The 230,686-nt window shown below is 58.7% G+C and carries 161 protein-coding genes and 51 pseudogenes (2 of these 212 only partly in view); 87 read left to right on the top strand and 125 right to left on the bottom strand.

Going from position 1 to position 230,686, the window contains the following annotated elements; genetic code table 11:
* The 6 genes from EJ066_RS13465 to EJ066_RS13440 form a co-directional block, all read right to left on the bottom strand.
* Positions 1-902: the 5' portion of a sulfatase-like hydrolase/transferase gene (locus EJ066_RS13465; protein WP_245455204.1), read on the bottom strand. 523 nt of this gene lie to the left of the window's left edge; 902 of the gene's 1,425 nt are visible here — the first part of the coding sequence; it begins with the start codon at positions 900-902; the stop codon falls past the left edge of the window.
* A 133-nt stretch (positions 903-1,035) separates the two neighbouring features.
* On the bottom strand, positions 1,036-2,337 hold the full coding sequence (locus tag EJ066_RS13460; RefSeq protein ID WP_126038493.1) for a sugar ABC transporter substrate-binding protein: 1,302 nt from the start codon (positions 2,335-2,337) through the stop codon (positions 1,036-1,038).
* Between the two features lie 24 nt (positions 2,338-2,361).
* Positions 2,362-3,186, bottom strand: a complete 825-nt coding sequence (locus tag EJ066_RS13455; RefSeq protein ID WP_189644480.1) for a carbohydrate ABC transporter permease — start codon at positions 3,184-3,186, stop codon at positions 2,362-2,364.
* A gap of 85 nt (positions 3,187-3,271) precedes the next feature.
* Positions 3,272-4,150 (bottom strand): sugar ABC transporter permease, encoded by an 879-nt coding sequence (locus tag EJ066_RS13450; RefSeq protein WP_126038487.1) that lies wholly within the window; start codon positions 4,148-4,150, stop codon positions 3,272-3,274.
* A 400-nt stretch (positions 4,151-4,550) separates the two neighbouring features.
* On the bottom strand, positions 4,551-5,540 hold the full coding sequence (locus tag EJ066_RS13445) for a glucosamine--fructose-6-phosphate aminotransferase (RefSeq protein ID WP_126038484.1): 990 nt from the start codon (positions 5,538-5,540) through the stop codon (positions 4,551-4,553).
* Positions 5,537-6,481: a BadF/BadG/BcrA/BcrD ATPase family protein gene (locus EJ066_RS13440; protein WP_126038480.1), complete on the bottom strand. Its 945-nt coding sequence runs from the start codon at positions 6,479-6,481 to the stop codon at positions 5,537-5,539. Before EJ066_RS13440 ends, EJ066_RS13445 begins: the two co-directional genes overlap by 4 nt.
* Positions 6,482-6,771: 290 nt before the next feature.
* Between EJ066_RS13440 and EJ066_RS13435 the strand changes: the two genes are divergently transcribed.
* On the top strand, positions 6,772-7,599 hold the full coding sequence (locus EJ066_RS13435) for a MurR/RpiR family transcriptional regulator (protein ID WP_029354755.1): 828 nt from the start codon (positions 6,772-6,774) through the stop codon (positions 7,597-7,599).
* On the opposite strand, the gene EJ066_RS13430 is transcribed toward EJ066_RS13435, so the two are convergent.
* The 6 genes and pseudogenes from EJ066_RS13430 to EJ066_RS31630 all read right to left on the bottom strand — a co-directional run bounded on the left by EJ066_RS13430 (position 7,596) and on the right by EJ066_RS31630 (position 11,261).
* Positions 7,596-8,813, bottom strand: a complete 1,218-nt coding sequence (locus EJ066_RS13430; protein ID WP_189350285.1) for a D-arabinono-1,4-lactone oxidase — start codon at positions 8,811-8,813, stop codon at positions 7,596-7,598. The two genes, EJ066_RS13435 and EJ066_RS13430, sit on opposite strands and share 4 nt — an antisense overlap.
* 486 nt (positions 8,814-9,299) lie before the next feature.
* A pseudogene (locus EJ066_RS13425) lies at positions 9,300-9,570 on the bottom strand (IS110 family transposase); the annotation flags it as partial.
* A 224-nt stretch (positions 9,571-9,794) separates the two neighbouring features.
* Positions 9,795-10,525: pseudogene (locus tag EJ066_RS31645) on the bottom strand (IS110 family transposase); the annotation flags it as partial.
* A gap of 94 nt (positions 10,526-10,619) precedes the next feature.
* A pseudogene (locus EJ066_RS31950) lies at positions 10,620-10,772 on the bottom strand (restriction endonuclease); the annotation flags it as partial.
* A gap of 29 nt (positions 10,773-10,801) precedes the next feature.
* Entirely contained in the window at positions 10,802-11,137 is a 336-nt protein-coding gene (locus EJ066_RS31635) for a hypothetical protein (RefSeq protein WP_210211059.1), read from the bottom strand.
* Positions 11,118-11,261, bottom strand: a complete 144-nt coding sequence (locus tag EJ066_RS31630) for a winged helix-turn-helix domain-containing protein (protein WP_245455145.1) — start codon at positions 11,259-11,261, stop codon at positions 11,118-11,120. The genes EJ066_RS31635 and EJ066_RS31630 overlap by 20 nt, the downstream gene beginning before the upstream one ends.
* A gap of 768 nt (positions 11,262-12,029) precedes the next feature.
* Here EJ066_RS31630 and EJ066_RS13410 point away from each other — a divergent pair.
* The 3 genes and pseudogenes from EJ066_RS13410 to EJ066_RS13400 all read left to right on the top strand — a co-directional run.
* Positions 12,030-12,410 carry a transposase gene (locus tag EJ066_RS13410; RefSeq protein WP_189350287.1) on the top strand — a complete coding sequence of 127 codons (381 nt, stop codon included), beginning with the start codon at positions 12,030-12,032 and terminating at the stop codon, positions 12,408-12,410.
* Positions 12,407-12,763, top strand: a complete 357-nt coding sequence (tnpB, locus tag EJ066_RS13405; RefSeq protein ID WP_027154943.1) for an IS66 family insertion sequence element accessory protein TnpB — start codon at positions 12,407-12,409, stop codon at positions 12,761-12,763. Before EJ066_RS13410 ends, tnpB (EJ066_RS13405) begins: the two co-directional genes overlap by 4 nt.
* A 69-nt stretch (positions 12,764-12,832) precedes the next feature.
* Positions 12,833-14,203, top strand: a pseudogene (locus EJ066_RS13400) (IS66 family transposase); the annotation flags it as partial.
* Here the strand turns inward: EJ066_RS13400 and EJ066_RS13395 are convergent.
* Positions 14,171-16,240 carry a recombinase family protein gene (locus EJ066_RS13395; protein ID WP_126038092.1) on the bottom strand — a complete coding sequence of 690 codons (2,070 nt, stop codon included), beginning with the start codon at positions 16,238-16,240 and terminating at the stop codon, positions 14,171-14,173. The pseudogene EJ066_RS13400 and the gene EJ066_RS13395 overlap by 33 nt on opposite strands.
* Positions 16,241-16,724: 484 nt before the next feature.
* Between EJ066_RS13395 and EJ066_RS13385 the strand changes: the two are divergent.
* From EJ066_RS13385 to EJ066_RS13375, 3 genes and pseudogenes are all read left to right on the top strand, one after another.
* Positions 16,725-16,952, top strand: a pseudogene (locus EJ066_RS13385) (transposase domain-containing protein); the annotation flags it as partial.
* Positions 16,953-17,045: 93 nt separating this feature from the next.
* The gene (locus EJ066_RS13380) at positions 17,046-18,176 is read left to right on the top strand and encodes an ImmA/IrrE family metallo-endopeptidase (RefSeq protein WP_189350289.1); all 1,131 of its coding nucleotides are present in this window, start codon (positions 17,046-17,048) and stop codon (positions 18,174-18,176) included.
* A 4-nt stretch (positions 18,177-18,180) separates the two neighbouring features.
* Positions 18,181-18,624, top strand: coding sequence for a hypothetical protein (locus EJ066_RS13375; protein WP_126038466.1), 444 nt, complete (start codon positions 18,181-18,183; stop codon positions 18,622-18,624).
* Between the two features lie 319 nt (positions 18,625-18,943).
* Here the strand turns inward: EJ066_RS13375 and EJ066_RS31945 are convergent, their stop codons facing one another.
* Both EJ066_RS31945 and EJ066_RS13365 read right to left on the bottom strand, forming a co-directional pair.
* Positions 18,944-19,147, bottom strand: a complete 204-nt coding sequence (locus EJ066_RS31945; protein WP_245455144.1) for a hypothetical protein — start codon at positions 19,145-19,147, stop codon at positions 18,944-18,946.
* A 413-nt stretch (positions 19,148-19,560) separates the two neighbouring features.
* Positions 19,561-20,484: a DMT family transporter gene (locus tag EJ066_RS13365; RefSeq protein WP_126038463.1), complete on the bottom strand. Its 924-nt coding sequence runs from the start codon at positions 20,482-20,484 to the stop codon at positions 19,561-19,563.
* Here EJ066_RS13365 and EJ066_RS31940 point away from each other — a divergent pair.
* Positions 20,463-20,780: a hypothetical protein gene (locus EJ066_RS31940; RefSeq protein WP_245455143.1), complete on the top strand. Its 318-nt coding sequence runs from the start codon at positions 20,463-20,465 to the stop codon at positions 20,778-20,780. The genes EJ066_RS13365 and EJ066_RS31940 overlap by 22 nt on opposite strands.
* A 481-nt stretch (positions 20,781-21,261) precedes the next feature.
* Here the strand turns inward: EJ066_RS31940 and EJ066_RS13345 are convergent, their stop codons facing one another.
* The 4 genes from EJ066_RS13345 to EJ066_RS32410 form a co-directional block, all read right to left on the bottom strand.
* Positions 21,262-22,215, bottom strand: coding sequence for a PLP-dependent transferase (locus tag EJ066_RS13345; RefSeq protein WP_348629319.1), 954 nt, complete (start codon positions 22,213-22,215; stop codon positions 21,262-21,264).
* Positions 22,181-22,534, bottom strand: coding sequence for a PLP-dependent transferase (locus EJ066_RS32570; protein ID WP_348629318.1), 354 nt, complete (start codon positions 22,532-22,534; stop codon positions 22,181-22,183). The genes EJ066_RS13345 and EJ066_RS32570 overlap by 35 nt, the downstream gene beginning before the upstream one ends.
* 67 nt (positions 22,535-22,601) lie before the next feature.
* Positions 22,602-23,051 carry a fatty acid desaturase gene (locus EJ066_RS32415; protein WP_189350294.1) on the bottom strand — a complete coding sequence of 150 codons (450 nt, stop codon included), beginning with the start codon at positions 23,049-23,051 and terminating at the stop codon, positions 22,602-22,604.
* Positions 23,039-23,716, bottom strand: coding sequence for a fatty acid desaturase (locus EJ066_RS32410; protein ID WP_126038453.1), 678 nt, complete (start codon positions 23,714-23,716; stop codon positions 23,039-23,041). Before EJ066_RS32410 ends, EJ066_RS32415 begins: the two co-directional genes overlap by 13 nt.
* 75 nt (positions 23,717-23,791) lie before the next feature.
* On the opposite strand from EJ066_RS32410, the gene EJ066_RS13330 reads away from it, so the two are divergent.
* Entirely contained in the window at positions 23,792-24,094 is a 303-nt protein-coding gene (locus tag EJ066_RS13330) for a hypothetical protein (RefSeq protein ID WP_126038450.1), read from the top strand.
* Positions 24,095-24,119: 25 nt separating this feature from the next.
* Here the strand turns inward: EJ066_RS13330 and EJ066_RS13325 are convergent, their stop codons facing one another.
* Positions 24,120-25,271 carry a DUF418 domain-containing protein gene (locus tag EJ066_RS13325; RefSeq protein WP_126043860.1) on the bottom strand — a complete coding sequence of 384 codons (1,152 nt, stop codon included), beginning with the start codon at positions 25,269-25,271 and terminating at the stop codon, positions 24,120-24,122.
* 1,202 nt (positions 25,272-26,473) lie between these two features.
* Here EJ066_RS13325 and EJ066_RS31925 point away from each other — a divergent pair.
* Both EJ066_RS31925 and EJ066_RS32405 read left to right on the top strand, forming a co-directional pair.
* Positions 26,474-26,634 (top strand): annotated as a pseudogene (locus EJ066_RS31925) (ISNCY family transposase); the annotation flags it as partial.
* Positions 26,635-26,966: 332 nt separating this feature from the next.
* Positions 26,967-27,167 (top strand): ATP-binding protein, encoded by a 201-nt coding sequence (locus EJ066_RS32405; RefSeq protein WP_281015622.1) that lies wholly within the window; start codon positions 26,967-26,969, stop codon positions 27,165-27,167.
* A 286-nt stretch (positions 27,168-27,453) separates the two neighbouring features.
* Here the strand turns inward: EJ066_RS32405 and EJ066_RS31920 are convergent.
* From EJ066_RS31920 to EJ066_RS13280, 4 genes and pseudogenes are all read right to left on the bottom strand, one after another.
* Positions 27,454-27,950: pseudogene (locus EJ066_RS31920) on the bottom strand (IS110 family transposase); the annotation flags it as partial.
* Between the two features lie 140 nt (positions 27,951-28,090).
* A pseudogene (locus EJ066_RS31915) lies at positions 28,091-28,264 on the bottom strand (IS110 family transposase); the annotation flags it as partial.
* A 542-nt stretch (positions 28,265-28,806) separates the two neighbouring features.
* Entirely contained in the window at positions 28,807-30,087 is a 1,281-nt protein-coding gene (gene repA / locus EJ066_RS13285; protein ID WP_126043858.1) for a plasmid partitioning protein RepA, read from the bottom strand.
* A gap of 245 nt (positions 30,088-30,332) precedes the next feature.
* Positions 30,333-30,863 carry a DUF1612 domain-containing protein gene (locus EJ066_RS13280; RefSeq protein ID WP_126038438.1) on the bottom strand — a complete coding sequence of 177 codons (531 nt, stop codon included), beginning with the start codon at positions 30,861-30,863 and terminating at the stop codon, positions 30,333-30,335.
* On the opposite strand from EJ066_RS13280, the gene EJ066_RS31355 reads away from it, so the two are divergent.
* Positions 30,862-31,332 carry a hypothetical protein gene (locus tag EJ066_RS31355; RefSeq protein ID WP_189350296.1) on the top strand — a complete coding sequence of 157 codons (471 nt, stop codon included), beginning with the start codon at positions 30,862-30,864 and terminating at the stop codon, positions 31,330-31,332. The genes EJ066_RS13280 and EJ066_RS31355 overlap by 2 nt on opposite strands.
* Positions 31,333-31,620: 288 nt before the next feature.
* Positions 31,621-32,440, top strand: a pseudogene (locus EJ066_RS31910) (transposase); the annotation flags it as partial.
* Here the strand turns inward: EJ066_RS31910 and EJ066_RS13265 are convergent.
* Positions 32,412-33,505 (bottom strand): annotated as a pseudogene (locus EJ066_RS13265) (HPP family protein). The pseudogenes EJ066_RS31910 and EJ066_RS13265 sit on opposite strands and share 29 nt — an antisense overlap.
* Positions 33,506-35,141: 1,636 nt before the next feature.
* Positions 35,142-35,736: pseudogene (gene pmtA, locus EJ066_RS13250) on the bottom strand (phospholipid N-methyltransferase PmtA).
* Positions 35,737-36,268: 532 nt separating this feature from the next.
* Between pmtA and EJ066_RS13245 the strand changes: the two are divergent.
* A pseudogene (locus tag EJ066_RS13245) lies at positions 36,269-36,901 on the top strand (TCP-1/cpn60 chaperonin family protein); the annotation flags it as partial.
* Between the two features lie 74 nt (positions 36,902-36,975).
* On the opposite strand, the gene EJ066_RS13240 reads toward EJ066_RS13245, so the two are convergent.
* From EJ066_RS13240 to EJ066_RS13220, 5 genes and pseudogenes are all read right to left on the bottom strand, one after another.
* Positions 36,976-37,389 (bottom strand): CDP-alcohol phosphatidyltransferase family protein, encoded by a 414-nt coding sequence (locus EJ066_RS13240; RefSeq protein WP_126038430.1) that lies wholly within the window; start codon positions 37,387-37,389, stop codon positions 36,976-36,978.
* A 25-nt stretch (positions 37,390-37,414) separates the two neighbouring features.
* Positions 37,415-38,140 (bottom strand): annotated as a pseudogene (locus tag EJ066_RS32400) (phosphocholine cytidylyltransferase family protein).
* Positions 38,141-38,154: 14 nt separating this feature from the next.
* Positions 38,155-38,652 (bottom strand): ProQ/FinO family protein, encoded by a 498-nt coding sequence (locus tag EJ066_RS13230; protein WP_126043856.1) that lies wholly within the window; start codon positions 38,650-38,652, stop codon positions 38,155-38,157.
* Positions 38,653-39,335: 683 nt separating this feature from the next.
* The gene (locus EJ066_RS13225; RefSeq protein WP_126038427.1) at positions 39,336-39,527 is read right to left on the bottom strand and encodes a hypothetical protein; all 192 of its coding nucleotides are present in this window, start codon (positions 39,525-39,527) and stop codon (positions 39,336-39,338) included.
* A gap of 1,773 nt (positions 39,528-41,300) precedes the next feature.
* A pseudogene (locus EJ066_RS13220) lies at positions 41,301-41,471 on the bottom strand (Tn3 family transposase); the annotation flags it as partial.
* A 134-nt stretch (positions 41,472-41,605) separates the two neighbouring features.
* On the opposite strand from EJ066_RS13220, the pseudogene EJ066_RS32565 reads away from it, so the two are divergent.
* From EJ066_RS32565 to EJ066_RS13190, 7 genes and pseudogenes are all read left to right on the top strand, one after another.
* Positions 41,606-41,741: pseudogene (locus EJ066_RS32565) on the top strand (LLM class flavin-dependent oxidoreductase); the annotation flags it as partial.
* Between the two features lie 224 nt (positions 41,742-41,965).
* A complete protein-coding gene (locus tag EJ066_RS13215; protein WP_245455141.1) occupies positions 41,966-43,390 on the top strand; it encodes a trehalose-6-phosphate synthase in 1,425 nt (474 codons plus the stop codon).
* 486 nt (positions 43,391-43,876) lie between these two features.
* Positions 43,877-44,830: a LysR family transcriptional regulator gene (locus EJ066_RS13210; protein WP_245455203.1), complete on the top strand. Its 954-nt coding sequence runs from the start codon at positions 43,877-43,879 to the stop codon at positions 44,828-44,830.
* 246 nt (positions 44,831-45,076) lie between these two features.
* Positions 45,077-45,811 carry an AraC family transcriptional regulator gene (locus EJ066_RS13205; RefSeq protein WP_126038421.1) on the top strand — a complete coding sequence of 245 codons (735 nt, stop codon included), beginning with the start codon at positions 45,077-45,079 and terminating at the stop codon, positions 45,809-45,811.
* Positions 45,812-45,818: 7 nt separating this feature from the next.
* A complete protein-coding gene (locus EJ066_RS13200) occupies positions 45,819-46,061 on the top strand; it encodes a hypothetical protein (RefSeq protein WP_126038418.1) in 243 nt (80 codons plus the stop codon).
* A gap of 137 nt (positions 46,062-46,198) precedes the next feature.
* Complete coding sequence (locus EJ066_RS13195) at positions 46,199-46,771, top strand: glutamate acetyltransferase (protein ID WP_126038415.1); 573 nt, start codon at positions 46,199-46,201, stop codon at positions 46,769-46,771.
* A gap of 111 nt (positions 46,772-46,882) precedes the next feature.
* Complete coding sequence (locus EJ066_RS13190) at positions 46,883-47,581, top strand: glycoside hydrolase domain-containing protein (RefSeq protein ID WP_126038412.1); 699 nt, start codon at positions 46,883-46,885, stop codon at positions 47,579-47,581.
* Between the two features lie 274 nt (positions 47,582-47,855).
* Here the strand turns inward: EJ066_RS13190 and EJ066_RS13185 are convergent, their stop codons facing one another.
* Positions 47,856-49,046 (bottom strand): aminotransferase class III-fold pyridoxal phosphate-dependent enzyme, encoded by a 1,191-nt coding sequence (locus EJ066_RS13185; protein WP_245455202.1) that lies wholly within the window; start codon positions 49,044-49,046, stop codon positions 47,856-47,858.
* Positions 49,047-49,673: 627 nt separating this feature from the next.
* On the bottom strand, positions 49,674-49,946 hold the full coding sequence (locus tag EJ066_RS31350; RefSeq protein ID WP_189350299.1) for a hypothetical protein: 273 nt from the start codon (positions 49,944-49,946) through the stop codon (positions 49,674-49,676).
* Between the two features lie 643 nt (positions 49,947-50,589).
* Here EJ066_RS31350 and EJ066_RS31625 point away from each other — a divergent pair.
* Positions 50,590-51,327, top strand: a pseudogene (locus EJ066_RS31625) (zinc-binding dehydrogenase); the annotation flags it as partial.
* Positions 51,328-51,380: 53 nt separating this feature from the next.
* Here the strand turns inward: EJ066_RS31625 and EJ066_RS13165 are convergent.
* From EJ066_RS13165 to EJ066_RS13130, 8 genes and pseudogenes are all read right to left on the bottom strand, one after another.
* Positions 51,381-51,889 (bottom strand): annotated as a pseudogene (locus EJ066_RS13165) (methionine ABC transporter permease); the annotation flags it as partial.
* 371 nt (positions 51,890-52,260) lie between these two features.
* Positions 52,261-53,615 (bottom strand): annotated as a pseudogene (locus EJ066_RS13160) (Glu/Leu/Phe/Val dehydrogenase).
* Between the two features lie 75 nt (positions 53,616-53,690).
* On the bottom strand, positions 53,691-54,575 hold the full coding sequence (purU, locus tag EJ066_RS13155; RefSeq protein ID WP_126038403.1) for a formyltetrahydrofolate deformylase: 885 nt from the start codon (positions 54,573-54,575) through the stop codon (positions 53,691-53,693).
* A 71-nt stretch (positions 54,576-54,646) separates the two neighbouring features.
* Positions 54,647-55,429, bottom strand: a pseudogene (gene folD, locus EJ066_RS13150) (bifunctional methylenetetrahydrofolate dehydrogenase/methenyltetrahydrofolate cyclohydrolase FolD); the annotation flags it as partial.
* 71 nt (positions 55,430-55,500) lie between these two features.
* Complete coding sequence (locus EJ066_RS13145) at positions 55,501-56,064, bottom strand: sarcosine oxidase subunit gamma (RefSeq protein WP_126038400.1); 564 nt, start codon at positions 56,062-56,064, stop codon at positions 55,501-55,503.
* A complete protein-coding gene (locus EJ066_RS13140) occupies positions 56,057-58,990 on the bottom strand; it encodes a sarcosine oxidase subunit alpha family protein (protein ID WP_126038397.1) in 2,934 nt (977 codons plus the stop codon). The genes EJ066_RS13145 and EJ066_RS13140 overlap by 8 nt, the downstream gene beginning before the upstream one ends.
* Positions 58,987-59,277: a sarcosine oxidase subunit delta gene (locus EJ066_RS13135; RefSeq protein ID WP_126038394.1), complete on the bottom strand. Its 291-nt coding sequence runs from the start codon at positions 59,275-59,277 to the stop codon at positions 58,987-58,989. Before EJ066_RS13135 ends, EJ066_RS13140 begins: the two co-directional genes overlap by 4 nt.
* A gap of 9 nt (positions 59,278-59,286) precedes the next feature.
* Complete coding sequence (locus EJ066_RS13130) at positions 59,287-60,537, bottom strand: sarcosine oxidase subunit beta family protein (RefSeq protein ID WP_126038391.1); 1,251 nt, start codon at positions 60,535-60,537, stop codon at positions 59,287-59,289.
* A gap of 126 nt (positions 60,538-60,663) precedes the next feature.
* Between EJ066_RS13130 and EJ066_RS13125 the strand changes: the two genes are divergently transcribed.
* Positions 60,664-61,665 carry a GlxA family transcriptional regulator gene (locus EJ066_RS13125; RefSeq protein WP_126038388.1) on the top strand — a complete coding sequence of 334 codons (1,002 nt, stop codon included), beginning with the start codon at positions 60,664-60,666 and terminating at the stop codon, positions 61,663-61,665.
* 45 nt (positions 61,666-61,710) lie between these two features.
* Here the strand turns inward: EJ066_RS13125 and EJ066_RS13120 are convergent, their stop codons facing one another.
* Both EJ066_RS13120 and EJ066_RS13115 read right to left on the bottom strand, forming a co-directional pair.
* A complete protein-coding gene (locus EJ066_RS13120) occupies positions 61,711-62,124 on the bottom strand; it encodes a hypothetical protein (protein ID WP_126038385.1) in 414 nt (137 codons plus the stop codon).
* A gap of 13 nt (positions 62,125-62,137) precedes the next feature.
* Positions 62,138-62,401: pseudogene (locus EJ066_RS13115) on the bottom strand (nitrilase-related carbon-nitrogen hydrolase); the annotation flags it as partial.
* A gap of 142 nt (positions 62,402-62,543) precedes the next feature.
* Between EJ066_RS13115 and EJ066_RS13110 the strand changes: the two are divergent.
* The 4 genes and pseudogenes from EJ066_RS13110 to EJ066_RS13090 all read left to right on the top strand — a co-directional run.
* Positions 62,544-62,817, top strand: a pseudogene (locus EJ066_RS13110) (site-specific integrase); the annotation flags it as partial.
* Between the two features lie 543 nt (positions 62,818-63,360).
* A complete protein-coding gene (locus EJ066_RS13100; RefSeq protein WP_126038379.1) occupies positions 63,361-64,995 on the top strand; it encodes a HAMP domain-containing sensor histidine kinase in 1,635 nt (544 codons plus the stop codon).
* Positions 64,996-65,062: 67 nt separating this feature from the next.
* Positions 65,063-65,437, top strand: a complete 375-nt coding sequence (locus EJ066_RS13095) for a hypothetical protein (protein ID WP_126038376.1) — start codon at positions 65,063-65,065, stop codon at positions 65,435-65,437.
* A gap of 371 nt (positions 65,438-65,808) precedes the next feature.
* Entirely contained in the window at positions 65,809-66,264 is a 456-nt protein-coding gene (locus tag EJ066_RS13090) for a hypothetical protein (RefSeq protein WP_126038373.1), read from the top strand.
* Between the two features lie 124 nt (positions 66,265-66,388).
* On the opposite strand, the gene EJ066_RS31895 is transcribed toward EJ066_RS13090, so the two are convergent.
* The 3 genes and pseudogenes from EJ066_RS31895 to EJ066_RS13075 all read right to left on the bottom strand — a co-directional run.
* A complete protein-coding gene (locus tag EJ066_RS31895) occupies positions 66,389-66,553 on the bottom strand; it encodes a hypothetical protein (protein WP_245455140.1) in 165 nt (54 codons plus the stop codon).
* A 63-nt stretch (positions 66,554-66,616) separates the two neighbouring features.
* On the bottom strand, positions 66,617-66,826 hold the full coding sequence (locus EJ066_RS13080) for a hypothetical protein (RefSeq protein WP_245455139.1): 210 nt from the start codon (positions 66,824-66,826) through the stop codon (positions 66,617-66,619).
* Positions 66,799-67,035: pseudogene (locus tag EJ066_RS13075) on the bottom strand (transposase domain-containing protein); the annotation flags it as partial. The pseudogene EJ066_RS13075 and the gene EJ066_RS13080, both read right to left, overlap by 28 nt.
* 463 nt (positions 67,036-67,498) lie before the next feature.
* Here EJ066_RS13075 and EJ066_RS13070 point away from each other — a divergent pair.
* The 3 genes from EJ066_RS13070 to EJ066_RS13060 all read left to right on the top strand — a co-directional run bounded on the left by EJ066_RS13070 (position 67,499) and on the right by EJ066_RS13060 (position 71,844).
* On the top strand, positions 67,499-68,497 hold the full coding sequence (locus EJ066_RS13070) for an L-histidine N(alpha)-methyltransferase (RefSeq protein ID WP_189350303.1): 999 nt from the start codon (positions 67,499-67,501) through the stop codon (positions 68,495-68,497).
* A gap of 20 nt (positions 68,498-68,517) precedes the next feature.
* Positions 68,518-69,885, top strand: coding sequence for a diaminobutyrate--2-oxoglutarate transaminase (ectB, locus tag EJ066_RS13065; RefSeq protein ID WP_126038367.1), 1,368 nt, complete (start codon positions 68,518-68,520; stop codon positions 69,883-69,885).
* 600 nt (positions 69,886-70,485) lie between these two features.
* The gene (locus EJ066_RS13060) at positions 70,486-71,844 is read left to right on the top strand and encodes an MmgE/PrpD family protein (protein WP_126038364.1); all 1,359 of its coding nucleotides are present in this window, start codon (positions 70,486-70,488) and stop codon (positions 71,842-71,844) included.
* Positions 71,845-72,214: 370 nt separating this feature from the next.
* Here the strand turns inward: EJ066_RS13060 and EJ066_RS13055 are convergent.
* Together EJ066_RS13055 and EJ066_RS13050 are read right to left on the bottom strand one after the other, a co-directional pair.
* Positions 72,215-72,600, bottom strand: a pseudogene (locus EJ066_RS13055) (IS21 family transposase); the annotation flags it as partial.
* Positions 72,601-73,131: 531 nt separating this feature from the next.
* Positions 73,132-74,349, bottom strand: coding sequence for an acetyl-CoA carboxylase biotin carboxylase subunit family protein (locus EJ066_RS13050; RefSeq protein ID WP_126038361.1), 1,218 nt, complete (start codon positions 74,347-74,349; stop codon positions 73,132-73,134).
* A gap of 607 nt (positions 74,350-74,956) precedes the next feature.
* Between EJ066_RS13050 and EJ066_RS13045 the strand changes: the two genes are divergently transcribed.
* Positions 74,957-75,349 (top strand): hypothetical protein, encoded by a 393-nt coding sequence (locus tag EJ066_RS13045; protein WP_126038358.1) that lies wholly within the window; start codon positions 74,957-74,959, stop codon positions 75,347-75,349.
* Here the strand turns inward: EJ066_RS13045 and EJ066_RS31620 are convergent.
* Positions 75,319-75,411, bottom strand: a pseudogene (locus tag EJ066_RS31620) (AAA family ATPase); the annotation flags it as partial. The gene EJ066_RS13045 and the pseudogene EJ066_RS31620 sit on opposite strands and share 31 nt — an antisense overlap.
* Between EJ066_RS31620 and EJ066_RS13035 the strand changes: the two are divergent.
* Positions 75,374-76,171: a hypothetical protein gene (locus tag EJ066_RS13035; protein WP_189350306.1), complete on the top strand. Its 798-nt coding sequence runs from the start codon at positions 75,374-75,376 to the stop codon at positions 76,169-76,171. The pseudogene EJ066_RS31620 and the gene EJ066_RS13035 sit on opposite strands and share 38 nt — an antisense overlap.
* Here the strand turns inward: EJ066_RS13035 and EJ066_RS13030 are convergent.
* Both EJ066_RS13030 and EJ066_RS13025 read right to left on the bottom strand, forming a co-directional pair.
* Positions 76,168-77,358 (bottom strand): Xaa-Pro peptidase family protein, encoded by a 1,191-nt coding sequence (locus EJ066_RS13030; RefSeq protein WP_126038352.1) that lies wholly within the window; start codon positions 77,356-77,358, stop codon positions 76,168-76,170. The two genes, EJ066_RS13035 and EJ066_RS13030, sit on opposite strands and share 4 nt — an antisense overlap.
* A 53-nt stretch (positions 77,359-77,411) precedes the next feature.
* Positions 77,412-78,710: a serine hydrolase gene (locus tag EJ066_RS13025; protein ID WP_126038349.1), complete on the bottom strand. Its 1,299-nt coding sequence runs from the start codon at positions 78,708-78,710 to the stop codon at positions 77,412-77,414.
* 930 nt (positions 78,711-79,640) lie between these two features.
* On the opposite strand from EJ066_RS13025, the gene EJ066_RS13020 reads away from it, so the two are divergent.
* Positions 79,641-80,402 carry a class I SAM-dependent methyltransferase gene (locus EJ066_RS13020; protein WP_126038346.1) on the top strand — a complete coding sequence of 254 codons (762 nt, stop codon included), beginning with the start codon at positions 79,641-79,643 and terminating at the stop codon, positions 80,400-80,402.
* Positions 80,403-80,785: 383 nt separating this feature from the next.
* Here the strand turns inward: EJ066_RS13020 and EJ066_RS13015 are convergent.
* Positions 80,786-80,993: pseudogene (locus tag EJ066_RS13015) on the bottom strand (IS66 family transposase zinc-finger binding domain-containing protein); the annotation flags it as partial.
* 150 nt (positions 80,994-81,143) lie between these two features.
* Between EJ066_RS13015 and EJ066_RS13010 the strand changes: the two are divergent.
* Positions 81,144-81,548 (top strand): annotated as a pseudogene (locus EJ066_RS13010) (transposase); the annotation flags it as partial.
* A gap of 11 nt (positions 81,549-81,559) precedes the next feature.
* Here EJ066_RS13010 and EJ066_RS31890 read toward each other — a convergent pair.
* From EJ066_RS31890 to EJ066_RS31885, 3 genes and pseudogenes are all read right to left on the bottom strand, one after another.
* Positions 81,560-81,697, bottom strand: a pseudogene (locus EJ066_RS31890) (IS110 family transposase); the annotation flags it as partial.
* 162 nt (positions 81,698-81,859) lie between these two features.
* Positions 81,860-83,203, bottom strand: coding sequence for an MATE family efflux transporter (locus EJ066_RS13000; protein ID WP_245455138.1), 1,344 nt, complete (start codon positions 83,201-83,203; stop codon positions 81,860-81,862).
* A 405-nt stretch (positions 83,204-83,608) separates the two neighbouring features.
* Positions 83,609-83,805: pseudogene (locus EJ066_RS31885) on the bottom strand (hypothetical protein); the annotation flags it as partial.
* 559 nt (positions 83,806-84,364) lie between these two features.
* Here EJ066_RS31885 and EJ066_RS31335 point away from each other — a divergent pair.
* Positions 84,365-85,080, top strand: a pseudogene (locus tag EJ066_RS31335) (helix-turn-helix domain-containing protein); the annotation flags it as partial.
* 15 nt (positions 85,081-85,095) lie between these two features.
* Here EJ066_RS31335 and EJ066_RS31330 read toward each other — a convergent pair.
* Positions 85,096-85,239 (bottom strand): annotated as a pseudogene (locus tag EJ066_RS31330) (ISAs1 family transposase); the annotation flags it as partial.
* A 151-nt stretch (positions 85,240-85,390) separates the two neighbouring features.
* Positions 85,391-85,606, bottom strand: a complete 216-nt coding sequence (locus tag EJ066_RS31880) for a hypothetical protein (RefSeq protein ID WP_245455137.1) — start codon at positions 85,604-85,606, stop codon at positions 85,391-85,393.
* Between the two features lie 149 nt (positions 85,607-85,755).
* Here EJ066_RS31880 and EJ066_RS31875 point away from each other — a divergent pair, with 149 nt between their 5' ends.
* Complete coding sequence (locus tag EJ066_RS31875; protein WP_245455136.1) at positions 85,756-86,034, top strand: hypothetical protein; 279 nt, start codon at positions 85,756-85,758, stop codon at positions 86,032-86,034.
* On the opposite strand, the pseudogene EJ066_RS12975 reads toward EJ066_RS31875, so the two are convergent.
* Positions 86,000-87,102: pseudogene (locus EJ066_RS12975) on the bottom strand (acyl-CoA dehydrogenase family protein); the annotation flags it as partial. The gene EJ066_RS31875 and the pseudogene EJ066_RS12975 sit on opposite strands and share 35 nt — an antisense overlap.
* A gap of 19 nt (positions 87,103-87,121) precedes the next feature.
* Between EJ066_RS12975 and EJ066_RS12970 the strand changes: the two are divergent.
* From EJ066_RS12970 to EJ066_RS12925, 9 genes and pseudogenes are all read left to right on the top strand, one after another.
* Positions 87,122-87,343, top strand: coding sequence for an aminotransferase class I/II-fold pyridoxal phosphate-dependent enzyme (locus EJ066_RS12970; RefSeq protein ID WP_126038330.1), 222 nt, complete (start codon positions 87,122-87,124; stop codon positions 87,341-87,343).
* Positions 87,344-87,496: 153 nt separating this feature from the next.
* Positions 87,497-88,216: a hypothetical protein gene (locus EJ066_RS12965; protein WP_126038326.1), complete on the top strand. Its 720-nt coding sequence runs from the start codon at positions 87,497-87,499 to the stop codon at positions 88,214-88,216.
* A gap of 366 nt (positions 88,217-88,582) precedes the next feature.
* The gene (locus tag EJ066_RS12960) at positions 88,583-89,245 is read left to right on the top strand and encodes a hypothetical protein (RefSeq protein ID WP_210211057.1); all 663 of its coding nucleotides are present in this window, start codon (positions 88,583-88,585) and stop codon (positions 89,243-89,245) included.
* A 110-nt stretch (positions 89,246-89,355) separates the two neighbouring features.
* A pseudogene (gene nadA, locus EJ066_RS12955) lies at positions 89,356-89,773 on the top strand (quinolinate synthase NadA); the annotation flags it as partial.
* 372 nt (positions 89,774-90,145) lie between these two features.
* Positions 90,146-90,619: an Lrp/AsnC family transcriptional regulator gene (locus tag EJ066_RS12945; protein ID WP_126038317.1), complete on the top strand. Its 474-nt coding sequence runs from the start codon at positions 90,146-90,148 to the stop codon at positions 90,617-90,619.
* Between the two features lie 670 nt (positions 90,620-91,289).
* On the top strand, positions 91,290-92,954 hold the full coding sequence (locus tag EJ066_RS12940) for an ABC transporter substrate-binding protein (protein WP_126038314.1): 1,665 nt from the start codon (positions 91,290-91,292) through the stop codon (positions 92,952-92,954).
* A 131-nt stretch (positions 92,955-93,085) separates the two neighbouring features.
* Positions 93,086-93,976 (top strand): ABC transporter permease, encoded by an 891-nt coding sequence (locus EJ066_RS12935; RefSeq protein WP_245455135.1) that lies wholly within the window; start codon positions 93,086-93,088, stop codon positions 93,974-93,976.
* The gene (locus EJ066_RS12930; protein WP_126038308.1) at positions 93,973-94,851 is read left to right on the top strand and encodes an ABC transporter permease; all 879 of its coding nucleotides are present in this window, start codon (positions 93,973-93,975) and stop codon (positions 94,849-94,851) included. The genes EJ066_RS12935 and EJ066_RS12930 overlap by 4 nt, the downstream gene beginning before the upstream one ends.
* On the top strand, positions 94,844-96,901 hold the full coding sequence (locus EJ066_RS12925; RefSeq protein WP_126038305.1) for an ABC transporter ATP-binding protein: 2,058 nt from the start codon (positions 94,844-94,846) through the stop codon (positions 96,899-96,901). The genes EJ066_RS12930 and EJ066_RS12925 overlap by 8 nt, the downstream gene beginning before the upstream one ends.
* Before the next feature lie 130 nt (positions 96,902-97,031).
* Here EJ066_RS12925 and EJ066_RS12920 read toward each other — a convergent pair whose 3' ends face one another.
* The 5 genes and pseudogenes from EJ066_RS12920 to EJ066_RS31870 all read right to left on the bottom strand — a co-directional run.
* Positions 97,032-97,241 (bottom strand): hypothetical protein, encoded by a 210-nt coding sequence (locus EJ066_RS12920; RefSeq protein ID WP_126038302.1) that lies wholly within the window; start codon positions 97,239-97,241, stop codon positions 97,032-97,034.
* An 88-nt stretch (positions 97,242-97,329) separates the two neighbouring features.
* Positions 97,330-98,730 (bottom strand): annotated as a pseudogene (locus tag EJ066_RS12915) (aspartate aminotransferase family protein).
* A gap of 261 nt (positions 98,731-98,991) precedes the next feature.
* Positions 98,992-100,470, bottom strand: a complete 1,479-nt coding sequence (locus tag EJ066_RS12910) for an NAD-dependent succinate-semialdehyde dehydrogenase (RefSeq protein ID WP_126038299.1) — start codon at positions 100,468-100,470, stop codon at positions 98,992-98,994.
* 272 nt (positions 100,471-100,742) lie between these two features.
* Positions 100,743-101,975, bottom strand: coding sequence for an aminotransferase class V-fold PLP-dependent enzyme (locus EJ066_RS12905; protein WP_189350308.1), 1,233 nt, complete (start codon positions 101,973-101,975; stop codon positions 100,743-100,745).
* A 231-nt stretch (positions 101,976-102,206) separates the two neighbouring features.
* Positions 102,207-102,364, bottom strand: a pseudogene (locus EJ066_RS31870) (transposase); the annotation flags it as partial.
* Between the two features lie 491 nt (positions 102,365-102,855).
* On the opposite strand from EJ066_RS31870, the pseudogene EJ066_RS12895 reads away from it, so the two are divergent.
* The 11 genes and pseudogenes from EJ066_RS12895 to EJ066_RS31605 all read left to right on the top strand — a co-directional run.
* Positions 102,856-103,140, top strand: a pseudogene (locus EJ066_RS12895) (transposase family protein); the annotation flags it as partial.
* A gap of 1,303 nt (positions 103,141-104,443) precedes the next feature.
* A pseudogene (locus EJ066_RS12885) lies at positions 104,444-105,492 on the top strand (ABC transporter substrate-binding protein).
* Between the two features lie 31 nt (positions 105,493-105,523).
* Positions 105,524-106,402 (top strand): ABC transporter permease, encoded by an 879-nt coding sequence (locus EJ066_RS12880; RefSeq protein ID WP_126038292.1) that lies wholly within the window; start codon positions 105,524-105,526, stop codon positions 106,400-106,402.
* Positions 106,378-107,124 carry an ABC transporter ATP-binding protein gene (locus EJ066_RS12875; protein ID WP_126038288.1) on the top strand — a complete coding sequence of 249 codons (747 nt, stop codon included), beginning with the start codon at positions 106,378-106,380 and terminating at the stop codon, positions 107,122-107,124. Before EJ066_RS12880 ends, EJ066_RS12875 begins: the two co-directional genes overlap by 25 nt.
* A 50-nt stretch (positions 107,125-107,174) precedes the next feature.
* Positions 107,175-108,521, top strand: coding sequence for an LLM class flavin-dependent oxidoreductase (locus EJ066_RS12870; protein WP_126038285.1), 1,347 nt, complete (start codon positions 107,175-107,177; stop codon positions 108,519-108,521).
* 146 nt (positions 108,522-108,667) lie between these two features.
* A complete protein-coding gene (locus EJ066_RS12865) occupies positions 108,668-108,862 on the top strand; it encodes a hypothetical protein (protein ID WP_126038282.1) in 195 nt (64 codons plus the stop codon).
* Positions 108,863-109,197: 335 nt separating this feature from the next.
* On the top strand, positions 109,198-109,713 hold the full coding sequence (locus tag EJ066_RS31615) for a hypothetical protein (RefSeq protein ID WP_210211056.1): 516 nt from the start codon (positions 109,198-109,200) through the stop codon (positions 109,711-109,713).
* 22 nt (positions 109,714-109,735) lie between these two features.
* Positions 109,736-110,194 (top strand): ABC-three component system protein, encoded by a 459-nt coding sequence (locus EJ066_RS31610; RefSeq protein ID WP_210211055.1) that lies wholly within the window; start codon positions 109,736-109,738, stop codon positions 110,192-110,194.
* Positions 110,185-110,700 carry an ABC-three component system middle component 2 gene (locus EJ066_RS12855; protein ID WP_245455134.1) on the top strand — a complete coding sequence of 172 codons (516 nt, stop codon included), beginning with the start codon at positions 110,185-110,187 and terminating at the stop codon, positions 110,698-110,700. The genes EJ066_RS31610 and EJ066_RS12855 overlap by 10 nt, the downstream gene beginning before the upstream one ends.
* Entirely contained in the window at positions 110,700-112,043 is a 1,344-nt protein-coding gene (locus EJ066_RS12850; protein WP_210211054.1) for a hypothetical protein, read from the top strand. Before EJ066_RS12855 ends, EJ066_RS12850 begins: the two co-directional genes overlap by 1 nt.
* Positions 111,967-112,566: a hypothetical protein gene (locus EJ066_RS31605; RefSeq protein WP_210211053.1), complete on the top strand. Its 600-nt coding sequence runs from the start codon at positions 111,967-111,969 to the stop codon at positions 112,564-112,566. Before EJ066_RS12850 ends, EJ066_RS31605 begins: the two co-directional genes overlap by 77 nt.
* Before the next feature lie 143 nt (positions 112,567-112,709).
* Here EJ066_RS31605 and EJ066_RS31600 read toward each other — a convergent pair.
* The 3 genes and pseudogenes from EJ066_RS31600 to EJ066_RS12835 all read right to left on the bottom strand — a co-directional run.
* Positions 112,710-113,176 (bottom strand): annotated as a pseudogene (locus EJ066_RS31600) (transposase); the annotation flags it as partial.
* Positions 113,177-113,639: 463 nt separating this feature from the next.
* Positions 113,640-114,419 (bottom strand): GIY-YIG nuclease family protein, encoded by a 780-nt coding sequence (locus EJ066_RS12840; RefSeq protein WP_095482962.1) that lies wholly within the window; start codon positions 114,417-114,419, stop codon positions 113,640-113,642.
* A complete protein-coding gene (locus tag EJ066_RS12835) occupies positions 114,349-115,551 on the bottom strand; it encodes a DNA cytosine methyltransferase (RefSeq protein ID WP_126038276.1) in 1,203 nt (400 codons plus the stop codon). The genes EJ066_RS12840 and EJ066_RS12835 overlap by 71 nt, the downstream gene beginning before the upstream one ends.
* Before the next feature lie 168 nt (positions 115,552-115,719).
* On the opposite strand from EJ066_RS12835, the gene EJ066_RS12830 reads away from it, so the two are divergent.
* Entirely contained in the window at positions 115,720-116,064 is a 345-nt protein-coding gene (locus EJ066_RS12830) for a very short patch repair endonuclease (RefSeq protein WP_348629317.1), read from the top strand.
* Between the two features lie 395 nt (positions 116,065-116,459).
* Here EJ066_RS12830 and EJ066_RS12825 read toward each other — a convergent pair whose 3' ends face one another.
* From EJ066_RS12825 to EJ066_RS12805, 5 genes are all read right to left on the bottom strand, one after another.
* Positions 116,460-116,714 (bottom strand): helix-turn-helix domain-containing protein, encoded by a 255-nt coding sequence (locus EJ066_RS12825; protein ID WP_126038270.1) that lies wholly within the window; start codon positions 116,712-116,714, stop codon positions 116,460-116,462.
* 116 nt (positions 116,715-116,830) lie between these two features.
* Complete coding sequence (locus EJ066_RS12820) at positions 116,831-117,739, bottom strand: DUF3883 domain-containing protein (RefSeq protein ID WP_126038267.1); 909 nt, start codon at positions 117,737-117,739, stop codon at positions 116,831-116,833.
* Entirely contained in the window at positions 117,732-119,624 is a 1,893-nt protein-coding gene (locus EJ066_RS12815; RefSeq protein WP_126038264.1) for a DEAD/DEAH box helicase, read from the bottom strand. The genes EJ066_RS12820 and EJ066_RS12815 overlap by 8 nt, the downstream gene beginning before the upstream one ends.
* Positions 119,621-120,940: a ParB/RepB/Spo0J family partition protein gene (locus EJ066_RS12810; protein WP_126038261.1), complete on the bottom strand. Its 1,320-nt coding sequence runs from the start codon at positions 120,938-120,940 to the stop codon at positions 119,621-119,623. The genes EJ066_RS12815 and EJ066_RS12810 overlap by 4 nt, the downstream gene beginning before the upstream one ends.
* A gap of 2 nt (positions 120,941-120,942) precedes the next feature.
* Complete coding sequence (locus EJ066_RS12805; protein WP_126038259.1) at positions 120,943-121,782, bottom strand: hypothetical protein; 840 nt, start codon at positions 121,780-121,782, stop codon at positions 120,943-120,945.
* An 876-nt stretch (positions 121,783-122,658) separates the two neighbouring features.
* Here EJ066_RS12805 and EJ066_RS31320 point away from each other — a divergent pair.
* The 3 genes and pseudogenes from EJ066_RS31320 to EJ066_RS12790 all read left to right on the top strand — a co-directional run bounded on the left by EJ066_RS31320 (position 122,659) and on the right by EJ066_RS12790 (position 129,722).
* The gene (locus tag EJ066_RS31320; RefSeq protein WP_127855960.1) at positions 122,659-123,183 is read left to right on the top strand and encodes a hypothetical protein; all 525 of its coding nucleotides are present in this window, start codon (positions 122,659-122,661) and stop codon (positions 123,181-123,183) included.
* 2,233 nt (positions 123,184-125,416) lie between these two features.
* The gene (locus EJ066_RS12795) at positions 125,417-128,116 is read left to right on the top strand and encodes an ATP-binding domain-containing protein (RefSeq protein ID WP_210211052.1); all 2,700 of its coding nucleotides are present in this window, start codon (positions 125,417-125,419) and stop codon (positions 128,114-128,116) included.
* Between the two features lie 260 nt (positions 128,117-128,376).
* Positions 128,377-129,722 (top strand): annotated as a pseudogene (locus tag EJ066_RS12790) (IS5 family transposase).
* Between the two features lie 212 nt (positions 129,723-129,934).
* Here the strand turns inward: EJ066_RS12790 and EJ066_RS12785 are convergent.
* From EJ066_RS12785 to EJ066_RS12775, 3 genes are all read right to left on the bottom strand, one after another.
* Positions 129,935-131,137: a hypothetical protein gene (locus EJ066_RS12785; RefSeq protein ID WP_126038253.1), complete on the bottom strand. Its 1,203-nt coding sequence runs from the start codon at positions 131,135-131,137 to the stop codon at positions 129,935-129,937.
* Complete coding sequence (locus EJ066_RS12780) at positions 131,134-132,405, bottom strand: hypothetical protein (RefSeq protein WP_245455133.1); 1,272 nt, start codon at positions 132,403-132,405, stop codon at positions 131,134-131,136. Before EJ066_RS12780 ends, EJ066_RS12785 begins: the two co-directional genes overlap by 4 nt.
* 432 nt (positions 132,406-132,837) lie before the next feature.
* Positions 132,838-133,707 (bottom strand): RHE_PE00001 family protein, encoded by an 870-nt coding sequence (locus tag EJ066_RS12775; RefSeq protein WP_245455132.1) that lies wholly within the window; start codon positions 133,705-133,707, stop codon positions 132,838-132,840.
* A 731-nt stretch (positions 133,708-134,438) separates the two neighbouring features.
* Here EJ066_RS12775 and EJ066_RS12770 point away from each other — a divergent pair.
* Together EJ066_RS12770 and EJ066_RS12765 are read left to right on the top strand one after the other, a co-directional pair.
* Positions 134,439-136,601, top strand: a complete 2,163-nt coding sequence (locus EJ066_RS12770) for a prolyl oligopeptidase family serine peptidase (RefSeq protein ID WP_126038249.1) — start codon at positions 134,439-134,441, stop codon at positions 136,599-136,601.
* A 38-nt stretch (positions 136,602-136,639) separates the two neighbouring features.
* On the top strand, positions 136,640-137,338 hold the full coding sequence (locus EJ066_RS12765) for an OmpW family protein (RefSeq protein ID WP_126038246.1): 699 nt from the start codon (positions 136,640-136,642) through the stop codon (positions 137,336-137,338).
* Positions 137,339-138,075: 737 nt separating this feature from the next.
* On the opposite strand, the gene EJ066_RS12760 is transcribed toward EJ066_RS12765, so the two are convergent.
* A complete protein-coding gene (locus EJ066_RS12760; protein ID WP_029354714.1) occupies positions 138,076-138,294 on the bottom strand; it encodes a helix-turn-helix transcriptional regulator in 219 nt (72 codons plus the stop codon).
* Positions 138,295-138,403: 109 nt separating this feature from the next.
* Between EJ066_RS12760 and EJ066_RS12755 the strand changes: the two genes are divergently transcribed.
* Positions 138,404-138,670, top strand: a complete 267-nt coding sequence (locus tag EJ066_RS12755; protein WP_126038242.1) for a DUF2285 domain-containing protein — start codon at positions 138,404-138,406, stop codon at positions 138,668-138,670.
* A gap of 478 nt (positions 138,671-139,148) precedes the next feature.
* Here the strand turns inward: EJ066_RS12755 and EJ066_RS12750 are convergent, their stop codons facing one another.
* Complete coding sequence (locus EJ066_RS12750) at positions 139,149-139,382, bottom strand: helix-turn-helix transcriptional regulator (RefSeq protein WP_126038239.1); 234 nt, start codon at positions 139,380-139,382, stop codon at positions 139,149-139,151.
* Between the two features lie 116 nt (positions 139,383-139,498).
* On the opposite strand from EJ066_RS12750, the gene EJ066_RS12745 reads away from it, so the two are divergent.
* Complete coding sequence (locus EJ066_RS12745) at positions 139,499-139,780, top strand: DUF2285 domain-containing protein (protein ID WP_126038236.1); 282 nt, start codon at positions 139,499-139,501, stop codon at positions 139,778-139,780.
* Between the two features lie 433 nt (positions 139,781-140,213).
* On the opposite strand, the pseudogene EJ066_RS12740 reads toward EJ066_RS12745, so the two are convergent.
* The 32 genes and pseudogenes from EJ066_RS12740 to EJ066_RS12585 all read right to left on the bottom strand — a co-directional run bounded on the left by EJ066_RS12740 (position 140,214) and on the right by EJ066_RS12585 (position 181,776).
* Positions 140,214-141,560, bottom strand: a pseudogene (locus EJ066_RS12740) (IS5 family transposase).
* A gap of 320 nt (positions 141,561-141,880) precedes the next feature.
* Positions 141,881-142,618, bottom strand: coding sequence for a LuxR family transcriptional regulator (locus EJ066_RS12735; RefSeq protein ID WP_126043841.1), 738 nt, complete (start codon positions 142,616-142,618; stop codon positions 141,881-141,883).
* A gap of 929 nt (positions 142,619-143,547) precedes the next feature.
* Positions 143,548-144,952 (bottom strand): annotated as a pseudogene (locus EJ066_RS12730) (aminotransferase).
* A 492-nt stretch (positions 144,953-145,444) separates the two neighbouring features.
* The gene (locus tag EJ066_RS12725) at positions 145,445-145,867 is read right to left on the bottom strand and encodes a hypothetical protein (RefSeq protein ID WP_127856670.1); all 423 of its coding nucleotides are present in this window, start codon (positions 145,865-145,867) and stop codon (positions 145,445-145,447) included.
* A 350-nt stretch (positions 145,868-146,217) separates the two neighbouring features.
* Positions 146,218-146,640 (bottom strand): TIR domain-containing protein, encoded by a 423-nt coding sequence (locus EJ066_RS12720; RefSeq protein ID WP_245455131.1) that lies wholly within the window; start codon positions 146,638-146,640, stop codon positions 146,218-146,220.
* Positions 146,641-146,855: 215 nt separating this feature from the next.
* Positions 146,856-147,353, bottom strand: coding sequence for a DUF4231 domain-containing protein (locus EJ066_RS12715; protein ID WP_126038231.1), 498 nt, complete (start codon positions 147,351-147,353; stop codon positions 146,856-146,858).
* A 1,408-nt stretch (positions 147,354-148,761) separates the two neighbouring features.
* Positions 148,762-149,259 (bottom strand): Lrp/AsnC family transcriptional regulator, encoded by a 498-nt coding sequence (locus EJ066_RS12710; protein WP_126038228.1) that lies wholly within the window; start codon positions 149,257-149,259, stop codon positions 148,762-148,764.
* A gap of 501 nt (positions 149,260-149,760) precedes the next feature.
* Positions 149,761-151,305, bottom strand: a complete 1,545-nt coding sequence (locus EJ066_RS12705; protein ID WP_126038225.1) for a fumarate hydratase — start codon at positions 151,303-151,305, stop codon at positions 149,761-149,763.
* A gap of 6 nt (positions 151,306-151,311) precedes the next feature.
* Positions 151,312-152,745 (bottom strand): NAD-dependent succinate-semialdehyde dehydrogenase, encoded by a 1,434-nt coding sequence (locus EJ066_RS12700; RefSeq protein ID WP_126043839.1) that lies wholly within the window; start codon positions 152,743-152,745, stop codon positions 151,312-151,314.
* 867 nt (positions 152,746-153,612) lie between these two features.
* A complete protein-coding gene (locus EJ066_RS12695) occupies positions 153,613-154,572 on the bottom strand; it encodes an aminotransferase class IV (protein ID WP_126038190.1) in 960 nt (319 codons plus the stop codon).
* Positions 154,573-154,771: 199 nt separating this feature from the next.
* Positions 154,772-155,224: an Lrp/AsnC family transcriptional regulator gene (locus EJ066_RS12690; RefSeq protein ID WP_126038223.1), complete on the bottom strand. Its 453-nt coding sequence runs from the start codon at positions 155,222-155,224 to the stop codon at positions 154,772-154,774.
* Between the two features lie 514 nt (positions 155,225-155,738).
* A complete protein-coding gene (locus EJ066_RS12685) occupies positions 155,739-156,908 on the bottom strand; it encodes a M20 aminoacylase family protein (RefSeq protein WP_126038220.1) in 1,170 nt (389 codons plus the stop codon).
* 644 nt (positions 156,909-157,552) lie between these two features.
* Positions 157,553-159,109, bottom strand: coding sequence for a serine hydrolase domain-containing protein (locus tag EJ066_RS12680; protein WP_189350312.1), 1,557 nt, complete (start codon positions 159,107-159,109; stop codon positions 157,553-157,555).
* Positions 159,110-159,310: 201 nt separating this feature from the next.
* Positions 159,311-159,583, bottom strand: coding sequence for a hypothetical protein (locus EJ066_RS12675; protein WP_126038215.1), 273 nt, complete (start codon positions 159,581-159,583; stop codon positions 159,311-159,313).
* A 6-nt stretch (positions 159,584-159,589) separates the two neighbouring features.
* Positions 159,590-161,179, bottom strand: coding sequence for an ABC transporter substrate-binding protein (locus tag EJ066_RS12670; protein ID WP_126038213.1), 1,590 nt, complete (start codon positions 161,177-161,179; stop codon positions 159,590-159,592).
* 1,214 nt (positions 161,180-162,393) lie between these two features.
* Positions 162,394-163,638: a serine hydrolase gene (locus EJ066_RS12660; protein ID WP_126038210.1), complete on the bottom strand. Its 1,245-nt coding sequence runs from the start codon at positions 163,636-163,638 to the stop codon at positions 162,394-162,396.
* A 214-nt stretch (positions 163,639-163,852) separates the two neighbouring features.
* Complete coding sequence (locus EJ066_RS12655; RefSeq protein WP_126038207.1) at positions 163,853-165,247, bottom strand: CapA family protein; 1,395 nt, start codon at positions 165,245-165,247, stop codon at positions 163,853-163,855.
* A gap of 77 nt (positions 165,248-165,324) precedes the next feature.
* Positions 165,325-166,359, bottom strand: coding sequence for a dipeptide ABC transporter ATP-binding protein (locus EJ066_RS12650; protein WP_126038205.1), 1,035 nt, complete (start codon positions 166,357-166,359; stop codon positions 165,325-165,327).
* Positions 166,356-167,362, bottom strand: a pseudogene (locus EJ066_RS12645) (ABC transporter ATP-binding protein). The gene EJ066_RS12650 and the pseudogene EJ066_RS12645 overlap by 4 nt, the downstream one beginning before the upstream one ends.
* Before the next feature lies 1 nt (position 167,363).
* On the bottom strand, positions 167,364-168,245 hold the full coding sequence (locus EJ066_RS12640) for an ABC transporter permease (RefSeq protein ID WP_126038202.1): 882 nt from the start codon (positions 168,243-168,245) through the stop codon (positions 167,364-167,366).
* A 2-nt stretch (positions 168,246-168,247) separates the two neighbouring features.
* On the bottom strand, positions 168,248-169,189 hold the full coding sequence (locus EJ066_RS12635; protein ID WP_126038199.1) for an ABC transporter permease: 942 nt from the start codon (positions 169,187-169,189) through the stop codon (positions 168,248-168,250).
* Positions 169,189-170,790 (bottom strand): ABC transporter substrate-binding protein, encoded by a 1,602-nt coding sequence (locus EJ066_RS12630; protein ID WP_126038196.1) that lies wholly within the window; start codon positions 170,788-170,790, stop codon positions 169,189-169,191. The genes EJ066_RS12635 and EJ066_RS12630 overlap by 1 nt, the downstream gene beginning before the upstream one ends.
* 886 nt (positions 170,791-171,676) lie before the next feature.
* The gene (locus EJ066_RS12625) at positions 171,677-172,876 is read right to left on the bottom strand and encodes a glycine C-acetyltransferase (protein ID WP_126038193.1); all 1,200 of its coding nucleotides are present in this window, start codon (positions 172,874-172,876) and stop codon (positions 171,677-171,679) included.
* A 52-nt stretch (positions 172,877-172,928) separates the two neighbouring features.
* Positions 172,929-173,069 carry a hypothetical protein gene (locus EJ066_RS31315; protein WP_189350314.1) on the bottom strand — a complete coding sequence of 47 codons (141 nt, stop codon included), beginning with the start codon at positions 173,067-173,069 and terminating at the stop codon, positions 172,929-172,931.
* Between the two features lie 185 nt (positions 173,070-173,254).
* On the bottom strand, positions 173,255-174,214 hold the full coding sequence (locus EJ066_RS12620; RefSeq protein WP_126038190.1) for an aminotransferase class IV: 960 nt from the start codon (positions 174,212-174,214) through the stop codon (positions 173,255-173,257).
* A gap of 199 nt (positions 174,215-174,413) precedes the next feature.
* Positions 174,414-174,578, bottom strand: coding sequence for an Lrp/AsnC ligand binding domain-containing protein (locus EJ066_RS12615; protein ID WP_245455200.1), 165 nt, complete (start codon positions 174,576-174,578; stop codon positions 174,414-174,416).
* 276 nt (positions 174,579-174,854) lie between these two features.
* Complete coding sequence (locus tag EJ066_RS12610; RefSeq protein ID WP_126038187.1) at positions 174,855-175,892, bottom strand: ABC transporter ATP-binding protein; 1,038 nt, start codon at positions 175,890-175,892, stop codon at positions 174,855-174,857.
* Between the two features lie 54 nt (positions 175,893-175,946).
* The gene (locus EJ066_RS12605) at positions 175,947-176,747 is read right to left on the bottom strand and encodes an ABC transporter permease (protein ID WP_126038185.1); all 801 of its coding nucleotides are present in this window, start codon (positions 176,745-176,747) and stop codon (positions 175,947-175,949) included.
* Complete coding sequence (locus EJ066_RS12600) at positions 176,744-177,589, bottom strand: ABC transporter permease (RefSeq protein WP_126038183.1); 846 nt, start codon at positions 177,587-177,589, stop codon at positions 176,744-176,746. The genes EJ066_RS12605 and EJ066_RS12600 overlap by 4 nt, the downstream gene beginning before the upstream one ends.
* A gap of 117 nt (positions 177,590-177,706) precedes the next feature.
* Complete coding sequence (locus tag EJ066_RS12595) at positions 177,707-178,753, bottom strand: extracellular solute-binding protein (RefSeq protein ID WP_126038180.1); 1,047 nt, start codon at positions 178,751-178,753, stop codon at positions 177,707-177,709.
* A 558-nt stretch (positions 178,754-179,311) separates the two neighbouring features.
* A complete protein-coding gene (locus EJ066_RS12590) occupies positions 179,312-180,496 on the bottom strand; it encodes a CaiB/BaiF CoA-transferase family protein (RefSeq protein WP_126038177.1) in 1,185 nt (394 codons plus the stop codon).
* On the bottom strand, positions 180,493-181,776 hold the full coding sequence (locus tag EJ066_RS12585) for a methylaspartate ammonia-lyase (RefSeq protein ID WP_126038175.1): 1,284 nt from the start codon (positions 181,774-181,776) through the stop codon (positions 180,493-180,495). Before EJ066_RS12585 ends, EJ066_RS12590 begins: the two co-directional genes overlap by 4 nt.
* A 234-nt stretch (positions 181,777-182,010) precedes the next feature.
* On the opposite strand from EJ066_RS12585, the gene EJ066_RS12580 reads away from it, so the two are divergent.
* A complete protein-coding gene (locus tag EJ066_RS12580) occupies positions 182,011-182,952 on the top strand; it encodes a LysR family transcriptional regulator (RefSeq protein ID WP_126038172.1) in 942 nt (313 codons plus the stop codon).
* Between the two features lie 32 nt (positions 182,953-182,984).
* On the opposite strand, the pseudogene EJ066_RS12575 reads toward EJ066_RS12580, so the two are convergent.
* The 12 genes and pseudogenes from EJ066_RS12575 to EJ066_RS12520 form a co-directional block, all read right to left on the bottom strand.
* Positions 182,985-183,851, bottom strand: a pseudogene (locus tag EJ066_RS12575) (IS3 family transposase); the annotation flags it as partial.
* Between the two features lie 513 nt (positions 183,852-184,364).
* Positions 184,365-185,423, bottom strand: coding sequence for an amidase family protein (locus tag EJ066_RS12570; protein WP_245455130.1), 1,059 nt, complete (start codon positions 185,421-185,423; stop codon positions 184,365-184,367).
* A gap of 379 nt (positions 185,424-185,802) precedes the next feature.
* Complete coding sequence (locus EJ066_RS12565; RefSeq protein WP_126038166.1) at positions 185,803-187,866, bottom strand: ABC transporter ATP-binding protein; 2,064 nt, start codon at positions 187,864-187,866, stop codon at positions 185,803-185,805.
* Positions 187,859-188,716 (bottom strand): ABC transporter permease, encoded by an 858-nt coding sequence (locus EJ066_RS12560; protein WP_126038163.1) that lies wholly within the window; start codon positions 188,714-188,716, stop codon positions 187,859-187,861. Before EJ066_RS12560 ends, EJ066_RS12565 begins: the two co-directional genes overlap by 8 nt.
* Positions 188,709-189,665: an ABC transporter permease gene (locus EJ066_RS12555; RefSeq protein WP_126038160.1), complete on the bottom strand. Its 957-nt coding sequence runs from the start codon at positions 189,663-189,665 to the stop codon at positions 188,709-188,711. The genes EJ066_RS12560 and EJ066_RS12555 overlap by 8 nt, the downstream gene beginning before the upstream one ends.
* Positions 189,666-189,756: 91 nt before the next feature.
* A complete protein-coding gene (locus EJ066_RS12550) occupies positions 189,757-191,421 on the bottom strand; it encodes an ABC transporter substrate-binding protein (protein ID WP_126038157.1) in 1,665 nt (554 codons plus the stop codon).
* Between the two features lie 782 nt (positions 191,422-192,203).
* Positions 192,204-193,454 (bottom strand): serine hydrolase, encoded by a 1,251-nt coding sequence (locus EJ066_RS12545; RefSeq protein WP_126038154.1) that lies wholly within the window; start codon positions 193,452-193,454, stop codon positions 192,204-192,206.
* Between the two features lie 47 nt (positions 193,455-193,501).
* Entirely contained in the window at positions 193,502-195,100 is a 1,599-nt protein-coding gene (locus EJ066_RS12540; RefSeq protein ID WP_126038151.1) for an ABC transporter substrate-binding protein, read from the bottom strand.
* A gap of 992 nt (positions 195,101-196,092) precedes the next feature.
* Complete coding sequence (locus EJ066_RS12535) at positions 196,093-196,776, bottom strand: hypothetical protein (protein WP_210211051.1); 684 nt, start codon at positions 196,774-196,776, stop codon at positions 196,093-196,095.
* Between the two features lie 197 nt (positions 196,777-196,973).
* The gene (locus tag EJ066_RS12530; protein ID WP_189350315.1) at positions 196,974-198,077 is read right to left on the bottom strand and encodes a M14 family metallopeptidase; all 1,104 of its coding nucleotides are present in this window, start codon (positions 198,075-198,077) and stop codon (positions 196,974-196,976) included.
* Positions 198,078-199,193: a Xaa-Pro peptidase family protein gene (locus EJ066_RS12525; protein WP_245455199.1), complete on the bottom strand. Its 1,116-nt coding sequence runs from the start codon at positions 199,191-199,193 to the stop codon at positions 198,078-198,080. It abuts the gene before it with no gap.
* A gap of 533 nt (positions 199,194-199,726) precedes the next feature.
* On the bottom strand, positions 199,727-201,151 hold the full coding sequence (locus tag EJ066_RS12520; protein ID WP_126038142.1) for an amidase: 1,425 nt from the start codon (positions 201,149-201,151) through the stop codon (positions 199,727-199,729).
* A gap of 118 nt (positions 201,152-201,269) precedes the next feature.
* On the opposite strand from EJ066_RS12520, the gene EJ066_RS12515 reads away from it, so the two are divergent.
* The 10 genes and pseudogenes from EJ066_RS12515 to EJ066_RS12480 all read left to right on the top strand — a co-directional run bounded on the left by EJ066_RS12515 (position 201,270) and on the right by EJ066_RS12480 (position 209,824).
* A complete protein-coding gene (locus EJ066_RS12515) occupies positions 201,270-201,449 on the top strand; it encodes a hypothetical protein (RefSeq protein WP_126038139.1) in 180 nt (59 codons plus the stop codon).
* Positions 201,450-201,962: 513 nt separating this feature from the next.
* Positions 201,963-202,832 (top strand): CoA ester lyase, encoded by an 870-nt coding sequence (locus tag EJ066_RS12510; RefSeq protein ID WP_126038137.1) that lies wholly within the window; start codon positions 201,963-201,965, stop codon positions 202,830-202,832.
* Positions 202,833-203,666: 834 nt separating this feature from the next.
* On the top strand, positions 203,667-204,920 hold the full coding sequence (locus tag EJ066_RS12505; protein ID WP_126038134.1) for an acetyl-CoA carboxylase biotin carboxylase subunit family protein: 1,254 nt from the start codon (positions 203,667-203,669) through the stop codon (positions 204,918-204,920).
* 362 nt (positions 204,921-205,282) lie between these two features.
* The gene (locus EJ066_RS31310; protein ID WP_189350317.1) at positions 205,283-205,990 is read left to right on the top strand and encodes a hypothetical protein; all 708 of its coding nucleotides are present in this window, start codon (positions 205,283-205,285) and stop codon (positions 205,988-205,990) included.
* A 207-nt stretch (positions 205,991-206,197) separates the two neighbouring features.
* Positions 206,198-206,389, top strand: a complete 192-nt coding sequence (locus EJ066_RS32560; RefSeq protein ID WP_126038132.1) for a transposase — start codon at positions 206,198-206,200, stop codon at positions 206,387-206,389.
* A gap of 416 nt (positions 206,390-206,805) precedes the next feature.
* Positions 206,806-207,144 (top strand): annotated as a pseudogene (locus tag EJ066_RS32395) (transposase); the annotation flags it as partial.
* Positions 207,145-207,166: 22 nt separating this feature from the next.
* Complete coding sequence (locus tag EJ066_RS32390) at positions 207,167-207,448, top strand: transposase (RefSeq protein WP_281015655.1); 282 nt, start codon at positions 207,167-207,169, stop codon at positions 207,446-207,448.
* Positions 207,372-207,878, top strand: coding sequence for a hypothetical protein (locus EJ066_RS12490; protein ID WP_245455129.1), 507 nt, complete (start codon positions 207,372-207,374; stop codon positions 207,876-207,878). Before EJ066_RS32390 ends, EJ066_RS12490 begins: the two co-directional genes overlap by 77 nt.
* Positions 207,833-208,268 (top strand): annotated as a pseudogene (locus EJ066_RS12485) (transposase); the annotation flags it as partial. The gene EJ066_RS12490 and the pseudogene EJ066_RS12485, both read left to right, overlap by 46 nt.
* A 338-nt stretch (positions 208,269-208,606) precedes the next feature.
* Positions 208,607-209,824, top strand: a complete 1,218-nt coding sequence (locus EJ066_RS12480) for an acetyl-CoA carboxylase biotin carboxylase subunit family protein (protein WP_126038125.1) — start codon at positions 208,607-208,609, stop codon at positions 209,822-209,824.
* A 594-nt stretch (positions 209,825-210,418) separates the two neighbouring features.
* On the opposite strand, the gene EJ066_RS12475 is transcribed toward EJ066_RS12480, so the two are convergent.
* Positions 210,419-211,219 (bottom strand): transposase, encoded by an 801-nt coding sequence (locus EJ066_RS12475; protein ID WP_126038122.1) that lies wholly within the window; start codon positions 211,217-211,219, stop codon positions 210,419-210,421.
* A 738-nt stretch (positions 211,220-211,957) separates the two neighbouring features.
* Here EJ066_RS12475 and EJ066_RS12470 point away from each other — a divergent pair.
* Positions 211,958-212,317 carry a transposase gene (locus EJ066_RS12470; protein ID WP_126038119.1) on the top strand — a complete coding sequence of 120 codons (360 nt, stop codon included), beginning with the start codon at positions 211,958-211,960 and terminating at the stop codon, positions 212,315-212,317.
* A 73-nt stretch (positions 212,318-212,390) separates the two neighbouring features.
* Here the strand turns inward: EJ066_RS12470 and EJ066_RS12465 are convergent, their stop codons facing one another.
* Complete coding sequence (locus EJ066_RS12465; RefSeq protein ID WP_126038116.1) at positions 212,391-212,717, bottom strand: hypothetical protein; 327 nt, start codon at positions 212,715-212,717, stop codon at positions 212,391-212,393.
* Between the two features lie 176 nt (positions 212,718-212,893).
* Here EJ066_RS12465 and EJ066_RS31860 point away from each other — a divergent pair.
* The 3 genes and pseudogenes from EJ066_RS31860 to EJ066_RS12455 all read left to right on the top strand — a co-directional run.
* A pseudogene (locus tag EJ066_RS31860) lies at positions 212,894-213,689 on the top strand (IS110 family transposase); the annotation flags it as partial.
* A gap of 1,899 nt (positions 213,690-215,588) precedes the next feature.
* Positions 215,589-216,077: a GNAT family N-acetyltransferase gene (locus tag EJ066_RS12460; protein ID WP_245455128.1), complete on the top strand. Its 489-nt coding sequence runs from the start codon at positions 215,589-215,591 to the stop codon at positions 216,075-216,077.
* Positions 216,078-216,289: 212 nt separating this feature from the next.
* Complete coding sequence (locus tag EJ066_RS12455) at positions 216,290-218,671, top strand: penicillin acylase family protein (RefSeq protein WP_126038109.1); 2,382 nt, start codon at positions 216,290-216,292, stop codon at positions 218,669-218,671.
* A 536-nt stretch (positions 218,672-219,207) separates the two neighbouring features.
* Here EJ066_RS12455 and EJ066_RS12450 read toward each other — a convergent pair.
* Positions 219,208-220,109 (bottom strand): annotated as a pseudogene (locus tag EJ066_RS12450) (IS110 family transposase); the annotation flags it as partial.
* Between the two features lie 715 nt (positions 220,110-220,824).
* Here EJ066_RS12450 and EJ066_RS12435 point away from each other — a divergent pair.
* Entirely contained in the window at positions 220,825-221,982 is a 1,158-nt protein-coding gene (locus EJ066_RS12435) for a hypothetical protein (RefSeq protein WP_189350321.1), read from the top strand.
* A 309-nt stretch (positions 221,983-222,291) separates the two neighbouring features.
* On the opposite strand, the gene EJ066_RS12425 is transcribed toward EJ066_RS12435, so the two are convergent.
* Both EJ066_RS12425 and EJ066_RS12420 read right to left on the bottom strand, forming a co-directional pair.
* Positions 222,292-223,527: an acetyl-CoA carboxylase biotin carboxylase subunit family protein gene (locus tag EJ066_RS12425; RefSeq protein WP_126038100.1), complete on the bottom strand. Its 1,236-nt coding sequence runs from the start codon at positions 223,525-223,527 to the stop codon at positions 222,292-222,294.
* Positions 223,528-223,849: 322 nt separating this feature from the next.
* A pseudogene (locus EJ066_RS12420) lies at positions 223,850-225,040 on the bottom strand (IS3 family transposase).
* A 249-nt stretch (positions 225,041-225,289) separates the two neighbouring features.
* Between EJ066_RS12420 and EJ066_RS12415 the strand changes: the two are divergent.
* The 7 genes and pseudogenes from EJ066_RS12415 to EJ066_RS12395 form a co-directional block, all read left to right on the top strand.
* Entirely contained in the window at positions 225,290-226,003 is a 714-nt protein-coding gene (locus EJ066_RS12415) for a hypothetical protein (protein WP_126038098.1), read from the top strand.
* Positions 225,952-226,956 (top strand): annotated as a pseudogene (locus EJ066_RS12410) (IS21 family transposase); the annotation flags it as partial. The gene EJ066_RS12415 and the pseudogene EJ066_RS12410, both read left to right, overlap by 52 nt.
* Positions 226,957-227,037: 81 nt before the next feature.
* Positions 227,038-227,637: pseudogene (locus EJ066_RS12405) on the top strand (ATP-binding protein); the annotation flags it as partial.
* A 647-nt stretch (positions 227,638-228,284) separates the two neighbouring features.
* Positions 228,285-228,587, top strand: a pseudogene (locus EJ066_RS31855) (recombinase family protein); the annotation flags it as partial.
* A gap of 239 nt (positions 228,588-228,826) precedes the next feature.
* Positions 228,827-228,898 (top strand): annotated as a pseudogene (locus tag EJ066_RS31850) (hypothetical protein); the annotation flags it as partial.
* A gap of 106 nt (positions 228,899-229,004) precedes the next feature.
* Positions 229,005-229,163: an IS66 family insertion sequence element accessory protein TnpB gene (gene tnpB, locus EJ066_RS31300; protein WP_210211049.1), complete on the top strand. Its 159-nt coding sequence runs from the start codon at positions 229,005-229,007 to the stop codon at positions 229,161-229,163.
* Between the two features lie 65 nt (positions 229,164-229,228).
* Positions 229,229-230,686, top strand: partial view of an IS66 family transposase gene (locus tag EJ066_RS12395; RefSeq protein WP_245455127.1) — the 5' portion only. Its footprint extends 228 nt past the window's final position; the window shows 1,458 of its 1,686 coding nt (coding positions 1-1,458); it begins with the start codon at positions 229,229-229,231; its stop codon lies beyond the right edge, outside the window.

Genomic DNA, 230,686 nt, shown 5'->3' with positions numbered 1-230,686 from the left:
TGATCGCTCATGAAGACGATGATCGTGCGATCCAGCTGGCCGGTTTCCGTCAAAGTGTCTAGTATCCGGCCGACCAGATCGTCCACCTGTGCCACCTCGGCGTGATAGGCCGCTCTCATCTCCCAAATATTGAACTTCGTTGGTGGCGCTTCATGCGTAGGTCCTGCCAATTCGTCGTTGTGCGCCTCACCCGCGTCTGTTGCTGCGTGCCAAGGATCCACCGCGAATTTCGCTTGCTGATCGACTCGTTCAAATTTCTTCTGGTGCTCGAGATCAATCGGCTTGAACGCAGGATCAGGCATATCATTTGGATTGAACCGCCTGAGGTAGTCTGGCGGGGGATTGAGGGGCGGATGAGGCGCGTCGATGTTAACGCCTAAATACCAACTACGATCAGAATGCATCTTGATGAAGCGCTCAGCCCGATCGCCTGCCCAACGCGCCTGCCGATATTCTGCGGCTGGTCCCGGACCATAGTGTTGGTCAAGATAGGGTTTGAAGTAGGCTTCGGGATTGATCCCTTTTGACCACATCCACGCATGATAGTCGTGGTTGCCTGACCACTCCGGAAATGGCTCAGGGCTCCAGTAGAACTCGGCAAATCCATCATCGGGGCGCTTTTCTATCATGCCACGTGTGGCAGACAGGTGCAGCTTTCCTATGTGCCCTGTATAGTATCCGGCGTTCGCCATCAGTTTTGGGAGCAAAACGAGATGCGAAGGAAATGTGCCGGCGCCGTTCTGATGCACTTGGTGTGCGATCGGATACAAGCCTGTCAGAAAGCTCGTTCGGCTCGGCGTGCAGATAGGGCTCTGACAATACGCACGGGCGAATGCCGTGCCCCTCGCCGCCAGGCGGTCAATATTGGGAGTCTGCGTGCCTTTGAACCCTAGGCACTGCAAGGTGTCCCAACGCTGCTGATCGCTGCAAATCCAGACTATACTAAAGTTCCTCAACTCTCATCCCACGCGCTATGAAGGTTCAGTTCGCGCGCGCACCGGCGCGCAAAACCGCGCCGGTGGCGACGTGTAACGGCTATTTCAGGTATCCAGCGCGCTTCACGATTTCGACCGCATCACCTTGAGCATCGTCCAAGGCAGCCTCTGGGCTCTTGCTCCTGACAACCGCTTCTTGCAGGGCACGGCCAAGGCGATCGCCGATCTCCTTGAATTCTGGAATGCGAGGATAATACCACTCGGGCGCCCCGCGAAGCGTTTCTGCATACGTTGCCGCAAACGATCCATGGCCATAATCATAATCATGTTTCGCACGGATTTCCGGATCGTCCCACAGCGATGTCCTGGTGATGGCGACAAAGGTGCTGTCGAGCGAAATCCGCTTCATGAGATCTTTACTCGTCGCCCATTGAAGGAAGGCCGCTGCAGCTGCCTTGTTTTCTGATGCAGCTGGAATGACATACGCCTGTCCCGCAAAGGGCGGGAACCTCCCACTTACGCCGCCAGGGGGCAAAGCAAACCCAAGCTTGCCGACGACCTTCGACAGCTTGGGATCGAGAATGCGACCTGCGGTGGGAGCGCCTTCGACAGTCATAGCAATGCGGCCCTGCTGCATCGCGATGACAACATCATCGAAGGTTGCTGAGATGCTCCCAGGCACAGTGAAATTGGTCATCACATCCGTGTACCATTTCAGCGCCTCCACCGCAGCGGGCGAATTTACCGTGGGCGTCAGATCCGCTGGTTCGTCCGCAAAATATTTACCGCCAAAACCATAAAGAACCTGGCCCCAAAACCATATATTCTCGCCAGTATCCGGTTGACCCCGTAGCGCCGTGCACTGAATGTCTGCCTTTCTCAGCAGATCACAATCATTACGGAACTCTTCCCACGTTTGCGGTGGCTGTTTGATTCCGGCTTTCTCGAACAAGTCGGCACGATAATACAGGAGCTGTGTCGCCGCGAAATGCGGAAATGCCAGCTGTTTGCCGTCCTTATTGTAGAGGCGCAGCACGGGATCGATGAAATCCTGTACGTCCGCACTCTTCATGTCTATGTAATTATCGAGCGGCTCCAGGATATCGCCAGATGCGTATCGCCCGAACTCCTCGCTCCCTAAGTATACCACGTCGTAACTATCTGAACGCGTTAGGAGCTCGACCGACACTTTTTGAACGGTCGGCGCATAACCGAAGAGATCAAACTGCACTTCAGCGCCAGTCTTCTCTGTGAATTCGTGCGCGAATTTTTTGAGCTCCAAATCGTATGCCGAGTTTGTCGATAGGATCTTTATTTTCGCGCCGTCATAGCGCTGTTGAGCCGTCGCTCCCCCGCCGACGGCAACACCGAACGCAACGGCAAGAATTCCAAGATACCTCATTGATTTTCTCCTTGAGCTAGTGTTTTACCCTTTCACGGAACCGGTCGTTGTTGGGCCGGCGACGTATTTCTTTACGAACGGCACGAAAACCACGATCGGGACCAGCATAAGCACGCATGCGGCTGCCGCCTTGCCCCAATCGGTCCCCTCAAATGGCATGAAATTCAGTATTGCGACGGCTGCGGTTTTTGCGTCATCGCGTGTCAATGTCAGCGCGAAAAGAAACTCATTCCACGAACCAATAAATATCAGTATTGCTGTTGCCATGATACCAGATTTGGCGATGGGTATCGAGATGAGCGTCATCGTCTGCAGCGTTGACGCGCCGTCTATCATCGCGGCTTCTTCAATTTCACGCGGCACTTGGTCAAAAAACGCCGACAAATACCATATCGCAAGCGGAACCGCGAACATTGTGTTGACGATGATCAGCGCAATCTTCGTGTCGACGAGGTGTACTTGGCGAAAAAAGAGAAAGTAGGGGATGATGTAGATCATCGCTGGCGCCGCCCGGAGTGCCAACACCAGCGTCAATAGCCTTCGCATCGCAGTTTTCTGCAAATGAGAGATGCCAAAGGCTGCCGGGATCGAAAGCGCCATGGTCAATATGATGGTGCTGCATGAGACCACAATTGAATTGATGAGCGCGGAAGAGAAGTCCTTGTCAGCGATTATCGCGGTATAGTGCTGAGCGGATGGCTCCCCCACGATCACGGGCGGCCATTGAAACATCTCGGTCGGCTGCTTGAGAGATGTCGATAGGGTCCACAATATCGGCGAGAACAGGAATAGCGCAAAGGCAGCGGAGACAAGGTATCCGTAGATGCGACGTCCGAGGTCCCGACGCATGGGCTCACCTCCCAACGCGAGGGGCCGAGATTTGGCGAGTGGATGATATTCGGAGATGTGACGTCCAAAGTATCGATGCATGGGTTTACCTCCCAACGCGAGTGGCCGAGATTTGGCGAATAGACCAAAAACACACGCCGACGATCGTTGTTGTGAATGCCACGAGAATTGCGGCGGAATAATCTAGATCGAGATATGTAAATGCGGTCAGAAAAGCGTAGAAGTTTAGGGGTTCAGTCGCCCCAGCCGGCCCGCCACCTGTCAACACGAAGATCACGGGGAAAATCCCAAGGACCTCTAAAGCTTGAAACACGGCGACGGCTCCCATCGCAGGTAAGACAAGCGGTATGGAAATATGCCATTGCGCCTGGGCCCAACTTGCTCCGTCGAGGTTTGCCGCCTCATAAATCTCGTCTGGGATCGAGTCCAAAGACGAGAGAAGCAGCAAAGCAACGATGGGAACGCCAAACCAAATCGATACGATGATCACCGAGATCAGCGCTGACGTTTTGCTTCCAAGTAAGTCAGCTTCGAAATTGTGACCGAACAAGCTTGCGAGATAAGACAAGCCGCCGACACCAGGAATGAGGAACAGCTTCCACACAATTCCGCCTACCGCTGGCGGAACTACGGACGGAAGCAGGAAAGCTGCTCGCATCCACCGTGTGCCAACGAGCTTTTCCTTAAGCGCTATTGCCAACGCTAATCCACACAGTAATTGGAGGACGACGGGGACGACGACCAAAATGAACGTAACCAGCGCGGCGTTGATAAACCGACCGTCGGACAAGAACCGCGCGTAATTGTAAAGCCCGATAAAGCGCGTCTTTTCCGGGAAGGCTATGTTGAAGTCCCCGAACGAGAGGGCAACGACAGCTGCAATCGGGACGAGCGTCGCGAGACATAGGAACCCGATCGCGGGTGTAATGAGCGCCGAAGACACTTTAGGCCGGGAAGATGCCATCGTCCGTTAGTCCTGGAGTTATTTATTCTCGCCCTGAATGGGTCCCCAAGCTGCTGTCAGCAATGCTAAAGCGAGCTTCAGTAAGCAGAGGGCGTCACGATGCAGTGTTCCCCGTGGTGAGCTATTCGCGGCCGTCGACGTGATGAAGTGCCGAGACAATTCCGAGGTGTATAGTTTTATTGTAGGGTTACCTTTCCAAGTTTCATACTCCTTTGGAAACAGAATGCTGCGTAGCATTCAATCGGCAGGCGAAGCACGACGCATTCTTGCCCGTCAACGGCCTCGAGACAGCGGGATCACTGCCACTGGCTCGCCATTGCTGTCTTGATCAGGGCCAAGAAGGATGCCCGGAACGTGTCATCTCGTGACGCGCGTGCTCAGACCCGAGGCTCCGATTCATTCACGTCACCTTTGTGTCATTTTGGCTATAACGAAACTGGGCATCAGTAAGTCCGGCCGCGTCGGACAGTTCTGCGGCTAGCAGCTGAGCGGGCAGGATGTCCACGATTGATCGTCCCACACGGTTCTGCAAAGATGGCACCTTCACAACTGCTAGGTTTTTGGCGTCCTGAGGCGACTCGCTTGCGGTTACCAGAAGAACTGCACAGCCGATTTCAGCCAATTCCTGCGCCAATCGCACTTCGCGGCCGTCACCAAATATCAAAATCCCGGTTGCCTGATCCATCGATTCCATCGGGCCGTGCAAGTAGTGCAGCGTGTCTGCGACGCCGGTGGGCACCCTCGCAGCCTCGCGAATGAGCAAACAAGCCTCGCCCGCCGTACCCAAAGCCGATATCGCGCCAACGCAATCGATCGCCCGCTGGTCATGAAACATTTCTCCAATGCGTGCCATCTTTTTCGCAGAGGTTTCCAAGACCTCGCTTGCTATCAGAGGAATGTCGTTCCAATTGAAGCTGTCTTCACCGCAGAGCGCATCTATCAGCAGCCCGCCTGCCAGCAGCGAGCCTGTGTAGCCGGTGCTCGACGGCAGTGAATCCGGACCGGACTCGAAGCGAAGTGCTGCCGAAGCGGTGCGTGACAGCGGGTCGTTGCCTCCGCTTGTAATCGCGAGGGATGGTAACGTGCTGTGGATGGTGAGTGCAGCGATTGGCTCGATGCTTCTTCCTCCGACAGAAAAGACTATGATCGCGTCGCCAGGGTCCCCCGGCTCCATGAGATCGACTGCGCGCCAAGTATTTGCTCGTCTGCCGCGGCGTTGCAGCTCACCGGCCACTACCCCCGCTGCCTCGTAACTCGCGCCTATTCCTGTAACGACGACAGTCCCCTTTTCAAATGGCGCGAGATCAAGGTCGCGAAGCTGCGTTCCGACCACTTCCAAGGTATGGCGAAACTGATTGGGTTGACGGGCGATCGTTGACCTGTAAATCATTGGATATCTATATGTTGAGAGACAATTGAGGTCTCTGGGCCATCCCCGGCACTGCAAAGTTGCCGCGCCAAGACGCAGGCGCCTAAGACCGGCGGCTTGTCGAGGAAGGTGACCGCCACTGTCGCCCCGAAACGATCGGAAATTTGATGGGAGAACGCATTGGCCAAAAGTGGCTGGGCGAGGATGACCCCTCCGCCTGCCACCACGTCTTTGTCGGACACGCCCGCCAACTTCAGGTGGTGAACTAATTGGGTCAGGGCCGCTGCGCCCTCGTCAATAACGCGCTTAGCCAACGACGAGCCTTCATTGGCTGCGTAGAAGATAACGGGTGCGTGTCGCCCCAGAGCCGAGGCACCGCCTTCCTTCGCGATAGCGGTGCCGATGTTCGTGGGGCTATTCAGTCCAAATGCCTCACAAAGCGCTTCGACAAGCGGCTCTGACCTTGCCCCTCCGAGGTCAATGTGCCGTCGCACTGCTCGACCAGCCTCACGTACTAAACCGGGAGCGCTCCCTTCGTCTCCGATTGCCCAGCCCCAACCGCCTGCGACATGCATCCTGCCTTTCTGGTCCCGAGCAACGGCGATTGAGCCAGTTCCCGCGACGACACCAATTCCGCTGGAAAGCCCCATGGCTAGGGGAAATAGCTCTGCATCGTTGACGACCCTCAACGGGCAGGCAAAATGATTGGAAAGTGGTTTTTGCACGATGGCACACTCGGCCTCATCATCACATCCATGAGAGCCAATCGCGATGCCGTTGGGAGCGGCGCCATCCGCAAATCCGCTGATTAGCGCGATTAGTCCAGGAATATCGTGGTGATAGGCTCCACAACGCCATTCACTGGTCCTCACCACCAAGTCGCGGCCCATGCCCTGTTCCAGGCAGCTTCTCAAATGCGTTTTGGTGCCTCCGATGTCGACACCAATCGATATAGAACCCATCTCGTCATCTCTGTTCGCATTCGCGCCCAGCGGCCGCGGTTCCAGTCTCTTGCTGAAGGAATATCACTTTCTTTTCGTCTGCGGAAGATGGTTTTTTTCATCATGCGCGACTCTCTCCCCGCGCGGCGATGATGGTCAAATGCCGTGCAAAAAGGCTGGCAGGCGGCTGGGGGCTCTAACGAAAACAGTGTTCACGGCTTGGCAATCTGCTGAAAAATTCCTATTGCTTTCACTGCCCGTGTCAATCAAGCCTAGGGAGCTGGAGCTCGGCGACATCAAGGGAATCGTAAATGCAGGAAAAGATCTTGGCGCGCTTGCGTTCGTCTCAGCCCAGCCTCAGTCCGGCGCTCCTTCGCATCAGTGAGTACGTCCTTAACGATCCCGCGAAGGTCGTGAACCAAACTATCACGGAGGTTGCTGACGGATCCGGATCGAGCGAAGCGAGCGTCTTGAGGTTCTGTAGAGACATCAAATTTTCGAGCTTCCAGCGTTTCAAACTGGCATTGGGGATCGAACTCTCCACTCACCAGACAATCAGACACGCCAGCCCGTCTGGTGACGTCATCGACGACACGCTGTCGACGGCCATCACCGCGCTCAAGCAGACAAAGGACCTGTTGAACCACGCCGCTCTCGAATTGGCGGCAAAACAGATCATACGAGCAAAAAGCATAGATCTGTACGGGTTCGGCGGCTCTGCGAATGTGGCCCGATACGCGCATTACTTGTTTGTTCGATTCGGACTGGTGTCGCGCGTGCTGGACGACCCACATCTCGCCGTCATGAGTGCAGTGAATCTCGGGCCGAAGCAAGTCGCACTGGCAATTTCGGAATCTGGCTCGAGCAAGGATACAATCAACTCACTTATGGCGGCCAAGGCGGCTGGCGCATTTACCATCGCAATCACCTGTCATATACGCAGTCCGATCGCTGCCAACGCGGACGCTGTACTGGGAGCATCCTCAACAGACACGCCCATCACGCGAGGAGCATTCTCCAGGGTCGCTGGACAATATTTGATCATCGACATCCTCGCCAACATGATCGCTAAAGATGGCAGCAAGTTCCAGGCGGCTATGCAGCGAACCGCAGAAGCCACCATAGATAAAAGCTTTTAGCTGAAACGTTCGCGCAGGTAGTCGTTCAGGAAGCGACCGTCCGGGTCGAAGCGAGCCCTTTGAGAAATAAAATCCCCGTATCTTGGGTACAAGCCTTCGATCTCGGACCGGCCCAGGCTGTGAAGTTTGCCCCAGTGCGGACGACCTTTTACCCAGGAAAAGATTGTCTCGCAATCGCGGATGAAATCCCAGTAGTCCTCTCCTGCTGCGCCGGACACCGATATCATTGCGGTCTTCCGCTCAAAGTATGGACTCAACCAAATATCGTCAGCCGCCACGGTTCTATACTCAACCGGGAATATCTGCGACGGATGCTTCGTCTGGATCAGCTTGCGTATTTCACGCAATACCGCCGGACCGTCCTCGTAGGGCACCGAGTATTCGCATTCGTTATGGTTCGGCATCGGAATTGAACCCGGAAATATCCGATAGCTGGGCCCTATTCTCTCGCCGGCCTGTGCTTCGACAGCTGCTGACGGCTGAGTTGTGACGTTCAGCGTTCTGATTTCGCAGACATCAGCTTTACTGCGCGTACGACCAATGCCAGACGTGTCGGGCAGGCTGTATAACGATGCCGAGTGTTCGGTCGGGCACCAGAACACGCGGAGGCTCCGGTTTTCCTGACATAGCTGATCCAAATGATCCATGCATTCTTCAAAATCCTCACGCCATATTTTGTCATGAAGATCAAAAGCAGGAACAAGCTTCATCGTGACGGAAAGCACCACGCCAAGCATTCCGAGACAAACTTTCGCAGCGTTGAGGACATCGATGTCTTGCGAAGCATCGAAATTGGCGATGGATCCATCGCCCATCGCTATCCGCATTCCAATTATCGGGCCCGCTAAGCATTGCAAACTATCGCCGCTGCCATGCGTACCCGTCGATACGGCCCCGCTCATCGTCTGCAGATCGATATCGCCCTGGTTGGGCAATGCCCAACCAGCAGAACGCAGTTCAAGGCCAACGTCACAAATCCGCGTTCCGCCGCGGAGGGTTACGCTGCCGTTGGTTGGGTCGATATTTTCGATCCCTGTTAGACGCTCCGCGGAGATTAGAACTCCGTCCGTGGGGACAATCGGCGTATAAGAGTGCCCCGTACCCACTACGCGGACGCGCAGATTGGTTGAAGCTGCTGTCTTGATCGTTCTGCAGACGTCATCGTCCGAACTTGGCATTTCAAAATGCTTCACCCGACAAACCTGATTGCTCACCCAGTTCCGCCAAATCATGCTAGGGCCGAGTGTCTGCGCTCTGGTCTCTGAAGAAGGCAATGGAGTTCTCCTTGCGTGTGTTTTCTCGCTGCTAGGTGCTAGGGCAGCCGCCTCGGCCCGCCAGAATAGGGTCGTCACGCTGTGCCCAGCGCCGACTCATTTTGGGCAGGCATGACGGATATCATCATCGACATAGATACAAAAGAAGATTATCTCCATTATAACTCGGTGCCCCGGCAAACCGACCATTGGCGCGGGGCAGCGGTGACCGCTGGTGGTCCACACTTGCTTCTCCCGTCGATGCGAACGGAAAATTATCGTTTCAGAGCCTTCACCCCACAAGAGCCGACGACTGGCACCGGCCGGTTGCGTCGGGCCTCACCACGTATTTCGTGCGAGGCTTTCGCCGAAGGACGCGTATGCTGTCTTGTGCACGTCAATCAGCCTGTTGGACAGTTCTGGCTCTTGGCCCGGCGGCCTTGCAGTGCAGGAGCGTTTGGCGAGTCCTGGCCCCAGCTCTTGACCTTGTCCTTGCCCTTGAAGCGCATCATCAGACGCCGCCTCATAGAGCGCGCGCCGCACGTCGACGTCGCCTGCCTTCGAGATGCGGCCCTGAACGTCGATCGAGGTGCCCGACTGCCGGCGTCGCGACCTCAGCCCGAAGTAGGCCGCGACGTCGCGCGAGCGGCGGAACCGCGTGGGATCGTCCATCGCCGTTCATGAACGAAAGCGCCGTCACCGGACCGACGCCGGGGATGAACGCAGCGCTCGAACCGTCGTGACGCACTCTTCCATCGGACGGACGGAGCATCGAAATCGAGCGCGGTCCGGCTGTCTCATTGTCGGCGCGGCGGCAGGCAGGATAACGTGGTTCAGTTGTTTCTGGTTTGCATCGGTGCTCATCCGCCGGAGCGGATCTCCTTGCTCAGATGGGGTCCGTCAGCGCGCCGGCGCCATGCGTTTTATCTGCCGCCGCACCGCTCATCGATGCGCTCCCAGCAGCTTGCGGTCCTTGACATGGGCGCGCCGCGTGGCATCGGCCTCGCTCGCGGCCGCATCGCCGACGTAAACGTCCATCGCTCCACATGGCGTGTATGATCACCGCCAGCTTGCGCGCCACCGCGACGCAGGCCTTGCGGTGGCAGGAGCGTTTGGCGATGTCCCGGCCCCAGCTCTTGACCTTGTCCCTGCCCTTGAAGCGCGTCATCAGTCCTGACGCCGCCTCGTAGAGCGCGCGCCGCACGTCCGCGTCGCCGGCCTTGGAGATCCGTCCCTGAATGTCGATCGTTGAACCGGACTGCCAGCGCCGCGACGTCAGCCCGAAGTAAGCGGCGACGTCGCGCGAGCGGCGAAAGCGCGTGGGATCGTCGATCGCCGTCATGAAGGAGAGCGCCGTCACCCGACCACGTCGGGAATAGCCATGAAGCGCCGGCACGGCTCGCTGTGCGCGACGATCCTCACGACGAGATCATGCAGCCGGCAGTACTGTCGCCACAGCGCCGCGCGCGCCGTCAGCATGGCGTCCATCAGCTCGGCCGACAACGGATTGTCCGCCACCGCCTGGCGTACCGCGCGTTCGAAGGCGCCACGTCCGACCTTGCCTAAGGCAGATGCCGAACGACTTCAGCGAGTGGCGGATGGCGTTCTCCAGGTCGAGGAACTTCGGCCTTCAGTTTGCGCCGGTGCGTCAGCAAAAGGCGCGTCCGGTAGCTCAATGGCTCGACGGACACGAACTCCGACGCCATGCTCGAACATCAAGTCGGCAAGTTGGCGCCCATCGAGCAGAATGACGCGTTGAGACAGGTGCTTCACGAATTCGTGGGCATGTGGGCTGAATGTCGAGGTGGTCACGAAAACACCCTTCGTCGCTCCTAGCCCTACCAGACTGCCGACGAATCCTTGAACATCAGGTCGCCCAATAGCGTTTGCGACAGCATAACGCTTCGCTTGAACATACACCCGATCGAGACCGAGCCGATCCTCGTTGATTACGCCATCAACCCCGCCGTCGCCCGAGCGCCAAGCTGGGCGGCTGCGTTCTTATGCGATCCGCCATAACCCATGGCGACAAGTAGATCGACAATGAGCCGCTCAAAGAAGGCCGGGCTGTTTTGGCCTATCCTGTCCAAAATGTCTGCCCGCAAAGCGGTTAGTACCGCCTGATAGGCACTTTCGATCTGCTCTTCCGGCGTCGCCTCCGTCGCGACGTCGGATGGCGTCTCCCCTGCACTATCATCGGACCCGTTGCCCTTGTAAAACTTCCTAAACTCTGGGTGTTTCAATAGCAGCTTCACGTCGATGCGGTCAGGGTCGCTGGTGAGCAATGACCGACCTGCTTCGGTGGCAACGAACCGCCCTCGTGCGGGAGGCGAGCAGTCCCGCTTTGCTCATGTAGAATTTCGCCCAGTGGATACGGTTGTGTAGCACGTGCTGCTTGCCGCTCGGCAACAGCTGCTCACGCTCTTCAGCGGTGAGACCAAACCGTGCAGCAATCTCGGCCTCGGCTAGTGGGCGGAGGTTTCGTCCTTCGAAGCGACCTCAAGAACCGGGAGCATGAGCGATTGGTAGCCAGGGATCGGCATCGTGCTTTCAGCCCTCGAATACACGGAATGCAGTTGAGGCGGCGAGCGCTGACACGTGGGAATATCCCCGACTGTCGGGGGCATTGCTTAAGCAAATTGATCTTTTGCCAAACGTCTTTATAGACAAAATGGGCTCTGGCGTAGAGGATTAGAATAGCCAATGGGAGGGGAACGAAATGCACAATGGTCGTAAAGAGAGCGAGCGGCTCGCCCATGCAAGACTGGTCCACCGCAGCGTAGAACGACCAATACAGGGCCGCTAGCCTGAACAAGGATGTGACGGCCGCGCAGCATGTTACCCAAGTGGCCAAACTATCGTCATTGATGACGATCTCTCGCTTTGCCGATTCCAAACGTGCCCGAAGGCTGCCGGCTGATGAGGGGTTTCTCACCTTTCTTGATCCGATTAGCGTTTCGATTGCCGCGATCTGGCGTGCAAGCGGTCCTCGAGGAACGATTGCCAGCTCTCTAAAAATCGACAGCGCCAAATTCAATAGTAAGCGGTGTTTCCGGACCACCTTTCGGGAGTGGTCGCGATCTGTGAGGTTGCCGATCCTGTATTGGGATCGGAGATCGGCTTGTGTCTGGACTTGACCTTACGCTTGACCCGGAGCGGCAGCTTCGGCGTTTCGAGGTGATCAACGGTGCCGGCGGTCGGCGTCACTGGTCGGTGGATGACAAGGCGCGGATCATCGCGGAGACGCTGGAGCCGAACGCAGTCATTTCCGAGGTAGCCCGTCGGTATGGCCTTAGGCCGCAGCAGGTCTTCGCCTGGCGCCGCGAAGCGTGCAAACCGGCCACTTCGGTGCAGCAAGATTCTCCTGCCTTTGTGCCGGCGGTTTTGGCGGCGGCGGAACCTGTAGCCAGCCGTTCACCGAAGCAGCGGAAACGGCAAGCCACCCGAGGTGCCGGCATGATCGAGCTTGAGATCGACGGCATCTCGATGCGCGTTGGCCGGGGCGCCGATACCAAGACGGTGGCGGCAGTGATCCGCGCGCTGAAGGCGACGTCGTGATCGGGCCGACGGGTGCGGTCAAGGTCATGGTGGCGACGAAGCCGGTGGACTTCCGCAAGGGTGCGGAGGGATTGGCCGCACTTGTGCGCGAGACCATGGGCGCTGACCCGTTCAATGGGGCGGTCTATGTCTTTCGGGCCAAGCGGACTGACCGGATCAAGCTGATCTTCTGGGATGGCACCGGGGTTTGCCTCTATGCCAAGCGTTTGGAGGATGGGGAGTTCCGCTGGCCGAAAGTGCATGACGGCATGATGCGGCTGACGGCCGCGCAACTGTCGGCGCTGCTCGAAGGTCTCGACTGGCGGCGTGTCCACGAGGCGCGCCGGACTCGCGTTCCAGCCCAGGCGGGCTGACCCGCGACGAAGTGAATCAGCCTGGATTCCGCTGTCGCGGACTGTCGGCGAATATGGTCTGATCCGCTCATGGCGATGACGGCTGACCAGCTTCCCGACGATCCGGATGCGCTGAAGGCGATGGTCCTGGCGCGCGACGTCGAGAATGCCCGTCTGATTCAGATCATCAAGGAATTGCAGCGTCATCGCTTCGGCCGGCGTGCCGAGACGCTCCCCGAGGATCAATTGCTGCTGGGGCTCGAAGAGGCCGAACAGATCGAGGCCGCCGGTGACGAAGAGCAGGCACAGACCGCTCTTGGCGAACGTCAGGCGCCTGTCGCCAAGCGCAGGGCGAACCGCGGCGGGCTGCCACCCCATCTGCCGCGCGTGGAGATGGTCGTCGACATCGAGGATCATGCCTGCCCGTGCTGCCGCAATGGCTTGCATCGGATCGGCGAGGACATGAGCGAGCGGCTCGACATCGTTCCGGCGCAGCTGCGCGTGATCGTCGTGCGCCGGCCCAAATATGCCTGCCGCGCCTGTGAGGATGTAGTGGTTCAGGCTCCGGCGCCCGCCCGGCTGATCGAGGGCGGCCTGCCGACCGAGGCGACGGTCGCCCAGGTGCTGGTCTCAAAATATGCTGACCACCTGCCGCTCTATCGTCAGGCGCAGATCTATGCCCGGCAGGGCATCAATCTCGACCGGTCCACGCTCGCCGACTGGGTCGGCCGCGCCGCCTGGCATCTGCGTCCGGTGCATGAGCGGCTGCTTGGCAAGCTGAAGTCCTCGCCAAAACTCTTCGCCGACGAGACGACCGCGCCAGTGCTCGATCCCGGCCGCGGCAAGACCAAGACAGGTCAACTCTGGGCCTATGCCCGCGATGACCGACCTTGGGAGGGGAGCGACCCGCCGGGCGTCGCCTATGTCTATGCGCCGGATCGGAAGGCCGAGCGTCCGATCGCTCATCTGGTGGGCTTTACCGGAATCCTGCAGGTCGACGGCTATGGCGGCTATCGCGTGCTCGCCGACAAGAGCGGCGTGACGCTCGCCTTCTGCTGGGCACATGTGCGCCGGCGCTTCTACGAGCTCGCCGCGGCCGGTCCCGCGCCAATCGCCAGCGAGGCGCTGAGACGGATCGCGGAACTCTATCGCGTCGAAGACGACGTCCGTCGACGATCGGCCGAGCAGCGCCGTGTCGTGCGCCAGGACAGGAGCCGCCCGATCGTCGTCGAACTCGAACCATGGCTTCGCGAAAAGCTCGGGCTGATCAGCCAGAAGACAAAGCTCGCCGAGGCGATCCGCTACACGCTCTCGCGCTGGGAAGGCCTCTCGCGCTTCCTTGACGACGGCCGCATCGAGATCGACAGCAACACCGTCGAACGCTCGATCCGTCCGATCGCGAAGACTGATTCATTATGCACCTCATCTTCAAATGGCGGAAAACAGCGATTCCTGGTTGTCGTCGTGGATGCGACGCGGAGTATTGCGCGCCAAATCGGCCTTGATCCGTTCGTCTTCGAGGTCGCTGGCGCGGATCTGGTAGGGCGCGCCGCGCATGACTTGCTCGGCCGGCAAGAGGCCATCCCTGATGAACCGGCGGATTTTGACGTGCGACACGCCGAGCTTCGCGGCCGCATCCGACATGGTGAGCCACTCGCCATTCTTGTCGGAAGAGCGATAGCCGCTGATCTTGTGCACCGTGCGCAGCGATTGGACGCGACGCGCGGTCCAGGTCTTTCCCTGACCGGTCTGCATGCCCATGCGGTTGAGTGTGGCAGCGATTTCGGCATCCGACCACCGGGTTGCCATGGATCGCATGATCGCCAGAGCCTCCTCAGGCGTACGCTGGCCATGCTCTCCGGATTTGGGCTTGCGAACCCGTACCTGCGAGTGCTGGCCTCCGTGCCAGTGGATGGTCAAGATCACGTCGCGCGCATCGTCATCGACATCCGCCACGATATCCTTGATGAGCGCGCGCAGCAGTTGCTGACGACAGCGCATGTCGACACCCGGCGCATTCCAGGAGGCCTCGAGATCCTGGGCGAGGCCCGTGAAGTCCGGAACCGCGTCGACAGGCTCCACACGCTGGACTTCGCTCAGCTGGGCCTCGCAGGTCTCCACGCGCCTGAGTGTGGCTTCCCAACTCCTCTCGAGCTGGGCCGCAATAAGCCGGTTCTCCGGGTCGCAAGCGGCATAGCGGCGCTCGGCGAGCGATGCCTCATAGCGCGCCTGCTGCAGGTCCATCTCGATCATCTGCCGCCGCTTGGCTTCGCTCTCCAGCTGCATCCGTTCAGCCTCCAACGCCGCTTCGATCGCCATCGGCGCAACCGCCTCCAGCGCTTCGCGGGTCACCGCCGCGTCGGTGCGAAAGCCGTTGAACGACATGCATCGCGCCTGTGCCATCATGAGGTTGCCGCGCTCGCAGCGATATACCGGATAACCTTGGCCGCGTCCGGCATACATGACAACCAGTCTTCGCCCGCATCGACCACAGGAGATAAGACCCGGGAGCAGCGCGCGACCGCCGCGGCCCGACTTGACGCCGCCGGCTTTGCCGTAAGCGTTGGCTGCGAGCAGTTCCTGGTTCCGTTCGTACTCGCTCCATCCGATGTAGCCTTCGTGATGGTCCTTGAGCACCACCGCCCACTCGCTAGCCGGCTTGTAATGGCCATAGCTCTTGCGAACGCGGCCATCGACGATCTCAGTGCGCTTCTCGCTTTTACCATAGACATAGGCGCCGGCGTAGAATGGGTTCTTCAGGATCGAGATCACGTTGCGGTAACGGATCGGAACCCAGTCGAAGGACACCATCTTCTTGCCGTCGGAGGGTCTGGGGAAATGCACGCCATCGTCGATCATCGAGATCAGGACCTGGCGCGCGCTGCCGAGTTCGCGGAAGCGCGCGAATATCAGGTGAATGGTCTCCTGCAGGCGCATGTCGGGATCGAACCCGAGACCGTAATCGCGGTGCCAGACATAGCCGAAGGGCACGGAGATGCGCAGTTCTCCGCGCTGTGCCTTGGCGCGGGCGGCCTCGTACATGCGGGCACGCAGCACGCCGAGCTCGAATTCGCTGATGCTGCCCTTCATACCCAGCAGCAGGCGGTCGTTCGGCAATCCCGGATCGTAGACTCCGTCCAGATCGATCACGCGTGCATCGACTTCGCCGCACAACTCGAGCAGCCGATGCCAGTCCGGCCCGTTGCGCGACAGGCGGGACGCCTCCAGGCAAAGCACGGCGCCCACATGGCCGGTGCACAGATCGTCGACCAGGCGCTCGAAACCGGGACGCTCCACAGCCCCGCTTGCGGTTCGTCCCAGATCCTCGTCGATCACCTCTACTTTGCGGAATCCCCAACGCCGCGCGACGTCGACAAGCTCATACTGCCGACGCTGGCTCTCAAGGTTGAGCTGGACCTGCGCCTGAGTGGATTGACGCACATAGACGACGGCCTTGCGCTTGAGGACGGCAGTCGGAATCAGATTACCGCTCGTCATCGCAGCTCTCCTCCTCCGTTGCCACGCCGGCGGCGGCCCTCAGTACGTTGGCGAGCCGGGCGATCACTATGGTCCGTTGCGTTGAACTCAGCCCGTTCAGCTTCTGCGAGTCGAGCGGCAAGCTGAGTTGGCGAACGACCTCGAGAGATCGTGTCGGGGGTGGCAGGGTTCTCATGTTGCGACTCCGCGATGGTGAAACCATCCGGAGAGCCTCGCCGGAAACGGCGTTCGATCAAGAGCTTGTTAAGCTCAAGCAGCGCGGCAAGCGATACGCGCGGGGGGCCCAGGTCCATCGCCGCGCAAGCCACGGGATCGATCATCCAGGCCGGAGCGGTAATGACATGACCGGGCGCGACGACGAGGTGAATGATCCGGCCGTCGGCGCGCTCTTCGCTGTTCTCGCAGCGAAGCCGACGTCCGAAATACGGGTGCCAACGGTAATGGACCTCGACCTCCTGCCCAACATGGGCAGAATGACCCCGAGATGGCGCTCAACCGCAAGAACGCGCTCTTCGCAGGCTCTGACGGCGGCGCCGAACACTGGGCAGTCATCGCCTCGCTGATCGAAACCTGCAAGCTCAATGGTGTCGAACCGCTCGGCTATCTCGCCGATGTCCTCACCAGGATCGTCAACGGCCACCCCAACAGCCAGATCGACGATCTCCTGCCTTGGGTCTACATCAACAAGCTCCAGCTCAAGGCTGTGGCCTAAGAACACCGCTTACATTCAATCCGAACGCTAGTTGAAGCAGTCCGGAAAACTCATTCAGACGAAAACACTCTGTTGCGAGCGACTGAGATGCCATTGAAACTTACCCCCCGACCTTCGGCAGTGGAAAGCATCCGCCGCGCGCGACGATTGTCAATTGAAGCGGTCGCGATTGAGGCGAATATCCGACCAGATTTCTTGACTGAAATGGAAACAACCCCAACCGACGTCAGCAAGCGAGTGGCGTTTTCACTTGCCTCCGCTCTGGCTGTACCGGTCCAGTTCCTGTTCGCCAAAGACGTAGAAATCGACGCCAATATGCCTGATTTTCGCGCCGCCAATAATAGGCCAGCGGTTCTTACATCGGCAGGACTAACGCGAATCGCGCGTGCTCGTTCTATCGCCGCCTACTTGGCGGACCGAGCGTTCGAAGACTGCACCAGGTTCGCCAATACAAATAGCGTGACCATCCATCAGCAGTCGACCGCGCGAAAGCTATTGAAATCGCTCTATGTCCGCGTCCAGCGCGTCGATGGATCGGTGGATCCTACCCTAACGTTCAGGGAGACGCGTGTATCGCTAGAGCGGAAAGGCATCATCGTGCTCTGCGATAGGGTAGCGGACCCGTTCCGTGGGTTTTGTTACTCTCCTACCGGTGACTTTCCCATCATCTTCGTGAATACAACCGGGCAGCGGCCCGCTACCAAGCTGTTCACACTGATGCATGAAGTGGTGCATGTGCTCCTTGGCAAAACGGGAGTTTCAGACCCCGCCATTCTCAACAACCAGGTTGAAAGATTCTGCAACTCGGTGACTGCCTCGGTCATGATGCCTGCGGAGGAATTTTCCCAAGCCTATAAAAGCGTCGCGGGAAGGGGTGCCAGGGCCGTCGTTGATCTCCTTTCCAGACGATTTGGCGCCAGTAAGCAGGCGAGCGCCTTACGCGTCTCTGATTTGGGCTTGAGCAAAGGCTTTTACGCTGCGTGGTCTGCGACCCTGCCGTCTGAAGTCCCCATGATCGAAGAAGAAGACGAAGGTGAGGAAAACAGCGGGGGCGGTGGAATTAGCTCGCAGATTGCCAGGTTCGGATATCTTCTGCCTAACATGCTCACCGCCGCCGTCGACAGGAAGGCAATCTCTCAGTTCGATGCGTACCGGCTCACCAATCTGAAGCCAAGTACGATAAAGCAGATCGCCGCCATCGGTGTTAACCGGCTGGGGCCATAACAGCATGGCCTATAGCGGCATCAACTTTGTGCTTGATCTAGAGGCATGCCTCTATTTTAGCGAAGCTGGCGGAAACCTGAAAGCCGCTCTGTTCCAACGCGCGAAAGTCGAACGCATTGCGGTACCCAAAGAGGTTTTCGACCAGGTTCGTATCTTCGACAAGAGCTTGGCCGATGAGATATCGGAGTCGGACATCGAAATTGTCGAACTCGATTCCGATGTATACGTGGCCGCTTGCGCACTCAACGAAATCTTTATGACCTCAGGGCATCGGTTAAACGCGGCCGCAAACGAAAAGGTCCCCGTCATAGCGCTCGTCCATTGTGCGCAAAATGGCGCTAAGCCGCCATGCCATTTGGTATCCGGCGACAACGGACTCCACTCCTCGTCGATGAGAAGCCTCTGTGCCGCCCTGAAAGTCCCTTTCATGGAAGTCACCAGCTTCTAGCAGCATTTTGGCGCTGTGCGGGAACTTGGTGTGGGACCAAGTGGCAGCTTTGCTCGAAAACCCATCTAAGCGACTGTGCCCTTCCCGAGAGATGGGTGCACTTCACCATGTCTCCGGTATAAACCGTAACCTATGTCTCCAGAATGGACCCCTGATTTCTTTGGCGCACCCGACAGGGTTCGAACCTGTGACCTCTGCCTTCGGAGTTTTTTAGACTGCCCATCTGAAAAACGCGATAGGGGCATGCTATGATACTCTATCTCTTAAAGCGTGTCGCGATTTAAGGGATTCAGGATTCCCTTTGATTTGAGTTCGTGATTCATTGCGGTTGAAAGGAGACCGCGATGGGCAAGCCACTACCGTCTGCGAGGCTCTCGCCGATATCTGCCATCTGTTCGAGCCAACCGAATGCAGAAACTTCTTCAAAGCGGCCGGATATGAGGCCGATTAATCGCGACACGCTTTTAGTCCCGGCCTCGGGTGGGATCAGCGCACAGACCTTACGCTCGAGTTGGCGGACCATACCTGCCTCAGCTTCATTCCAGCGGTATCGAGTTCGTTGATCGCCGTAGTTAGCGCAGCGAGCTCCTCCGCCGAAGGGGTCAGCAGCGGCACGATTGCACGTCATAGTAAGATGGCAGGAGGTCCGAGTGGCCCAAGCAGAAGGCAATGCATCCCCTGCCTTCCTTCCGCACTCCAGCGATCCCAAGCTGCTTCTAAAAACTGGATGAAACCTGGATCGTGAACTGTCTGCAGGGCGCTGGACGTAATCGGCTTCGGCGCTAGAATCCGTTCGAACCCCACATTGCGAAGGCCAGCGATTATTCGTTTCGGCCGTTCTGGTGTGTCGAAGCAGGGCACCATCTGTCCGCGCCATAGCCCGCCCGCGCTTTCATGAGCATATAAGTCCTCGGAAAAGACAATAAGCACGTTGCCCTAATCCTGTTCGCCAATTGGGCGTACTTGCATAGAGACGGCACGGCGCTCTGGCATGGATGTAATCAGCGCACCGACGATAATGGCTAATGCTGCAAACATTCCTGGACCTGTCAGCCATTCGCCGAAGAGCGCGGCTGCTAAGAGCGCAGAAAAGAACGGCTCGCTCGATTCGATGACCTGCGTCTTGTATGCCTCGATATGTTGAAGAGCGAGAATTGTGCAGTAGAACCCAAAGAACGAGGGGATAACCCCCAGTGATAGCAAGCTTGGCAGCGCATTCACTGACGGGATTGGTGCTCCGCTCCAAGCATAGGGAACAGCGAGCATAACGAGGCCATAAGCCAGGCACCACCAGAAGGTTTCTAGGGATGAGCGCAGCTTAAAGAACTTCCAGGCGAAGATAAAGCTGGCGTAGCCTAGACCCGCGATAAGGGCGAGGCTGACACCGATAATGCTTCCGGTCATCAGGCCGTCCCCAGCAATCACGACGTAGCCTCCAAGAAAGACCATCGTCATGGCGAACGCCTTTCGCGTAGTTACCGTTTCCTTCAAGATGAGGATGTCGAGCGCGATTGCACCAAGGCCGCCAGCGAAAACAAGGATCGCGACAAGCGGGATCGGTGCATACGTGAAAGCTTGGGTTTCGAAATGGTAAAGTGTGAAGATGCCAAGCGCGGAGCAGACGGCGATCTTCCACGATCCCGTGAACACTGAGACTAGTCGGGCTAAACCTCCAGACCTTAAAAGGATGATGATCGAGAGCAGCGAAAACGCAATGGCGCAACGCCAAAATGCAACTGCAGTGTGATCGAGGCCTTCCTTGAAAGCGGACCGCGAAAGCACGCCGACGGTTCCATTGGACAGAGCTGCAAGGAGAGCGAAACCGGCCCCAAGGATTGATGAAAAATAAGCATTTCTCATGGCGGTCACTTTGTTTCTATCATATGCGAGCGGCAGGCCTCGCCGAATGCACGAAAGATTTCGACGCTGAGCAGATCCTCAACGTGAAACCATTCAGGATGCCATTGTACGGCGGCAGCAAAAGTTGCCGTGTCCTTTACCGATATAGCTTCAATAACGCCGTCCACGCATCGCGCATCAACCGCAAGGCCATCCGCCAAACGCGCGATCCCCTGCCGATGCAGGGTATTAACCAAGACTGGATTTTTTTGCGAGCGGCGGATGCATTGGGCAATGTGGCCGTGGCCTTCGGCTAGAATTGCATGAAAGGGGTGTATTGAAGGTCGCGTGGGAGAGAGAGGTCTTCCACATGAGTGATCCGACCTTCACCTTCCGAGATGTTGCTTGAGAGGCTGGCACCAAGTGCGACATTGAGTTCTTGCAGCCCACGGCAGATTCCGAACAGGGGAATGCCCGATGATAATGCAATCTTGATCGCAGCAAAGCTTGTCCTGTCCCGGTCAAGATCAAGCGTCTTTGGAAAGCCTCTGGGCCCCGTAAAATGAGGGCGAGACGTTCGACTCCGCCCCGGTCAGCAGTACGCCATTGAGGACTGACAAACAGACTCGCAAATCCCCTTCCACCAGTCCGCACGGGATCACTAGCGGTAAGACACCTGCGGTCGTACGCAGGGCTTCAAGATAACGAACGCGTACGGTCTCATAACCGACGCCGTCCTCTGTCCGCCGGTCGGAAATGACACCAACGCGGGGCCGCTGTTTATCAGCGAGGCCACAATCAGGTGCCCTCAAGAGCTTGCCCAATATCGGCGATGATATCCTCAATGTGCTCAAGTCCTACAGAAATCCGGATTGTTCCATCGCAAACTCCGGCAGCAAGGCGCGCCTCGCGCGGTACCGAAGCATGTGTCGTCGAGGCTGGATGCGTGGCGAGTGTTCTCGCGTCGCCAATATTTGAGACGTGATAGGCGAGTCGCAACCGCTCGATAAAACGGCGCCCAGCCTCAATGCCGCCAGCGATCTCGAACACAAGCATCGGGCCACCATGATCACCCATGTTCTGCTCGGCGCGATGCCGTTCAACAATCCCGCCAAAAGTCGGATATGTTACGTCGAGAACGCCAGGATGCGCCATGAGAAACTCGGCTAGCGGGCGGGCATTGGAGCAATGTCGAGGCATTCGCAAAGGTAACGTTTCCAGACCTTGGATACAGAGAAAAGATGCGAATGACGACGGGCAGGGACCGAAATCGCGCATGAGCGTATTGCGCATCTTGAGCAGAAACGGGCTGGCTCCGTAGGGGCCGGGCAGATTGCGCGCGGCATCGAGCCAAAGAATGTTACCGTGCGAGATGTCAGGACGTGACATCAACGAAAAGCGTTCGGAATAGGCAGCCCAGTCGAAGGTGCCCCCATCCACAGTAATGCCGCCAATCGTCGTGCCGTGGCCGCTGATATATTTGGAAGTGGAGCGCACGGTAATGTGCGCGCCAAGCTCGAGAGGGCGGGAGATAAGAGGGGTCAGCGTGTTGTCGATGATCAGCGGAATTCCGAGTTCCTGCGCGATCGCCCCGACCTCGACGATCGGGAAAGGGCTGAGCTTGGGGTTGGGAAGCGCTTCGCCGAACCAACAGCGCGTTCGGCGATCTGAGGCTTCGCGGAAACGTTCGGGATCGCTTGGATCGACGAAGCGGGTTTCAATCCCGAGCCGTTGAAACGTACTGGCCAGCAAATTGATTGTGCCACCATACAGGTGCGTGGAGCTTACGATATTGTTCCCGGCTACGGTGAATGTTTAGGATTGAAAGCATAATTGCGGCTTGCCCCGACGAGGTTGCCAAGGCGGCGACGCCACCATCCAGAGCCGCAACGCGTTGCTCGAAAATATCCGTTGTCGGGTTCATCAGCCGCGAATAGGTGCGCCCCTCGCATCGGAGATCGAAGACGTCCGATGCGTGATCAATTGATTCGAATGCAAAAGCATTCGAGAGATCGATCGGTACAGTTGTAGCAAGGGTCGCCGGATCATAGCGATAGCCGCCATGCAACACTGCCGTTTCCGGATGCAGGTGTGGCGTTGGCGCCATCGTGCTGAAGGGTCATTTTTCTCTGGTTTGGTCAACATTGGATCTCTCCGGGAGTTGCATACTTCTCGGCGCGGCATTCAGACTGGGCGAAACGCTTCCGGTTCTGGTCGCGGATCAGTTTCAGGATCGAAGGCTCACCATTTGGGCCAGGCTGGAATATCCCACCCGTTTCGGAGCAGTGCGCCGCATAGACGGTGTCCCCCATGCGGATGGCATGTGCTTCGGGTAAGCGCCAGAACGGGGTTGTCGGGTCGAGATGATGATCGAGATGGTAGTTGTCGTTATTAATCGCGGTCAGCCACTTCTCGATATTACAGCTGCGGCGGTTCCTAGCCATGTGCAGGTTCACGGTCTGATTTTCGATGGAGCTGCAATGCTCAGACATCTCGATAAACCAGCCGATAATGTGGAATGAGGTGAGGTAGGGAACGACCCAGAGAAGGACGACTTCCGAGAAGTAGCCATAGATCAAAGCGTACACGACGATACAAGCCCAGAACGCGTAGAACCCCCAGCGATCGAACTCGTAACGCCACTTTTCTCCCGCATCACCCCTACTGAACTCTCCTTACCGGAGAGGGAATTGAGGATCATTTGATATCTGTTGCGGGCCAGATACTTCAGATAGGCGTAGGTTTTCGATCCAAGCAGGGGCAGGATGATGAGCTTCCAGACGAAGGAACGATCCGCTCGGGGTGTGAAGACACCTTCCGCGATGAAGAACTCCAGGTCAGGATCGGCGTCGGCTCTTCCCAGAAAGGGATGATGGCTGTGGACGTGTGATTCCTTGTAGGCAAAGTGGCGCTGAAAGATGGGCCAAGCCGTTGGCAATGTGCCGAGCAGGAAGTTCAGCAGACGGTTCTTTGTCAGCACACCGTGCGCAGAATCGTGCAGAATGGTGGAGATTCCTCGCTGATGGGCTCCGATCATTATCACCGCGAGAGGATAGAACCACCAGCTGACCCCAATGACCAGCCACGCGAAGGCAGCGATCACCGCATAATCCTTCACGATATAAGGCGGGCCATGCCAATTGTCAGTTGTAAGAGCTTTGATGTCACTAGTGATGCATCGATCAAAACGATGGTGAACGTAGCGGCCGGGCGCTTCGATGCCGCTGTAGAGCGGCCGCGCGTGAGCGTTCATGAAGACACCTTTTGCCGAGAATTGCAGCGCCACTCTGCGGTATAGGCACCGACGAAGCGGTCAATGAGATCAGCTTTGACGTTTGGCATAACGATCGCGTGGGCGGAGTTGTCATGGCATGCGAGTTGGTATTCGCTGACGAGCCTCTCGGATGGCTTCGGAAATACAACCGTCAAGGACCATGGATTGAGCAACACCGGGATGCCCGCTGAACGAAAATGCTGCTGCGAGGCCTTCCGCATTGCCGATGCCAACTCTAAGCGCCTGCGCGACCGTTTTCGCGTCGATCTCACAAGGCGGCAGGGTGGGGAGGAAGTCCCCTCCCCTGCCGCGAACAAGCTTTGGATAAAACCCCAGCTTTTTCTGTCCCCAATGTGATCTGGAGGCCGGGGCGCTGCGGTGCTCAGCGGATGTGACGCGCGAGATCTGCGATCCTACCCATCAGCACTTCCATCGGTCCTCGCTGGAAGACGCGCAGCCAAAGCACCGCGAAAGTGCTGATAACCACGACGAAGCCAAAGAGCATGGACAGGCTCCCGTCTTCGAGAACCAGATCTATCCCCATAGCATGGTTAAGATAGGCTATTCCCACAATGTGCAGCACATAGGCCGTCAAAGGCATCGAGCCGACCGCGATTATTGGCCAGACCAGCTTTCGCAGATGCGGGAGCGCATTCATAGCGAGCCAGCAAGCCGCAATGACAATCAGTGCGCAACCGGTGTTGCCCAGGATCGAGAACGTCTTCTCGCTATGAGGTGCGGCAACCAATAACACCCAGGGGTCGCTAGTGGCCTCCCTCCACCAATCGGGGTCGGCGGGTACACCATGTAGCAAGCGCAGCGCGAGCCAGGATCCTCCATAGCCCAACACGGCCAGCGCGCCCCCCGCTAGGCCAAGGCGCCAATGCATTGCTTGCGTATTAAGGCTAAGGCGCGCGATGGCCATGCCTGCGATCACGAAAGAAACCCAGGTCATCGCGGGATAGGTGCCGCGGACCATGAAATCAAACACCGGGTCCAAATACTCCACGGGGCCAAACAACTGAAGGAGGAAGCACACTTGCGGGAGAACTAATGCGGTCCCAGCAGCGAGCAAGCCGAGCTGCTGTGCGCTGAGCCGATAGAGCGGCAGGACCAACAAGAAGCAGATTCCGTAGGGTTCCAGGATGACTGCGACGTTCGTACCGAGGCAGGTCAGGATTGAGCCAATCGCGAGCAAAACAAGGGCACGAATTGCGACTCTGGCAACGGCCTGTCCACCTGCTTCCCCCGACTTCGGCGTCTCGCGGCCGGTAATCAGGATGATCGAAAAACCGGCCAATACGGCAAACAGGGCGGACGACCGCCCATAGGCTAGCTCCATCAGATCCCGGACCAGTGCTACGTCGGGAAAGTTACCCCCGACATGGACGACACACATGCCTAAAACAGCCAGGCCGCGAGCAAGGTCGATGTCGACCAGCCGATCTACGGCCGCCCCATCCCTCACGTCCGCAATCGCCGACGTTGCCTCCTTTTCATACGGAGGATTCTCAGTTTGTGGTGTATATGGCATCACGACGGGTTTTCTCCTTCATATCGAGTTTGTCCCGTCACGGATTAAACTCACTTCAATCAACGGTCAACAATCACTTTGCTGCCGACTCCCTCGGAGCAGGCCCTCGTCAGCCTCATTGAATTCTCCCCTCAGTAGGGGCGGCAGTGACATATCCTCGGCGATCCGCTCCGGGCTCGGCGTGGCACGAACGATGCCATGCCGGCGGGGCCCTCGCACAGGAAGCGCGTGCCACGACCTTCGCCGTTACGCCTGTCTTCCCCGTCAGTCTGAAGCCAGAGGAGACCGGTGGAATCGGAAATCATGCCGTCCGGCGAGTTGAACCTCAAGATCAAAGCAGGGTCAGAGCCGTTCGGTATATCGCAAGCTCAGAACTTCCGGGCTGGCATCGAGGCCGGCATCTCTTGCCTCAAACGCGCTTATGGCTTGGGGCGCGGCACCTGGCGCGGCTCGACTCGGCGAGCGTCGGCCAATGCCCCATGATCCCATCGCAGCCAGATCGCTCTTCTCGCCATGACCTGCACGGCATTTTGCCATCAGGCGTTCCAAGAAACACGCGTTAGCCGGCGTAAGCCCCTTGATCTATGTTCCCCTGGCGGTGCGCGGGAGCTACGCCCTCACCACATGGCCGTGGCCGAAAATGGCCTCCCGCTGCGCGTCAGGGATGTCGGATCGAAGGACGCATCGGAGCGAATCTCGAGAACCGCCGACATGATGGAACTATGGCATCTCCTGGATCGTAAGCCCCGGCAGCTGTCCGGCGGGCAGAGGCAACGAGTCGCCATGGGGCGGGCGGCAATTCGAGAGCCCAAGCTTTTCGTGCCGATGACCGCTCTACAACCTAGACACGAAGCTCAGGGGAAACATTGGCGCAGATTCGCCAGCTGCACAGGGAACTCGGGGCGACGTCGATATATGTCACGCACGGACCAGGTCGAGGCGATGACGCTGGCGGACCGCACGGTCTGCTCAAAGACGGCGTTTGCCAGCAGGTCGGCACACCCCTCGGACCTCTATTCGAAGCCCGCGAACACTTCACGGCAGGTTTTGGGAGGGTCCAATGTTCGACGGCCTCGGGTTCACCGAACAAATTCCACCATCGCTACATGACAAGTATGCATCGGATCGGCCATCACCTTGGGAATTCGGTCCGAGCATCTGGAAGTCCAGGACACAGAGGTGGCTCGGTTTGTCGCCGACCGCCGAAGGTGAAGGCCAACAGCAAGAGGATCGGTTTCAAACCGAGTGGCCGCAAGCCGGGGCGTCGGACTGATTTCACGAACGATCCAGGGTCATTGCCCGACGTAGCAGGCGCTTTCCCGCCTTGATGCGGCGGAATAATCAGCTGCATTCATGGTTTTAAAGTTAACGCCAAGGGGTGTCCCTCACCCGCCCCGATCTGCCCTTACAACCCGGACCAGCCGGTTAGATCGGGGCTGATCCTCCTGCGCACAAGTGACATTTTAACTTTGCCCCACGGCGGACATTTCAATCTCGCCGCCACATCAAACGGTGTAGCCAAAGCGAACCGCTTTACAAAAGCCGACTTCAGCGAGCTTCGCCAGGCCATCGGCATCGTTCGTGTTTTGTTGAGTCCCGCTTAGGCGCACGAGAACTTGTCACCGGCCAGACCGGCACCGAAAGTCATGGCTGGCCTGTGCCTTCGGCCGTCAGGCAGCACGGCTCGATCATTCCGTGCTCTACCTGCGCGTTCCACGGCTCTTCGAGGACCTGGCGCTCGCCCGCCTTGATGGCCGCTACCCCCGCCTCATCGACAAGCTCACGCGCGTGCAGCTCCTCATCCTCGACGACTTCGGAACCCACTCCCTCACTGACCAGCAGCGCTTCCATCTGTTCGAAATCGTTGAGGAACGCTATCGGCGCAAACCACCCTGATCACCGCCCAGGTCCCGGTGGCCAGATGGCATGACCTGATCGCCGAACCAAACATCAGAGGCCGCCGCCATTCTCGACAGGATCGTTCACAACGCCCACCGCAGTGCTCCAGGGCGACAGCATGCGAAAGCAAAAAGCCGCGCCCCTCTTGACCGGCACTCAAAACGGCGAAATCAATCATATATGAACCAGACAAGGCACCCAAGGACTGACACCGCCAAACTGTCCCGGCATTGGTGAAACTGCTATATAACGGAACTCTTGTCCGGCTTTTGCGAAATCCGCACAGAACCTTCCGCTCCCGGCAGACGCGACAGCGATCCTCCTCCTCGGGGCTCGGTGCATTGACCATAGCGCATACGCGCGGCTCTCCACGCTTGAGGGCCAATAGCGCGCGAACCAACGCTTCACCATCCAGCCTGTCCGTCTTCGCGCGCCGCCGTCTGCGCGATGTTGCTATCGAAGCCGGATCAACGACATAGCTTTCAAAGCCGTTCGCCTTGAGAACACGATCGATCCAGAAGCCGTCAAGTCCGGCTTCCCGGATGGTCACAAAACTGATCGCCCGTACGCAATCGCGCCTTCTCTTAAAGTTGAGAAAACTATCCAGCAATGCGGCCACATCACCGCCGCTCACCGCGTGTTTCGACATCTTCTCACCGTTTCGCGGCGACAACGAAGTGATCAACCAGGTGGAACGGCTCAGTTCCAACGAAACGAAAATTGCACAAGATCAGTGCGGATAGCGGTTGGTATATGCGCTTGGGAAGTTACAGCTTCCATGACGGCGTCTCCTATGAGTGAGTGCGTTATCGCAGCCTCACTTTGCAGAGCGCCGGCCGCTATTCACTTCCCATGGGATCTTAGTGAAACAAGTGTCCGCCGACTTAGCGGAATCCCTGTCCGGCTTATGCGAAATGCGAGGCATCATTGGAGTCGGTCTTGTTGAGTGTCTCGTTCAAATACCTTTTGCGCGTGCCGGGCTTCAATGCAGATCGCCGGAGCCCCTTCGGCCGTTAGCGCATGATAGAACCACGTCGACAGCGGCCCGCTTTGAAGACGACGCGCTTGGCGTGCGGCGCGTGTTTGCGGACAATGTCAGCGCTGCCCAGGAAGTGCCTTGGCTATCGGACGCCAGCCGAGGTGTTCATGGGGCATGCGCGATTGCGGGTAATCCTCTACCCTCCACTCGTCATTGTTGCACTTGGATTAGATTCTCCACAATGGAAGGGCGGAAGGTGACGGGCAGGCACTGCAGGCAGCGAATGACGTCAGAAGGCATGTAGACGACCTCCTCCGCGGCGATGGACAGTGCCAGATCCTCAGACGCAGCGCAGTTCCAGGCGCGCCGGCGCAGCGTCCAGGCAGAAATGCGGCCCCTGAGGGCATCTTGCCCTCTCTGACGGATGGGTTTGTGGTCAACTTGCGTTCAGCGGATGTCAGGCGACTTTTTCTGGACATCACCGGCCCCAAGCTCTGTGCATCAAACATACGATGGAGGCACTCCATCGCGAGGTTATTTGTAGCTCCCGCAAATCGCGAGAGTGCGATCTCATAAAAGCGTCCGCCATGGCGTTGGCCTCCTTCAAGAGCTCAGCTGGTTCGTACAACATCGAGCGCATGCGCTGCGTGCGTGGGCTCATTTGCTAAGCCTCCTTGATGGGGGTTTCGCCTTACCTGCAGTCGTCGAGCGCGAAGCCTGCGACACATAAATCGGGGGACGGCCCCAAACCTCGGATATGATGTCCATTACCTCCGCATTGGTGGAATTCAGCGATTCTATCGCTTGCTCGTATGCCGATCGGCCTACCGCTCCCGCTGACAGCTCATACAACGATCGGTTTTTGAGCCGCGCTTCCCGGATCGCGTTCGATTCCCAGACGGTCGCAGTCAAGAGATCATCCCCCAGGGAGTCCCGCAGTAGTGCGACCGTCTCCTGCTCTGAGACGTCGCGCGGGTCGTGTCTTGTTACCAAGAATTTGATAAAATCATAATTTACGGACCTCCCAGCTTTTTCGATCAAGGAGACGGAATGCGAGAAAACGTTGAGGAACATGGCCATTGACGCAATATCAGCCAATTGCGGGCGGACCATCACCAGCACGCCGGTCGCTGCTTCAAACGCACCCACGGTCAAGAAGCTGTATTCAGGTGCACAGTGGATCACGACGACGTCGTAATCCGCCTCGACGTCCTTGATCGCAGACACCATTCTGACGCTAGCATCTGGGAGCCTCAAGCCCTCGCTTCTGTAGCGCCGCGAACTTTCCTGCTCGAACTCGCCGAGCTCGAAAGAGCCCGGCACGAGATCAAGACCATCAAAATGGGTCGATCGGATTGCAGTACGTATACTGGCCCGGTAGTCATCATAGCGCACCGCGGCATACATGCTCGCATTGTGGACGGGAATGATACTCGAGAAGTAACCGAACATTTCCGACAATGAGCCCTTCGGATCGAGATCTACAGCGAGAACGCGGAATCCTTGAAGTGCAAGGCCCTGAACCAGATAGAACGCTGTAGTGGTTCTTGCGGGGCCGGCGGCTACTGAGATGATCTGTAGTTTCTCACCCTCGCGCCTCCGCGGGCAAAATTTCAAAGCCTCTTTCGGACGGGCCGAAGCGAGATAAGCACGAAGGTCGTTGATCTGTCGAAGCGTATAGGAGCGTCGCCCTGCGGTCCCTAGCTCCGGTGTTGGCCCCAGACCATCAATTGACAACTGGCGCAGATAACTGTCCGACACACTGAGAATCTCGGCGACCTCTCCCAACGAGAAAGAGCGCAAGGTCATGTGGTCTGGAAATGGATAATTGATAGCGGCGCCGCGCGCGCGTACGCGATCCCAGAGTTCTCCGCCCTGACGCTGAATGCGCTCCGACGTTGTCTCCTTTTCATACGGAGAACTTACAGGTTGTGGCATAATGGGCATCACAACGGTTTTTTTCTTGCATGTCGATTTGTTCCGTCACGGCTTAAACTCACTTCAGTCAACGGTCAACCAGCTTGCCGCCGGCGCCATCGGAGCAGGCCTTTCGTCAGCATCATTGAATTCTTGTGATTGTTTCCTCTTAGTGGGGGCGCAGTGACATTTCCTGGCGATCCGCTCCGGGGTCCGGCGTGGGCTCGTCTTCGGCCGGGACGAACGATGCCATGCCGGCGGGGCATTCACACAGAAGCACGCGCCACGGCCCTCGCCGTTACCCCGTTATGTCCCCCGCAACATTTGGAACAACGGCCCTCAATGACGTCGCGAGCCATCTCCTCTCGACGCCGGCCGTCAAACGCGCATTCCTGTGGATGTTCATTCGGTCCTCCGAGAATCACAGAAGCTTCGACAACCTCAGCTTTCCCGGTCGGGACCGAATAAACATGTGTGGAGTTCTTGCGCCGGTTCCTCAGCCGGCGTTCCATCTGTACTTTGGCCAGCGCCAGACGGTCGAGCTCCTTGAGCCCAGCCGCGGCCTCTGCAAACGCATCGAGCACTGCCAGCAGCCGGATGGTCTTTTCCCGCGCGCGCCGCCGATCCCGCGGCACGATGCGCAGTCCGGCATTGAGGCAAAACAGATGCGAACCGACCTTGCCGCGCTGCCTGAGCAGCGCTGCAACCAGCAGCGGCCCGAGCCAATGCTGGTGCTGCAGCGGCTCTATGTGCTGCCACGCGTCCCAGGCGATCGCCGCGGCCAGGATGGCCGGCATGTTTTTTCACCTGGTCGACGACGGCGAGCCAGTCGGCAAGCCGCCGGTCCTCGTCGAGTCGAGATCGCGGATCAGCGGCCCGAAGCTGTCCGGCAAGGCCTCGCGCGCGTTTGCCCCCCTGCCCTGCCGTGTCGACAGCCAGGCCGTCCGCACTCCGCGGCACCAAATCTTCGCCCGCCAGCAGCCGGCTGGAGCGGGCCAGCACGGCATCGATCTCCGCCAGCTCTTCGCTCAGCGCATCCATTTGTTCGGTTTCATCGGCCAGCACGCTGTCGCCGGCGTCGTCGTCCAGCCCGGCGGCGGCTGCCGCGGCACCGGTGGCAGTCCGCCCCGCGTCCGCCCCATTGCGGCCGTCGCCCTGCCCTTCGCGGCCGCGCAGCGCCAAAAGGCCGGGTCGCGACAGCGCCCAGGCGGGGTTTGTGCGCAAGAATCCGGCGCCGGACGCGCGGCACGGCATGCGCGCGGGTGAGTTCGTGGGTCGGGTGCGGATGTCTATGTGGGCATCGTGCAGCACGAGATCTTCGACATGAACGACTCCCCGTCCAGCCACAGCACAGCAGCGGCGTCGGCAAAGTTCTGGGGCTCGATCCAGCCGCCACGAACCGGCGATCGGGCCACGCGCTCGTCGAGGCGGGCGAGACGGTCTCGGCTGTCGCTTTTACTTCCCGATTTCAAACAGGGAAAAGTCAGGTGTTGGTTAGGTTTAGGCGCTACGACAGCCCCGATTTTTCGCTAACGATTTCACTGACTGCTCGATTTGCCGCACCGATTGCACAACCGGAAAGCCGCACCCGGCACGTCGCATTCCGACGAAGCATGGTCGGCGCACGTCGTCTCGCTCGCGAGCTCGACAGGATTCTCGACGGTTCCGACCGCGCGGCAATCAACCGGGCCGCGGCCGAGCTGCGCCTCTCGACCCGCCAAGTCTACAATCTGCTGGCGCGCTACCGCAACGATCGGACCGTGACGTCGCTGCTGCCCCAGTCGGATGGCAGCCACAAGAAGCGCCTTGATCAAGGCATCGAGGCGATCATTGCGACGACGTTGCGAGAGCGGTGGCTCGTGCTGGAGGCTCCGCCGCTCGCTCCCGTCGTGGCCGAGATCCGCGCTCGCTGCGAAGAGGCCGGCTTGGCCGCTCCGTCCTATCTCACGGTCGCCGGCCGGATACCGGGCTGTTCAGCCCCGAGGAGATCGCGAGGAAACGGTCCGCCAATCCGAAGCATCTCCAGCGGCTCAAACCGCGGCCGGGATACATCCATGCGGCGCCTCCGCTCGATGTCTGCCAGATCGATCACACGCCCTACCGACATCAACTTCGTGGAGGTCGTCGACGGCGGCGGAACGTTCATCGGTCGGGCATATCTCACGATCGTCACCGACGTGGCCACCCGCTGCATTCTTGGCTTCTGCCTCACCCTCGAGAAGCCGTCGGCGCTGTCGGTCGCGCTCTGCCTGGCGCACGCCATGTGTCCAAGGAGGCATGGTTGGCCGCGCGCGGCATCGTGTTCGGTCGACCACGGTCGCTCGTCACCGACTCAGCCAAGCAGTTCAAAGGACATGCCTTCCAGCGCGGGTGCGGCGGGCTTTGAGCGGCGACTTGTCTGCCACCTGCACGCGCGCCGCCGCTGCCAGCAGGTCGGTCTGGATGCGCCGCTCGGCATCGACGATGACTACGGCATGGCTGCGGCCGTCGGTGAGCACGGGAAGCAGGCTCATCGCCGGCGTCTCGGGCGAGCCGGTGCCCGCCTTCGAGATCACGTCCTTCACCGTTTCGGTCGTCTGCGTCAGCTCGCGCAACCCCAGGGCACCGGCCAGTTGGCCGTTCGAATCGACCACTGGCAAGGTGCGGATGTTGTGGTCGAGAAGCTGCTTTTGGGCCTCGTCGGCGGTGGCATTTTCCGGCACCGAAATCACGTCACGGGACATGATGTCCCGGCAAAGCAGCGTTTGGTGCGAGCGCACCATGGCCTGCAGCTCGACCTGGCGCAGCAGCCTTTCGAGGTCGTCGCGGCCGATGTCGAATGTTTCGTCCAAACGGCGAGTGCCGTATCGACATCCTCGGGACGGAAGCCGACGCGCTTCGTGGCCGGTGGATCGGCGGTGCCGTGGGTGCTGGCCGCGGGTACATGGACATGCGGATAGTTGCGCCGCGACAGCCGGTGGAAGAGCAAGCCGAGCGCCACCAAAATTGTCGAGTTCAGCGCCACCGGCACCAACGGGAACAGGAAGCCGAAGCTGAGCACGGCCGGTCCGCCGAGCACGGCCGTCAGCGCCGCGGCACCGCCTGGCGGATGCAGGCTACGCGTGAATGACATGGCGGCGATCGCCAGCGCCACAGCGACGCCCGACGCGATTACCGGGTCGTGCACGAAAAGCGCCACGGTCACGCCGACCAGTGCCGAGATCGAATTGCCGCCGACGATCGGCCAGGGCTGCGCGAGCGGGCTCGACGGCACAGCAAAGAGCAGCACGGCGGATGCGCCGAAAGGGGCCACCAGCAGCGCCACATGTGGCCCGCCGCCTATGGCAAGCCCGCTGATCACACTGGTCAGCGCAATGCTGATCGTGGCGCCGATGCAGGCGAACAACCGCTCGCGCAAGGTCGCGCCGGCGAGGATTGGGACGAAGAGGCGAAACGCCATGCTAAGCCTTGGAACGAGAGGAACTCTGCGCTGTTCGCAATGCCGCCGAAGCCACGGATTTGAAAGTCAAACCAATTCGAATATCTGCGGCCGGGGAGAATATTATTGCGGCACCGGTTTGTGCGTTCGCCGCCAGCGTCTGGTGCTTTTCAAATCGCGTCAGAGCCTGGGCGCGGAGTTATTGAAGCTATCGCTGAAGCGCCGATTTTTCCTTGTGAAGATATCCGTTCTGAGCCCATGGCCGCCATTGGTGAAGCAGTACCCGATGACAAGGACATGGTCATGCCCGACGTATCGGTAGATGCGCCGATTCCGGAGGATCGAACGCACCGGCTGAAGGCAGACGGACTCGCAAGAAGAAGCGCTGGCAGAAAGACGTTTCTCTGCGGCCAGATGAACGATGGAGCGGCGCCTGCCATGGGTGCTCCGCCATAACCGAGCTGCGCGGTAGGTCAACTGCGCCAGGATTGAAGCTGCCCTGTCGAACTGTCCATGACAGGCCGGCAGCATCTTTGATCAGCCGCTCTCCCGTTTGGACGGCCACGAAGCCGGGTCTTACCGGGGAGAGGCTGCCGCTGGCGAGCAGGCCATCTGCTTAAAACGTTGTCGTAGCCGGTGAATGTTGACGTAGCCGGTGAATTGAGTAGTTGCACGCCAAGCACACTTGCAGCCGAACATCATCTCTCCGCTGCTTTGGCCCGCAAGCAGGCGGCGCTCAGCGGGCTAGAAACAGGGCCTGCTGTTTTCTCCGCGGCGTCAGCCACACGATCACAGAACCGTCGATGCAGGCCCTCGCCTTTGCCGAGTGACTGCTCAAACAACCCCAATTCGACGTGCTGCGGCAGCATGGCTGCGAAAGTGCGCGCCACTGAGCCAATCAGCGCGATAGGCTAGGGTTGACTACCCACACACCAACCGCCTCCCAATGCCTCGATCGCAACTTCGCTCTTGGCCGGCGTCTCGCTTGTCCGCGGCATGCCCAAACCGTTGCAGATTCAGCGCTCCTCAAACAGATAAACAGGTTGCGCATGACATCAGAGCCGAAGATGGCCGATAGGACGGACGCCTTCTATCGCTTCATTCGTCCTTCCAAGCGCCGCCTTTTTTCCAATGAGCCCTCTTTGTCTTCGCTAAAATAGCCGAAGTTAAATTTCGAGCGTTTCGGCTTGCCGGAAATTAGGGTCTCGGTGGATAAACCCATGGCTTTTGGGGTGCTGGCAGGAAGACCGATGCGCGGGCGTGGATGGATCAAGGCGTTGCGTCAAGACGAGGCTCGGCAGGTGCTTGCGCGCATTGCGGAACTGGGCGCGACCTCATAGCGCCCACACCTCAAGGACGCCATCGACGTTTCGAAGCCGGACATGAACTTCGCAATGCGAAGTTTCGCCTGGCGCGTCTCAAGGAATGCATCTCCGAAATACCGGAGAAACACAGGCGTTAGCGGAAGCTTCGTCGCTCTCAATGCTTGTAGCCGAACATCATCTCTCCGCGGCGATCAAATCGAGCCTCAGAAAATGCGGAATGGAAGGCGGTCCCGCCAAAGCGCGAATGGCTGGCCCCATCACCAAGTTCAGCCGGCTTTGCAGTCCTGTACAAGGATTCCGAAAGCCACCTGTCGCTCGCGTCCACTGGGGTTTCACACTGCTCGTCGATAGGTCCAGAGTTGTGCGGGGGGAACATTGCGAATGACGAAATCATAGTGAGAAACGATGTAACGGTCGGGCATTTTGAGCACCGGTGACAGAAGACCGTAGGTGATTTGGATCACAGGTCGCCCGGCGGGGATTCGTGCAAGCAAATCCTCCAGCAGTGTGAGGCGCTGTTGCATCGGAAAGCTCAACATCGGCACTGCGCTTATGACACAATCGAACTTTTCCCGGCGCTCCCCCAGGGTTTCTTCCAGGGCAAACGCATTGCCCAAGCGGAAATCCACTCCCGGAAAGCCTCGCACCAGGCCGTCATAGAAATCCTTGGAATATTCGACCGAAGTCAACCGATGCGGTTTGATGCCTCTTTCCAGGATGGCCCTGGTGATGACACCAGTCCCGGCACCAAGCTCCAAAAACCGGCAATCCAGAATGAGGGTTGACCACACTAGCCATGCGGCGCGCCGCATGGATCGACGTGGGCATGAGTGCGCCCACACCTTTCTTATCCTTCTGCCAACATTTGAAGAATTGCACTTCTTCCTCAAGTTTCTTGCCAAGTCGCTCTTTCAATCGAAAGACCATATCCGCTCCCTTCTCCCGATCCGAGTCGGAGCGCCTTTTTGTCGAAGTTTCGCTATAGAAACAAGCCTGACTCACAGGGATGAATGCCGCGCCGGAGGCGCGAAACGCCCGCGCCGGCTGGCAAGCCCTTGTCCACCAGTCCACCAGGATGACGTTTTTCTCGCTCAGATGCGCGCCAGTTCTTCCTGTATGGAAATCTTGGTCATGGCCTCGAGAGGCCCTCACGGCTCGTCGAGCAGCCGTGTCTCCGGCTGCACCATCAGCGCCAGCGCGACGCACGCAGGGTTTCTCATCTGCTGCGGGGTTCGCCAGGTGCACAGCAGACAGCGAGGCTGCTACGGCCGCAAAAAACCCGCGGCGGCGGCTCGATTCCGGGACCGATCCGCCATTTTTGGCAGGTGATCCGTGCAAGTGCGTGGCGTGGATCACCCCAGCTATCTCGTGGCCGCCCCATTGCCAACGTCCTCTTTTCAACCGGGGCGCGCGGCCATTGGGTCCAGGCCGGGACGCCTGAACAGATCGCCGACAAGACCGCGTCGCCCAGATCAAGCAGCAGATCGAGGAGACCACCTCGGACTACGACAAGGAGAAGCTGCAGGAACGTCTCGCCAAGCTGGCGGGCGGCGTTGCCGTCATCCGCGTCGGCGGTGCGACCGAAGTGGAAGTCAAGGAAAAGAAGGACCGCGTCGATGACGCCCTCAACGCGACCCGTGCGGCCGTCGAAGAAGGCATCGTTCCCGGCGGCGGCGTCGCACTGCTGCGCGCTTCGCTGAGCATCAAGGCTGTCGGCGCCAACTCCGACCAGACCGCTGGCATCGCCATCGTGCGTCGCGCGCTGCAGGCTCCGGCCCGTCAGATCGCGGCCAACGCCGGTGCGGAAGCATCGATCGTTGCCGGCAAGATCCTCGAGAACAAGGGTCCGACCTTCGGCTTCAATGCCCAGACCGGCGAATATGGCGACATGATCGCCATGGGTATCGTCGATCCGGTCAAGGTCGTGCGCACAGCTCTCCCGGACGCGGCCTCGGTCGCCGGCCTGCTGGTCACCACCGAAGCCATGATCGCGGAGGCTCCGAAGAAGGAGTCGGCTGGCGGCGGCATGCCTGCCGGCATGCCCGGCGGCGGCATGGGTGGCATGGGCGGTATGGGCGGTATGGATTTCTAAGGTCCGCGCATTTCGACAATTTGGAAAGGGCGGCAAGCAATGCCGCCCCTTCTTCGTGCCCATTCCGCCAGTTGTCAGTGACTCGCAAGCCGGGGTATATGCCCGCCAAGGTTGGTGCTTATGCTCAAGACGACGCGGACATAAGGGGCTGGACGAGAACCAGGGCGGCCATCAATGGAATGTCGTAGGACAGCGGCACGCACGAGAGATGCGCTATTCAGCTGCACGAGGATGATCGCGGAAAGGATGGCTCCGTAGATGGTGTAGCCGAACCCGTCGAGGCTCTTGCCCATTTTCGCCATGTCCGGCGAGCGGTTTCGGGTTCTCCTAGCGACTACCCCGTCCAGGTGATCCGCGAGGACGGCCCACAAAGCAGCGCCGACCGCCAGCTCGATCTGCCCCGCCAACGCAAAATAGGGAGCAATCGAGGAGCACAATAGCCCGACCGTGGTGATGGCATTGGCGGGATCAACGAGGTAGCGAAGCATTCTTTCACTCTCCCAAGCTTGGTCGTCAGCATGCGATTTCCCGTGCCGTCATGAACATTGCCTCGGCGAAACGAAGGTCCGCCTCGTTGTCAATCTCGTACCCTTTGAGCCCGTCGCACCGGGCGGCGGCGATCTGCAGCCCTTTCTGCCGTACGAGGTTCGACAGAAGCTCTTCGGGGAGGATTTGACGGCCCCGGCGTTGATGGTGTCATTGAGATGCGGAACGATCGTCCGGCGCAGACCTCCGGAAAAGCGGATCAGGTTCATCGTTTTGAAGAGAGGCGGCGAACCATCATTGAGGTTCGCTGCCGTCTGCTTCATCCTTACATCGGCGATGTAGCCGTTGTTCGTCAGGACGACGGCGGAACCTTCCATCGCCGGGCTGAACGGCGCGACGGCCGCGACATTGTCCGCGTCGCCCAGCGTCAGGCAGCGAAGCGCATCCGGCTCGAAAAACACGTCGCCTTCGAGCAGATAGATGTCCCCGGTCAAAAGCGCGTCGCGCGCTAGCCACAGCGATTATGCGCTACCCGTCCGGTCGAAGACGTCGGAATCGACATAGTCGATGCCGAGATCACCGAAGCGTCGGCCGCAGGAATATTGGATCCTCGAGGTTCTGCAAGGCGTTGTGAAGGATCGGCGTGCCGTTGACTTCGACCAGCGGCTTCGGCCGCACATCCGTGAGTGGACGCAGGCGCGAGCCAAACCCGGCGGCAAGGATCACCGCCTCTCTCGGAGCAATTGCAGTGATGGGTCTAAGCGCCTCTATTTTGGTTGTTGCGACGATGCCATCGGCTTTCGGAAGGACCGGCGACGTTTCGTCTCAATGACTATTCCGGTCCGGCTGTCGGCGGTATTCTTCGCCTTGTACACGGCGGTTCGCTTCGGTTTTGGTTTGGGTGGCGCTTGAGGCTCTGCCCTTGGCTCCGGCGTTTGCTTGGTCTCTTGCTTGTCCTTGCGGGTGCAAAGCAAAGCCCTGGCGGTCGCCGCGTCCGCATCCGAGACCACGCCGGCCGGCTTGCCATCGAGATCGACCCGTGCGGCGGCGGCATCCAGTCTCGCCAAGTATTTGGCCATCCTGGTATAGGCCAGCAGGGCTCTCCTCAATTCATCATCAGACAGTTCGCCGTCAAGCACCCGAATGTCATGATGGATGCCGATCTTGAGCGGCCTGGGCGCTTTTGGATTGAACGCCGCAGGCCACTTGGCCGATAGATAGCGGAAAAGCTGTGCCGGCGATTTGCCTCGGCTAGCGCTCAACATCATAAGCCTCGCCCGATTGTTTTCGTTTTCGAATCGGACCTTCCTAGCACTGAATATACGCAATGATTATGGAAAAATGGGCATTCGTCCCGCAGGGCAAAGCAGCAGGGCCTCCTCATTCGGGCAGACGAAGTGCCTTGTGGACCGAGCAGGATCGGCACCAATCACGCCGAGCCGTCCCCGATCGAGTTCATAGCAGTAGGGTCAGCGGTCTCTTGCCCCATATCTCCGCCAGCCCATTAGCCCTCGGCAGCGTATCTGAAACGCCGGTAGCGAAAAAGACTCGATGGCCCACCGCCAAGCGCCCCTTGACGAGTAGGACGCCGAAAGCGTCGCGGCACCCCTCACCCGTTCGGCCGTTCCGTCGTACCAGGTGAGCTTCTCGTAGCGCGAAAGCCGCTCACGCGACCGTTTCGCGATCTCGGCCGGATCGACGCCGTCCTGGGACAGGAAAGCAGGCGAATGGCTGGCTAAACGGTTCGCCGCAGCCCTGCGTCGGGCGCGGAGCAACTCCAGGCGGTGGCCATTCCGGAATAGCCTTCAGCCAAGGCAGCTCAATTCGAATGGTTGTGAGCGACGCGCTTCGGACCCCATTCGATTGCCCGACCCGGCTCATGCCTGGACGGGCAGTATTCTGAGGGTGTTTGCACACCGTGTTCATGGTTGCCACTATGGAGATCGCCTCAGAAGCGGCGCTTAATCGGAAATGCTAGCACCTCCGCGTTTTGGCGCGGCTGCTTGAACTCCTCGACGGCAACCGCCTCGATCAGCAAATCCAAGGCTTCGCGCCCCCTCCGGCTCATCGGGTCATCGCCTCGCAGGTAATGATACGCTCGATCTAAATGCACTCGCGCGGCGGAAAAATCGCTAGTCATATGACCCTCTTAGTTACCGCCCGCATTAGCCGTCTACGAGGTGAGGGTCGCGCAATCGTCAATATTCACAGGCGGATTTGATTTAAATCGCGGATGATCCGGGAAAAACCAAAACGCCGGCTCTTGTCGCCGAATAGAAGCTGAGGAATATCCCCGCAGTTAACGGCTCGTTAATCATGCGGGGCGTAGCCAAGAAAAGCATCACAGCACCTGCCCAATCACATGTGACCTTAAGACCCGGCACCCAGATTGTGCCGAGTCTTTTTGTGTCGTTAGGGTAGCCTGATCCATTGAGCGGGTCAGGAATAATGTCCCAGTACGGCGATCAGGAACCTTCTTAAGCCGGTCGCCGACTTCATAAAGGCGACGGGAGCTGCAACGACTTGACTAGGAATGCCCTCCGAGCTTGACGGTGTCGGCCCCGAACGCGCCTTGTTGGCCGTGTGCCAGTCCCTGACCGACAGCGGATTGCGACATGACAGCTTCTCCACAATCGGAGGTAACCGTGGCGAAGTGCCTGCGCGCTAAGCGCCAGGGAAGGCCGGTTAAAGAGCCGGCCCGCTTGCAGGAATCGAACTCATGGATGACTGAGGCCTCGGCATCCTCGATGCCCATTGCTTGGCAGGACGCCATTATGGCGTTTCTGCGTTCTGTCTTATCGCTGTGACATTTGCCGCACAGGATGACTTTAACGACACTCTTTCCCGCGTGAGGTGAGGCGATGCGAGCAGGGTAGAGTGACGCGCGGCAGGGAGGGCAGGAGGCGATGGCAAAGGCTGAACCTCGGTAAGACGGCGCAGACCGTCACGCTCTCTAAAAGAGACTGTTCTTCAAGAGAGTATCGTCATAATCGATTCGGCGTCGGAAGGCTCGGCCGCCTGAAGGAGGACGATGGCAATGATGCGGTCACGGGATGGATTGCATGATCCACCGGCACCTGCACGGATCACCTCGCAAAAGTGGCGGGCGGGACCTGGAATCGAGCCGACATTGCGAGATTTTCGCGGCCATGGCGGCTTCGCTGTCTGCTGTCCGCAGGGCGAAGCGCGCATCAGATGGGTCAGCGGCGGATGCACGCGAACCGCGGGGATGACGAACACGACCTTCGCTGGCTAGGACAGCGGCACCGCGAATCCGATGTTGGAGGCTCTACGCCGCTCGATCTGGCGGAGGCGGCGGTCGATGCGGCCGGCAGAACCCGCGCTACCGTGAGGCGCTGCCATCTCGATATAGGAGCTGTTGACTTGCAGAACACTGCACTATCTGCGAACGCATCGCGAGGTGCCCGACCCTGTGACCCGCTTCCGCGCGAGGCCGCGCTGGTCTTGACCAGGCGCAGTTCGACGCAGGGCGGCTAGCGCCGGCCGATGTCCTAATGTCGGGGCGCCAGCAAAGAAATGTCGCATAGCGGTGGGGACGGCTACAACGAGAGCGCCCGATCGGGCGTCAGCTGGTCGGGATTGCCAGCCCGATCGGGTGCCGTTCAGTCAGGCATCCCTCGGCTTAGACTAGAGAGCCGCCGCTCAGAACTAGATCGTTGGCCGGCGTCGGCCGCAGCGGGATCACGATACTCGCTCAGCATCGTGACGACATCAGCGCTACGATTCTTGTCACTCTCCGTCAGCCGCAGATCGACCTCGACGAATGCCCGCCCGACCTCCGGTCCGGGCGCCTCAGTGGGCGCTTGCTCAAGCCGGGTGGAACCAGGCGGCCTGCCGTGTTTGCGACCGCGTTTCACATAATCGTTGCTCTCAGCGCCATCAGGGACGACCGGGCCTGACATCGCCGGCGCAATGCCGGACTCGAATACCATTCGATCATGGAGAGCGACCGCTCGATGCGGCCGAGTTCCCGAAGAGCTTTGGCCAGTTGGCTTTCCTTCGGTGATGCCGAGAGCTTCTCCACGGTCGTCGAGGGCACAACCGCACCGGTGTTGATCGATGCCGCCCAGATGAAGGTCGATTTCCAGCTTGCGCAGGAAGGCAATCCGTTCGGTCAGCCCGACCAGGTTTGACGTACCAGGCGCATCCGGCGCCGATCGCAGCCAATGAAAGCGTGTCTGGCCAATGGTCGGGGTCGCGGCGTTGAATTTCGGCTTTGACCGATATCCAACCCACGCCGACCGTTTACAAGAGCTCGGGCGAATTCGTAGACGTGGTGACAAAGCTCTGGGACAGTTGGGAGGATGATGCGCTCATCGCGAACCCGGAGGCGCCGGTCTGCCAGACTATTGGTCGTAGGGAACCGGCCCACGCTCTCAGTTAAATCAGGAGAAACATGATCCAAAAACCGAAGCTTCGGGAGCTCAGTTCCTGCCCCGCTTAGTGCCTATTTGTGTGCGCTATTCTGCCATACGCCTAATGAGATTGTCCCTCCTGATGACCGTCCCTAACTTGGCTGTGATCCAAGCCAAAAGCTAGCAGGCAACGGGAGTGACCATGAAGAACATTATGAGTGTCGGTGGGGACGGTGGCGATGGTAGACTGGTCATCGTGTCAAACAGGGTTGCGCTGCCCGACGAGCACGGGTCACTGCCCCCGGGCGGAATGGCCATTGCGCTGAACGCAGCGCTCCAGCAACGGGGCGGCCTTTGGATGGGCTGGTCGGGGAAGGTGAAAACCGAGAAGAACCAGGTGTCACCGACGATGCAGGAGGCCAACGGCATCACCTATGCCCTTGCCGATCTCTCGCAGAAGGATCTGGACGAATATTACTACGGCTTCGCCAATAGGGTTCTTTGGCCGGTCTTCCACTGCCGTGTCGACCTCGCCGAATACAACGACGCGAGAAAGTCAGGATACTACCGCGTCAACCGACTCTTCGCAGAGTCTTTGATGCCGCTCCACCGCGAGGACGACGTCATATGGGTGCAGGATTATCACCTGATCCCTCTAGGGAAAGAACTACGCGAGCGCGGCTGCCGCAACCGGATCGGCTTTTTCCTGCACATACCCTGGCCGCCGGCGGACATCCTCGCCACCGTGCCGCTCTGCGAACAATTACTGGAAGCGCTTTCGTTCTATGACCTTGTCGGCTTTCAAACCGACGACGATCTTGACAACTTCGCCGAATGTCTACGCCGCCGAAACTTAGGGCGTCTTATGAAAGACCGTAGCTGCCTAGTCAAAGGGCGGGAGTTTCGCTGCGGGGTTTTTCCAATCGGTATCGACACGGCCAAGTTCGAGAGCCTCGCAGATCTAGCGACGCGCGACGGGGATCTGCAGGAAGTTTACAAGAGGACTGCTGGCTGTGACGTCGCCATTGGTGTCGACCGATTGGATTATTCCAAGGGCATCGATCAGCGCATCGTGGCGTTTCGGCATTTCCTTGATCGTAACAGCCATCGCGTCCGCAAGACGCTACTGCTGCAGATTACCCCGAAATCCCGCGGGGAAATACCGGCCTATCTGGCGCTGCAAAAGCACATTGCCGAACTGGTGGGAAGTGTAAATGGGGAACTCGGAACCATCGATTGGGTACCAGTACACTACACCAATCGTTCCCATGGCCCGCTGCAATTGGCCGGCCTCTACCGACTGGCACGCGTTGGTCTAGTGACGCCGCTCCGCGACGGCATGAATCTGGTGGCGAAGGAATACGTGGCTGCGCAAGACCCAAGCAATCCGGGCGTCCTCGTGCTCTCGCAATTTGCCGGCACCGCTGGCAAGTTGGAGGGAGCGGTGCTTGTCAATCCCTATGACCCAGAGGCTGTGGCGGCCTCCACGGAAAAGGCATTTCGCATGTCGCCAGAGGAACGGAAAGACCGTTGGAGCGCAATGAAGAACAGTCTCAACGGCCACGATGTCTATCGATGGTGCCACGGCTTTCTCGCCAAGCTCGAGGCGGCGGACTTGCCAGTATGAGGCTGATCGCGACCAAGTGAATCAGGGCAGCATTCCGGCCTCGCCGAGGCGTGGTTAATGTGCTGTGGTAACCCCGATGGCGATGACCGCAGGCCAACTACCCAGTTGGGTTGTAGCCGATTGTGCTGGCATGGGAGCGAAGAACTCGCTGCTGCGGCCACTCATCAAACTAGTTGAGCCGATCCGCAATAAGGGCTCTCGTCGCCGGATCCGTCGGTGTCGAGCATTCGACTGTCATCGCTTCGCTGATCGAGACCCCGTGTATTGAATATGTCGACCAACCCGGTTGGCGACATTGCTGATGTGCTAAGCAGCATCGACCTACACCGCACGCCAGATCTCAAGACGTTAGCTTGAGCACATTCCATATTAAAACAAGAGGAAAAAGACATGGGTGAGCTCTCTTGCAGTCGGCAGATTTCTTCAAACACGCGTGAGCGGCCACGACTGATTGTCGAGGGCGCTCGCGCCCCACGGCAACAGCAAATGCTGGCATCCATTGACCTGAATTTACTGTTGTCTCTTGAGGCGCTGCTGGAGCACCGCAACGTCACGCATGCGGCTCGGCACGTGCGCTTGAGCCAACCGTCGATGAGCCGAGCGTTGACAAGGCTGCGTGGCATTTTCAATGACGATCTTTTGGTTTGCGGCTCGAGCGGCTTGGTCCCGACGCCGCAGGCCGAACGGTTGGCCCGAATGCTGCCGCCGGTATTGGATGCGCTCTGCGGGATGGTGAACCGCCAGGGGGAATGGCGATCAAAGACGATAATGGCGATACCCGACCATCAAGCCCTGATCTTGCTGCCGCCTCTCCTACCCCTGCTGCGCGAGCACGCGCCCAATCTCGACATCGTCACCGGCTCGTTTCTAACCGGCGCGCTCCGGCGGCTTGAGCAAGGCGAGATCGATCTGGCCGTTGGGCAGACCGGTGGCACTCCACCGGGCTTCTTTCGGCGCAGGCTCTATACTGACCGCTTCGCCTGCCTGCTACGTTGCGACCACCCAGCCCTGGCGCAGGAATGGACGATCGAGGCCTTCGCTGCCCTGCGCCACGCTGCCATTGGCTCGGATTCTAAGGGCGGCTTCGGACGGGTGCATGACGATCTGGCAAATTTACACCTCCAAGATCGCGATCCGGTGCTGGTTTCCAACCTCCTGACGGCCGCTGTAGCCATCGCGGCGACCGATCTGGTGCTGATTGTACCACACCGCGTGGCGACACGGATCGCCGCCCTGCTCCCCCTAGCGATTGTCGATCCGCCGGTGGAACTGTCGCCTTACGAGGTTGGGCTGATTTGGCACGAGCGTTGCCATCGCGACCCAGAGCATCACTGGCTGCGCCACAAGATTGCCGCCGCAGCGGCGGCGGGAACAGAGCTGGCGCATCCATCGAAAATGAGAGGGCAAACGGCTGATGCTTCGCCAAGGGAAGAAGCGTGATGCGATCGAAGTCTGGCACTATCTTCAGGACCGAGCCAGTTCATTACCCCCTAGTCCATCGGGACGCGATGCTGGTTCCGCTGTCCCAACTCAGTGAAACCGACGCGCGCTGACTTCGAGCGAGCATCTGCTGTGAAGAAGGCATTCACACTTACAGCCAACTACACAAACCAAGACCCACCTTCTTCGACCGCCGTTCGGCCGCGTCAAGGCTTTCGCAGGCCATGTTCTCAGGGTGTTACCGAGGTGCATGCATCGATTCTGGCCGCGTATCTTGGCCCGGACCCTTTGGCAGGTAAGTGTTTGGCACAAATTGCGAGTTCTCGGATCTTCGGCAATCTGCCCAACGAAGTGCGGCAGATCGATATCCTTGAGCACCGTTTGTTGCGGCCGGGGCGCTGCGCGCAAATCGTCATCATCCATTCCCGCGAATGGGAGCAACATGGGTACGGTCATGCGAAGCTCTCTTCCGGACTGGTGCAACTAGCCCTGGTTTCCGAAGACAGGCTGGACCGAGAGGCGGTTTTCTCCGACGGGTATTCCGATTACCTGTTGTGGCCACTGATCGAGCAGGAAGTTGTGAGCAGACTAACCGCCTGCGTCGCTCAGATCGCGCGGCGTTCTGCACCGCTATTCTTCTCAGCCGACCCCTTCGTTCAGAAGGCGTGCGATCTGCTGGCACAGCGAGTCGATCAGCAGATCGCCCTCAGCGAACTGGCGCGCATAGCCGGGACCAACAAGACAACGCTCGTCAACCGCTTCGAGGCTGCCTTTGGCTGCGGGCCTATGACCTGGTTACGGCACTACCGGATGATGGAGGCTGCCGCCCGCTTGCGAAGCGGGCATGAAAGCGTGGCCGAGGTCGCTGAATCCTTAGGCTACGAAAACAGCAACAATTTCTCCACGGCGTTCAAGGCGATCCATGGGCTCTCGCCGCTGCGCTATCGCAAAATGGCGGCGCGCAGAGAAAGGTCTGCCTGACGCAAAGGTGGGGATCGGAAGAAACTGGTATACAGCCAGTGAAGACACGCAAAGATCACCTGATACTCAAGCGTTTACGCACTCCAGGCACTTTGCGGCTTTTACAGCAACGCTCAGAAAAGGCGGCGGCCCCGATTACAAAAACTTCCAGGAGATCGTGGATAAGAACGCCACCGAGCAGTTTATGAATGCCAAGAACTTCTTTAACGGCGGCTCGACCCCGCAACAAGACATCACGCCCCAGGTCTGATCCTAATGATTGGTCTCGAAAGCAGCAGCGCACCAACCGACGGTGTCAATTCGAAGAAACCTCGCCAGCGTCATAGATCAGGTCCGGCTGACAGCGGTGCCGACGAACTCCGGCCCCGCTTCTATAAGAAAGCAACTATGAACCCCATCGCAGAAACAACTGCGGGCCTCTTCCTGGTAATCGGCGCCCAGAGCAGCGGCCCCCTCGAAGCGGAGAGGATTTGCTCAGGCTTGATCCAGAAACTGTCCGAAGGCTCAATTCTGAACTTGGATCCTAGTATGTGGCAGAATGCCATGCAAATGGTGCCGAACCAGGTGGACGCCGCCACGGCTTCGAAGACCCTGAACCGCACGATGGCCGTTGCGGATTTGCCAAGTACCCTTGCGTCAATTTGCGCCGATGCTGCCGACGGCGACAAAGCAGGCGTCGATCTGGCGAAGCCCATCAGTGTCTATCTGAGCAGATACGGCGAACCGACTGCATTCAATTGCTTCATCCTGGATCAATCCGACTCCGCGAAAATCTATTTGTCTTTAACCTGCCTTGCCGTTTTCGATGGCGGGAGCCCTGGCATTTTCGCCGTCACCTCAACATTGCTGAAAGCGAGCCTGAATCTGTCAAGCAAGGATACGCAGTCCACTATCGCGCAGGTTTTCGGCCGCTTCGGCCCGCCGAGCGACTCACCTTATTACCTGCGCGTCTTGCCCTGATCCGTATGCCTGACTTTACGTTCAGCCAGAAGGAGCAGCACGCTCGTTGAGTATGTGAATACCGCACATTGTGGAGCGAAGTCGGTGGTGCGCTTTGTAGCGGGAAAGCCCATGCCCTATCATGAAGACTTCGCGAAGGCGGACGGATGGTCCGCAGCGGATGTCAGCGTCCGTCTCAACAATGCGGCAGCCCGGAAATTTCTCACTTTCTTGCGAAGATCGGGGGTGACCACGGTCATTAGGTATTACGCGAGTTCCGCGAGGCCAAAAACCATCACACCAGTGGAGGCCAAACTACTATTTGGGCACGGTTTCGGAATTCTACCGATTTTCCAGGACAGCAGCCGCCATATTTCCAATTTCTCGAGCTCGATCGGTACTGCAAATGCAAAGAGTGCTATGGGGTTCGCAAAGCGCGTCGGCCAGCCGAAAGATAGAGGCAGTACGATTTTTTTCGCCGTCGATTTGGACTATCCGGCTACGCAGATCGACGGCCCCATCCTCGCCTACTTCCACGCGATTAAACAGGAGATCAACGGCACTTTCGTAATCGGCGCGTATGGTAGCGGTGCCGTGCTCTCAAAATTATTGGCGGAGGGACTGATCACGGTTCCATGGATATCTATGTCGCCACTGTTTCTTGGAACCGAGCAGTTCTTTTATTCCAACCGATGGTCGATGCGGCAGGTACCCCCAGAGGTTGCCCATGGCTCCTCTGGGGTGGGCTATGATCGCAATATCGTTCGGGTTCCTCGGAGGGAGATCGGGGCCTTCCAAGTTGATGAGTCGGGCGAAGGCTCGCGGGCCTAGATGGCGAGGGACGCCGGCTCGTAGACGCGGCAAGCTGAAAAAGTTGTCGAATTTTATGTTCGTAGAGGTCTCCGAAGTCAACTGCCGGACCGGTGTCGTGTCTTTTCCTCGAACCGGCGAGCGTAAAGCAGATGGTCCGCGAAGTTGCTTCGGGACCAACGACATCGCCGGCTATTTGCTTGGGTGTTCATTCATTTCCCCTCGGACCTCGTCCCATGTCGGCGAGGATGCCGAGCGAGCGCTGCGGCGACTGCGTTTTCCACCGCTTGTTCCATTAGTCCCACGGAGATTGCTTCCAAACTTCATGGACGGCATCCACGAGCGCTGCGGCTAAATCTTGGATATCGGTCTCGCTCATCGGGGTCGACAGCGCGCCAGAGCAATTCGGCGTCATCAGAAAACCCCGTTCCAGCATTGCACGGTGCACCTTTGCCAGCGCAGCCTTCTGCAAGACGCTTGGGAACGAGGTCCGGTAGTTTCGGACAACTTCAGCCTTCAGGTGGAGCCGAAAGAGGGAGCTCATGCCGGTAACTTGCGCGGGGAGTTCGCGCCTTCTGAGTTGCTCGGTGTCTTCACTGCGAAGCGTGTCGCCCATCTGGTTAAGGCGGGCCACGGCATCCTTCGTGTATGATTGCAGTGCCGCCAGCCCAGCTGTCATGCTGAGCGGGTTGGCGCTGAACGTGCCGCCGTGGGAGACGGCTGGTTTACCCTTGGTGTGATCGAAGACCGCCATGTGCGACGCAGGCCCCGCTACGGCCGCAACGGGCAAACCTCCGCCGATGATCTTGCCCAAAGCGACCAGATCAGGCTCAAAGCCGAAGACGTCATGGGCTCCGCGGAAACCGACGCGGTATGAAACGACCTCGTCAACCACAAGCAGGATACCGTAGCGGTTACAGCAATCCTGGATCACATCCCGCAAATCCACCTCTATCGGAACCATGCCCACGCGGGAAGCAACTGGATCGAGAAGAATCGCGGCGAGACGCTCATGGTGTTTACGGATGAGCTCTCTGCACGACTTGGGCTCGTTGTAAGGAAGGACAAGGACATCCGCGGCGGTGGAGGCGGAAGTTCCACTGGCATAGAGCACACTGCTAGGCGACGAATCGCCCCAGTTATTTGGTGCAGAATCAAGGCTCACTTCCACATAATCATAGGCGCCGTGATATGCGCCCTCGAACTTGGCATTCATCGGGCGCCCTGCAATAGCGCGAGCGGCCTTGACAGCGAACATAACAGCCTCGGTGCCGGAGCTCGTAAAGCGGACTTGCTGAAGCTTCGGCGAATGCGTCGTGATTGCTTCCGCAAGCCTGGTCTCGCTGGTGGTCAGAAGCCCGAATGCGGTGCCGTCGTCCAGGACCTTGTGCAGCGCCTCGATCACCGGCGGAATGGCATGGCCGTGAACGAGCGAGAAGAAATTGTTTTCGCAGTCGAAGACCTTCCTGCCGTCCGCGTCGGTGATCCAGCAACCCGCACTGACACAGCATAGGGCGGGTGTGGAGCGAAGAAAGGCGCAGCACGCATGCTTCCGCCTGGCGTGATCTTTAGCGACCGTTGAAACTCGTCGCGAGATCTCGGTCCAACGACCTCTCCCCGGTTGTGGCCTAGTCTTGAAATGCGCTGCATGTCCGAATTCCTTGACTTTGTGGAGATGGCGAGGCGCTATGAAGCCGCAATTCCGTTGTTGGCGTCGGCTCTTATAATTTGAGGAAGCGTGAGATGCTCAATGGATTAACTAAGCCTTTGTCATGGCGGCTTGCCCGATCGTTGTGATTGCGTGGTGGGGGTGGACGGCGCGCTTCATATGGATGGCTATACCATCAACACGGATCGGGATGCTTCCCAAGTCAGCTCCTGCAACAAAGAAGGCCAACGAGACGGCGTTTAATGAGTCTATGTTGTTAGCATTGGCACCGGTTTGGAGTTGCTAAGAGTCTATGAATTTCTTTGAAGGATCTATTACACCGCCTGCCGCCGACGGCTCGACCGCGAACTCTTCGCAGACCAGCTGCCCTGTTGCGCCGCTTTCGGTCGCGTGGCTCAGGGGCTTCGCCGCCCCGCCGGGAATGTCATCAGCCGCTTCACGCCTTCATCCGCGAGCCGAGCGGGCAACAACGCGTTCGATGACCTGGAGGTGGGACAAGATGATCCGTGAGGGGAACACCACGCCGGCCTGGCTGGCCAATGACTTCAATGCCAACCGTCGGCATAGAGGGTCCGGTAAGCTTGGCGCCATTGTCAGCGGCGAAGCCTCGGCGAGCACCTCGATTTCGTCGAGGAAGGCCGCGATAGCCCGCTTCACCCGAGTGGGACGCAGGGCAGTGGCGTTGCGGACAAAAAAGCCCGCGGCCGCGCCCGTCATCCCGTTCTGCCAAGCGAAATGTCGTCGAGGTCCTCTTCGATAACCCCAGCCGCGTATAGCTGATCGAGCAGGTCGGCGACGGCAACGACGCTCGCTCCATCCGTGACCCCCATAATCAGCTCCGAGGCTGTAGTTCCCGCTCGCGATTAGATCGGAACCACCCCGTCGAGCACTCGATGCTCAATGTTGCGTGAGTGGAGATGGAAGTGTCGCTTTGCAGTTAATTATGAGAATCGCTTGTCAATGATTTCAGTTGTTTAGCTGTGCACTTAATTTGAGAACGTGCACCTAATTTGATAATCATACCCGGCCATTGGCATTTAATGTGAGAAGCAGCGTCGGCAACGCAACGGGATCGAATTTCCCGAAGACGGTATATAAAATTCAAAGAATTCATGACCTTCACGCTGATGCGATTGCAGTTAAATTAAGAACCGAGCTACCCCATTCTCGCAATTAACTGCCAAACCCAACCGAAACGACCGCATTCTCACCATTAACTGCCAAGCGACAATCCTCTTGTCGGCCATCTACTCCTCCCAGATTGGATGCCGGCGCTGAATGGCGGTGCACCTCCTCCCGCGCTGCTTTTTCTTTGTATGAGCGGCAATTTGGCCCTTGGCCGACGTATTGGCTTCCTAGTCTAGTGCTGTCACATTGGGGCTGGCAGAGCCATGCGCTTTCGGATGCGCAGGTCTTCGCAAGCTCAACCCCGGCGCCGCGCCCCTCACAACAGCTTGGCGTGCTCGGCATGCCGGGTTTCACCGCCTATGCGGGGCTGCTCACTATTGGCAAGCCGAGGGCGGGCGAAACCGTCGTCGTGGCGGCCGCTTCAGGCCCGGTAGCTCAGCCGTCGGCCAGATAGCCAGGATAAAGGGGCGCGTGCGGTCGGCATCGCCGGCGGGCCTGCAAAATGCGCCTTCGTGCGCGAGGATCTCGGCTTCGACGTCGCTATCGACCATCACGCAACGGGTTTCGCGCAGCAGCTGGCGGAACGCGTGCCCAGACGGGATCGACGTTTATTTCGAGAATGTCGGTGGGCACGTTTGGGATGCGGTCTTTCCGCTGCTGAACGAGTTCGCGCGCGTTCCCGTGTGCGGCCTGATCTCGCAATACAACGCCGTGGAGCATCCTGGTCCCAACCAGCTTCCGGTGATCATGCGGGCCGTCCTGTCGCGCAGCCTCACCAGCCGCGGCTTCATCCAGCGTGAGTTTGCCGATCAGCGGTCGACCTACTATCACGAGATGGCGGAATTGATAGCCACCGGCGAGGTCCGCTACCGCGAGGATATCATCGTGGGGCTCGAGAATGCGCCGAAGGCGTTCATGGGCCTCCTGGAAGGACGCAAATTTCGGCAAACTCATCGTGCGGCTCGAGTGAGCGGCAGCGGGGCGCCGGGCCAGCCGTCAGCCCGAGGCGCGATCTCAGCTGGATCATACCCGGTGGTCGAGCCGAGCGACGAGCCTGTCGCCTATCCACTGGATGCCGCAGACGAGGATGATCAGCACGATCACCACCGCGACCATAACGGCGGTCTCGAAGCGCTGGTACCCGTAGCGGATGGCGAGATCGCCCAGCCCGCCGGCGCCGATCGCGCCCGCCATGGCCGAAGCCCCACAAGCGTCACCAGCGTCACGGTGAAGCCCGCCAAGATGCCAGGTAGCGCTTCAGGCACCAACACCTCGCGCACGATCGTCCATCGGTTGCCGCCCATGGCGCGGGCCGCCTCGATCAGCCCGCGATCCACTTCGCGCAGTGAGACCTCCGCGATGCGCGCGTAGTAGGGGGTCGCCGCGATCGATAGTGGGACGATCGCCGCCCAGGTGCCAATCGAAGTGCCAACAACCAGGCGCGTCACCGGGATGAGTGCGACGAGCAGGATAATAAAGGGAACCGACCGGAAGCCGTTGATCACGGCGCCGACGACGCGATTCACCCAAAGTCAAACCCCTCAATCCCCAACCCGCTGCAAATGCCCCCATCCAGCGCTTGGAAATGGCGCCCTGCCCGGTAGGGAGGACACCGGCAGGGCGAGCCGCGCACAGGTCTCGGTCTCGTGACGACGGGACAGCGGCGGCAGTCTATCGCTTCGGCAGGGCCGATTTCGGCAACTCGCGCCCAATAGGGGGGCCAGCCGGGTGTTACAGAGTAGACGCCGATAGCCGGTTGCCGCCGCCGCGGACGCTTCGGGCTGCGCCAGCCGATACGGAAAGCATAGGCGGTCGCCTGTTGGAACTGAGTAAATGCTTCTCAATGGATGGCCAACTTCCGTCATCGCTCCCTACGCCTTCCTGCTGTTCTCAAACTGGGAACTCAAATGCCAATGGCCTCATATGCGTCAGCAACCTTCCGGATGGATGCGACATATGCCGCCGTCCTGTAGTCACACAGTTCCGGATGTTCCTCCAGGAGGCTGGCGATACGTGTCCAAGTGCTGCGCATCACATCCTCGAGGCCGGAGCGAACCAGATCAATCTCGGCTCCCCCTTCAAGAAATTCATCGCGCATGTCGTCGGGGAACGGCTTGCCCGTCATCCGCTCGAGCGCCCTGGCGATTGTCTGGTTGCGCCGCTCCCGCCGCCGTCTTTCCATCAAGCCGAACGGGATGTGGGTCAGGTTCTTCACCCATTCGAAATGGCTGACCACTACGCCTCCTGCGTTGACATAGAGGTCCGGGAGGATCGTCACACCTCGGGAGCGCAGCATCTGGTCGGCCTCGAAGGTGACCGGGCCATTGGCGGCCTCTACAAGGAGATAGGCTTTGATGCGCTCGGCATTGTCGATGTGGATCGAGTTTTCCATCGCCGCCGGGATCAGAATGTCGCAAGGCTGTTCCGGACCTGTCGTGTCGCCGGCGAACGACTTGGCCCCGGCAAAGCTGATAATGCTGCCGGTACGCAACTGATGCTGCTTCAGCGCCTCTATCGCGAGGCCTTCGGGATTGGCGACATATCCGTCGCGTTCGGTAACGACCGGATCCGCGCGCCATCCTCCTGGGAGAGAAACTTTGCGGCGTGGTAACCCACATTGCCGAACCCCTGCGCGATCACAGACGTTCCCTTGAGGTCGCGCCGTCCCGCAATTCCCGGCGTGCGGGGATCACGCAGATAGCTCTGGATGGCGAACTGCACGCCTCGGCCTGTCGCCTCCGTTCGTCCTGCGATGCCGCCTTTTGAGAGCGGCTTTCCCGTCACGCACGCGCGTGCGTTGATCACATCGGTAGGATTGGCACGACGGAACTCATCTACCATCCAGGCCATCTCCCGCTCACTCGTGCCCACGTCCGGAGCCGGCACGTTTAGCCCTGGGGCCGATCAGGCCGCGCTTGGTGAGTTCCTGGGGAAGCGCCGGGTAATGCGCTCGAGCTCCTGCGGTGTCCATTCACGCGGGTCGATCCTGAGCGCGCCTTTCGAACCTCCAAAGGGGACATCGACCAGCGCGCATTTAAGCGTCATCAGTGCCGCCAGCGCCTCCACCTCTTCGGCAGCAGCGTCAGGTGCAAAGCGGATGCCGCCTTTTACCGGCTCGCAATGCTCGCTGTGCACCGATCGCTAGCCGGCGAAGCTATACATGCGTCCTCGCAGCCTTACCCCAAAGCGCACCGTATATGTCTAATTGCACTGGATGATCCGCTCGGCCAATCCCTCGGGTAGATCGAGAAACGACATAGCGTGTCTGAAGTTGAGATCGACGTTTTGGAGAAAGCTCAAAGCTGTGTTCGGGACTGAGGTGCACATGGCTCATCAACCCATCCGTTCCGAAGCGAGCGAGCCTGGCGAAGCGGGGAAGACCACCGTCTTGTTTCCATTGAGGAAGACACGCCGGTGGATATGGGCGTGGATGGCGCGTGCGAGGACCTGGCTTTCGACGTCGCGCCCGAGCGAGACGTAGTCTGACGGGCTCTGGGCGTGCGTGACGCGCACGATGTCCTGCTCAATGATCGGCCCCTCGTCGAGATCGGCGGTGACATAGTGCGAGGTCGCGCCGATGAGTTTCACGCCGCGCTCGAAAGCCTGCTTATAGGGGTTCGCCCCCTTGAAGGAGGGCAGGAAAGAGTGGTGGATGTTGATGATGCGGCCGGACATCTTTTCGCACATCTCATCCGAGAGCACCTGCATGTAGCGGGCAAGCGCGATCAGCTCCGCGCCGGTCTCCTCGACAATTCGCATCTGCTGCGCTTCGGCTTCGCGCCTGTTCTCCTTCGTCACTTTGACGTAGTGGAACGGGATGTCGTGGTTCACGACGAGCTTCTGACAGTCCAGATGGTTCGAGATCACCGCAACGATGTCGAAGGGTAGCGCCCCGATGCGCCAGCGATATAGGATGTCGTTGAGACAATGGCCGAAGCGCGAAACCATGATGATCACCTTCATCCTGTGGCTCTCGTCGTGGAAGGCAAAATCCATTCCGAACGCTTGGGCGGTGTCGGCAAAACCGCTGCGCAGCGCATCAAGGCCAACGCCATCTTCCGAGACGAAGCTCACGCGCATGAAGAAATTGCCGGTCTGCGCATCGTCGAATTGCGAACTGTCGGTGATGTTGCAGCCGTTCTCGGCGAGGTAACCTGCGATGGCGGCCACGATCCCGCGTTTCGACTTGCAGGTGACGGTCAGGCAGTATTTTTCCATATCGATTTTCTCGGGGTGTGCAGAACAGATTCGTTCGGCGTTTCAGGTAGGCTGCCGGACATGAACAAGGCTCATACGGCCAGCCCCTCGGGCGCTTGTAGCCCGTGGGCACGGCAGCAGGCAGTGACCGTGTTAGCGAGCAGACTGGCGATGGTCATGGGACCGACACCTCCCGGCACTGGCGTTATGGTGCCCGCAATCTCGGCCGCGCTGCTGAAATCCACGTCGCCTACCAAGTGTTGCTTGCCGTCCTGTGCGATCCGATTGATGCCCACATCGATTACCGTCGCGCCTGACCCAGTCGCCGGGGATCATCTCGGGGCGGCCGACGGCAGCGACAAGGATGTCGGCGCGGCGGCAGATTGAGGCCAGATCGCGTGTACGCGAATGAGCGATGGTTACAGTGCAGTTGTCGCCGAGCAGAAGTTGCGCCATCGGTTTTCCGACGATGTTCGAGCGCCCCACGACCACCGCTTCGAGCCCGGACAGATCGCCTAGATGGCCGCGCAGCATCATCAGACATCCCAACGGGGTACACGGGACCATCGCGTTTTGTCCCGTGCCCAGAAGCCCGACATTCGTGACGTGAAACCCATCGACATCCTTTGCCGGATCGATCGCATTGATCACCAGATCCGCGTTCAGATGTTTGGGTAGAGGCAGTTGGACGAGAATACCGTGAATCTCAGGATCGGCATTCAGCCGCTCGTTTCAGTGGGCAGCTTGTACTCGAGGCTCCTCATGCCAGCTTCGATGGTCTGCCGTCCTTTGTTACGCACATAGACTTCCGACGCCGGATCAGCGCCTACCAGAACGACAGCCAGGCCCGGCGTGATGCCGTGGTCCTTCTTGAGCCACGCTACATGCCCAGCCACTCTCGAACGCAGCTGCGCCGCGGACACCTTTCCGTCGATGATCTGGGCAGTCACGCCACCTTCTCCTCGAGCCGCTTTGCAGCCGTTTCCAGCGCATGCCAGAGCGATCCGGCGGACGAGCGCGCGCCCAGCACGGCGGCATGGACGTCGCCACGGCGGATGACGAAACAGCTCATATGCTCAAGGCCGGTCCGTGTCGCACCGCCCGGACCAAAATTCGCGAGATCGATATTGACGAGCTTCGACAGCAACGCCTCGAGCCCTGTGCCTGCCCGCGAGACAATCTCGATCGCCACCCAGCCATCGGTCTGCTCGGTCACCGAGCAGCCGGGGGCGACCTGCTTGAGCTCGGCGGAAAAATCCAGCTCGGCGCGGCCTTCGGCCTCGATCATCCACTGATCCGGTCCGGTACACAGCGCGGCAACCCCCTGCCATGCAACCCAGCGGCCTGGTTCGGGAAGAGTGAGCCCAAAGGGTGTCGGCTCAAGAGTTCCCCGGCGCAGCGCCAGAGAGGCAAGCGCGAGACCGGCATTCTCCCGCAGGTCGAGCGCTCCGAAGGATGCGTATCCGGGTGTCACGGTGCCGAGCGCGGTGATAGGTCTCAGGTCAGTCACGCAGACGTTCTCCCTCGGGGTCGACGAAACAGGCAGGGACGACGCGCAGGCGCGCGCTTTCGCCTTCGAGCGGGTTCGCGGCCACGATCACCTCGCCCAGCCGTTCATCGCCGTTCTCGAGGAAACCGAGCCCTATCATCGAGCCGACATGCGGACTGTAGCAGGCCGACGTGACCCAGCCCTGATCAGTGTCAAAACTCTGCGGCGCGTCCTCGGCAAAAAGATGCGAGCCGCTGACCACCTTCCCGGCCGGATCTACGGGCCGCAGCCCCACCAGGCGTCGCCTGTCGCCCGCAAGGCCCTCGCGCCGCGACATCACGGCGCCGACGGAATCCTTCTTCTGCGACACCATACTGCCGAGTCCGACCATGGCGGCCGTCGTCTGTCCATTCAACTCGGGGCCGGCGGCGTGTCCCTTGTCGATCCGCAGCACGGACAGCGCTTCCACCCCGTAAGGCGTCACTCCGAGATCGGCACCCACCTCCACGAGCCGCTCCATCAATGCGTGGCCGTATCGTGCGGGAACCGCAACTTCATAGGCAAGCTCGCCCGAAAACGAGATGCGGAAGAGCCGCGCGCGCAGCCCGCCGCACACGGTGAGCTCCGCGCAGGCCATGAAGGGGAAGGCCTCGTTCGACAGATCGAAGCCGCCCACGATGCGGGCGAGCAGGGCGCGCGATTTCGGCCCGGCGACGGCGATCTGCGCCCAGGCCTCGGTCGTGGAAAAGATCTGCACATCGAGATCCGGCCAGAGGCATTGCCGCGCAAACTCCATGTTGCGGTAGACCAGCCCCGCATTGGCCGTCGTCGTGGTGACCACATAGTGATCCTTGGCCAGCCGGGCGCAGGTGCCGTCGTCATAGGCGAAGCCGTCTTCGCGCAGCATCAGCCCGTAGCGGACACGGCCGACCTTCAGCGTGGCCATCACGTTGCTGTATAGCCGGTTGAGGAACTCGCCGGCGTCGGCGCCTTGCACATCGACCTTGCCGAGCGTGGTCACGTCACACAGGCCCACCGCGCTGCGCACGGCCCTGGCCTCACGGTCCACGCTCTGGCGCCAATGCGTTTCGCCCGGACGCGGATAGTATTGCGCACGCATCCACTGGCCGGCCTCGACGAACACCGCGCCTTGCGCTTTGGCCCAATGATGGGTCGGCGTCAGGCGGCGCGGTCGGAAATGCGGCCCTGCATCGCCGCCCCCCAGCACCGAAAGTGCTACGGGCGTGTAGGGCGGGCGGAAGATCGTCGTGCCGGTTTCCGGGATTGTTTTCCCAGTGAGTTCCGCCATCACGGCGAGCCCGGTTACATTGGCTGTCTTGCCTTGATCCGTCGCCATGCCCAGCGTCGTATAGCGTTTCAGATGCTCGACGGCCCGCATGTTCTCGGCGTGAGCGAGCTTGATGTCCTTCATCGTCACATCGTTCTGGAAATCGACCCAGGCACGTTTCCTGCCCGGCACGTGGAAGATGGGCGCGACTCCGTAGCGCGACTCCTCCGAGCGCGGCAGACTGGGCAGTGCTGCCGCAATTCCGAGTACGTTCAGCGCGCGCAGTGCTGCCGCCGCGCCCGAGCGAAGTGTCTTGGCTGTCGAAAAATGCCCCGCCGCCGCGCCCGCCGGAAGCACTCCCGAGGGACCATCCTCTCCCGGCAGGAACGCCTGCAATACATCATTCCAAATCGGCCGGCCACAATTGTGCGAGGCCAGATGCACATTCGGGTTCCAGCCGCCCGAGACTCCCAGCGCGCCGCACTCGATCCATTCGGACCTGCCGTTTGCGTGAACCTCGATCGATTTCAGGCCAAGCCGGCCGCGTGAGGCGGTGACCATGCCACCGGTAATAACGCGGTAGTCGGCCAAGGCTGTTGCCTTGGGGCGCGCGTCGATAACGGCAGCAATATGGACGCCCTTGGAGGCAAGATCGCGCGCGGTGCGATGACCGTCGTCATTATTTGTGAAGACAGCGACCGTCTCGGACGGACACGCCGCCCAGCGATTAGCGTAAGCCCGCATTGCGCCCGCCAACATGATTCCCGGACGGTCATTGTCGGCAAAGGCGATGGGGCGCTCTGTCGCGCCGGCAGCGAGGACCGCGCGCTTCGCCGTGATGCGCCAGAGTGTCTGGCGGACGCGGGCACCCGGCTGCGCCAAGTGATCCGAAACCCGCTCCACCGCGCCATAGATGCCGTGATCATAGATCCCGAACACCGTGGTGCGGCGCATCACGCGCAGATTCGGCAGGCTGTCGAACTCAGTTTCCAGCGCGGCGATCCAGTCGGTGGCCGGCGCTCCGTCCAGCGTTTCCAGCTCGCACAGAAGCCGCCCGCCCAAACGGAAATCCTCGTCGGCGAGGATCGCACGCGCGCCTGAGCGCGCCGCCGTAAGCGCCGCCGCAAGCCCGGCCGCCCCCCCGCCGATAACCAGCAGGTCGCAATGGAGGAACCCCTTGTCATAGGTATCCGGGTCGGCCTCCATCGAGAGGCGCCCGAGGCCCGCCGCCTTGCGGATCGCCGGCTCGTAGAGCTTTTCCCACAAGCCTTTCGGCCACATGAACGTCTTGTAGTAGAAGCCGGCGGTGAAGAAGGGCGACAGCAGATCATTGATAGCCAACGCGTCGAAGCCGAGCGAGGGCCAGCGGTTCTGGCTTCGTGCCTCCAGGCCCTCGAACAACTCCACCACCGTGGCACGCGTGTTTGGCTCCTGCCGTGCCCCCGTTCGCAGTTCGACGAGAGCGTTCGGTTCCTCCGAACCGGCCGAGAGCACCCCGCGGGGACGGTGATACTTGAAGCTGCGGCCCACAAGACGCACGCCATTGGCCAGGAGCGCCGAGGCGAGCGTGTCGCCGGGATGGCCCTGATACCGCCTGCCGTCGAAAGTGAAGTTCAAGCTCTGCGAGCGGTTGATTAGCCCTCCGGCAAGCCGTGTCATTTGCTGCACCTCGCCCGCGAAAGGGCGACATCGCGAGCCAGTTCCGCACAGAGGACTTCATGGGTGACCGTGTCGCGCGTCACCACCAGCCATGACCGATCACCCTGCTCGTGGAACCACAACTCGCGGTGCGCGCCCGCCTGGTTGTCGCGCAGGAAGACGTAATCGCAAAAGGCGGCCTCGGCATCGGGCGCAGTTGGGTCTGGACGGTCGATGAGCCGCGCGTCGCCCAGATAGGTGAATTCCTGAGCATCGCGCAGGCCCAGAAGTGGATGGGGGATTAGCATTGGACCGCCTCAGTGGAGATTGGGCTGGGCACCGGCACCGCGTTCGTCGATCACATAGCCCCGAGCGAACCGGTCGAACCGGTAGGCGCGCGCGGTCTCGTGAGGTGAGCCGGTGGCAAGAAGATGGGCAAAGGCATAGCCGCTGGCTGGCGTCGCCTTGAAGCCGCCATAGCACCAGCCGCCGTTGAAATAGAGGCCATCAATATGCGTGCGGTCAATGATCGGCGAACCGTCCATCGACATGTCCACAAGGCCGCCCCACATGCGCAGGAGCCGCGCCCGCCCTATCATGGGCATCATTGCTATGCCGTTTTCGGCGACGCCCTCGACTACCGGCAAATTGCCGCGTTGGGCATAGGAATTGTAGCCGTCGATATCGCCGCCGAAGACAAGCCCGCCCTTATCGGACTGGCTGATGTAGAAATGGCCTGCCCCGAAGGTGATAACGCCCGGAATGGTGGGCTTGAGCCCCTCCGTGACGAAGGCCTGCAGGACATGGGTTTCGATCGGAAGCCGCATTCCGGCCATCGCCATGACCCGGCCCGAAGAGCCCGCCACCGCCACGCCGACCTTCTCAGCGGCAATGTAGCCGCGCGAGGTCTCCACGCCACGCACCTTCTCGCGATCGACCCGGAAGCCCTTCACCTCGCAATTCTGGATCAGGTCTACGCCGTGGCTGTCGGCGCCGCGGGCATAGCCCCAGGCCACGCCATCGTGCCGCGCAGTGCCGGCACGCGGCTGCATCAGGCCGCCTTTGACCGGGAAGCGCGCGTTGTTGTAGTTCAGGAACGGCACCATGGCGCGCAGTTCCTCACGGCTCAACAGGCGGCCGTCCGCACCCGCCAGCATCATTGCGTTGCCGCGGCGCCGAAAGGCATCTCGCTGTGCATCCGTATGAAACAGGTTAATGATGCCGCGCTGCGAGACCATTGCATTGAAGTTGAGTTCCTGCTCCAGTCCTTCCCAGAGCTTCATCGAGAACTCATAAAACGGCTCGTTGCCGGCAAGCAGGTAGTTCGACCGGATAATCGTCGTGTTTCGCCCGACATTTCCGGACCCGAGCCAACCCTTCTCCAATACGGCGATACGAGATTGCCTGAATGTCCTGGCCAGGTAATACGCCGTCGACAGACCGTGACCGCCCCCGCCGACGATCACGTAATCGTAGGCGGGCTTTGGGTCGGGATTGCGCCACAGCGACCGCCAACCTGTATGCCCCTTGATTGCTTCGGCAAAGACGCGGAAGCCCGAAAACCTCATAGCGAGAACTCCTTGGACTGCCGAGACTATGTCACGGCAAGGGCGAAGAGTTGTTTCTGAAATTGACATCCGCGTGCGCCTGTCGGACATACAACAGGATGAATGGGACGGAAGGATTCCCATGGGATGATTGACGGGTATCGTCACGGCAGACCGCAGCGATACGGTTTCCTGCTGATCGAAGGCTATGGCCTGATGTCCGCGGCCTCGGCGGTGGAACCGCTGCGCGCCGCCAATCTGCTCAGCGAGCGGCGGCTCTACGATCTCAGCTTCGTCTCGGACCAGGGCGGCTGGATGCGCAGTTCCGTCTCGGGCGCGTTCGAAACAGTGCCTGTTTCAGAGGCAGGCACTGATCTCGACATTCTCTTTGTCGTGGCTGGCGGCAATCCGCTGACCTATCGGGACGACAGGATTCTGGGCTGGCTGCGCCGTCTTGCCCGTTCGGGGGTGCCACTGGGCGGGATCTCAGGCGGGGCGGCAATCCTGGCCGCGGCGGGTGTGATGTCGTCACGCCGGTTTACAATTCACTGGCAGCACATTGATGCGATGCGGGAGATGTATCCCGACGCGCTCATCGAACGGCGCCTGTTCGTCATTGATCGTGACCGCTTCACCTGCGCGGGCGGCATGGCTCCGCTGGACATGGCCCACGCCCTGATCGCTTCAGATCACGGTGTGGAATTAGCCCGCGCGGTAAGCGATTGGTTCATCCATACCGGCATCCGGCAGGCCGAGGCCCCGCAGCAACTGGACCCGGTGCGCAGGTATGATCTGCATCATCCCGCGCTAGTCGCCATGGTGGAACTGATGACGAGCCATATCGCGGACCCGCTGAACCTGAATGACCTGGCCCATCTGAGCGGTATAGGGGAGCGGCAATTGGAGCGGCTGACAAAGGAACAACTGGGACAGAGCGTAATGCAGTTCTATCGGTCTTTGCGGTTGGAGAAAGCCGACGAGATCCTGCAGCAGTCGAACCTTCCGCTCGTCGAGGTGGCGCTTGCCACGGGGTTTTCCAACCGCAGCCATTTCTCACGCGCGTTTCAGGCGCATTTCGGCATGGGTCCCGGCACCCGACGCAAACAGCGCCGCAACGGCGAAAATCTTCGAGGCAGTGCCGCTTCGTGAGATAAGAGTGTTGCCCTTGCTTAATTTCCTATATCAATAGAAGAGCTACTCACTCTTAACCGCAACGGGGCTGCCGGAGATCTTCGTCTTGTTGAAGTTGAGGCGCTCGAGATCGTTGAATCGCCTCGCTGTCGCCCAGTAGGCGTCCGTTTCGATGCCACTGCGCTGTGTCGCCTCCCGGATGACTTGGAGCAGCGAGCGATCCGACGAAGCTCTGAGCACAACGTTGGATGATCCTTTAGTGACGCCGACGCGCACCACGGCCTTGCCGATATGCTTCCGGCCAAAGGCCATGGCTTCGTCCGGCGTGCTCGGTTGGGGAACCAGCAGGAGCCGGTCGCCAGATTGTACCGTGATGGCCAACGGTTCGGGTGAGCCGCCCTCGGCGATAAATCTATCGACGATCGCCGGCTGCAGACCGGGATCGGCGCATTGCTGGATGAGGGCGGCGTCGATCATGGCAGCTCCCTGTTCATCTGTTGAAGGCAGTGACGAGCGGCAGCCGGAAGAGCCGCGCCCAGGCAATCGTGCTCGCGTTCTGGATGGCGGCGATAGAGGTGCCGGTGGCCCACCAGCCATTGCCGACGGCGACGATGGCGTCGGGCGCGTGCAGCACCGACTGCAGGACAGGCCAGACGAGGAGTTGCTCGTAGCAGATGAGCGGCGCAATCCGCCGCCCGGCGAGCTCGACCACGGAATTGGCGAAGAGATGCGCCCGCGCGCCGCCGCCGCTCCCCACTAGAGCGTCGGACCCTCAGGTTGAATCGAGAGGGGTTTGAACGAAGCCGCTGACGCGGCATTTGGTGCACCGGTTTGCGAATGACGCTTCTGTTTTGAAGGATTGCTGCTGTTGAAGCACAACCTTGAGAACAGGAGCAATGAGATGGGCCGAGTTGAGCCCGCTTCGCCGACGCATGATTCGAGGACATGACGATCCGCAATCTGTCGCCGGCCACGCAACGATCCTACGTGCACGCGGTAGCGAAGTTCTCTCGCTACTGTGGCCGATCTCCGGACCGGCTTGACCTGGAGGACGTTCGCGCCTTCCAGGTGCATCTGGTCTCGACTGGAATCTCGTGGCCGGCGCTGAACCAGACGGTGTGCGCACTGCGGTTCTTTTTCGGCGTGACGTTGGGTCACGCCGAGATCCCTGCCGACGACATCCTTTCCTTGTGCGCTCCCGAAGCCAACAAGGCAGAGGTCACCGCTGCCATCGATGAATTGGTCAACCGGGCGATCCTTATCCGGCAGTCCAGGCTCGGTGGCTACGCTCTGTTCGCCGGCAGCGATTTCGACCTCGACGAGGCCATATCCAAGGTCGCGTTTAAGCTCGATGCGGATGTGCTCGCGGATCTACCGTCACGATTGGGTGTGGGACCGATCGCTGCCAAGAGCCATTACTTTTCGACCGGGGCGCTGCGCACATTCGATGTCATCGTCCAGTTCGCGGATGAGAGTCCTCAAAGTCCTGCAGCTTGGGCAAAGAAAACCGCCGCTTCGTTGGCCAAGGCTGATGCGCGAGCACCCCGAAGCATTCCACGAAGCTAAGGGGTACGAGAAGACGGCGCGTGCCCATGGCTCACCGTTCACCTGGAGTCTGGGCGAAGGGCTCAACGAACTCAGCGCGCCCGCGCGGGTTGAGGAGATCGAGCGTGAGTTCGAGCAGCGTCGCGCCCGCCTATCCCAATCGACTTCATGGACAAGACACTTCTGGAAGCCGCTCACGCCTCATTCAGGGGTCAGTATGAGATCAAGGACGGGAAGCCCGAGCTGTTCGTACGACTGGATGCCGTCAACCTCGGCTACACCCATCCGAGAGAGGCGGACGTCATTACACTCACTGAGCCAGACCTCGAGGGCCTCCTCACTGGAACCTCGGACGAGATTCCGTCGAGCGCACTCGTCTCGATTGGACCGTTCAACTTTGAAGGCTACTGGTACAATCGGCGGCACTTTACAGCCATAGACGGCATCGGTAATCGCAACGAGGTCCGCGACCTGCAGAAGATTTGGAGCGGGATTCTGCTCTTTCGCGATGGCTTCCGCGTTTTTCCCTATGGCGACGAGGAGGATGACTGGCTCGGCTTGGATCGCCGCGCGCTCGGCCGCACCGGCTATGTTCTGAACAAGAACCAGTTTGTCGGCCACGTTCAGATTACGCGTATGGGCAACCCACATCTGCTCGATCAAACCAATCGCGAGGGACTCCGCGTCAACCCGGAACAAACGGCGTTCGTTCAGATTCTTGGGCATGTCGTCAAAGACCTACTCTGGGACTTCTTTAAGGACGTGGATCGGCGCCACAAGCTGACCCCAATTGAACTCGGCGACGTGAAATCGCAAATCGACCAGCTAAAATCGCGCGCGTCCGGCGCGATTGCCCGAGTCCGAAGGCTCGTACCCAAGGAAGAGCAAGAGGTCGTCGACGATCTCCAGCACGCGCTCGTCGAGTTCCAAGACCTCACGGCGCGCGCCCAGAAACGCATCGAAGAAGTCGAAGCCGACGGCAAGCAAATGATTCAGATGGCTGGCGTCGGGCTGATGGTCGAGGTCGTGGCACACGAACTTGCCCGTGCGACCGAGGGCGCATTGCAAGCTTTGGAAGCACTAAAGGGCAGAGACCTGCCATCGGAGATCAAGGCACGCCTCGAGACTTTGCGCTCCGAAATGAAGAGCGTGTCGAAGCGGCTGCGCGTGCTTGATCAGCTCAGCGTTTCCGGCCGCCAGCGGTCCGAAGTCTTCGACCTTGCAGAACTCTTCGACGACATCCAGGAGGGCCATGCCGCACAGTTTGAGCGCCACGGAGTGGTGCTCAGGATCACTAAGCCCAAAAGCCCCGTGCGGGTGCGCCTTGTCAAAGGCATGCTGATTCAGATCATTGAGAACATGCTTTCCAACTCACTCTATTGGACTCAGGTGCGAAAAAACCGCGAGCCGCGGCTCGTTCCCACCATAACCGTCACCATCGAGAGCGACCCGCCCACCATCACGTTCGAGGACAATGGCAGCGGAATTGCGCACGATCACATCGAAAAAGTCTTCCGACCTTTTTGGTCGCTCAAGGAGAAGTCGAAGCGGCGCGGCCTCGGACTCTACATTGCGAAAGAGAATGCCGAGCACCTGGGCGGCACCCTGAACGCCAAGCGTCACCGCCACCCGTTGCCCTTATGTCACGCAGCAACCTACTCAATGACAAGCGGGCCCATTTCCGCGACCAGGCGAAGCTGCTTGGCGCCCTGTTTAGGTTCTACCGCAAGGACGACTTGCTTAAGGCAGATAATCTTCCACGCACGCTCGAACGCTTGGCCACGCACCTCGCTGACGCGTTAAAGATCGCAACCTTCCTCTCCAACTACGAAGCGAGCCTCGAGGGGCGACGGCGCGCTTCTTTAAGAGTGTGAGAAGGCTCGATCTCTCGGACTATGGTGAGATCAGCCAGCTGCTTCTGAACTTCGAAGGGCAGCCGCTTGGCAGCTACCTCGTCGACGTCTTCGACAGCGCCCTGCAGTTTGAGATCGAGGCCGATGGCCCCACCATTGAGGCAGCCCGTGCACTCAAGGATGTCGACCTCAGCCTCTATCCCGCACCACATATTGCCGGAACGAGCGACCTCCAGCATCTCGTTCATCAGACAGTGTGGCAGCATCGAGCGCGCCTCGGCGTAGTGACCAACAAGCTCGAGCCCTCGATTGCCTTCGCGATGTTTTCCTGCGCCGCGACTATCCCGCACCCAATCAGGACAAAGACGTTCGCGACGCATTCATCGTCATGACGCCCGCCTGCGATCTTGTGCGCGAAGAGGGCACGAAACGAATTCTTCTGCTGGCTGGCGATGTCAGCCCGTTGACACACACGTCGTGGGACTATGGCAATACCCTCACCACGCCTCTCGGCCGCTTAGAGGATGCAGCGCCATTCGGCTACAATGGGACGCCAAAGACTTGCGATCCGAGAGCCGCGCCACCATCAGAACGATGCTAGCCGCGGACGTCGCCTATTTCCTCTTTCAGCGAATGCGGGAGAACTACGCTCTCGATCTGCAACAATCGCTGCTTACGCGCCTTGGCCGAGTCGGTTTGCCAGCCAAAATGCCGGCGACGTTTCCTGTGACGGTCACCATCGTATTTCGACGACACGAAGACGGTGCAGACGCTCAACCTGCCGACGCTCGCTCAGGATGGAGCCGTCTGTTACCTCGGACGAGACGAGGACAATGCCGAGAATGCCCGCCTCGTCATGACGGAGGCTGCCATCGATGAGCTGATGGCTGCGATCGCCGCAATTCCCGAAGTCAAGGTCATGCCGAAAGGCAAGGATCCGCTCAAAGCTCTCAAATCAACTGACACCTTAGCGCGGCTTCTGCAAAGGGGCCTGCCGCTAGGCAAGCTCACCGGTGGATACAGCGAGATCCGCTCGCCCGACAAGTCTGCGGACGGCGCAAAACCACCTCTGCTGGGTTTCATCACGCGAAACCCAGAGGCAAAGCACAACAACCAGAATGGCGGAATCCTCATCAAGGTCGAGCACGATTCCGTATTCGTCGCCGCCAACGCCCCCCGCCAATCGCGGACTCTGGCGTTGTTGAAAAGGCCGTTGTGACACCCCCCAGTACTACGGCGGCGGACTAGCGATACGTGTCTGCGGAACTCATTGCTGACATCTATGCGGAGACCCTTCTGGGTTCGACCGCGGGAACCCGCCCGCATCGGGGCTGGCCGCGATTTCATGAGGTGACACCCTCGTCATCATGGTTGCCGAAATCGTCTTCAGCCATCGCGCCGATTGGCATCGTCGTGGCCGCACCGCTGTTCCCGTTCAGCAAGCCCGCGTCCTCAAGCGCCTCCAGATCAGGCAGGTCGCGGAGTGTATCGAGCCCGAAGTGCTTCAAAAAGTAAGCACCCGGTAGTGACCGCGGCGTGCCGGATTTGAAGGGACAACTAGCTGTCGCCTGTTAGCCAGTTGGATCGAGCTGGGTCTCGAATGATTTTGCGAAGGGCCTCGATGCCGAAGTCGCTAAAGGCAGGGGTTGCGATTCCATCGAGACCCACAGCTTACCATCCTCAGGCTCGAGTTGGTCCGACAGGTCCCACAGCAGGTCTTCATCCTGGCCCAGAATTTGAGCGACGCGCCGGATCATGAAGACGTGGGCGATCGCTGCCATGGTTCAGGCGGCTGCCGCTTGTGATCGGGCTTTCTCCATTCCCACGGTAGCAATTCAGGAAGCCGTCTATGTGGGATGCCGGCGATGCGCGCGAGCACGTCGGCCAGCCAGGCCAACGGATCGACATCGTTGAGCTTTGCCGTCGTAATGAGCGTGGACATGGCGGCTGCCCGGGCAGCGCCGCGCTCGGAACCGGCGAAGAGCCACGACCCGTCTTGAGCTCCCGGCTCCCCGACAACGGGCTAGGCGGTCGTCACGATAGCGCGACCAACCCCCAACCAGCCCTCGAACTGATACAGCGCAATGGCGAGGCTTCCTGATCAGCAGCTTAATGAGCCGCCCATTCTTCCAACACTTGATTCACGCAACCAACACCGACAACCGACACCTGCTGTCGGGTCTGTCGGCTCCTCGACACAATGTTAACGGCTTGGCTCCCACTGCACCCCATTTAAGTCATTGAACAACACTCAGAAATAGACATTCCAACGCTCTATCGGCGAAATTGGCACGACTTTTGAAGCTACCTTTTTATGAAGCGGCGGGAGCTGCCGACGATATTCATGCCCTTGGTGACAACGTCAATACGCATGCCGTTCCGTACGCATCCCCAGTACACCGTTATTGAATGGAGTTATCTCTATGGCTCGACATCGTCCCGGGACAACCGCAGTGGTTACACGCAATAAATATGAGATCCTCGGCGCGGATGTACCCGAAGAAACGTTATTCAAGGGCGACCTATTGGTGGCGTCCTTATCGGAATCACCGCGCAGCGTGAACTCCATTTATTACTACGATGATGCAGGTTCTCGCCTATTTGAACGTCTCTGTCACGAGGAAACATATTACCTGTTCAGAACAGAAAAGGACATACTATCCCAACATGCATCGTCCATAGCCGACATCACAGGTCCTATCTTCATCGTTGAGCTGGGATCTGGAAACGCGGAGAAAACGACTCTTTTATTTGACGCATACTTGAAGGAACACGGCCGCACTTCTTACGCTGCCATCGACATCAATCGCTCGATCTTGGAGAGGGCGGCTGAGAACATTCTCTCCGTGACAACCGATTTGGACTTCTTAGGAATTGTCGGGACCTACCAAACCGGACTCGCGCAAGTCGCCAATCTAATTGGACCAAAGCTTTTAGTTTGCCTCGGCAGCACTATGGGGAACATGCACGATGACGAATTGCATGATCTCCTCCTATCGGCGCGATCGGCTTTGTCTTCTGGCGACTATCTTTTGGTCGGGATGGATTTGGACAAAGAAACGAAAATCCTAGAGGCGGCCTACAATAATCAAACGGCTATTCTGACCAACTTATGTGTCCTACAACATTTGAACTGGCGTTTCGGTGGAGATTTTGATCTATTCCAGTTTCGACACGTGGCATTCCATAATAAATCGCTTTATCGAATGGAGAGCCATCTGGAAGCAACGCAGGAACAAATGATCAATCTAAAAAATCTGAATTTCTCCTTGCATCTCGAGAAGGGAGAGATGATTAGGACGGAGATCATGCGGAAGGTTGAATTGTATGTGTTCCACAAGCTGCTCGGCCTGTATAATTTCCGGCCGGTTCAGCATTGGACGGACTCGTGCCAGCAATATGCGGTTTCTCTGTTTCAACTCGGTGCAGAGCCGACAGAACTCGAATCATGACGTCCCCTGGAGAAAATGCGATGAAAGAGGACATTGAATCGGAAGCGCGGAGCTATTGTCGCTTCTACCCTGCAATATTCGTCGGAGCGAAGGGGAGTTATCTGATCGCCGAGACCGGTGACAAATACCTCGACTTTTTAGCCGGGTGTGGGTCATTAAACTATGGACACAACGACCAAGTGATGCAGTCTGCCCTTCAAGACTATATCTCAAACGATGGCATTGCTCTTGGGCTCGACCTCCGCACACGCGCCAAGCAGGAGTTTATCGACACATTCGAACAGTTGATCTTGCGTCCAAGATCGCTTGAATATCGAATTCAATTCACCGGCCCCACCGGCGCCAATGCCGTTGAGGCTGCCATCAAGCTCGCACGCAAGGTGACCGGTCGCAGCAACATCATCGCGTTTACCAACGCTTTTCATGGCTGTTCGCTCGGTGCGTTAGCCCTTACGGCGAATTCTTACCACCGGGGAGCATCCGCTTCCATGCTCCACGGCGTTCATCGCGCGATGTACGATGGCTATCTCGGGCTCAACTGCGATACGGCTGAATTGCTGCGAAAACAGTTGAGTGACCCGTCCGGCGGGATAGACCGACCAGCCGCAGTCATTCTCGAGATTGTGCAAGCCGAAGGCGGGATAAATGTGCCAACGCTTCACTGGGTCAAAGAAATAGAACAGATTGCCCGGCGCCATGGCGCGCTCCTAATAGTCGACGAGATTCAAACCGGTTGTGGCCGCACAGGCCCATTCTTTGCCTTCGAGGTCTTCGACATTCGTCCGGATATTGTCTTAATGGCGAAATCGATTTCGGGATTCGGTCTTCCGATGTCTCTAGTCTTGATTGCCCCAAACATCGACATTTGGGGTCCCGGTGAACACAATGGTACATTCCGTGGTAATAATCATGCTTTCGTCACGGCCACTGCTGCCCTACAAAAGTATTGGTCTGACAAACGCTTTGAAAGCGAGATCCGTCGCAAGGGCAGGATTGCCAGAGCAATGTTGTCGGAATTCGGTGCTCCTCTCGGCTACCTTGTTAAGGGATGCGGTTTGATGCTTGGGCTTGACATCGTTGATAAGAAGCTGGCTGCTCAGGTAAAAGCCGAAGCATACAAGCGGAAACTCATCGTTGAATTGTGCGGGCCATCCGACGAGATCATCAAGCTAATGCCCCCGCTGACGATCTTGGATGAAGAATTGGTCTCCGGAATTAATGTGCTTCTTTCGACCATCAGCACTACTTTCTGCCCCGAACGAGCGAATAGGGCTGTAGGCCGCAGCGGGAGCGGGGACTGTCAGTTCCCAATTGGAGGATATCGCCCAGTTCCGCGACAGAGTGGAAATGTCTACCCCAGTCGAAGTATTAAACCCGATCTGTACTAATCATGGGCAATGATTCGTTTCGATGGAGTTGAGCCAATCGACCTTACTGATCACGTTGCTGTCACCGGGCAACCGACAGCGATGTCTAAGCGCATGGTCCGTGGCGGCGATGCCGCTGGGCTGCCGACGCGGTTTTCGCAGTCAGGAATAAAGCGCGGTCGCGAATTAGACGATGCTTTCCTATCATCGTCATCCGTAAGGCCGGTTTCGACGGGTTCTGGATCCACATGATTCAGAAGGAAAATGTCGAATGGCACGTGGCGACTCTGCTTTGATCGCAACCTCGCGTCGGCGCCGGACGAAGAGGGGTCGAAATCAGGGCCGTGACCTTAATCCGCGCGTTGTTCGTACATCTGCGCCGAGGGGTAGCCGCAGGGACAGCCCCAATCGAAGATCGCCGCCGCATCGTAGGCCAGCGCAGGGCTCATCGACAAGCGGATCCGGCACGTCGACCGATGGTGAAGCCGCCTTCTAACGGCATCGCAATTTGCCAAGTTATGCGGTGTCGAAACTATCTAGGATGGGGGCGTCCCTAGAAAATACTGTCATCATAGGAATTGGCCCGTTGAAGGCCGCATCAGAGATTGTGCGAGGTTTAACATGATCACCTTTTCCGAATTTGCCGGTAGCCTGACCTACGATGCCATTCCCGAGGAGGTCCGTGCCATTCTCAGGCGTAGTTTTGCAGACACGCTCGGCGTCGCGGTGGTGGGCGCAACCACGCAGATCTCGTCGATCACTAGGGAGATTGCCGATCGCCTATGGCGCTCGTCGCCTGAAATCGGCGCGGCCAGGATGATTTTCGACGGGCGCCCCGTCAGCCCGGCGGGAGCGGCATTCGCCGGCGCTTTTACCATTGATTCGATCGATGGCCACGACAACAACAGCCCCTGCAAGGGTCACGCCGGTTCGGCGGTGTTTCCTGCGCTGCTTGCTGTAGCGGATTCGCTTAGGCCTTCGGGCGCCGCAATTTCTGGAAGGGAATTCATGGTTGCGCTGGCCGTTGCTTATGAGGTTGCCTACCGCGCGGGTCTGACGCTTCACGGCACCGTCTCCGACTACCACACTTCAGGAGCGTGGACAGCGGTCGGCGTGGCGGCGGGAGTCTCCCGACTGCTGGGGCTCAGCCAGGAGCAGACGCGCCATGCAGCGGGCATTGCAGAATATCACGGTCCTCGCAGCCAAATGATGCGTTGCATCGATTTTCCAACCATGCTGCGCGACGGCGTCGGCTGGGGTGCGCCATCGGGCGTCATGGCAGCCTATTTGGCTGACCTCGGCTTCACTGGCGCGCCGGCGATCACGGCCGAGGGGGCCAGCGCCGAGCCGTGGTGGTATGATCTCGGAGAGGCTTGGCGTGTCGCTGAAGATACCTCATACAAACCCTATCCGGTCTGTCGCTGGGCGCATCCATCGATCGATGCCGCGCGCGAGTTGATGCATGACAACTACCTTTCCAGCAAGGATATCACGCGCGTCCGGATTCAGACGTTTCACTATGCCGTTCGGCTTGCTGGTCACAACCCGAAGACGCTGGACGAAATGAGCTATTCGATCGCGTTCCCGGTTGCGACGATGATCGTGCGTGGCAAAATAGGGCCGCAGGAGCTTTTGCCGGAGGTTCTGCAAGATGAAGAAATCCGACGCATTTCCAATGCCACCGAGCTTGTTGAAACCGAGCACTACACCCGCATCAGCGTGGGCAAGCGCTGGGCCGACGTCACGCTTTACCTAAAGGACGGCCGCCAAATCATGTCGGAGCCGCGCACGCCGAAAGGCGATCGCGACAATCCTATGAGCGCGGAAGAGTTCCACAGCAAATACGTCAATTTCACGAACGGTTTGATCAGCGAGGGCAGGGCCGAGGAGATGGAAGCGATGGCGCTGTCATTCGATCGATTGGACAGTAAAGGGCTTAGCCGTCTGATCGGCTTGACCGTTGCGCCACTTGATCACTGATCTTCGCCGCGGCCAGATTTACGGGGTTGGCCGGAATTATTTTCCGCCGGCTGTTCTTTTCGATCCATACCGCGAATCTCTATGAATGGTCAGGAGAACCGCTGAGCAACGGCGCAAGAGACGGAGACCAAAGAGAGCGCCGGTCCCAAGAAAATGCGCGCCGATCTTCTTACGCGATCCCAGACCGACGGAACGCCGCCCGGCGTCCGCCGGCCCACCCGCACGAATGATGCCACTGATCACTTGGCGATCATCGAGCGCGCAATGCTTTCGGGTGTGGGTCGGCGGATGCGGTTCAAGCAGCCCAACGTAAACTGCCCATCGCTGAGTCAGAAGCCCAATATCTCTCTGCAGTGTAGGGACGGATAGTCCCAAACTGATCGACCAAGTCCCGGTAAATCGCCTGGGCATTTCGCTTCAGGCGGACCTGTTCTTTTATCCACGCCCGATCCGGTTCACAGGCCGAGCGGGCCAGGCTGCTGGTGACCATCCCTCCCGACCCCAAAAGCCGATGGTCGGGGTGGAGGAATTCGGTCCTCCGAGGTTGCCGAGCCGGTGGTTACTTCCCGGGGGAATTTGCCTCCGCACCAGCCCGCTGCGCTCGGTAACGCCGAATCGTCTTGCGATCGACACCCGTCAGCCTTTGAATCTCGCGCTGGCTGGTGTTGCGATCAAGTGATGATAGTACGGTGCTTGCAGATGTGCCTTCAAGACGTTCAACTCCTGGCCCCCCGCTGTATGAAAGGGGCGAAAAATAAACGTCCTGCCTTAACGGCTAGCGCTCTCTCCAGTAGCCTTCCGGTGATCGTCAGAGGGGAGTTTCAGACCATACCCCGGGGGATTTGACCGACCCACGGGGGTTAGCCGCTGTTATGGAGATAGTAGGACACTCTGTTTGACGGCGACACTCCAGAGAGACATGACGATGGCCCAGGAGAAGACATTTGGGCCGCTGGCTCCGGTCATCTGCTTCGACGATGCGATGAGGTCGTGCACAAGGCCAACGACCCGATCTACGGCCTTGCCGCTACGGGTCCAATCTGAAGCGTGTCTGGCTGATGGCCGAGAAACATGGCATGGTGGAGCATCAACACCGGACGCATGTCTTCGGAAGCGGCGGCGTCAAGCAGTCGATGGAGACAACGTGAAATCGCCATTCGCAGTTCGGCCGCTGATCTGTAGCGTGCCGATCCTCCCATGCGTCCCAATTCAGCTTCTTGCTGCAAAGCTCAGCCCGTTCATGCTTCTAATTTGCAATTGCACCAAGGTCGGGATAGGGCATTGTTCCTAGTCGCCAAGTGACGGATATGGAGTGATCGACCAATCGATTAAGTCGACAGCACGTTGGAGTGTCACCTTGGCCTGAGCAAGGGTGGGCGAAGCGGCGATGATATGTCCAATCTTGTCTCGGTAATCGCCCTTCCTAACGATCCGCGTCTTGGGTTCAACGTAAAACTTGACCTCGGCCACACCCGATAGGTTTGCCGCGCGACGGTCGCCGTCGATCCAATCGAGGATGCCATCGCGATCAGGAACTAGAAACCGCGCGACAGCAGTATTCGAATACCTTCTACGCAAATTCCATTCGTTCCCGATGACAAGCTTGATGTGCTCGGTAACGAGATCAACACCGTAAGCCTGCTGAACCAGTTGGGGTACGGGCGTGCCACCAAGACGCGGATTGACTTCAATGACGACTGGTCCAAACCTCGTCCACCGTAGATCAATGTTCGTTGGTTGCCAGCCAAGGCCGAGAGCTCGCAAACAGCTCAACGAAATACCGACGATACGCTTTTGCTCGTCATCGGTCAGCGGGGCTGGATAGATGTACTCCCGACTGACGAAATGCGGGGGGGGGCCGAAGTCGATGGTCCCAATTCCAACGACCTCATTCCCAATTGTTTCAATGCTATAATGGGGGCCCTGAGCGAATTCCTCGACTAGTATCTTTGGCGAAGACCGCCATATGTGCTCCCCACCCAACAGGTAATCAGTATGTTCAGCAATCTCATCGACGGTGCGGCACAATCGGACGCCGCTGCTACCGATGCCAACGGCTGGCTTAACAATCACCGGCAGACCGATCTTCGCAGCACAGCTTTCTACGTCGTTCGCATTCGCCGCCAAGCGATAGGCAGGTATTGGAACGGCCGCGTCCGCGAGTAGCTGACGTTGAACGAATTTGTCGCAGCACCGTTCAATCGCTGCGGGGTCCGGTCCCGGCAGATCGTAGTATTGGCAGAGCTTGCCAACCGCCGCATTGACCGACTCCTGGGCGCTGGCAATGCCAGCTATGTCATAGGTCGCTCCTAGCAGGGAACATTCGCGGATCAGAGCATCGATGTCGTGTTCGTCGACACGGACCGCCTCAATTCCCGCGAGATATTCGTATACCTCTGGATCGGCTGAGAGGGTAATTGGATGGAGATCGAGACGCTTGGCCGCTTGGACGTATAGCGGACTGTTACTTGCTCCTCCAAGCAGGATTATGGCTCTTACTGCCATTGATATATCTCCGTCCTGTGCAGTGAACATGAAGTAAATTAGGATCCATTTTTCGACATTCGCATCAAATCGGATACCTTAACCGAATTTTCCAGGGGATATACCACTGAAAGCGAAATCCGGCCGCAAAGATTGTTTAACTTTATTCGAAGATTTTGTTGCAGAAACGTTCCCGGATGAGTGTCATAAGCAGATCGGCCTGAACCGTACCGGGTGCGGATCCATCCGCCGCAGGCCGCTGCCGCAAATGTCTATGGCGAGATAACGCAGTGAGCGCTGGAAGTCTCGGATTCAACCGGTAACGCCTCCAAGCCGCGCGATGGCGTGGGAGGTAAGAAGCAGACGCGGTGGGGCTCGTCTATCCTCACTGCAGGGCGCGGACAACGCGTTCGAGACGGGGAAGCTCTCATTGCCCTGGTCTTCCGCATCGCCTGGGGTAAAGCTCCCGCTACGGGCATGAAGGTTGGACGGAACATGGGAACTTGGACTGTCTGCCCAGCATGGAACTGGGCTCGCCGCGACGGCCGGAGTTGGACGGGTACCAAGGGCGGAGCTTCCGTATCGTCGCCCGCCTCACGGTGCTAAATGAAGTGCGCATGTCGAGAACGTGATCCGGGCGATCCTGCGGGGGCCGTCTAGCTGGGCAGGCCGTCCGCGAACCGCCTTCGCCGGTCGTGTGCGCGAGTTGGCCGGCACAGATCCGGTTGTAATGCCGCTGATGGAGCCGCTGCTAACGATCCTCGCCACAAAGCTGGGAGAGTTCGTCCGCCTGACGAAGCAGCTTCTCGGTCTCGTTCGCAAGGAAGAGGTCTGTCGGCGGCTGATGAGTGCGTATTCCGATGAAGCCGGCCACCATTCCGATTTCAAGGCGGCCATTTTTCGGTCTGATCCTGTCTTGTTGATGTTTGGGTTGGGTTTGGTTTCAGGTCAAGCTTCGGTGTTTTCGGCTGCGATCGGCGGGCGCTGTTTTCACATGCTTTCACCGGTGAGATCGAGATAGGCGTTGTGAGCGAGGCGATCCAGAATGGCGTCGGCCAAAGTTGGGTTACCAAACATCCAATGCCGCCACCATTCTCGACGGGGGGACCAGATCGCTATCGCCATCGCCGCGCTGGGCCAGATCGAAAAGGAGACGCGGCAGCTTGAGCGGCAGTGGGCGCTACGGCGCGAGCGGGCACGCTATGAGGCGGAAAGAGCACGACGCCAATATGATGCGGTCGAGCTGGAAAATCGCCTGGTGGCCCGGTCGTTGGAGCGCGGCTGGGAAGAGAAGCTGCGCGTGGCCGAGGCGATCGAACAGGATTATGAACGAAGGCGGTCTAACGAGCCCCTGGTGTTGAGCGAATCCGACCGCCAAGCGCTTCAAAAGCTGGGAGAAGACCTGCCTGGCATCTGGCACGCCCCTTCCACAACATCGGCCGAGCGAAAGGGTATCCTGCGCCTAATCATTGGCGAGGTCGTCCTCGACCAGAAGCGCTTCCAGGGCCAGGTCTGGCGCAAGATCCTGTGGCAAACTGGAGCGACCAGCGAGCATGCTCTCCAAAGGCGGGTCCACACCTATGGCGACTATGTTGATCTGGAGCGGCTGCGGAGCAGAGTGGTCGAACTCAACGCCGCGGGCATGCGGATGCTCAGGAAGAACATATGCCAGGCTCGCGGCAGCCACTTGAGCGCCCTTCCACCCCTTCCCGTCGACAGCAAGGACATCACCAAACCACAACAACCGCTCGGCGCGGCGATTACGCTTGGCTGCAACTCACGCGCTCACAAAGTCGCCGCACCAGAGTCTACGCCGAAAGACAGTGTGAGATATCCGAGCTAGACCTCGACCACGGTCAACTGCCGGTCATGTATGGTAAGGATCTCGCATCCTGTCTCTGTAACGACCCACGTCTCACTGAAACCTACCCCCGGCGTGCCAGGCGTTCGGTCCGTTAACGGGGAGTGGAAGGTCATGCCTGGCTTCAGCTCTAGGTCAATCCCTTCGCGGATGAAGTAAAGGTCTTCGCCCCACGTCGGAGGCAACCCCAGCCCGATGGAGTATCCTAATACAATTGGTACGGGACTGATCTCATTCATCCCGACGCCGACTTCCCGCGCGACGTCGTGCGCGGTGCGGCCCGGCTTAACCGCTTCAAATAGCAGGTCAAGCGTTTCGTTGATGATCTTCGACGATCTCTCAACCGCCGAGGAAGGCTTGCCGATGGAGACTGCGTGCATGATCGCGCTAGTGTAGCGCTGGTAAGCAGCGCCAAACTCTAGGATCACAGTGTCCCCAGTCTGAACGGGCGTACGCCTGAAAGTGGTATGCCAGATGCCGCTCCTTTGACCTGCTGACACGATAGGCTGCGTGCTGAAATACTCGCTACCCTCGCTGATAAGCGTGTGATAGAGAACCGCCGCCATCTGGTTGTCAGTGACCCCCGGCCTGATCACCGGCAATACAGCATCAACACCCTTCTTCGTGATCTGAGCCGCCTGACGCATGTAATCCACCTCTGCCGGTGATTTGATGATCCGCGGTTGCGCAGCCACCCCTGACGCGTCAATGAACGTCACATCGGGCAGCGCACGTTTCAATCCTTCGTAGAGATCGATGCTGAGACCGGCCCTTTTGGGCTCGATTCCAATCCGGCACCCCTCCAAGCTCCGCTCTTTGAGGATGCTTGCGAGCCCTTCCGCTTCTCCTCCGTATGACCATTTAATAACGCGGATGTCGTTCACCCACGAGGTGAGCATGGCGGGCCCGATTTCCAATTCGTGCATATGGAGAATGGGCTCACCTTCACGAGGCAGTATCAGACAGGAATACCAGCCCGAGCCGAAGCTTTGGTAACCGCTCAAATAGCTCACGTTGGGAGCGTACGTAACAAGGAGAGCGTCAAGGCCCTTCTCATCCATCACCTTCCTGACTTCACCAATTCGGAGCTGAAATTCTGACTCCGGAAACGCAATCTCTTTGACGACTGGCCGGCTCATGTAATCTTGGAGGAATTGCTCGTAGTCCATACTGGATTTTTTCCTTCTTCCCGGACTTAGCAGCCGTCAGGGATGGTAGGCGATTAGCCTCGCAGCAACCGTCCCACCTCCAACATTTGCGGAATGGTAATTGTATCACTGAACACAGAAGAAGCCATTGGATGCGATGCAAAGCGCGCGATCACCATCTCCGCTCCGGGCGCGACGTATAGTCGCTGTCCATGGATACCCATCGCTTCGATAGCCCCGAGCTCGTTGTGACTCACCCACCACATGTTGCGGTAGGAGTAGCCGGGCAATGCCTCGTCCTTGAATTTTGCGGTCTCTCCGCCGCTACGGATATCATCCACGACACCGGAAGGAATGAGCTGCTTGCCATCCCATTCACCTTCGTGTCGGATCAATTCGCCGAAGCGCGCGAGGTCGCGCAGGTTTGCGTACAAGCCGCCGCTTGCAGAGGGGATACCAGCGGGATCGACGACCAAATAGCCGTTCTCCTCGCAGTCGAGCGGGCGCCAAAGGCGATCATGCAGCAACTGCGCAAATGACCGGCCAGTCACACGTGACATCACCCAAGCCATGACCTGGGTGTTTACACTTTTATATGCGAAGACCTCACCATGCAGGCCTTCCTTGCGCACGCTGCGCAGATAGTCGCACGACGTCTGCGGGCCATCGTAGCCGACCGGGCGGGGCCGGGTGCGGCAGGCTCGCATGTAAATTGAGGAGCTGGACTGCTCACCGACCTCGTCTTCGCAATAGTCCAGACCGGTCTGCATGTCCATCACCTGGCGGAGCGTGGCATCTGTCCAGGCAGTGCCGCGCAGTTCGGGCAGGTAGTAGGGGATTCGCTTACTGTCGTCGAGCACGCCTTCGTGCACCAAAACTGCGGCGAGTGTACCCGCGTAAGACTTGGTAACCGAGAAGCAGGCATGGGGCAGATGTGGCTCAAGCGCGCCAAAGTAACGCTCAAAGACGAGGCGTCCGCGGTGCAGAACCACGATTCCGTCAGTATAGGTGTCGAACAGCGCCTCATCAAAGCGGCGGACGCGACCGTTGATGTCGCTGAACATCAACGTTTCCACTGCCGCGGCGTCAGCGGCGGATGGCGCGCCAAAGGAGAGCGGTGCATTAGCGCCGCGGCGCACAGACACAGTCGGCACGAGCTCCCGCATGTGCGAAAGGCTCCACCGGATTTCTGGAAAATCCAGAAAGCGGCCACCCTCGAACGAAATCTGCTTATCCGCGGGCGGCGGAGAACCTTGCATCCACCCTAGCGAACGCGGATCGCTCGCACGGGCGTCGGGATAGCATTGTCCGCCGAAATCGAGCATGCCTTCCGTTACGTTGCCGAGAGATGCACTCGATCCGTATTCTGTCATAGATTTTCGCTTTACCATTACAGCCGTCCAGCCAAATCGCCCACTCGCACAAATGTAAGTGGTGAATGTGCGTCTGGCTGGATCTAGTAGCACCACAGGCAAAGTAAGGTTTGCCGAAGATTGCCTCCAAAACGAAAAGGTTTTCGGAGAGAACGTTCGCGTCGAACACTAAGACGGGCGCCAACCATTCGACTGATCGCTTGAAGCGTCACATCGCCGGGAAAACGGATGTGAGAGACGTCATAGTCAACCTCACCACTGCCGACCTCTTCATCGCCGGTTACAGCACATCGTGGTCGGACGCCGAATGTCGAAGGAACTTTATAGCTGGCTTGGGGGATCTGGACAGAAACGATAAGTGGATTTTCCGCCTGACAACGGCAACGTGGTTGCCGCGATTCAAGAGCGGCCATGAGAGACCGGTAACTTCTCTGGGGCCAAACACGGTTGTTAGACTCGAGGAGTCCATCAGCAAAGAAGACCATGGCAGCGCTGCAGAACGTGGTCGTGAATCATGGGCGGAGACGTATGCCCCTTCTTCGCCGGGTTTGCCCGGATTGCCATACGTTCCGACCGGTCAAGGACTACACGACACGTCCGGAACCGGAACAGATCTTGCTTTCCTGCCTCGCTCCGTTCAGTCCTGGACATCTGCCGGCTCCGATTTGTCGCGACAGACGCCGTGAATCGTGCTTCGGCCCGCAACAAAACCCAAATCGGAAGTCGCAAGAAAACAGATCGCCGACTTGCCGTTTCTTGCGAAGTTGATAGCTGGAAAAGCCAATCCGCAGAAATATCACGGGCTTCCTGATTGGTAGCAGTCGATAAGTTAACAAACGAAAAAAAACAATAACAACTTTTTACTTTCGATTCGCCGGTTAAATGCTAAATGTACACGTGACGGGAGATTGACAGTGGAGATCTGCGCTTATGACCGACCTAGAAAATAAATGTAGGCCCTCGGATGAATCTAATGTATACTTTAATGAAGATTACTTGTATTTTGGTGATGTCGTAAATCCGCCTGAAGCGAGTGACAGGCAAGCAGACGCAATTTGGAACCTTCTTTCTCTCGTACAAGGCAGCCCAGTTCTTGAACTCGGATGTGGTTATGGGCGGATTACCAACCGGTTGGCGGAAAAAGGAGCGCGGCTAACCGGATTGGATATCTCGCCGATCTTGCTGAAAGAGGCCGTAGCGGATGCGGCTGAACGCCGGGTGGATGTCGAGTATGTTCTAGGCGACATGCGTTCACTTCCCTGGCGGGATCGGTTTGACGCGGCCTTTCTATGGTACGCCACATTTGGCTATTTCGGTGACGCGGACAATGAGAGAGTTCTTGGTGAAGCCGCTGCTTCACTTCGAAAAGGCGGGCGTCTGCTAATCGATTCCGTCAATAGTTTCGCTGTACCAAGCCACGAGGCGCCTACCTGCTACGTTGTGCAGCGAAAGGGCGATCTAAGAATCGACATGATGAGCAATGAGGTGCTAACCGGTCGTCGGCATTGCGACAGGCTCATCGTCCGTAATGGGTGCGTTAGACGAACGCATCTTTATATCAGACTCTATGGGTTTGCCGAATACGCTCGCATGTTGCGAAGCGCGGGATTCGAAAGTGTTGACGCTTATGGGGAGGAAGGCGCAGCGTTTACATCCGATGGTCCGCGCCTCGTCATTGTCGCGCGCAAATAATACCGGTAGCGTGTCTTACTATGCGGAAAATCTGTTGCGGCGGCAAGGACATCCAGGCAGGTGCTACGCCAAGGCTAGGCGCGCCTAATCGTGATGGCGGCGATTGAATCTTTGGCCTGTCTCATTTGGAATGTACAGCGAAAAGCGGCTCCGCTGTCCGCCTAACGTCTGATCGTGGACCTCTTGGAGTGGGTCGGATTGATCGAGGCAAAAGCCAATTGTTCGCAACTGCGACAGTTATTTTCGCAGTTGTTACATGCTCCGTTTTATGCGTGACAGCGTGTTGGAGAGGCTGGCGGATGTTTTTTAAGCGGTTGATTTGACGTAGGATTCGGTTGCTGAAGCCAACCCTTCCACCAAGTCTCGCGGGTTATGACCGACGACGCCGGAGCCTGGCTGATCGCCTCGCGGTCGCGGCAGGTGAACTTCTCCCGCAGTGCTGGATCACCTTCCATTGCCGCGCACCACCTCCAGGGTCTCGGTGATCTCCTCACCCAGCTTGCGCCACCTCGGTGGTCCGGCCGCGGCCTGTTCGGCGGCGATCTCGTCTTCCGTCGCTGTGCTCTCCAGTTCTTCAAAGGTGAGCTCCATCGTCGTCCGTGAAGAACTCAGAGTGCTTTGATTCTGTTTAACAATTTCCCCTGATTTCAGGTTTCAGATTGCCGAATTTCGTGGCTTAGAGGCTTCGATTTCCGGCAAATTGGATGCGCTTGTTGACGAAGCAGCGAGGGAAGAGAAGCGATGCGATCGAAGGAACGGCGCGAGAGCGGCCAGACGGATCTGTTGCGGTCCCGGCTCGGATCACATCCTCAATATGGATCATGCGCTGGTGAAGCTGGCCAAGACGATCGACTGGCGCTTCCTGGAAGAGCGGCTCGGCGAGGTCTATGACGACGATCCTGGCCGGCCGCCTTTGCCGACACGGCTAATGGCGGGACGGCCATTCTCAAGTCGATGCTGTCCGACGAAAGCCTGTGGGAACGCTGGCTGGAGAATCCCTGCTACCAGCTGTTCTGCGGCGAGGAGTTCTTCCAGTACCGTTTGCCCTTCGACCGCACTTCACTGACGCGCTGGCGGCTGCGTATGGGGGAAGAGCGGCTGATGGCGCTGCTCCAGGAAAGTCTTGCAGCGGCGGCCAGGCTGGGCGACTACCGATCTTAATACTTCCACAGTGCCACCAGCAGCTTGCGCGCCACCGCCAATGCCGAATTCCGCTGGCGCCGCAACAACAGCCAGGCCAATTGGATCAACGTCGTGCGCAATCTCGGATTGCCCGCCTTCGGCACGAAGCGCTTCTGCGTCCGCAGCATCATTCTTCTGGACGTAAGGTTTCACATAGGCCAGCGGCATCAGCCGCACATCATGCCGACAGCTCGCGCGCCCGAAAATGCAGTGCCCTCCCATGCGGCCCAGCTCCTGCAACCGAGCTCTGACATTGCTAAGTAGCCGATCGACAATCATCCTGCGAACGCAGAGCGGACACGGCGACGTATAACCGATAGTAAGCTTACGCCACGCACAATCAGAAAAATGTGAAGAGCAGCCCAGAGTCCGTGGTTGCCGAAGACCGGCCTGAACGCGAGCGAAGCGGCGATAAAGGCGGCGAAAGATATGAGCATCATGTTGCGTATGTCGCGCGACCAGGTGGCGCCGATGAAGATGGCGTTCATCTGCATGGCCAGCGCGCCGCTCAAGCTCCCGAAGGCAGCCCAAGGAAGATAAATAACTGCCTCCGCATACACATCCGGTGACTTCGTTATCGTGCCCAGTAACTGTTCGCCGAATGTGAAGGCTAAGACGCAGGGAAGGCTAGCGAGTGCGAATCCCCAGCCGGTTGTCAGCTTGACGGTGCGCAAGAACGCCCGCTGATCACGGGCTCCAAAAGCCCGACCGGCGAGTTGCTGGGCGGCCGCTGCGAACCCCTCGAGGAAATAACACGCAACCAGGAAAAAGTGCATCAGCACCGCGTTGGCGGCCAAGGTCAACGTGCCAAATTGGGCGCCCTGCCGCGCGAACAGGACGTATGCTCCCGATAGCACAAAGGAACGGATCATCATGTCGCCGTTGAGGCGAAGCAATTGCCTCATTGCCCCCATCTTGAACGTGTGCGGCCGCGCCATTTTTGGCATCGCGCGGAAGCGCCCAAAGAGGATGGTGATGCCGGCCATCGCGGCGGCGGCCTCTCCACACACAGTTCCCCAGGCGACGCCTGCAACGCCCCACCCGAGGTAAAGACCCAGGAAGATGGATGACGCGGTACTCACCCCGCTGAGGAGAAGCTGCAGGATAAGTCCGATGGCTGCATTGCCGCAGCCCAGAAAGTATCCGAGAATCGCATAGTTGATAAGAGAGGCAGGCGCCGAGATTAGGCGGATGCGGATGTATAGGCCCATCGTGGTGGTCACGGGCTGGTCCGCGTTCATGAACCATTCGCCGATCACCGCAATGAGCGGGGCGAGCAGGCCCAATGCCAACCCTGAACCCGCGGCGATGACAATTGCCCGCCAAAGGACTGCCCTTGCTTCCAGAGCGTCGCCCCTGCCCAAAGCTTGGGCGACTAATCCGGTCGTACCGGAGAGCAGGAAACTAAAACTCGTTAAGATGATATCGAAAACCACGCCTCCGGCCGCAAGACCTCCAATCAGCCGTGCATCGCCGAATTGGCCGACGACAATCGTGTCGATGAAGCCGATCATCGGGGTAGTGAGGCAGGCGAGCGCCATGGGAATAGCGATCGTCAGGACCTGCCGGTTGGTGACCTGGAATGGCCTGGAGCCGACAGGCGGCGCTTTTCCTTGCACGGTCGTCTCCTACTGGATCTGCTGCGACCTCTTGTCTGCCAGTGGCATGGCACGCAGCCCCAGGCCAAACTTGGGAGATTGAGATGTCTAAGGGACGCGAGTTTGACGGGTCTGTGACACTTTTTGCGTCCCTGTTATTTCGCCTGTAACATCGGACTGCCGGTCTCGAAGAGATGGCCGGGCGAGGTACTTTGGTCGATCGCGCTACCGGCAGATGCCCCCATTGACGAAGTCTCTTACAAGGCTCATGGCCCGTGGATCTATCTGCATCCCACTACCACAGCGTTGGCGAAGCGGCCGAGTTCTCGCTGCTGAGTGCCGCGATTTGGCAACAGCCGAGCACTTGTTTTGCCGGATGCGGAAGAGTCGTGGCCAGCCGAACCCTGTCCTAGTATCGATGGTAGTCCCAGCAAGATCATAGGTCATCCGTGGCGGCGAACATTCGCGGATCAGCGCATCGGCATCGTCTTTATCGAAACGGCTTGCCTCAATTCCCGAGAGGTAGTCGTACAGGGCCGGATCAGTTGCGGATAAAGACCGAGACGCTTGGCCGCCAGCGCATTTTTTATCGTACTTTGCACTAGAGCCGTGCAGGATACTATAAGTTGTCATTTATATTCGCTTCCAGAGACAAGAGCGGTTCCTTCACTCCTTAGCCGTGTCAAATCGGGAGTTCTGCCAAGACTGTACCATCGCCGATGAGCTTTATTCATAAAAATCCTGCAATTTTATTTTGAGCTTTTATTGCAACTGAATTCTGCTCAGGACGATGTCGTGAGGCGGCAATGTACGAGGAGGAAGGAGCCAGCGGCCGTGGTGCCTGACCTGTCGATCAAGGACGGGCCAACCAACAAGCAGCCTCTCTGGACGCCCTGAGTAGCAGCCGGGGACGAATGGCGGTTGTAACGGTTGCGGTGTTCATGACATCGGTCTATGCCGCAAACCCTGAACGCGAGTTAAGTTGATAACGCCCAAAATCATTGAGGACGCATGTGCCTCTGTAGCCTCTTGGACGATGGGCGAGATTTACGTTAATGGGCGGCTTCTTACGTGTTTCGGAATGCTGGGGCCACTCGCAACGCGCCCGACCTAGTGGTTTATGCCTGACATAAGAGTCCGGCTGGGGATTCTCTTTTGTGAGTGCGCATGCGAGTCTGGCGCATGCGCACAGGAATATTCCTCACCGTTTCTTCGATTGACCGTCAGCGTCTGGGCGCGCTGATCAGAGATCGCAATGCGCCGCAGAAGCACGTTTGGGGCGCCGAGATCATTCTGTTGAGCAGCGACGGCGTGGGCACAGTCGAGATCATGCGGCAAAACTGGTAAGTCCAAGACCTGCGTGTGGCGCTGGCAGGAGCGCTTCGCCGCGGAAGGCTTCGAGGGACTGTTGCGCGACAAGACGCGCCCCTCGCGCATTGGCCCACTCGGACCTGAAGTCGCCGAGCGCGTGGTGGCACTGACGTTGCAGGACCCGCCTGGCGAGACGACGCACTGGACCGCCGACATGATGGTGGCCGCGGCCGGCATCAGCGCCAGCGCGGTGCGCCGCATCTGGAAGGCGCACGGGCTGCAGCCCAACCGCTGGCGCCAGTTCAAGCTCTCCAACGATCCGCAGTTCGTCGACAAACTGCGCAACCCAAGGTGCGTGCCTGGCTCGGCCGCCATCAGCGCTTCACCTTCCACTTAACACCGACCTCATGCTCATGGCTCAACGCGGTCGAGGGCTTCTTCGCAAAACTGTCGAAGCGTCGTCTCAGGCGCGGTGTCTTCCACTCCGTCGTCACCTCCAGGCGGCGATCAACCGCTTCGTTGCAGAGCACAACCAGCAACCTAAACCCTTCACTTGGACCGCCGATCCAGATAAGATCATCGCTGCGTTTTCCGGGCATGGCTCGGATGAGGTTGAGGGCGAGGTGGCGGACCATCGCCATGTTTGTGGCACCGTGGCCGCGGCGCAGGCGCGATTGGTCCTCCTTGAATTGGACATCGAGAACCCAATGCAGGCCGTTCTCGATGCCCCAATGGGCTCTGGCGGCCTCGGCGAAGGCCTTTGCGGTGAGGATGCGAGAGGAGATTTAGCATCGCCGCTCGACCTTGACCTCGGTGCCCGTCTCGATACGGGTCTCGACCATGGCGATGGTGCTGAGGCTCTTGAGCGCGGCTCATCGGGATAGCGCCGCTTGCCGCTCATCCAGTCGACGCGCTGGGAGACGAGGTGGCGGCGCGTCTCGATGCGGCCATGGCCCTTCTCGACCTCAGTGAGCGCATCGATCCCATGGCCGGAGCGGCATCGAAATAGAGCTGGATCTCGGCATGGGCGGTCTTCTGATTGTCCTTGGTGGCCAACAGATAATCGCCGCCGAGATCGACGATCGTCTCGGCGATGTTGGATTGGCAACCCATGGCGTCGATGGAAACGAGACTGCCCGAAGCGCTCCGGACGCGGCCAGTTCCTGCAGCAGCAAGGGAATGGCGGTGATCTCATTGGATTTGTCGGCCACCGCCAATTGCCCCAGCACGAGGCTGTGGGTTGTCGCATAAGCCGAGACGAGGTGCAGCGCCGCCTGTCCACGCCCGCGATCGTGGCTGCGGCGCGAGGTCTTGCCATCAATGGCGATCTGACCGACCGCTTCGGGCAGACGCTCGCCGACGAAGGCCAGAAAGCAGGAGGCGAACAGGTCCGGCCCGATCCGGTTCATCACCACCCTCAGCCAATCCGCGCAGGGAATGCCGAAATGGTAGGGCTGCAGACGCCGCAGGAAGTCGAGATGCCTGTTCCCCCACAGAACGATGTCGTCATAGTCGTCGCAGGCTTGCCCTGCGGGCGATGACGTGGGCTTGGATCTCGGCCGCGCCTTCAAAGATGTTCAGGATTCGGGCGTCGCAGAGGATCCGCGAGATCTCGTATTCCAGAGCGTAGCCATTACCGCCGTGGATTTGGAGCGCGGTGTCGGCGTTCGACCAGGCAACGCGCGCGGCGAGCAGCTTTGCCATACCGGCCTCAATGTCGCAGCGTGTGCCTAAATCCTTTGGCGGGCGGCGAAATAGGTCATCTCGCGGGCATCACCGTCTCGGTGATCATCATAGAGAGTTTGTCGTGGACCCGTGGGAAGGCGACGATCGATCGGCCGAATTGCCTGCGCTCCAGCGCATAGCGCAACCCCAACTCGAACGCGCGACGCGCAACCCCAACGGCGCGGGCAGCGGTCTCGATGCGCGCGCCCTCGAAGGTTCGCATCAATTGGCGGAAGCCTTGACCTTCCACCTCACCAAGCAGGCCGCCGGGCGGGATGACGAAGCCGTCAAAAGCGATGTCATATTCGCGCATCCCCCGATAGCCGAGGACCTCGATCTCACCTCCACTCATGCCAGAAGACGGAAAAGGCTCGTCCCAGGTGCCGAGTGGCTTTTCAACAACCAGCATGGAAAGTCCATCATGACCCGCCGAGGCGGGATTGGTGCGGGCCAGCACTGTCACCAGTCACTGCGCGAAGCGTGCGTTATCCACGTCTTGTTGCCTTGGATGATCGGCCGCCGTCGGGTGTTTTGACCGCCCTGGTCTTCAGACTCGCCAGATCAGATCCGGTGTCCGGCTCCGTGAACACCGCGGTCGGCAAGATTTTTCCCGAGGCGATGCTGGAAAGCCAGCGCTGCTTCTGCTCGGGCGTTCCTGCGGATGCAATCAGCTCGCCGGCAATTTCCGAGCGTGTGCCGAGCGAGCCGGTGGCAATCCAGGCTTGGCTCAGCTCTTCGGTCACAACACACATGGCAAGTTTACCAAGGCCCAATCCGCCGAATGCGGGATCGATATAGATGCCGAAGACGCCGAGCTGCGCCATCTGAGTGAGGATCTCGTCCGGAACTAAATCGTCCCTGAGGTGCCAGCCCTGAGCGTTGGGCAGGTTGTCGCCTACCAGTATGGGCCCGCGGTCGGGCCCACTGCCGCTGCGGGAATGGCTCGCCGACTATCATGGTGTGGACATTGCCAACGTGATGGCTGCTGACGGTTCTGTCGCTCTGTTCGACATTTTGTGTCGCGTTTGGCTGAAGCCCGGCGAAACCGTGCTCATCGAGGAGCCTTGCTACGATCGAATGGTCCACCTGCTGCGCCACTACGGCGCAAATGTCGTCGCCATTTAGCGAGGGAAGCGGACGGACAGACGCTTGAGCCGTTGAACGTCGCGGCGCGGCGCGAGCCCGTCTTCATGTATACAGTTCCGGACTTTCAAAATCCCACCGGCACCACATGGTCGGCCGCCAAGCGCCAGCATCTTGTCGATCTGGCGAGGACCCATGATTTCCGCATTGTCGAAGACAGCCCTACCGCCTTCTTCGCTACAAGGGCGCGCAGATACCGTCGATCGCCGAACTCGGACGCGACGTGACGGTTCAGCTCAATTCTTTCTCCAAGGTGATCGCGCCGGTCTTCGCGACGCCTATCTTATTGCACCTCCGGACACCATCAGTGCGGCGGCCAAGCTGGGCGAGAGCACCTATGTGACGCCTGGCAACTTCGCGCTTTCGGTGGCTGGCGAATGGCTCCGCCGTGGGCCGCTAGGCGATCAGGTTGCTTCGCTGAGGCGCCTCTATGCACCGCGTCTGGAGGCGATGGCATCGGCACTGGACGAGTTCATGGCTGGCCATCGCTATGTGCGGCCCGAAGGCGGCTTCTTTGTCGGCGTGACACTGGCGCGCCCCATCGATGCTGCTGAACTGCGCAAGCAGGCCAGCGATGTGGGGTCGACATCGCAGATGGCGATGGCTTTTTCGCCAGCAAACCATCAGCGACGTTCTTGCGCTTGCCCTTTTGCTCGATGGACGAGGATGGCAGCACGAAAGACGACGACAAGTGCACCAATCAAAAATGGAAGCAGGCGGAACGAATGGCATTCTTTCGGCCGCAACAACGCTTGCTGCCCCTTCGCGTGCTCGGCCGCCTGGGCCGATGTCATGATCGGTCTCGCCGAATCGAGGACAGGCCGCATTCGGGACTCAGCTCCAGGAAGGTGCTGAGCAGGCGGCATTGGACATTGAGGCGACCCGGGGATCGACGGCGAGACTATCAAGATCCGGACGTCGATTATGCCTGCGACTTTAAGCAATGCATTTCCGTCGCCGACAAGTTTGTTGCGGCCGCCGTCAAGTGCCGTGATCGTTCATTTCAATTCGCGTGTGACGATCCGGTAACAAGCATGGTGACACCTTCGAAAAACGCGCACGGGAGATAGATTTCCAAGTCTTTCAATTAGATTCCGCACACCAAAGGACTGATGGCCGTCGCGGACACTTTGGCAAATGCCGGAACATCGGCCGATACTGTGGGCTCGATGGCCGTCGACATCGGAACAATTCAATGAAAGCAGGAGCAGCCAAGTGGCAATGAGCGAGAACGAGATCCTGGACCGGGGTGCGGTGATTGGGGTCAGCACATGGTCGGACGCATTGGACGAACGCGGCATCAAGGGGACTGTTCAAGGCATCGCGCGACAGAGCGGCAGCGGCCGTATGATCGGTTTCGCGGTCACCGCGCGCGAATTGACAGGCAGGTTAGGCGATTTTGAGAAAGCCGAGTTCGCGGTCGGCCAGCTGATTGAAGCGACAGGGCCTGGCAAGGTGTTGATGGTGGATATGAGCGGTTCGCCCATTTCTACAATGGGCGGTCTTGCTGCCCTCGTGGCAAAAAATCGACAGGCCACGGCTGTCGTGATTGACGGCGCCTGCCGGGATTTGGATGAAATTCGGGAAACGAGACTGTGGCTTCCAAGCCGGTGGGTTGCACCTACCACGGGGAAAACCCGGGTGAAGCTTCTTCCAATTGATTGTGACATCACGATCGGGGGAATTTCTGTATCACAAGGAGATCTTGTGATCGGTGATGACACGGGGATTATCGTCGTACCGCGTGCCCATGGGGAGGAGATTTTGATGAAAGCAGAGAGAATAATAGCTATTGATGCGCAAGTGGAAGAGCGTATTCGTGCGGGCGAGAGTTTTGGCTCAGCCGCGGCTGCGGTCGGCTATATTCCGGCTCGCAAGACTTGAACAACATAGCCGGTCCGCCTTCGACCGCGCATGACATCCTTTATTGCTCAAGGTGAGCATATGTTGGCAATGCCGATAACCTCTGCACGTCGGCTGCGCTTTACGACCGGGTGCGAAACGTCATTTCGAGATCGGATGGTCGATATTTGCCGGGGATGTGGAGGCCATCCTCGACCTTAAGCAACGGCGCAACGCCGTCATCCTGGCGCATACTATCAGACACCGGAGATCTTCCACTGCTTCGCCGACATCGTGGGGAACAGTCTGGCGCTTGGCCGCAAGGCGATGCCGACTAAAGCGGACGTCATTGCGCTCGCGCATTTCACGCCCGAAACAGCTCATCCCGACTTGCACGCAGGCTGTTCGCTGGCGGACTTCATCACTGCTGAGGACGTGCGTCGGATGCGCCAGCGCATCCCAAACGGCCGATAGTCACCTATGTCACACGTCTGCGGCCGTGAAGGCCGAGCCCGATATCTATCACACCTCGGGCATTGGACAGTGGTGGGATCTCTCGGCGTGCCACGTGCCTTCTTGCGCCGTGCGTTCCACCGCGCCGGCTGGCGGTGAGCGACAATGCGATCCGCGCCCGTGCCAAAGGCTCACGAGCTATCCCACGTTTCCCAAATCCGGCGTAGATATCAGCCTTGGTCAATCGGTGGCTTGCTGGCAAGGCCGAGCCTGGCTCGATGTTGATCTGCGAAATTTTCGGCGGGACACAGTGTCTTGAACGGAAGAACTGTCAGTTTGCCGTCCTCACATCGCCTGACAGAAACAGGGGCTGTGTCAATTCGGCAAATGTGGCAGGGTAGCATTTGCCCGTGGCGACGCATTGCTGCGGCATCCTCTGCCGGCCACCGAGCCAGCGCTGCGTGAACTATCGTATGTAGAGTAAGTGATATGAACAAGCTAGACCGCATGGATTACCGGATTCTTGATGTGCTCCAAGAAAACGGCCGCCTCCCAATCAAGATCCTCGCCGACAGGGTCGGAATTTCTGTGTCGCCGTGTTGGCAGAGAGTCAAAAAGCTCGAAAAAGATGGTATTATCCGTCGTTACATTGCGGAAATAGCGATTGAAAAGTTACAAAGTGTCCAGATTGTTTTAGCTAATGTAGCCCTCTCGAAGCATCATAGAGATGCCTTGGATTTCTTCGAACGCAATATGTGCGTCATTCCAGAAGTTGTCGAGTGTTACGAAGTAATGGGTCAGTTTGACTACCACATGAAATTTGTTGTATCCTCCATTGAACGTTATACTGAGATCGTAGAGAGATTTCTAACTCCTGAATTTGGTGTTGAAAGGTATTTCACCGACATAGTGAGTCGGGTTGCCAAAGAGGATCGGGCTATCCATCTGCGCAGTTTGATATAATCAGTGTGCTGCAGTTTGACCGAGCAATTGGTCCACCTGACTGATGGGAACGACCGGCCAGGTCAATATCTACAGGAATCCAAGAATGTCTCGGGAGTGGTCGGCTCGGGAGATTCTCGCGACTCTGCCGTCGGATTTTCCGCCGTGGGCGACTGAGATGGCCGAGTGAGGCTGACACCGCGCTTTTCAGGCAGGCCGTGCACTCCGGCGAGCGTAATCCGGACCGAACTTGATGCCCACCGGCGGATTGCATCCTCGAAACCACGATCCCTGGTAGCTGACGGTTGCGGTGTTCATGACATCGGTCTATGCCGCAAATTCCTGAATGCGAGTTAAGCTGATAACGGCGTTCCCCAATTGGGCTGGAAAATTTCGGAAGCAAGGCCTCTCACAGCAAATGTTTTCGTGAAATGGGAGCAAGTCAGTAACACTTCCATAGCGCCTTGCCTTATTGTCCAAGGAGTAACCCGCTGGGCAGGAGCCGTGAAAAAATAACCTGTCCGACGCGCGTCGAAAGCTTACAACGAGTACAAGTCAGAAAATCTGGTCGTGCTCGTGGCAATCAGGGACGATGCGGGCCACAAAGGCCGAAGCCTAGAGTTCACACTTGGGTCGCCCGCCCCAAAGGTGGTGGGCTGAAATATATCGTATGTTAGGGGAGGACTAACACGTGAAAACGAACTACCGCATTCTCGATCTCATGAGGCGCAACCGCACGCCGCTCGAAAACCATCTTATCGACGGGCTGGTCGACGGCCGCATCAGTCGCCGCGAATTCATGCGCCACGGCAGTCTGCTCGGTCTGTCGCTGCCGCTGCTTGGCGGCATAGGCATGGCAGCTGGCCTCGGCGCCATGCCGTCGCGCGCCCGCGCCCAAGGCGCCCCCGGCGCCACCATTCGCGTTGCCTGCGTCGTGCCGACAGGAGCCATAGACCCCGTCACCATCGCCGATAATGGTGGCTATTTAATGCTGCAGCAGGTTGGAGAATATCTCTGTCTCGACGGCCCCGACTTGGTACTGCGGCCTTCGCTAGCCGAGAGTTGGAAACCGAACCACAAAGCTACGGTATGGACCTTCAAGCTTCGAAAGGGCGTCGAATTTCACAGCGGCGGCGAGATGAAGGCCGATGACGTGGTTGCCAGCTTCGATCGGCTCGCCGACCCGGCCGGCTCGTCCAATGCACTGTCCGTCTTCAAGGGTATCCTGCAGAAGGGCGCGACCAGGAAAGTCGACGACTACACCGTTGAGTTCCACCTCGATGCGCCGAACGGCAACTTCCCCTACATGGTGGCGTCGGACAATTACAACGCCATCATTCTGCCTGCCAGCTACAAGGGCGACTACGAAAAGAGCTTCGACGGCACCGGGCCGTTCAAGCTGGACAACTACACGCCCAAGGTCGGCGCTTCCTTCGTTCGCAACGAGGACTACTGGGGGGCGAAGGCGTTGCCTGATCGCACGGAGTTCACTTTCTTCGACGACATCCAGCCGCAGATCCTGGCGCTGCAGGGCGGCCAGGTCGACATCATCAACCAGGTGACGGCGCTCGGTGGCGTCGGCCTGCTCAAAGATCCGAACGTAGATATCATTGGCCTGAAGTCGTCTTTGAATCGGCAAGTGCACATGCGCTGCGACTCCGACCCTTTCAAAGACCCGCGCGTGCGCCGCGCGATTGCACTCTCAATCGATCGCGACAAGGTGGTTGCCGGCCTGCTGAAGGGGCGCGCCACGCTGGGCAACGACAGTCCGTTCGCTCCCGTCTATCCGTCAACCAATACGAGCGTGCCGCAGCGCAAGCAGGACATCGCGCAGGCCAAGCAGCTCATGGTAGCTGCAGGTGCCGGCAAGGGCTTCAAGGTGACGCTGACCACCGAGCGCTATGGCGAAATCCCGGCATACGCCCAGCTCATCCAGAACTGGGTTAAGGAAATCGGCATCGAGCTGGACCTCAACATCCTCGACTCAGGTCCCTATTACGGAGACGCAGTGTTCGGCAAATCGAACTGGCTGGATTCGGTGATGGGCGTCACCGGCTATGGTCACCGCGGTGTGCCGAACGTGTTCCTTGCAGCACCCCTGAAGAGCGACGGCACCTGGAACGCGGCGCACTTCAAGAACAAGGACTACGACACGCTGGCGGACAGCTACATCGCGGCGCTTGACCTTGAGGCGCAGAAGGCTGCGGCCGGCAAGATCCAGAAGCTGCTGCTCGAGGAAACACCTATCATCTTCGGCTATTTCTCCGATTACCTCACGGCGACGGCGAAAGGCGTGACCGGCGTGCAGCCGACCGCCATGGGGCAGCTGTTCCTCGAAAAAGCATCGAAGGCCTAAGCGAGCGAAAGCCAATCGTCTAATAGCCAGCCCCCCACGTGGGGTTGGCTCCATAAGGAGTCATAGCCATTCTCTCCTTCTTTGCCCGGCGTGTCTCGCTATCGCTCGTCACGCTGTTCCTGCTTAGCATCATGGTGTTCCTAGGCGGCCAGGTGCTGCCCGGCAATGTCGGGCGCGCCATATTGGGGCCGTTCGCCGACCAGCGCGCGGTCGATGCACTTAACCATTCGCTTGGCGTCGACCGGCCGCTGCTCGTCCAGTACGGAAGCTGGATCTGGAATTTCCTGCACGGCGACATGGGCACGTCCTACGTCTTCCGTGCGCCGGTGGCACCCTTCGTTGTCGACGCCCTCGGCAATTCGATGAAACTGGCGCTGATCGCCTTCGTGCTGGTGGTGCCGATCGGCATCCTCGGCGGCGTTGTCGCCGCGCTCAACCTCAACCGGCCGCTCGACCGCATCATCAGCCTGGGCGGGCTGTCGGTGACGGTACTGCCGGAATTCGTCACCGGCATCATCCTGATCCTGATCTTCGGCGTCTGGCTGAGGTGGCTGCCGATCGCGGCGGCATGGCCAAAAGGCGCGGGATTCCTCACCCAGATCTACTATCTGATCCTGCCGTCGCTGCCGCTATTCCTGGTGCTGTTCGGCTACATCGCCCGCATGGCGCGGTCCGGCATGATCGAGGCGCTCGATTCCGACTATACAAGGACGGCCGTGCTCAAGGGCCTGACGTGGCGCACGGTGATCTGGCGACATGTGCTGCGCAATGCGCTGCTGCCGACCATCACCGTCATCGCCACACAGACCGGCTACCTCATCGGCGGCCTGGTCGTGATCGAAACGCTGTTCCGCTACCAGGGCATCGGCTCGCTTATCTTCACCGCCGCGCGCGGCAAGGATTTCCCGATGCTGGAGGCCGGCATCCTCACCATCGGCATCGTCTATGCCGTGGCGACGCTTGCCGCTGACTTCCTCTATTCCGTACTCAATCCGCGTATCCGGCTGGGAGCAGAGCAATGAGCGCCGTCCAGACCACCTCTCCCGCACAAGACGACATGCGCCGGCGCAGTCCCCTGGCGGATGTCTTTTACTCCCTACTACGCTCGCGAACCTTCCTCGTCGGTCTTGCCATCGTGCTGTTCTGGGTCGCCTGTGCGCTGTTCGGCGAGCGCTTCGTGCCTTACGACCCACTCGCCGACGACATCATCGATGCGCTGGCACCCCCCTCGCGCGAACACTGGTTCGGCACCGACCAAATCGGCCGCGATGTCTTCTCGCGCGTCATCGTCGGCTCGCGCGATATCCTGACCGTCGCCCCGCTGGCGACACTGTTTGCGACCGTGGCCGGCACGGCACTGGGTCTGCTCACCGGCTACTTCCGCGGCATCGTCGACGATGTCGTCAGCCGCATCCTCGAAGCCTTCATGGCCATCCCGGGTGTCATCGTGGCGCTGCTCGCCATCGTCGCGCTTGGTACCTCCAAGACCACCGTCATCGTCGTCATTGGGCTGAGCTTCGCGCCCATCATTGCCCGCACCGTGCGCTCGGCGGTGCTGACCGAGCGCGAACTCGACTATGTCGCCGCCGCCGAGCTTCGGCACGAGCGCGCGCTGTATACGATGTTCGTCGAGATCCTGCCCAACGTCATTCCACCAATCCTGGTCGAGACCACCGTGCGGCTGGGTTATGCCATCTTCGCGGTCGCCACGCTCTCCTTCCTGGGTTTTGGCATCCAGCCGCCCTCACCCGACTGGGGGCTCTCGATCTCCAGCAATTACGGCATGATCAGTGGCGGCTTCTGGTGGACGGTGCTGTTCGACGCGCTCGCCATCGCCTCGCTGGTGATCGGCGTCAATCTGGTGACCGATGGCGTCCAGGGGGCGTTTAATGACTGAGAGGAACGCGCTCGAACTGAAGGACCTTTCGGTCGCCTATCGCGTCGCCGGACGCAACCGCGCGGTGCTGCGCAACGTCAACCTGACCATCAAGACCGGCGAAGCCTATGGGCTGGTCGGTGAATCCGGCTGCGGCAAGTCGACCGTGGCGCTGTCGGTGGTGCGCTATCTGCCGCGCAACGGCTCGATCACCGGCGGCTCGATCGCGCTCGACGGCAAGGACGTGATGAAGCTTGACAGCGAGGCGCTGCGGCGTGCCCGCGCAGACAGCGTGTCGATGGTCTATCAGGACCCCGGCAAGGCGCTGAACCCGTCGCTCCGCATCGACCGGCAGTTGACCGAGATCTTCGAACTCGCCGGCATCACCGGACAGGCGGCAAGCGACAAGGCAATCGCCATGCTGAACCGGGTGCGCATCTCCGATCCGGCCAGCGTCATGCAGCGCTATCCGCACCAGCTTTCCGGCGGCATGCAGCAGCGCGTGGCGATCGCCATGGCGCTGGCCAACGACCCCTCGATGCTGATCCTCGACGAGCCGACCACCGGCCTCGATGCGACGGTGGAAGCCGAGGTCCTCGACCTGATCGAGCAATTGCGGCGTGAGCTGTCAGCCTCGATCCTATTCATCAGCCACAACCTCGCCGTCGTCTCCAACATGTGCGACCGGGTCGGCGTGCTCTATGCCGGAATGCTGGTCGAGGAAGGCTCGACCAAGGACGTCTTCAACGATCCGCGCCATCCCTACACGGTGGCGCTGCTACGCTGTCTGCCCCGTGGCGGCCAGCGCAAGGACCAGGGCCGCCTCGACACCATTCCGGGTTTCCTCCCCGGCATTGGCGTGGCCATCAAGGGCTGTGCCTTCGCCGATCGCTGTGCGCTTGCTGACGACCGCTGCCGCACCGAACTGCCGCCGCTCTATGATCTGGGCGGCCGGCTGTCGCGTTGCTTCCATCATCACAAGGCGCAAGCCCTGCCGCGTGCCACACCCAGCGATGTGGCGCCTGCACCAAAGCCGGCGGGGGCACCGGTGCTGCGAGTCGCGGGACTGAACAAAACCTATGGCAACCCTGGCCATCCCTTGCGCGCCGTCAAGGATGTTTCGCTTGACCTGCGACCCGGCGAGACGCTTGGGCTGGTCGGCGAGTCCGGCAGCGGCAAGACAACCTTCGCTAGGCTGCTGCTTGGCCTGGTGCCGCCCGATGACGGCGGCACCATCGAACTCGAGGGCAGGGCGCTGGCGCCTCGCCTGGAGAACCGCAGCGACGACCAGATCAAGGCGATGCAGATCGTCTTCCAGAATCCGGACTCGGCGCTCAACCGCTCGCATTCGATCCGGCATCTCATCGGCCGGGCGCTGAAGCGGCTGGCCGGTCTCTCCGGCAAGGCGCTGGAGGCCCGCCTCAACGACCTGGTCCGCTCGGTGCGACTCACCGAGCGGCATCTCGCCGTTAAGCCGCGCCAGCTTTCAGGTGGCCTGAAGCAGCGCGTTGCCATTGCCCGCGCCTTCGCCGGCGATCCGCGTATCGTGGTGTGCGATGAGCCGACCTCTGCGCTGGATGTTTCCGTGCAGGCGGCGATCCTCAACCTGCTCGCCGACCTGCAGTCGAAAGAAGATGTCAGCTACATCTTCATCTCGCATGACCTTGGCGTGGTGCGTTACCTCTCTGACAAGATCGCCGTGCTCTATCTCGGCCGCATCATGGAGTTCGGGCCATCGGAACCGGTGTTTTCCGGCCCCCACCATCCCTACACCGAGGCGCTGCTGTCAGCCGTGCCCGAGCTCGACCGGTCAAAGAGCTCGCGCATCCGCCTCGACGGAGAGACCCCGAGCGCCGCTAATCCGCCGACGGGCTGCGTCTTCCACACGCGCTGCCCGCGCAAGATCGGCGCCATCTGCGAGACGCTGGAGCCGGAGCTTTCCGAGTCTGAACCCGGACACACCATCCGCTGTCATATCCCTTATATCGAGCTAATGGAGCTGCAAAGCCTAAAAAGTGAGGCCCGGGAGTCATCATTGCAAAGAAGACGAGTGGAAAGGTCGACAGCCTAGAACCGAAAGAAAACGATGCCAAAAATCTATCTGGGCTCGATATGTAGCGGCCAATCGCTCGGCGGGCGGGAGCCCCCTCTCTCTTCCTCGATCCGGTAGATCGCCTGGATACCGGCCATGGCCGTCGTGCTCAGCTCGGTGGCTGGCTGTCGTGAACATCGAATATCTTGCGACGCAGATGGGCCAGGCAAGCAGCTTCGATGACGCCGGCCGGAGAACGGTCCCACAACTTGATGATCGCCCCAACATCATTGGCAATCTCGCCAATGTATTCGACGACCCCAGAACGTCCGCTCACCGCTAGGGCAATTGAGATCCGATTTTTGAATATCCAAGCCAACAAACCGGGTATGTTCCAATAAGGCCCGTTTCCTATGCATGGGCCACCCTCAGGTCCAGCAACCATGGACCAGGCCATTGCCTAACATTCAGATTTTCTGCCCCTCGCGGACGAGTTCATCCGCGACGAAACGGACGGCGCTTTCGGCTATCGCAACAATCTCTTCGACCTCAGCCTTGGTTGCAACGAGCGGCGGGGCAAAGCCCAAGATGTCCCCGTGCGGCATATCGCGGGCGATAAGGCCACGGTCACGGGATGCTTTCGAAATTCGTGCACCAACCTTAAGCGCCGGATCAAAACGTTTCCTGTTGTGGCGGTCGGCCACGAACTCAATTGCGCCCATAAGACCGACCCCGCGCACCTCACCTACGAAAGGCAATTGCGAGAACTTGTCCCTTAGCTGCGCTTGAAAAAACGCCCCGACGTCACGAGCGTTACCAGGGAGATCTTCTTTCTCGACTATGTCGAGAACCGCGTTGGCCGCGGCGGCTCCGATCGGATGACCTGAGTAGGTGTAGCCATGAGAGAACGCACCAACCCTGTCAGCGCCGTCGTTCATCGCCTAAACCTTCTCGCCAACGATCGCGCCGGAGAGCGGGAAGTAGGCGGAGGTAAGGCCTTTGGCAACTGTAATCAGGTCGGGCTCAATTCCGTAATGCTGCGAGCCGAACATGGAGCCCGTGCGGCCAAAGCCGGTGATCACTTCGTCGACGATGAGGAGTACGTCGTGCTTTTTCAGAACGGCTTGGATCGCCTCCCAATACCCTTCCGGCGGAGGCGTGATGCCACCTGTTCCGAGCACCGGCTCGCCGATGAAGGCGCCGACATTGTCCGGGCCGAGACGTACGATCAGCTGGTCAAGCTCTGCGGCTCGCCGCGCGGAAAATTCGCGTTCGGTTTCGCCCGGGGTTGCGCCCCAATAATAATGCGGAGCTCCTGTATGAACGATCTGCGGCAGCGGCAGGTCCATGTGGTCGTGATAGAAGCTCATGCCGGTCATCGAGCCAGAGACGACAGAGCAGCCGTGATACCCGCGGTCACGCGAAATGATCTTCTTCTTGTTCGGCTTGCCACGCAGATTGTTGTAGTACCAAACGAGCTTGGCCTGGGTCTCGTTGGCATCCGAGCCGGACATGCCGTAGAAGACCTTGCTCATTTTGCCAGGCGCCATACGCACGAGACGATCTGAGAGGATTGCGAGTTCGTCCGTCGTATGGGCCGCGTAGGAATGGTAGTAGGCGAGACGATAGGCTTGGCGCGAAATCGCTTCGGCGACTTCGGCACGGCCATAACCGACATTCACGCAATAGAGACCAGCGAACCCGTCAATCAACTGGTTGCCATGCGCGTCCTGAATGCGGATGCCCTTCCCGGTCTCGACAATGGTAGGCTCGCCGAGTTTGCCCGTGGCGAAATCCTTGAGCTGCGTGAACGGATGCAGGACGCTGCTTCTGTCCTTTTCGGTAATTTCCTCAATATTGATCCTCATGATTGCTTCCTTTCAGGTCGGGGACACGCCAACGCGGCTCGCTGAAATCCATGAATCCGTTGGTTCTGATCAGCCACGTGTGGCAAATGGTGTGCCGGCGTTCAAAGTGGAGAGTGCCTTGCATCTAGCCCGGCTTGGGTCAGACAGACATCGCAATGCAGTTGCTCTGCCTGCAAGTTGCTTGACTTCGCTGCAGCGACCACGCTCATGGCTGCAACGGTCGTAAGTGAAAAAGGATTTCTCGTGCGGAGCACAGGCCGATCACACGCTCAGGCACAAGTATTTCATCTCTGTATAATCATCAATTCCGTATTTTGAACCTTCGCGGCCAAGGCCAGATTGCTTGATACCGCCAAAAGGCGCAACTTCCGTGGAGATCAGCCCAGTGTTAACCCCGACCATTCCGTATTCGAGAGCCTCCGCCACCCGGAATATTTTCGAGACATCCCTGGAATAGAAGTAGGAAGCCAGGCCAAACTCTGTGTTGTTCGCCATTTCGATGACGTGTTCCTCGATCGAAAACTTGAACAAAGGCGCGATAGGGCCAAACGTCTCTTCCCTGGAGAGGCGCATATCCCCCGTTGCGCCGGTCAATATAGTGGGCTCAAAAAAGAGGCCGCCTTGGCTCGCAGGCTTGCCACCGACCTCCACTCTAGCCCCCTTGGCGACCGCGTCGGTGACGTGCTCCTGTACCTTCTTCAGCGCATTCCGATCGATGAGAGGGCCTGTCGTGACCCCTTCGGCAAAGCCGTCGCCGACTTTCATCTGGCGAACGCGCTTGGCAAGCTTGGCGGCAAAGGCATCATAGATGCCCTCTTGAATATAGAGCCGATTGGCGCAGACGCAGGTTTGCCCAGCATTGCGGTATTTGGAAATCATTGCGCCGTCGACGGCAGCGTCGAGATCCGCGTCATCGAAGACAATGAAGGGCGCGTTACCCCCGAGTTCGAGGCCGAGCTTTAAGATCTGCTCTGCGCCTTGCCGCATCAGCTTTTTTCCGACATTGGTCGAGCCCGTGAAAGTGAGCTTTCGGATCTTCTCATTTCCGCAGAATTCCTGACCCACCATCTCCGCATCGGTCGTGGTGAGTACAGAAAAAAGACCGGGTGGTAGACCGGCGCGTTCGGCAAGGAGAGCCAGAGCGAGCGCGGATAGGGGTGTCTGAGCCGCAGGTTTCGACACCATGCTGCAGCCGGCAGCGATTGCCGGGGCCATCTTGCGGGCAAGCATCGCATTCGGGAAGTTCCACGGCGTGATGGCCCCCACAACTCCGATGGGCTGCTTGATCACGATGATGCGCTTGTCCGGCTGATGACCTGGAATGGTGTCGCCATAAACTCGCTTTGCTTCCTCACCGAACCACTCGACGTAGGACGCACCATAGAGGATCTCTCCCCTCGCCTCCGGCCACGGTTTTCCCATCTCCAAAGTCAGGATGGTGGCAAGATCATCGACATTCGAGACTAAGAGGTCGTAAAGCTTCCGCAGCACTGCGGCGCGCTCCTTGCCCGTCCTCTTCGCCCAGTTCTTTTGGGCAACATGGGCAGCCTCAATCGCCGACCTGACGTCCTCTTTACCGAGATCTGGAAGGGTTGCCAGGACTTCGCCGGTTGAGGGATTGGTGACCTCGAATGTGAGGCCCCTTGAACCTGCCGCTACCCAGCCAGTCCCTACAGGAGCTTTGTCCGTCACTAACGACTTGTCTTTCAATTTTGCTAGAACTGTTTCAGAAAGTGACATTGGTTTCTCCATATCGGTGCGAGCGCAAGAGTCGCCGTATATATCTACCTAAGATAGAACTTAGCGCTCTATTGGGCATCGGATTGTTCAAGGATGGGCAGATTGCAGACGAAGAGTGATCTCAAGCAGGCCCAGGCTGACCGATCGTCACAGAATCTTCCACCTGCGGTGAGGATGCGGCCACGATCGACCGGAGGCCCAGCCTCTCAAGTACCGGAATTTCGGTTTCGCCATATTGGACTGAACCTTCACGAACAACAATTAGTCCGCTTTCAGTCTAAGAATTCGTCGGAATAGACCACGGCTGGAGAAGGAGCACTGAAGCCTTCGCGCCGCACCGCTTCCACGGCTCTTTCGAGGTCTTTTACTAGCAAATCTATATATTCATCCCGAAGTGGTCCGAGCACGAACTGTATTGCTTCGGGCTCTTTCAGAAGGTTCACCTTCCACCCGTACTCCTTCAGCTTGCTTGCAATCGAATAGATGTCAGAGTAATCGCTGCCAACTCCGACCACGTTAAGCTCAGCTCCGCCGACGATTTTTAAGCCAGGGCACCGTTCAACAAACCCCGATATGGCGTCTCTCAGCTTGAGGATTTGAGTTGCCCGCGAAAGGTATCCCTCCCGCCCCAGGTAACGCATAACTGCCCAGGCCGACGCGATTGCGCCACCATTACGCGTCCCAGTAAGAACCGGTGATCGATAAAGCCCTGCTGCCCATGTGTCGAAAACGAAGGGTTGATGGCGGGCGATATCTCTGTTTCTATAGAAAACACCCGAAACGCCCTTGCCGCTGTAGCCATACTTATGAAAATCGGCCGAGATTGAACTTACGCCCGGGACTCGAAAATCGAAGTCTGGAACGTCCCGTCCGAGTTCGCGCACAAACGGCGCTAAGAATCCGCCGACGCAAGCGTCCACATGCAACCAAATCCCATGTTTGTCCGCAATTTCCGCCAGTTCACGAACGGGGTCGCAAACGCCGTGCGACCAAGACGGCATCGACGCAAGCATCATGACCGTGTTTTCGTTGACCGCCTCGGACATTGCCGAGACATTTGCGCGAAAATTTGCATCGACCGGTACGCGACGCAGGGTATATCCGAAATACCGTTCATATTTCTCGAATGTGGGATAGCCTGTCTGCGGCACAACTATTTCTGGCCGAGTAATATCCGGCCGTCGTTCTTTGGCGTTCGCAAGGGCAGCAGCAGTAGCGAGAAAGAGACTCTCAGACCCGCCGCTAGTCACGGCTCCATTTGCATCATTTTGAGCGTGAAACAAACTAAGCGCCATCTGTATTAGATCACGCTCGAACTGAACAACAGCTGGGTAGTTGTTGCCCTTGGTAAAGAAGGCAAAGTGAGCCGCCTTAGCAACTTCGAATGTGCCGTCATCAACAAGGAGCCCACGGTCGTTGAGCCAACGGTCTGCGAATGTTGATCTGGGGTCCGCATCTTGTGAACGCAGCTGCTCTAATTCTTGTTCAATCGTCTGGCGTATCATGCCCCTCTGCGGGAACGATTTGCTAGTAGTAGTGTCAAATTGTGCGGCTGGCATAGTTAAATTTCCCAAGAGTAATCGTTGTATGCAGGAATTCTACCAAACCGCTTCTAATAAGTGTTTCTGTTTTCTCCCACCGTTTGAAAAAGTCCTTTTTCGGAGTTGCTCCAGATTGAAAGCTTCGACTGCCGACGGCGACTTAAAAAGTCGATTTCGACGTCCCAGGATGGGCTCTACCGCTTTGGAGCTTCTGAACCGCTGCGGAATGTCGATTGTCGCGGCATAGGCGAGCGCCACAACGGGGCCGACTCCGGGAACCGTCATCAGGTGCGCCGGCAGGTCGTCTCATTCCTAGCGATCGTGAGCACTTTTTTGTGCAGGCGAGCAAATTCGGCACGCAGCTTCCGCCGGGCGGCCAGCAGCGGCTCCATGATCTCTTCGAGATCGGGCACGCCTTCGAGCTCGCAAATCCGCTCCTCGAACTTCACAAGTCCCGGCTGACTGCGTGAACGCGATCGCGGTCGGAGCAGGCGATGCGCCTGATGCAGTCTGGAAACGATGCGGCTACACCGCCATCGGCCCCGGCCGGAGCCCGGGATTGGTCAAGGCCGATTTCGTTGAGTTTTGCAGATGTCTCCAACGGCCTTTCATCGTCGTCGGTGACAATAGCGCCGTTGAGCTTGAGGCCTTGAGGCGACCGAAGGCACGTCCTTTGCGGCACCCTCATCGCTCCGGCTTGCCGCCGGGAATTCGGTCACACCTTGGGCCGGCTATCAGCATGCTCGCGGTGCGCGCGCTGCTGGTGTCGCTTTGCACTTAACCAGGGTCTTCCTCAATTTGTGTGGTTCATCCGCTGTTAGCGACGCTATCGCTATGGGCGGGCATGCGAACGAAATCGAAATGGTCGCCTGGCCCAGGGGTCAGAATTCTGGGTGTCGCGCTCACTGATGATCACAGTTGGGTTGTTTCCGCTGCCGGACCAGCGATCGACATTTGCCCCGATTGTGGCCGGCGAAGTCGAAGTCGGTATGGCTGGTCCAATCGCAGCCTTCAGGATCTGCCGGTACAAGGCAAGCCCGTGACGGTGAAGCTCCTGCTGAGCCGCTGGCGATGTGCACATCAGAAATGTGAGCGACAAACGTTCACTGATCGACTCCCGACGGTTGCTTCCCCAACCGGCAATCCAGAAAGCGGGTTGACCACACTAGCCATGCGGCGCGCCGCATGGATCGACGTGGGCATGAGTGCGCCCACACCTTTCTTATCCTTCTGCCAACATTTGAAGAATTGCACTTCTTCCTGAAGTTTCTTGCCAAGTCGCTCTTTCAATCGAAAGACCATATCCGCTCCCTTCTCCCGATCCGCGACTTTTTGTCGAATTTCGCTATAGAAACAAGCCTGACTCACAGGGATGAATGCCGCGCCGGAGGCGCGAAACGCCCGCGCCGGCTGGCACGCCCTTGTCCACCAGGATGACGTTTTTCTCGCTCAGATGCGCGCCAGTTCTTCCTGTATGGAAATCTTGGTCATGGCCTCGAGAGGCCCTCACGGCTCGTCGAGCAGCCGTGTCTCCGGCTGCACCATCAGCGCCAGCGCGACGCACGCAGGGTTTCTCATCTGCTGCGGGGTTCGCCAGGTGCACAGCAGACAGCGAGGCTGCTACGGCCGCAAAAAACCCGCGGCGGCGGCTCGATTCCGGGACCGATCCGCCATTTTTGGCAGGTGATCCGTGCAAGTGCGTGGCGTGGATCACCCCAGCTATCTCGTGGCCGCCCCATTGCCAACGTCCTCTTTTCAACCGGCCGAGCCTCCCAGTCGCCGGATCAATGATGACGATCCCCTCTGAATGGTTTTTTGAAGAGCCTGACGGTCTGCGCCGTCTTACCGTGGTTCCGGCTCTGCAATGGCCTTCCCTGCCGCGCAGGCGGCAAGGTGCTATCACTCTACCTTGCAATGACCTTGGAAAATACGACAGCTGGACCACAATAATGAGGTTTAGGCAGAAGACTTTTCAGGGGACCCTTCAAAAAGGAAACAGTAGCTCTTCCGGTCCTTACGAAGCCGGCCTCTCGCTCTGTTAGAGAAAGCAGATTGCGAGCCCGGCCGTTCCTATCGGCCGGTAATCATCGCAGGCCACAGGTGCCTTTCCTTCCACGACCGGAGCCGAAGCGATTTTTCTGCTAGGCAGCTTCACGCTGGGTCCTGTTCCAAGCCAAAGCTCGCTGCAAAGGCGCATAGGGCCACTGGAACCGCTTTTGGCGACGATGCGAGTTGGCATCGGTTAGAAGCGCGACCTGCTCTGCGCGCCCCAACCCGCCTCTTGTTGAGCGGCACGTGCTCCAAATAAGCATTGGAGACGAACAGCGTTTCCTTCGGGTGGCAAAGAACAGCAGCCGATACTTTTTAGTCTACAAAATTGGTAGACATACTGCACAGCGAAAGTAGGAGCCATTCCAAACTGGAGCAGGACGATGACATTTGCTGTGGAGAAATTGTCGAGAAGGAGGTTTGGTGGGTTCGTGACCGCTTTTGCGGTCACATTGGCCGCTTATTCCTCCCCCCTCATTGCCCAGGCGGGTAGTCCGGACGCGGGCAAGCTGCCGACCAAAATCCCGGCGGGCACTGTGCTTCGTATCGACGATCCCGAGACGCAAAGGGCGCTGGAATTATCGGGGCTGATCGATCAACTGCCGTTCGAGGTCGAATGGGCCAATATCAGCGGCGGCCCACAGACAATCGAAGCCTTTCGCGCCAACGCATTGGACGTCGGATCCGTTGCCGACATTCCACCCATCCACGCGACCTGGACGGGGCTCAAGGTCAAGATCATTGCCGCGAAGTTCCGCAATGATCCGGTTGCGCACCCGATCTATCAACTCGGCATTGCACCGGGAGTCGAGGTCAAGACGCTCGCGGATTTGCGCGGCAAACGGATTTCAGCCCCGGTCAGGCACAAGGCGCGCTGGTGTTGAGGGTCCTGCAGGCCGCCGGCCTGGAAAAGGAGGATGTAGATCTCATCGAACTGCCCAGCAAAGGCGACGCCTATCCAGTGGCACTTGCCGGCAAGCAAGTCGACGTCGCGCCGATCTCGGGCGTCCTCATCAAGCGCTATCTGCGCCAGTATGGCGCCGACGGCGCTGCCACCATCCCGCACGGCTTGCGCGATGATCCAGCCCATCTCTATGCCCCACAAGCCGTGCTTGACGACCCGGCCAAAGCCGCCGCTCTCGGCGAATATGTGCGCTACTGGGCGCTAGGCGCCCGTTGGGTGGAAGAGCATCCCAAGGAGTGGATCGAGGGGTACTACGTCGCCACCCAGGGCCTCAACACAGAAGATGGCCAGTATCTGGTCGACGGATGGTCAGTTCGACATCCCCGCCGACTGGAACGACGTGATCGTGCGCCAGCAGGCGACGATCGATCTCCTGGCCAAGGAGTTGAACAGCCCGCGATCAAGGCCGAGGACCTGTTCGACAGGCGCTTCGAGGCGATCGCCACAAACGCGCTGAACGCCTCCTGACGCCTGCTTCCCGAGACCGGACACGACACCGATGAACGCATTCTCGAACACCGCTGCGGTTGCACCCAACATTCCCTACGCAACGGATGAAAGGGGGCTGATTTCGCCTGCGGCCGAGCCCCGCAAGACCGAGACGAGGCGACTCGCACTTGGGCGAACGATCCCGTTTGGCGCGCTGATCGGGCCCGCACTTCTTCTTGTGATCTGGTCCATCGGCAGTATCGCCGGCCTGATCGATCCAAGAACGCTGCCGGCGCCTTGGTCGGTTGTCAGCACCGCCATCGATCTCATCGCCGAAGAGAAGCTTCAGCATCATTTGATGACGTCTGCCTGGCGGGCGGCACAGGGGCTGGTGTTCGGAGTCCTGATCGGGACCGTCCTTGCTCTCATTTCAGGTTTGTCGCGGCTTGGCGAGGCCATTATCGACGGCCCCGTTCAGATCAAGCGGGCGATACCGACGCTCGCTCTGATCCCGCTGCTGATGCTGTGGTTCGGCATCGGCGAGGGCATGAAAGTAACGGCCATCGCGCTGGCTGTCCTGATCCCGATCTATATCCAGACCCACAGCAGCTTGCGCAGCATAGACAGCCGTTTTGTCGAACTGGCCCAGACCTTGCGAATGGGCTACGGCGAATTCATCCGCGAGGTCATCCTGCCCGGCGCCCTTCCAGGGTTCTTCCTTGGCCTGCGCTTTGCGGTGACCTATGCCTGGCTGTCTCTGGTGGTGGTCGAACAGGTCAATGCCACCAGCGGCATCGGCTACATGATCGATCTCGCGCGCAACTACGGCCAGACCGACATCATCATCGTCGGCCTCGTCGTCTACGCATTGCTCGGGCTCGTCTCCGACGGCATCGTCCGCTTCTTCCAGGAAAGGTCGCTGTCATGGCGTCGCACCTTGGCGGATTGAGCGGCGCGCCCGTTGTGCGGGTCGAAAGCCTTGTGAGAAGTTTCGGGCCGCGAACCATCCTCGACGGCCTCAGCCTCGACATCGAGAAGGGGGAGTTCGTCGCCCTTCTCGGCCGTAGCGGGTCGGGCAAGAGTACATTGTTGCGCGCTCTCGCCGATCTCGACGACAAAGTCTCCGGCTCCGGCCGGCTCGAAACACCCGACAAGAAATCGGTGGTGTTCCAGGATGCCCGACTATTGCCCTGGAAACGAGTGCTGGAGAATGTGGTTCTTGGCCTCGACCTGCCGGACGCCGCCGAATGCAGACGGGTAGCTCTCGAAGAGGTTGGCCTGAGCGGCCGCCAGAACGCATGGCCAGTTGAACTCTCTGGTGGCGAGCAGCAGCGGGTGGCATTGGCGCGCTCGCTGGTTCGTGATCCTGAGCTGCTGCTGGCGGACGAGCCGTTCGGCGCGCTCGACGCGCTGACCCGCCTGCGCATGCACGATCTGCTGCGCCAGCTCTGCGCCCGTCACCAGCCGGCCGTTTTGCTGGTCACCCATGACGTGGACGAAGCCGTGACGCTGGCGGACCGTGTTTTGGTGCTCGACAAGGGCGCGATCGTCGCCGACATCGCAATCAATGTTCCCACCCCACGCGAACATGGCGATCGCCGGTTCGGCGAGATCCGCTCCGAACTTCTGCGTCATCTCGGTATCGAGACAAAGCCTGTGTTGCCCGTCTGAACGGCCCCCCAAGATCTGTCGCTCAGCATCACCACCCAGGAGGACGAACTATGCCCGCCGAAAAACGACAATTGAATCTCAACCTTTTCATCTATCCTGGCGGCCATCATGAAGCCGGCTGGCGCTACAAGGATTCCGCCCCTGAGAGAGTGCTGGATATCTCCTATTATCAGGAACTGGCGAAAAAGGCCGAGGCGAGCAAATTCGACGCGCTGTTCTTTGCCGATGGGCCCGCGCTTGCCGACAACATTCGCTACGCAAGCCGCTTCAGACTGGAGCCGCTGACATGGATTTCGGCTCTCGCTGCTGTGACGGAACGCATCGGCTTCATCGCCACGGCTTCGACCACCTACAACGAACCCTACAACCTGGCCCGGCTGTTTGCTTCTTTCGATCATTTGAGCGGCGGGCGCGCCGGCTGGAACATCGTCACGACGGGCGATGCGTCCGCAGCTTTGAATTTCGGCTTTGACCGACATCCAACCCACGCCGATCGTTACGAGCGCGCCGGCGAGTTCGTTGATGTGGTGACGAAGCTCTGGGACAGTTGGGAGGACGACGCGCTCGTCTCGGACAGGGAGTCCGGAATCTTTGCCGACACCGACAAGATCCACCCAATCAACCACATCGGCAAATACCATCGGGTGAAGGGACCGCTCACGCTTCCGCGCTCGCCGCAGGGGCGTCCGGTCTACGTCCAGGCAGGTTCGTCCGAAGACGGACGGTCATTCGCGAGCCGCTATGCCGAGGCGATATTTACAGCACATCAGACACTCGGCAACGCGCAGGAATTTTATTCTGACATCAAAGCGCGCGTGAAGTCGGTTGGCCGCAACCCTGACCACGTCAAGGTCTTGCCCGGCATCAGCCCCTTCATCGGTTCAACCGAGGCGGAAGCCCGCGCGCTGCATGACGACTTCAATGAGCTGACGCAGCCGGAATATTCCCTTCACCAGCTACGCCGCATCGTAGACGCCGACCTTTCCAGCTACGATCTGGACGGGCCATTTCCGCGCGAGCTTATCCGCGTCGAGGGCGAGCGCGGTGCGAGCAGCCGCTTCCACGTCGTACTCGACATCATCGAGCGCGAGAATCCAACAATCCGCCAGTTGCTCCACCGCCTCGCCGGGGCGCGCGGCCATTGGGTCCAGGCCGGGACGCCTGAACAGATCGCCGACAAGATCCAGGAATGGTTCGACAATGGCGCCGCGGACGGCTTCAATATCATGCCGCCGTATCTGCAGGGCGGGTTCGACATATTCGCCGAGGAAGTGGTGCCGCTCTTGCGCAAGCGCGGACTTTTCCGGCACGACTATGACGGGCCAACGCTGAGGGACCATTTCGGTTTGCCGCGCCCGGAAAATACGTTCAGCTGGCCGCAAAAGGCGACCGCCTGAGCTACCTTCGCATCGGGCATTCAACCTCAAAGCGTTACGCCAACACATAATAGTTTGTGGGGCCGCCAGGGAGACCCGCGCGATCATGACAGCCGCCATTTCCGCGTATCGGGACCCGACTGCCGGCACGGCTCCGATCAGGTCCCTTGCGAATCATCGGCGGCGGTGCCAGCTGCGTCCTGATGGCCGCGCTTGAGGAGATTCGGGCCGGACGGGTCTACGACTGCGCCGGCCTGATCGCGGATCCGGGCAAGAGCACCAACCCCCTGATCCGGTCCCTGCTCGCCACAGGTCGCGGACGGATAGGCTTCACCTCGACATCGCCACCGATGGCGCACTGATCAACCGGGAGGGAAGGCACAGCGACTTGTTGTACGTGTTGGCCCCTTATACGATGAGCGCATCTATCCGCTGATGCGCATCTGGTTCTTCGAGCGCGAGCGTTTCGATGAGGAATATTCCCGTCTGCGGGCCGGGTGGGTACGTGACAAACCCGATGAATGCCAGCCTGATTTGTTTGCTTGTTGATGTAACTTTGACCTCTTGCGAATAAGCTTTGACCGGACTGGCAAATGATGCCCATTGGATTTTTATCGGGCATGTATTGTGCGCTGGCTTGTCAATTGAACAAGGAACGGCGAACCTTGCTCCGCCGTTTCGAACCTAGAGCGATATCTTGCGCCCAAACTACGCCGTCCAGCTCACCGCATTGCCCAACGAACGTCTCGAAGCCTTTGTCAACGATTGGCTTGCGAACCGTACGAAGGACTACAACTCACACGAGCGTTGGTCCGGCACCGGCGATATGGGACGCGATGTCGTGGCTTACGTCACAGATCAGCGGCATGAAGGCCCTTGGGACAACTTCCAGTGCAAGCAACTCGGTGCCCGTCTATCGGAAAAGGCGGCGTTTGTTGAGCTGGGCAAAATCTTCATGCACGCAGCGAAGGGTGAGTACACGCTGCCGCGCTCCTATACGTTCGTCGCCCCTCGAGGGGTTGTGCGCAACGTTCAGGCCTTCATTGCACATCCGGAACGCTTCAGGCAGGCCTTCCTCGATCGGTGGGCCACCGACATAGCCGGGGAGTTGGTCGAGAATGCAACCGTCCCTTTGAGCGAGGAGATCCGCTCGGCAATAAATGCTTTCGACTTTACCCAGGTATTCTCTGGACGCCGTCCGTCTCGTCGATGACAGCCACGCGAAGACTGTGCTCGTGAAATGGTTCAACGATGATCCGGGACCTTCGCCGCTTGGCGTGGCACCTGACCAGCTGCAAGATCACGAATCTGCTTACATCAGTCAGCTGGTCGATATTTATGGCGAGCGCGCCGGATCAAAGTTCGAGAACCCGGCTGCGGTTCTACAGGACGCTCGGTGGGGCACCCATTTGCGTGATCAGCGAACTCGGTACTTCGACGCGGCCGAGTTCGATCGTTATTATCGTGACTCGACCCCTCCGGACTATCTTTCGACGTTCAAGGATGAGGTTTATCACGGGGTTTCGGATGTCTACACGGAGTCCAACGGTGACGGCCTGGATCGTGTGACAAGGGTGCTGTCGCAGGCGGCTACCATCCAAGCTTCCGGGGTGTTACGACGCCACGCGCGGGTGCAGGTCAAACAAGGTACCTGTCATCATTTCGCGAATGAGGGGCGGCTTCCGTGGAAGTGATCAGCGAGGGACGGCAACCGAGTCATCCTTTCAACAGCACCCTCGAGACCGGCATCCGAGCGGTGATGCTGTTGGAAGCATTTTATCCGCGTCAGTGTGATCTGATCGAAATGACTTGGCTGGACCACTTGGTCGTTCATACGGCTGACCTCGATGGAGAGGACGTGCCCCCCAGTCTCCATCCGGACTTGCCGAATCGCACCGGTGAACTCTTCGTTCGTCGTCAGCTGGTGGAGAAGAGCTTGCGCATCATGCAGCAGGTGCATCTCGTTGACGTCGTGGAAACAGACCTTGGCGTCACGTTTGTCGCCAGCGAAGATGCGCCAACCTACCTAGACCTGCTTCAGTCCGACTATTCGATGGCACTCAAAGAGCGTGCCCGCTGGATTGCCCAGCGCTTTGCTGGAATGGCGACGGTCGAAATCAAAGCTGTGATTGAGGCCAAGATCGGCCGCTGGACCGCCGAATTCCGCGCAGATCACGCCCCCACCGGCAGTAGCGCATAATGGCGAGCGGCATCACGATTCGTCACCTGGTTTTCACAGGACCATCAGTCGCGCCGGCTGAACTGTCGTTCAACGATGGCCTCAACATAGTTTACGGAGCCTCCAACACCGGCAAGTCGTTTACGACCAAGGCGCTAAACTTCATGCTGGCAGCGACCAAGGAATTGCCCAAAACTGAGGAAATCACGCACTACGATGCTGTTTGGCTAGGACTGACGCTCTCTAGCGCCCGAGACGTCACACTTTATCGGGCTACAAAGGGCGGCGCGTTCCGTGTGCACGATGGGATGATCAAGAATACACCCTCTGCGGCGGGGGCCATCCTTCAAGGTAAATTCGACGCCAAGCGAAGCGACAACGTTTCATATTTCCTCCTGGAGACGCTTGGCCTTGCGAACAAGGTAATCGTCAAAAGCGCGAACGCGGAAAAAGATACTCTCTCGATCCGCTTGCTATCTCCGTACGTCGTTGTGTCGGAGGAAGACATCATTTCCGAGAGAAGTCCCGTCCTCTATTCTGGAATTCCCAGTCAGCGGACGTTTGAACGGAACTTGTTCCGTCTGCTTCTAACCGGCAACGACGATGGCGCGGCTGTTACCGTTGCAGGTAAAAAGGAGAAAAGTGTCGCCCGAACTGCAAAGGTTGAGTTGGTCGATGAGATGATCGCTCAACTTGATGAGGAGATTGGCGAGGGTGGGCCGACGCGTGAGGAGCTCACCGAACAGATCAGAAAGATCGAAGGATCCCTAGGCTCCCTGCATGACAACTTGCGTCAGGCTCAAAACAATCTTGACAGCCTTGTGACCGAGCGTCGGCAGCTTGTGGAAACCCAACGCGACCTGGTTCCTCGATTTACGGAACTCGAAGTGACGCTGCAGCGCTTCGGCCGTCTTAGTGAGGTCTACAAGTCCGACATTGCCCGGCTACAGGCTTTGGAGGAGGGCGGATTCATACTGGTCACTATGGCGGAACGCGATTGTCCGGTCTGCGGGGCGCCGCCTGCGGTCCAGCGGCACAATCATGCCGCAGATGAGATCGCCCTTGCTCACAGGGCTGCTGCCGCCGAGGTGAGGAAGATTCAGATTGAGCAGCGTGAACTAGGTCAGACGATAACATCGCTTGAGGCCGAGGCAACGGGCTTGCGAAGCAGGTCTGCAAAGTTGTCGGACGAGATTGATCGTGCTGGGAAAAGAATAGAGGACGCTCGGCCCAAAGAAATCGCTGCACGTCACCTCTACGAAGAACTCTCTGCCACCAAGGCACGGCTTGATCGAGCGGAAGACCTTTACGAGAGAAGGGACCGTCTCGTGGTTCGTCGATCCCAGATCGAAGAAGGTTTCTGAGGGCAAGGCAGACAAACTCGACGTGGGTGTGGATAGCACAATTGCCTACACATTCGGAGAGGTCGTGCGAGAAGTATTGACGGCTTGGAAATTTCCACAAGCCGACCGCGCGCAGTTCGATATTGAAACGAACGATGTTACCATCGGAGGTAAGCCCAGGTCGGCGAACGGAAAAGGCGTCCGGGCCATCTTGCATGCCGCATTCAATGTTGCGGTGCTTCTCTTCTGCCGGCGCCGAGATTTGCCACATCCCGGCTTTTTGGTTCTAGACACACCGCTTCTCACATATCGCGAGCCGATGAAGAGCAAGCACGGCGAGCTTTCAGCCGACGAGGAAGAACTTAAGAAAACAAGCCTTGCGACGCACTTCTATGAACATCTCGCTGGCCTGAAAGACCTGGCGCAGATCATCATAATTGAGAATTCCGACCCCCCGAACGGAATTCGGCCTCTAGCCAAAATTGAGACCTTTACCGGCGTGGACGGTGAAGGCAGATACGGTCTTTTCCCTAAGCTGGGTTAGCCCCAACTCAAACCCGTGCACGTACAGTTGACGCACGAGGATACCTCGTGGCGGCACCGGGCATTGCGAACAAAACAAGAATCTGGGATCGTCCAAAGTGATAGCTTGGGATGATTCGAACTGTGACTGCCACCGCTACATGGATAAGGTTCGGCAAGCCGCTGCTCAAATAACGCCTTCAGCGCCTCATCCAGCCGCGCCGTCGCCTCGCTCACCGTCGAGGCCGAAAAGGAATGGCCGCACAGCTCTTCGGTGATCGCCTTGACCTTGCGGGTTGACACGCCTTGCACGTACATCTCGACCAGCGCCGATACCAGTTCCTTCTCCGAGCGCTGGTAGCACTCGAACAAGGAGAACCGGCCGACCCGATCCTGCGGAAAGCGAAGTTCCAGGACCCCAACCCGCGTCACAAGCTTGCGCTCATAATAGCCGGACCGGTAACCAACCCGCTCCGCCGTTCGCTCGCCTTTCTCGGCCCCGATCGCCTCCGTCATCTCGGCTTCCAAGCCTCCTGCACGACAGTCTGCAAAACTCTGCGAAAGGCGTCCTCATCTGACAACAGCAACGCTTTCAACTCGCCTCTGCTCAGTCTAACGTCTCGCTTGGTCATGGCACTTGCCCTTCCACGGGAATCGGTGATCGCAACGTCACCAGCGTGCCATGGCCGCCCCTCGCCTCAGAGTAAGGGCTGTTCTCTCTCCAGAGCTTTTTGCAGAACCTTCAGGATACTATCTAAGCAAGCTGCCCCACAGTTTTTAGTAAACACTTCAGTGTTGTTTGACGACAATGCCGGCGAGAGAGACGCAATGCATGTTGGCGCATTTTATGAATTTTTTGCGGGGCGGGATGGCGCGGGCCGGATTGGGTGTGGTCTTGCCTATTCGCCTTGATCCGAGAAAAGCGGCGGGCTACGCCGCTAACTTGGGCGGCGAGATTGACGATCGGCGACGTCGCTAAGGTCGATGTCGCCCAATTCCCCTGACGCAGATGACCCGACGCCGACGGTGACCAAGGGCATCGCGCATAATTGTTGTTTATGTTTAACCCACTTTCGACGCGATGCACTCAGTTCGTCAGTGTGGAATCGCAGTTCCGTCCCCGTCCAAGTCTCCCTTTGTGTCCTCTTCGTCCTCGGCTCCTTCCTCTACTAGGCTCTCGCCGCCGAGTTTCTCGAAGCGTCTTTCCGCCAGCCAGTTCATGCGCCTAGTCTGGGTCACGAGCACACGTCGAAGGCCCATCTTTACCTCGCGTTCGGAGATGACCTGCGACAGCTTGGACACGATGAGCGCCCGACGTGCCAAACGGGTGTCCGGATGGCCGCGCAACTCCTGGATCCGGTCGGAGACAATCGAACCACGCATGGAAGGCGGCTCGGTGATTTCTACAGTCGGCGCCGGCGGGTCCTTCTCATTCAGGATCGCCTTGAACTTGCTCTCGTTGCGTAGCCGAGTGAAGACAAGGTGCTCGAGCGCGTTTAGGTGCGCATTCGCCGTTTTAAAGTCAGAGTGCTTCGACCCCACGGCCTCGAACTGCGGCAGTGGCCAGACCTGTATCTCCGCCACCTCAAAAGGGTCCAACACCGACATCGCCACAGCGTCGGTGCGCTGGTTCGTGAGGTGGCGCCCGACGCGGCCGGAAACCTTCTCCTTGGTCTGGCCGACGTAGATCGGCTCCCCGTCGTAGTCGTAGAACGCGTATACTCCCCAGCGATAGCTGCCGACGGGACGCTTCTCACCCGAGGGGTCGTCGTAGAGAGTTTCGCGGAAGAATTTCCGAATGGCCTTACGCAGCTCGTCCGTTTCGAGCGGCGGTGTTTTCGTGCTGTCTGTTGTGCTGTTCGGGAGTTTCGCCATGTTGTCCCTCGGTCGCTCGGAGGACCGGCTCGAACAGGTGCTGCGCCAGAAAGCGAACGACCGGAACTGCCACCCCGTCCCCTGTAAGGTGGTAGCCTTCATTGTATGCGCGAGGCAACTTGTAGTCGTCCGGAAGTCCCATGAGCCGTGCGGTCTCCCTCGCGCTGATCAAGCGCGACCGGACACGGGCGCCGTCCACGACCATGATCGTCTGCCGGGACGACCCTCCCGTCGGTGTGCGCAGGCAGCCCGCGATCTCGTCGAAGCGCACTTCCGCTCTTACAGCTTTCCCGTTAGGATTCTGCGGTCTCGTCCGCTTGTAGACGGTCCCCACCATGCGGCGCCCGGCCCGCTTCGCGGCCTCAAGCTTCGCGATATTCACCGGAGACATCTGGGCGATCAGCCGCGCGGTCTGTTCCGTGGTGTGCCATTCGACGCTCGAGGGATTTTCTTCGACGAGGTCGGCGAAGCATGTGTTGCGGACAGGCGGAGAAGGAAGATTCCACCACAGCCACCGCTTCCGCGCCTTTGCAGGAATCCTTGCGACCGCGTTTTGAAGGCCGCGGGAATGGAAGGGCGCCACCGGCTCCGGCGATAGCATGGCCTCGTGCACCTCGAAATCCCCCCGGACGCCGATGACGAAGAGCCTTGGGCGACTCTGCGGGACAAAAAGTTTTGCGTCGATGACCATAGCGCCATAGCGGTAGCCCGCTTTCGCGAAAGTCTCGGCGATCGCCACGAAGTCAGCGCCTCCGTGGCTGGTCAGAGTCCCGTTAACGTTTTCCAGCGCGATGATCTTCGGACCGCGGGCCTCTGCGATCAGGCCGTTCATAATCGTCCAGAACGGATAGAAGGTTCCCGAACGCTCGCCTTTCAATCCAGCGCCGCCTCCGGCAAGCGACAGATCCTGACAGGGGAATGACCCCCAAGCTAAGTCGGCAGTGCCGGGGAGCTTGTCGATCTTGACTTGGCGAATATCACCGATAGTCAGCTCGCCGCCGGTCCCCCAGTTGACCTGATACGTCAGGCCTTTTTTTACATCGAAATCGTTAGCGAAGGCACACTGCCACTCTGGACCAAGTCCGGCACGCGCCATCCCTCCGCCGGCGAAAAACTCATAAAATGTCCGCATGATCTCCCCGTGATTCGCGCGTAATGCTAGCATACCCCACGCCGAAAATGGTTTACGGTTTGTTCTCATCCGTAACATGCTCACCATGAATTTTCCATGACTGCGAACGTTGATCCTGCCAGAAGCCGACAAATGTCCTTGGTCCGGTCAACCGGCACAAAACCGGAGATGGCCGTCCGCCGCCTCGCGCACGCACTCGGCTATCGCTTCAGGCTGCACCGCAAGGACTTGCCCGGGAAGCCCGACTTGGTGTTCTCCCGGCGACAGGCCGTCATCTTCGTACATGGGTGCTTCTGGCACGGACATGGGTGCAAGCGCGGCGCGCGTATGCCGAAAAAGAACCGGGAATACTGGTCGGCGAAGATCGCGAGGAACGTCGAGCGCGATGCCGCGAGCGTCGCAGCGATCGAGGCCGACGGATGGCGGGTCCTAGTGATCTGGGAATGCGAGATGAAAGACGCGGACCGCCTTGCTCGCCGACTCGCCGACTTCCTGGGCAAGCATGCTTCTTAAAAATCCCGGAGTGGCTGACTCCCTTTCTTACCTCGGTTTCAAGATCTAACATGTTCGTCAATAATCTTACTGCGTCATAAATACCGTTCAATTGATGAAAGGCTGCATTTCTATTGTGGCGTTTTTTGCACAAACAATTCGACACAAATCGGGCATGGTGGCCCTTACTTTCCGCAGCGATCACAGCGCGGAATCAGATAATGCATCCGAAAGTTGGCGTAGAGCTCACGGTGACGGATGCCGAAAACTGCCTCATGGCGATATGAATGCGACAGATGCCCTTTTCCTGACAGTCTTCGGCAAACCTTGGCCCAAAGCGAAAAAAGGTCTTCATTCATCTGAGACGGTCTGATCACGGCCCATGCCGTGCCGCCGGCAAGGCAAAGCAAGGATTACTACGTTGCCACGTGACACTCGATCTCGCGCCCACGGAGACCAATGAAATCCGACCTGAATAGCCAAACGACCCCTACGCCCGATATCGCGCCCTCCCGTGATTTCGCGCAGGTTGACAGGGTGAACTCGGCAACGAAATTGGCACCCTGTCGCGACACCTTGAGCTCCTTCTGGATCATGGTGGTGGAGACCAGCGGCCGCGACAACAGCAACTCGATCAGCCGCGGCAGTTTGAGCTCGATGCGTCGCTCCATCTGCTCCCGGGCTATCACACTGCTAGGCACCGGGGCCTTTTATGAATGTGCGGTCTTTCCAGATGGATGGTCTTACAGTTCTCCGGACGCGCAAGCGACAACGAGGCGCGCACATCTTACCTACACTCCAGTGAGAAGGTGTTATCCACGCGCAGTGCGCTTGGAATCCACATATCGGGGGTCGGGCGAAATTCAGCGGAATCGGTCCATTGGAACGTCGGCGATGGATCAGGAGCCAACGCTTGGAGCGCGCCGCTGCTAAGTTCACGGACCTCCTCTACATGAGCGGCTATGATGGTTCGTTCCACCATTACACTTGACGAAAATATCACCTGAATGAGTCGCCATTCGGACCCGAACTTTGCTGCTTTGTCGAATTCGTTGCGCGACACGAATACACGGTCTGCGGTGGCTCTTACGCACGCCTTCACCTCCAAGCGCTCGGTAGCAGAGGCCCGACGGTTCTCAATGTCGTAGCCGTACCAATCAGAGAGGAGCGCCACATGCACCGGTGAGTATCTCTCATAACGAAGGGCCGACATGATTGCGAGTTCGCCAGCATTGCCGAGCATCTTTCTGCGCTCGTCAAAGGACGCACGTGTTAGCCGATGATGTATTTCGACGAGCAGCGGTTCCAGGTCCGGCCCAAGCCAGGAAAGGGCTTCTAGGTCACTGTCGGGAATGAATTCTGGGGCCAGACGCCCGTCGACAATTGCAGCTCCAATCCACGCCAGAGGGCATCTCTGCAGCAAGAGACGGGCAATGCCCAACAGACTATGTCGATCAGCCTTGCTGTCGAAAGCGGCAAGTACGGGATTGATCGCGACGACATCGGTTATGCTAGCGAGGTTGATATCTACGAGCAGCCTCGCGGTACCTAGGACGTCAGTTGAGGCGGCCATGATGGTCGACTTCCCGCTCGCGGATATCACCCAAGAGTTGAAGTCACCTGAAGGCCTCAGCCGCGCACTGTAGGCCAGCAGGAAGGCAGCATGACAGCGTCCGCGACTTGGCAACTCATACATCTATGGTTCCGACGTGTGCGGCTACGGCCTGCCAATCATCCTCGAACGCAGGTGCACCGCCTTCGCCCTCATCTGGAGAAGGTAGTGAGATCTGGACTAGGCCGGGATCATCCATCAAACGGGAAAGCGCCCTGACCTTGTCGTGAAGCCTTCCGTCAACCGTATTGTCGATGGTGTTCGAGCTGATGAGTAGCGTGAAGCGCGTTTTTACATCCGCCGACAGCCCAAGCCTGTGAATGCGATCCTGGCTCTGCAGGAAGTGGCCCGCATTGAACGTCCTATCCAGGAACACAGCGTTGTGACACCAGTGATGGAGGCTGATGCCCTCGCCGCAGGCTGCAGGATTTGCCAGGAGCGCAACGCAGTGGGCATCATGTCGGAACCGCCGAAATTCATTCTCGCGCGTTAGGTCGCCAGGGGGAGCACCGTCGTCGGAGGGAACCCCTCCATGCACTATTGCCGGCTGATATTGCGCAAGCATTCGAGCCAACACCTTTAGGTTGCGCACGAAGTTGGACCAGATCAGGACCTTCTCGCCGCGTTCGGCTGCTGCCGCTACAATGGAAAGCACTTGTTGGTATTTCCACGGCGTCTCAAAGTTTTTGTAGCTTTGTAGCAGGTTGACGAGCGGCTCGCTGCTCGACAACTCGAGCGGCGGGTGAAGGAATCCTGGATCATCACTCTCATCCGAACCGGCCGTTAACAGCATGGGGTTTGTCGCGGCCTCGAGCAGGTACATTACTATGCGGCCAAGGCGCTGCATCTCGTGCCGACCGCGGTCGGGAAGCGAAAAAGTGGCGCGGTAGCGACCCACGAGCGTATCATAGATCGCGCTTTGAATGGGTCCCATTTGTCTGCGGATAACCTCGAACGTTATGGGAGGCAGCTCCAGCTCGCTCTTGGGAGTTCGAACGAAGTACCGCGTAATCGCTGCGTGAGTCTCGCCGAGAACATTCGGATCGCGCCCCAGCCTTTCGATGTAAGCAGACCTCGGAAGAATCTGGCGATCCTGGCCCGGGTATAGGAACTTCACCAGAGCCACTAGATCGTGCGCGCCTTGGGGGGCCGGCGTACCAGTTAGCACGTCTCGGCGATGAGCCGCATAGGCCAAATCCAACACAGCACGACCATGCACCCCCGAAGCGCCGCGCTTCACACGATGGGCTTCGTCGAGCACAACCTTGGTAGCCCCATTCGCCACGAAGGCTCTGATAATGTCATAATCGCTTGCGACGCGATTGTAATTTGAGAGCAGGATCTCCGTGTCTTGCGGGATAATTGTTTCGGGACCCCCAAAGATTACAACGCGCGGTGGCTTTTTGAAGCAAGCGACTGCATCCTCATCCCAGGCTCCGAAGGCGGCGATTGGCGCAACGACCATAAGACGGTCGATACTTCCTCGAGCGCGACCCAAAGCAAATGCCGCCAGCGCCACCGTCGTCTTACCCGCTCCAGGAACCGAAAAGTCCGCAGCATGCGGCAGACGCATGAGGCGGGCGAGATTTCTCAGTTGAAAGGGCTTCAAATTCCTTTTGAACCCGGCGGCCTCAAGCTCGGCCGCGAGGGCCTCAAGCTCGGTTTCGCTTGCCTCACCGGCTTCGATCGCCACGGAACGGGCACGGCGATCATCAGCCATTAATCGCAACTGTGATGTGAGGGTCGGTCCTAACTCAACCCGCTCTGCAAACACTGCCCGAATGTCGCGCAGGACATCGAGTTCCGCCATGAACACATCCGGGTGCACCACTGACTGCCGTGCCGATCCAGTGAGGATGCCGCGTGCAAAGGCTTCCTGCAGCCGGGCCCAGGCACCAGGATTCGTATCGTCCAAGCGATCGACGACGACCGTCGGACGGTCCTGCCGATAGAGCTCGGCACGGATCATCCGCGTGCCTCGAGCTTGCTCACTTCGGCCTTGAGCGCGGCCACCTTGGTTTGGAAGTCGGCTTCATTCCATCCGTCAAAGCTACGCGCCCGTTCAAGCGCAGCAGCTGCGCGGCCAACCTGCTCCTTGGCGGCGGCAAGACGGCTCAATGGAGCCACGAGCGCCTTTGCGTCCTTAGAATCCTCATCGGCTTCCTGTGCCGCGACGGCGATGGCAGCCCCTACGGAAGCAATTAGATCGGATACGACAGCGCTCTTGCCATCTGCGAGAGTCACTATCTCTTCGCTGCGCTTGCGCGCGAAGAAGGCGAGGATATCGGAAAGGTCCTCTTCCTGTGCTGCATCACCGAGGGCGTCATCGAGAACATCGCCGCCATTGTTGGGCACATCATGCCTGATGGCACAAAGCAGCGGTGCGATTGTCGGATCCGATTCCAATTCCTGCCTGACTAGTGCGGCGGCATCCGGCCGCTGAAGGTGGCGAAGATCGCGGTAGTTGACCCCGGTCAGCGTGCCAAGGAAGTAGGCGCCCCGAACGGAATTGGCCTCAGCCTTAGGCTTAGTTCGGATGTGCCTAGTGAGTTCCTCAAAAGCCGACTCGTTCTCATCAAAGTCGGCGTGGTGGCGAGTGCCGTCTGACAGTGCCACCAGCTGATGCAGCTGCTGCAGCTTTTCATACTGCGCCCGAACCTTGGGTACATCCTTGTGCATCCTCGCCGCGACTCGATCCCAGTTCTGGGCTTCGCGGTTGAACAGTTCCTCGATCAAGAGCGCTTCATTGACCCACGAATAGTCTTCGCGGAAGTCACGTGCGATCTGCAGCTCAGTCTCGAGATCGACCAGTTCATCCATGGTCGCATCGGCCGGAAGGACGAGGCAGCGGACATATCGAGAAGGCGCATGCTGATTGTCTAAATAGAGGCTACGAAGCGCAGCGGACCTACGGTTGCCGTTTACAAGAACGCCCTCCGCAGTAGCTACGGCCGGCTCCTGCTGACCACGTTCTCTCAGATCAGCCTTGAGATCATAGAAGCCCGGCTGAGATTTCAGGATACGAAGCTGTGCCGCTTGTGCTTCCGACCCCATCGGGTCCGCCGAAAACAGGTCTGGGCGCCCCTTCGTCTCAATCTCTCGCATCTGTTCAGCCTTAGTCCGGTGGTTCAGAGTGGAGAGCCGCACCCACGTCACCTCCAGGTCCACCAGCGGCAGTTCGCGATCTGGCCGCGACCAGGCGGCCAGCAGCGCGCGTCGTTTCGACGAGCTCTGGCGCGCGACAAGGTGTTGGACTCGTTCCTGATCTAACACAGGGTTCATCATTTTTAGCTCCTGAAGGTGGTCAACCGTCCCGGACCAAACCGGGAGGCGACTGTGGTCCTGATGCCGCGGACGCCTTGGTGAAACCCGATGTACCCGGTCAAAACACTTGCATTGCCTGCATCGACATTGAACGAAGAGAGCAGAACTGCCGGGAATCGCCGTTGGCGGCGACCGTGCCAGTTGAAGTCAGGTCCTTGGCCCCGCTCCGGCATGATCCAGATACACGGAGGAGGAATGCGGTTTCCGCCAATCTCCACTGCCCGGCCCATCTTCGGACACGGTCGAAGGTCTGACCCGCAGAGGTCATTGTGGAAGATGATGCCATCAAGCGTATCTGGTGCATCCGAGAAAAAGCGACGGCGGAGTCGGTTGACCCCTTTGAAAACATGTTCTCCGGGTTCCGAGGCCAGACTCGGGCACAACCACCAAAGGTAGGTCTCGACCGCCCATGAGGGAACAGACCATGCAACGCTGCTGTGAGCGCCGTCGGGACACCCCTTCTGGATGATGGCTACGTTACCAATGTCAGGCACGGCCAGTTGGTAAACCGTATCCTTTCCGTAGACTGGGCGAACCACACTGGCTATCGCGCCCACAGCCAACATATGATCGAAGATCATACCCAGAAAGTCACGCCGATCGGCATTGCTGGCGGCCGTGCTGCCGCGAAGCTTCTCGATCGCGGCAGGGAGGGCCAATCTAAACTCGCCCGCCGAGAGTCCTCGCTGATAAAGGTACTGCGGGTCATCGGCGATGCCGCTGACGATTTCGGCAACGCGATTTACCACCTCCTCCGGCGGTGCCCCCCGATGGCGACATGGTGCAGCTTCTTCACCAGCCATTAATCCCCCCCATATCGCCGGTATTTAACGCGCCGGCCGACGCGATGTGTTCAAGCGTTATAATGATGTGAGGGACGGACTGCAAAGAGTCGGCCTCAACAAAACGATGTTCGCGGCTATTATTTGTCAGGAGTTCTGGCTTTCGCGCCCGCCTCTCTCATTGACAACGGGTACACTCTGAACCGATGCGGGAGAGAGCACTAAGCGCGGGCCGCAGCACTGTCGCTTTGCAGTTAATGATGAGAGTTGCTTGTCAACGCTTTCAGTATGTTAGCTATACACCTAATTTGAGAATGTGCACTTAATTTGATGATGGAGCCCGGCCATTGGCATTTAATTTGAGAATCAACGTCAACACCTTATCGGGCTAGTATTTCTCGAAAACGTCTTATGGAATTCAATGGTTCAAGGCTTTCGGAAAATACGATTGAAATTCGAGAATCCGAACTTCAATATTCCTAAATTATATGCCAATCATGGTCGAAACTACTGCTTTCTTACAGTTAACTGCCAAAGCGACAGATTTTGATGTCAACGCGGCAACTGACTCATGGAGCGTCAGATAATATACCCTGCTTGCCTATAGCAGAATGCGACGTGGTTCTGGACTCAACGTTTACGCTTTCAGAGCTCACCATTTTTGAGATGGCAGGCTTACAACGGGTGGTTTCTTGGTCAAGCGGAGATTGCAGAATACGAGGCGGTTCTAAGCTGCCCATATGCACCGACTCCGCTACGACCCTGCGCCAATGCGGAGGCTGAGGGCACTGAGATGGTTCATCTTAGGCTAATCGCAGCAACTACCATTTTGGAGGGATAATATGGAATACAAGCTACACAGGATCGCACCCAATTCAGAAGCCGTCACGCGGCAGATTGAGCCAGAAGGGGGTCGGCAGCTACGTTCATGAACACGGGTTCGGGCACGAGGACTGGAATTTCAATATTGATTTCGCGATCGATGGACAGGTCGTCGGCTACACGGTAGCGCTTCCTGCCAAGAAATATGAGGGCCAGAGATTTGGCCTGGTCCTAGCGACCTTCGATGCTGGCGGGTGGCGAGCGGCAGGCTATTACGACGGAGCCATATTACTTGATAAACCCGCCGCTCCGTCAGCCTCAGCGGTGGAGCAGATGGCGATTGATGTTTTCGAACTCGCCAAAATCAATCAGGTTGCCCATCGATACATGAACCAAACACTTACCCAGATAGAGAACTCCATCCGAAGCGATTTTGTGTACTTTCGCTTGGGCGGTCCCAAAAGATCGGATTGTCGTATTCCGGGAGTCGCTACCAATACCGCCAAACATTTTCGAGCCCGGCCGGCAAAGGATGGTAACTTCGTACAACTTGTCCGAAGAGCAGTTCAGGGCGATCACGAAGCTAGGAGCAGATGCTAGTGGAAGAGAGGGTGAGCGTTCCGAAGAAGAAGGCGCACGCAGGCTCAGGCTTCATTGGGCCATTGAACGGAAGCCGCAACTGGTCGCCGCTTTCAAGGCGAGCCTGACTTCATTCGCATGCACGGTTTGCGGCTTTGATTTCGAGAGAACTTATAAGGAGCGCGGCATTGGCTTCATCGAATGCCACCATACGAAGCCCGTGGCAGAAATACGGCCCGGCGAAAAGACGCGATTGAGCGACCTTCGGGCGGTCTCCTCAAACTGTCACCAGATGCTACACCGCAAACCCATGCTCATGGTGGAAGAACTCAGGGATGTAGTGGAAGGGAAATAAGCTGAACGTTCATCCTTTGCCCGACGGCTCAAAGACTATCACGTGGCAGTTGTGCAGGACTATGGCTAAGGCGAGCACCGGCATCGGCTGCCGCTCGATAACCGGGTGAAGTCGGCGCGAATCCGAGGCAGAGAAGGGGGCGCCCAGAGTGTTACTTTTCAGCATGTCGCTTGGCCGCTCGGTCTGCACGTAAACGCGATCCGGGCCGAGAGGTGTTCGTTGACCGCGCTATCGACACCGCCATCACCAGAACGGCCAAGTTGGGCGACGCCGATGAGCGACAGGCGCTTGTGGATGTCTCAGCCAGGATCCGTGTATCTTTGGGACAACAATCGCCAAGGTGAAGAAGATAGATCAAATGTCTCTTCCTGAAACGTGTCGGAGACTGTCAGCACATCGTTGGCGATTGTGAATGTCGCCGAATTGGACTGCATCGTTGCACCGTCTCTGTTGACCCAATTCAGCGAACTCCGGCCATTGCCGATCGAGCAATTGTAAATTTGTCCCAACTCGCTTTTAAATGAGAACCATTGACCCTGCTGCTCCACGTATTCGGGCGGCAACTTCAAATAAAAATAGGTATGAACCCCGGCAGTACATATGGCGTCATCCAGCTAACGCTGGCCATTCGTCAAGGATGATTTCCCTCTTGATGAGTTTGACGTCACAGCTACGGAGGTCATCGCAATACTCGCTGTGGCCGGCTGAGCTGAAATTGTCGATCCTCTAAACCAAATGAAGCAACACATCCCAACAAGCGCAACGATCAGCCAGCCGGTCAAGCCGCCGCGTTCTTGGCCTGGAAAGGCCGTTCGCTGCCTCGAATTGTGATCTCAGGCACAGAGCGGTCCGGTGTTGTGTTGTGCAGCGACCCAAAGCGCAACACGTGGCCCGTTGCAAACGGGACAGACCACGGCTGTCAGCGGAATGACACTTTGGCATTTGGGGCAATGTTTTTCCTGAGACTCGGGCAATGTCATCGCTTGTCCCCGGGAGCAGACGCTGCCGCTCCGCCGCGAAAGTCCACCGTTCTTCAGTGGCAGAAAACCTTAGCACCCACACACTGTCATAGTCATCACGACGAAAAGTAGTGCGGGACCTTTTCACACGCTATAAGTGCGTCTATAACCGGACGCGTCAGTCTTTGCCGCAGCAGGTCCAGGTAAAAGGTGTTTGGCGGGAACCGAGCGGCCGCCTTGGCGATGATAATCCAGGTGGTCACGCGCGCTTTGATGCGGCGCCGCGGCACTGTCCCCAATTTCGGTCACAATGACATCTCTGCCGATCGGGATTTGCGGAGATCGTCAGCCGCTGCGCTGACAGGTACATCAGTGGGCACGGCAAGCCGCCGCAGGAGATTTTTATCCACGGCCGCACCCGGTTCAATGGTGCGGAGAGTGAGGGCTTCCGCAGCGCGGTTCCGGCGGGAACGACTATTTCCGGCATCCAGATTACCAAGCCGAATGACCTCAAGCTTTTTCGCAAAGGCGGCGTGCAGTTTTGCGGGGCCTGGCGCTTGAGATCGACCATCGCAACGCATTTTGAGAGGTTCCAACGCCCTTGAAGGTGCTCATTGTTTTTGGTGACACGCGGCTCCATCAGGTGCTGGCTGATGTTCTCGCTCTGACGAAGCTGAACTTCAATGCGTGCCTTTTCAGCGACGGTTAGCCGGACACTCTCCGATTTGCCGACGACATCGGGGAAATCTTGACCGCGATACCGGGCGTGGGGTCGAAACCGCTATCGTTTCGGCACTACATTTAGCCAGCAATGACGCCTGCAAAGGTTAGGCGGCACTGGGCGCAGCTTTCCATATAATATTTTACGGTTCTCGCTTCCGTATTTGGTTGCACATAGCAGCCCAATTAAAGAATAAGAACAATCGGCAGGGAGATGGGAATGGTCACGAACTACCAGGATCAGATCGAACGGGTTTCGAGCGAAAGCCTCGACGTTTTCGAGAGAATTTCCAAGGACGCACGTTCGGCGCTTGGCGAGCCCTACTCCACCGGCCCGACGGCGCTCGCCAGCGTGAACACCTTTACGTCAGGCGAAGCCGTCAAGGCCCTGGGCAACGTCGACAGCGCAAACCGCCGTGCTCTCGAACTGCTCGCCAAAGAACCGGCCATCGCCAGGGTGGTAGCACGCCAGGACGATGGAAAGATCGTCATCTATTACATCTGCCGTGGAACGGCTTCAGGAAGACCCGGCGGAGACAAACGCTTCGCTGGACGCAATTCGTTGATGGGCCGGCTGGCGTCCTTGGATGTGGGCGACGATTTCGATATCCGAACCCCTGGTGGCGTTCAGTCTGTCGAGATCATCGAGAAGGCGATCCTTCATCCTCATCAGCGCCAGGGCCAGTGGGACTCGCGTAACTCCATTCTGGAGGGCGAATCCTACGGGCCCATTACCGTCATCTCCATGCTCGATGCACTCGCCGTGCATATTGCCGTCGGGGAAGATAGCTCCATCCTCGACAGTATTTTGGCTATCGATGAGCAAGCAACCAACATCATTGAAGGCATCCGGCGCAGTGTCGTCACGAAGATGGGCCTGCGTGACCAACCGATCCTGGATCGCTATCAGGACGAGATTTTCCGGTTGCCCCTCAACACTCAGTTGCTGATTATAGGACCGCCCGGCACGGGCAAGACCACGACCTTGATCCGGCGTTTGGGACAGAAGGTCGATCGTATCTATCTTGATGACGATGAACGGCGCTTGACCGACAACAGCAGTGCCGACAATGCCGTGGATCACTCTCACAGTTGGCTGATGTTCACTCCCACGGACCTGCTCAAGCAGTATCTCAAGGAGGCCTTCGCGCGCGAAAACATTGCTGCGCCCGACCAGAAGATCGCGACATGGTCAAGCTTTCGGCAAGGCCTGGCGCGAAACAGGTTTCGCATCCTCAAAGCTTCTGACGGCGGCGGACCTTTCATCATGAAGGAAGGTGAATCCTATGTCCTTCCTGACGTGCTCAACAGGCAAACAGCTTGGTATGAGGATTTTGTAAGCTGGCAGGCCGGCGACTACTGGGAGGATTTAGGCGGTGCAGCCGACCTCCTTGAAAAGAATGGAAACTCGGAAACCGCGCGCCTCGGGCGGAGGCTTAGAGAAGCCGTCGCGGAAGCGCCTACCATTTCGCTTCCTCGCGCCTTACTGGAACTGGTGAGCGTTTCCTCTGACGTTGAAGGTTTCCTCTCCAGCATGAGGGAAGAAACCGACACCGCGTTGCGGCGGCGCCTCAATACCCAGGTCAATCAGGACCGAAAATTTCTCGAAGGCCTGGCGGCATTTATCGACGGGCTCAATACGCCCGACGACGACAATGACGAGCAAGACGGCGACGAGGACGAAGATGTCCAGAACCAGGCACCTCGTCCGCGCATGGCGGCAACTGCGGCAGCCTATATGCGAAATCTGCGCAGCCAGGCCCGGGCGCGCTTTGGTCGACGTACATTGGGCCGAACCACGCGATCTGGCCGTATTGCGGAATGGATAGGCGACCGCACTTTATCCGAGGACGAGCTCCGTGCGATAGGCGAGAGCCTGCAAATCCAGACGGCGCTCCGAAAGTTCACCAATCCTATCCGGAGATACTTGAACGGCATACCGGCAAGGTATCGTCGGTTCCGGCGTCTGCGCCAGTCGGAAGGTGCCTGGTATGTCGCAGCTCCTATTCCCGTGAGTGATGTCGACCCTCAAGAGGTGGATATCCTGTTGTTGTGTACGATGCGTACGGCGTCGAGCCTGGTCCAGGACCGCACAGTTCGACGCAATATCGATCAGCCGGCTTACGGCATTCTAAAGGACTTTCAGAGCGTCGTTCGCAATCAGATCATGGTCGATGAGGCAACAGATTTTTCGCCGATAACGCTTGCCTGTATGGGCGCACTCAGCAATCCGGCTATTCAGTCATTTTTTGCCTGCGGCGATTTCAATCAGAGGATAACAAGTTGGGGAAGCAGGAGTGCCGACGAGATGCGTTGGGCTTTCCCCAAAATCGACCTCAAGCCGATCCAGGTTTCATACCGTCACACGCGGCAGCTCAATCGCTTGGCATCGGAGATTGTCCGTCTGTGTTCCGGCGAGACTGTCGAAGCGGTTCTCCCTAAAAACGTCGAGAACGACGGTTGGGCTCCAGTCCTGGGCGTTGACCTCACTGGGCGTGATGAGACCGTATCGTGGCTTGCCGCTCGCATCATTGAGATCGAGCGGTTGACGAAGCCCCTCCCTTCCGTCGCAATCCTGGTGAATGACGAGGCGGAAGTTGGGCCACTTGCCGATAGATTGAAAACTGCGCTTGCAGATCAGAATCTCAACGTGATCGCGTGCTACAAAGGCCAGTCTGTTGGGCAGGACAGCGACATCAGGATTTTCGATGTTCAGCACATCAAAGGCCTGGAATTTGAAGCCGTGTTTTTTGTTGGCATCGACACCTTGGCGACACTGCGCCCCGAGCTGTTCGACAAATTTCTCTATGTGGGCGCAACCCGTGCCGCGACCTATCTCGGGCTTACATGCGTCGGAAGCGCGTTGCCTAAGAAGATCGGCTCCCTTCAAAGTGACTTTGTTCAAGGCTGGAGCACCTAGCGGTATCTCTATGGCGCATTCAACGCCCAATCGCGGCCAATCCTTCGCAGGTCGTTGCCTGTAAGCCTGCTTCGTCTGGAGTCGACCGTGAACTATCCGCAAGCCATTGATCTGGCATGTTGATTGAGGCGGATAGCGGCTTTGGAATTGCGGGATTGGCGGTTTATGAGCGCTGTTTTCCTGCAATTCGGTTTGCGATTCCCTTGTGCTGCGGAGCGTGATTCACTCGGTTCGGCGGCGGCGAATCGAGGGGACGGCGAATGTCCAAGCCACGCGAGAAGCGCGAGACGGGAGAGCAGGATCTGTTCCGCTCCAGGCTCGATCAGATCATCAACATGAAGCACGAGCTGGTGCGGCTGGCGCAGGCGATCGACTGGCCGGTGCTGGAGGAGCGTTTCGGCGCCGTCTATTCGGACGGCCCCGGCATGCCGCCGCTGCCGATCCGGCTGATGGCGGGGCTGGCGATCCTCAAGCACACCTTCAACCTGTCGGATGAGGTGCTGTGCGAGCGCTGGGTGGAGAACCCTTACTTCCAGTATCTCACCGCGAGACGTTCTTTGCCATACGCTGGCCGTTTGACCGCTCCTCGATGACGCGTTGGCGCAGTCGTATGGGCGAGGAGCGGATCGTGGCGCTGTTGCAGGAGAGCCTCAGCCTTGCGGTCGAGACCGGGGCGATGAAGCCGGCCGACACGCGCCAGGTCATCGTCGACACGACCGTGCAGCCGAAGAACATCATGTTCCCGACCGACGCCAAGCTCATCCACCGGGCGCGCGAACGGCTGGTGCGGCTGGCCAAGAGGAAGGGGCTCCATTTGCGCCAGAGCTATGTGCGGGTCGGCAAGCTGGCGCTGATCAGCCATCAGCGCTATGCCCACGCCAAGCAGTTCAAGCGGGCGAACAAGGCGCTGCGCAGGCTCAAGACCTATCTCGGCCGGACCATTCGCGACATCTCTCGCCAGATCGCCGGCGATGCGGGGCTGGACGCGCTCTTCAAATGGCCGCTCTACCAGGCGGCCACCGTTCTCGAGCAACGCCAGCGCCAGCGCGGCCGCAAGATCTACAGCCTGAACGCACACGAGGTAGAATGCATCGGCAAGGGCAAGGCGCATATGCCCTACGAGTTCGGGGTGAAGGTGTCGGTGGCCACCACGCTGTAGCGTTCCAAGGGTGGCCAGTTCGCCCTGCATGCAAAAGCACTGCCCGGCAATCCCTATGACGGCCACACGCTGGCAAGCGTCATCCCCGACATGGAAAAGACCATCGGCAACGAGATCGACCGCATCCTCGCCGACGCCGGCTATCGAGGCCACAACGCACCGCAGAGCCACAAGTTCAGGGTCTTCACCGCCGGCCAGAAGCGCCGCGTCACCCCAGCCATCAAGCGCCAGATGCGGCGGCGGTCGGCGGTCGAACCCGTCATCGGCCACATCAAGAGCGAACACAGAATGGGCCGCAACTACCTCGCCGGCCAGCAGGGCGACGCCCTCAACGCCATCCTGGCCGCCGCCGGCTACAACTTCTCCCTCCTGCTCAGGTGGCTGAAGGATTTTTTGTCGCTCTTGATCGCCCTGCTTCAACTTCGGCCGAAGTCGGTCGCCGCTTAGCGCCCGGATTGTTCACGGTCGACTCTGGAGCCGTCCGTCACCGGAGGCGGGCGACGGCGCTCCAGCGAACACGCTGCCGGTCTGCTGCGGCGCAGATGATCCACGAACCATCCGACATGCGGGCTGACCGACCAGGACGTCGCCCTCGCGACCGTGGAGTTCGCGCGGGACGCTGTTCGGACAGCGTGCCGCACGATCGACGAGGCGGGCCGTCACAGCAGACGGCGTTGATTCTTTCCCAGGGCCGGAGGGGTTTTCCTCTTATCAGAGCCTTCCTCGCTCTTATCCGGTACCTTTCGACCGTCGTTCTTAACTTCCATGAATCTGCCGGAAACGCCAGTGTCAGCCTGCGGACGGCCTGTCCAACCTTCCGCGAATTTCGGTCGGCTGATATCGGCGAAGTCGAGCAACGCACCGAGAAACCCCTTTGTGTCCGCATCGAGGTGATCGAAGGAAACGAGATGTGACGCGTAGGCGACCTTCTCAAGGGACTTGGCGATGCTGAACAGCTTCTCCGAATTGCTCAGCCTGATGACGATTTCCGCCAGTCCTTCGGCAGAAACCGCATTGAGCTCCGCCGTGAATTTCTCCCGGACCACCTGAGCCAGCCCGGCGCCGTTCGGCAAGTATTCCCTGATCGCGGCCTCAGTCCACCGCAGGTTAGCGAGCGCTCCCTCGGTGTTCGCCCCGAAACGGATGGCGTCGGTCATGTGTCGAACGCGTTCGGCAGAGGGTCTGAGGGCGGTGTCCGCAGAAGCGAAATCGAAGGCGGCGGCAGCGATCGCGGCGGCGAGATAGGTGAGGCGTCCGGCTCCCCGAGCGGCGGCGGAAGCAGGATGCGCGTTCACGGCCTCGCGGGCGAACAGCTGAAAGCCTTCAAGCGCGGTATTGGCGCATGATGGCCCGAACCTGTCGGCGACAGCGGATTTCACCTCATCTATCTTGTCCCTTAAGACGCGACCGTTTCTCGCGTTATCGATATCGGCGATCTCGCCGTTGAACTCCTCTTCGGTCATGCGGTTCAGTCCGGAAAGCGCGTCGCTGTCCTTGAGGCGCTGGAGGTCCGCCCCGTCAATCCACAGGACTCCATGCTTCCGCGCCAGCTCCCGGAGCATGGGGCGGTTGTCGGTCGTGGCCACGCCTGCGCCCTCGACGGAGATGACGCCTGCCACTCCCTTGACGAAGAACAGCCGTTCCGCTGCCTGCGGAGTTCTTTTGTCCTTGATGTCGATGATAGTGCGCCGCCGGGCCAGCGTCGCTGAACGCTCGTATACCCACATGTCGATGTCGGTCAGCTCGACGCCATCATGCCGCAGCTTGATTCCGCGCATGACGAAGAACCCGGCACGGAGGAAATATGCTCTGACCAGCTCTTCGGTCTTCAGACCCTTTGCACCGCTTGCCGTGGCCATCATAGCCTGCCTCCACCGCGTACGGCGCTCAACAGCGTCCGCATCTGCGACTTGCTTTGAGGGCCCTGTTTCTTTGTCCGGAAATCCGTCCGAGCGGCTTCCGGAGGAGTGTACCCGCTCATGCCAGCGCTCGGAAGCACTTCCAGCGCCGCTGCGGCGGCATCGCCACCCTTCAGAACCTGCAAGGCGATTTGACCGACCTCCATCTTCAGGAGGCGCATCGTGAAATAGCCGTTTCCGGTATGCGTTATCTGGACAACGCGCTCGAACTCCAGCGCTCGGTAGTCGCTCCCGATGGCAGGAGCTGGGCCGACCGCCTCGCCTCGGAGCAGCTTGGCAAGGATCAATTCAACTCCCCAAATTCGGCCGCGGACAGGCGTGCTCTGTGACATGCCGTAGCTGAGAGCGGAAACCAGCGCCTTGGCATGATCAAACGCGTCGTCGATCAGCGGACTGGTAAACTTGTGGAATGCGCCTGGCGACGTCATGAACGCGTGTTCGCCGGCCTCGTTGGAAACGACGTTGATGTCGAAGACGGCAGCGGACTGGAGCTTCGAGAGCAGTAGAGCGCCAAGCATCTTCTTGGCGTGGGTGGCTACGACCGCGCCCTTCACCTTGAGCAGCTGCTCGAACTGCTGGAGGCTTGCCTGTTCGGCCGGGGTCAGCGAGTCGAGCACCTTCTTGGTCTTTTGGGCTGTGTTCCGGCGGAACAGGTTGCCGTTGAACAGAAGGCGGTCATCGCCTTCTCCCTCGGCGTCAACGAACCCGATGCCATAAGCCTGGCCGAGGAAATCGGAGGTATCGTTCTTGGTTAGCTTATAGGTGTCACCGATGTACTCGGACGCAGCCTTCACGCCGACGGGCGCGGACGATGTCAGCTCCGCCAGGCCTATAGAGGCCAGCTCGAAGGGCTGAGGCTCGTTCTCGTCGAAAAGGTCCGAGGCGTGACCAAGCGCGGTGCGACCGGTCACGCCAATGACCGAAATCGAACCGTCAGCGGCGACATCGATGACCCGGCGACCCTGAAGCTGGGTCAGGCATGCCTGCAGCTCTGTCTTAGGATTCAGGCCGCCGATCCTTGCAGCGGCTACCACTTGGCTCTTGTTCAGATCCGCTTGCTTGCTCTCCGCAAGCCTGACCAGCAGCGAAGCCGCCTTCGCCGCAAGGTCTATCGCGCTGTATTCCGACGCGCCACGCTGGTCGCCCGAAATCTTCCTGCCGTGATGGATGACCCATGCGCCCTTAGTTTGCTTGTCCATGCGAAGCCCCATGCCGTCCCAAGACTGCACTAGCACGGTGTACGCCACATGCACAGGTGACCTCTTTCCCCCTGACCTGAGAGTATTGCAAGGCGTCGACGAACGCGCTGTATGGCCTGCAAATCGCTCCTTTGTTGACGGATCAGCCGAAAGACCCGAATCCGGCCCCTCAGGCCGGATGCCCATTCAGGCCGGTGGCCCGGGAGTCCTTGGTCAGCCATCCGGACAGGGGGTGCGGGCCGTAAGGATTCGATTGCCGGGATGCGGTATGAATCGAGTTGCTGACCGCTTCGAAAAGCGGCTGCATGGCGCCCGTATTGGTCGGCTGTGGGAGCCGATCTATTTCTTTAACTAGGTTTGTTTTTAGTGACGGCATTGCAATCCCCGACCACACTATTGACAAGTCGCCAGCGTCAGCCCGTCTATCGTCCAAAAAGCCCATCATCACACGATGCCCCACGCGCGAAACCTTCCCCTACCCGTCATCTCGCGCAGCCCAAGCTCACCGACCAGATTCAGCGCCCCCTGTTTTGTCACTTTTAGCCCCTTCTGAACCATGCCAGTCGAGACAAGTGGCCGCGACATCACCAGCTCGATCAGGTCGGAAAGTTTTGAACTGACGCGCCGCTCCCGCAGCCGCCGATCCATCTGGCTTTTTGCCATCACCAGCCGGTCATGCTCTTTCAACCCGGCGAGCGCTGCCTCGTGGATGGCATCGACAAAAGCCAACAACCGATCCGAGCGATTGCGCGCCCGCCGCCGCTCTCGTGGAATGTTCTTGGCGCCGAGCTGCAGGCTGACGAGATGATTGGCGGCAAGACCCTCCTGCCGCAGCAGCGCGGCGACGAACAGCGGCCCGAGCCACGTGGCATGCTGCAGCACCTCGATGTCCGACCAGGCTTCGAGGAGGACCGCGGCGCGCAGGATGACCGGCAGATCGCGGGTCCTGACCATCACATCCCGCCATTCGGCCAGCCGCTCTTCTTCATTCCAGTCGAGATCGTAGATCAGGTTCGGCCGGTCACGTCGTGACGTTTCCTCTTTTCGAGCAGACACGTCGGCGCCGCTCAGAATCTTCGACGAGCGCGCCAGGACAGCATCGATCTCGGCAAATTCTAGGGCCAGCGGATTCAGCTCCTGCACCTCCATCGCCGCATTGGTATCCGCTTTGGGGACAAACACCCCCTGCCCTTCCCAGCCTTTTTGTCCCGCCGCCGGCATCGCGCCACCCCGGCCGGTCAGGGCCAAAAAACCGTCGCGACTGAGCGCCCAGTCCGCCTTTTGCGACAAAATGCGACGGCGGGTTCGCAGCACCGCATGCGCGCGGGAGACGCGGCCGCCGTGTCCGCCGCTCCGCTAAACACGGGGCTGCGCGGCGGACACGCCAATGTCACCGCTGAATGCCACGCCATTTTTTGCAGAACTTGACGCACACAACTCGTTCGCCGAATGCAGCTTCCTGGCTTGATCGACAGACTTCAAGGAATGCAATCAAGGGGACGGTGCAGGCCAAGATTGCGGCAGGGCTTGGGCAACCATCAGGTCGCCCAAGCGGTGCCCCATCCTTCTCCTCAGAACTCCGCTGCTTCCAGCTGGCGGCTGAAACCCACAGGCAGCCAGCTTGGTCGCTAACCGCATCGATCGCCTCATGGTGTCTGCCATGAATCCGTGTGCGTGAAGCGCTCCAGAGCGAAGATGTTGGGCGTCAACCAAGTTCACCAATGAGCTTCACTGCTCGAGTTCTGCACGGTGTCACCGACTGGCGCCGGAGGTTGATCCGGTGATTAGGAGGAGCACTCGTTGTCGGATTCTCGACGATGTCGGACATGTGACACAACGCTTCCAGAGCGATCGCATTGTTCCGAAACGATTTTCCCAGTTGGCACGACGGTTGCGGTCCTATGCGCAAAAGCACTGCGATGCCGCACCGACTGGAAGAACTCATCAATGATCACGCTTTTCGAACATGTGGGCGCCGCTACCGACACTGAGCGTTCCCGAGCCGACGGAAGCATCTATCCCTTCTTTCTGAAGGCTGTCCGGACATGAACGCATTTGATGTCCGTCCAACGCTGGATGCTCCCGAAGACGATCCCTATCTCTGGCTTGAAGATGTAGAGGGCGAGCGGGCACTTGCCTGGGCCGCCGGCCAGTCGGCAAAGACCCTGAAGCACTTCAGTGAAACGCAGTTCGAGCGCGACCGCGCGGCTCTGACAGCCATTTTCGACAATCGCGACAACCTTCCCCTGATCGCGCGCCGTGGTCAGTACCTCTACAATTATTGGCGAGATGCCGGAAATCCACGCGGACTGTGGCGCCGGACCACCCTTGCCGCCTACATGAAGGCGGATCCCCAATGGGAGCTACTGCTCGATCTGGATGCTCTCGCGGCTAGCGACGGAGAGGATTGGATCTGGGACGGCGCGTCCATCGAGCCGGAGAGACGGGAAAGAGCCGTTCTGCGCCTGTCGCGCGGCGGCAGCGACGCGGTCGTGCATCGCGAATTCGACCTGATCTCTCTGAGCTTTGTCGCCGACGGTTTCAATCTCCCCGAGGCCAAAGGCTACGTTAGTTGGCTAGACCCTGACACGCTTCTGCTTTCCAGTGCGCTTGGTAATGGCATGGCCACCCGCTCCGGCTATGCGCGCACCGTGCGAGTGTGGAAGCGTGACGCGGATCCCCTCACCACGCCGGTAATCTTCGAGGCCGGGTTCGAGAGCCTCAAGGTGTCTGGTCATTCGGACCGCACCGGCCGCAGCGAACGCCTTTGGTTCATTGAGAAACGGGCCTTCTTCGAGAAGATCAGTTGGATCGGCGACAGGAGCGGGCCGAGGACGCAGATCGATCTTCCTCGCGACGCGTCGTGGCGGGTCTTCGGCGACTGGCTGGCGGTAAGGCCGCGCAAGCCCTGGACGGTGGGAGGCACCACCCATCCCGCCGACGCGCTGATCGTCATCTCGCTTTCCTCTTTCCTCGCAGGCGGACGCCGTTTTGAGACCCTGTTTCAACCAGCGGAAAGGCGCTCCCTGCAGTCATTCTTCTGGAATGACGGGAAGCTCATTAACTCTTACCTCGTCAATCTCGTACCGCGTTTGGAGATGTTCACTCCCGGCCACCAGGAATGGACGCGCCGAGTCCTGGACACCCTGCCCGCCGAAGGGACTGTCCACGTCTGGTCATTCGATGCGGCAGTTCACGAGACCAATGGAGAGGTCCTGGTCTGCGCTCAGGATCCGATCACGCCGCCGCAGCTCTTGCTATTCGATCTCAATGCCGCGCCGTCTCTCAGCGCTTCAGCAATCCTGAAGCGCAGCCCGGAGAATTTCGATGCATCCGGACTGGTGGTCACGCGCCACGAGGTAGTCTCTATCGATCATGAGCTGATCCCCTATACGCAGGTTGGTCCGGCGAACGGGAACGGAGATGCTCCGATTCACCTTTCCGCTTATGGCGGGTTCGGCATATCACTCCTGCCCTACTACAACTCCCCGCTGGGCAAGCTGTGGCTCGAGCGCGGCGGCACGTGTGTGGAGGCGAACATCCGCGGCGGCGGCGAGTTCGGCACCCGCTGGCACGATGCCGGGCGCAGGGAGGGCAAGCGTCTCGCGCATGACGATTTCGCCGCCGTTGCCGCCGACCTCGTGCGAAGGGGCATCACCCTGCCGAGGCGGATTGCCGCCGAGGGCGGCTCAAATGGCGGCCTGCTGATCGCAAACATGCTGACCCGCTATCCTGAGCATTTCGGGGCTCTGTTCTGCACAATTCCGCTTATCGACATGCGTCGCTACACCAAGCTCTTGGCGGGCGCGAGCTGGATCGACGAATATGGCGATCCGGACAAGGCTCACGATTGGGCTTTCCTGAAGGAAATCTCCGCCTATCACGCCGCGGCGCCGGGACAGCCCTATCCGCCTATCCTGATCGCCACCACGAAACGCGACGACCGCGTCCATCCGGGCCATGCGCGCAAGATGGCCGCAAAACTGCAGGCTCTTGGCTATCCCGCTTACTTCTACGAGGCCAGCGCAGGCGGGCACGGCTACGGCAAGGACAATCGGGAGCAAGCCGCATTCATCAGTCTAGGCACCAATTTTCTCCGCAGCGCAATCGGCTTCAACGATCACCTTCCGGAGATGGCGGAACGCGTTGCAACGCAAGAGGAGCATTTGAGCTCCATCAACAATTCATTCGAGCAGGAGACGAAATAGTGCAGTGCATCCTTTCTGAACATCAAGGAGTGAATATCATGGCGAGAACGCGAATGGGCGTAGCGCGGGCAATAGCAGCGGCGGTGGCCCCGATCATCGTGGGACAGCAGGCCGTCGCCGCGGAGCCTGCGCAAGCAGAGACCGTCCTGGCGGAGACGGGAGCCTCGGTCACCGAAGCGCCAAGCCCTTGGCAGGTCCGCCTGCGGGGGTTGGGCGTCGTTACGAAAGATCTGGGCTACGTTGATACGCTTCCCGGCTCCGGTCTTTCCTATTCGGACACGGTGACGCCGGAACTCGATATCTCGTATTTCTTCACCGACAATATCGCCGCCGAACTCATACTCGGCACCACCTATGCTAACATCGAAGGTCAGGGAACGATCCGCTCGGCGGGTAATATCGGCAAGGTTTGGCTGCTCCCGCCCACGCTGACATTGCAGTACCATTTTACCGATTTCGGCGCGTTCAAGCCTTATGTCGGCGCCGGCGTGAACTACACGATCTTCTATAACCAGGACACCGGCAGCGCCGACGCTCTCAAGGTGAAGAATACGTTCGGCACGGCGCTGCAGGTCGGTTTCGACTACATGGTGGACCAGCACTGGGGCGTCAACTTCGACGTGAAGAAGCTTTTCCTGAAGCCGGACTTCGACGTCACGGTGGCCGGCGCGAAGCTGACGGGGAAGGCGGAGCTCGATCCCTGGCTGATAGGCGCAGGTGTCACCTACCGCTTTTGAATATCAGAGTGAAGTCTGCTTCCCGACTGCCGGTTTAAAATGAAGGGCGCCTCGCGCGCCCTTTTTTACGGTCGACACTGCAGCGCAAGACCTCATGAAGCTATTGTCGGGCGGGGTTCTCTTCCGGCGGACCAAGAAGGTGCACTGGCCAACCGGCCTTGCGCCTGAGATGGAGTGCTTAGAAGCGCTTTGGATCGGGACGGGCTTTGGCATTGTGGGTGGAATGCTTCAGCCAGACTATTTGCCAGCATCGTCTCCCGGACGTCATGTCTGAGCTTCGTGTCAGCGCAAGGCGAACACGCGGCTCCTAGATGCCGACACGATGGCTGGTTCAGCCATGCTGCGACAGTTGCCTGTTTTTTCGGTTCCTTTGCTGTTCGTGCGCTAACCGCAACGCTCCATACTAGTCTCGCGTGCCTGTCCCCGTGGGGTGGGCGGCAGAAAGCGATTAGGCCCGCTGAAAGAGGCGGACCGCATCCGAAGGACCGTAACCAAGAGAAGGACCTGAAGCGAGAGCGAAGGTTGCGGGAGGTCGCGGCGGCCTAAAAGGCAATGCCGACCAACCCCCAGGCCCCAGGAAAGGCTGACAAAAACCGCAGCGGCCGACTGTCCAATAGGTTGCGCCGCGCCAGGGCGAGCCAAATGGCAGGGGCTGCCGGGGGGCCCTAAGAAAAGCGTGGGTTCACGAGCACCCGGCGCGCGCCATCAGGCCGCTAGCTACTTGGAGGGCGGGTGTATCAGGCCTGTTTGTCGGGCCGAACCAGATCCATATGGCTGACGCCGAGGGCCAATGCCAGTTCATAGATCGTGATAATTGTCGGATTTCTTCGGCCTTTCTCCAAGCCGCTGATGTACTGCTGACTGAACCCGGAAATCTCCGCAAGCTGCTCCTGCGTCAGACGCTTCCTTTGCCTGATCCTCTGCACATTCCGTCCGACCAACTTGCGCATATCCATGCACGCAAGCCAGCGGATCAGGCGGCTTGAGTTTATCAACTAAAATATGTAATCCACATTTAGCAGGCAGAGGGCTTCGCGGGTCCATTGGCCGGAGATAGAATTAGCGATGTTACAGCCCAAATCGAACACGCCGTTTGCCGATGAGGTCCCCTGGTCAGACCGCGTTACAGCCTACGACAAGGACCACTTTACAACCTATATGAGGCTCCTGGACGCCTCAGCCGACAACGCCACTGAAGAGGAAATGGCCCATGTGATCCTCGGCATTGATCCGGCACGCGAACCGGAGCGCGCACGGAACGTTCTTCGCAGTCATCTCAACCGTGCAAACTGGGTGGTGACGAGCGGCTACAAGGATTTGTTCGCCAATTGACGAAATGGGCGGTGCGGTCGCTTCGCTTCAAGCAACGAAGTCGCGTAACCACCATGCATCGACGCATCACCCAGCGCGGATGCGCTCGAAGATGATCGCGAAGACTTCCAGTCGGCGCCGATGGCCTAGCGCTTCGCTGTCTCATCGTTTTGTCCTTCGCTCGCCAATGGCTGCTTCCCAGGAAGCGGTGCGGCGGCGAGTCATGACAGGAACGGACCCGCCGTCTGAGCCGCACCGCATCCGAAGGACCGGATGGACAACCTCCCGAAAAGCTCACAGCTAGCTAAGGGTTGCGGGACGCCGCGGCGGGCCTAGAAGGATGCGGCGGCCCCTGCTGGGAAAGGCACAACAGAGAGAATTGCGAGAGTCTAACGACACGCTAGGAGGCGCAGCGGAATGGTCGAGACGCCCTGAGCCAAGAAAAGCGGGGATCGACCCACCGGCACCCGGCACGCGCGGTGATGGGCGCGGGCGCCCACTACGCACGCAGGCTCAACAGAATCTCACACGGATCAGCGTCGAGGGCCGCAGTTACGTCGAGAAACTCAATGATATCGAGACGCCGCTCTCCACCCTCATATTTCGCCACGAAAGATTGCGGACGACCAAGCTTCTCAGCCACCTGCGCCTGCGTCAGCCCTTTGACCTTGCGCAGTGAGATCAACTGGGCCAGAAACCGCTGGTGGCGGGGAGATCGAAGAGATTTGGGCATTTAGGTGAACCGGTCAGGTAGAGACCGGCTCAGCGACTAATCCCCGTTTCGGATTATCCCATTTTGGGATATTCTGCCTTGGATCCAGCGATCAACATGCGAGGTTCGCGGCAGACATGAATCGATCAACGGCAACAGATAGGACTCAAAGCTCAACACTGCTCGACGAAGTCCCTTGGTCTGACCGTCTTACCGCCTACGACAGGGCGCACTTTACCATCTATATGAGGCTCCTGGACGCCTCAGCCGATGAGGCGCCCGAAGAGGAAATGGCCCATCTGATCCTCGGCATTGATCCGGCACTTGAACCGGAGCGCGCCAGGAAGGCGCTTCGTAGTCATCTCGACCGTGCGAACTGGATGGTGACGAGCGGCTACAAGGAATTGTTCGCCAGCTGACAAATGCGCAGTGCTCGGTCATACAAGTAGGCAGTTCCTGTGGCAGCCAGTGGTCAGGCTGATCGGGACCTGCACCACAGACGCGCCGGCAAAATGGACCCGGTGGCGAGCACAATTCAGTTCCCAGGAAATGGGTTTTGGCAATTGTCCGAGCGTCTGACGTGATAGAAGGTTCCGCTCTGTCTGGATGGTAATAGCCCGGAGCAGCACTCCATATCGTGCCGGCGCTCGACGCAGAATGGTCCACCTCTTCGCTTTCAAGCCGGATAACCGAAAGCCATCGCCCTAAGTCAACGGTTAGAGATTACCGGCAGGCAGGTATGCAAGCGGGCCATCCTCGGAAACTATAAAACCGCACGACTAGCTCGTCAGCGACGAAACACCCGCTCGAGCACCGATAGACTAAGATCGTCGACCGTGAACAATCCGGGCCCTAAGCGGCGACCGACTTCGGCCGAAGTTGAAGCAGGGCGATCAAGAGCGACAAAAAATCCTTCAGCCACCTGAGCAGGAGGGAGAAGTTGTAGCCGGCGGCGGCCAGGATGGCGTTGAGGGCGTCGCCCTGCTGGCCGGCGAGGTAGTTGCGGCCCATTCTGTGTTCGCTCTTGATGTGGCCGATGACGGGTTCGACCGCCGACCGCCGCCGCATCTGGCGCTTGATGGCTGGGGTGACGCGGCGCTTCTGGCCGGCGGTGAAGACCCTGAACTTGTGGCTCTGCGGTGCGTTGTGGCCTCGATAGCCGGCGTCGGCGAGGATGCGGTCGATCTCGTTGCCGATGGTCTTTTCCATGTCGGGGATGACGCTTGCCAGCGTGTGGCCGTCATAGGGATTGCCGGGCAGTGCTTTTGCATGCAGGGCGAACTGGCCACCCTTGGAACGCTACAGCGTGGTGGCCACCGACACCTTCACCCCGAACTCGTAGGGCATATGCGCCTTGCCCTTGCCGATGCATTCTACCTCGTGTGCGTGCAGGCTGTAGATCTTGCGGCCGCGCTGGCGCTGGCGTTGCTCGAGAACGGTGGCCGCCTGGTAGAGCGGCCATTTGAAGAGCGCTTCCAGCCCCGCATCGCCGGCGATCTGGCGAGAGATGTCGCGAATGGTCCGGCCGAGATAGGTCTTGAGCCTGCGCAGCGCCTTGTTCGCCCGCTTGAACTGCTTGGCGTGGGCATAGCGCTGATGGCTGATCAGCGCCAGCTTGCCGACCCGCACATAGCTCTGGCGCAAATGGAGCCCCTTCCTCTTGGCCAGCCGCACCAGCCGTTCGCGCGCCCGGTGGATGAGCTTGGCGTCGGTCGGGAACATGACGTTCTTCGGCTGCACGGTCGTGTCGACGATGACCTGGCGCGTGTCGGCCGGCTTCATCGCCCCGGTCTTGACCGCAATGCTGAGGCTTTCCTGCAAAAGCGCCACGATCCGCTCCTCGCCCATACGGCTGCGCCAACGCGTCATCGAGGAGCGGTCAAACGGCAGCGTATGGCAAAAGAACGTCTCGCCGGTGAGATACTGGAAGTAAGGGTTCTCCACCCAGCGCTCGCACAGCACCTCATCCGACAGGTTGAAGGTGTGCTTGAGGATCGCCAGCCCCGCCATCAGCCGGGTCGGCAGCGGCGGCATGCCGGGGCCGTCCGAATAGACGGCGCCGAAACGCTCCTCCAGCACCGGCCAGTCGATCGCCTGCGCCAGCCGCACCAGCTCGTGCTTCATGTTGATGATCTGATCGAACCTGGAGCGGAACAGATCCTGCTCTCCCGTCTCGCGCTTCTCGCGTGGCTTGGACATTCGCCGTCCCCTCGATTCGCCGCCGCCGAACCGAGTGAATCACGCTCCGCAGCACAAGGGAATCGCAAAACCGAATTGCAGGAAAACAGCGCTCATAAACCGCAAATCCTGCAATTCCAAAGCCGCTATCCGCCTCAATCAACATGCCAGATCAATGGCTTGCGGATAGTTCACGGTCGACAAGATCACCGGCGCGGACTGGAAGAATACGGCTGCATCGCCCTGACCGAGCCGGCGGAACAGAAGATCTCGGCATCCGTCAACGCTCGATACAAACCGCGCGATCGAATGGACCGAGCACAACCGGATCAAAAAGCTTCTCAGAGAATTGAGGACCCTTCGGACCCCAAAAGGGCTATAGCCTGATTTTGGGTTCGCACGCCTAGCTTCTTCTTGGCATTGTCCAAATGAAAAGCGATCGTGCGTGGCTTGATGCCCAAGATGCGGCCGGTCACCCAGGCTGAATTACCCCGCGCTGCCCACCGCAGGCACTCATATTCGCGGGATGTCAGCGAAATCCCATCCACTGTTCGATCGCTCGGCAGTTTGCGGCGAACGCAACGATGAAAGCAGGCCGCCATCAGCTGAAGAGCTTGTTCGTACCGCTCAGCGACCCGAAGAAATACTGGACGAGGCTCATCGGCGGCAAAAGTAACCGCAGCGATGCGGCCGCGGAGATCGACAATTGGGATCGTCAAACCGCAGCAGATGCTGAATTGAGCCGCCTCATCGAATAGCTGCTGTTGAGCCGGCGACATTTTATCGCCTCCCAAATTCGATCCCCAGTGAAACGGGCAGCCGCCATTTCGAGCACGCAAGACCACAGGATCGAGTTTCTCATACTGATTTTCGAGATACTGTCTGGTCCAGCGGGGTGGATAGTTCGAAATTAGCCTCGGTTTGCCGGAAGGCCGTGCTGGCAAGGAGAGGTACGCAAAGGAGATTAGGTCAAGTCGTCCGGCCGCCTCAGCCATGGCATCCCGGAAATCTGCCTCATCGATACTCTGTGACAGTCTTTCAAGGAATGTCTCGAAAACAAGTGGCATGTCCCTCGTCATCGTCGCGCTCGATTCTTCCTCTTTCTGCACGCCTTCCGGCTGCGTCGTGTATGTCCCGACAAACGCGATTGACTTCGCGGGCGTCGCTGGGCTGACCAGGCTCCAGAATGCTGCCACACTTTCGATCTTCGCCGGTCATCCCAATCATGCTGGGCTCGCCCGATGGGTGTCTGGCAGACGCCTCATGATCTTTCAACAGCTCAATCAGAGAATCTCCATGCATTAAATCATGACCGCCCCTGCACCGTCCAAATCAGGAGAAATCATCCTGCGCTGACCAAAAGCCATCATTGACCCAGCTTTTGCAGGAATTTGGGTCGGCACGAGCATAACAATTCGGATAGCCGCTCATCCCCCACCCAGGGCGCCATGATCCGGAACGAAGTGTTGCGATGCTTTCTTTTCTTTGATAGGCAAATCGTCTCAACAATGTTAAAATGCCTTTTCCTTGTGAACGGGATGGCGTGTGAGTATCGTCCTTTTATATACATGACGTGATAAAATTCACCGCAATGATTATTCTGCTCTTTGTGATGTGAAGGAAGATATCTTCGGCGTTGCCGCCTTTGGAACCGGCGACCGTGGCCCGCTGCAATGATGTAAAGGGCGAGTCTAAGCTCAATCTGCATCGGAACGTGCAGATGACCTTTACCAGACCCTCGATTCCGGACGGGCCATAATGATTCTGATTACGTGGGTCAAAAAGGGCGCCCTGCCGGCGGGGAGGTACACCCGCAGGGCGCGCCGCACAGAGGTCCTGGTCGTTGGGCAACAGGACAGCGGCGGCAGAACTGATTCGGTTCGTGACTGAAATAGTCCGGAGCATGCTCAAGATCAGATATCTGGAATTCAACAGTTTTGGGTCTGCTCGGCGCAGTAGCGCGCAGGGACATGCCTGCCTCCGGACTCGCTCCTTCGCGATCGCAAAATCATACGGCACCCTCGGCCTTCAGCGCGCGATAGGTGGTATCGACCGACTTTACCGTCGCGTCGACAATGATGTCGATCTCTTTTCGGGTAATGATCAGGGGGGTGCATAACCGAGGATGTCGCCATGCGGCATGGCCCGTCCGATGACACCATTCTCAAACAGAGCAGCTGCAGTGCGCACCCCGACCTGAAGGTCGGGTTCGAATGGTATCCTTTGTTTTGGGTCCCGCATCATCTCTACGGCCGACAGGATACCCACTCCGCGAACTTCACCAACGATGGGATGCCCCGCCAGCTCGGCCTTCATCCGGTCTTGCCAATACGGTCCAACATCGCGGACATGCTCCAAAATATTTTTTCTTTAAGCAGTCGAATATTGGCGAGCGCGGCTGCGGCACAAAGCGTGTGCCCCGAATATGTCCAGCCGTGGCCGAGTGCGCCGTGCTTCTCAGTTCCTTGTTCCAAAACCGACCAGACACGGTCGCCAATGATTGACCCGGAGATGGGGAGGTAGGCGGAACTCAAACCCTTTGCGATGGTCACGAAATCCGGACGCATGTTATACAGGTGGGAACCGAACTTCTCGCCGGTTCGCGCGAAGCCGCAGACCACTTCATCGGCGATTAAAAGGATATCGTATTTGTCGAGCACCGCTTGAATGGACGTCCAGTACCCTTTGGGGGGCGGCACAATACCTCCTGTCCCAAGTACCGGCTCTCCGATAAAAGCTGCAACCGTTTCCGGTCCTTCGGCCAGGATCAAGGCTTCAAGCTCATCGGCACAGCGCCGGGAGAACGCTTCCTCGCTCTCCTCGATACGCGCCTGGCGGTAATAGTGCGGCGTGGTTGTATGGCGCACCAAATCCAGAGGCAGGTCGAAGAAATTGTGAAAGAAGGGAAGGCCAGTTAGGCTACCCGTGACCAATCCAGACCCGTGATAGCCGCGATTTCGCGAGATGATCTTTTTCTTTTCGGGCCGGCCAAGAATGTTATTATAGTACCAGACCAGCTTGATGTTGGTTTCGTTAGCATCGGAACCGGAGAGGCCGAAATAGACCCTTCGCATGTTCTGACCGAAATACTCGACCACGGCCTCTGCCAACAGGGCGACCGGCTCCGTACCTTGGCTGGCATAGACGTGCGCGAACGGCAATTCGCGTGCTTGCCTGGCAATGGCCTCGGCGATCTCCGTGCACCCGTATCCCATGTTGACGCAGTAGAGCCCTCCGAAACCGTCGAGGCTCCGTCGGCCTTCGGTGTCCCAGATATAGACGCCGTCCGCTCCGGCCATGATCCGGTTTGGCGTCTCTCCGCGACTGTGCTTGGCCAAATGTGTAGACGGATGAAAGACGAAGCTTCGATCCTTCTCCTGGAGTTGCTCGGTTCCCAGATTGCTCGAGCGCATCGTCCCTCTCCTCGCGATAGATTGGCGGAGGGCACTCGGCCAGCCACCTGTTTAGCAAATAGCATACCGGAAACGTCTCTCGAGTTTCTCGGGAATGCAGGTTATTCGCCGCGGAATTCGCGGGATCGGCCCGAATTGCCGTGAAAACTAAGGCGCCACCTTCGCAGGAGCGTTGAATTGGATCTCACTGATTTTGCGACGTCAGGGCGCGTACTGCAAACACGAACAGCTTACGACACGTATGCGCCCAGCATAGTGCCCGATTAGCGGGTGACGTTGCCCCCAGTTTCTATCCAGTTTTGAGTTCGTTTCCGGCGTGGGTTGTGCCCTGCTGGGCGGGTGAGCGACGGGCGCTGGCGCGGAGCCTTTGGCATAGCCCAGCGCGAGGCACGATAGAGCGCCGCCGGCCATGTTCCGCCGAACGCCGGTCATCCCTTACATTCTGATGGTCCGGATCGGTCTTGCCCTTCCCCAGGGTGGTAACGCAGGTGATCAGGGGAAAATCACATTCGCCTCGATCAGCAGGCGGCGGGTTCCGTGCCGCGGCACAGGCCCCAACCTGGTTGGCCAGCGCTGAGAGGCTGAGGTCGTGCCCTCGCGCATAGCGATCGCTTTGGCGGTGCAGCGGCTGGTGCTCGGCAGACTTCTCAAAGGAACAGCCAGCAGGTTCGGCCCGGCAAAGACGCGCGGCGAGAGCGCCTCGCCATCGACATCTTGATTCGCAGCCGACCAGCGCCGCCAAGTTCTGTCGTCAGTGTGTTGCCCTTCTTGCGATCGCAAATTCGTGGTTGCTGCGCAGGGCGAGCCGAGCTGCGGCTCGCGGGACGCGGGCGAACCGACAGAACTCTTTGCGCCGCCTGAAAAGCTGCCTCCATCAATGCTGGCCAATCGTGCAGTCTTGAAACGCTGGCTCAAGCCTCAAACGTCGAGCAGCCGCTCCTTTTCCTCTCGAAACCAGCGCCCCTCGCCCGACGTGATCACTCGATCTCATGCTTCGAGCAGGGCTCCTCCTAATGGTTGCGCTCATGACCTGCACCCTTCAGCCAAACTCAGCAAATGGGACGTCTCCACGGATTATCAGCGGCTCGGCAAGCTCGGAACGCGCCGGTGAACGCTGCAAGGTTAGTCGCCGCCAGTGGATGGCGAGGATGTCCTGCGGCTAAGTACTTTAGGTGGGTTATTATAACCCGAGATTCCGATACGTGGTTTCGCCATAGCTCCTGGCGCCATTGGCACGCTGAGCGTTTGAAAGCCGATGAAACTCGTTAGGCCAATGGGCAAGCGCGTGCTTGATAGCCTTCATCTTGAACGGCACGTGGCACAACACATTTGTCCCTGATGATGGGCGGACAGCTCGCATCTAGTTGTCGCGAGCCGTTAAGGTTTGCTGCGATTATCGGCAGACCTAGATCAAGGGCCAATTCCATTTCCCAGCGCACGAAGCGAAAAAGGTTTTTCGTTTTCTCACCGATCAGGACAAGTACCTGGCTCGATCCATTCATTCTGTTGCGAAGATTGCGTTTAACATAATCTTCGTCCTGTGCTCGGCTCGTCATATTGTCCAGATCGTGAGCGTTCGCGAATTCAAAACTCACATTCTCGCTGGCATTCCACCCTTTCATAAAGCGGTATGCCCAAGCGTCTTCATCGCCGTCAAATATTACATAGATCGGATCGCTGTATGCCATTGTTGTCTCTTAGTTGTTTTGACGAGCAACCCACTGGGTGTGCTCCCTTGAGAAAGCCAGTTCGGCTTCGTTCACCGCCGCGGAGAATGCCTCATCCGAGATGGCGTCCGTAATAAGGTCGGCAGTCAATCCGATCTCGTGAGCTGGCGGCCAGCCTGGTATCGCTGGGTCAGCGATGCGTACCACGATGAACGAGAACCCCAGAGCGTAAGCAATCACACCAAGGCCCATCCAAATTTTTGCGGATCTCTGTTCGAGCGCGCTTTCTTCTCGTACCACTTACGTTGCTCGCAAATTCGTGTCTGCAGATATAGCTCTTTTCGCTCTTTTAGCGGGGAGTCCCTTCGATTGCTATCAAGGATACCTTCCATGAGCTTGCGAAAATCAGCTCTAGCGTCGGCCGCACGCGTGTCATCGAACGGCTGTGCTCGCATCGCAAAGCGCCAGGTCAATGTCTTTACTGACTCTGCCAAAGCTCTAGCTTGATACCAGACCTGCTCGGGCTTTGTGACCGACCGGAAAATGAGGATTCCCATTGAGCAAAGAAACACCGCAGCATACACACCGAAATAGGCCTTTGATGGCCACAAATCCAAAGAGAGAACAGAGGCCGAAAAAAGAATAACGTACTCTGCCCGGATCAGGCTAAGAAATGTCGCCTGCTGCTCGTTAGACGCCATGTCGGCGCTATTATAAAGTCCAGGATATTTCACTTCAGAGCACCTCTATTTGTGCCAGCAAATTCTTTAAGCCATGATTTGGCAAACGTAACGTTTGCAGTCGAGCTTACAGAGCCTAGTCTTGAGCTAGACGCGGTCCCTCTGTTTATAAACAGGATTGCAGGTCCGGTCCCATCGATGTACGGGTATAGGCCCAAAAATTCTTGCCCACAGAATGTTTCCGAAGAATTTTTTGCCACGGGGAGAACTGCTACCGCGGTCCGAAAGCCATCGAAAAAGCCAAGCTCCCAAGGCATCTATCTGGATCCTGGAGAATTGTTTGAATGCACATAGATTAGCGTCTTTGACTGCCTCATACGGGTCCGCAGCAACTCGGCAGTGGCAGAGGAGACCTTTGTGCGGTCCAATTGTGAATCTTCGATCCAATCTACATAAGCAGTGAACCCAAGCTCCTCAAAAATTCGCTTCACACCGAGAACGATCTCTGCGTCCTTGAACGAATGTGACAGAAAAACGTCGAATGACGATCTGGCTGTAGCTGCGGCCATCTCTTCCTTTAGAACGATCGATGCGGCTCTATGTCCTCGACTGGCATTCGCAACTTTTTTCAGCTCTGCCTCGGTCAGTAGCACTATTCAAATCCCCCATGATCTGTTCGCAATCTATGAACTAGACGCCCATTCGATTAAGCGACCCCTTGTCTTGTGAAAACTGGCACCATTCTCTCCAGCCGGTAGCGCAACCTCCACCCTTCTCGAAGACCACTCGGCTGGCGGGCGTGACCGGCCTTGTCACCCACCTACGCGACCGCGGCTCAGCGATGCTCCTCGCTCAGAAGGCTGCGGAGACCAGCAATGTCAAACAGGACAGACAATCTCCTAATCTCGAACAGCAACGAACTTACGACGTAGAAAGGAGATGGAGCGATCTCCGAATATCCGCAGGCGTCGAGGGCCGGTTTGCTCGCCAAGGCCGAGCGGGCCAGCTTGCACTCCCGCTACCCGTCGGCTTGCCAATTCCTCGCTGTAGATTTCGCCCCCTACACGGATGCGCTGACCGCGACTAAGCTCAATCGCCCCCGATCGCCAATCCAGGGCGAAGGTTCCCCCCTTGAGATAGCTGTAGATGCACTTTTCGGCACTTCGCATCTCAGATATGGACGCCTCCTCCACCAGGCACGATCCGGTTTGGCTTCTCGCCGCAACCGTGCTGGCCAAGTGCGTCCGATGGCTGCTTCGATCCGTCTCCTGGAATTGATCGGTTCCAGATTGCTCAAGCGCATCGTCCTTCCTCGCCATCAACTGGCGGATAGCGCTCGGCCACCTTTTTCCAGGAATTAGTATACCGCAAATGTCCCTTGAGTTTCGTCGGAATGGGTGCTTTTTGCCGACGAATCTACGGGATCCGTGCCAAACGCCGTTGAAACTTAAGCTTTTCGGTTTTACCGTTGCCTCAGGGCGGACAAGGGTATCGGTGAATTGGACTTCACTGGTTTCGTAACGACAAGGCTATAGTATTGATCAATCCCTAAGCCTGCCTGCAGCAGTCCCTCCATGAAATCCTGATAGGCGGCCATAGAACGAGATGCGACCCGCATCAGATAATCGACGCGCCCCCCAATTGCCCAGCAGTCCAGGATTTCCGGAATCTCTTGGATTGCAGTTTCGAAGTGTCGTTGGTCCTCAAGACGATGACGATCCAGCACGACCTCTACCATCACAAAGATCATGCCGCCAATGAGGGCAGGACTCAGTCGCGCATAGAATCCCTCAATAATCCCTGCGGCCTTGAGTGCTCGGAGCCGCTCCGAACAGGCCGATGCCGAAAGATGAACTCGTTTTGCAAGCTCACTTTTTGAAATCCGACCGTCTGCCTGAATTTCGGAGAGAATCCGGACGTCCCAACTGTCGAGTTGCACGGGATCGGGTTTCGACTTCATAACCTATGCTCTCAAGCAGCGATCGACATCGCGTTGTGTGCCGATCAATTCTATCATCAATTGAAACGACCGAATGTAGTAGTGGAAGGCATCTGTTTCTCGGCCCGAGATGTGCCAGAATGGGGTACGAAAATCAGCTGAGGGAGAGCGATCCGCTGAGAAAAGCTGCAGAAGTAGTTTGGCTATCGCCCCGACGCCTAACGGGGCAATGATGCAGCTGGAGAGGATAGCCGGCCGCGGCGGAGACCTCCTGATAAAATAGATAACCCATTTACTGAACTCCGCTGCCGTACTTGATAGACGCCGCGACGGCATTCGAGCCTCGATCGCGTGTATGGCATATTCAGTGCAGTATTCACTGGCACATTCAGCTATTGGAGTGAATTGAAGGCCTTGCTCGTCCGGCTCGCCGAGGCGCATGGCACCGCAAATGCCGCTCGTCTTACGGCTTGCCCGACAATTTGGCGCGGGAGTCTGGCCGAAATCGCCCAACGGAAAGACTCAAACGCCGATGTTGCGTGCGATGCTGTCTGCCGCCATACGCTTCCGCCATTCAAGAGGCCCGGAATTGTGAATGGAGTTTCCCTCAACATCGACAGCCATGATGACAGGCATGTCCTGCACCTCGAATTCATAGATGGCTTCCATGCCCAGGTCTTCAAAGGCAACGATCCGCGCCGCCTTGATCGATTTTGAAATCAGGTACGCAGCGCCACCCACTGCAGCAAGGTATGGCGTTTTGTGTCTTACAATCGACGCGATGGCCGCCGGTCCCCTCTCCGCTTTGCCCACCATCGCGAAAAGGCCGGTTTCGGCGAGCACCTTGTCCGTAAAATCGTCCAAGCGGCTGGAGGTTGTTGGACCAGCGGGTCCAACAACCTCATTCCTCACTGCCCGGACGGGGCCGACGTAGTAAATCACGCCTCCCCGCAGGTTGACCGGAAGCGGTTTACCGGCAACGAGCAGCTCGATCATTCGTTGGTGGGCAGCGTCACGGCCCGTCAGTATCTTTCCAGACAGCAGGAGCGTTTCACCGCAGCGCCACGATGCCGTCTCTTCCTTCGTCAGCGTATCTAAATTGACCCGCCGGACGCCGGCTGGGTTCAATTCGTCGGCTCCGATGTCGGGCCATTCGCGCAAATCGGGCGGCTGGAGGGTGATGGGTCCAGAGCCGTCCAAAGTAAACTTCAGGTGCCGGTTGGCGGCGCATTGCGGGATGAGCGCCACAGGCTTGGACGCCGCATGAGTAGGATAGGTCGCAACCTTGACGTCAACGACTGTCGTTAGACCACCAAGGCCTTGGGCGCCGATACCAAGCGCGTTGATCCGCTCATAAAGCTCAATCCGCAGCCCCTCCTCTGCGCTTGACGCCCCCATTGCGATCAGTTCCGCCATATCGATGGGCTCATTCATGGCCTCCTTGGCCAGCAGCATCGCCTTTTCAGCGCTACCACCGATGCCGACAGAGATCAGTCCAGGTGGACACCACCCGCTGCCAAGGGTCGAAACGGTATTGACCACCCAGTCGGAAACGGAGGCGCTGGGATTGAGGGTGGTAAAACGTGCCTTGTTCTCCGACCCGCCGCCTTTCGCGGCGATGGTGATCTCAATCTGGTTACCTTGCACCAGGTCGACATGGACAACTGCCGGTGTGTTGTCACGGGTGTTGATCCGTGTGGCGAGCGGATCCGCAACGATCGATGCCCGAAGGGGATTGTCCGGATCGAGATAGGCTTGGCGTACGCCCTCATTCACAAGATCAGCGAAACTGGCGGTTGACTTGATGCGGGCATCCATGCCGACCTTTGCGAAGACCACCACAAGTCCGGTGTCCTGACAGATCGGGCGCCGCCCAAAGGCCGCCATGCGGGAGTTCAGCAGAATCTGACCTATGGCGTTCTTCGCCGACGGGCTCCGTTCTCGCGTGTATGCGTGAGAAAGAGACCGGATATAATCTGGAGGGTGGTAGTATGAGATGTACTGAAGGGCGTCGGCGACGCTTCTTGTGATGTCCTTGCCCGCGATGGTCCGTGTTCTATTTCCCACCGGATTTTATCCAAATGAACCGAGGCCATTCACCATTTTAAGGATTTGGAAGCTTCGCACCCCCTGCTCGCCGCCTTCATATCCATAGCCGCTTTGCTTGACTCCTCCATAAGGGGCATCAGCGGAAACCCCTTTCAGGTAATTCACACTAACAGCGCCCGCAGAAAGACCATTGATAAGCTTCTCTTGCGTATCGGCAACGCCAGTGAACAAGTAGGCGGCCAGCCCGTACTCGGTGGCGTTGGCTTCCTCGATCGCCTCTTCGATCGTATCGAAAGGCGCCACGGTGAGAATCGGTCCGAACGGCTCTTCATGAAGCACTCTCGCTTGCTTCGGTACGCCCGTCAGGATGGTTGGCGGCCAGTAAAACCCCGGTCGGTCAAGGGGGGTGCCACCGGTCTCGATGCGGGCGCCGCCCTCTACCGCATCTTTGGTCAGGCGTTGCATGGCCTCGATTCGCCGCGCGTTTGCCATTGGCCCCATTTGCGTTGCAGGGTCATCCGGTGGACCGATCCTGATTTTTCGGACCGCCTCCGTCATCCGGACCAGGAATTCCTCATAGCGGGATCGGGCGACAAGAATCCTGCTGGGCGCATTACAGCTCTGGCCCGCGCACTCGAATTTGTATTCCGAAATAGCCGGTATCGCCTTTGCCAGGTCCGCATCTTCGCACACAATAACCGGGGAATGTCCACCGAGTTCGAGGATGCAGCGCTGCAAATTATTCGCGGCGAGCGTGGCCAGCTGTTTTCCAACAGCAGTTGACCCCGTGAACGTCAAGACTTTCACAATTGGCGAACTGAGCAGATGCCGCGATATATGCACAGGAACACCGAAGACCAGGTTGACCACGCCTTCCGGTATCCCTGCTTGACGCAAAGATTCCACGATATGGACAGCCACGCTTGGCGTCTCTTCGGCCCCTTTGAGGATCACCGGGCAGCCTGCCGCCAGCGCGGGGGCGAGCTTGCGGGCGATAAGAACGGCCGGATAGTTCCACGGCGTAAAGGCAGCGACGACACCGAGCGGCTCCGGGACTATCATCCTGTTCGAGCCCAACGGAATCGGGACCGACAACTCATCGGCATGTCGGCCATTCCATTCCAGCGTTTCGACCGCGCGCGCGTATTCCCCTGCCGCCTCGGCAATCGTCTTTCCCTGTTCGGACGACAGGTCCCTGGCTGCGACGCCAGCTTTCTCTGCCAGAATGCTGGCGGCAGAGACGAGGATCTCGCCACGCTCTTTGGCGGATCGTGAGGACCACGCCTTGCGGCCGCGTTCTGCCGAAGCAAGAGCTTCATCCAAGTCCGAAACCGTAGCCGAGGCCACTGAGGCAAATACCTTCTCCGTCGCCGGGTTGATCACCGGCAAAGAGGCTCGGCTACCACCGGCTCGCCATTTGCCGTTAATGAAGAGCTCATAGCTCTTGGCGTCGGACATCGAGGGCTCCACTTGAATCAATTCTGGCCATACGAGCGCGGTTTCGATATCGAAACTGCTGAACTCGCTTGGGCCAGTTTCATCGCTACGGCCGCGGCGGGTCAAATATGGAATATTGCCGAGGTCCATCTGGAATCTAGATCGTTCTGGCCGTTCAGAATCACCAATGGCCTTCGCACAATTAATGAATGCTACAGGCCCGTGTCCGACGCCATGGCCGATCAGCCCTGCGTCGTGGCTGTTTCGCCAGCCACAGCCGGCTCGCCAGATGGCTTCGAAAGGGTCATAGCTCGCGGCGTCCGACATCGCCTGCTCCGCTTGTGTGAATTTTTATCTATCGGGCTAATCCTTTGATTCTCGATCTTTTAGATCCAAGCCGCCCTCAATCCTTCGACGGACGACAACAAGAAACAGCCGCTCGATCATATTCGGCAACCAGATACCCGTTCGATCTGAAAATTCCGGACAAAGGCGTGGTTTTTCTCGCGCCGCTCTTCGAGCTAACTCAAAGTCAAAAGTCATCTGACTCGCCCGGGCGAACTAAATTGGTCTAGGTGCAAATCTTCCGATACAGCCCCGCTCGGCAGAATTAGGCGATGCGAATTTGGAGCCGTAGCGACCAGCACAGCGAAGCCGGAAGATCTTCCGGCCGTCAGCGCACAGCGCTGTCCAAAGATATCGCTGGTCGGCATTGCGCGAACCACCAGACCACAATTCGGCCAACTCTCGAGGTGGGCCACCCCACTTTGAGCGACGGGTCGAAACGCTTTTTGTTCTCGCGGTTGCCTACCAATTCGATTGTGGTCACCGGGCCAACTGAATTGGACTAACCGCTTAGCAAATTGCTCGCACATGGCTCGTTTCCAATCACGGGTAGGTGACAGCAGTCGTCCATTGCGGATCATCGTGCTTTTGCCAGTAGAGGTCCATGAGCCGTCTGGTGACGGGTCCGACGTGTCCATTAGAGACCGAGGCGTCGCCGATGCGGGTCACGGGCATAATGCCGCCGGCAGTCGAGGTGATGAACACCTCGTCAGCGTCTTTGATCTCGGCGCGACTGATATCGGCAGCCGTGGCAGAGAGGCCGATCTCGGCGCAAAGATCGAACACGGTTCGGCGCGTGATCCCCGGCAACACGCCAAAAGCAGGCGTCCTCAGGGAGCCGTCCTTAACAACGAACACATTGAAGCCGGGGCCCTCCGCAATGTGCCCGTTCGTATCGACGATCAGCGCTGTCTCAGCCCCCATGTCATAGGCGTCAAAAAGCCCCTTCACGAGATCGAGCCAATGATAGTTCTTGATCGCTGGATCGACCGACTTAGGCGGAATGCGGACGGTCTCGCTGATCGCGACGTGCAAGCCTCTTTCCAGCTGTTCCTTGTTGGCGACCGAGCCAAAAGGCACAGCAAACGCCATGAAGCGGTTCTCCGCTTGGCGGGGATCGCGACTGAATGTCGGCGATGTGCCGCGCGTGCAGATCATCTCCACATACGCCGACTGGTGCCCCGACAGAGCGACACAATTGTTGAGGATCGAGGCTATCTTTTCGCGATCATAGGGAAGCTTCATTCGCAGCCGTTCCACGCCCCCAAAGAAGCGGTCGAGATGCAAGTCCAGCCGGAAGAACCTGCCCTTCCAGACGTGCACCGTGTCGTAGGTGGCATCCGAGTGCAGGAAACCCCAATCGAGCACGGAGACCTTGGCCTCGGACATGGGCAGGTATTGCCCATCCATGAAAGCAACCCCGCGCGGATACTGACGTCGATCGACGTGATGCTCGTCCACAGTTGGAAGAGCACCTAAGAGCTGCGTCATAGCGAGCGTCATTCTTTCTCCTTCCTTACCCCCGGGACGGTTGCTTTGCCCGCGTCGAGCAGTCTGGCAACCACACCGTCCCGACGCAGGATCCACTGCGTCCGTAGATCGCACGTTTCTCCACGCGAAAAAGCCCAATCTGATGGTGGATGCGCAATGGCGGTTTCAAAAGGCAGCCCGGAGTGAAGGCTTCAGCGCAATCCGCCCAAGGTTACACCAAAACCCGCGGCTCGAACTTGACACGATCAAGCGCGATCATGCTCTTAAATTTTCGGACATTAGGATTGGTATAGAGCTTCGTTTTGACGAAGACGTCAAAGGCCTCGACGTCCTCAACAGCCACGATCAGGACAAAATCGGCGTCGCCCGTGACCATATAGCACTGGCTAACCTCCTTGGCCGCCCGCATCGCGCGCTTAAAATCGTCGACAAGGTCCAGACGTTCACGATCAAGCTCTACGGTCACCACAACGGCAAGCGATTTGCCAAGAGCCTTCGGATCCACGAGCGAGATATCCGCGACGATTACGCCATCCACACGCAACTTGTTCACTCGACGCATGCACGAGGCGGCCGAAGAACCGACAAGCTCCGCGAGTTCGGCAAAGGAGAGCCGGTTGTTCTTCTGCAGCGCAGTAAGGATCCTTCGGTCTAGGTCGTCCACCGTGCAATGCCGCCATGTCGAAGACTCAATAATCGCTCAAGGACTTTAACATTCGCACGAATTTGCGCAATGTCTATTGCAATTTCTCCCGAAAACTGAAACAAACCACGCACTCCTCGGTCGCTGGATGATCGAATGCGCGCCCATTCCGGTTTTAAATCGGTGCGAAGTGGTCTAAGCTTGCAACATTTTAGAACGCGCGGGTTTGCATGATCCGCATTTCAGCAACTGACCCATTTGGTGCAAACCTCAGAATTCGAGGATGGTTGCATGAGACGATCCGCGTTCTTTTGCCTGGCTTGTCAATGATCACGGATTCGTTCGAAGAGAGCATGTTTCCCTCGTTAAATGCCGCACTCGTCTGATCCGCTGTTGATATTCGATTTGCGACAACGGTGCGTGAGAGATGATCGTCATGGGAGCAAAGTCGTGAGCGGCCATGGCTTTCTTCTTAGTACCTCCGTTGCGCGCAACCCGTTGAGATGTCGACCACCCAGTTCTGTCGAGTTCCAACTCAAACGGGCAACACTGTCTCGACTAAGCGGACCCAGTAGCGGATGCCATAGGACAAGGCTTCGTCGTTAAAATCGTACGCTGGATTGTGCAGGGGCGGGGATGACCCATTGCCAAGGAAAATCATGGCGCCAGGCCGGGCCTCAAGCATATAGGCGAAGTCCTCCGCCCCCATACTGATTCCAATCTTGTCGTCTACTGAGGCGGGGCCCACGAGGTTGCGTGCCGCCGTGATCGACAAATTGGTTTCCTCGGTATGGTTGAAGGTAACCGGAACGGATCGACGGTAGTTGAACTCCACGTCCGCGCCGAACCCGCGCGCAATCCCCTGGGCCGATGCCAAGATGTCTCGTTCGGCGAAGTTTCGCAGGTCGGATGCGAGCGTCCTGACAGTTCCGGCGATTTCGACGTGATCGGGAATGACGTTATAGGCCTCTGCGGCCTTCAACTTCGTAACGGAGATCACGAGCGACTCCCTAGGATCGGTTTTGCGCGAGACCAAGCTTTGCAATCCAACGATGATCTGTGCGGCAATGACCACGGGATCCACAGTCCGATGCGGCGAGGCCGCATGGCCGCCTTTGCCCTTTACGACAATATCGAAATCGTCCTGCGACCCCATAATCGGGCCATCGCAAATGCCGAACGTGCCGATCTCCATACCCGGATTGTTGTGCATGCCGAAGACCTGGGAGATGTTGAAACGATCCATGATTCCTTCCTGGACCATCTTTAGGCCGCCCGATGGCAATTCTATCTCTTCTGCCGGCTGAAAGATTAAGGCAACAGAGCCCTTGAATTTGCGCGTACTCGCAAGATACTTCGCGGCACCTAGCAGCATGGCCGTGTGCCCGTCGTGGCCGCATGCATGCATTCTGCCGGGTATTTTCGACGACCAGGGTTTGTCTGAGGCCTCAACGATTGGCAGGGCGTCCATGTCCGCCCTTAATCCGATGGTCGGCCCGTCTCCACCTTCGCCTTGGATTAATGCGACGATACCGGTCTCAGCAATCCCCGTTTCGATGTGATTGATGCCAAACGAGGCCAGTTTTTCGGTCACAAACCTTGCTGTGTTGTGTAACCGATAGTCGAGCTCTGGATTTTCATGGAGGTAGCGGCGCCACTCGGTTGCTTCGCGCTGCAACACTTCGAACTTTTCAATACTTCTCATATTGCATAGCCCTTTTCGGACGCATTCCTCCGACCCGCTTCAATGTTCTTTTCCGCAGGTTGCGGTGGGAAAGGAACTGCGACAATGAAGCCCTTTTTGAGGTGAGCTTCGCGCCAAACTGCACCGCCTGCTGAAATGTGCATGACACAATGCGGTGCAGTTTGAAATGTCGCCAGCTGTCGAGACGCACTTGGGACCTATCGAAGGAAGCCAGATCGCCGCTTCTGGTCGATGACCGTTTGGGTCGATCGCTTCAGTGTGGTCGAGCGGCCCGGAAGAATGCGCTCAGTAAGGAGGCCGGGTGCGAGGTGGCGTGCGGATGATCGACGGGACTTTAACTTCAAGGCGAGCGTTTGGTTGCAGGCCTCGCAGCCTTCTCCCGGCTGCGCCACCTCACGCTCAAGCGAGCCAGAGGCTGATAGATCAGGTGTGCCAGTTGCTCGGAGCGGTAACGCGCAGCCTTCCCGCCCTACTGCGCGAGGGCGACATCGGGCTGGCTGCCAGCGGTCGCTGCCGCAAACGCAGGCGCACCTGCCGGGAAGCCGCGCCGAGAAAGCAATCTAGCGGAGATACTCACCTGTCAGCGTCTCAATTCCTTGGGAAAAGGCTCTTCAGGAAGACATTGGATACCTTTTTGATGTTGCTCAGGCTCGCGTGAAGCGCCATTTCTTGACGCGGTCCGAGTTTATCTCGAAACCGTCGGCGGTGACGCTCAGCGTCGCCCTCCAGTGCGGATCGTGACGCATGTTGGTGCCGGGCTGGAGCAGGAACCAGAGATCGCTGGCCGCGGTGATGATGGGCGCGTTCATTGAGCCGAGATCGGAGCGCAGGCGGAACATGCCACGCTGCGCATCGCCATCGATCTCGACCTCTAGGCCTTGCGCCTTGTTGGCGTAGCGACCGGCGAGAGGTGCGGCTGCCCTGGCGTCCGGGCCCAAGGGTGCGTAGAGCCTCGGTGTGCCGCAGAAGATGCCGTCGACTTTGCCGTCCGGCCGGGGGCTAAGAACCAGGTCGGTGATCCCGCGCTCGGGCTTGGCGCCACCTGGATGGCCGAAATCGAACCCGCACACACCACCGGAATCGAGGAAGGTCGGCACGCCATCCTTCGCGACGATCTCGAACACATCGGGGCCGCCTTCCTGCCGGTAGCGGCCGGGAGCAAGTTCGATCGGCGCTGGTGCGGCGTCGCCGAAATAGATGTCGGCGATACGGCGAGCAACCGCGAAGGCGGCGACTTGGTCGTTGTTGGCAATGATAACAATACCGAGCCCGCCGTCGATGAAGCGCATTGATTGCGAATTGCCGCCAGCAACGGAGCCGCCGTGGCCGACCGCGCGGCGGCCGCGATAGACGTCCGTCACCAAACCAAGCCCGTAGAAGCCGTTCGCGCCATTGTCGAAGACACAAGGCGTCGCCATGCGCCGATACATTTCCGTCTTTCCGACTTTAGCGTCGATCAGGTTCTGCTGCCAGACCACCATGTCGTTGAGCGTCGAAACCATGCCACCTTCGCCGCCGAATTCCAGCCCCCAGCCCAGTTGGATCCAACCGTCAGCGCGTTTCGTATAGTGGGCGGCCAGGCGCTTTATCGCCATGCCGTCGCGCAACACGAGCGAGGTGTCGTTCATGCCGAGCGGGCTGGTGATGCGCTTGTGCAGGACCTCGTTGAAGGGCGCACCCTCGATCTGCTCTATGATGTCAGACAGCATGAAGAAGCCGGCGTTCGAATAGATCATCGCGCTGCCGGGCTTGAAGTTGAGCGCGTCCTGCTTGGCGATCACATCACGGACGGTCTGGCGGTCGGACGGCGCGAAGATTGATAGACCGCTAACGATCATGCCATCCAAATGGTCCCGGTAGCCACTGGTGTTGGAGGCCAGATGCCTGAGGGTGACCGGGTACTCGAGCCGGGGCACATAGGGCAGGTGCTTCTGCACCTCGTCATCCAGAGTGAGCTTGCCTTCTGCCTCCAGCATCAGGATCAGCAACACAGCGAACTGCTTGCTCTGCGAACCGATGCGGATGATGGTCTTGCGCCCCATCGGGACGTCGTAGTTGATGTTCGCCAAACCATAGGCCTTGGCGAAAATCTCGCGACCGTTCTCGGTCACCGCGACGACAGCGCCAGGCATTTCCGGCCCGCTGAACTCGCTGAACAATGCGTCGACGCGCTTGTCAAAATCGGTGGGTGCCCTGGTCATGATCGTCATTCCTCGGTGGTGATGCTGGTGGACGTCCTTCAGGAGATATGACGCATGGAGAAGGTAGTTTTGGGCCAAAATGCATCGGCTTTTGAAACACGGACCGCACGAAGCGGCGTGGTTTGTGATCTCGTCAGCCTTTTGGATGTGTCGCTGTCTGACCAGTTCGGGAAATCGGCTGTAACGCGGCTGCGTGAAAGGTCACGCGTTTCGGGATGACAGATCGGCGAAGGCGAAACCGGTAATCGAGCGCCGTTCATGTCCGACGTAAGGAACCGCTTCGCACCTTTGGTTACCTAGTGGTCGCCGGCGCGCCTCAAGCGAATACCAGGCGTCATCTGTGGCGTCGCCGACTCGCCAGCGATCATGGCTGCCGGTCGCCGGGCGCCGGACTGAGAAGCAGAAAACGGAGAGTCCGACCATCGCCGTGACGGCGATGGTCGAAATCGACCGGCGAAGGAGATAGGCGGCCATTGCGCCTCAAGCCTTCTGCATGTTCCACATAGGGATCCACGCCGGCACGCCAATGAGGCCAGTGAGTGTCTTGCGGCGCGCGATTGGCGTGATTTGTTGACCTAACGGAACCTGGGAAGCATAGTCCCAAAATATTCGCTGCATCTTGCGGGCAATTGCCTTCCGTTCTTCGAGCGTTTCGACATCTGCCCATTTGGCGCGAAGAGCCTCATATTCGTCATTCTGCGGCCAACCGACCCAACCTTTTTCGCCATTCATGGTCAGGGTCACGGCCGTGATAACATTGCCGCGTATCGCTTCAGGTTCGCTAGTTATGAAGATGCTCCAGCCTCCGTCCTCCACGGGGCCCTTGTTATCGAGGCGGGCGGTAGCCGCGCTCCAGTCGCTCGGCGCAAGCTCGGCATTGACCCCGATTTTTCGCAGCTCGACCGCTAGGAACTGCGCGGCATTGTCGGCCTCCCGCCAATCCGTGGTTTCGAGAATGACGACTTTCTCGCCTGCATATCCCGCCTCCTTGAGGAGTTGCTTGGCCTTTTCCGGGTCGCCGCCCTTTTTGAACCATCCCGTATTTTCGTCATTGGACATCGGCGTTTCGTTTCCAAAGATCGAAGTGACAGTGCGGAAGTATTTTGGGTCGCCGAACGCGGCGCGCATCACAGCCTCCTGATCGACCAGGTGAAGCATCGCTTGGCGAACCTTCACGTTGTCGAACGGCTTTTGCAGACAGTTCATGCTCAGGAACATATCCTGACCCGTCTTGTCCAGAACTTGCAGTTCAAGGTTGGGATCGCTCTCGATGACCGGCAAGAGATCAACTGGCGGCAGCGAGAGAAAATCAACCTCACCTGCTTGCAGGGCCGCCAAGGCCGTCTGCTGATCGGCTATATTATCCCAGATGACACGATCGACCTTAACGATCTTCCCGCCGGCCAGTCCGTCGGGCGCTTCGGTACGTGGTACGTATTTTTCATTGCGGTCGTAGGTGAAGCTCGCGCCCGGCTTGGCAAGAGTGTGATTGAACTTGAAGGGCCCCGATCCGATATTCGCGGTTACCTGCTCCGTTGGGGGAAGATTCGCGTCCTTCTCGCGCATGATGAATGGGCCTTGGAAAGCCAGGATGCTGAGCAGAGCGCCCATCGGCTCCTTAAGCGCGATTGTGAAGGTCTTGTCATCCTTTTTCGAGATATCCCTGGCCCGAGCTATGAGCAACTGCCCGCCGGGAGCCACCTCGCCCCAGCGATGGATTGAGGCGACACAGTCCGCCGCGGTAACGAGGGTGCCGTCGTGCCATCCGAGACCATCGCGGAGCTCGAAGGTATAGGTCTTCCTGTCGTCGGATACGCGCCACTTTCCCACCATCTGCGGATGCGGTGCAAACGTCGAATCGACCCCGAACAGCGTATCGTAAATCGCGAAGGCGTGGGTGAAGGTGGTGTCAGACGTTGAAACGACCGGGTCGAACACACCGAGGCCTATCACCATGCGGACAGTCCGGTCGGGAGCCGGTGATGTCTGCGCCCGCAGGACAGAAGGGATCGATAAAGCCGCTCCGGCGGCGACACCCACCTTGAAGAGGTTGCGTCGAGAAATCGTCATCTTTCAGTTCCCCTTTTGAGCCACTGGCGCGGGTTAATCCGCGCTTATTACGTCTTGTCGACCACGGGCGAAGCATTCGTCTTCACAAACACGTTCGAGGACGCGTAGGGTAGCACCTGGGCAGGAGGGTTTGCCCCAAAATGCGTCAGCTGCTGAAACACGGACAGCACAAAGCGTCGTGGTTTGAAATGTCTCAGCCTCAGCCTCCGCCTTGCGCACGCGGCAGCTCATTTGCGATCTTCTCGTTGGACAATTCTCAGCTTTCGGCGGGACCGGGCATCACTTCGCCCTGCAGGCTCTTGCGCCGGCGGTTAGTAGATCACACAACGCCTTCCTAGGCAGAGGCATGCACGGCCAGCTTCTGTATGTGGCGCACAAGGCGGAGAAGGTGGTTGCGCGCCTGCGCCGAGCAGGCGCCGCCCACACTGCCGCGATCCCTCTGAAGCGCGTAGAGGCCACGTGGTCGGTGTAGGCCAAGGAGCTTTTGTCATCATAGTCCTCGCTGTCGTGTAGGCCTGTCTGCATGTCCATGGCCTGGCGCAGCGTGGCCTCTTCGAACGCGCTGCCGCGCAGCTCCGGCAGATAGTGCGCAAACGCCTTGGATTCGTCGAGCACGCTTTCATATATGAGCGCCGCGGCGAGCGTGGCCGATATGACGTCGTGACGGACCAGCACGCATGCGGCAGGTGCGGCTCAAGCGCGCCAAAATAGCGCTCGTAGACGATGCGCCCACGATGTAAAACGATCCCGTCCGTGCAGGTATCGTAGAGCGAACCGGCGCACGCGCCCGTCCGCGTCGGCGAAGGAGAGCGCGTCGATGTCGGCGGTCTGGTCGCAGCGATCGAGCAACGTAGGCCCGCCCCGCCCCCGCCTCACGTAGATCGTCGGCACCAGCTCGCGCATATGCGACAGGGACCAAGCGCAACTGCGGAAAATCGAGGAATGCGAGACTTTTCGAAAGTGATGCGCTTGTCCGCCGGCGGCGGAGCACCGCGCCGAGTTAATCGGGATCGGACGCGCGGCCGCCGAGGTAGCGCTGTCTGTCCAATTCGAGCATGCGTGTCGAGTCTCTCCTCGTTCGTTGCCGACGTGTGCATCACGGTTTCTGACAAATCCATTCTGGCTCGGCGAACCCCCTCAAGCGCGTAGAGGCGACGTGGCCGGTGTAGGTCTCCGCTCAAAGTGCAAGCAGATCCCAGGCTGCTCCACGTACGCTATGCGGACAGGGCCCGACCCAGTTCTAGCATCTGTGGCAGAGTAATCGGAATGTTTCCGGAGCTGCCCGCTACGGGATGAGACGCCAAGCGCGCCACCACCATCTCCGCTCTTGGCGCGATGTAGAGCAGTTGGCCGTGCATGCCTCGACCCAAGAATGCGGCCAGTTCATCATGCGTCACCCACCATTGGCTTCGATACGCATAGCCCTGCATCTCCTCATACGCGAATTTGGACGGGGCGTCCCCATTTTGGACGTCCTCTATAACTGAGCTAGGTATCAGCTGTTTCCCGTTCCACTCGCCGTGGCGTCGCATAAGCTCGCCGAAGCGCGCCAAATCGCGCACGGTCGCCGACAGGCCGGCTCCAGCCATTGCTGTGCCCGCGGAATCCACGAAGACATATCCGTCCTCTTCGCAACCGAGTGGAGCCCACAGGCGTTCATGCAGCAGTTGTGCGAAGGAGTGCCCGGTTACGCGGTTCATTACCCAGGCCAGCACATCGGTATTCACGGTCTTGTAGTCAACGAATTCGCCGTGTACGCCTTTCTTGCGGAGCGTGCACAAGTAGTCGAACAAAGTCTGCGGACCGCTGTACCCAGCAGGCCGAGGTCGCCAGCCGCAGGCGCGAGCATGCGCCCAGAAGCTAGCGTGCCTATCGGCGTAGTTCTCGCTGTAGTCGAGGCCTGTCTGCATGTCCATTACCTGGCGCAGCGTCGCGTCCTCGAATGCGCTGCCGCGCAGCTCCGGTAGGTAGTGCGCGAGCGCTTTGGAGTCGTCGAGCACGCCTTCGTGCACGAGCGCCGCGGCGATCGTACCCGCATATGACTTCGTAACCGAGTGCAATGCATGCGGTAGGTGCCGCTCGAGCGCGCCGAAGTATCGCTCATAAACGATACGCCCGCGATGCAGAACCACGATTCCGTCTGTGTAGGTATCGTAGAGCGCCTCGTCGAAACGGCGCATGCGTCCGTTCGCGTCGGCAAAGGTGAGAGCGTCGATTTCCGCGGTCTTGTCGCTGCGTTCGAGCAGCGCAGGGCCACCCCGCCCACGCCACACGTTGACAGACGGCACAAGCTCGCGCATGTGCGACAGCGACCAGCGCAGCTGCGGAAAGTTGAGGAATTCGTCGCTCTCGAAAGTTATGCGCTTGTCCGCGGGGGGCGGCGCACCGCGCATCCAGCCGAGTGCATTGGGATTAGACGCGCGGCCATCGAGAAAGTGCTGTCCATTGAATTCGAGCATGTATCAATAGTCTCCTCGTTCGTTGAAAACGTATGGCAGGTAGTCCACGTGGCCCAGGTGTTCTGACAAATTGTTCTGATTGGTCGGGTCGTAGGCCTCTATTGCAAGTACCAGCGGTTGGGCAAAGCCCAAGTCTCGCGGCCCAACGGCCCTGGCTAGTGCCCTCGGGCGGGGGATTCGCCTAGCTGCACCCGAGACATCATGACATGCCGTGTCATTGCGCCGAGCTGGGTCGCAGTCGAATCAGTCCGACGTCGTTCTCGATGGCGATCTCGGTGCCAAACGGCTTGGAGAGCTTTTGGAGACGCTCCAGAATGGCTATTCCCTGAGCTGCGGGAGCAAGACGCGGCACTCCCCGGTTGGCAAACCTGTTCGAGCGGCGGAGTTCGATTGGATAGAGCCTCAATTCAGCAAGCCGGTTCTGCTCAAAGCGGCTGATAGTGACAACGCTCTCATAATAGACCGCATCGGATTGGGGGCCTACAAATCCTGCTGCCGTCGGATATCCTTTTGCCACCTCATCTACGGTCACCTCAGCATCCGTATCAACCTGAGGGTCCTTGCCGTATGCCTCGAACATATCAGCGCCTACCGGCGACCGGAGATCCTGACAGAAGAAATTCCCCAAGCTATAAAAAATCGGTCGCCCTTTGTAGATCTCGATGCCTCGCAACAGATGCGGTCCGTGTACGACGTATGCGTCTGCTCCGGCATCAATGAGCCTGCGGGCAAACGATTGTTCGTAGTCAGGCGGCTCCTGGCTCCATTCCCCGGGCTCGTGTCCGTGGTTCGTGACGATGCAGAAGTCGGAGAACTGCTTGCCCTGACGAACGTTTCGCAGAATACCGGCGACGTCGCGAGGGTCTGTTTCGAAGCTGTAACCGGCTTTGTTGCCCGCTTTGTATGTCACCCCGCCCAGTACGACCCGGCTGGAATCCTGTCCGGCGGGATTGTAGCCTGGTAACACTTCGCGCACCCGTCTCAAGCTCTCGAGCATCTCGGGCGGGACTACGATGCTCGTCGTGAAACGAAGGGCGTTGAGTCCTGGTCTGCCTGGCGCATCGCCGGCGGGATTGCACCCACGGGACATCGGCGAGAACGTCGTCGCAAACGAAACCAACGCAACGCGACCGCGCGAGGTTTCCAAGAAGCGAGCTGCGCCGGCTTGTGCCAGGTTTTCGCCGGCACCTGCATGGATGATCCCGTTCTCGTCAAGCGCCCGGGTTGTTTCGCGCATCCCTTCGACGCCCCAGTCAAGTGTGTGGTTATTCGCGCGACTGAGCATATTGAAGCCCATCGTCTTTAAGTCACGTCCCAGCTCTGGGGCGCTGATGCAATACGCACCACCGTACTCAGCCTGGGGACTTCCTTTAGACTGAACATCCAAGATGTTGGTCTCCAGATTTCCGAAAACGACGTCAGCCTTATCAAAGATCCTGAGGACATCAGCCAAGCCGGGATGATAGCCTTTTGTTACGGGCCGAGCGAAGAGAAGGTCGCCGACTGCGGCCATCGTGAAGCCGTCTGCAACGTTCGTGGCAATCGAACCCACCGTATCAAAGCCACCATCCTGCTGGATCGGAGGGCGACCATCTTCATGCGAGTCCATAAGATCTCCTACCTTTCACGAATTTGCATTTTGACTGCAGCTATTGCGTTTCCCATACCTAGGACCGGGTGATGAGGCTAAGACACATGAGCAGGCGAATGATCGTCTGCTACAGCCGGTTGGGTCGGGATGTTCTCTGTAGCCGGAGCACGCACATGACAGGCCACGACCCGCCCATCTGGCATCGGCACCGGAGGTGGTACTTCGATGCGGCAACGCTCCACCGCGAGCGGGCAGCGCGGGTGAAACGCGCACCCGCGCGGCGGGTTGATCGGGCTTGGCACCTCGCCTTCCACGGGCACCTCCAGCCGAGCCCGCGTCGGATCCGGGACCGGGGCTGCTGCGATCAGCGCCTCCGTGTAGGGATGGACCGGTTTGGCGAAGAGCGCCTCGCATGGTGCGAGTTCCACTATCCGACCCAAATACATGACCGCGACACGATGGCCGATATGCTCCACGACGCTAAGGTCATGTGAGATGAAGACGAAGGCAATGCCCATCTGCTGCTGGAGATCCAGAAGCAGATTCAAGATCTGTGCCTGCACTGATACGTCAAGGGCTGACACCGCCTCGTCGGCGATGATGAGCGAGGGCTGGAGGGCCAGCGCCCGCGCGATGCCGAGGCGCTGCCGCTGGCCGCCCGACAACTCGGACGGGAGCCTGTGCATCATCTCGGGCGACATTCCGACCTTCTGGAGAAGGTCCGCAGCAAGCGCGGTGCGCTGCTTCCGGCTGAGGCGCTCGAAATTCTCGACGGGTTCGGTGATGATCTGTCCGGCGGTGAGACGGGGGTTCAGCGACGAGTAAGGATCCTGAAAAACCATCTGCATCCGACGGCGCCAGGCGTGAAGCGCGTCCTTCTTGAGGCTCGCAATGTCGGTCCCGTCGATCAGCACGCGCCCGCCCGTCGGTTCCACGAGCCGCATCAGGAGCCGCGCCACGGTGGACTTGCCGCAGCCGGATTCGCCGACGATGCAAAGCGTCTCGCCCGCCTCGACGGAAAACGATACATCCTCCACCGCCCGGATTACCGGAATGCTTTTCTTGAAGATTCCCGAGCCAAGCGGGTAGTGCTTGGTCAGATTCTCGACTTTCAGCAGAGGACCGTTCATGCGCTCATCACCTCTTCGGCGCGCCAGCAAGCTGCGGCGTGGCTCGACCCGACATCACGCAGGGGGGGGTCGTGTCGCGGCAAATGTCGATAGCGAACGGGCAGCGAGGAGCAAAGCTGCACCCGACAATGGGCTCGCGAAGACTTGGGACAATGCCGGGAATTTCCGGAAGGCGGCGCTGTCGGCCGCGCCGCCGGTCAGGCACCGATCGCATGAGGCCCTGAGTGTAAGGATGCGCCGGACGCGCAAACAGATCAGTTACGGTCGCTTGCTCGACGATTCGGCCAGCATACATAACAATCACGCGTTGGCATGTCTCGGCTATAACGCCCAGGTCATGCGTAATGAACATAACGGCCGTTCCCGTACGCTCTTTCAGATCGACCATGAGCCGCAGGATCTGCGCCTGGATAGTAACGTCAAGCGCAGTGGTTGGCTCGTCGGCGATCAATAGTTCTGGTGAGCAGGCAAGAGCCATGGCGATCATGGCGCGCTGGCGCATCCCGCCCGACATTTCGTGAGGATAGTTGTTGACGCGACGCTCGGGGTCCGCAATGCGGACAAGACGGAGCATCTCTTGCGCCTTTGCCATCGCATCGAACCGCGAAGCCTTGGTGTGGATCTGCACCGCCTCGGCAATCTGGCGGCCGACCGTATAGACCGGGTTCAGGCTCGTCATTGGCTCCTGGAAGATCATGGCGATCTGGTCGCCGCGGATCTGTCGCATCTCCCGATCGGACAGTTCAAGGAGGTCACGTCCGTGAAAGCGGACCTCGCCGCCGACGGTCCTGGCGGTCAGCTTCGGCAACAGGCGAAGGATGGAGAGGGCGGTGACGCTTTTCCCACATCCCGATTCGCCGACCACGCCGAGCGTTTCGCCTTTCTTCACCTGGAAGCTGATGCCGCCCAGGGCGCGGGTGACACTTTCTTCGCCGTAAAAGTGCGTCTCCAGGTCTCGGACGTCGAGAAGCACGTCATCCCCTGCGGATTCTCGCATGAGCATATCAACGTCTCCGCTTTGAACGGGGATCGAACAGGTCGCGCAAGCCATCCCCGAGCAGGTTAACGGCAAGGACCATGACAGCAAGGCAGATACCGGGGGCGAAAACCGTCATTGGGGCGATAGCGAGATACAGTCGAGAGCTTGAAATCATGTTGCCCCAGCTCGGAATCTCGGGCGGCACGCCCGCGCCCAGGAAGCTCAGGCCGGCCTCTGTCAGAATCGCATCTGCGCAGATTATGGCGCTCTGCACCATAAGCGGCGGAATGGTGCTTGGCAGGATGTGCCGCCACAGCACTTTCGGCATGCGGGCCCCGCCGCAGAGGGCCGCCTCCACATACGGACGCTCCCGAACACTCAGAACCGCCGAACGAACCAGCCGTGCAACGCTTGGTAACTGGGGGATCGTGATGGCGACGATGAGGATACCGATGCCAGGCCCTGTCAGAGAAATAAGAGCGATGGCCAGCAGAATCGTCGGGATCGACATAAGCCCGTCCATGACCCGCATGACCATATTATCAAAGGTCCGGTTGTAGCCGGCGAGGACACCTATCAGAGCGCCGCCCAAGGCCGCGCCCACCGCCGACGTCAATCCGACCATAAGGGATATCCGGGTGCCGAACACCGTCCGTGCGAATACGTCACGGCCCAAATTGTCACTACCGAACCACATCTCGGCCGAAGGCGGCTGAAGGCGTTTGAATGGATCCATGTTTAATGGATCGCCGGCGTAAAGCGGGGCAGCGAGGGCTAAAACGATTAACAGAGCTAAGAGGCCGCCGCCGATGGCGACCAGGCGATGCCGCCTTGCCAGACGGGGAAGGTCAGATATTCGCAGGCGACCCGTCGGGACGTATTCAACTGGTGCGGAGAGGAGCGTCATAATCAGTACCGGATGCGGGGGTCGATCAGGGTGTAGGAAAGATCGACCGCGAGATTGATAAGGACGTAAAGACCCGAAACCAGGATGAGCACACCTTGAATGATAGGATAGTCGCGGTTGTTGATCGCATCGACCACCAAACGTCCGACACCAGGTATGTTGAACACCGTTTCCGTGATGACGACACCGCCAATCAGACCTGCGAAACTTAAGCCGATGACGGTGAGGATCGGGGCCCCCGCATTCTTCAGAGCATGGTGGAAAAGCATAGCATAGGAAGACGCGCCCTTGGCGGCGGCTGTTCGCATATAGTCTTCCGACAGAACCTCGAGCATGCTCGCGCGCGTGATCCGGGCGATGAAAGCAATGTAGGGAACGCTCAAAGTCACGGTCGGCAGGATCAAGTGCACAAGCCATGGCCCGAAGCCATGGTCGATCGGCTGGTATCCTTGGACGGGCAGCCAATGTGTCCTGATCGCGAACAAGTATATGAGGAAGAAGCCGACGACAAACACCGGGACAGAAAAACCAACTGTCGCGAATGCCGTCAGGATGCGATCAACAAGACCGCCAGCTCGCCATGCGGCGAGGACGCCAAAGGAGACCCCGACCGTCACGGAAACGATCATCGTCAGGATCGACAGGGAAATGGTCGGTTCAAGCCGCTGCGAGATGAGTTCGAGAACCGGTCGTCCGGCAAAGATTGAAGTGCCGAAATCGCCGCCGATCAAATCCCGCACCCAACGTATGAATTGAACCGGCAGGGGATCGTTCAGTCCCATCTGCTCGCGGATGCCAGCGATCATCTCCGCCGTGGCCGACCTGCCGGCGATCATGGCCGCCGGGTCGCCAGGCGCCAGCCTGAGAAGCAGGAAGACGAACATCCCGACCATCGCCATGACGCCGATGGCAGAGATCGACCTGCGTAGGATGTAGACAGCCATCAGGCCTCAGCCTTCTGCATGTTCCAAAATGGGATCCAGGCCGGCACGCCGATGAGGCCAGTGAGCGTCTTGCGTCGCGCGCTTGGCGCAACACTCTGACCTAACAGAACCGAGGGCACATAGTCCCACCATATTTGCTGCATCTTTCGAGCCAGCACCTTGCGCTCCTCGAGCGTTTCGAGATCTGCCCATTTGACCCGAAGAGCCTCATATTCGTCGTTCTTAGGCCAGCCGAACCAACCACTTTCGCCGTTCATAGGCAGGGTGACGTCGGTGATAACATTGCCGAGAATCGCTTCAGGTTCGGTCGTTATGAAGATGCTCCAGCCGCCGTCCTCAACGGGGCCTTTGTTCGCGCGGCGGGCGACAACCCCGCCCCAGTCGCTCGGAGCAAGCTCGGCATTAAGCCCGATCTTCCGCAACTCAGCTGCCAGCAGCTGCGAGGCATTGCTTGCCGCCGCCCAGTCCGTGGGCTGCAGGATGACGACTTTCTCGCCGTCGTATCCCGCCTCCTTGAAGAGTTGCTTGGCCTTTTCTGGATCGCCGCCTTTTTTGAACCATTCCGTGTTTTCGTCATTGGACATCGGCGTTTCATTTCCAAACATCGAAGTGACGGTGCGGAAGTATTTTGGGTCGCCGACTGCGGCGCGCATCATGGCCTCCTGATCGACCAGGTGAAGCATCGCTTGGCGTGCCTTCACGTTATCGAATGGCTTTTGCAGGCAGTTCATGCGAAGCAAATAGTCGCTGCCCGCCTTGTCCAGAACTTGCAGTTCAAGGTTGGGATCGCTCTCGATGACCGGTAAGAGATCGAGCGGGGGCGCCAACAAGAAATCAATCTCACCTGAATGCAAGGCCGCCAAGGCCGTCTGCTGATCGGCGAACAAGCCGATGTCCCAGATGACACGATCGACCTTTACGATCTTCCCGCCGGCCAGTCCGTCAGGTGCTTCGGTACGTGGTACGTACTTTTCGTTGCGGTCGTAGGTGAAGCTCGCGCCCGGCCTGGCAAGAGCGTGATTGAACTTGAAGGGTCCCGATCCGATATTCGCGGTTACTTGTTCTGCTGGAGAAAGATTCGCGTCCTTCTCGCGCATGATGAATGGGCCTTGGAAAGCCAGAATGTTGAGCAGAGCCCCCAACGGTTCCTTGAGCGCGATTGCGAAAGTCTTGTCATCCTTTTTCGAGATATCCCTGACCCGCGCCATGAGCAACTGGCCACCGGGAGCCACTTGGCCCCAGCGGCGGATCGAGGCGACACAGTCCGTCGCGGTAACAGGGGTGCCGTCGTGCCAGCCGAGACCATCGCGGAGCTCGAACGTATAGGTCTTCCTGTCGTCAGATACGTCCCACTTTCCCACCATCTGTGGATGCGGCGCAAACTGCGAATCGGTCCCGAACAGTGTATCGTAAACCGCGAAGGCATGGGTGTAGGTACTGTCAGCCGTTGTAACGACCGGGTCGAATACACTGAGGTTGTCTATCACCATGCGGACCGTCTGGTCCGTGCTCGGCGATGTCTGCGCCCGCAGGAGAGAAGGGATCGATATGGCCGCTCCAGCGGCCATGCCGGTCTTAATAAGGTCGCGTCGAGAGATCATGTTCCAGTTCCCCTTTCGAGTTAATGGCGCGGTTGATTCGCGCGCTATTTTTGGACTTGTCGACACCACCAGCGAAGGTATTGCTTGCGTTTCTAACGAGCCCAATCGGGTGGCGGCGATTTGGAAACGCTAGCACCCTGAAGAGGAGAGTTCGCGCCAAAATGCATCGACTGCTGAAATGCAAGCCCCACAAAGCGGCGTGGTTTGAAATATCTCAGTCTCCGCCGGCTGCCCGGGGCAGTTCATCTTCGCTCGCAGACGGACAAGTCCTAGAAGGGGAACTTTCGAGGCGTCCACTTGTCGGCACGGCATGGGCATTGGTCTCTTTTCAATGAGTGAGCAGCGCTCACCGGTCAGGCCTTGCGCTGGCCAGCGGCGGCACGAGCTGCGCCCGCCAACTCGCATTGGACGTCGTTGGTCGGAACGCTCAAATAGCCTCGTGATAGATGAGATGCCGATCACGACAGAGACGCTTTGTACCTCGCTAAATCGCCGGGTGCCTTCACGGCGATACGGGCGCAATCTTCAGTTATATGATCCAATACGCGTTGTCTCTACATCGGAGATAGCATCGCACTCCTCCGTCGCGCTTAGGCAACTTGTCGTGCCTCGGCAGACAGGTCACCCGAAATGGCCTCCGCAAGTATCTCGGCAGTTGCAGCCGACAACCTCCAACCCAAACACGGCCACAACTATAGAACATATCACGCGCCTGACCTTTGCCGACCCACGGCATCCTGTGACGCCGATGCATCGAGCTTGACCGTGATAGCTATCCCTTGACCGGATAAATGTTGAGTCGACTTGTCGCCAAAGTCGCAGACACCGACCCGGGTTCACGCAAAGGACTATCCTGATTTCCTCGCAGACGTCGACGAATATTCCCTCATGTCCGATATCGAATGACTCCCAATTCCCTGCCTACCTCCTTGAACGCCTCGACCGCACGGTCAACGTCCGTACTCGAATGTGAGGCGGACATCTGCGTGTGGATGCGCGCCTGGCCCTTCGGCACGACGGGGAAGGAGAATCCGATTACATAGATGCCACGCTGAAGCATCTTATCGGACATCTGCTGCGCGAGGCTGGCGTCGCCCAAAATCAAAGGGATGATTGGATGGTCCGCGCCAGCCAGCGTGAACCCCGCCTTCGACATGTTCGAGCGGAAGCGGTCGGCATTGGCAAAGAGCTTTTGGCGCAGCGCATCACCTTGTTCGATCAGATCGAAAACCTTCAGCGACGCCGCTGCGATCGCAGGCATCAACGCATTGGAGAATAGGTATGGCCGCGAGCGCTGGCGAAGCCAGTCGATGACCTCACGCTTGCCTGCTGTGTAGCCGCCCGAAGCGCCGCCGAGCGCCTTGCCGAGCGTGCCGGTGATGATGTCCACCCTGCCCTCGACGCCGCAATGTTCCGCCGTGCCGCGCCCATGCCTGCCGACGAACCCGACGGCATGGCTGTCGTCGACCATTACCATCGCGCCGTATTTCTCGGCCAGGTCGCAAACGCCGCCAAGATTGGCGATGACGCCATCCATGGAAAAAACGCCGTCGGTGGCGATCAGCTTAAAGCGGCTGCTTTCGGCCTTGTTGAGCTCCTCTTCGAGAGCTTCCATATCATTGTTAGCGTACCGGAAGCGCATGGCCTTTGAAAGCCGTACCCCGTCAATGATCGAGGCGTGGTTCAACGCATCGGAAATAATGGCGTCTTGCTCGCTGAGCAGCGTCTCGATCAATCCAGCATTCGCGTCAAAACAGGATGAATATAAGATCGCATCCTCCTTGTTGAGGAATGAGGAGATGCGCGCCTCGAGTTGCTTGTGCTCTTCTTGAGTGCCGCAGATGAAGCGGACGGAGGCCATGCCGTAACCATAACGATCGAGTGCCTGCTTGGCCGACTCGCGCAGTTCGGCGTTGTCGGCTAGGCCGAGATAGTTATTGGAGCAGAAATTCAGGACCTTGCTGCCATCCGCGAGTTCGATCTCGGCCGACTGTGTCGAAGCGATCACGCGCTCGGATTTGTAGAGCCCAACGGACTTCAAGCCAGCTAGTTCCGCTGACAAATAGGCAACAAAATCGTTCTTCATCGGCAACTTCGCAGGAATGGCATGGAGTACGCCTTACAGAGGCATATGCTCATCAGAGCGCGGCAGCGGTTGCCAATTCGCTCAACCTGGCGCGCTTCGAGGCAATGGCGAACGGTTCGCTTGCCTCGTTGAGGTAAGAGTCCTCGGGCGATGCGAGCTCGGCGGCGCGGGAAAGTTGCCGCACCATCGGCATCGCACGTTTCCTAGCTGAGCTCCCAACAGCAGGAGACATCGGCGTGTATCGGCAGGCCACCAAACCCGGGGCGGAAACCCCACCGTAGCGCGCCTGCTCGGGTTTCGGGTGTTTGCCTGACGACATATCCATTGTCATCGTCACGAGCCCGCTTAGCAAATTGCTCGCACATGGCTCGTTTCCAATCACGGGTAGGTGACAGCAGTCGTCCATTGCGGATCATCGTGCTTTTGCCAGTAGAGGTCCATGAGCCGTCTGGTGACGGGTCCGACGTGTCCATTAGAGACCGAGGCGTCGCCGATGCGGGTCACGGGCATAATGCCGCCGGCAGTCGAGGTGATGAACACCTCGTCAGCGTCTTTGATCTCGGCGCGACTGATATCGGCAGCCGTGGCAGAGAGGCCGATCTCGGCGCAAAGATCGAACACGGTTCGGCGCGTGATCCCCGGCAACACGCCAAAAGCAGGCGTCCTCAGGGAGCCGTCCTTAACAACGAACACATTGAAGCCGGGGCCCTCCGCAATGTGCCCGTTCGTATCGACGATCAGCGCTGTCTCAGCCCCCATGTCATAGGCGTCAAAAAGCCCCTTCACGAGATCGAGCCAATGATAGTTCTTGATCGCTGGATCGACCGACTTAGGCGGAATGCGGACGGTCTCGCTGATCGCGACGTGCAAGCCTCTTTCCAGCTGTTCCTTGTTGGCGACCGAGCCAAAAGGCACAGCAAACGCCATGAAGCGGTTCTCCGCTTGGCGGGGATCGCGACTGAATGTCGGCGATGTGCCGCGCGTGCAGATCATCTCCACATACGCCGACTGGTGCCCCGACAGAGCGACACAATTGTTGAGGATCGAGGCTATCTTTTCGCGATCATAGGGAAGCTTCATTCGCAGCCGTTCCACGCCCCCAAAGAAGCGGTCGAGATGCAAGTCCAGCCGGAAGAACCTGCCCTTCCAGACGTGCACCGTGTCGTAGGTGGCATCCGAGTGCAGGAAACCCCAATCGAGCACGGAGACCTTGGCCTCGGACATGGGCAGGTATTGCCCATCCATGAAAGCAACCCCGCGCGGATACTGACGTCGATCGACGTGATGCTCGTCCACAGTTGGAAGAGCACCTAAGAGCTGCGTCATAGCGAGCGTCATTCTTTCTCCTTCCTTACCCCCGGGACGGTTGCTTTGCCCGCGTCGAGCAGTCTGGCAACCACACCGTCCCGACGCAGGATCCACTGCGTCCGTAGATCGCACGTTTCTCCACGCGAAAAAGCCCAATCTGATGGTGGATGCGCAATGGCGGTTTCAAAAGGCAGCCCGGAGTGAAGGCTTCAGCGCAATCCGCCCAAGGTTACACCAAAACCCGCGGCTCGAACTTGACACGATCAAGCGCGATCATGCTCTTAAATTTTCGGACATTAGGATTGGTATAGAGCTTCGTTTTGACGAAGACGTCAAAGGCCTCGACGTCCTCAACAGCCACGATCAGGACAAAATCGGCGTCGCCCGTGACCATATAGCACTGGCTAACCTCCTTGGCCGCCCGCATCGCGCGCTTAAAATCGTCGACAAGGTCCAGACGAATGGCGGCAGCACATCGCGAGATACTAGAGGGCTGAAGTGTCTATGCATCGTGGCGCCCTCGCCGGCCGTATACCCCAATCCGGCCAAGCCCACTTACTACGCGCAGCCGTTCGCCGGTCCCCTTTGGTGCGGTCGCTCGCCCTAGTCCGTGGGTCTTGCCGTGGTGGGTGATCCGATGATCCGACTCCTCAGCCTTGAAAATTCACTCCTACCCAGGAAGGCGCCTAACTCCCTTGGAATTGATACTTATCGCAATTCGCTCATTCACCTTTGGAGCCCGTCCGTGTGGATAATGAGCCTCCATCAGCACTTCCTGGCCCGAAACATCCAGCCGAAGGCGGCAGAGAGAGCCATGGTAGTTGCTCGATGTCACCCGCGCCTCAAATGCATGTGCTTGACCAGGAATCTCCACAGGCTTCACGTGTTCGGGCCGCACAATGACGGTAGCAGGGCCTGGACCGGCGTCTACTGGCAACCGAATGCTATCGCCGACGGAAAACTCGCCTTGTCCATTTACCATGCCATCAAAGATCGAACACCATCCAATGAACTCTGCGACGAAACGTGTTGCTGGGGTCTCGTAAATCTCCGACGGTGTGCCTACCTGCTCTACACCCCCATTGCGCATCACCATAATCCGATCCGCAAACATCAGAGCTTCTTCCTGGTCGTGGGTTACGAACAACGTTGTGATTTGAATCCGCTTCAATAAGGAACGCAGATCCTCGCGTAAACGTACTCGCAACTGCGCATCGAGATTTGAGAAGGGTTCGTCGAGAAGTAGTACAGCAGGATTCATCGCGAGCGCGCGCGCAAGAGCCACTCGTTGCTGTTGCCCGCCAGACAATTCAGCTGGATATCGCCGAGAAAGATGTGCCAACTCAATCAATTCAAGCATTTCCTGGACGCGCTGTTCTCTCAACTTTGGAGGCTTGCCCAGGTTCTCAAGCCCGAACGCTATGTTTTGGGCAACAGTCATATGCGGAAATAGAGCATAGCTTTGGAACACCATCCCGGTGTCGCGCCGATATGGCGCCAAATCTGTGACCTCTTTGCCTTCGATCTCTACGGTCCCCGATGTCGGCTTGACAAAGCCAGCCACCATCCGAAGCGTGGTTGTCTTACCGCAGCCGGATGGACCCAGCAAACACAGCAACTCGCCTTTCTCCACATCAAGCGAGACCGATTCTACCGCAGCAGTAGCACCATACATTTTTGATATATTTTTTAGCGACACTACTGACATCTTCGCCCCGTTCTGCTTCGCACCCGTTTACATACGACAGCCTATGACCCATCTCTAGAATAGCTTATCCACTCCGATTACTCGTTCAATTATGAGTATGACTACTATAGTGACGGCAATCACTATGCTTGATACCGCAGCCACAATGGGCTCGTAGCTGTACTCTACGTAAGTGAAAATTTGCACCGGCAAAGTTACCGTTCCTGTGACCGCCAAAAAGGATGAAAGCGTTACGTTGCCAAAGGAGGTGACGAACGCAAACACTCCGGCGGTAATCAAGCTAGGCGCCAAAAGAGGCAGCGTTATCCTCCTGAACACACGAAATGGCCGCGCCCTAAGATTCATCGCGGCCTCCTCCAATGCACGGTTAAGAACCAGGAGGCCACCGATCATTGTGCGCACCACGTATGGCAACATTATCACCAGATGGCCAACAAAGAGCCCGACGAACGAGTTGCTGAGTCCCACCCAAGCAAGGAACTGTAGAAGTCCAAGGCCTAGAACGACAATAGGTACGATGAGCGGAGACAACACCAGAGATTGGAAAAGCGATGATCCCTTAAAGCGGTATCGAGCAATTGCGAAAGCGGCCGCAGTACCCAGTATTAGAACAACAATTGTGGCCACAATCGCCAATTGACTGCTTGTCCAGAGCGCAGACATAAATGGCGAACTGCTAAATGCAGCTTCATACCATCGCAACGAAAACCCACTTGGAAGGAAGCTCAAAGTGTCTTCACGTGTGAAGGATGCTAGAACTACGATGCCTGCTGGCGAAATCAGCATAACGTACACCGTGAAGCGAACGGCCAACCCTGCAACGCCCAACACAGTGTCGATAAGATCACTGTTCACTTTGCGATACTCCGGTGTCCCGTCAAGGTTTTTGCGGCAAGCGTGTTGGCAACACCCACGACCAAGCTAGTTACGGCTAGCATAACCACAGACAGCGCCGCCCCGAGCGGCCAATTCAGTCCGGTGACAACTTGCTCATAAATGATACTTCCCAGCATCTGCACTGATCCGCCGCCAACAAGTCGTGGAGTGATAAATGCAGATACGGTCAAAATGAAAACAAGGGTAAACCCCGTCATGATGCCCGGCATAGCAAGCGGAATAACAACGCGGCGAAACGTCGTAAATCTATTTGCGCGCAGATTCGCAGATGCGTGCTCCAGCACTGGATCGATTTTCGAGCATACGCTCATCACGGATAGTATCATGAACGGGAGAAACTGTTGCAATAGGACAAGCAGTACTGCGCCTTTTGTGTATAGAAGTCTAACCGGACTATCAACAGCGCCGATGCCGATAAGCAATTGATTTACGATGCCACTGCGGCCAAGAATAACAATCCAGCCGAACACGATAACTACAAGGCTGAGTGTCAGGGGCAAGATGACTAGAATCAGTCGTGATCGGCGTTTGTTTGCAGGTAAACGCGCCAGTGAGTACCCTACCGGAAATCCGACCAGTAGGCTGCCGACGGAGACGACCAATCCATAAACAATAGTCTCAACCAAGACGATTTGATAGAAGGGATCAAGTGCAACTTCTAGGTACTGTTCAAGAGAGAACCCCTCTGCACCGAACGATCGCACACCAGGGTAAAAGCTGGTGCGAATGACTCCTGCGAGAGGGACGATCATAAAGAGCAGCAACAGACCTACACTGGGCGTGATCAGCCATACCCACACTGTGGATCGTTTATCGCGGGCTTTAAACCTGACCAATGACCGGTTTTGCAACTCAAATTCCTGCTTGCCAGAACTGCTAATCAAAAAGGACGGGGCAGGCTTGAGCGCCCGCCACGCCTACCGCATCTCGCGGTTGAATTGGGCGATCCATTCGCTCCTGTATGCGGCAACCTTCTGCCAGTCGACCGGCTGGAGGTTTTGAAGACCATTTTCTCCGTATGGAATCATGTTCGCAGCAACGTCTGGCGGCAATTGTACGCGGGTGGTTGGCACATAGCCAAAGAACCTGGACATCTCTGTCATAAATGGCCCGGTCAGCAGTTGTTCAAGGTACGCCTTTACGGCCTCCGGATGCTTTGTTCCCTTGACTGGATTTATATACGAACGGAGCCCATACAGGCCCTCAACCGGTACGATTAGCGACATCGGTTTCCCTGCCCTCTGCATTGAAAATACGCGCCCATCCCAAAAGGGGCCTGCCAGCGCTTCTTCCTGTTCGAATAGCTGAAGCAGATTTACCGTGGACGCAGTGGTCGAGGTGATGTTTGGCTTGATCCTGCGGAGTGCCTCGAAGCCAGGGCCGACGTTGTCTTCGCTGCCGCCGTTCGCCTTGGCCAGCGCAAGCAAAAACAGCACCCCACCCCCGTTCTCCAAATTTAAGGTTGCAACGCGCCCCTCAAGGTCTGGTCGCGCAAGATCTGCATATGACTCAACTGGCGGGTCAACCAACTTTGTATTATGGGTCAGAACCATCGATGATGCAGACATCGGGATACCGTGGTCCCCAAACTCTCGAATATTTGGGGACAGCATTGCAATCAGATCGGCATCCAAATCCGTAGGCGTTATAGCCTCGGCCTTGATCAAATCCGGCATATTTGGACTATCAGCCATGATCAGATCGAAAGGAGGATTGGCGGGCGACGCAAGAATTCTCGCAGTTGCCGCTGCCGCAGTGGACGGAGTGTGCATAACCGTTAGGCCTGTCTGCTCTTCCAGGGGCTTTGCAACGGTCTCGACGAGGATTCGATCGTAGTCCCCCCCATATCCGTTGATATTCAGCGTGATCCCCTCAAATCGCTTTTCCTGACCCCAAGCGATGTTTGGTAGAGCGAGGCCGCTGGTCGCGAGTGCCAAGGATTGCAGAAAAGAGCGGCGTTTCATTGTATTTTCCCTTTTCTAACGTATCGCGAGGGTGGCATGCGAAGCCGACATCCTGCATAAGAAGGCCAATTCTCACTTCTCACAAACAGAGAATGTAGATCGGGGGCATCTCGCCGGGAGATGGGGAAGCTTGCGAGCCGACCAAACACCCACGCAGGGAGTATTTTTTGCAGAGCCTTGCTGCAACTGGCGGTTAGGCAGTTCGAGTTTCTGGCTGGGTACTCAGGGAATGTGGTCAGCACTTACTAGTCAGGTAGTCCGCTGATCGTCTCGAACAGTTGACGAGACGTGCAAACTGTCTCCGCTCGGTCGAGTGACGGATGGCCACGTAGTCACGCGTATCGTTCTGCTTCCGGTTAGTGCTGCCAATCGTATTGGGAACCTCCTTCCCGCTGACGGATGATGAGGCGGTGTCCAATGTGCGGTAGCGGTCACGCGGCAGAGTATCTGCCGCAAAGCCGAGGAAGCAGGATGTCAATCGCAAAGCAGTCCAGCTGCGAACTTCGACCACAGGGCTCCCCACCAAGTGAAGTCCAAAGTCACCAATCAACCCCAACCTTAACAAGTTCGACTTGCACGGGAATCGTTTGCGCTAGTTGGTCGAGCGGTATTCGTGGAGGCGCCGAACTCTTTGCGCAAAGCCTCAGAATGGGCTCCCATGGCGGGAACGGGTCGCAACAGCGGAGCTTTTTCTCCGTCAAAGATCGCCGCGGGCGCAATCATTTCGATTACTCCCGACGGCGTTGCGACCGATAGCCGTCGCAGATGTGGATGTTTGGAGACGTGCTCTACTTGGTTGAGGCGTCCGTAGGCCAAACCTGCCGCCTCCAATTCGGTCATTGCTTCGTCGCTCGATAATTCGGCGAAGCGCTGGACAACAATCTCATCCAACGCCGCCCGGTTGCCGAGCCGCTTCATATTATCTGCAAAATCTGGACGGCGGGTAAGTTCAGGCTGCTTGAGAAACTTGGCGCAGAAGTTGGCCCATTCTCGGTCATTCTGGACGGAGAAAATGACGTCCTTCCCATCAGCGCAACGGTAGGCCCCATACGGCGCGAGAGAGGGGTGATTTACCCCCGCTCTCATCGTTTGGTAGGCACTGTAATCAAACTGCAGCACCGGAACGTTCATCCAGTCGGCCACGGCGTCAAAGAGCGAGACCTGAATCCCGGTTCCCCTGCCAGTGCGCTCACGTTGGAAAAGCGCTTGCAGGATCGCGCTGTGTGCAGTCATGCCGGCCGAGATGTCACAAACCGAAACGCCAACCCGCGCCGGCCCATGCTTCGTCCCCGTTATGGCGCAAAGCCCTGTCTCTGCCTGCACGATAAGGTCGTATGCTTTCAAATGGGAATAAGCTCCAGCATCGCCAAACCCGGATATGTCGCAGGTTATCAAGCGAGGGAAGCGCTGACGAAGCTCGTCAGAACCAAAGCCGAACTTGTTGATACTGCTGGGCCTGAGATTTTGGATGAAAACATCGGCTCCAGCAACCATAGCGTCAAGAATCGCGCGATCCTCGTCTGCCGTCAGGTCAAGGCAGATCGACTCCTTTCCGCGGTTTAGCCATACAAAATACGCGCTCTGGCCTTGCACAAGCTTGTCGTAATTTCTTGCGAAGTCACCATTGGGGCGTTCGACCTTAATAACACGCGCGCCGGCATCAGCAAGCCGCGACGAGGCATAGGGAGCCGCCACCGCCTGCTCTACAGCAACAACAGTAATACCTTCGAGAGAACTGTTCATGCAGATTCCGCGTTGGCGTCCTGGACGTCGTTCCGGGAGCGTCGATAGTTGAGAGCGGCGAGCAGCCTGCTCTGCTCATTGCCGACAATAGAAATGCCTTCATCGACGCCCATCCCGGGCTTTGCCAGCATCATGTCAGCCTGTGTTGCCACTGCCACGTTCGCCGAGGCTCTTGCCGACAAGTCGGTCTCGGTGCAGCTGCCGCCGACATACGCCCATACGCCGTGTTCTTTGCAGGCCAGAACGGCCCAGGCCGTGTCGGCGATCGAACCGACGTCAGGCATCTTGATTTGAACTACATGTGCTGCTTTCGCTTCGGCGAAACGCCGGATGTCGTCAAGGGTGTTGCAGTGTTCGTCGACTACCAGACGGGCGTCGGAGCCCCGGGCGTCGAGAAGGTCGACAATTTTCGCGTACTCGTTTAGTTGCGCATCGGTTGACCCGAAGTCTGCCGGGCACTCGACATGCAGTCGGAAGCCGGGCACGTCATCTGCAAGCCGCGCCATGAAGTCCGCGATTTTTCCGGCTTCAAGCCCAATTTCCAGACCGATCCAGCCGTAGACGTCGAAGTGCAGGATAGGATGATACCCTGGCTCCCCGATTTCTGTTATCCGCCTCCCGACCCATTTCACGAACTCTCGGAATGTTGCTCCCGAGGGGCCGAACTTCTCCCGGGTGTTGATAAGCCCGTGCGGAAGCACATCGACGGACTTGAGGATCATCTTGTCGACGTTGATCTCCCTGGCATCTCCACTTTGGGCGTAGATGGGCACACGCCTCTCTGGCAGAGGCAGGGAAAACTCCGAGCAAATGACCTCGGCTAGGGTGGTCCGCGCAACGTGTGCGGCAGCACCGAGCAGCGCTTGGCTCACGCCATACTCGATCGCAAGCGGAAGCCGCTTTCCATCGTGATAGGCAAGGACATCGTCGCACGCACCCAGAAAATTCGACAAATCAGCGGATAAAAGTCGCGGAACAACGACAGATCTCGCGAGTGCTGCAATTGCGTCAGTCTGGAAAAGAGAGTCGCGACCGCCTGTGCCTGAATACTGAACACTCATCATGTCCCCCCAGACGATCGCATCGTCCGACAGGACAAGGCCAAGACTGACGGACCGGGAGGGCATTCGGATAGTTTCAAAGCCGGATGTCCGAGGTGCCCCTACATACCGGAAACCATCAGTGGCGACGCCTGCTCGAATCGCTGCTTGATCATCATAGAAAAAGCTACCATTTCCCGGCGCCAGGATAACATCTCTTACTTTGAGAGCAGTTGCCATGATAGCGCACCCAATTCTTCGACGTCGTTAATCAACTGTAGCGACTTCGAGGAAGCAGCGGTTCTGACGCGGCGGTGCCTCCCCCTTCGCGGTGCAGTATGCCCAGCGGGGCCGGATACACGCCAATATAAAATCGGCTTTCAAGCCATCTCGTTTCGAGATAATGTCGAGGATAGCCGTTGAGAACCCAACGGGTTCGGAACGTCACGAACAGCGGCTCCCCCAAGGGACACCATGGAACTGAGACAACTGAAATATTTCGTCGGCGTGGTGGATGCGGGTAGTTTCACCAAAGCTGCAGAACAATTGAACGTGGCACAGAGTGCGCTCAGTCACCATGTCCGACAGATGGAGGAAGCTTTCGGCACGCAGCTCCTGGTCCGCGAAAGAACCGGAGTGACGGCTACGACCGCCGGGACGAAACTTTTAGACCACGCACGCATGATCTTGCGCCAAGTCAAACTCGCCGAAGAGGAATTGACGAGCAAAGCGAAATCACCTGCCGGCGAAGTGACGATCGGGATACCGTCCGGTGCAGCGCGCGTCATGGTGACGGAACTCCTTGCGTTGGCCAGAGAACGCCTTCCGAAGGTTTCCCTCAAGATTGTCGAAGGGATGAGCGGGTTTATCGAAGAGTGGATGACTGCCGGTCGCTTCAATCTCGCGATCCTCTATAAGAACGGCGAGAGTATCGGCAACTCGACAGTGCTGGCCCGAGAAGAATTTTGCCTTGTGGTGCCTCCGAACCAGCCACCATTCGAAGACACGATCCGCCTGTGTGACCTGCATTTCTATCCCTTGGCTGTGCCGATGGGCGCCAACAACGTTCGCCGTTCCGTGGCGGACGTCGTGGCGCAGCACGGATGCACGCTGGATGTGCGATTTGAAGTCGATTCTCTGTCGACTATTGTCAGTATGGTGATGGATGGAAAAGCATATTCGATCTTGACCCCTTCGGCCATACAACGTGAGGTCTCTCTCGACCAAGTTCGAACTGTGCGAGTTGTCGATCCGGTGATTACCCGATCTGTAGTTCTCGCAGTGAATCCTAGGGACGAGCGGTCAGTGGAAGTCGCCGCAGTACGCACACTCATTCCCGAAGTTGTGCACCAGCTAGCTCAGAGCGGCAGATGGCCTTTGATTCTTCCGGCAGTTGAGCCGGCGCTCCACTCGTAACTGACTAAGCCTTGTGATCTTGCCCCCAGTTTCTATCCAGTTTTGAGTTCGTTTCCGGCGTGGGTTGTGCCCTGCTGGGCGGGTGAAGCGACGGGCGCTGGCCCGGAGCCTTTGGCATAGCGCAGCGCGAGCGACCGTCGCGGATTGAAGGTGCTGGCGAACTCTGCCGGGGTCTGCCAGGCGATTTGGGAGTGCGGCCGCGCGGTGTTGTAGTCGGCGTGCCACAGGGCGATGGCTACGCGCGCCTGAGCCAGCGAGGTGAACAGCGTCTCGTTGAGCAGTTCATCGCGCAGTCGGCCGTTGAAGCTCTCGATGAAGCCATTCTGCATCGGCTTGCCGGGCGCAATGTAATGCCATTCGACGCGGTTCTGATCCGCCCAGGCGAGGATGGCGTTCGAGGTGAACTCGCTGCCATTGTCGCTGACGATCATCCTGGGCCGGCCGCGCTCGGTGATGAGCCGGTCCAATTCGCGGGCAACCCGCATGCCCGAGAGAGACGTATCAACGACGAGTGACAGGCACTCTCTCGTGCAGTCGTCGACGACGGCCAGGATGCGGAAGCGGCGCCCGTCGGTGAGCTGGTCCGATACGAAGTCGAGCGACCAGCGCTCGTCGGGCCTCAGCGGCACCAGCATCGGCGCCCTGGTCCCGATCGCCCGCTTGCGGCCGCCACGGCGGCGAACGGCGAGCTTCTCCTCCCGATAGAGCCGGAACAGCTTCTTGTGGTTCACGACCAGGCCCTCCCGCCTCAGCATCACGAGAAGACGCCGGTAGCCGAACCGGCGACGCTCCTGCGCGATCGCCTTCATCGGCTCGCGAACCTCGCGGTCGTCCGGCCTGCTGGTCTCGTAGCGAACCGTCATGCGGCAACAGCCGATGGCTTTACACGCCCGCCGTTCCTCATGCCGAGGAGCCGCCTTGACATGTCGACTCTCGAGACACACGACAGGGAAGCCCACGTCGACCAGGTGTCCGCCGATCCACTCCGATGTCGCACCGGCTTCTAAGCCAACGCGGACGAGATCGTCCCGCCATCGCTGAAGTGCAGCCGTCACAGCATCCGGGTCACCGAGCACCTTCCCCTGCCACAGCATCTCGCCGGTCTCGGCGATAACGCAAATGGCTACCGCGTCGAGTGAAGTATCCAGTCCCGCATGAACGCTCATGCCGATCTCCTCTTGCCAGGTCGGTTCTGAGCATCAGACAAACGTCATGATCCGAAAAGGGGCCAGACGTTCAGGGAGCTGAACCGAACACCCCATCTCTTCAGAGAAGCGGCTACGTTTCATGTCCTGGTCCTCTCGATGGGCCAGAACGAACTTCAAACCGGATTAGATCAGAGGGGCAAGGTAACTAGCTCTTCGGCCCAAGGCGCTACCGCTTCGTCTGACGCAAGAATCTAATCAGCGATGTCAGCTTCTCCTTCTGCCTGCTCGACTATCGGGTAGGCGGTTCTTCCAAGGTCTGGCTTCCTCGATATCGCGTGCGACGCGAACCAGAGTGGCTTCGTCACCAAAGCGACCGACGATCTGAATTCCAATTGGTAGCCCAGCGGTGCTTTGTGCCACAGGTAGAGACACAGAAGGTTGTCCAGTGACATTGAATACGCCAGTGTACTGATAGAGCGCGGCATCCGCTTCCTTGAATTCCTCCGCGGAGAGCGTAGGGTTGATCGTACTGAAGATGCCGCCATGCGGCAGGGCCACCATTGGCATCGTTGGCGTAAGCAGGATATCATAAGGATCGACTGCCTCGCCGACGCGGAACCGCAGCCTCCTCAAGACCTCTTCGATGTCGCCTGAAGGACGCTGCGAACTCCGGCCGTATTCATAGATCTTCAGATTGATTGGCTCCAAAGTCTCCGCGTTGATCTCGCGACCAATAGTCTGCGCGGCTTCTTCGAGTGAAATGGCGAAATAACTTGACCCGGCGAGCATGACTCGCGTGTACTCACGGGACGCATATGGTGGCTCAACTTCGGTCACAAGGTGGCCCATTTCTTCGAGAAGTGAGGCAGTCGACTCCACTGCGCTCACAACTTCCGGATCGAGATCGACCGTACCCCACTTGGTTCTTGCCAGCCCTACCCGCAATTTGCCGGTGGGTCGCGAAAGCTCTTCTCTATAGGGACGGTTGGGCTGTACGATTATAAATGGGTCGCCCGGATGGGGACCTGAAAAGACGTCCAGGGCAGCCGCCATATCGCGGACCGTCCGGCATACAACAAACTGCCGACTTCGACCAAACGACGCGTCCCTGGTTCGCCCAATGGTTCGGAGTCCGGCCTTCTGGGCGCGACGGAAGAAATAGCTGTCGGTATCGGCACGGCAGCCCTTGAACAGACGGCTCCCTCTCTCTTGCAGGCGGCCAGTTTCGGTGGCTCCAACATCCTTGCGAAAGAACGGTACGCCATGGAAAATTCCTTCGTCCGCACCGGTAACAGTCTCGGCATCTGCATAGAATTCGATCACGGCGTTGATCCGCGAATTGACCTCGTCATGGGCCTCCCGAGCTAACCGCGTCAACTCTAAGGGCGATACTTCCCCTCTCCGCACAAGAGAGGCCAAACCGGTGGCATCATATTCTGTGTACTCGCTCAAAGTCATCCTAGTTTCCCTCAGCGGCTTCATATCGAAGACTCAAGTTATTTGTACTTCAGGCTAAATCGCGGTCGAGGGAGAACACGGTCTGGCCTGACGGTGAAACCGCCCCGCAAGCTGCCCAAACTGCTTGCGTTTCTGCGGATCCGACGCCCGGCTCGTCCGCGGGACAGGTATTGATTGGAGGTTCACTGGGAAACGTGCTCAACGAGCTGGCCGCTCTTTTGAAGCGTTTGTCCTTTGGCATACTTCATGAGAGGGTCGCGACCGAGGGGGCACTTTGCACCGAACGCCTCGTGCTAGCACCGCCCTTGTTTTGTAGCTGAATGCGCATGAGATCTTTCGCACTGATGTGGCAACGGATGAAGTGGCCGGGCTCGGCCTCGGTAACTGGCGGCTCGGACACCTCGCAGATCCCGCCAATCTTTCGCGGGCATCTGCTTTGGAAGACGCACCCGGGCGGCGGGTTGGCGGCGGAGGGACTCTCGCCGGTGAGGCGGATACGGTTGGTTTGAGTGCCTCCTATGCTCGGGACAGCGGAAAGAAGCGCCTCGGTATATGGATGGTTTGGCCCTCCGAATACACGCTCAGATGGTCCCATCTCCATAACTCGGCCCAGATAAAGGACCGCAATCCGGTCTGAGAGGTATCGCACGACCCCTAGGTCGTGGGAGATGAACACGTAACTTACCGCCCGGGCTGCTTGAAGCTCAGTGAGAAGGTTGAGGATTGCTGCCTGGACCGAAACGTCAAGCGCAGAAGTAGGCTCGTCGCAGACTACGACGCGAGGATCGCCAGCGAAGCTTCTCGCTATGGCCACGCGCTGCTTGAGCCCCCCAGAAAGTTGCCTCGGGCGCAAAGTTAGATGTCGAGGCGACAATCGGACCGCCTCAACAAGATTGTCGAGACGCTTAGCCAAGTCGGTTCCCCGAAAGCCTCCGAGCCTGCGCAGTGCGCGACCAATGATACGTGCGACGGAGTGGGAGCGGTTCAAGGCCGAGTCTGGGTTTTGGAACACGATCTGCACCGCCTTTACCTCGTCCTCCCGTCGCCGCTCGAGACTACCGGCGAGGGGTCTGCCGTCGAGCTCAATGCTTCCGCCGGGGTCGGGCGGTACCAAGCCCAGGAGCATTCGGGCGAGCGTGGTTTTGCCCGAGCCCGACTCACCAACCAGGCCGAGTGTTTCGCCTGCCTGCAAGCTTAGTGAAACGTCGGTTACCACTCGGATGGCATGGTTTCCTTGACCGTAGGTCTTCGAGAGATTGCTAACCCGAAGTATCTGCGCGGCTTCGGATGGAGGCTTCGGAAGTACGTCGCCAGCCTCTATGCTGGGCGGAAGGTTAGCCGCCCGATCCGGGTAGTGGCAACGCACGAGCCGGCCGCCGCAGTCCTGTAGTTCAGGGATTTCTGCGCGACAGCGGCCGTCGGCGAGAGGACAACGCTTGACAAAGGGACAGCCGGAAAGCTGCGCGCCGGGCGGAGGTAGGAAGCCCGGAATAGACTCAAGCAGCCCATGAGTTTTTGTCTGCCCAGCATGCGGCATGCAACGCAGAAGTGCGACAGTGTAGGGATGACTCGGTGAACCGAATATGTCGCGTGCAGGCCCTTCCTCCACAAGCATCCCGGCATAAAGGACCCCAACCCGGTCACACATTTTAGCCACTACCGCGAGATTGTGGCTGATGAATAGGATGGAGGCGCCGATTTCATTCCGCAGATCAGCGACAAGGTCGAGCACCTCGGCTTCTACGGTGACGTCAAGACCGGTGGTCGGCTCGTCAAGAATCAGCATTGTCGGATCGTTTGCCAGAGCCATGGCGATCGCGACTCGCTGCTGCATCCCGCCTGAAAGCTGATGAGGATAGCGCTGCATCACTGAATCAGGATCGGCGATCCGCACCTTCTTCAGCATTTCGACCGCGCGAGGTTCGCGCTCTGCCGGCGGTACCCCCATCACTTCAAACACCTCCGCTAGCTGGCGGCCCACCTTTAGCGAAGGATTGAGTGCTTTACCGGGATCTTGGTAGACCATCGAGACCTTTTTTGCGCGCAGGCTCCGAAGCGCTTCAGGCCCAAGCTGCATGACATCAGCACCGTCGAGGTTGACCGATCCGCCGGTAATCTTGCCGTTACGCGGAAGATAGCGCACAACAGTGAGTGCCACCGTGGATTTGCCACAGCCGCTTTCGCCGACTAGCCCGTAAGCCTCTCCCGGTGCAATTTGCAAACTGACGTCGCGCACCACGGCGTGCTCCCGCTCCCCAGACCGGTACCCGACAGAGAGGCGATCCAGGGAGAGAGTCGGTTTAGTCATTGAGTGCTCCTTGCAGCCCGTCGGCCACCAAATTTATCCCGATCACAAGGCTGGCAATGGCTAGCGCATCAAACACCACGGCCCACCAATAACCTCCGCTGATCATTGAGTAGTTGGTCGATATTGACAGCCCCCAGTCAGGTGATGGCGGCTGTAAGCCGAAACCGATGAAGCTCAGTGTGGCGACTGCAAAGATCGCATAGCCAAGACGCACCGTGAATTCGACGAGGATGGGAGGGAGTATGTTGGGAAGAATTTCGACGAACATGATGTGCATGGAATTCTCATGACGGAGCTTGGCAGCCGCGATGTAATCGAGTTCACGCTCTGCGAGAACAGTAGAGCGGACAGTGCGGGCGATAACAGGGGCGAAAGACAGACCGATGACGATGATCACCGTTGTTTCTGAGGTACCCAGCGCGACGATCGCAAGTAGCGCAACAATGACCGACGGCATCGCCATCATCGCTTCGTTAAAGCGCGAGACGACGTCGTCTACAACACCTCGAAAATAGCCGGTTAGAAGACCGAGTACTGTGCCAACACCAGTCGCCAAGATCGTCGCCAGAGGCGCTACTGTAAGAATGTCTCGCGAACCGACAATGACCCGGGAAAAAATGTCACGGCCTAGTTGGTCAGTCCCGAACCAATGTTCTGCAGAGGGAGGTGCCAGCGCATTCAAGATATCGTCAGCCAGCGGATCATACGGCACAAGGTGCCGGCCGAGAACGGTACAAAGCGCCCAAAAAAGAACTATCGTCATGCCCGTCACAAAGGAGCCGGAGACGAACAGCGCCGCGAACACTTCGTGGATACGGCGTTGGCGGTGACTAGCGTCAACATCAGTCATTCGCCGTCTCCATCTGAATACGTGGGTTGAGAATGGAGTACAGGATATCGGCGAGCAAAGTCGCCACGGCATAGGTGATGCCTATAATCAGTACGCCCGCCTCCAGCATTGCGAAATCCTTGGCCTTGGCTGCCCTGAAAATCAGCGATCCGATCCCTTGGTATCGGAACAGCGTCTCCACCACGATAAGGCCGCCTATAAGGTAACCGGTCTGGCTAGCTATGACCGTAATCGTGGGCAGCAGTGCGTTCCTTAGTACGTGCCGCCAGATGACACGGCGCCAAGTCAGCCCCTTGAGGACGGCAGTGCGAGTATAGTCCGAGTCGAGCGCTTCGATCATGCTTGCGCGCGTCATTCGGGCAATGTAGCCGAACAGGACGAGAACGAGCGGAATGGCGGGCAAGATCACATAGTAGAGTTGGGTTAGGGGGCCCGCACCTTCCGGCCAAGCAGCAGAAATCGGTAGCCAGCGCAGCCAAACGCCAAAGATCATTATCAGCACAACGCCACTAACGAATTCCGGCATCACGGTCGCCGACAGCCCCCCCATGCTAATAACTCTGTCGATTGGCCTGTCAGCATTTAGGGCAGCCAGCACTCCTCCTAGAATGCCGAGCGGAACGACGAGCATGAAGGCCACCAACGCAAGCTTTAATGAATTGCCGAGGGCCTGCACTATGAAGGGCGCGACGGGCACCCCATAGATGTATGACTGGCCCATGTCGCCTTGAAGGAAATGCCATATCCACGTGCCGTATTGCTCGACGATCGGTCGATCGAGGCCAAACTGGCGATTCAGCGCATCTACGGCCTCCTGATCGGCCAAAGGGCCAAGGATAGTTCGGCCCACATTGCCGGGCAGAACCTGTCCGACAAAGAACACGAGGAGGCTCAGCAAAAACAGCGTGGTCAACGAAAAGGCGAAGCGCCTACCTAGGAAACGGCTCATTGGATCGTGCCCGGATGAGGTGGCGGAAAGATTGCTAATTCGGTCGGCCTGGTGACCAAGGCCGACCGACCGCGCATGTGCCTTACCCGCATTATGCCTTGCCCGCCTCCTGCAGGAAAAGTTGCCCCATGGCGGTCGGTTGGACGCCTACGATATGTTTCGCCATCGCTGTCAGATGGTCGAAGAAATAACCGTAGAGCACCGGCGTCTCCTCAAGCAAAAGCCGCTGGATTTGCCCTGCAACTTGGCGCTGCGATTCCAGATCAAGAGTTCCGATGTAGGATTTGGCCAGGGCGTCATATTCTCTGTTCTGGAGATTTGCTGAATTCCAAGAGCCGTCGCTTGTGAGTATCGCTGTTAAAAAGACGTTCGGCACCCCGCGGTGGCCGAAGTCAGCTATACCCATGACCGAGTCCCGCCACGGCGATTTGCCTCTTACCGCATCGCCGTAGAAAACATTCCGGTCCATAATGTCCAAAGTCAGATCGATGCCGATCTCCTTTACCCAGCGCTGGATCAGCTGCGCATAGGCCGGGATTTCCAGATACTGCTCGGTTGTAAGCGCTACTTGGAAGCCATTCTCCTTCCCTGCCGCCTTCATCAGTTCTCTGGCCTTTCGGATGTCCTGCTTGCGCTGCGGCACGCTCGGGTCCGCGGAGGGATAGACCGAGGCGAGGGGACTGTCGTTCCCGATAATGGCACGGTCTTTCATTAGACCCGTCTTGAGCTTTTCGCGGTCGAGACATAGGGACACCGCCTGACGGACGCGCGGGTCCTTGAACACCTCACTGTCGCATTGCATGTGAACTGGCTGATGCGCGGAAGACTTTATGGTCATAACGTTGACGCTAGGATCGTTCAGTAGCGCCACGCCGGCGAGCGCGGGAAGCTTGTTGATTATGTCTACCTCTCCAGCCTGCAACGCGAGTATTTGAGGCTGGATATCAGCGAAGAAGGTAAATTCTGTCCTTGCTGGCAGCGACTTACGTCCCCAGTACTCTTCATTCCGGATGAAGCTCGCGCCCACATTTCGGGTGTATTTGTGCAGTCTAAACGGTCCGGTACCGTCCCAAGCCGTCTCGTAGTGCCCGGGATAGCTGGCAGGCAGAATGATCGCATTATAGTTGTCTGACGAAACCAGGTAAGGAAAGTTGCCGTTCGGACCGTTGAGATGGAACTCGACGGTGTAATCGTCCACTTTGCGAGTAGCGCCCGACTGAAGGATGCCCTTGAACACCGAAAGTGCGTTCGAGGAATTCTTGGGATCAGCCAGGCGGTCCATGGTGGCGACGACATCGTCAGCTCTCATCTCGCCGCCAGAATGAAATTTGACGCCCTTGCGCAACGTGAAGGTCCAGACGGAGCCGTCCTCATTGGACTTCCAGCTTGTCGCAAGCGAGGGCCTTAGCAGCAAGTCGGGCCCATCCACGCAGAGGAACTCGCCGACCTGCTGGAGCATCAGGAACGCACCATAGTCACCCACCAGGACAGGGTCGATCTCCGCCTCCGGCGCTGTGCAGGCAACCCGAATGGTTGCGCCTGGCTGGCCCGCGGCCCGAGCTACGGACGGCGCGGCGCCCAAGCCAGTTGCCAGCCCGACCCGGCCAAGAAAGGGCAGCGACAGGCCAAGCAAACTGCCATGCCGCAAAAATTCGCGACGACTTACGCGACCATCGACGTACCCATCTATTAAGTGGTTTTCGGGAGGCGTAAGGCCAGCGCGAAGATTGTCGAGCCAACTAGCATTTCGTGTCATTGACGTTCCCTTCCTTATTTCTCTTTATCTGTCTTCACTGACGTCTGACTGCTCTTGTCGGCGGAGGCGAATGTATCACCTTCAATGCGTGTACTTGACAGCGACTCGCCCGGAATTCGACTATGGTCATCGGCTTCATTGGTCCGCACTAGTTTAACCGATCGATCGAACAGCCGACGCCGCAGGCAAGTGCTGTTCGGTCCGTCGACCGTCAAATATGGGTCCCTATTGGTCAAATACTGTTTCACTATTTTTGCTATCTCGCAGCCAGATAGATCTTGGAAGACGGTGACGCCCGCCTGCGTCTCTCTTGCTCTCTTGATTGAGTTCGAGCTTGAACGGCGCAAGAGTAAGCCCTTTGACACCATGCGCTCAGAGGCCGAGCGGGCGATGAAGCGCGCGTCGTTGTCCCGCCGCCGGGCCGGTGGACTAAGAAATGGCGCTCACGGATGGGGACCCCTCCCTCCGCTATCGACGAGGTAGCCTGGCCAACATGGAGCAAGATAAAATACTCCCGCCCGGTTTCGTCCAAACACAAGCCTTGAAGCGGCAGATCCTCGGCCGTCGACTGGACGCTGCGGTGCCTGCGCCAATAGCTTTTTCACGGGGCTCGACGAGTCCTTCGAGCTAAGATTGCTTTTTGAGGCGTTCCGAGCGCAAGCAGATCCAAAAGGCGATCAGAACGTCATCGGCGTTTCGACCACAATCGGTACGAATGCTCAAATTCTTCCCAACGTCTCTGGAATCTGGACTGCTCGACGCGAGCGTGCCCGTCGTGCGGGCTATGCACGCAGCATCCGCCCCAGTGCCAGCATTTGCGGGACAGTGATCGAGTCATTCCCAGCATTTGTCAGCAGCGGGTGCGACGCGAAGCGGGCGACCACCATCTCCGCCCTCGGCGCGACATATAGGCGCTGACCGTACATGCCCCGAGCTTCCAAGGCACCCAGCTCGTTGTGTGTCACCCACCACTGGCTGCGATACGAACAGCCGGGCTGCGGCACATTGGGGCACTTCTCGGACTCAACGCCCTTTTGCACCTCGTATACGACGGACGCGGGAATGAGCTGCTTTCCATTCCACTCGCCTTCGCGACGCATCAGCTCGCCGAAGCGCGCCAAGTCACGCAAGGTAGAGCTCAGGCCGCCGCAGACCATCGGCATGCCTCCCGAGTCGACGACAATGTAGGCATTCTCCTCGCAGCCCAGCGGCGCCCAAAGGCGCTCGTGCAGGAGCTGCGCGAACGAGCGGCCGGTCGCGCGCGCCATCACCCAAGCCATGACCTCCGTGTCAACGCACTTGTACGAGAACCGTTCGCCGTGCGCGCCTTCCTTGCGTATTGTGCGCAGATAGTCGCACAAAGTTTGCGGGCCGACGTAGCCGGGCGGCCGCCACCGATAGCCCACGGCTCGGCCAAACGCCCGAACACCAGAATGCTCGTCCGTATAATCACCTGTGTAGGCTAGACCCGTCTGCATATCCATTACCTGGCGCAGCGTAGCATCCTCCCAAGCGGTGCCGCGCAACTCGGGCAGGTAATACGAGATTACCTTACCCTCATCGAGCACGCCTTCGTGCACGAACGCTGCGGCAAGCGTGCCAGCGTACGATTTTGTGACCGACTGACACGAATGCGGAAGGTGCGGCTGAAGCGCGCCAAAATAGCGCTCATATACAATGCGGCCGCGGTGCAGCACCACGATGCCGTCGGTGTAGGTGTCGAACAGCGCCTCATCGAACCGGCGGCTACGCTCGTTCGGCTGGACGAAGGTGATCGCGTCGATGTCGGCCGCCTTCTCACTACGATCGAGCGGCGAAGGCCGCGCCTCCCCGCGCGACACATTCACAGTCGCCAAAAACTCGCGCATGTGTGACAGCGACCAGCGCCTCTGCGGGAACTCGAGAAAATTGTCACCTTCACGGTTAATGCGCTTGTCCGCGGGCGGCGGTGCACCACACATCCAGCCGAGTTTGCGCGGATCGGACGCGCGGCCGTCGAGATAGCGCTGTCCGTCGAATTCGAGCATACCCATCAAGAGACCCCCAGCCTCACGTTTGTCTATCGCAACCAGCGCGCTCCTCAGACCTTCTGCATGTTCCACATCGGGACGATCATTGGCATGCCAATTGAGCCAGTGAGAGTCTTGGCGCGCGCGATTGGCGAGACGTATTTCCCCAGCCTAACATCGCCGACAAAATCCCACCAAACTCGCTGCATCTTCCGAGCCAGTGCCTCGCGTTCTTCGAGCGTTTCGACATTTGACCATTCGGCCCGAAGAGCCTCATATTCGTCGCTCTTCGGCCAGCCGTACCAAGCCTTGTCGCCATTAGCGGTTAGCATGGGTTCAGTGAGCGGATTGCCGAGGGAATAATCGGGTTCGTCCGTGATGAAGATGCTCCAGCCGCCGTCCCCGATGGGGCCCTTGTTCGCCCGGCGTGTAACAACTCCACCCCAATCGCTCGGTGCAAGCTCGGCGTTGACCCCGATCTTCCGCAGCGCCGCCGCCAATAGCTGCGAGGCATTGCTGGCTCCCGACCAATCTGTCGGCTGGAGAATGACGACCTTCTCACCGGCATAACCGGCCTCTTTGAAGAGTTGCTTCGCTTTTTCCGGATCGCCGCCCTTCTTATACCATCCCGTGTTTTCGTCGTTAGATACAGGTGTATCGTTGCCGAATATTGAAGTCACGGGGCGGCCATAGTTCGGGTTCATGACGCGCATGAAAGCTTCCTGATCGATCAGGTGGAGGACGGCTTGTCGCGTCTTGACGTTATCAAATGGCTTTTGCAGAAAATTCATGCGCAGGACCACGTCCCAGCCCGCCTTGTCCAGAACCTGAAGTTCAAGATTGGGATCACTCTCGATCAATGTGTGAAGATCGGCTGGTGGCGACTCAAAGTAATCAATCTCGCCTGCTTGCAGGGCTGCCAAAGCTGTCTGCTGATCGCTTATGTTATCCCAGGTGACGCGATTGACCTTGACGATCTTCCCGCCGGCGAATCCATCGGGCGGGTTATTGCGCGGTACGTACTGTTCATTTCGGTCATAGGCAAAGCTCGCGCCAGGCCTGGCAAGAGCCTCATTGAACTTGAACGGTCCTGATCCGATATTCGTGCTCACCTGTTCGGTCGCAGGGTGATTAGCGTCCTTCTCGCGCATGATGAACAGGCACGGCGTCGTAAGGTCCGCCAGGATATGGATCAAAAGTCTAAGTGGCTCTCTGAGTGAGATCGTGAAGGTCTTGTCATCCTTCTTCGAAATATCCTTCGCTCGTTCCATGATCAGTTGTCCGCCGGGAGCCACCTGGGCCCAGCGGCGGATCGAGGCCACACAGTCCGCCGCAGTGACGGGAGTGCCGTCGTGCCAGCCTAGGCCATCCCGCACCTCGAGCGTATATGTCTTCTTGTCGTCGGATACGCCCCACTTTCCCACCATTTGAGGCTGCGGCATAAACTTGGAGTCGAGTGCGAACAGCGTGTCGTAAATTGCCGCGCCATGGTCAGCGGTGATGCTAGCCGTCGTCCAGATCGGATCGAAGACACGGAGTTCTCCGGTCTTCACCATGCGGACCATCTGTGCGGCGGTTGGCGCTGTCTGTGCCCGCAGAATCGAAGGGATCGATACAACCGTTCCTGCGGCCATGCCGATCTTAATGAGGTCGCGTCGAGAAATCGTCATCTTCTAGTTCCTCCCCTTTGAGCCACTGGCGCGGTTAATCCGCACCTATCAGTGCTGTTGACGCTACGCGTGAGGCATTTCGATCTCAAAAGGGCAGACCCTCATTCTCCCGCGAATGACCTGACCACGAGACAACATCCTGAAATGGGTAGCATCTCGGCACGGAGAGCTTGCGCCAAAATGCGGTGGCTACTGAAATGCGAGCCGCACACGGGCGGCGTGCTTTGAAATGTGGTCAGCATCTGCATGCCGCATGCGGCTTCTCATCTTCGGGCGGACACGTACGAGCCGCTAGACGTCATGTTCCCGGTCAGCAGCGGTGGCCGGTTCTTCGTGTGGGAACGAGGGTTGCTCCGGGCAAGCCGAGTCTCGTGCATCGGGGGCGGACCACGGGAGAGTAGAGCGAGGCGTTTGTCGCATTCGCCGTCGCGCAGCGAAGCACGCGTGGCTGTCGCCGAGGGGCCGGAGGGGGCCGGTTTCTCGGCGGGGTTGAGAACAGCGCGGCGGCAATCGAGCTGACGCTCAAAAGCTGGTGAGGCGACATGGCCGGCTCCATGTCTGTTTCGAAGCTGGCCCGTCCGGTTACCGGGAGCCTGGCCAGCTTGCATGGTGGTCGCTCCGGCCCTTGTTTTCCCGAGGTGCTCCTGGGGGAGCGCGTCAAGACCAACCGTCGGGGTGCTGTCACGCTGGAGCTGACGGGGGTCTGGGTTCCCGGCGCTGTCCACGCCGCGCCAACTCGCCGCCGGCGCCGATCGGCGTGCCGTCGGCGCGCCAACACGCGGCCCTAGTCATGCACCGTTCGCATCGAACCGGATTGCACTCATCCCGCCGCCAATGTTGCCAACTGCCGCCACATGACCGCGGTCGCGCATTGCCCCAGCACACCTTTCCGGCACCGAAGCCTCTACGCAATCGCAGCGTCCAGCGCCGCTGCGCCTCCAACGACTTGGCCCAGCGCACCACGTTCGCGGGAACCGGCGCGTTGTTGGACGTCACACAGGGGGACTGACTTCTATAAGCATCTTTGCGAGAGTTACGAAGTCTGCGACCAACAAGCCAGTGTCGCGCCGAACTGCTTCTGCTGCGAGTGTGAAGCCGGCGCATTCGAAAACGAGTGCACCTACCGTTGGCTCCGCATTCAAAAGCGATTTCGCCCCCGCCAGTACATCGGCTGTGATAAGGTCGGGAGTGGCGTCGGGGAAGGTGTCTGCAAGCCGCTGCCACGTTAAAGAGCCTTCGATACCGCCAATTGCTACGTCTATCTCGGTTGACGACCATCCGGCCCCAATGAGATGGCGTTCAGCAAGTTTGGTAGAGTCATAGGTCAGAATTCCTACTTTGCGCCCCAAAGGCAGACTCTTGGCGACAAGCGGCACGAGCGCGAGGCTCGACATCACAACAGGTACAGAAACCGCTGCCGCTACTTCGGCTTGATGCAGTGAGCTGAAGCCGCAGTTGGTGGTTATGGCTGCCACACCCTCGCTCTCCAGCTTTTGTGCTCCACGGATGTAGGCATCCTTTACTGATCGATCGCCAGCCACAAGCCTGGCCACGTTTGCACCTTCGACGGTCAGGCACTTGATCGGAAATTGATGTGTTTCGGGCGCGCACAGCGCTCCGGGATGACCGATCGGTCTATTTTCGAGTTCCAAAATCCCCAAAGTCTTGTTATTCACGGCGCGTCTCCTGATCGGAACATTTTTCTAACCGTTGCCTTAGATTGCACCGGGCGGCTTGGCTCGACTGCTGCCGTGACGTGGTAGATGTTGTGGCAGTGCCTTTGGCGCGCAAGCTAGGTACACACACCAATCGCCCTCCCTCGCGCCACTATCATGCCTCACGTGCATGACGTCGCTCGATAACGCGCCAACCTTCAAAACTGTGCAGGCCACTCAAACATTTGGCGATGCACCTGGCGGCTGCGCCAAATGATCATTTCCCGCCAGTCCGCTGATCTCGGATCGTAGTGTTCGCGAAGACGTAGGCGGATAGCTCCTGCGAGTTTGGGGTCTACATCTGAATTTTTTGCCAACCAGTGGTCCTCTCGCAGGACACGTCGACCGTTCTCAGGATCAAACGTGCCGAATTCAAGCGCCACATACACGTGCCGTTCACCAAGCAGCCGCTGCCAAAATTCATCAATACAGCCACGTATCGGCACTGACGACGACGTCCCGAGATCCGGCGAAGTGACCGATCGACCGAACATTGCCAACGCACGCTCATATCCAGCCAAGCCAGAGGGCTGCTCAGTCTGAAGCTCTCCGTAGCCGAAGGGGCCAAGACCCGTATGTGTGTCAACAATCACTACCCGATCTCGTGACTTCAGATCAAAGTCCTCGGCAATATTCTCTAGCATTAAACGAGAATGGCTGGGACCGAACCCTCCAAAGAACACACCATTGGGGTGGCTGTACTGGCCAGCCTTCCTCGCTGTTTGAAACGCGACTTCGCCTCTTTCCTTGCGGAATTCCTCAATAGCCCTCTCGGAAGCCTCGAACACCGGCCCCTCGACTTCTGCCGGGACCAGGTAATCTGCAAGTGCGTCGTAACCGGGATTGGCTGGAACAGGTTGCGAAAAGTCTACGAAGTTTCGATTTAGATCGCAGCCCTCCTCCGTCACGCGGCGATTCCATGCAAACCCGTAAGGGTTGAGTGCATGTATCATCAGCATCGCTTGGCCCGGCGTCAGCGAGTCCGCAATGCCCCTCCGCGTCCAGTCCACCTGTCCAGCGGAGCCGCAGTAGCCCTCGACGCCGTGAGTGGCCGAGATCAATATGCCGAGATGATGTGCTTCTGGATCGCCAAACCAAGCGACGTCAGTGAACAGTTCCTCGCCTCCGGGTCCCCGGGCTGGCGATTTATATGATCTGGCTGACTTGGCTGAATCAGCGAGCTTCAGGAACTTCTCGCGCGCTTCGAAATACGTCTCTGAGAAGCTCTCTGAGACGTCATGCAGTATCTCGTCTCGCATCATTCAGTCCTTAACAATCAGCTCACGAGCGGTTCTGGTAAGCGCCTCATAACCACCGTTAGTAACAACAAACGACTGGGTGATCGTGATGCCTGTGTCTTTGAGCCAAAGGCCGGCCATCAAGTGGAGTGCCACCCCGGGCTGAAGAACTGTGTGATCTCCTCGACGAATACTTGCCGTACGCTCGCCCCAGGTCGGCGTATAGGCGACTCCTATCGAATATCCCAACCGGTTCTCTTTCTCGATGCCGTGAGCGCTCATAGTCTTCCGCCATGCCAGTTCGATCTCTTCGCATGTCGCTCCCGGCCGCACCACATCAAGGGATGCGTCGATGCCTTCAATGACGTGGGACGCCAAATCACGGTAACTTTGAGGCGGTTCACCAAAGTAAATCGTGCGGCTCATCGGAGCATGGTAGCGTAGCCGGCAGCCGGAAATTTCGATATTTGCAACAGAGTTGGGGTCAATAGGGCGATCACTGAAAATCGGGTGAGCTTCACGAGCTCGTGCGCCGAACCCCATATGAGGCGGGCTAGTCGCGGGAAGCCCACCGAAAGACTCGGTTCCCGACATTTGTGCGTGGTAGATGGCTGCCGCCACGTCGCACTCTCTTACACCGGGAGCGGCGACTTCAACAGCGCGAGCCATCATGCGCTCGGTGATCTCGCCTGCTTGTCGCATATATGCGACTTCTTCGCCGCTCTTCACAAACCGCACCCAGTTCACAAGAAGTTCGGCGTCCTTGAAGTGAACGTTGGGCATTGCCTTCACAAACTCCGCGTGGTCTCGAGCCGTGTAGTAGTAGGCACCCATCTCAACTCCCACTACATTCGCGCTTGGCGATTCCTGCAGTATCATTTCGGCAATGAACTGTGACGCGTGCCGATCCGCAGCTTGAACATAGACATCGGGATACGGGATTATGCGGTCGGCTGGGAGGTAGGTCGTGACATGCGCGGTTGCCGAGTCAACCAGTCTCCCAATCCACAGGGGCAACTCAACATCTTGGAACACGATTAATGCCTGAACAGTATAAAATGACCAAGCGTCGTATCCACTTAGATAATATAAGTTCGCTGGCTCCGTGACGACAAGTACATCTAGACCAACTTCCGCCATACGCTTCTTTACGCGGTCCAGTCGCGACCTGTACTCAGCTTCGGAAAAATTTAGAACGCGCATTCAATCACCCAAAAGAGTTTTCGACTGGCAAAAACTGGAGAGACCAGCGCTGACAGGTCGAGGCTTGCCATTGCTTTGCCGAGCGTTACGGTGCGGCGACAGCGCGAACTGTATGAATGCAACCGACAAAGTCCAATACAGATACGAGGGTCCGTTCATCGCGAATCGAGATTGAAGTAGGTAACCGGTGCTGCGGCCCTTCGATTATCTGCCTAAGGGGCCCTACTCGGAGTCTTTGACATCTGCACCCCGTGGACGAGCGGCTCCGGATAAGCCGAAGGTCTCGCCCAGGCCATGGGTGTTCGACTTAGCCGCGGAAGTACCAAGACCGGACATCTACGGGCACAAGCCCGCGATTAGCCGTGCAGAGAAGTGATTTTGTTGCTTGATGGAGAACTTATGCGACAACATCGCGTTGGTCACGAACATTGCTAGCATTCAGATTGGAAACTGTGGAGGGGGATCGTCAGCTACCCTGCTCGAACCTTTGGTCGCCGGACGCTCCAGGGTCTTGCCTCCTCCAGATCACGTGCAACACGGACCAGTGTGGCCTCGTCGCCAAACCGGCCGACGATCTGAAGACCGATCGGCAGCCCGCTGGCGCTTTGCGCCAAAGGCAACGACACCGCAGGTTGTCCGGTGACGTTGAATACGCCAGTGTACTGACATATCGCCGTATCCGCTTCCACATATTCCTCTGCGGAGACCGCCGGGTTTGTCGCAGAATAGATGCCGCCATGCGGCACGGCCACGATTGGCATTGTGGGCGTCAGCAGAATGTCGAAGGCATGGATCGCCTCGCCCACACGGAAACGCATTCTGCGGAGCACCTCTTGTAAGTCCACCGCTCGGGAAGGAGGTAAACTGCGGCTAAATTTATAACGTTTAAGACTGACCGGCTCCAAGGTGTCCGCAGTGATAGTGCGCTCCATGGCCCGCGCCGCTATTTCGAGCGAACTCGCGGTCGTTGGGACGAGATAAAGTTTGCTGTAATCGACGGGCTCATATGGCGGGTCGATGTCTGTTACCATGTGCCCCATCTCCTGCAGAAGCGTTGCCGCCCCCTCAACAGCGTGCAGCACCTCGTGATCGAGGTTAACGCGCCCCCAACTCGTTCTCGCGACCCCGACCCGAAGACGACCGGTGGGCTGTGAGAGCTCCTCCACATAAGGACGGTTCGGCTGGACAATGATAAAGGGATCACCGGGATGGGGACCGGAAAAGACGTCCAGCGCGGCGGCCATATCACGCACTGTCCGACATAATACAAACTCCCGAACTAGGCCGGACCCTGCGTCCTGACGGTCCGGGCCGCCGGAAATGCGTCCGCGGGAAGGGTTCAGCCCGACAAGACCGCACCACGAAGCCGGGATGCGAGTTGAACCGCCGCCGTCGCTGCCATGGGCAATAGGAGTAATGCCGGCGGCCACCGCCGCTGCCGCTCCTCCTGAAGAGCCTCCCGCAGAGCGTGCCAAATCCCATGGATTGCGGGTGATGCCATTGAGACTGGATTCGGTCATGACCGTAGACCCAAGCTCGGGCGTTGTTGTTCTTCCGACACACCGGAGACCTCCGGCTCGGGCTCGACGAAAAAAATAGCTGTCGATCTGGGGACGAAAGCCTTTGAACAGCCGGCTTCCCTTTTCCTGGAGGCGGCCAGCTTCGGTGGCCCCGATATCCTTGCGCAAGAAAGGCACGCCATGGAAGGGCCCACCGTCCGCGCCGGCAACATTTTCAGCATCTTCGTAAAACTCGATGACAGCGTTGACGCGCGGATTAACCTCATCATAAGCCTCGCGAGCTAGCTCCGTTAATTCGAGAGGCGTCACTTCGCCGGCGCGTGAGAGAGAGGCCAAACCGGTGGCATCGTGCTCGACGTATTCACTTAGCTTCATTTGCAGCTATCCTCTCACCCTTTGCCTGCTGTCGGGCAGAAGGCATTGGCACGCACAGCGCGATTTTGAATTGTTAATCAGAGCTCGATGCACCGGAGGTAGCCGTTCTCCAACAGGAGTGCAGGGGCAAGATTTCGGCCTGAACCAGTACCTACAATCCATCCCGAGTCCGGCGCTGGTCAAATATAGTTTCGCGATTGATTTATCTGAAATTCAGATGGCAAAAATGCTGGCGCCGCCCATTACCGATCCGGTGGATTTGATTGGCTCTCTTGCTACTGTTGCAATGATGAGTTGAGGCAAAGAGCTCTCGACGAATTTCGAACGGTCGGCTGCGAACTTCGAAGGGCTGTCAAGGCGACCAATCCGTGATCCGGCTGTGCGTGCGTTGGGTATTTTCGCGTGCTGGTCACCCGCAGCCCAACATTAGGTAGGACAAGAACTGCCTCACGCGGCTCAGCTGCAGTTGCGTGGCAGCAGAGTTGGATTTTCCGTTCTCGAGGTGCTCGAGAAACGTGGCGATCATGTCGGCGTAGAGTCTCCCAGCTTGTGCGCGGCGACCACACTGAGATCCGCTTCCTCTACTTGGCGGCCGTCTTCTGCAAGATCCGGGTTGCGCCTCGCCCGCGCCTCGGGCTCGTTCGCCTATGCTGCATCGCTCCATGGCCGCCTCTGTCGTCATCTAGATCGCCCCTCAAGAATCGCGCTTCCATCTGGACTCCAGATAGTTGACGACAACAAAATATGTTTGACGATCTCAACAGGCAAATTGACAATCCCGCTTAACAAAGGACTTGAGAAATCAGTGGCCATGAACCAAGCCGAGGATGTCCATTGGCGCTCACTTCTCTTCGTTCCGGCAGACAACGCGCGTTATCTGGAAAAAGCACGCACTTCTCGAGCCGATGCCATCGTTCTCGATCTTGAAGACGCTGTTCTGACGGAACACAAAGCGGAAGCGCGCTCTGCGGTTCAAGGCATGGCCAGGAGTGTTCGCACCGGCTCACGAGACGTCCTTGTGCGCATCAACCGGCCCTTGTCATTGGCCGTCCGCGATATAGAGGCCGCCGTCTGTGGCCATGTCAAAGCGATCGTGGTGGCGAAATCTGCCGGCGCGGGGCATCTGGCGCTGCTGAGTGAGGTTCTCGATGAACTAGAAGCTGCGTCGGGCCTATCGCGGGGTCATACAAAACTCTTGCCTCTTATCGAAACTGCCGAGGCCGTAGCTCGGCTGGAAGAGATCGCATCCTCTCCGCGTGTGATAGCGATCGCATGCGGCGATGAGGACCTCGCCGCAGTGCTGGGGTGCGATCCGAACTCGGAAACCGTCATCGCGGTGAAGTATCGGCTTGTCGTAGCCGCGGCCCTTCGGGGAATTCGGCCGCTCGGCCTCTTGGGCACAATCGCAGAGTTTCGGGACATCGAGAAGTATCGCTCCTTCGTCCGGCGATCGCATGATGCCGGATTAAAAGGGACGTTGTGCATCCATCCTAGCCAGGTGGACGTCGCGAATGAAGGCTTTGCGCCAGATGACGAGCAGCTTGAGTATGCGAGACGCGTCGTCGAGGCCGCTGAAGTTGCTCGCAAGAGCGGTGCGGCAGCCGTCGCTCTAGATGGAAAGATGATCGACACACCTGTGTTACGCCGCGCCGAGAATGTGCTGAAGGCTGTTCAGTTGTAAGCCCGATGCCAGGCGGCATTGCATTCCACCCCTTCTAATCACTGAAAGTTGGCAATGTCTTTCATTCGCTAGCAGGTTTGGTGACCGGAGGGCAGCCTCAAGTCCCTCAAGCATCGCGTTCGCAGCAGCACCTTTCGGTAACTCTTCTAGTCGGGGTCGGAGAAAATGGGCAGGGTGGCCAGCGCAGATGGGGATCCAATTTTGCCGGCGACGTTCGAGCCGGTCGAGAACCCGACCTTTCGTTCGATCTGGTTCCCCAAGCCGGTTTCCAGCTCGGACTCGAAAGATAGTGTGTTGACGTGTTTTCAGAAGTGCCAACTCTGGTGGCTCGACGCTGCCACGACACCCGGCTCGGACCATTCGGCGGTTCATCTCTGCGGAGGCTAAAGTTTACTGTGACTCTCGACGTAAATATCGAGAACGAACTGCCTCTCTTCGCTGATTTCGAATCACGTGGGGCCGCCTCACACGGTAGTTGCCGTGCCAGAACATGGTGCGGTGCAGAAGCCGGCATCGCGGCTCCTCGCCGTGATCAGCGCCCCGCGCACAAGTCTTCGCGTTCAAATCTAGATTGTCGACCGACCATTCAAGATTTCTCACTTTTCGATTAACAGCGCCGCACACAGCGTCACGATTGCAGAGCGGATCGTGACGCGTGCCACACCGCCGTGACCAAACGTTGCAGCAAATTCTTCAAATAACGTTCGCAGACTCTTTGCAACTGCAAATGGCTGGGACTGGTAATACGTTGACCTACAGTCTGAGCCAGGCACGGCTGAAACAACGGGTTTCGCTCGGACCGTCACACATCACTCAACGTTGGGAAAACAGCCAATGGCAACAAGAACGCTCATCCTGATTGAAGGCACAAGGGGTAATGGTCCGCTATACGTTCAAGCGGCCCAGCGCCTTGGTCTTTATACAATTACCCTGTCCGCTGATCCAGCTCAGTACGACTATCTTGCGGCGGGAAGCTTTGAGGCGATACGTGTGGACACAGGCAGCCTCGATGCGCTGATCCGTGAATGTACCCGACTATGCGTGACCTATGACATCGCTGGTATTACGACTGCCACGGAGTCGTTCTATGCGACGGTTGGGAAGCTCTGCCAGCACTTCGCTTTACCGGGACCCAACCCGGCATCGGTTGAACGATGCTGCGACAAATTCGTTCAACGTCAGCTCCTTGCGCAGGCCGGCGTTCCAATACCTGAATTTCGCTTGGCAGTGGATGCGGCGGACGCAGAAAGCTCCGCCGTGAAGATCGGCCTCCCGGTTATTCTTAAGCCATCCGTTGGCATCGGCAGCAGCGGCGTCCGTTTGTGCTGCAATGTCGACGAGGTAACCGAACATATGACCTATTTGTTGGGCGGAAAGCACATGTGGCTGTCTTCACAAAAGCAACGTAAATGGCAGTCCTCGCCAGGAATACTGGTCGAAGCGTTCGCACAGGGGCCCCATTATATCGCTGAGATAATGGGGAATGAGGTCATTGGAATCAGCGCCGCTGGCTTCGGTCCGCCGCCGCATTTCGTCTTTCGTGAGTTGACCTTTCCGGCCCTGCTGACTGAGGACGAGAACAAACGTATCGCCGCTGTTTCACTGAACTGTTTGCGAGCTCTCGACCTTGGCTGGGGGCCAACGTGCATCGAACTCCGGTGGACGAAGCTTGGCCCAGTCGTCATTGAAGTCAATCCGCGTCTTGCTGGCGCGCCCGATCCTCAGCTGATTCAGCTGGCTTACGGTGTCGATCTCATCTCCGAGCACATCAAGCTTGTCATCGGCGACGAATGCAATTTGAGCAGGAGGCGTTCGCAGACTGCGGCTGCGCGTATGTTAGTCCCTGATGACGATGGCACCCTCGACTGGATAGATGGAAACAGACAGGCGGCTGCTATATCAGGTGTCGCCGAGGTCAAATTATATGTTGAACCCAAGACGCTGATCGTTAGGAAAGGCGATGACCGAGACTGCCTCGGACGTGTTATGGCCGTCTCACCCAGCCCTGCCCTGACCGCGGCGATTCTCCAGCGTGCCGTCGATTCAATTCGTTGGTCCATCACACCATCTCCGATGCTTGGCGAATAGGAACAATCTGCTGATAGAGACGCATCGGAGTATGGGTACGCTGCGGATCAGGTGACCCATAAGAATTGCTCCGCGAGGGATGGGCTACATGCGGCGACCGTAGCAACCACGCAAACGGCTTGTGGTTCGCAGGAGATAATCGCCTTCTATTGGTCTGAGCTAGATGGATCCGCGCTTTCCCCCGGGGAAGCACTTTTGTTGAGGTCTGGACGATGCAAGCGGCAACACGAAGGATCGGCATATGACTAGCAGCGCGCAAACATGGCCAAGAGTGCGCGGCGATTGCGATCGTTTGCGCAGCAGATGCAGCTGGTGGGTGCATTTGGACGCCCATTCGAGCAATTTTTGAAGGAGATGCATCCATGTCATCGCAGACCCCGCGTTCTCTAGGAATTCTGAACCTCGAACGGGGGCTGCAGCCTGGCGCCCCGCCCCGCAAGCCGAAGCCCGGATCGATGCTGAATCCCGCCACCTTCGACTTCCCGATCATATCGGAAACGGTGGCGGGAGCTTGGGCGGATGTCGTCATCCGCGGAGATCCAACGCTCGAGTCGGCCTGCATCGCGGCCGCCCGGCGCCTAGTCGAGCGAGGCGCTGTGGCAATAAGCGCAAACTGCGGCTTCTTTATCCGGCATCAGGCAGCGGTGGCCGCGTCGGTGAACGTCCCCGTGGCGACATCAAGCCTGCTTCTGTTACCGATGTTGCTCCGCCAGTTGCCGCGGCCCGCCAAGATCGCCGTCGTGGCCGCCGACTCGACGTGCTTGGTCGAAGACCTGCTCGGGGTTGACGATCCGACCGATCGGGCAAGGGTTGTCATCGGCGGCATCGAAGGCGGCAAGTTGTGGAGAAACGAGATGATGCGTCCGCCACTCCCGACCGACGTCGTCGATATTGAGATAGATGTAGCCGCCTGCGTCGCGCGACTCCGCGCCGCGCATCCGAAAATCGCGGCGATCCTGTTTGAATGCACGGCCTTCCCGTTAGTCACGCCCGCGATCCGCAACATCATCCGATTGCCCATATATGACATCACCACCCTCTGCCGGCTGACGTTCGCGTCGATCAACTGACGCCGTCGTTGCATGCCCCCAAGACAGGCCGTTGTGCTGGCAATACGTGAGGTTGACCAATATTTCGGGCATGGTGCGATTGCCGGCTTTGACGAAGCCGGTGAGCACGCCATGTTCTGTAAACGCAGCCCAATCCATCTGGCGCGGCATGAAATGGGCGAGAAATGATGACAGGAAGGAGCCGAGAAGCTTGCGCTGTCAATTTGTATGTCTGCGCCTATGGCTCCGGGCGCGAATGTGTCGGCGATCGCGCGACAGGCTGGACTGGCGACCTCGCAGCTGTTCGGCTGGCGGCGCAAGGCGATCAAGAGCGGTGCGGTCACGCCGCAGCGGGATGCGGATCGGCTTGGCTTTGTCGGGGTCACCCACCCGGCGTCTTCAACGGTCGAGATCTGTTAGGCGATGTGGCATTCGGGCTGGCGCCGATGTCGGCCAGGATCATTTGGCCAGGATTATTCGCGCGGTCCGCCTGGCATGATCCCGGCCAGCGTGAAGGTGTTTGCCGCCAGCCATCCGGTCCGTTTTAGAAAGGTCCCGACGGCCTTATGGCACCGATGGTGCGATTGCTGGCTCGGACCGTTATGCGTTGGGCGAGTCTATGCGGTGGAGCCGGTAGTGTGCTGAGAGTTCTGCAATTCGCTTGAGAGAGGGCGGTCATGGCAGGCTGGTGATTGTTCACGTCACCTGATTCCCGCGAAGGAACGCCACCATGACCAAGACAGAAGGTAAATCGACCAGCGCTGCCGTCAAAGACATTCTGCTTTTTAATACTACAGTTGTTGATCAGTTGATTTTGTGATTCCCTTCGCGAGGTTATGGAGGGAATCATGTCTGTCGCGTCGTGGTCAGGGTCTTTGTTGGCCTGGGAACAGGAGCTCTCGGCGCTGAAGGCGCGGGTTGGGCGGGCGCTTCCTCGTCGTGAGCTGCGGGAGACGGGCACAGATTTCCTTGACGGCCTTCTTTCCGGCATTGAGCGCAAGACCGGCTGGCTGATGGGAGAGCAATCCGGAGCGGAGCGGCCTTATCGGGTGCAAGCGCTGTTCGGGCGCAGCCACTGGGACGCGGATCGGCTGCGAGACGAGGTTCGCGATTATGTAGTGGAGGCGTTGGGCGATGCGGATGGCGTCCTGATCGTCGACGAGACGGGATTTGTGAAGAAGGGCGATCGTTCCGCCGGTGTTGCGCGTCAGTACTCGGGAACGGCGGGCGGATCGAGAACAGCCAGATCGGCGTGTCTTGGCTTACGCGAGTCGCTACGGTCAAGCGCTGGTCGATCGTCGGCTTTATCTGCCGCAGAGTTGGACAAAGGATCGGACGCGGTGTGCCAAGGCGTCATTTCCGGAGACGGTCGAGTTTGCGACCAAGCCGAAGATGGCGCGCCATGGTCGAGGCGGCGCTCGATGCCGGCGTCCCATGCGCTTACGTTCTTGGCTACGCTGTCTACGGGGCGGACAGTAGCCTTCGCCGGATGCTGGAAGCTCGCGAGCAGCCCTATGTCTTGGCGGTGCGAAGCGCTCACTTCATGCGCCGCCGGGAGGATCGTCGGTTTGATGAAACCTCGCCCGAGGAACTGGCCGGCGAACTCGCACCCGAGGACTGGGCCTGTCATGCGGCAGGCGAAGGCGCCAAAGGGCCCCGGCTCTACGACTGGGCCCGTATCCGCCGCCCTTGGACGTCAAAAGGCGGCTTCGAGCATTGGCTTCTCGTCCGCCGCAAGCGATCGACATCCGGAGAAGAAGCCTACTACCTGATCTTCGCCCCGCCCGGCTCCTCCTTGGCCGAGCTGGCGGCAGTGGCCGGCCTGCGTTGGGCGATCGAGGAGTGCTTTGAGCGCGCCAAGGTTCGGAGCGAGCCCTGGTGGCGACGCTTGCGGAGATGTATGTGCTAGGGGTCTCGACCCGCAAGGTCAAGGCGATCACCGAAGAGCTGTGCGGCCATGCCTTCTCGGCCTCATCGATCTCGGCCATCAACAAACGCCTGGACGAGAGTTTGAAGGCGTTTGCCGAACGCCCGCTTCAAGAGCCTTTTGCCTTACCTCATCCTCGATGCCCGCTACGAGAAGGTGCGTGAAGCTGGCATCGTCATGAGCCAGGCGGTGCTGATCGCAGTCGGCATCGACTGGGATGGGCGGCGCCAAATCTTGGCCGTCGAGATGGCCAATCGCGAAAGCCGCTCGGCCTGGAAGGACTTAGCCCTCAGGGGCGTCGAACTGGTCGTGTCCGACGACCATGCCGGCCTTGTGGCGGCGATCGGCGAGGTGATCCCGGAAGCGGCATACGTGCCGCGTGGCCAGCGGCAGGTGCATAGGCCACCAAATCTCTTGGCCCAACGCCTTTGAGCTCGCGTTCAGCATCTCGTTCACGATGAACCGGCCGTCTCATCAAACTGGCTTCCCCGGAAGCATCCAACCTTGGAAATTGATCGAGAAGCTCCATGCTACGCCGGGGGGCAACCAACGTTGCAACAGATCCTTCATACCAATTCACAGAAATTTTGCGACCACACACCTCCGCTAATAGTACATTAACGGCAAAGTCTGAGGTCAGGGACAGCTTAAAGCTGATGCCGATTTACGCTTGGACCGCGCACCAGCATGCAATATCGGAGCAACAGCCAATGGCAAGAAGAGCGCTTATCCTGGTTGAAGGTCATCGGGGAAATGGTTTGTCATACGTCCAAGCAGCCCAGCATCTTGGCCTTCATCCAATTACCTTGTCGGCCGACCCAACTCAGTACAGCTATCTTGCTGCGGAAGAGATCGAGACTATCCTTGTCGATACAGACAATCTCGATGCTTTGATTCGCGAATGTTCTCAGCTACGTGCGACCTATGACATTGCTGGGATCACGGGCGCCTTGGACTCAGTCTATGCGGCAGTCGGCAAGCTCTGCCAGCATTTCGATCTACCGGGACCGAACCCTAGATCGATTGAACGGTGTAGTGACAAATTCACTCAACGTCAGCTTCTCGCGGGGGCTGGCATTCCAATTCCTGCTTATCGCTTGGCAGCGAATGCAACCGACGTACAAAGCTCTGCTGCGGAAATCGGCCTTCCGGTGATTCTAAAGCCAACGGTAGGCAGCGGCAGCAGGGGTGTCCGATTGTGCCGCGACGTCGATGAGTTAACGGAACATACGGACTATCTGCTGGGCGGGAAGCACACATGGCGGTCTTCACCGAGAATACTGATCGAAGAATTCGCACAAGGCCCGTATTATTTCGCTGAGACAATGGGAAATGAGGTCATTGGGATTGGCGCCGGTGACTGGGGCCGCCCACCGCATTTCGTTTGTCGAGCGATGACCTTTCCGGCCCTGCTGAGCGATAACGAGCATAAGCGTGTCACCGATGTTTCGCTAGGCTGTTTGCGAGCTCTCGGCCTTGGGTGGGGTCCGACGAACATTGAATTCCGGTGGACGAAGCTTGGACCAGTCGTCATTGAAGTCAATCCGCGTCTTGCTGGCGCGCCCGAGCCTCAATTGGTTCAACTGGCTTACGGTGTCGATCTCATCTCCGAGCACATCAAGCTTGTCATCGGCGACGAATGCAATTTGCGCAGAAGGCATTCGCAGACTGCGGCCGCGCGGTACCTAGTTCCTGATCGCGATGGCACTCTCGATTGGATTGACGGCCACAGTCAGGCGGCTGCTATACCAGGTGTCGCCGAGGTCGAATTGTATGTTGAACCCAAGACGCCGATCGTTAGGAAAGGTGATGTCCGAGACTGCATAGGACAGATCATCGCCGTTTCACCCAGCCACGCTCGGACCGAAGCGATAATCCAGCGTGCCGTTGACTCGATTGATTGGTTGATCACGCCGGTGAAGTCCTAAACTTGCTTCTCTACTCGGCGTGTTGAAGTCGAGCGCTTGCGAGCTTTCCGCTTCGCCGGCATCTGATGTTCTTTCGCGGCTTTTGCTTCTCTACGGGATTGGCGCTCAGGCCCTCCCTCCATGGGATTCAAGTGAACGAGGTGAGCAATCTGGAAAGCGTCCTGCCGAAGCGGAACAAGCAAGTTTGCGAACTCACCTCATTTGTTGTCCGCGAGGGACAATCGTCCCACCGGCAAGTGGGAACTTATCGTCTGGCTCCTTCCGGCTTTTACATTTCCTCCTTCATCAATATTCCCCTCTCCGGTTCGACCCTGCGGCCATCTTCACGTCCCGACCTTCTGCGGCTGGCCGCCTTGCGCAGTGGTCGTCAAGGGTGGGTCCCGACAGCGCCATCGCGTAGGGACTTGGCGCCCTTTACGAGCGCGAGCACGGCGGCAGGCTAGGTTTGGTTCGGCATGAGTTCCTTCCTGGTCCAGCGGAACTGTATTCCGTCGCTCCACATGCGATGCATGATCACCGCCAACCGCCGTGCAAGCACGACGATTGCTTTTCGCATGCCACGCCGCTTGACGATATTATCGACCAAGCCTTTAGTCACGACCACTTGGACACGCGCGCCAGCAGGACCTGCGCGGCTTCATAGAGCAGCGCGCGCACCATGGCGTCGCCGCACAGCGAGATGCGGCCGACCCGGCGGCTTTCGCCCGACTCACTAAGCATCGGTGTCAGGCCCAGGACCGGGCCAACAGCTTTGAAGCTGCGGAGCGGATCGCAATGTCCATGGTTGCGGTGTAGGCTAGCGCCGCGACCGGCCCGACCCCCTGGGACCGTCATCAGACGGCACCTCCCATCCTCCCGAGCGAGCACCAGAACGTTTCGGTGAAGGGCGGCAAAGTGCTGGCGCAGCTTGCTTCGTGCATCGAGCAGCGGCTCAAGGAGCTCGATCAGGTCGGGCAGGCCTTCGGCGAGCTCGTGGATGCGTTGCTCGAATTTTGCGGCACTGACCATGCCCACCTTGAGCCCCGAAATTGCGCAGATCCCGCGGATGTCCTTCTCGATGGCAATCGCCCTGTCCTGCAGCAGCTTGCGTGCCGACAGCAGTGCCCGACGTTTCGCACCATCTGGGCACCGCAGGAATAGATGCGATCGGATTTGTTCGGCTGGGCCTGGAGAAATGCCTTGATGTGCCGGGTCTCGATGCAGATCACCGGCAAGCCAGCTTTGGCAAGACGCTCGAACAGCCATTGGATAAAGGTCCGGCTTCAAGCCCGATCCGCTCAAAATCCCAAGCAGGATCCTCGAGCACCCGCGCAAATCCACGGGATGGCTTGCCACTTTCATTGCCCGGTACACCTTGCCTGCTTCATCGATGATGCACACCGCCGGCTCTTTCACCGAGCAGTCCAATCCGGCATAGTGTTTCGCGCTGCAATCCTTTCCTGATGCTTGTGGCTGTTCCTCACAGACCACGTTTATGATCAGCTCGAGCGCAGCACCTCAGCCAGGCGTCGTCACCAAAGATGAGGCTCCGAGCCGAATACCCCATCTGGAAATTGAGGGCGGGTGCATGACGATGGAATATCGGCATGGACGCGCACGCGCCAATCCCTTTCCGACCTGATTATGAAGCTTGCGACCCGCCTGATCCTGGAGGAAGCACTGGAGGGGGAAAGCCGGGATGCGGTCGGGCGGGACTATTACGAACCCGGCGCCGAGCCGGCCAGGGTTACCGCAACGGCCTGCGCAGCGGGCGCCTTAAGACGGCGGAAGGCTTCGTGGAATACTCGGCCCCCGCAGGTGACGGGCCGCGGTGTGCCGTCCGGCGAGTATGTGAAGGGACGCACGGAGGCGCTCGAGGACCGCGCGGTGGAACTGCTGGCACGCGGTCTTTCGGTGCGCGAATTGAGGACGCCTTCGGCGATGAACCGGGGCGGCTGCTCCTGTCGAAAACCGCGGTCAGCGAGACCGGCCGGCAGACTACCAGGAGTTCGCCACGCGTGATCTTGGCGAATATGAGATCGCCTATCTGTTCGTCGACGGCATCGCGTAACGGATCCGCTCCGGGCAGAAGCGCCAGCCGGTGCTGGCCGCCTGGGGTTTACGGCATCTGGCGCCAAAGTACTTCTGCATCTGATGGCGGGTTTCAAGGAGGACGCCGAGACGGTGAGCGCATTCTTCCAGGACATGCGCGGCTGCGGGCTCGGCGATCCGCTGCTCGTCGTGTGCGACGGGGCAGCCGGCATCATTAAGGCGATCGAGACCTGCTTTCCGCGCTCGGAGCGTCAGCGCTGCCTGGGGCACCGGATGCGCAATGTCGCCGCCAAGGTGCCGGCAGACCGCTGGCCCGAGTTCAAGGCCCGCGCCACCGCGGCTTATCAGGCTCCCTCGCGCGCCATTGCCCGCGATCTCGCCGCCGGTCTGGTGAACGACTACGAGGCCCGAGCGCGGCCGCCTGCTTCATGGACGACTTCGAAGCGGCAATCGCGCATCTGATTGCCGAGCACTCACCGCCGCCATCAGTACCACCAATCTTCTGGAACGTCTGTTCGTCGAGGAGCGGCGCAGGCTAAAGACCCTTCCCAATGCCCTCGGCGAGAAGCCCGTTCTCAAGCTTATGTTCAGCGCCATGATCCGAGCTACCGAGCGGTGGCGGGCAATCAGGATCACCGATTTCGAGCGCCGCCAGATGACCGCCGTCCGGCACGAACTCGATCAGGAATACGAGACCCGAAAAAAAGGGCCTCGACAAGAAAGCAGCGGCAAAGGAGCCCCGCCAGAATTTATCCAGCAGTTCCCGGACTTGACCAGCTGCGACGGCACGCCTGATCAGAAAGCTCGCTTTCGGCGAGACACCCTTCTGCAGTTCATTACACCCGCAGATCCGAGCATACATGGAATCCTGCGCAGGTTCATAGTGGCTCGCCCGGAAGATACGGGCACTTGGTCAAGGTGCGCTTGATCCCCGCGCAATTCGTGAAGATTCCATGAGGAGGAGACGCGCGCGCCTAACTCGGAAGAGTTGGGCCGCTCACTTCCTCGACGGAGACCTTTGCCATGCAGGCTGCCAGAATGACCACCGCACATACGCTTGCGACCGTTGGGTGCGGCGCGATTTCCGTTTCTCTGGAGCTCAGCCGCTCAACGTGGCTGGTGACATTGCGGCCCCCGTGGGATCCAAGCTGTCGACGCAACAGGTGCGGGGTGGGGATATGCCGGACTGCTGGAGCGCTTTTCGGATCTGCAACGCCATGTCCGCCGCCGGACCGGCCGGATTGTCCCATTGATCGTGATCCAGGAAGCCGGACTGGACGGGTTCTGGATTCACCGCGGCCTGATCGCGGAAGGGATCGAGAGCCACGTCGTTGACCCAGCTTCGATCGCGGTTTCGCGCAGGCATCGCCGCACCAAGACAGATCGGATCGACGGGGGAGGCGCTTGTTCGCACACTCATGGCGTGGAAAGGGGCGAACCGCGGGTCTGTTTGATGGTTTGCGTACCGACACCGGAAGAAGCGGATCGTCGGCGCCTTTGCCAGAACTGAAGACTCTGATCGGAGAGACTATCCGTCATGTAAACCGGTTGAAGGGTCTGTTCTTGTCGCAAGGGACGGCGGGTACGATCCTCTGAACAATGACCGCCGGGATCGCCTGAAGGCTCTGCGCATAGGAGACGGGCGGCCGCTTCCGACATCTCAAGACGCTGGCCCTGCGCGAGCTGGAAGTCATCGAGCTGCTTAACCGGCAGATCGAGGCCGTGAAGGCGGAGCGTGATGACTCTTGGAGGCTCCGGCCGCCAGCTCCGCACTGGAGCCGGTTCGGATGTTGCTCGAGCTCAACGGCGTTGGCCCCGGTTTTGCCGGCCCTTGTGATCCGAAGCCCTGTTCAGGAAATTCGCGAATGGAATTCTGGTGCAGCCGTTATTTCGGCGACCGCATGTGAGCTTAAGCGCGCAGGTCGACTGCGACACGCGTTTGCCAACGATGACCTGAAAATCCATACTTGATCCAATCCTCCTCATGTGAGCCTTATGTGGAGTCGAACAAAAACGACATCATCGACGCTGAGGCGATCGTGGAGGCTACGGACGCGGCCGGTTCATCACCGTGAAGGAAACTGATCAGGTCGATCTTGCGCTGCACCGGATCGCGACCAGATGATCGACTCGAGGACGCGGTTGATCAAACAGATGCGGGCTTTCTGCCTCGAATACGGCGGCCTTTGCGTCAAGGCGCGGGATTGTTCAAATTTGATCTGCGGACGCTTTGAATGACGAGGAGAACGATTTGTCGCCGACTGCTGGGCGATCTAAACACCGATCTCTCTCGCCTTGAAGAGCGTATCCGCCAAGTGACGAAGGAGAGATCGAAGCGATTACCGATCGAGAGGAGGTGGCACGCCGACTATGACAATCCTGGTATCGGCGCATTAGGTGCGACTGCTTCGCTCGCCGCTATCGGCAACGGGTAGCAGTTTCGCACAGCCCGCTGCGGCATGGCTGGGCTTGGTGCCCAGACAATACTCGACCGGAGGAAAACAGACGTTGCTGGCATCAGCAAGCGGGGAACTGCTATGTGAGAAAGCTCCTGGTACATGGAGCGCGATCCTGGTTTCGGCATCTGGACCGAACGCGCGATAGCTTTGTAAGCTGGCTCAACGGGCCTTTAGTGTCGCATGCATCCGCACAAAGCAGTCGTCGCACTTGCCGCCAAGATGCCACGCATTGTCTGAGTGGTTTAACCAAGCCGGGTGCACTCTACGAACGCAGAGATCCTGCTTTCGCTGATGCTTGCGGCTCGATTGCAAGGCTCGTGAATCGAGATAACGAAACAGTGGACCAGCATGCCGTACGCCCTGTGCAAAAAAGCGGGCTTCGTGCCCGAATTGGGAACGGCGTGCGCGGATCTCGTCAGTGGCCTGGCTGCAACAGGAGTCCAGTCGCGAGAGGCCGGACACATTTATGCAACTGAAATCGTCATTCGTGATGTCGCGACACCTTGCACGGACGGGGCAGACCATACATTTTTTGACAGAAGCTCCCAGTGCCGAGGCTTCTCATCTGGTCGGGGAGCAGCTTCTTGAGCTTTGCGTTCTCCTTCTAGGGCCTTCAGCCGCTTGGCATCAGAGACTTCCATCCCGCCTTCCCGTGCTGGCGGACCAGATCGCCCGCCTTCGCACCCGCCTCATGCTCGCGGAAAACCGCGATGATTCCGTGAAACGCTTTCCCTTCATCTGTCCGTCCTTCAATCGAGGCCCGACTCCAATCTCAGGTGAAGTAAATTACCCGTGGCAGGTCAAAGCAAGACACGTCGGATCACGGAAATGTCCAAACGTTCAGACTCAAAACAAATTTTTTAATGTTACGTTTGCCGAAAAGAAAATTAAGATACCCTTCGCTCAAATTAACATTCAGCCTTTTGTTGGTGTGATAGATTTTGGGCGATACCGGTCGAGGACGGCGCCATGGCCGCAACCCTGCAATCGATAGCTTTGTGCACCCGTGCACGAGGTGACAACATCCAGCGTAAATAGCTGCGGAGCTGAAACTATGGAACGCCTGCCGATAACTGCGGCCTCTCAACTTGCATGGCTGGCAACCAGATTGTCCGACCAGTTTTTTTGGTCCCGTCGGTGCATTTCCTGAAGGGCGCCAAGGAGGCGTTTGCGCTTTGCCGACATCCGTTTAGAAAGATGGATGAGTTTGACCGATGAGGCTGACGACTGAACGTCTCATATTGCGTCCCTGGGAGGACAAAGACCGGGGCCCAATGGCACGAATTTACAGTGACGCGCACGTCAGACGCTTCTTTCCCAAAGTGCTGACGGTCGAGGAAGCGAATGTCAAGATCGACGTTGCGATCGAGCGTGCCCGGACCAACGGGTTTCATTTTCAGGCCGCTGAGCTGAAGGGCAGCGGCGAGCTTATCGGTATGATCGGGCTCGGCGTCTTCTCAGAGGCGGTGCAGGCGGCAATTCCCAGCCATCGGAGCGTCGAAATCGGATGGGTGCTCGCAAAGGAACATTGGGGCAAAGGATTCGCGACCGAAGGTGCGCGGGCATGGCTCGAGTACGCCTGGTCAATCGGTCTGCCGGAGGTCGCGGCCTTCACAGCCAAGGAGAACGAGCCGAGCCAAAAGGTCATGCAGAAGATCGGCATGATTTATGATCCCGCGGGCGACTACGAGAACCCCGAGTTCGGCGCGGGCCACTGGTTGCGGCCTCAAGTGGTCTACCGGAAGCGGAATCCGACGTTGTAAGAGCGGCATCCCATCAATTGAAAGAAGCGGAGGATGAGATTGCGATGTCAGCCGAGCAACGCGTCCCTCCAGCTGCACGCGGGGGAGCGTCCACCTATCGCTTTCGGATTGAGCGGTCGACAAGCTCGGTCCGCAATCCCGAGCCATAGTATGTAGCGGCGTTAACTTTTTCACGGGCCACGCGGGCACGGCCCAGAGCAAATAGGTTCTTCATGCTATCGACACATGGACAAGCAACTCAGTCAATCAGAAGCATCGAGGTCAGCGGCCTCAATGAACCGGTCGAAATTGCTATCGATAGATGGGGGCTGGCCCACATTCGCGCGCATGGCTTGGAGGATCTCTTCTTCGCACAGGGTTACAACGCCGCGCGCGATCGCCTGTGGCAGATTGACCTTTGGCGCAAGCGAGGACTCGGACTATTAGCGGCGGATTTCGGTCCCGGATTCCTCGAGCAAGATCGCGCTTCCCGTCTTTTCATGTACCGCGGAGACATGGCAGCCGAGTGGGCGGCATATTCGCCTGACGCCAATGCGATTTGCCAAGCATTTGTCACCGGGATTAATGCCTACGTGGACCGCGTGAAGCGCGGCCAGGAAAGGCTTCCTCCCGAGTTCGGGAAGCTCGGCACTAGTCCGTCGCGCTGGAAAGCCGAAGACGTCGTACGCATCCGAAGCCACGGCATTATACGCAATGGGGTCTCTGAGATTGTGCGGGCGAATGTTCTGGCAAGGGCAGGAACGAGGGTGGATGCCCTACGCAGATATCTTGAACCTCAGGTTCAGCCCGCTACCGATCCCAACCTGGCATTGAGGGCCATTCCTCTTGCCGTCATCAATGCCTTCAATTTGGCGACCGCTTCCGTCACCTTCAGTCAGGAACGCCTCACTGCCCGCCTGGAGATGGCCGCTCTCTGGAATCGCGTCGATACGCTGGGAGAGGTCGTACAGGCAATCGAGTCGGAAGGTTCGAATAACTGGGCCGTCTCGCGCTTACGAAGCGCAACCGGCCGTCCCATTATGGCGATGGACCCGCACAGGCCACAAGCGGTACCGGCGCTCCGCTACATGGTGCACCTCTCGATGCCTGGCTTCGATGCGATTGGCGCGGGCGAGCCTGCCGTGCCCGGCATCTCTCTGGGGCATAATGGTCGCAGCGCTTTCTCGCTCACCATTTTCCCCGCCGACCAGGAGGATGTCTACGTCTACGAGACGAAACCTGGCGATTCGGTCGCCTACCGCTATGGCGACGGCTGGGCGACCATGACGGCAGTTGAGGAAGTGTTCGATGTGAAGGGTTGCGTGCCGCAGATCCTACCCTTGCGCTTCACTCGGCATGGTCCAGTCGTCTACGAGGATAGGGAAAGCCGGAAGGCTTTTGCCATTCGCACCCTTTGGAGCGAACCGGGGTCGGCTCCCTACCTTGCAAGCCTCTCCGCCGTGCGCGCCAAATCCTTCGACGAATACCGGAAGGCCCTGCGCAACTGGGGAACGCCTTCGACCAATCACCTCTATGCCGACGTAACCGGGACGATTGGTTGGCAGACGGCCGGCAAGATCCCGATCCGGCCCAACTGGAACGGACTTTTGCCTGTGCCGGGCGACGGACGCTACGAGTGGAGCGGCTATGTGGCGCCTGAAGATTTGCCGTCGGCCCGAAATCCCGAACGGGGCTTCCTTGCGACAGCCAACGAGATGAATCTGCCGTCGGGCTGGAAGGTGGACAATCCACCGATCGGATACGAATGGAGCGACCGAAGCCGGGCGCAACGCATTTGCCGCGTTTTGGATGGCCAGCCGAAACACACACTCGGCGACTCTTGTGCACTTCAGAATGATCTTTATTCGATCCCAGCGGAGCGCATGCAGGCGATCCTCCGCCATCTGCGGTTCGAAAACGAGGCAGCGGGCCGTGCGGCAGCCCATATGCTCGCTTGGGACTGTGTGACGGATCCAGAGTCGTCGCCAGCCGCACTTTTCGAGACCTGGATCACAAGTCACCTGAAACCGGCGCTTTATCAGGCTTTCACGAAAGGCGATAAGATCGACGCTCTACTGCAGCCCGGCGACATCCAATCCGTGCTCTCGTTTTCGGAAAGGCCCGAGGAATGGTTGGAGAGCAATGCCGACGCGGCGCGCCGGGACATTTTTCAGCATACGCTGGGGGCGGCATGGCGCGACTGCGAAACCCGCTTCGGAGGAGCCCCTAGACTTTGGCAATGGGGCAAGCTCCATAAGCTATCTCTTGAGCATGCGCTGAGCCGCGCTTTCCCCGAACTGTCGGCGTCCTTCGACCTAGAACCTATGGAGCTTGGCGGCAGCGGCTCAACACCGATGTGTGCTGTCTACCGGCCCGACGACTATCAGACCATCGCAGGCCCGTCCGTGCGAATGGTCATCGATGTAGGAAACTGGGACAACAGTCTTTTTATAAATTTTCCTGGGCAGTCGGGCGATCCGGAGTCGCCGAACTACAGCAACATGAAGGAAGATTGGCAAAACGGCAAATACAAGCCACTCCTCTATTCGACGGAAGCAATCGAGCAAGCGACAGCATTGCGGATCATGCTGAAACCGGTCCGACGCCCGCAGTGATGCGAGTGGGCAAAGCCAACCCGGTCTAAATCGCGCCGGCCGAGATGAAGTAAGAAGACGTCTGTGACTGAAATCGAAGACATGAAGCCTTGGAAGTGGCCCGATGATCGTTGGCGCAATCACGAACTAAACGACTTGCGCTATGGTGGAAAATCGATCGGCCCGCCTGTCTTGGGGGCAGTAGGGAAACAGGTGCGGAATGCCCGCATCATATCTGTGCTCCAAAAAATGCGACATCAAAGCTGCTGGCCCAGCCTAGCTGTTTGATCCCAGGCTCACATGACGATGCTGAGGTCAAGAGGTGTGTTAGGACGGCATCGTATTGCTCCCAATTGGTGGCGGAATCCAGAGCTGGGCCCGATTGCGTGACACGGCTCGGTCAATCGAGCCTAATCAAACTCACATACGGTCGCCGCTTCAGACGGCTGCACCAATATCCCTTGCGGCGGCAGGGGCCCAGAAGGCGAGACCCATCTTTGATACGGCATTCTAGCCAGCTGGGATCTCGGTTCGCCTCCTGGATCCGCCGAGGCTGATCAGGCCTCGAGGGATGAGTGTATCGGTGTGATCTCGTCAGACGCCTTCATGACAGCACCTTCGATGACGACGCCCGCGGTCACGTATTTCCACAGCGCCACGAGCAGCTTCCTTGCAAGGGCGACGATGGTTGTCTTTTTGAGGCGCCCTTGGTTGCGCATCACGCGTTCATGGAACCAGCGGGTAAGCGCTGAACTCGGTTGATTGCGCAGCCACAGCCAGGCCAACTCGATCATCGTCGTTCGCAGTCGGGGTTGCCGGCCTTCGAGACGCCTTGCTGGCGCTGGACCAATGCGCTCTGCCAAGGCGTTGGCGCGAGCCCGGCATAGGCGGCGACCTGCCGGCGATTATCGAAGTGCCGGAACAGACCTTCCGAGTAGAGGATGGCGGCACAGTCGGGGCCGATGCCCTTGAGATCGAGCAATGTCGCTGCTGGAGTTTCGGCGACTTCGATTGCCAGCAGAGCGTCGCGCTCGGCCTGCACCTCTTTGATTTGGGCTATCACCAGTTCGAGTCGGTCGAGCTCGCGACGGATTTGCCCCTTCAGATGTTCTGGCAGTGCGCGGCCGTCGCCGGTCCTCAATTCCTCAAGCCGATGTCGCCGGTCACGTCCCAGCGGCTCGTAGCCGGTGATGCCCTGAGCAAACAGCAGGCCCTTGATCCGGTTGACATGGCAGGTCCGCTGACCAACCAGAGCCTTGCGTTCACGGCCGATGCGCCGATGGTCCTCCTCCTTGACGCTCGGTACCCTAACCATCGCGCACACGCGCGGCTCGCCTCGTTTGTAGGCGAGCAGCTCACGCACCAACGCCTCACCATCGATCTTGTCGGTCTTGGCACGACGCCGCCGGCGCGGCGTGGCAATCGAGGCGGCGTCGACGACATGGCTTTCGATCCCTTCGGCCGCTTTGCCCGGCTTCAGGACAAGGCACAGGCGCGCACCGGCCGGGACTTTGCGCTTGTGGTCATTCAGGAGGCGGGTCTCGACGGCTTCTGGATCCATCGAATCCTGGGGGCGGGAACGGACCTCGGTGGCCGATTTGCCGACCGGTCCGAGAGAGCCTAAATCGACGGTGCTCTTGCGTCGCCATGAGAGCTTTGTCACTGGCCGCGGGGCTAAACGAGACGCCCACCTTTCCGCCTCTTCGGCGCGCAAGCCTCGGCCTGAAAGTCAAGCGAATTGAGAAACTGCCCCCCTGTTGCCTCACCCGAAGAATGTTACCTTACGATGTGGCGGGTTGAAGAAGCGGGGAGATCGCCATCTAGTCGCCATTGGTTATTTCAACGGCTGTCTCTTTACGCCAGGCTTTCACCGCTATTTGCACCGTCCGCAGGCTTTTGTTCGTGAACCGTCTTTGATCGACGTTCATCAGCCGCTGCAGCACCGTGCCCGAATCTGAGCCTCATAGGGCTCAAGCATGCTCGGTCTCTTCGGATAAGGCTTTGTCCGCCGATAAGGCCTTTTATGGGTGGGTCGCACCTCACCGCCCTGCCAAGCCGTCTTCAGATTTGCGGTAAAGCGCTGCAGATCGATGACGACCGGTTCCTGTGGCGTTGTTTGCACTCCACGACGATCGACCCGTCTTCCCAGATCTTCCTGTGCCGCACGGATGCCGGTGAACAGCATCACCGGGTCCGCCGTTGCGAGCATCGCACGCAACGCAACAGCTCCTTGTCGTCCTCCGCCACCTCTGGATGGCACGCTCGACCGGCGGCGCTGGCGGATGATAGCGCTTAATCACACGCGCGCCGATACGGGTCTTCTCTCGCAGCTTGAACGAGGGCTGGAAGAGATTGCCGTGCAGCCGCACTGCGTCATAGAGACGAACAAGCGCCGCCGTGGCTTCCGCACCCACGAACCTGCCATAGCCGACCAGGCGACGAACGATGGCACCGTTCTTCTGCTCGACCCATGCCTGATCATTCTTCCGATAAGCACGGGAACGCGTCACTTCCAATCCTTGACTTCTGCACCAGGAGACCACGAGTTCATTCATGAAGGCGCTGTCATTGTCAAAGTCCACGCCTTGAGCGGAAAGGGGAACAACGACCTGGCCCGCTTGATGGCAGCGATGACAAGACCACTTCCTCGCGTCCGCACCGGCACGCACTCGGTCCAGCCTGTGGCGATATCGGTCAAGACCATCGTTTGCACAAAGCTGCCGGACGAAGAGGTGCCGGAATGGGCAACGAAGTCGACCTCGACATATCCGGGCGGCGGATCATTCCAGTCGCCGAAGGTGCGCACCGGAACCGACGTACGCACCGCAGAACTCAGTCCGGCGCGACGGCGCTGCCCCCCGCGAGCTACAGCACGCACTTCCGAAAGCAGGCGATCCATCCGCTGCGCTGATCGTCAGCAGCTTGTCGCGAAGTTCGCCATCCAGATCGAGCCGGCCATGCCGCTCAAGAGCCGGCAGCAAAATGGGAATCAGCGGTTTCAGCCGTTTCGAGCAAAGGCGATCGGACGCCTTCCACAATGCCACCAGCGCCTCCAGAAACTTCGGCGCCATAAAGCACCGGATATTGTCGGGTGGGCGACGGACCGGCAGCCCGAGGTCGCAACACCCGGATCGCACGTTTGCGATGATAGCGACTGCGACGAACTCGTCCAAAATCCCTTGTTTGTCGGCCCGCAGCCCGATCGATATCGCTCGACAATCGCTTCAACCAATTCCAACCGTGTCGCCATGCTAACCCGCCCTGCCATCCAGCCTCCGAATCAGGATGACAACAACGGCTTCATCCCCTCGGGACGGCGACCCTATTGGTAACAATCAACGTGAGGCAATGCGGGGGGTCAGTTTCTCAATTCGCCCGACACCTGAAAGTATAGCCGAGAAGTCTAGTTGTGATTAGAATGGTTCCGCGTCGATCGTCATCCTTACAGTAGACGATCTTCGTCTTTCGGGATGTAGCGTCAGCCCGCAGTCTGCGAACCGCTTTTCAAGAGCGTCGCGCAGCACCACTGCCTGTTTTCGGTTCGGCAATGGCAGATGGCATCATCGGCATAACGCTCGAACGGGAGGTCCGGATGGTTCCGCTGCATCCACATGTCTGGCATTGCGCCGAACGGACTGTACCTAATTGCCAAGGGTCGGGAATGGTGTGATGGACCAACGAATTGAGTCGACAGCACGCTGGAGTATCGCCTCCGTCCGGGCGGGGCAGGCTGACGCGGCGATGACATGTCCGAGCTTGTCTAAGTAATCGCCTCTCCTAACGATCAGCGTCTTGGGTTCAACATACAATTTGACCTCGGCGACACCTGATATAGCAGCCGCCTGACTGTTTCCATCTATCCAGTCGAGGGTGCCATCGTCATCAGGGACTAACATACGCGCAGCCGCAGTCTGCGAACGCCTCCTGCTCAAATTGCATTCGTTGCCGATGACAAGCTTGATGTGCTCGGAGATGAGATCGACACCGTAAGCCAGCTGAACAAGCTGAGGATCGGGCGCGCCAGCAAGGCGCGGATTGACTTCAATGACGACTGGGCCAAGCTCCGTCCACCGGAATTCAATGTTCGTTGGCCCCCAGCCGAGGTCGAGAGCTCGCAAACAGTTCAGTGAAACAGCGGCGATACGTTTGTTCTCGTCCTCAGTCAGCACGGCCGGATAGTTCAATTGACGACAGACAAAATGCGGTGGTGGGCCGTATAAAGCGGCGCCTATCGCAATCACCACATTTCCCATTATCTGAGCGATATAGAGAGGCCCCTGGGCGAACTCTTCGACCAGTATCCTCGGCGAAGACCGCCATAGGTGCTCCCCGCCCAACAAATAGGTCATATGTTCGGTTACCTCGTCGACACTGCGGCACAAACGGACACCGCTGCTGCCGGCGCCCACGGCTGGCTTAAGGATAACCGGGAGGCCGATCTCCACGGCAGAGCTTTCTGCCTCCGTCGCATTGGTAGCCAAGCGAAATTCAGGTATTGGAACGCCGGCCTCCGCAAGGAGCTGACGTTGAACGGATTTGTCGCAGCATCGCTCAATTGATGCAGGGTTCGGTCCCGGCAGATCGAAGTGCTGACCGAGCTTACCAGCTGTCACGCAGGCCGACTCGTCGGCGCGCGAAAAGCCAGTAATACCAGCAATGTCGTAGTTGGCACGTAGCCGGGAACATTCACGGATCAGCGCATCGAGATCGTCTGTATCCACACGGATTGCCTCATTCTCTTCAGCTGCAAGATATTTGTACTGAGCTGGATTAGCCGACAGGGTAATTGGATACAGACCGAGACGCTGGGCCGCTTGAACGTATAGAAGACCCATACGCTGATGGCCTTCAACTAGGATGAGCGCTCTTCTTGCCATTGGCTGTTCCCCAAGGTTGCGTGGTGTGCGGCAGTCGGAGCGGAACGGCGCAGCTGTTTCAGCCGTGCCTGACCTCAGACGCTGTGGTGAACCTACCATTGTCAGCGATTTGCGGTTGTGAAGATAGTTTAAGGTTGTGTTAATGCCGAGCGACGCACTGAAGCCCGAGCAAGTGTTGTCGTCTGCACGACCAGTGAGGGTCGCCCATGTAAGGGGCAAGTGACGCCTGGGTGTGGTCGTTGCCTGCTAGTCATCTTTCATCATGAGCAGCATGGTTCGAGCGCGCTGCTGCCGATGGTCGGACTGACGTTGCTCCCAGTTTCTATCCAGTTTTGAGTTCGTTTCCGGCGTGGGTTGTGCCCTGCTGGGCGGGTGAAGCGACGGGCGCTGGCCCGGAGCCTTTGGCATAGCGCAGCGCGAGCGACCGTCGCGGATTGAAGGTGCTGGCGAACTCTGCCGGGGTCTGCCAGGCGATTTGGGAGTGCGGCCGCGCGGTGTTGTAGTCGGCGTGCCACAGGGCGATGGCTACGCGCGCCTGAGCCAGCGAGGTGAACAGCGTCTCGTTGAGCAGTTCATCGCGCAGTCGGCCGTTGAAGCTCTCGATGAAGCCATTCTGCATCGGCTTGCCGGGCGCAATGTAATGCCATTCGACGCGGTTCTGATCCGCCCAGGCGAGGATGGCGTTCGAGGTGAACTCGCTGCCATTGTCGCTGACGATCATCCTGGGCCGGCCGCGCTCGGTGATGAGCCGGTCCAATTCGCGGGCAACCCGCATGCCCGAGAGAGACGTATCAACGACGAGTGACAGGCACTCTCTCGTGCAGTCGTCGACGACGGCCAGGATGCGGAAGCGGCGCCCGTCGGTGAGCTGGTCCGATACGAAGTCGAGCGACCAGCGCTCGTCGGGCCTCAGCGGCACCAGCATCGGCGCCCTGGTCCCGATCGCCCGCTTGCGGCCGCCACGGCGGCGAACGGCGAGCTTCTCCTCCCGATAGAGCCGGAACAGCTTCTTGTGGTTCACGACCAGGCCCTCCCGCCTCAGCATCACGAGAAGACGCCGGTAGCCGAACCGGCGACGCTCCTGCGCGATCGCCTTCATCGGCTCGCGAACCTCGCGGTCGTCCGGCCTGCTGGTCTCGTAGCGAACCGTCATGCGGCAACAGCCGATGGCTTTACACGCCCGCCGTTCGCTCACCCCGAAGCCTTCCTTCAGGCGAGCGACAGCTTTCCGCTTGGCCGCGGGCGTCACCATTTCTTTCCCACAAGATCCTTCAACGCGGCATTGTCGAGCATGGCGTCGGCCAGAAGCCGCTTCACCCGGGTGTTCTCGTCCTCCAGAGCCTTCAGTCGCAGAGCCTCGGAGACATCCATCCCGCCGAAGCGGGCCTTCCAGTTGTAAATCGAGGCGTCGCCGACCACGTGCTTGCGGCACAGATCGGCAACCGATACCCCGGCCTCAAGTTCCTTCAAAATTCCGATGATACTGCTCTTCAGAGAAGCGGCCGCGTTTCATGTCCTGGTCCTCTCGATGGGCCAGAGCGAACTTCAAACCGGATTAGATCAAAGGGGCAAGGTCAGGACCATTTCGGTGTTGGTTCTCCTTCAGCGCGGTTTTGACTATCGGCCTTGCGCCGATGGCGGTCGGAGAGCGCGTGCAACGTGAGCATGAGCCGATAGTCACGTCAACTATCAAATCTCGCAGTATCGGTCCGCATTCCGCTATATTAGAACCGCACTTCTTTAGCTGTCAGGGTGCATCTGCATGCAGGATAACGTAACGACATTAGACATTTCGAAGTTCATCTGTGCAGCGTACGAGCTGGCGCGTAAGTCCGGTCTCCACATCACGATGGGAGACGATTTTGAGGAGTACGTCAGGATCACTGACAGACTTCCTGGAAAGTCACCGACCTATCCACACTTTCGTCCGGACTGTTCTGATCTTCTACCTGGAAAGGCTTTCTGGATTATTGGCAGGGACCGGGAAGACAGGGTAGCGCATGTCCAAGCAATGCGGCTGTACGATCTCTCCACCACAAGTCTTGATGAGCACCTTGGGACGCTCAGAGACTGCTTCGCGGACCCTGGTCTTAAAGCAGGGCCTGGCTCTTCGTGTAGCTGCTACGCACCGTCCGCCAGAAGCATTACCGGGCTTGTAGCATATCGCGGCGACCTCTGGCTCCGTGAGGATTTTCGGGGACGCGGTCTTCTGTCCTTCCTTGGTCGGATCGCATTTGGAGTGGCATGGACTCAATGGTCGCCGGATTTCATTTACGCCCTCGTTGGTAGCTGGAACATCGAAAAGGGCATAGCAGATCGCAACGGCTATCTACACAAAGAGCCACATGCATCCGTCCTGCGGTTGCCAGCGCGGGGCATATGCGACGACGACTGGCTCGTTTGGTTGACCCGTGAAGACCTGCTGAAAATGCTTTCAAGTAGAAGCTGTTCGTCGACTATGCCGGCGACACGGTGACGGTAATGGTCGACCGCCTCAAGGGAAGGACGCGTCAGGCGCATCTGTTCCTGGCGGTGCTGGGCGCGTCTAGCCTGTCCTAGCAGAGGCACGTTGGAGCGCACGCTGCCCGACTGGCTCGGCCGCCAACTCAATACGCTCGAGGCATTCGGCGGCGCGCGCGCTGGTGGTTCCTGATAACGCGAAGGTCGCGGAGGCCGCCGCTACTATCCGCAGATCAACCGCACTTATGCCGGGATGGCGGCCCATTACGGCAGTTCGGTGCTGCCGACCAGGCCGCGCCGGCCGCGCGATAAGGCGAAGGTCGAGGCGGCGGTGCGCATTGTCGAGCGCTGGCCTCTCGGCCTTCTACAGTCTGGCCAAGGTGAATGCGGCAATCGGCGAATTGCTGGCCGATCTGAACGATCGTCGGGTGCCGGCAGCTGTTCGAGGAGGTCGACGGTCCGGCGCTCAAGCCGCTGCCGGCGGAATGTAAAGTCTTCGCCGAATGGCGGATCCGGCGTGCCGGTCTCGACTATCATGTCGAGATCGATCGCCACTATTACTCCCTCCTCTGGCCCTTCGCGCGCGAGCAGGTCGAGGCGCGCGTCAAGCGACCCGTCGAGTTGTTCTGCAAGGGCGAATGGATCGCCGTCCATTTGCGTTCCAGCGGCAATGGCCGGCACACCAGGGTCCCGATCACATGCCATCCTCGCATCGGCGCTTCGCTGATCGGACGATTGAGCGGATCGGCCACGATGCCTCGGCGTTCCGACGCGGCGCTGCTGTGCGAGAAGATCCTGGCTGACCGGCCACATTCCGAGCAGGGCTTCCGGGCCTTTCTGGGCATCACTCGCCTGGTCAAGGGATTTGGCAGGGAACAGGTCAATGCCGCCTGCGGTCGCGCGCTTGAGATCGGCGCGCGGACCTACGGCTCGGTCCGCTCCATTCTCGACAACCATCTCGACCGAGCGCCGTCGCCGCGGGCGGCGTCCCGCGAGCCATCGACCATTCCCAATCCGCGGCTGTCGCTATAACGACTGAAGTAGAAAGGGATGCTTGCACCCCCCACCCTCGATCGCCTGAACGCCATGGGCCTGTCCGGCATAGCCAGGGCATTCGACGAACTCACCGCCAATGCCGAGGTCGAACAACTCTCTCATGTCGAATGGTTGAGTCTGCTACTCGACCGGGAATGGAGCTGGCGGTACGATCGCAACCTTGCTGCCCGCCTGCGCTTTGCAAAGCTGCGCCACCAGACCATTCCCGAGGATGTTGACTATCGCAGCGCGCGGACTCGATCGGCTCCTGTTCCTCCGCCCCGACAATCCGGCGATCTGCGGGCCATCAGACGTCGGAAAGAGTTGGCTCGCCTGTGCGCTCGGCTACAAGGCCTGTCGCGATGACCGCTCCGTCCTTTACCAGAGCGTGCCCAGACTGTTTGCTCCCTGGCATCGGCGCGCGGGGATGGTCGCTATCTACGCCTGCTGCGCAAGCTCGGCAGTGTGCAATTGCTGATCCTTGACGATTGGGGCCTTGAGCCCCTCGACGGCCAGGCCCCTCATGACCTCCTTGAAATCCTCGAGGACCGCTATGGACGCCGCTCCACCATCGTAACCAGCCAGTTGCCCGTCTCCGCTTGGCATGAGGTCGTGGCGACCCAAGCAGCGCAGGATGCCCCTCTTGTTGATCCGGTTGGTATCTCATGTCACGGTGGTTGACCGTCGACACGCACCCTGTGGACAGCAGTTTGAGGTGGCATCACTTCGGTCAGTGCGCGGATCTGCCTTTTTTGTCATCCGCCTTCCGGATGGACGGTCGCGCAATATCCGCCGCTCAGTTACGAATCTGTCGCCTGCTAGCGATGATGATGGTGAACATCGTAGCGGGCTGGAAAGTTAATACCCGTTCGGACTTTGCTTCCTTTAGTGTATTGTGCGCGAATCACCTTTATAACTCAATGGCGAGTTGCGATGGTGCTCATGCTTTGGCGCATCGGATTGCGGTGGCTCTACCGGAGACCAGTGTTCCACTGGTACGGATCAAGCCAGATACGCCCAGCCTTTTGGAACAATCTCCCACCGGTATCTCAGCACCAAGTCGCGCAGATGCTCGCGCTGATCCGCCGGATGCCGCCGGACGCGCCAGCCGCGAGGGACCAGTTTGATGTTGGTTATTCCGAGAGCGGCCGTCCGGCGTTCAAATTTCGCTTACGTGTTGTGCGCCAATCCTCGATAAACTAGGTGCGCCACCATCAGGAAAGCACCGAACTTCAGCACAGCTTGGTGGACCGCGCGTCAGATTGGGCTGGCCGCCGGATCGTGTCGTCGCCATCGACGAGGATCTTGGAAAACCAGGAAACGGCCAAGTCGAGCGCGGCGACTTCCAATGGCTCATCGCCGAGATCGGGGCCGAGATCGGGCTCGGCAACGCGGGTCTGGTGGTCAGCCTCGATGCAGCGCGCAACAACCGGGACTGGCATCAACTCCTCGAGTTGTGTTCATTGCTCGGCGTTGTCATCGCCGATGGTGAACGTCTCTACGGTCCCTGCGCTTATCAAGACCGGCTGCTGTTAGGGCTCTCGGGGATCATGAGCGAAGCGGAGTTGCACCAGATCCGCACCCGCCTGCATCAAGGGGGACGGCAGAAGGCGGCGCGGGGCGAGCTTCGCATACCGCTGCCAGGTGGCTTGGCCTACAACCGCTCCGGCCAGATCGTGTTCAACCCTGATGAAGAGGTTCAGGCTCGGCTGCGTCTGATCTTCGACAAATTTAGAGAGCTTCAGACCGCGCGACGCGTTATGCGTTACCTGCGCACGCACGACCTACGCGTACCGGTGCGCCGATTCGCGGGCCGGCGCCCCATGAGCTGGTGTGGCGAGACGCCACCATCGCCGACGTCCATCATATTTTGCACAACCCGGCCTATGCCGGCGCATATGTCTACGGCCGGCGCCGAATAAATGCGATCCGCCAAGGTGCGGGTTCGCATCGCGCAACCTCGAAGGTGGCGTGGGCTCGGCATGTCGCTGTATGCGAAACGGCTCGAGAAGGGCCGGTTTCTATGGCCGTCGCCGGCGGACGGCACGGTTTCCATATCGCCGGCGCAGCTCGCCTACATGCTCGACGGGATCGATTGGCGCAACCCGGTTCACACGTTCCGCCCGCAGCGCGCGGGCTGAGTTTTCTTTGAGTTTGCGCCATTTTCCGCGAGTCAGCGGACGCGTTTTATGATTCACTCCAAGGCATGGTTGCCACCGCCCAGGATGCTGTTCCGGACGATATCGGCGCGCTGAGAGCACCGCTGACCGCGGCGCTGGCCAGAGCCGAAGACGAGGCCGCGCGCGCTGCGCTGGTCGAGGCCGAACTGGCGGTCGCCAGGGCCAAGGCATCGGATGATGCGGCGCTGATCGCACATCAGGATCTGACGATCCGCAAGCTGCAGCGGGCGCTGCATGGTCAGAGTTCTGAACGCTCAGCCCGCCTGCACGATCAGATGGAGCTCACCTTCGAGGAACTCGAGAGCACCGCGACGCAAGACGAGATCGCCGCCGAACAGGGCGCGGCCCGGACCACCGAGGTGGCGCCTTATGTGCGCAAACGACCGGCGCGCCAGCCATTTCCAGAGCATCTGCCGCGCGAATCGTGGTCGAGCCGGCGCCGACCGCTTGCCATTGCTGCGGCGGTCATCGGCTGCGCAAGCTGGGTGAGGATATCACCGACGCTGGAGGTGGTGCCGCGGCAATGGAAGGTGATCCAGCACGTGCGGGAGAAGTTCACCTGCCGCGACTGCGAGACGATCAGCCAGGCTCCGGCGCCCTTCCACGCCACCCCGCGCGGCTGGGCCGGTCCCGGCCTGCTGGCGATGATCCTGTTCGAGAAGTTCGGCCAGCATCAGCCGCTCAACCGCCAGGCCGAACGCTATGCCCGCGAAGGCGTGCCGCTCAGCCTGTCGACGCTCGCCGACCAGGTCGGCGCCGGCACCGCGGCGCTGATGCCGCTGTTCAAGCGGCTCGAAGCCCATGTGCTGGCCGCTTCACGTCTGCACGGCGACGACACGACGGTGCCGGTCCTGGCCAAGGGCAAGACCGATACCGGTCGATTATGGACCTATGTGCGCGATGACCGGCCGTTCGGCGGCGCCGATCCGCCGGCGGCAGTGTTCTACTATTCCCGCGATCGCCGAGGCGAACAGCCCGCGGCGCATCTCGCCGGCTGGAACGGCATTCTGCAGGCCGATGCCTTTGGTGGTTACGGCGATCTCTATGCGACGGGTCGTCAGCCGGCGCCTGTTCTGGAGGCCAGCTGCTGGGCCCACAGCCGGCGCAAAGTGTTTGAGCTGGCCGATGTCGAAGCGGCGGCGCGCAAGAAGGCGCGCAGCGAGAAGCCCAACCTGGTCTATCCGCTGGCGGTCGAAGCCGTGAAGCGCATCGATGCCTTGTTCGATATCGAGCGCGCGATCAACGGCCTGTTGCCGGCCCAACGCCACGCCGTGCGCCAGGAGCGGAGCGCGCCGCTGGTCACCGAGCTCGAGCGCTGGATGATCGAGACGCGCGACAAGCTCTCGCGCGGGCACGACCTGACCAAGGCCTTCAACTACATGCTGCGCCGCTGGTCATCCTTCACCCGGTTCCTCGACGATGGGCGGATCTGCCTATCCAACAATGCAGCCGAGCTAGCCCTGCGCGGCATCGCCATCTCGGGG

The organism is Mesorhizobium sp. M9A.F.Ca.ET.002.03.1.2 (assembly GCF_003952365.1).
Classification (GTDB): domain Bacteria; phylum Pseudomonadota; class Alphaproteobacteria; order Rhizobiales; family Rhizobiaceae; genus Mesorhizobium.
This window is presented reverse-complemented; position numbering and strand designations above follow the sequence as displayed.

Coding starts and splice junctions, on each gene's coding strand:
- EJ066_RS12685 (WP_126038220.1), bottom strand. CDS start 156,908: ATGAGAAGTATTGAAAAGTTCGAAGTGTTGCAGCGCGAAGCAACCGAG.
- EJ066_RS12750 (WP_126038239.1), bottom strand. CDS start 139,382: ATGCCCAAATCTCTTCGATCTCCCCGCCACCAGCGGTTTCTGGCCCAG.
- EJ066_RS31940 (WP_245455143.1), top strand. CDS start 20,463: ATGAAAAATAAGCATTTCTCATGGCGGTCACTTTGTTTCTATCATATG.
- EJ066_RS12565 (WP_126038166.1), bottom strand. CDS start 187,866: ATGACTAAACCGACTCTCTCCCTGGATCGCCTCTCTGTCGGGTACCGG.
- EJ066_RS13215 (WP_245455141.1), top strand. CDS start 41,966: ATGAAGAACATTATGAGTGTCGGTGGGGACGGTGGCGATGGTAGACTG.
- EJ066_RS12625 (WP_126038193.1), bottom strand. CDS start 172,876: ATGAAGAACGATTTTGTTGCCTATTTGTCAGCGGAACTAGCTGGCTTG.
- EJ066_RS12810 (WP_126038261.1), bottom strand. CDS start 120,940: ATGATGAACCCTGTGTTAGATCAGGAACGAGTCCAACACCTTGTCGCG.
- EJ066_RS12965 (WP_126038326.1), top strand. CDS start 87,497: ATGATTTCCGCATTGTCGAAGACAGCCCTACCGCCTTCTTCGCTACAA.
- EJ066_RS12850 (WP_210211054.1), top strand. CDS start 110,700: ATGGCGAGCGGCATCACGATTCGTCACCTGGTTTTCACAGGACCATCA.
- ectB (WP_126038367.1), top strand. CDS start 68,518: ATGAAAGAGGACATTGAATCGGAAGCGCGGAGCTATTGTCGCTTCTAC.
- EJ066_RS12525 (WP_245455199.1), bottom strand. CDS start 199,193: ATGGCGGAAGTTGGTCTAGATGTACTTGTCGTCACGGAGCCAGCGAAC.
- EJ066_RS31350 (WP_189350299.1), bottom strand. CDS start 49,946: ATGACGGGCGCGGCCGCGGGCTTTTTTGTCCGCAACGCCACTGCCCTG.
- EJ066_RS31880 (WP_245455137.1), bottom strand. CDS start 85,606: ATGGGTTGCCAATCCAACATCGCCGAGACGATCGTCGATCTCGGCGGC.
- EJ066_RS12945 (WP_126038317.1), top strand. CDS start 90,146: ATGAACAAGCTAGACCGCATGGATTACCGGATTCTTGATGTGCTCCAA.
- EJ066_RS12670 (WP_126038213.1), bottom strand. CDS start 161,179: ATGACGATTTCTCGACGCAACCTCTTCAAGGTGGGTGTCGCCGCCGGA.
- EJ066_RS12560 (WP_126038163.1), bottom strand. CDS start 188,716: ATGACTGATGTTGACGCTAGTCACCGCCAACGCCGTATCCACGAAGTG.
- EJ066_RS12635 (WP_126038199.1), bottom strand. CDS start 169,189: ATGGCTGTCTACATCCTACGCAGGTCGATCTCTGCCATCGGCGTCATG.
- EJ066_RS12755 (WP_126038242.1), top strand. CDS start 138,404: ATGTTACAGCCCAAATCGAACACGCCGTTTGCCGATGAGGTCCCCTGG.
- EJ066_RS13035 (WP_189350306.1), top strand. CDS start 75,374: ATGGCGTCGGCCAAAGTTGGGTTACCAAACATCCAATGCCGCCACCAT.
- EJ066_RS12820 (WP_126038267.1), bottom strand. CDS start 117,739: ATGTATGAGTTGCCAAGTCGCGGACGCTGTCATGCTGCCTTCCTGCTG.
- EJ066_RS12835 (WP_126038276.1), bottom strand. CDS start 115,551: ATGCGGACATTTTATGAGTTTTTCGCCGGCGGAGGGATGGCGCGTGCC.
- EJ066_RS31945 (WP_245455144.1), bottom strand. CDS start 19,147: ATGGTCCGCCAACTCGAGCGTAAGGTCTGTGCGCTGATCCCACCCGAG.
- EJ066_RS12700 (WP_126043839.1), bottom strand. CDS start 152,745: ATGTCCGACGCCAAGAGCTATGAGCTCTTCATTAACGGCAAATGGCGA.
- EJ066_RS12425 (WP_126038100.1), bottom strand. CDS start 223,527: ATGGCAAGAAGAGCGCTCATCCTAGTTGAAGGCCATCAGCGTATGGGT.
- EJ066_RS13460 (WP_126038493.1), bottom strand. CDS start 2,337: ATGAGGTATCTTGGAATTCTTGCCGTTGCGTTCGGTGTTGCCGTCGGC.
- EJ066_RS12870 (WP_126038285.1), top strand. CDS start 107,175: ATGCCCGCCGAAAAACGACAATTGAATCTCAACCTTTTCATCTATCCT.
- EJ066_RS12490 (WP_245455129.1), top strand. CDS start 207,372: ATGGTCGAGGCGGCGCTCGATGCCGGCGTCCCATGCGCTTACGTTCTT.
- EJ066_RS12770 (WP_126038249.1), top strand. CDS start 134,439: ATGAACGCATTTGATGTCCGTCCAACGCTGGATGCTCCCGAAGACGAT.
- EJ066_RS12780 (WP_245455133.1), bottom strand. CDS start 132,405: ATGGGGCTTCGCATGGACAAGCAAACTAAGGGCGCATGGGTCATCCAT.
- EJ066_RS12960 (WP_210211057.1), top strand. CDS start 88,583: ATGAGCGAGAACGAGATCCTGGACCGGGGTGCGGTGATTGGGGTCAGC.
- EJ066_RS12880 (WP_126038292.1), top strand. CDS start 105,524: ATGAACGCATTCTCGAACACCGCTGCGGTTGCACCCAACATTCCCTAC.
- EJ066_RS31355 (WP_189350296.1), top strand. CDS start 30,862: ATGTTTTTTCACCTGGTCGACGACGGCGAGCCAGTCGGCAAGCCGCCG.
- EJ066_RS13230 (WP_126043856.1), bottom strand. CDS start 38,652: ATGTTGAGCGCTAGCCGAGGCAAATCGCCGGCACAGCTTTTCCGCTAT.
- EJ066_RS12580 (WP_126038172.1), top strand. CDS start 182,011: ATGGAACTGAGACAACTGAAATATTTCGTCGGCGTGGTGGATGCGGGT.
- EJ066_RS12470 (WP_126038119.1), top strand. CDS start 211,958: ATGGCGGGTTTCAAGGAGGACGCCGAGACGGTGAGCGCATTCTTCCAG.
- EJ066_RS12620 (WP_126038190.1), bottom strand. CDS start 174,214: ATGACGCTCGCTATGACGCAGCTCTTAGGTGCTCTTCCAACTGTGGAC.
- EJ066_RS12735 (WP_126043841.1), bottom strand. CDS start 142,618: ATGACGAGGGACATGCCACTTGTTTTCGAGACATTCCTTGAAAGACTG.
- EJ066_RS12785 (WP_126038253.1), bottom strand. CDS start 131,137: ATGATGGCCACGGCAAGCGGTGCAAAGGGTCTGAAGACCGAAGAGCTG.
- EJ066_RS31310 (WP_189350317.1), top strand. CDS start 205,283: ATGTCATCGCAGACCCCGCGTTCTCTAGGAATTCTGAACCTCGAACGG.
- EJ066_RS12840 (WP_095482962.1), bottom strand. CDS start 114,419: ATGGCGAAACTCCCGAACAGCACAACAGACAGCACGAAAACACCGCCG.
- EJ066_RS31315 (WP_189350314.1), bottom strand. CDS start 173,069: ATGCCGATGGTGCGGCAACTTTCCCGCGCCGCCGAGCTCGCATCGCCC.
- EJ066_RS12710 (WP_126038228.1), bottom strand. CDS start 149,259: ATGAAGTCGAAACCCGATCCCGTGCAACTCGACAGTTGGGACGTCCGG.
- EJ066_RS12925 (WP_126038305.1), top strand. CDS start 94,844: ATGACTGAGAGGAACGCGCTCGAACTGAAGGACCTTTCGGTCGCCTAT.
- EJ066_RS13135 (WP_126038394.1), bottom strand. CDS start 59,277: ATGCTAATCCCCCATCCACTTCTGGGCCTGCGCGATGCTCAGGAATTC.
- EJ066_RS13130 (WP_126038391.1), bottom strand. CDS start 60,537: ATGAGGTTTTCGGGCTTCCGCGTCTTTGCCGAAGCAATCAAGGGGCAT.
- EJ066_RS12585 (WP_126038175.1), bottom strand. CDS start 181,776: ATGGCAACTGCTCTCAAAGTAAGAGATGTTATCCTGGCGCCGGGAAAT.
- EJ066_RS12655 (WP_126038207.1), bottom strand. CDS start 165,247: ATGGACTCGCATGAAGATGGTCGCCCTCCGATCCAGCAGGATGGTGGC.
- EJ066_RS12805 (WP_126038259.1), bottom strand. CDS start 121,782: ATGGCTGGTGAAGAAGCTGCACCATGTCGCCATCGGGGGGCACCGCCG.
- tnpB (WP_210211049.1), top strand. CDS start 229,005: ATGTCGCTGTATGCGAAACGGCTCGAGAAGGGCCGGTTTCTATGGCCG.
- EJ066_RS12415 (WP_126038098.1), top strand. CDS start 225,290: ATGCAGGATAACGTAACGACATTAGACATTTCGAAGTTCATCTGTGCA.
- EJ066_RS12930 (WP_126038308.1), top strand. CDS start 93,973: ATGAGCGCCGTCCAGACCACCTCTCCCGCACAAGACGACATGCGCCGG.
- EJ066_RS12970 (WP_126038330.1), top strand. CDS start 87,122: ATGGGCCCGCGGTCGGGCCCACTGCCGCTGCGGGAATGGCTCGCCGAC.
- EJ066_RS13210 (WP_245455203.1), top strand. CDS start 43,877: ATGCTGGCATCCATTGACCTGAATTTACTGTTGTCTCTTGAGGCGCTG.
- EJ066_RS12530 (WP_189350315.1), bottom strand. CDS start 198,077: ATGATGCGAGACGAGATACTGCATGACGTCTCAGAGAGCTTCTCAGAG.
- purU (WP_126038403.1), bottom strand. CDS start 54,575: ATGGAAAAATACTGCCTGACCGTCACCTGCAAGTCGAAACGCGGGATC.
- EJ066_RS13440 (WP_126038480.1), bottom strand. CDS start 6,481: ATGGGTTCTATATCGATTGGTGTCGACATCGGAGGCACCAAAACGCAT.
- EJ066_RS13450 (WP_126038487.1), bottom strand. CDS start 4,150: ATGGCATCTTCCCGGCCTAAAGTGTCTTCGGCGCTCATTACACCCGCG.
- EJ066_RS12695 (WP_126038190.1), bottom strand. CDS start 154,572: ATGACGCTCGCTATGACGCAGCTCTTAGGTGCTCTTCCAACTGTGGAC.
- EJ066_RS13365 (WP_126038463.1), bottom strand. CDS start 20,484: ATGAGAAATGCTTATTTTTCATCAATCCTTGGGGCCGGTTTCGCTCTC.
- EJ066_RS12795 (WP_210211052.1), top strand. CDS start 125,417: ATGGTCACGAACTACCAGGATCAGATCGAACGGGTTTCGAGCGAAAGC.
- EJ066_RS12935 (WP_245455135.1), top strand. CDS start 93,086: ATGGTGTTCCTAGGCGGCCAGGTGCTGCCCGGCAATGTCGGGCGCGCC.
- repA (WP_126043858.1), bottom strand. CDS start 30,087: ATGCCACAACCTGTAAGTTCTCCGTATGAAAAGGAGACAACGTCGGAG.
- EJ066_RS13240 (WP_126038430.1), bottom strand. CDS start 37,389: ATGCTTCGCTACCTCGTTGATCCCGCCAATGCCATCACCACGGTCGGG.
- EJ066_RS12545 (WP_126038154.1), bottom strand. CDS start 193,454: ATGGGTATGCTCGAATTCGACGGACAGCGCTATCTCGACGGCCGCGCG.
- EJ066_RS12640 (WP_126038202.1), bottom strand. CDS start 168,245: ATGACGCTCCTCTCCGCACCAGTTGAATACGTCCCGACGGGTCGCCTG.
- EJ066_RS12660 (WP_126038210.1), bottom strand. CDS start 163,638: ATGCTCGAATTCAATGGACAGCACTTTCTCGATGGCCGCGCGTCTAAT.
- EJ066_RS13190 (WP_126038412.1), top strand. CDS start 46,883: ATGCCCTATCATGAAGACTTCGCGAAGGCGGACGGATGGTCCGCAGCG.
- EJ066_RS13120 (WP_126038385.1), bottom strand. CDS start 62,124: ATGATCGACGCCGCCCTCATCCAGCAATGCGCCGATCCCGGTCTGCAG.
- EJ066_RS13030 (WP_126038352.1), bottom strand. CDS start 77,358: ATGGACTACGAGCAATTCCTCCAAGATTACATGAGCCGGCCAGTCGTC.
- EJ066_RS12480 (WP_126038125.1), top strand. CDS start 208,607: ATGGCAAGAAGAGCGCTTATCCTGGTTGAAGGTCATCGGGGAAATGGT.
- EJ066_RS12460 (WP_245455128.1), top strand. CDS start 215,589: ATGGCACGAATTTACAGTGACGCGCACGTCAGACGCTTCTTTCCCAAA.
- EJ066_RS13050 (WP_126038361.1), bottom strand. CDS start 74,349: ATGGCAGTAAGAGCCATAATCCTGCTTGGAGGAGCAAGTAACAGTCCG.
- EJ066_RS13455 (WP_189644480.1), bottom strand. CDS start 3,186: ATGCGTCGGGACCTCGGACGTCGCATCTACGGATACCTTGTCTCCGCT.
- EJ066_RS12905 (WP_189350308.1), bottom strand. CDS start 101,975: ATGATACGCCAGACGATTGAACAAGAATTAGAGCAGCTGCGTTCACAA.
- EJ066_RS13445 (WP_126038484.1), bottom strand. CDS start 5,540: ATGATTTACAGGTCAACGATCGCCCGTCAACCCAATCAGTTTCGCCAT.
- EJ066_RS12590 (WP_126038177.1), bottom strand. CDS start 180,496: ATGAACAGTTCTCTCGAAGGTATTACTGTTGTTGCTGTAGAGCAGGCG.
- EJ066_RS12830 (WP_348629317.1), top strand. CDS start 115,720: ATGGCCGTCCGCCGCCTCGCGCACGCACTCGGCTATCGCTTCAGGCTG.
- EJ066_RS12540 (WP_126038151.1), bottom strand. CDS start 195,100: ATGACGATTTCTCGACGCGACCTCATTAAGATCGGCATGGCCGCAGGA.
- EJ066_RS32410 (WP_126038453.1), bottom strand. CDS start 23,716: ATGAACGCTCACGCGCGGCCGCTCTACAGCGGCATCGAAGCGCCCGGC.
- EJ066_RS12595 (WP_126038180.1), bottom strand. CDS start 178,753: ATGAAACGCCGCTCTTTTCTGCAATCCTTGGCACTCGCGACCAGCGGC.
- EJ066_RS12650 (WP_126038205.1), bottom strand. CDS start 166,359: ATGAACGGTCCTCTGCTGAAAGTCGAGAATCTGACCAAGCACTACCCG.
- EJ066_RS13435 (WP_029354755.1), top strand. CDS start 6,772: ATGCAGGAAAAGATCTTGGCGCGCTTGCGTTCGTCTCAGCCCAGCCTC.
- EJ066_RS13140 (WP_126038397.1), bottom strand. CDS start 58,990: ATGACACGGCTTGCCGGAGGGCTAATCAACCGCTCGCAGAGCTTGAAC.
- EJ066_RS13195 (WP_126038415.1), top strand. CDS start 46,199: ATGAACCCCATCGCAGAAACAACTGCGGGCCTCTTCCTGGTAATCGGC.
- EJ066_RS13020 (WP_126038346.1), top strand. CDS start 79,641: ATGACCGACCTAGAAAATAAATGTAGGCCCTCGGATGAATCTAATGTA.
- EJ066_RS13280 (WP_126038438.1), bottom strand. CDS start 30,863: ATGCCGGCCATCCTGGCCGCGGCGATCGCCTGGGACGCGTGGCAGCAC.
- EJ066_RS13395 (WP_126038092.1), bottom strand. CDS start 16,240: ATGACGAGCGGTAATCTGATTCCGACTGCCGTCCTCAAGCGCAAGGCC.
- EJ066_RS12615 (WP_245455200.1), bottom strand. CDS start 174,578: ATGGTCACGGGCGACGCCGATTTTGTCCTGATCGTGGCTGTTGAGGAC.
- EJ066_RS12680 (WP_189350312.1), bottom strand. CDS start 159,109: ATGACCAGGGCACCCACCGATTTTGACAAGCGCGTCGACGCATTGTTC.
- EJ066_RS12720 (WP_245455131.1), bottom strand. CDS start 146,640: ATGGCATACAGCGATCCGATCTATGTAATATTTGACGGCGATGAAGAC.
- EJ066_RS12610 (WP_126038187.1), bottom strand. CDS start 175,892: ATGTCAGTAGTGTCGCTAAAAAATATATCAAAAATGTATGGTGCTACT.
- EJ066_RS12745 (WP_126038236.1), top strand. CDS start 139,499: ATGAATCGATCAACGGCAACAGATAGGACTCAAAGCTCAACACTGCTC.
- EJ066_RS12910 (WP_126038299.1), bottom strand. CDS start 100,470: ATGTCACTTTCTGAAACAGTTCTAGCAAAATTGAAAGACAAGTCGTTA.
- EJ066_RS12505 (WP_126038134.1), top strand. CDS start 203,667: ATGGCAACAAGAACGCTCATCCTGATTGAAGGCACAAGGGGTAATGGT.
- EJ066_RS13100 (WP_126038379.1), top strand. CDS start 63,361: ATGGACAAGACACTTCTGGAAGCCGCTCACGCCTCATTCAGGGGTCAG.
- EJ066_RS12555 (WP_126038160.1), bottom strand. CDS start 189,665: ATGAGCCGTTTCCTAGGTAGGCGCTTCGCCTTTTCGTTGACCACGCTG.
- EJ066_RS12760 (WP_029354714.1), bottom strand. CDS start 138,294: ATGGATATGCGCAAGTTGGTCGGACGGAATGTGCAGAGGATCAGGCAA.
- EJ066_RS13225 (WP_126038427.1), bottom strand. CDS start 39,527: ATGACTAGCGATTTTTCCGCCGCGCGAGTGCATTTAGATCGAGCGTAT.
- EJ066_RS13325 (WP_126043860.1), bottom strand. CDS start 25,271: ATGCCATATACACCACAAACTGAGAATCCTCCGTATGAAAAGGAGGCA.
- EJ066_RS13080 (WP_245455139.1), bottom strand. CDS start 66,826: ATGGCAGCGATCGCCCACGTCTTCATGATCCGGCGCGTCGCTCAAATT.
- EJ066_RS12825 (WP_126038270.1), bottom strand. CDS start 116,714: ATGGAGCGACGCATCGAGCTCAAACTGCCGCGGCTGATCGAGTTGCTG.
- EJ066_RS12675 (WP_126038215.1), bottom strand. CDS start 159,583: ATGGCCGCCTATCTCCTTCGCCGGTCGATTTCGACCATCGCCGTCACG.
- EJ066_RS13375 (WP_126038466.1), top strand. CDS start 18,181: ATGGCCTATAGCGGCATCAACTTTGTGCTTGATCTAGAGGCATGCCTC.
- EJ066_RS12465 (WP_126038116.1), bottom strand. CDS start 212,717: ATGTATGCTCGGATCTGCGGGTGTAATGAACTGCAGAAGGGTGTCTCG.
- EJ066_RS13125 (WP_126038388.1), top strand. CDS start 60,664: ATGATTGACGGGTATCGTCACGGCAGACCGCAGCGATACGGTTTCCTG.
- EJ066_RS13060 (WP_126038364.1), top strand. CDS start 70,486: ATGATCACCTTTTCCGAATTTGCCGGTAGCCTGACCTACGATGCCATT.
- EJ066_RS12765 (WP_126038246.1), top strand. CDS start 136,640: ATGGCGAGAACGCGAATGGGCGTAGCGCGGGCAATAGCAGCGGCGGTG.
- EJ066_RS12520 (WP_126038142.1), bottom strand. CDS start 201,151: ATGAAGCTAAGTGAATACGTCGAGCACGATGCCACCGGTTTGGCCTCT.
- EJ066_RS32560 (WP_126038132.1), top strand. CDS start 206,198: ATGTCTGCGCCTATGGCTCCGGGCGCGAATGTGTCGGCGATCGCGCGA.
- EJ066_RS12630 (WP_126038196.1), bottom strand. CDS start 170,790: ATGATCTCTCGACGCGACCTTATTAAGACCGGCATGGCCGCTGGAGCG.
- EJ066_RS12550 (WP_126038157.1), bottom strand. CDS start 191,421: ATGACACGAAATGCTAGTTGGCTCGACAATCTTCGCGCTGGCCTTACG.
- EJ066_RS12455 (WP_126038109.1), top strand. CDS start 216,290: ATGCTATCGACACATGGACAAGCAACTCAGTCAATCAGAAGCATCGAG.
- EJ066_RS12875 (WP_126038288.1), top strand. CDS start 106,378: ATGGCGTCGCACCTTGGCGGATTGAGCGGCGCGCCCGTTGTGCGGGTC.
- EJ066_RS12510 (WP_126038137.1), top strand. CDS start 201,963: ATGAACCAAGCCGAGGATGTCCATTGGCGCTCACTTCTCTTCGTTCCG.
- EJ066_RS13025 (WP_126038349.1), bottom strand. CDS start 78,710: ATGACAGAATACGGATCGAGTGCATCTCTCGGCAACGTAACGGAAGGC.
- EJ066_RS12815 (WP_126038264.1), bottom strand. CDS start 119,624: ATGATCCGTGCCGAGCTCTATCGGCAGGACCGTCCGACGGTCGTCGTC.